Origin of the sequence: Lysinibacillus sp. FSL K6-1151, from assembly GCF_038630755.1 — a bacterium.
In the GTDB taxonomy this organism is placed as follows: Bacteria; Bacillota; Bacilli; order Bacillales_A; family Planococcaceae; genus Lysinibacillus; species Lysinibacillus fusiformis_D.
The window spans coordinates 4,444,649-4,643,390 of the sequence record NZ_CP152040.1; the positions used below are offsets into that span (position 1 = coordinate 4,444,649).

Sequence of the window (198,742 nt, forward strand, 5' to 3'; positions counted from 1 at the left end):
GCGGAAGCAGTACTCTGCGCCCGGAGCCGGGTATCAGCTGCGGCTGCCCTGTAATAGAGCATCAAGATCAGCAAACACTTTGTTAATATCTTGCTGTCCATCAATGTTAGTTAACACACCTTTAGCTTGATAGAAATCAAGTAGAGGTTGTGCTTGATTCATATTTACTTCCAGACGGTTTGCAACCGTTTCAGGATTATCATCTGCACGTGTATAAAGCTCGCCACCATCTTTATCACATTTTCCTTCCACCTTAGGAGGATTGAAAATTAAATGATATGATGTACCACAAGTTTTACAAATACGTCGACCTGAAAGACGAGCAATTAACTCATCCTTTTCAACTTGAATGTTTAATGTATGCTCAATCGCTTTACCTAGATCAGCAAGAATGCTATCCAATGCTTCAGCTTGAGGAACAGTACGTGGGAATCCATCTAATAAGAAGCCCTTTTCACAATCAGGTTTAGCCAGTCGCTCACGAACAATACCAATCGTTACTTCATCAGGTACTAGTGCACCTTGATCCATAAACGATTTCGCTTGTAAGCCTAGTTCAGTACCTTCTTTAATTGCAGCACGGAACATATCGCCTGTAGAAATATGAGGAATCGCGTACTTCTCAACAATTTTATCTGCCTGAGTACCTTTACCAGCACCTGGCAGACCCATTAAAACGATATTCATTAGGAAATATTCCTCCCACAAAAGGTTTGCTGATTTAAGGAAACGATGGAACGTTCCCTAAAAACCAACATTATTTCATAAAGCCTTTGTAGTGACGTTTAACAAGTTGAGATTCTAGCTGCTTCATCGTTTCCAGCGCTACACCGACTACGATAATAATACTAGTACCACCGATCTGCACTGAGGCAGGTAAATTCATAAAATTAATGAATAAAATCGGCATTACAGCAATAACAGTTAAGAATATCGCACCAACAAAAGTTAGACGATATAACACGCTTGTTAAATACGTTTGAGTGTTTTCACCAGGACGAATACCTGGAATGTAAGCACCTTGTTTTTTCAAGTTGTCTGCCACATTTTCTGGATTCACTTGAACGAATGCATAGAAATATGTGAACGCGACGATCAAAATAATATAAATTGTCATACCGATAGGCTGCGTATACTGCAGATTTTTCGTAATCCAATTTGTAACACTATTTTCACCAAAGAACACAGCAAGCGTTTGAGGTGTTACAAGAAACGCTACTGAAAAGATTACCGGAATAACCCCTGCAGCATTTACTTTTAACGGTAGATGCGTTTGTTGACCACCAGTTTGCTGACTACGTCCAGTAACTCGTTTCGCATATTGAATTGGAATTTTACGAAGTGCTTGTTGCACGTATATAACCCCAACTACAACTGCTAATAAAATTAATACAAGCAATGCAAGGACAATGATGTTGATAAATAATTTATCTCCAGCACCCTCGATTTGCTGTGCGAAAATTTGGTTGATCCCTGTAGGCAATGCTGCAACGATACCTGCGAAAATGACAACAGAAATACCATTACCAACACCGTGAGCAGTAATTTGCTCAGCAAGCCATACTAGGAATGCTGTTCCCGCTGTCAATACTATAGCAATTGTAACATAAGTTAGAACGCCCTCTTCTTTAATCAAAGATCCACCATACATTCTATTAAAACCGAATGACATTGCGAATGATTGGATAAAAGCAAGAATAATAGTAAAGTAGCGAGTAAATTGTGCAAGTTTACGTCTTCCGACTTCACCTTGCTTTGCCCACTCAGCAAATTTCGGTACTACGTCCATTTGCAATAACTGAACAATGATTGAGGCTGTGATGTAAGGCATAATTCCCATCGCGAAGATGGAGAAGTTCTTTAAAGCACCACCGCCAAAAGTATTCAGGAAACCAACGAGGTTAAACTCATCAGTTGCCTTTAATACATCAGCGTCAACGTTTGGTACTGGAATGAAAGTTCCAATACGAAAAACGATTAACATTAAAAGTGTGAAAATGATTTTATTTCTTATATCTCGAACACGCATAAAGTTAGAGATTGTCTGAAACATTAAATCACCTCAGTAGTTCCGCCGGCATTCTCGATTGCTTCTTTCGCTGAAGCTGAGAATTTATGAGCTTTAACAGTAAGCTTTTTATTAAGAGCTCCGTTGCCAAGAACTTTAATTCCAGCTTTCTCGTTGCTCACTATACCAGTTTCAAGTAATAATGCAGCAGTAACTTCTGCACCGTCTTCGAAACGGTTTAAAGCATCAAGGTTAACAATCGCGTATTCTTTACGATTAATGTTCGTAAATCCACGTTTTGGTAAACGACGGAATAATGGGTTTTGACCGCCCTCAAATCCTGGGCGTACACCGCCACCAGAACGAGCGTTTTGACCTTTATGACCTTTACCTGCTGTTTTACCGTTACCAGAACCGATACCACGACCAACGCGATTGCGTTGCTTACGAGAACCTTCTGCTGGTTTTAACTCATGCAGTTTCATAGTGGGTGGCACCTCCTTGTTCAATTATTGAAAATTAAATTTCTTTTACAGTAACTAAGTGTGCTACTTTATCAAGCATACCGCGAGTAGCTGCATTATCAGCTTTCTCTACAGTTTGGTGTAATTTACGTAAACCTAAAGCTTCAACAGTTTTGCGTTGTGCAGGTTTAGTACCAATCACAGATTTAGTAAGGGTGATTTCTAATTTGTTAGCCATTATCTTTCCCCCCTTATCCTAATATTTCTTCCACTGATTTACCACGTAATTTAGCTACGTCCTCTACGCGTTTTAATTCAGTTAAACCTTGAACAGTTGCACGCACCATGTTGATTGGTGTGTTAGATCCAAGAGATTTTGAAAGAATATCAGTAATACCAGCAAGTTCTAGTACAGCACGTACTGGACCACCAGCGATAACTCCTGTACCAGGAGCAGCAGGTTTAATTAAGATTTCTCCTGCACCGAAGCGACCAAGCACTAAGTGTGGAGTTGTTCCACCAACACGTGGCACTTCTACTAAGTTTTTCTTCGCATCTTCAACAGCTTTACGGATAGCATCTGGAACCTCTTGAGCTTTACCAGTACCGAAACCTACATGACCGTTTCTATCGCCAACAACAACTAGTGCTGTGAAGCGGAAGCGACGTCCACCTTTAACAACTTTAGCAACACGGTTAATAGTAACTACGCGTTCTTCAAGTTCTCCAAGTTTGTTTGCGTCAATTCGACTCATGAAATGTGTCCCTCCTTCTTATTAAAATTCTAAACCATTCTCACGTGCAGCTTCAGCTAAAGCTTTCACGCGTCCATGATATAAGTAACCACCACGGTCAAAAACTACAGCAGTAATATTTTTTTCCGCAGCGCGTTTCGCGATTGTTTCACCGATTTTTGATGCAGTTGCAACATTGCTACCAGTGCCTTCAAAATCTTTTTCTTGAGAAGATGCGCTAACAATTGTTACGCCTGCTACGTCATCGATAAGTTGAGCGTAGATGTTCTTGTTAGAACGGAATACATTTAAGCGTGGACGCTCAGCAGTACCCGAAATTTTAGAACGAACTCGCGCATGACGTTTTTTACGAACTTGATTTTTATCCTGTTTCGTAATCACAAGGGTCACTCCTTTCTAATGCTTAGGCAGCATTATTTACCTGTTTTACCTTCTTTACGACGAACGTATTCGCCTTCGTAACGGATACCTTTACCTTTATATGGCTCTGGTGGACGAACGTCACGAATGTTAGATGCAAGAGCACCAACGCGCTCTTTGCTAATACCTTTAATGATGATTTTAGTGTTAGAAGGAACTTCAATTTCAAGACCATCTTCAGGTGTGAACTCTACTGGATGAGAGTAACCTACGTTAAGTACAAGTTTTTTGCCTTGTAATTGCGCACGGTAACCAACACCGATAAGTTCTAAAGCTTTTTCGAAACCTGCAGAAACACCAGTAACCATGTTCGCTAGAAGCGCACGAGTAGTACCGTGGTTTGTGCGGTGTTCTTTTGATTCAGAAGGACGTGATACAGAGATTACGTTACCCTCTTGCTCAATTTTCATATCTTGGTGGAAAGAACGAACAAGTTCGCCTTTAGGACCTTTAACAGTAACAGTGTTGTCAGCTGCAACAGTAACAGTTACGTTAGCTGGTACCTCGATAATTTTTTTACCTACACGAGACATTTAGTTGCACCTCCATTCATTTATTGCTAATTACCAAACGTATGCTAGAACTTCGCCGCCAACTTGTTTAGCGCGAGCTTCTTTATCTGTTAATAAACCTTGTGAAGTTGACACTAAAGCGATACCAAGACCGTTCAGTACTTTAGGCACTTCATTTGTTTTAGCATATACACGTAGACCAGGTTTAGAAATACGTTTTAAGCCAGTGATAACACGCTCGTTATCTTTACCGTATTTTAAGAAGATACGGATAATACCTTGCTTGTTGTCTTCCACGTATTCTACGTCACGTACGAAACCTTCACGCTTTAAAATTTCAGCGATTTCTTTTTTCACGTTGGAAGCTGGTACTTCTAACTTCTCGTGACGAACCATGTTCGCATTACGAATGCGAGTAAGCATATCTGCAATCGGATCAGTCATTGTCATTACATTTACCTCCTTCCCAAATTAGGGGATTACCAGCTGGCTTTTTTCACGCCAGGAATTTGTCCCTTATATGCAAGTTCTCGGAAACAAATACGGCAAAGTTTGAATTTGCGATATACAGAGTGTGGACGGCCACAGCGTTCACAACGTGTATATTCTTGCACTTTAAACTTTTGCTTACGTTGTTGTTTAACGATCATAGATTTTTTAGCCACGTTTTCGCCCTCCTTGTTTAAATTACTTTTGGAACGGCATACCGAATTGTGTCAATAACTCGCGAGCTTCTTCGTCAGAGTTCGCTGTCGTTACGATCACGATGTCCATACCGCGTACTTTTGAAACTTTATCGTAATCGATTTCTGGGAAAATTAGTTGCTCTTTAACACCTAGAGTGTAGTTACCGCGACCATCGAATGCTTTTTTAGAAACACCACGGAAGTCACGTACACGAGGAAGTGAGATTGAGATTAATTTGTCCAAGAATTCATACATACGCTCACCGCGTAATGTAACTTTAGCACCGATTGGCATACCTTCACGTAAACGGAAACCTGCGATCGATTTTTTCGCTTTAGTTACAACTGGTTTTTGACCAGTGATAATTGTTAATTCTTCTACAGCTGCATCTAATGCTTTAGAGTTTTGAACAGCATCACCAACACCCATGTTGATAACGATTTTGTCAACTTTCGGCAACTGCATAACTGATTTATATCCAAACTTGCTCATAAGAGCAGGAGAAACTTCATTTAAATATTTTTCTTTTAGGCGGCTCATGTGTGTACCTCCCTTCTTTTATTTACTAGTTAGTCGATTACTGCACCTGATTTTTTTGCAACACGAACTTTTTTACCGTTTTCGATTTTATAACCTACACGAGTCGGCTCGCCAGATTTAGGATCGATTAGCATTACGTTCGAAACGTGAATTGCAGCCTCTTGGCTTACAATCCCACCTTGTGGATTCAATTGGTTAGGTTTAACGTGCTTTTTCACGATATTAACGCCTTCAACAAGAACGCGGTCTTGTTTAGGGAAAGCAGCTAGGATTACTCCTTCTTTGCCTTTGTCCTTACCAGTGATAACCTTAACCTTGTCACCTTTTTTTACATGCATGCTGTCGCACCTCCTTGATTGGCACTATCATGAAATTAAAGAACTTCTGGAGCTAGAGAAACGATTTTCATGAAGTTGCTGTCACGTAATTCACGTGCAACAGGTCCGAAAATACGAGTTCCGCGTGGTGATTTATCATCACGAATAATTACACAAGCATTTTCATCAAATTTGATGTACGTACCGTCTTTACGACGTACGCCTGATTTAGTACGAACGATAACAGCTTTAACAACGTCACCCTTCTTGACAACGCCACCTGGTGTTGCTTTCTTAACTGTACAAACAACGATATCACCGATGTTAGCAGTTTTACGGCCAGAGCCACCAAGCACTTTAATTGTAAGAACTTCACGTGCACCTGAGTTGTCAGCAACTTTCATACGACTTTCTTGTTGGATCACTTAGGTTACCTCCCTTCGGAAATGGTTGTTCCGAAATAGTTATTAAATAATAACCGCTTTTTCTACAACTTCAACTAGACGGAAACGTTTAGTAGCTGATAGCGGGCGAGTCTCCATGATACGTACGATATCACCGATTTTCGCTTGGTTTTGCTCATCATGAGCTTTAAACTTTTTAGAGTATTTTACACGTTTACCGTAAAGCTTGTGCTTTTTGTGAGTTTCAACTAAAACAGTAACAGTTTTGTCCATTTTATCTGAAACAACGCGGCCCGTGTAAACTTTGCGTTGATTACGCTCAGTCATACTTGAAAACCTCCTTTATCAGTTATTTGCACTGATTTCTCTTTCACGAATAACAGTTTTCATACGCGCGATTGCTTTACGCACTTCACGAATACGAGCTGTGTTTTCTAATTGACCAGTCGCCAATTGGAAGCGAAGGTTGAAAAGCTCTTCTTTCAGTGATTTCACTTTTAATTCAATTTCAGAAGTGGCAAGGTCACGGATTTCATTAGCTTTCATTAGATTCACCACCAGTTTCTTGACGTTTTACGATCTTACATTTAACAGGAAGCTTATGTGATGCTAAACGAAGTGCTTCACGTGCAATCTCTTCAGATACACCAGCAATTTCGAACATAATTTTTCCTGGTTTTACTACTGCTACCCAACCTTCAGGAGAACCTTTACCAGAACCCATGCGGACTTCTAGAGGTTTTTTAGTGTAAGGTTTGTGTGGGAAGATTTTAATCCAAACTTTACCGCCACGTTTCATGTAACGAGTCATCGCGATACGTGCAGATTCGATTTGACGGTTAGTAATCCAGCTAGCAGTTTGAGCTTGTAAGCCCCACTCGCCGAATGATACTTCTTTGCCGCCTTTCGCTTCGCCACGCATGTTGCCGCGGTGTTCACGACGGTATTTTACGCGTTTAGGCAATAACATATTATTTGCCTCCTTCCACAGATTTCTTCGTAGGAAGAACTTCACCACGGTAGATCCATACTTTAACGCCTAATTTACCGTAAGTAGTGTCAGCTTCTGCGTGTGCATAGTCAATGTCAGCACGTAGAGTATGAAGTGGAACAGTTCCTTCACTATAGTGTTCAGCACGCGCGATATCAGCGCCACCTAAACGACCAGATACTTGTGTTTTAATTCCTTTTGCACCAGCACGGATTGTGCGTTGGATCGCTTGCTTTTGCGCACGACGGAATGATACACGGTTTTCTAATTGACGAGCGATGTTTTCAGCTACTAGACGAGCGTCAAGATCTGCACGTTTAATTTCAATGATGTTGATGTGTACGCGTTTACCAGTTAACTCGCTAAGGTATTTACGAAGGTTTTCAACTTCAGTACCACCTTTACCGATTACCATACCTGGTTTCGCAGTGTGAATTGTAATGTTTACACGGTTTGCAGCACGTTCGATTTCTACTTTAGAAACAGAAGCGTCTTTAAGAGCCGTTTCAATATATTTACGCACTTTGATGTCTTCGTGAAGTAGAGTTGCATAGTCTTTTTCAGCGTACCATTTTGACTCCCAGTCACGAATAATACCAACGCGCAGTCCTATTGGATGTACTTTTTGACCCACGGATTAACCCTCCTTCTTCTCAGATACCACTAGAGTGATGTGGCTTGTGCGTTTGTTAATTGCGCTTGCACGTCCTTGCGCACGTGGACGGAAACGTTTTAAAGTTGGACCTTCATCAACGAACACTTCAGAAACTACTAAAGAGTTGATGTCAAGATCGTAGTTGTGCTCAGCATTAGCAACTGCAGATTTTAATACTTTCTCAACGACTGGAGACGCCGCTTTTGGAGTATGACGTAAAATTGCAACTGCTTCACCAACTTGCTTACCTCGGATTAAGTCTACAACTAGACGTACTTTACGAGGAGCAATACGTACTGTGCGAGCGATAGCTTTAGCTTGTGTCATTAGGATTTACCTCCTCTCAAAATTAGCGTCTTGTTTTCTTGTCGTCTGCACCGTGACCTTTGTAAGTACGTGTCGGTGCGAACTCACCAAGTTTATGGCCTACCATATCTTCTGTTACGTATACAGGAACATGTTTACGTCCATCATATACAGCAATCGTTAAACCGATGAAGTTCGGGAAGATTGTAGAACGGCGTGACCAAGTTTTGATAACTTGTTTTTTCTCAGAAGCCTCTTGTACTTCCACTTTTTTCATTAAGTGGTCATCAACAAAAGGTCCTTTTTTCAAGCTGCGACCCATGTAGGAACCTCCCTCCGTGATTCCACCACGGCTCTCACATAGAACCGTAGTTTAACCACTTTATTTTTTACGACTACGGATGATAAATTTATCCGATTTGTTTTTCTTCTTACGAGTTTTGTAACCAAGTGCTGGTTTACCCCAAGGAGTCATTGGTGATTTACGTCCGATTGGAGAACGTCCTTCACCACCACCGTGTGGGTGATCGTTAGGGTTCATTACAGAACCACGAACTTCTGGGCGTTTACCTAACCAACGGCTACGACCTGCTTTACCGATGTGTACAAGTTCGTGTTGTTCGTTACCAACTTGACCGATTGTAGCGCGGCAAGTAGCTAACACTAAACGTACTTCACCAGATTGAAGACGAACGATTACGTACTTATCTTCACGACCAAGTACTTGAGCAGAAGTACCAGCAGAACGTACTAATTGTCCACCTTTTCCAGGTTTTAACTCGATGTTATGGATTGTAGTACCCATTGGAATGTTTGCTAATGGTAATGCATTACCTACTTTAATATCAGCATCTGGACCAGAAACGATTGTTTGACCAACCTCTAGACCTTTTGGTGCTAAGATGTAAGCTTTTGCTCCATCAGCGTAGTTGATTAATGCGATATTCGCAGAACGGTTTGGATCATATTCAATAGTAGCAACTTTTGCCGGAATGCCATCTTTAACACGTTTGAAATCGATAACACGGTATTGCTTCTTATGACCACCACCATGATGACGAACAGTGATTTTACCTTGGTTGTTACGACCAGCTTTGCGTTTAGTTGGTTCAAGCAATGATTTCTCAGGCTTGTTAGTTGTAATTTCCGCAAAGTCTAATGACGTCATGTTACGACGACCATTAGAGGTAGGTTTATACTTTTTAATCGCCATTGTGTTTTCCCTCCTTCTTGAGTGTTCAAATCATAAATCCATTAAGGATTACACTTCGAATAATTCAATTTCTTTGCTATCAGCAGTTAATTTAACAATCGCTTTACGACGTTTGTTAGTGTAACCACCGTAACGGCCAACACGCTTGAATTTACCTTTGTAGTTAAGAACGTTTACTTTCTCAACTTTTACGCCAAAGATTTCTTCTACAGCGTCTTTTACTTGAGTTTTGTTAGCGCGAGTGTCTACTTCGAAAGTATACTTTTTCTCTGCCATAAGTTCTGAAGAACGCTCAGTAATGACCGGACGTTTTAAAATATCACGTGCTTCCATTATCCAAGCACCTCCTCAACTTTTTCTACTGCAGATTTAGTGAATACAACTTTGTCGTGACCTAATAGATCAAGAACGTTGATTCCATTTGCAGTTAAAACTGTTACACCTGGGATGTTACGAGCAGATAATGCTACGTTTTCATCTAGGTCAGCAGTTACGAATAAAGATTTTTTCTCTAAAGAAAGATCTTTAAGAATTTTTGTGAATTCTTTTGTTTTTGGTGCTGCTAGAGTTAGAGCATCAAGAACTAAGAAGTTTTGTTCTACTACTTTAGCTGATAAAGCAGATTTAAGAGCTAAGCGGCGAACTTTTTTAGGTAATTTATAAGAATAGCTACGTGGAGTAGGACCGAATACGATACCACCGCCGCGCCATTGTGGAGAACGGATAGAACCTTGACGAGCACGACCAGTTCCTTTTTGACGCCATGGTTTACGACCACCACCAGCAACCTCAGAACGGTTTTTAACCTTGTGATTACCTTGACGAAGAGAAGCACGTTGAGCTACTACTGCGTCGAATAATACTGCTTCATTTGGCTCGATTCCGAAGATCGCATCGTTTAATTCGATTTCACCAACTGAAGCACCTGTTTGACTAAGTACAGATACTTTTGTCATTCCTGTTTCCTCCTTTCTTGAAGTGATTACTTAGCTTTAATTGCAGTTTTTACTGTAACTAGAGCTTTTTTAGAACCAGGAACATTACCTTTAACAAGTAGTAAGTTACGATCAGCATCAACTTTCACGATTTCTAAGTTTTGGATTGTAACTACATTGCCACCCATTTGACCAGGTAATTTCTTTTGTTTAAATACGCGGTTCGGAGCAACTGGACCCATTGAACCAGGACGACGGTGGTAACGAGAACCGTGGGCCATAGGACCACGAGATTGTCCGTGGCGTTTAATAACACCTTGGAAACCTTTACCTTTAGTAACACCTGTTACATCAATTACATCGCCTTCTGCGAAAATTTCTACTTTGACTTCTTGACCAACTTCGTATTCTCCAACGTTCACGTTGCGGAATTCACGAATGAAGCGCTTAGGAGCAGTGTTCGCTTTTGCTACGTGACCTTGTTCAGGTTTGTTAGAAAGCTTAACGCGCTTGTCTTCGAAACCAACTTGAATTGCTTCGTAGCCGTCTGTTTCAACAGTTTTCTTTTGAAGAACTACGTTTGGCGCAGCTTCGATAACTGTTACCGGGATTAAATCTCCGTTTTCAGCGAAAACTTGTGTCATACCAATTTTTCTACCTAAGATTCCTTTAGCCATTTGTCACACCTCCTGTAAGTTTTGAAAAGTTATATTATTTTTACCATTAAAGTTTGATTTCGATATCAACGCCAGATGGTAAATCAAGTTTCATTAACGCATCAACAGTTTGTGGTGTTGGGTTAACGATATCGATCAGACGTTTATGCGTACGCATCTCGAATTGTTCACGAGAATCTTTGTACTTGTGAACCGCACGAAGAATTGTGTACACAGACTTCTCAGTTGGAAGTGGAATCGGACCTGATACACTTGCACCTGAACGTTTTGCAGTTTCCACAATTTTCTCAGCAGACTGATCTAAAATACGGTGATCATACGCTTTTAAACGAATACGAATCTTTTGTTTTGCCATTATTTTCCCTCCTTCTCGCCTATTTTCTAGACATTCTCCACGAAAATTTTCCCACACACCGCCATGGCAAAGCGGCCGGGTGTGTCGGCAACCTCTCGCTTCATCGCAGTCAAAGACCAACATTCAACATTATATACAATAAAAAAAGAATAAGCAAGTCTTTTCGCTAAATTCTTTTAAATGTTGTAGATATTCTTAGTACTACTACTTCTTCGCTTTATTAAGCCGTTTATTAGTATATAAAATTTTATTACATATTGCAATAGTTAAGGTTGTCATATCAACATTTCCGTACTTTTCAAACAATTCTTTAAGAAAGTAGTTTCTATAGATAAGAAACTACTTCTTATCTATAGAAAGAATACACATGCCATCCAACCAAACAGGATCAAAGGGATATTAATAAAAACAAATGTCGGTACACAAGTATCCCAAATATGATGATGTTGTCCATCTACATTTAAGCCTGCTGTTGGTCCTAACGTAGAATCTGAAGCTGGAGAGCCTGCATCGCCTAAAGCACCTGCTGTACCAATTAAACAAAGAATCGCTAATGGACTCAATCCCAACCCTTGTGCAAGAGGAACAAATAACGTAGCAATAATAGGTACTGTAGCAAAAGATGAACCAATACCCATCGTCACAACTAATCCAATGACTAGCATGATAAAGACAGCGAGACTTCTATTACCTTTCAGCACAGCGATTGAGCTTGTAATTAAGCTATCCACATCCCCAGTAGCATTAATAACGGCTGCGAAGCCATTGGCCGCAATCATGACAAAGCCAATAAAGGCCATCATCTTCATCCCTTCAGAGAGAATGTCATCTGCCTCTTTCCATTTAAGTGCACCTGTAAAATACATCAACATAATCCCTGTAAACGAACCGACAATCATTGAATCTGTTAATACTTGAGCACAAAGTGATGCGACTAATGCAAGAGCTGTAGAAAACATCACAAACTTACTGACGTTCACGTTTAAAGATTCCGTCTCTACTTCATTGTGCTTATAGTGTCTTGGCTTGCGGTATACAACAAAGGCGACAAGCAGCCCAATCAGCATTCCTAGCACCGGAATCGCCATTGCTACCGGTACATCACGTGAAGATACAGCCATTCCAGCCTCTGACACTTGTGTAGCAACGATATCTTGAAAAATGGCTCCGAAACCAGCTGGCACGAAACTATAAGTACCGATTAAGCCTACTGCAATTAGGACCGCAATGATACGTCGATCAACCTCCAACATATTTAATATTTTTAAAATAGGAGGAATCAATAATGGAATGAAGGCAATATGAATAGGAATAACATTTTGAGATAAAATAGACATCACGAAAATAAGGAAAAAAATTAAAACCTTCACTAAGCCTTTTCTATTACTTTCGCCATTTAAAATTTTTAACATCCCTGCAATCATCAATTTTGGTATTCCAGTTTTGGCAATAGCAATAGCAAAGCCACCAAGGAGACCATAACTCAATGCAATAGTGGCCCCTGCGCCTAACCCTTCTGTAAATGATTGTACTGTTGCCTCAATGCCCATTCCACTTGTAAGACCACCTACAAAAGCTCCTAGTACTAAGGAAAGAACGACATTGATGCGAAGCAAGCTTAATATCAACATAACGGCTACCGCCGCAATTACTGCATTCATTGTTACACTTCACTTTCATACACTAAATTACTAACATGTTAAACTTTATTATTCTGATATTTGAAAGTCAATAGTTTTCACAATTTCAATATGTTTATATAAAAAAACAGTGTAAAGGATTAATCATTACACTGTTTTTGAGTTTCTTCATATTTAATTGTTACAACGATTCACGAACAACTTTTTTATAATAGCCAACCGAAAGTATGCCAAAGATCGTATATAACGCTACGTAACAGCACATCGCAATCCACAAGGGAGCCGTTAACTCTGTACCAAATAAGAACCATCCTGACTTAACAGCAAAGTAGCTATGCAATAATCCAATAACTAATGGGACACCAAAATTAAAGGCCTGTTTCATATAAATGCCTTTCATGATGTCTTTCTCGGCAAAACCAATTTTTCTGAGTATTGTATAGGAACTTCTTTCTTCCTCTGCCTCAGACATTTGTTTAAAGTATAGAATACTACCAGTTGTCATTAGAAATGCTAATCCTAAAAATGCTGTTGTAAAAATCGTAAGACCTAATGTTTCAATATTATCTTTACGTTTTTCTTCAAAGGAAGATTGTGTATATTGCTGTGTCTTACCATCACCTTCTACAGCCGTAATAACTCCTGCATTTGTTTGAATATATAATTTCTCTGCTGTTTCTAATTCTTCTTTTGCTGTTATTGTAATGGTCGTTTGTTGATGCCAAGGATAAAGCGCTGCTTGCGTAGTTAAACTTGTAAACATGTCATCTGTCACAACAAAGATAGGTCCGCCACCTCCAGCCGTGACAATACCACTTATAACACTTTTATCATGAACATCTACTACATGGAAAGTTTCTTCAAGCTCTCCTGCAGATACCACTACATCACGATCTTTTTCTAATGGAAACATTTCAGCCATATAACCGCCATAGTTGGTTAAGATAACATCGTTGCCTGATAGCGATGCTTCAGGAACGCTTTGCTGATAATCAGAAAGCGGGATAGTATAGATTGTTCCTTCCATATCATATAAAGGATTGTCCTGCTGCTTTTTAGACATTAATTGACCTACAGAGGCTGTTACTCCTTGTAAACGATAATCTACTTTATCATACGTAATGTTATTTTTCTCTAACTCCTCTAAGAAGGTCTGACCCTGCTCTTCTAGCAATATGAAATCACCAGGTACTTGGCTATAAGCCGATGCCTCTGAGGAATAGTAGGCGATATAGGATAGCGTCGTTACACCTAGAGACACACCTGTTAATACAGTGATAAGTGTTAATGACTTTGCGTTGCTCTTCATGCGATGCATAATCGGTGTTAATGCTAATACATCCTTGATAGATAAATGCCCTTTTTTCTTCAAGCGAATAGTATTCATAATAAAGGCTACGGAGAAACGAAAGACAAGAAATGTACCACCAATAGTCGTAGCTAAAATTATCATCATATTGATAAATAAATGACCAGCTGAATCAATATCAAATAGCTTTGTTGACGCATAGTAGCCGTAAGCAATCAGCACAAGACCCATAAAGCCAATTGCCATTTGTAATGCACTAAAACGTCTCACACGCTCGTCTGCTTGTTTTGCCGCGCTAAACAGTGATAATAATGAAACACGATGAATCATCCAAGCCATCTGTACAAGAACAATAACCAAAAGAATAGCAAACACGATCATCGACTGCTGTAATGCCTGTGTACTAAATGTCATGGTTACAAGAGCTTCTTTTTCAAGGACACGTAGTAAAATCATAGCAAATACGCGTGAGCTAAAGAAACCTACCAGCATCCCTAGAATAACAGCACCAATAAATAAGAGAATGTTTTCAATCGCTAGTAAACGCACGATTAGCCCCTTTGTCATGCCTATCAATTGGTACAAGCCTATTTCCTTACTACGACGTTTCATAAATAAATGATTTGCATATAGGACGAAGAATAAAACGATAAAATAGAGAATATAAGTGGCTGCTTTAAATCCTGCCGTAGCCGTTCCACTCATTTGAACAGCATCCCATACCTCAGAATTATTTTGCAATGTAACAAAGGAAAAATACAAAGTAACACTAAAAATAAGAGCAAAGAAATATAGATAGTAGTGCTTCATATTTTTCTTCATGCTTCTAATCACTAGCTTACTAAGACTCATACCCGTCACCGCCTAGCACACTTTGCGTATGCATGATTTCTTGGAAAAATGCCTGCCTTGTTTTATCACCCTTATAAAGTTCACTATAGATCAGGCCATCCTTTAAAAATAAAACACGTGTGCAGAAGCTTGCAGCTACTGCATCATGTGTAACCATCATTATTGTCGCTTCTTTCGTCTCATTAATGTTTTGGAGATTTTGGAGCAAGGCTGTAGCCGATTTAGAATCCAATGCACCAGTAGGCTCATCTGCAAATACCAACGATGGGGTCGTAATAAGTGCACGTGCAGCAGAGGTACGCTGCTTTTGTCCACCAGATATTTCATTGGGATATTTATTTAAAATTTCTGTAATACCCAATAGGGATGTTAGCTCTTTCACTCGGCTTTCCGCAACAGCTTTTGGTAACTTACTGATAGCTAATGGCAGAAGGATATTTTCCTTTACTGTGAGGGTATCCAGTAAATTATAATCTTGAAATATGAATCCTAGCTGCTCTCGTCGAAAATTCGCTAATGCCTTTTCTTTCATATCACGCAAATTATGACCGTTTATTTCAATTACACCTTCTGTTGCGAAATCTATAGAACACAAGACATTTAAAAGTGTTGTTTTACCTGAACCTGAAGGTCCCATAATGCCTACAAACTCACCTTTATTTACTTCTAAATCAATACCCTTTAGCACTTCTTGAGCCGTTGATTTTTTGCCATATACTTTCTTTATTTTACGACCAATTAAAACTGTCACGTGATAACGCCCCTTTCTATAATCCAAGTGTACCCTGTCATAGCTATTCATTCGTGCGTTTTACATGACAATATAAAAAGGTAGGTGACAATTTCGTCATCTACCTGTTAGTTTGACATATTCATTTTGTAAGGGAAAACGCAGTGTAAATAATGAGCCGTCTCCAACATTCGATTGAACATAGATGCGAATCCCGATTTTTCGGGCTGCATTGGATGCCAAATAAAGACCCATTCCTGTAGATTGTGAGGATTCTCTTCCCGCTGTTCCCGTATACGATTTTTGAAAAATTCGAGGTAAATCCTCTAAAGGAATACCTATACCTACATCTTTTATATGTAATAATGTCGCACCTGTTGGGTCATGTTCAGTAAAAATTGTGACCTCAGAATTTACTGGACTATATTTTATGGCATTTGAGAGAATTTGCCGAACAATAAACGCTAGCCACTTGCCATCAGTCAGAACCGTATCTGTAAGCTCAGCGACTTCAAAGCCAATACCTTTTTCAATACACCAAGCCTGCATACCCCTGATTTCTTTATAGACAATCGGTTTCAGCTCGACCTCATTTAAATAGTTGTCCTTTTCAATAGAGGCTAATCTTGTTTGATGTAGCTGTTGATCGACTAAAAGATGTAGTCTCAGCCATTCATTCTCTAATTTTCGGCGCAGTGATACATCCTCAATATGCTCTAACAATAAATTAATCGTTGTTAAAGGGGCCTTTACTTCATGAACCCAAGCCAACAGCTCATCTGAATACTCTTGTAGTTGCACTTTAGCTTGATTTAACTCCATGTTCTTCTCAGAAAAGACACTTTCTATTTTTTGAAAGCATGCTTCCTGAAAAGGAGTTAAAACTAGTCTGTTTTTATGTGCTTCATCAAGGTAGTCGTCCATATTTCCCAGGAAATCTTTTAATTTCCCAACTTCATTGACATAACGCCACACAAAAAAGAGTGTAAAACTAACAAGCAAACTAATGTTTACATACCATATTGAAATACTATTTAAACCAACATCTAAAGAAAATAGCACATTTAGAAGTGTAAAAATGAAAATAAAAAAACCAATCCATGCAAAGCGTTCTCTTATAAATAATAATAGCATGTTTTTCACGTCCTCTGGCTGACTGCCATATATCCAAGTCCTTTTTTAGTTAGAATCACTTCTGGTAAACCAATATCCTCTAGCTTTGTACGTAATCGATTAACATTTACCGACAAAGTATTATCATTGACAAAACGTTCATCATCCCAAAGCTTTCTCATTAATTCGTCTCTTGAAACAATCTGATTAACCTGTTCCACTAAAATTCGTAAAATGAAGAGCTCGTTTTTCGTTAAGGAAGCAGTAGCCCCATTAAACACAATCTCACTCCTTGTATAATCAATAACGGCATTATTAAAACGAGTAACGTCCATTTTCTCCTCAACATAGTCATAGGTTCTTCGTAAAATCGCCTGTGTTTTCGCGAGTAGCACTTCCATATGGAATGGCTTTTGTATAAAATCATCTGCTCCCATTTGCATAGCCATCACCATATCCATTGGATGATCTCGAGACGAAAGAAAAAGGATGGGTACTTTGGATAAATGACGTATTTCTCGACACCAATGAAAGCCATCATAGGCAGGTAATTGAATATCAATCAGCACAAGATGTGGTTTCTCCTCTATAAAATTGTCCATCACCTTTTGAAAATTTTTAGGACCAACCACTTGTAATGACCAATGTGCAAAACGTTCTTGAATCATGTTAAAAATGGATGGATCATCTTCAATGAGCAAGATTTTCATGTCCATGTTCAATTCCCCTTTTCTTTATTTCTCCTAGATGACATGCTAGCTGTTATGTATACATACACTAATTAAAATCATTTGATTTCCCTTATTTTAACACAAAAAACCAATCTGTAAGCGTCCCTACAGATTGGTTTGATAATTAGCGAAAGCTAAAATTATTTTTGGATAGAAGCAACTACGCCAGCGCCTACAGTACGGCCACCCTCACGGATAGAGAATTTAGTACCTTCTTCAAGAGCGATTGGAGCGATAAGTTCAACTGTCATTTCGATGTTATCACCAGGCATTACCATTTCAACGCCTTCTGGTAAGTTACAGATACCTGTTACGTCAGTTGTACGGAAGTAGAACTGAGGACGGTAGTTAGAGAAGAATGGAGTATGACGGCCACCCTCTTCTTTTGATAAAACGTAAACTTCAGCTTTGAAGTTTGTGTGTGGAGTGATTGAACCTGGTTTAGCTAATACTTGACCACGTTGGATTTCTTCACGAGCAACACCACGTAGTAAAGCACCGATATTGTCACCAGCTTCAGCATAGTCTAATAATTTACGGAACATTTCTACACCAGTTACAGTAGTAGATTTAGCTTCTTCAGCGATACCGATGATTTCAATTACGTCACCAACTTTAACTTGACCACGTTCAACACGGCCAGTTGCAACTGTACCACGACCAGTGATAGAGAATACGTCCTCTACTGGCATCATGAATGGTTTGTCAGTTTGACGTTCTGGAGTTGGGATGTAAGAATCTACAGCGTCCATTAATTCAACGATTTTTTCTTCCCATTCTGGTTCACCTTCAAGAGCTTTAAGAGCAGAACCTTTGATTACAGGAATATCGTCACCTGGGAAGTCATATTCAGATAGTAGATCACGGATTTCCATTTCTACTAATTCTAATAATTCTTCGTCATCAACCATATCACATTTGTTCATGAATACTACTAAGTATGGAACACCTACTTGACGAGATAAAAGGATGTGTTCACGAGTTTGTGGCATTGGGCCATCAGCAGCAGATACTACTAAGATACCGCCGTCCATTTGTGCAGCACCAGTGATCATGTTTTTAACATAGTCAGCGTGTCCTGGGCAGTCAACGTGTGCATAGTGACGAGTTTCTGTTTCATATTCTACGTGAGAAGTGTTGATTGTGATACCACGCTCTTTTTCTTCTGGAGCGTTATCGATGTCAGCGTATGATTTAGCTGTACCACCCATTTTTTTAGAAAGAACTGTAGCGATTGCAGCAGTTAAAGTAGTTTTACCATGGTCAACGTGTCCGATTGTACCAATGTTAGCATGCGTTTTAGAACGGTCAAATTTTTCTTTAGCCATTAGAGATTGCCTCCTCAAAATTATATGTTTTATTTTTGAAATTTATAGAATGAATGCCGATAGAGAACGGGCCCATCCCCTATCCTGCAATCATAGCTTACAAATTAGTTATACTTTATGCAAGATGAAAATTCAATTATTCACCTTTATTTTTTTTGATGATTTCAGCAGCAATTGATTTTGGTACTTCTTCATAATGATCGAATGTCATTGAGAATACACCACGACCTTGTGTTGCAGAACGAAGTGTTGTTGCATAACCAAACATTTCTGCTAAAGGAACCATCGCACGAACAACTTGTGAGTTACCACGAGCATCCATACCCTCAACGCGTCCGCGACGAGAAGTAATGTTACCCATGATATCGCCAAGGTATTCTTCTGGAATTACAACTTCTACTTTCATCATTGGTTCTAAGATAACAGCGTCACATTGTTTCGAAGCTTCTTTAAGAGCCATAGATGCAGCAATTTTGAACGCCATCTCATTCGAGTCAACGTCATGGTAAGAACCGAATACTAATTTCGCTTTAATGTCGATTAGAGGGTAACCAGCTACTACACCGCGGTCAAGAGAGTCACGAAGACCTGCTTCAACTGCAGGAATGTATTCACGAGGAATTACACCACCAACGATAGCGTTTTCGAATTCAAATCCTTTACCTTCTTCATTTGGAGAGAACTCAATCGTTACATCTCCGTATTGTCCACGACCACCAGATTGGCGAGTGAATTTACCTTGAACTTTTGCAGAGCTACGGAATGTTTCACGGTAAGATACCATTGGAGCACCTACGTTAGCTTCTACTTTAAATTCACGGCGCATACGGTCAACTAAGATATCAAGGTGAAGTTCACCCATACCTGAGATGATTGTTTGTCCAGTTTCTGTGTCAGTATGAGCACGGAAAGTTGGATCCTCTTCTTGAAGTTTTTGTAAAGCTTGACCCATTTTATCTTGGTCAGCTTTTGATTTTGGTTCTACAGAAAGAGAAATTACTGGCTCAGGGAACTCCATTGATTCAAGAATAACTAGGTTCTTCTCGTCACAAAGAGTATCACCAGTAGTAGTGTCTTTAAGACCTACTGCTGCCGCGATGTCTCCAGCAAATACTTTTGAGATCTCTTCACGAGAGTTAGCGTGCATTTGTAGGATACGACCTACACGCTCACGTTTACCTTTAGAAGAGTTTTGCACGTATGAACCTGAATCTAATGTTCCAGAGTACACACGGAAGAAAGTTAATTTACCTACGAATGGGTCAGTCATAACTTTGAATGCAAGAGCTGAGAATGGCTCTGCATCAGAAGATTTACGTTCTAACTCTTCGTCACCATCTACTGAAGTACCTTTGATTGCTGGTACATCAACTGGAGATGGTAAGTAATCGATAACGGCATTTAACATTGGACGTACGCCTTTGTGTTTGAATGCTGTACCACAGATTACTGGGTAGAATTCTACTGCGATTGTAGCACGACGGATCGCCGCTTTAAGTTCCGCAACAGTAATTTCTTCGCCTTCTAAATATTTTTCCATGATTTCTTCATCAACACTTGCAACAGCGTCGATTAGTTTTTCACGGTATTCTTCAGCTTGTGCGCGGTATTCTTCAGGAATTTCTCCTTCAGTTACTGCTGTACCTTTTTCGTCGCCATAGAAAGTAGCTTTCATCTCAACTAGGTCGATGATTGCTGAGAATTGATCTTCAGCTCCGATAGGTAATTGGATAGGGTGAGCGTTTGCTTGTAAACGATCATGTAGAGTTCCTACAGAATATAAGAAATCTGCTCCTGTTTTATCCATTTTGTTAATGAATACAATACGTGGAACACCATAAGTTGTAGCTTGACGCCATACAGTTTCAGTTTGAGGCTCAACACCAGATTGAGCATCTAGTACTGTAACAGCACCGTCAAGTACACGTAATGAACGTTCTACTTCTACAGTGAAGTCTACGTGTCCAGGAGTATCGATGATGTTTACACGATGGCCTGCCCATTGGGCTGTTGTTGCAGCAGAAGTGATTGTAATACCACGCTCTTGCTCTTGCTCCATCCAGTCCATTTGAGAAGCGCCTTCATGAGTTTCACCGATTTTGTGAATCTTACCAGTGTAATAAAGGATACGCTCAGTTGTTGTTGTTTTACCAGCATCAATGTGAGCCATGATCCCAATATTACGAGTATTCTCAAGTGAGAATTCGCGTTTCATAGGAAATTTCTCCTTCCATATTGGGGTAAAGACTGTATAAGAGACCTTGTGTTAGCTAACTGGCTAACACATAGGTTAAATTACCAACGGTAGTGAGCGAATGCTTTGTTCGCTTCTGCCATTTTGTGCATGTCTTCACGTTTCTTAACTGATGCACCAGTGTTGTTAGAAGCATCAAGAATTTCGTTAGCTAAACGTTCTTCCATAGTTTTTTCACCACGAAGACGAGCATAGTTAACTAGGTAACGAAGACCTAAAGTTGTACGACGTTCTGGACGTACTTCAACCGGTACTTGGTAGTTTGAACCACCAACACGGCGAGCACGAACTTCAAGAACTGGCATTACGTTGTTTAGAGCGGCTTCGAATACTTCAATTGGATTTTCACCAGAACGTTCTTTAACAAGTTCGAACGCACCGTATAAAATCTTTTGAGAAGTACCTCTTTTACCATCAACCATCATTTTATTGATTAAACGAGTTACTAGTTTTGAACTATAAATTGGATCTGGTAACACGTCACGTTTGGAAACAGGACCTTTACGAGGCATGTGTTTTCCTCCTTTCGAATAGTTATCGATTATTTTATAAAGTTGGCCTTTTCGTATTTGTCGATCAAATATCAAATCTGCTAGCAAGATTCGATATTTGTGACAATTAGTATGAGGCTCAGTATTAAATAACGTTATTTAACGTTAAATTATTTTTTTTCTTTAGGGCGTTTTGTTCCGTATTTAGAACGTGATTGTAAACGACCGTTTACACCAGCTGTATCAAGAGCTCCACGTACGATATGGTAACGAACACCCGCTAAGTCTTTTACGCGTCCGCCACGGATAAGAACAACACTGTGCTCTTGTAAGTTGTGGCCTTCACCTGGGATATAAGCTGTAACCTCAATTTGGTTAGTTAAACGTACACGAGCGTATTTACGTAACGCTGAGTTCGGTTTACGAGGTGTCATTGTACCAACACGAGTACAAACACCGCGTTTTTGTGGTGATTTAACATCAGTTAAAGATTTTTTAAATGAGTTATATCCTTTGTTTAACGCTGGTGATTTTGATTTCGTGATTTTAGATTGACGAGGCTTACGTACTAATTGGTTAATTGTAGGCATCGATATTTCCTCCCTTCATTTATTCCTTGTTAATACCACACATCCAGGTGGTTCATTTTTTGGGTAAAAACAAAGTCTTTGTGTTTAATACACAAAAACTACTCTACAGTAATCGCAACTACCGCAGCTCCAACATGGATTCCACAGGCCTTGCCCAGTTCCTTTTTCGACTCAACAAGAATAACTGGTATACCGATTTCTCTCGCGAAAGATATGGCCGAATCGGTTACCCAATTGTCTGCATCAAGTGCCACAAGAAGTTCTTTCACTGAACCGGCTCGCATTGCTTTTACTGCTTGCTTTGTACCTATGATTGTTTGACTAGCCCTTACTTTATCATAAGACATTTTCATATCCTCCGAAGTACAGACAGTTAACTATCAACCTTCAATATATTATCATTACCAATTTACACTGTCAACTAATATCTTTAAAAAGTCCGAAGAGACGGTGAAATTCCCTCTCTTCGGTCCTATTTTAATGTCTATTCGGCAGAAACAACTTCTGTGTCAAGCTCATCTTTTTCGATGCGGATTTGACGGTAACGTTGCATACCAGTACCTGCAGGAACAAGTTTACCGATAATTACGTTCTCTTTTAATCCAAGAAGCTCGTCACGTTTACCCTTAATTGCTGCATCTGTTAACACACGTGTTGTTTCTTGGAACGATGCTGCAGATAAGAATGATTCTGTTTCAAGAGAAGCTTTTGTAATACCCAGGATAACAGGACGACAAGTTGCAGGATTTTTGCCATTCATAACAGCATCTGCATTTGCCTCTGCAAATTGGTGGATATCTAGTAATGAACCTGGTAATAAATCTGTATCTCCAGCTTCAATTACACGTACTTTACGAAGCATTTGGCGAACCATTACCTCGATATGTTTATCACCAATTTCTACCCCTTGCATACGGTATACTTTTTGAACTTCTTTTAATAAATATTCTTGAACAGTTGAAACGTCTTTGACTTTTAACAATTGTTTTGGATCGATAGAACCCTCTGTTAAAACTTGACCACGCTCTACATTATCACCTTCGATAACTTTTAAACGTGCATTATAAGGTGCTTGATACTTACGCGTTTCTACGTCACCTTGAATAGTAATTTCTTTTAAGCCTTCACGAATTTCTGTGATATCTGAAACAGTACCTGTGATTTCTGAAATAACAGATTGACCTTTTGGATTACGTGCTTCAAAGATCTCTTGGATACGTGGAAGACCTTGTGTAATATCATCTCCGGCAACCCCACCTGTATGGAATGTACGCATTGTTAATTGTGTACCTGGTTCACCGATTGATTGAGCTGCAATAATACCAACTGCCTCTCCAACCTCAACCTTTTCACCTGTTGCCAAGTTCATGCCGTAACATTTTTTACATACGCCATGTTTTGTATTACATGTAAATGCTGAACGGATTGTCACTTCCTCGATACCTGCTTCAATAATTGCACGAGCAACATCTTGGTCGATTAAACCATCTCTTCCTAAAATAACTTCACCCGTTTCAGGATGTACGATTGTTTTCTTCGTATGACGACCAACAATACGTTCATCTAGAGCTTCAATCAGTTCTGTGCCTTCCATTAATGCACCAATTGTTAAGCCACGGTCAGTACCACAGTCATCTTCACGTACAATAACATCCTGTGCAACGTCAACAAGACGACGTGTTAAGTAACCTGAATCGGCAGTTTTAAGGGCTGTATCGGCAAGACCTTTACGAGCACCGTGAGTAGAGATGAAGTACTCTAATACTGTTAAACCTTCACGGAATGAAGATTTAATTGGAAGTTCAATAATACGACCAGCCGGGTTGGCCATCAGACCACGCATACCAGCTAACTGCGTAAAGTTAGATGCGTTACCACGGGCACCTGAATCAGACATCATGAAAATTGGGTTTGTTTTCTCAAGTGACTTCATCAGTTTCGCTTGAATTTCGTCTTTCGCAGCACTCCAGCTTGAGATAACACGATCATAACGTTCATCCTCTGTAATGAAACCACGACGGAATTGCGCTTGAACTTTATCCACTTTTTCTTGAGCTACAGCTAAAATTTCACCTTTATCAGGTAATACCACGATGTCAGATACACCTACAGTAATACCAGCACGTGTTGAATATTTAAATCCTAGGTTTTTCATGCGGTCAAGCATTTTAGATGTTTCAGTAATGTGGAAACGTTTAAACACTTCAGCAATGATATTTCCTAAGAATTTTTTACGGAATGGATTTACAACTGGTACTGATGCAAAATATTTACGCAATACAGCTGTACGTTGTGCATCAATTTTCCCTTTTTCATCTAAATTATTATAAGCGCTATCTGATTCAAGCTCTTTCAGAGTATCTTCGTCAATTACTAAATTAGCGAAGTATTTCTCTGGTGTTACTTGCTCTAAGTTGAAATCAGTTGGCTCATTAATATAAGGGAATGATTTTGGCAAGATTTCGTTAAAGATTACTTTACCAACAGTTGTCAATAGGAACATATTATTTTGTTCTTCTGTGAATGTTGGGTTATTTAACGAACTTGCTTTAATCGCGATACGTGTATGCAAATGTACATGACCTGTATCATATGCAATTAAGACTTCATTTGGACCATAGAAAACAGTACCTTCACCACGAGCATCTTCACGTTCAAGTGTTAGGTAGTAGTTTCCTAATACCATATCTTGAGAAGGTGTTACAACAGGTTTACCATCTTTTGGATTCAAGATGTTTTGTGCTGCAAGCATTAGAAGACGAGCTTCTGCTTGAGCTTCTGCTGATAACGGTACGTGAACCGCCATTTGGTCACCATCGAAGTCAGCGTTATACGCTGTACATACTAATGGGTGAAGACGAATAGCACGACCTTCAACTAGTGTTGGTTCAAATGCTTGAATACCAAGACGGTGAAGCGTTGGTGCACGGTTTAGTAATACCGGATGCTCACGAATAACATCTTCTAAAACGTCCCAAACGTCATTGTTTAAACGTTCAATTTTACGCTTAGCAGATTTAATGTTATGAGCAAGACCACGCTCTACTAACTCTTTCATTACGAATGGCTTGAATAATTCGATAGCCATTTCTTTTGGTAAACCACATTGGTACATTTTTAAGTTTGGACCTACTACGATAACGGAACGACCAGAATAGTCAACACGTTTACCAAGTAAGTTTTGACGGAAACGACCTTGTTTACCTTTCAGCATATGTGAAAGTGATTTTAGTGGACGGTTACCAGGACCTGTTACAGGACGTCCGCGACGACCATTATCAATTAATGCGTCAACAGCTTCTTGTAGCATACGCTTTTCGTTTTGTACGATGATGCTTGGCGCACCTAAATCTAATAAACGTTTTAAACGATTATTACGGTTGATTACACGACGGTATAAATCGTTTAAATCGGAAGTTGCAAAACGACCACCATCTAATTGCACCATTGGACGAAGCTCTGGTGGAATAACAGGTAGAACATCTAGAATCATCCATTCAGGTGAGTTACCTGAGTTACGGAAAGATTCAACAACTTCTAGACGTTTGATAGCACGAGTACGTCTTTGACCTTGTGCAGATTTTAACTCTTCTTTTAAAGAATGTGTTTCATCCTCTAAGTCAATTTTGCTTAATAGTTTTTTGATTGCTTCTGCACCCATTGCAGCTTCGAATGTGTTGCCGAATTTTTCACGGTATGCACGGTACTCTTTTTCAGAAAGTAATTGTTTGCTTTCTAAGTTAGTAGCACCCGCATCAATCACAACATATGAAGCAAAATAAATAACTTCTTCTAATGCACGTGGTGACATATCTAGGATTAGACCCATACGGCTTGGAATACCTTTGAAGTACCAGATATGAGAAACTGGTGCTGCTAATTCGATGTGTCCCATACGTTCACGACGAACTTTAGCGCGTGTTACTTCAACGCCACAACGGTCACAAACTACGCCTTTATAGCGTACACGTTTATATTTACCACAATGACATTCCCAATCTTTAGTTGGACCAAAGATACGTTCACAGAATAAACCATCTTTTTCTGGTTTTAATGTACGGTAGTTAATTGTTTCAGGCTTTTTAACCTCACCATATGACCAAGAACGAATCTTGTCAGGGGATGCTAAACCGATTTTCATATATTCAAATTCATTAACGTCTATCAAGGAGCCTACCTCCCTCTAGTATAGGTCTTTATAAAGACTCTTTTACGCAGCTCGATAATCGCTTGCAAAGAATTGCCTCTTTGGCAAAGGATTAGAAATAGAATGATTTATTAAAAGAAAAAGCCAGGCAGGGCGTTAAATCCTGCCCGGCTAATTTGAAAAATAAGTTTGACCTTATTCACCATTGTGAATTTGGGTTTCCATTATTCAAAAGACTCTACTGGCTCTTCTTCTGTATCTGGCTGTGGTGCAATGTTAAGTGCATCAGCTGGTTGAAGATCTTCTTCTTCGTCTAAATCGCGAAGCTCTACTTCTTCATCATTAACTGTTAACATCTTAACATCCATACCAAGAGATTGAAGTTCTTTAATCAATACTTTGAATGATTCAGGAACACCTGGCTCTGGTACACTTTCACCTTTAACGATGGCTTCATATGTTTTCACACGACCAACAACGTCATCGGATTTAACCGTTAAGATTTCTTGAAGTGTATATGCAGCACCGTATGCTTCAAGTGCCCATACCTCCATCTCACCAAAACGTTGTCCACCAAATTGCGCTTTACCACCAAGTGGTTGCTGCGTAACAAGTGAATAAGGACCAGTTGAACGTGCGTGAAGTTTATCATCAACCATGTGAGCAAGTTTGATCATGTACATGATCCCAACAGATACACGGTTATCAAATGGTTCACCAGAACGTCCATCATACAGGATTGTTTTACCGTCACGGTTCATCCCTGCTTCTTCCATTGTTTCCCAAACGTCTTCTTCATTAGCACCATCAAATACTGGTGTTGCCATGTGGACGCCTAGGTAGCGAGAAGCCATACCTAAGTGTAACTCTAAAACTTGTCCGATATTCATACGAGAAGGTACACCAAGCGGATTTAACATGATATCAACAGGCGTGCCATCTGGCATGAATGGCATATCTTCTTCCGGTAAGATACGAGAGATAACCCCTTTGTTACCATGACGTCCGGCCATTTTGTCCCCAACGCGAATTTTACGTTTTTGAACAATATAAGCACGAACTAATTGGTTAACGCCTGGTGGTAATTCATCGCCATCTTCACGGTTAAATACTTTAACGTCAAGAATGATACCGCCAGCACCGTGTGGTACACGTAATGAAGTATCACGAACCTCACGAGCCTTTTCACCGAAGATTGCATGTAATAAACGCTCTTCCGCAGTTAATTCTGTAACCCCTTTAGGTGTTACTTTCCCTACCAGAATATCGCCATCACGTACTTCCGCACCAATACGGATAATACCACGTTCGTCTAGGTTACGAAGTGCATCTTCCCCAACGTTCGGAATATCGCGAGTGATTTCTTCAGGCCCAAGCTTTGTATCACGAGATTCTGATTCATATTCTTCAATATGAACAGATGTATAGACATCGTCTTTTACAAGGCGCTCGCTCATAATAACAGCATCCTCATAGTTAAAGCCGTTCCAAGTCATGAATGCAACAAGTACGTTACGTCCAAGAGCCAGTTCTCCTCTTTCCATTGATGGACCGTCTGCTAAAATATCACGAGGCTTCACACGCTCGCCAACTTTTACAAGTGGACGTTGGTTATATGAAGTACCTTGGTTTGAACGAATGAATTTTTGTAATTTATATTTTGTTAAATCGCCTTTAACCTCTTTGCCGTCTACAACTTCAATGCGACGAACATGGATAGAGCGAGCCTCTACGTGCTCAACAATACCATCGTATTTCGCTACAACAGCTGCACCTGAATCACGCGCATCAACATGTTCCATACCCGTACCAACGAATGGTGCTTCTGGGTTAAGAAGTGGAACTGCTTGACGTTGCATGTTGGCACCCATAAGTGCACGGTTAGAGTCATCGTTTTCTAAGAACGGGATACAGGCAGTCGCAGCAGAAACTACTTGTTTAGGAGATACGTCCATGTAGTCCATTTGAGCTTTATTGAATACTGTGTTATCCCCACGGAAACGACCTACTACTTCTTCATTAGTAAATGTACCATCTGGATTTAATAGCGAGTTTGCTTGTGCTACATAGTAGTTATCTTCTTCATCAGCTGTTAAATAATCAATTTGATCCGTTACTCGGCCTGTTTCGTGATCAATACGACGATAAGGCGTTTCGATGAATCCAAATTTATTGACTTTGGCAAATGAAGATAATGAGTTGATTAAACCAATGTTTGGACCCTCAGGTGTCTCGATTGGACACATACGACCGTAGTGAGAGTAGTGAACGTCACGCACTTCAAAACCAGCACGCTCACGTGTTAAACCACCAGGCCCTAATGCAGATAAACGACGTTTATGTGTTAACTCTGCTAGAGGGTTTGTTTGGTCCATGAATTGAGATAATTGAGAGCTACCGAAGAACTCTTTAATAGACGCAATTACAGGACGAATATTAATTAATTGTTGCGGTACGATTGCAGCTGTGTCGTTAATGGACATACGCTCACGTACTACACGTTCCATACGAGATAAACCGATACGGAATTGGTTTTGTAGTAACTCACCTACTGAACGTAGACGACGGTTACCTAAATGGTCAATATCATCTGTTGCGCCTACTTGGTAAAGTAAGTTGAAGAAATAGCTTACTGAAGATAAAACGTCAGCTGGTGTAATATTCTTCACTTCTTCATCAATGTACGCATTACTGATGATATTAATTTCTTTTTGTGCTTCATCTTTCGGTGCATAAATCTTAATAGATTGGATTGTTACATCGTCCTCAAGCACGCCACCAACTTGCGATAAAGTACGGTAACCAATACCTTTTGATGAATCTTCTAGGTAAGGTAGAATTTTATCTAAAGTACGACGGTCAAGCACTGTACCCTTTTCTACTAAAATTTCGCCTGTTTCAGGATCTACAAGCGTTTCAGCAATCGTTTGGTTAAATAAACGATTTTTAATATGAAGCTTTTTATTCATTTTGTAGCGACCAACATTCGCTAAATCATAACGTTTTGCATCGAAGAAACGAGAGTACAATAAACTCTTCGCACTTTCTACTGTTGGAGGCTCACCTGGACGTAAACGTTCATAGATTTCTAAAAGTGCTTTTTCTGTACTTTCAGAGTTATCTTTTTCTAACGTATTACGTAAATACTCGTTATCACCGATAATATCGATAATTTCTTGGTCTGAACCGAAGCCTAGTGCACGTAGTAACACTGTTACTGGTAGCTTACGAGTACGATCGATACGCACATAAACTACGTCTTTTGCATCAGTTTCATACTCTAACCATGCACCACGGTTTGGAATCACTGTTGCGCCGAAACCTTTTTTACCGTTTTTATCAGTTTTATCATGGAAATACACACTTGGTGAACGAACTAATTGTGAAACGATAACACGTTCAGCACCATTGATAATGAACGTACCTGTTTCTGTCATTAATGGGAAGTCACCCATGAAGACATCTTGTTCTTTCACTTCGTCTGTTTCTTTGTTGTAAAGACGTACTTTCACACGTAATGGAGCTGCGTAAGTAACATCTCGCTCTTTACATTCATCAACATCATACTTAGGCTCACCTAATGAATAATCGATGAATTCTAATGAAAGATTACCTGTAAAGTCCTCGATCGGCGAAATGTCACGGAACATTTCACGTAAACCTTCTTCAAGGAACCACTCGTAAGACGCCGTTTGAATCTCAATCAGATTTGGAAGCTCAAGCACCTCTTTAATACGCGCAAAGCTTCTACGCTGGCGGTGTTGTCCGTACTGAACTAGTTGACCTGTCAACTCATTCACCCCTCAATAAAGCGATATTAGGTCTTTGCAAAATCATACAAATAGTGTATGATTTCGAAAGACAAAAAGAAAACGAGTCTTCAAAAAGATCTCATTTTCGGTTAACTAAACTTATCTTGGCAAGTATACCCATATAAAAACATTTCTATACAAAAGGGCATACGACCTCAAAATAATATTTTTGCATTGTATCATATTATCATAGCCGATTTGTCAAGTCAATAAATTATACATATTTCATTTATTTTTTTGCGCGTACTATCCAGTACCCTTTTTTCTTCTCGACAATATCGACTTCTGAAAATTTTTCTTCTAGGTAACTTACTGTCGATGGTGCTCCTTGTTTCTTCTGGATGACTACCCAAAGCTCACCCGAAGGCACTAGTCGATCATAAGCTCCATCGTAAAAGCGGAAAATCGTTTCCTTCCCTGCACGAATTGGTGGATTCGTTAAGATAGCTGCAGCTTCTACATCTGTATCAACCATCGATAGGCCGTCACTCACAAATATTCGCACATTTTGAACACCGTTCACTTGCGCATTTTTCTGCGAAAGTGTAACTGCGCGTTCATTTATATCCATCATATAAACGGTACGGTCTGGATTCGCTTTGGCAATCGATAATCCTATCGGCCCATATCCACAACCTACATCCAATATCGCACCATTAATATTAGGCATTTTAAAAGCGTCTATTAAAACACGGGATCCAAAATCTACTTCGCTTTTACTAAATACACCTGCATCCGTTTCAAACGAAAACGAATGCCCTAGTAACTTGAATGTCCAGTGACGAGGTTTACTCTCAGTTTGAGGCTTACTTGTATAATAATGATCTGACATTTTCATGCCTCCTCAGAATGAAGAAAAAAGCTCGCCAAAATGACGAGCTTTCCTTTTGTTAAAAAGTAATACGAGATTACTTAACTTCTACAGATGCGCCAACTTCTTCAAGTTTAGCTTTGATTTCTTCAGCTTCATCTTTAGAAACGCCTTCTTTAAGAGCTTTAGGAGCGTTATCTACTACTTCTTTAGCTTCTTTAAGACCTAAACCAGTGATTTCACGAACCACTTTGATTACTTTGATTTTTTCTGCACCAGCAGATGCTAATACTACGTCAAATTCAGTTTTTTCTTCAGCTGCAGCAGCACCGCCAGCAACTACTGCTACAGGAGCAGCAGCTGTTACACCGAATTCTTCTTCGATTGCTTTTACTAAATCGTTTAATTCAAGAACTGTCATAGCTTTGATAGCTTCTAAGATTTGCTCTTTATTCATTATAATTTCCTCCTAATTGGATAATGTTTTATTTTTTTGCGATCAGGCCGCAGAAGTCTGAGTGCGTATTAAATTACGCGCCTTGTTCTTCTTTTTGTTCTGCAACAGCTTTTGTTGCAAGTGCGAAGTTACGCACTGGAGCTTGAAGTACAGATAAAAGCATAGAAAGTAGACCTTCGCGTGATGGAAGTTCTGCAAGTGCTTTAACATCTTCAACAGAAGAGATTGTACCTTCAATAATACCCGCTTTAATTTCTAAAGCTTCGTTTTTCTTAGCGAACTCGTTGATGATTTTAGCAGGCGCTACAACATCTTCATTTGAGAACGCAATTGCGTTAGGACCAACTAATACGTCGTTGATTCCTTCAAGACCAGCAGCCTCAGCAGCACGACGAGTTAAAGTATTTTTGTAAACTTTGAACTCAACGCCAGCTTCACGAAGTTGTTTACGAAGCTCAGTTACTTGTGCAACATTAAGACCACGGTAATCCACAACTACTACAGAAGCAGCGCCTTGGAATTTTTCAGTAATCTCTTGAACTTGTACTTGTTTGTTTTCGATTGCTTTGCTCATGATGACACCTCCTATTAGAATGGGTCATTTATACCGACAAAAGAAAAGCCTCTGGGTCAAATAGACGCAGAGGCTGAAAGTCATCATCTTTAAAATAAGAATCTGAATTCCGATGTCCTCGGTAGGATCATTAAGTGACAAGTCACCCCTACTGTCTACGGTACAAATGGATAATTCACAACAGCAACTATAATATCATGTATACTCACTGTCGTCAACACATATATATAAATTATTTTACTACTACGTTAGAAGCGTCAACTTTAATAGCTGGGCCCATTGTAGTTGTAACATTTACAGATTTCATGTAAGTACCTTTAGCTGCAGCAGGTTTTGCTTTTTGCACTACATCAAAAACAGCTAAGAAGTTTTCTACTAATTTTTCTGCTGAGAAAGAAACTTTACCGATAGGAGCGTGGATGATACCAGCTTTATCAGCACGGTATTCTACTTTACCAGCTTTGATTTCTTCGATCGCTTTTGTTACATCGAAAGTAACTGTACCAGTTTTAGGGTTTGGCATTAAACCTTTAGGTCCTAATACACGACCAAGTTTACCAACTTCGCCCATCATGTCAGGAGTTGCTACGATTACATCGAAATCAAACCAACCTTGTTGGATTTTTTGGATGTATTCTGCATCGCCTACATAGTCAGCACCAGCTGCTTCAGCTTCTTTAAGTTTCTCACCTTTTGCGAATACTAATACACGTTGAGTTTTACCAGTACCGTTTGGTAGCACTACTGCACCACGGATTTGTTGGTCGTTTTTACGAGTATCAATACCTAGACGGAAAGCAACTTCTACAGTAGCGTCGAAGTTAACTGTGCTAGTTTTTTGAGCAAGTTCGATTGCTTCTTGTGCACTATATAGTGAGTTACGATCAATTAATTTTACTGCATCTTGCAGTTTTTTACCTTTTTTAGCCATTATATATTTCCTCCTTGATTGTGGTTATAGCGGATTTTACCTCCCACGAATAAAGGTTGCGTGTTCACAAAGAAACTTCGCAACCTTCCAAAAAACAAAACATCAAGTAAATGGGATTAGTCTTCGATAACAATACCCATGCTTCGTGCAGTACCTTCAACCATTAACATAGCAGCTTCCACTGAAGCAGCGTTAAGGTCTGGCATTTTAGTTTCAGCGATTTCGCGAACTTTATCACGCTTAACCGTTGCCACTTTTTTACGATTTGGTTCACCAGATCCTGATTGGATACCAGCTGCTACTTTAAGTAACACTGCTGCAGGTGGAGTTTTTGTAATGAAAGTGAAAGAACGGTCCTCGAATACTGAAATTTCAACTGGAATAATAAGACCAGCTTGATCAGCAGTACGCGCATTGAATTCTTTACAGAATCCCATGATGTTCACACCCGCTTGACCTAATGCAGGACCAACCGGTGGAGCTGGGTTAGCTTTACCAGCAGGGATTTGAAGTTTTACAACTTTAATAACTTTTTTAGCCACGAGACACACCTCCTTAAGTCCGTGATGTGGTAATTGGGTTGCCCCTCCCACTCAATATCTGTCTGTCAGCTAAGTGCCGATAACATTAAAATTATCAATACAGACGTCAACTAAAAGTATGACAGTCTGACCTATGAAATGATACCACTTTTAATTTTTTTAAGCAAGTAGTAATTAACAAAATCTGCGAAACATCTACCAATTGACATGTCATAGATCAATTACTGGAACTATAATTTTTGAATTTGTTCGAAATCTAGCTCCATAATTGTTTCGCGACCAAACATATCAACCGACACTTTTATTTTTCCTTTTTCCGTGTCAATTTCCTCAACACGCCCTTGGAAATGAGCGAACGGCCCTTCTAATACTTCAACAGCCTCACCAACAGTTATATCAACTTCTACAACCTTATCAGTCATACCCATTTGTTGTAGTAGACGATCTGCTTCCTCTGGTAGTAAAGGTGTTGGTTTTGCTCCTCCACCTGATGAGCCGATAAAGCCAGTAACGCCTGGCGTATTTCGTACTACATACCAAGAATCGTCTGTCATAATTAACTCAACTAACACATAACCAGGGAAAACTTTGCGCATCATCGTGCGCTTTTTCCCATCTTTCATTTCTGTTTCCTCGTGCTCAGGAACAATTACACGGAAGATTTTATCTTGCATTCCCATTGTTTCTACACGTTTTTCTAGGTTTGCTTTTACACGGTTTTCATACCCTGAATACGTATGAACAACATACCAATTTTTCTCCATAACTACTAGGACTCCTCGTCCGTCCCTCCCTTACAAATAAAAGTGAAAATGAATCGCGATATGCTAAACGCATTCTTACTCTTTTCACAAACATCTCATTAGAAAAATATAGCTTTCGCTAATAGCCAGCGAAAGCCCGATGATATATACCGAAACTAGCATAGTCATCAATCACTACTATCATACTCTCCTAGTAGCATCCTTATCATCATGAGCGTATTTTACTGACCTTCACTTCACCATGTCATCAAACCAATAGATAAAGTTTTCTGCTGAATGAAGATAAAACAAACGAAAAAACCCGTTATTACAATGGACGGGCTATTTCAAAAATATGCTATTTACTAAATTATAAATCTAAGTACCAGCGGAATAATGATGAAACACCTAAGTCAACTAATACAAAAAATAAAGCCATAATGACAACAGTTGAAATTACAACGACTGTATATTTCGTTAGTTCTTTACTTTTTGGCCAGCTTGTTTTGCGCATTTCAGACATTACATCACTTAAAAAGCCTTTGATCTTGCCCATTCTAGCTTAACCTCCGAATCAATCATATCTGTCTATTTACATATCATTTTATAGCGTTTGTTTATGCATTGTATGTTCATTGCAATGCGAGCAAAATTTCTTTAATTCGAGACGTACAGTTGAACCTTCTTTAGCTGGGAACGTGTAATTTCTCGACCCGCATTTCTCGCAATTTAGCACGACTTTTTTTGCCATATACTCACCTTTTTCGGCACTTTGTCTTTTTAAGACTAACACCTATATTTGTCAATGTCAATAAAGGCCTATATGGACTAAGACATTTCCTCAAGGACCAAATGTCGCTCTAATTTACGCTTGACCCGCTGCAATGCATTATCAATCGATTTCACATGGCGATTTAATTTCTCAGAAATTTCATGATAAGACTGACCATCTAAATATAAAGCTAAAACTTGTAGTTCTAATTCACTTAAAATCTCACTCATTTTTTCTTCTAAATAGCCGAACTCTTCTCTATGAATCATCAATTCTTCTGGATCGTCCATAATAGCACCTGTTAGCACATCCATTAGCGTTCGGTCTGACTCTTCATCAAATATAGGCTTGTCCAAAGAGATATAGGAGTTTAGTGGAATATGCTTTTGCCTAGTAGCTGTTTTAATCGCCGTGATGATCTGCCTTGTAATACACAGCTCTGCAAAAGCCCTAAAAGAAGCCAGTTTATCGCCTTTAAAATCACGAATCGCTTTATATAAACCGATCATACCCTCTTGCACGATGTCTTCCTTATCTGCTCCAATTAAGAAATAGGACCTTGCCTTTGCTCTTACTAACAAACGGTATTTCGTAATTAAGTAATCCAACGCATCTGTATTACCTTGATGCACCATTTCAATAAGTTCTTCATCATTGAATCGTTCAAAATCTTGTGTCACTTGTACAATGCTATTTTTAAACATGGTATCACCTCAGCCACAACAGATAATTAGGAACAGTATAACGGAATTGGAAAATATGCGTCAATCTATCATTTCAATCCTCGTCGCCATTTTTCAAAAGCAAGTGCAACATCTGGCTTTAATTCTATACGAGAAGGCGGCTTGCTTTCTTGTTTGCGCCTCACGTCATGTGAAATTTTATGTTGGATAATGCTTGTATCAATTTCTAGCTCTCTAGCCGATTTCCTTAGAGCACCATTACCAAAGATAACGCTTTGCTCTGCCATATCGGACGTTGCTACATGTATCTGTACATTTCTAGCCTTTAGTTCACGCGTCATTTTTTCTATTCGTTCATCTGCCGTTTCATTTTTACGGGTATAAATGACTTCTACACCATTTTCTATATAAGATTGCTCAACTCCTGGTACAAGATGTGCGTCAAAAACAATAATTACGCGCCAGTCCATAGCCGCTTTATATTCAGCCATAACTTCTATCAGCTTTCTGCGCGCATCCTCAAAATTTGTATCACGCAATGGCCGCAGCTCTTTCCAAGATCCAATCATATTATAGCCATCAACAAGCAAAATGTTTTTCATTGTTACTCATTCGCTTCTTGACGTTTACGATACACTTCATACATTAAAAGCGCTGCAGCAACTGATGCGTTTAATGATGTAACATGCCCAACCATTGGTAAGTGATATAAAAAATCGCATTTTTCTTTTAATAAACGACCCATTCCCTTGCCCTCACTGCCAATAATGATGGCTAACGGTAATGTGGCATCCATTTTTCGATAATCCACCGAGCCCTTCGCATCTGTACCAGCGATCCATACACCTCGTTCTTTTAGTTCATCAACCGTTTGAGCAAGATTGTTCACACGTACAACTGGAACATGTTCAATAGCACCTGTGGATGCTTTTGCCACTACAGCTGTTAAACTAACAGATCGACGCTTTGGAATAATAATACCATGTGCTCCGATAGCATCAGCCGTTCGCATAATAGACCCTAGATTATGAGGATCCTCTAGCTCGTCTAAAATTAGGAAAAAAGGATCTTCCTGTTTATTGGCTGCAGCTGCAAATAAATCCTCAAGTTCAGCATACTTATAAGCGGCAACAGATGCAACAATTCCTTGATGATTAGCACTCGATAATTGATCGACTTTCTTTTTTGGGACAAACTGAACTATTACACCACGTTCTCGGGCTAAATCTAGCAATTCATTCACACCAGATTTTTTGACACCTTCTGCAATCCATACTTTATTCATATCGCGGCCTGAACGAAGTGCTTCTAACACTGGGTTTTTACCGGCAATAATTTCACCATTCTGTTCTGCCATTATTTAGACACTCCCTTTGATTCCTCGATTATTTGAATAGCATATGCAATGATTTCATACACGCGTTCTAGTTCATTTAATAAATATAAACTACCAAGCACTGCCTCAAAGCCTGAGCTATTACGATAGGTTTGGACATCTGTATTTTTTGGTACAGAGCCGGATTTGGCATTGCGTCCACGACGGAACACAGCCAATTCCTCCTCTGTTAAATAATTTTCATCCATCATGCGATGAACGATCATAGATTGCGCTTTTGCTGAAACATAACGAGTTGCCTCTCGATGCAGCGTATTCGGCTTAACACGGCCAGAACGTAGCAAATGCTCACGTATTTTTTGTTCTAATACGGCATCCCCCATATAGGCTAATGCCAGCGCATTTAATTGCTTAACATCTTCATTGCGAAGTTTATCCAACTTTATTACCCTCGTTTCCATCTAGTTCCTTGTCGTGTATCTTCTAAAATGATACCCTGGGCTTGCAAATGGTCACGGATCTCATCAGAACGAGCAAAATCACGGTTTTTACGTGCCTCTACGCGCTCTTGTAGCAATGCTTCAATTTCTTCGTCTAATAGCTCTTCTTCTTTTACAAATTCAATACCTAAGACGTCGCCTACTACTTCAAAAGTTTCCATAAATGTTTCTAAAACTTTTTTGCAAGTATTTGCTTCATTTAAGTAAATATTAGCAATACGTGCTACCTCGAATAATACTGAAATAGCGTTTGCAGTATTAAAGTCATCATCCATTGCCTCTTCAAACTGTGCTTTTTGTTCAGCAATTTTGCTCAGCCATTCTTCCGAGTGATCACCTAAGCTTGCTGTAGTTGTAAGACGATGCTTCACATTATTGTAAGCTGTACGAATGCGTTCTAAGCCCGTTGCAGCAGCTTCTACTAAATCTTTAGCAAAGTTAATTGGGTGACGATAATGAACCGATAGCATAAAGAAACGTAGTATCTGTGGATTAATTTGTTTACGAATATCATTAACAAGAATGAAATTGCCAAGAGATTTAGACATCTTTTCATTATCGATATTAATATACCCGTTATGCATCCAATAACGTGCAAATGTTTTATCGTTATGTGCTTCTGATTGAGCAATTTCATTTTCATGGTGAGGGAAAGTTAAATCTTGCCCACCAGCATGAATATCAATAGTATCTCCTAAATGCTCACGAGCCATTACAGAACATTCAATATGCCAGCCTGGACGACCATCTCCCCATGGACTTTCCCAGAAGATCTCACCCGGCTTCGCAGCTTTCCATAAAGCAAAATCTAATGCATCATCTTTTTTCTCGCCTGCTTCAATACGAGCACCGATTTTTAAATCGTCTACTGATTGATGCGATAATTTACCATAGCCATCAAACTTACGTGTGCGATAATACACATCCCCAGCAGATTCATAAGCATAGCCTTTATCAATTAATACTTGAATAAATTGAATGATATCGTCCATATGCTCTGTTACACGTGGATGAACATCCGCTTTTTTGCACCCTAGTGCTGTAACATCCTCGAAGTACGCAGCAATAAAGCGCTCTGTTAATTCATGCACTTCTTCGCCTAACTCATTTGCTGCCTTAATGATTTTATCGTCTACATCCGTAAAATTGGATACGAATTTTACATCATAGCCTTTATATTGAAAATAACGGCGAACTGTATCATACACAATGACAGGACGTGAATTTCCAATATGGATATAGTTATAAACAGTCGGACCGCAGACATACATTTTAACTTTTCCTTCTTCTAGCGGTACGAAGGTTTCCTTTTGTCTTGTTAATGAGTTAAATATTTGAATACTCATTGTGTTTCTCTCTCCTTTTGTAAGCGTTCGATTTCCTGCTGCAATTCAGTGATTTGCTTCTCGAAAACTTGACAACGTTCTTCCACAGGATCAGGTATATTTTGATGATCTAGTTTTTTCTCTAGACGAACTCCATCCTTAATTACTATTTTACCAGGAATACCGACAACTGTAGCGTTTGGCGGTACTTCTTTTAAAACAACTGATCCCGCACCAATTTTACTATTCTCACCAATTGTGATAGAGCCTAATACTTTCGCGCCCGTTGCAACAAGCACATTGTCCTCTAACGTAGGGTGTCGTTTTCCTTTTTCTTTCCCTGTACCACCTAATGTTACACCTTGATACAAAGTAACATTATTACCAATTTCACATGTTTCACCAATGACAACACCCATACCATGGTCTATAAAGAAACGACGACCAATTTTTGCACCTGGGTGAATTTCAATCCCCGTAAAGAAACGGCTAATTTGCGAAATGGCACGAGCTATAAAATAAAAACGTCTTTTAAAGAACCAATGCGCCACTCGATGCGCCCATGTCGCATGCAAACCAGAATAGGTTAACACCACTTCAAATACACTACGCGCTGCTGGATCATTCTCAAAAATTGTTTCCACATCTTCCTTCATTCTTTTAAACACAAAAACTCCCCCTTTTCATGTTGGTCTTGCTCAAATCCTTTGAAATCCTACACACTAAAACGATAGCAATTGCCAATTTCCTTCAGATTCCCTGCGTAGATGATGTGGTATTGACGCCTCCTTGTAAATTAGTGAAGCCTGCATCATTGCCTTTTTCTAAAAAATAAAAAGCGCCCCTATCATCCCCAAAAGGGAATGACAGAGACGCTTAAAATGCGTGGTTCCACTCTGTTTGAAGGCAAAGATGCCTTCCACTCTGGACGTTCTTTAACGGGAACGACTCGATAAAGCCTACTATAGTTCAGCTCTATGCTCAAAGGTGCATTTCAGTTTTGCCTGGGCTCAGACCACTTTCAGCCGGTGATGGTCCTCTCTTAAGAGCATGCGCCACTTACTTCTCCTTATCAACGCTTTTTCAATGTAAATACATTTTACAACGAAAGAATGGATTGTCAATAAATTTCTCTTTATTGGGCAAATTTTTCTACGCGGTCAATTGTTTTCTCTTTACCAATTAAACAAATCGCATTTGGTAACTCTGGTCCATGCGTTTCACCTGTTGTTACAACACGAATTGGCATAAATAGATTTTTACCTTTATGACCTGTTGCTTTTTGCACAGCTTTAATAGCAGCTTTTACTGCATCTGGTGTAAATTCTTCTAATTGCTCAAGCTCTGCTTTAAATGCTGCCATTACTTCAGGCACTTGCTCTCCCGCTAAAACCTCTTTTGCTTCTTCATCATATTCAATATGGTCGTTAAAGAATAGGCTAGATAACTCCACAATCTCTGCCCCAAAGCTCATTTGATCGTGATAAAGTGCGATTAAATCCGTCGCCCATGCATATTGCTCTGCCGTAAGTTCTTCAGGTAATAGCTCTGCTTTTTGCAAGTGTGGTAAAGACAATGCTACGACTTCCTCTAAAGATAGTTTTTTAATATATTGATTATTCATCCATGTCAGCTTTTGCTTATCGAACATAGATGGTGATTTAGAAAGACGTTTTTCATCAAAGATTTTAATAAACTCTTCTTTAGAGAAGATCTCTTCTTCCCCTTCTGGAGACCATCCAAGTAGCGCAAAGAAGTTGAACATTGCTTCAGGAAGATATCCTAAATCTTTATATTGCGTGATAAATTGAATAATTGATTCATCACGTTTAGATAGCTTTTTACGATTTTCATTAATAATTAATGTCATATGACCGAAGCGTGGATATTCCCAGCCAAATGCATCAAAAATCATCATTTGCTTTGGCGTATTCGATAAATGCTCTTCTCCACGGAAAACATGCGAGATTTCCATAAAGTGATCGTCTAGCACAACCGCATAGTTATATGTTGGAATACCATTTGCTTTTACAAGTACCCAATCACCAATGTCTTTAGATTCAAATGTAACTGGTCCACGAACTAAATCTTCAAACTCATAAGTTACATTTTCAGGAACACGCATACGGATTGTATATGGCTCGCCCGCTGCTTCTTTAGCTGCGACTTCCTCTGCTGATAAGTGACGACATGTCCCATCATAAGTAGGAGCCGCTACACCCCTTGCTTTTTGTTCTTCACGTGATGCTTCAAGCTTTTCTGATGAACAGAAACATTTGTAAGCAACACCTTGTTCTAATAATTTCTCAGCGTGCTCTTTGTAAATATCAAGACGTTCCATTTGACGATAAGGCGCATAAGGTCCACCAATATCAATGGACTCATCATATTCAATACCTAACCATTTTAGGTTATCTAGCTGAGATGCTTCTCCGCCCTCTACATTACGTTCAATATCCGTATCTTCAATACGTACAATGAATTTACCGTTATGATGTTTTGCATATAAATAATTGAATAATGCTGTACGCGCTCCACCGATATGTAAAAAACCTGTTGGAGATGGCGCGTATCGAACGCGAACTTCTTTCGTCATATTAAAAGCCTCCTAAATTTTCGATCAAAAAATTGACTTTGTTCATTTTACCACTCTGTTACAGGAAATAAAAGCGGAGTTAATCCGCATTTATTTCTTCATCAATAGAATTGTGGCCATAGCCGCTATACCTTCCTCACGACCTGTAAAACCTAAACGTTCAGTTGTCGTTGCCTTTACATTGACTTGAGACGGCTCTGCATGGAGCAATTCAGCGATGCGATTTTGCATCTGTCCAATATAAGGCGCCATCTTGGGGCGCTGTGCCATAATTGTACAATCTACATTCCCTAGCACATAGCCTTTGTCCTCAACAATTTTCCAAATATACGCTAATAGTTTTGCTGAATCAGCGTCTTTAAAGGCTGGGTCCGTATCTGGAAAATGACGACCGATATCTCCTTCTCCAATTGCCCCTAGAGCTGCATCCGTAACCGTGTGTAAAAGAACATCTGCATCAGAATGCCCTACTAGCCCTTTTTCATGTGGAATCGTAATACCACCAATAATTAATGGACGACCTTCTTCAAATGCATGTACATCAAAACCTTGTCCAATTCGAAACATATGATAGAGAGACTACTTTAGCAAAACATGTGGATCAAACCAGCTCTTTGCCTGCTGTAAGCGCAGTCTCATTCACCTTCTTTCACTTTTATATTCACTCACTATTATACCCTCACATTTTAACATATTTCCTAGGAAATTGAGCTGATAGCAAATAGTGAGCATTTTCCCTCACTTACATCTCAGCATAAGCCTGCGTCTGGCTCTATAAACATTGGCTAAATCAAGATAAAATCCCATTAGCAACAATTGCCAATGAGATTTTTAGATTACTATTCGTTTATTTGCAATGCTCGTTTTCGTAAAATAGCTTCACCAAATATTAAATCTTCCTGTGTCGTCATTTTGACATTTTCATAGCTACTTTCTACAATATGCACTGCATGACCTAAGCGTTCAACTAGCATAGCTTCATCTGTACCAAGAAAGCCCACCTTCTCAGCAACATCCTCTGCCTCCACAATTAAATCAAATTGGAAGGCTTGTGGCGTTTGAATCATCCATAAGCTATCACGATCAACTGTTTCTTCGATAATACCATTACGAACCTTTTTCATTGTATCCTTCGCTCGAACCCCTGCAATAGCTGCCCCAAACTCATGAGCACTTTGTACAAGGCTAGCGATAATACCATGTGTAATAAAAGGCCGAGCTGCATCGTGGACAAGCACAATATCTACCTGCTGCATCTCTTTCATACATGAATGGACTGAATGCTGTCGCTCAGCACCGCCATCAGGTAAGCCCTTCACTTTTGTAATCTCAAATTGCTCTAGCAATTCTTGAATATAAGTACGTTCTTCTGGTTTTACAGCCAGCCAAATACCAGTGCAAAAAGGATCTTGTTGAAACACTTCTAGCGTGTGGATCAGAATAGGCTTCTCTAAAAGTTTTAAAAACAATTTATTTTGTCCCGCACCCATGCGTTTTCCGCTTCCTGCCGCAGGTAGTACTACTTCATATTGCATTTTTCCACATCCTAATCGTCCTTCGGCTTGGCAAATATCATTCGACCCGCTGATGTTTGCAGCACACTCGTTACTGTCACAGTAATGGCCTGTCCGATATAACTACGGCCACCTTCAACAACAATCATTGTTCCATCATCTAAATAGGCAACCCCTTGATTATGCTCTTTACCATCCTTGATGACCACAACCTGCATATCTTCACCTGGGATTACAACAGGCTTCACCGCATTCGCTAAATCATTAATATTTAATACTTTCACATGATGGAGCTCACAGACTTTATTCAAGTTAAAATCATTTGTGACAATCTGTGTGTCATTCCCCATTTTCTTTGCAAGACGTACAAGCTTTAAATCCACCTCTTGTACATCCTCAAAATCTTCATCCGTAATTTCCACTTTGGTCTTACGTTCATCTTGTAATTTTCTTAAAATATCTAATCCACGACGTCCTCTTGTACGTTTTAACGTATCGGAAGAATCGGCAATATGCTGCAGCTCTGTAAGGACAAATTGAGGTACGACTAAGACTCCTTCTATGAAGCCAGTTCCAGAAATATCAGCAATACGACCATCAATAATAACGCTCGTATCTAACAGCTTATAACTCCCACGTATTTCTTGAATTTCAGCACCTTCAGCAGCCTTTTTCTTTGTATTATTACTACGTAAAGTAAAAAGCTGTATTAATTCATCTCTTTTTCTAAAACCTAAACGGAACCCTAAATAACCTAATACAAATGACAGAATAATAGGGAGTACTTCTGTAATTACAGGGAATTGCACACTATCGATGGCGAAGCCTAAAAAATAAGCTACAATCAGTCCCATGATTAAACCAAGCGTACCAAAAAATAAATCACCGATAGGCACCTTAAACAGGACCTCTTCCATCCAGCTAATGAGCTTCACAAAATAATCGGAAAATGCAAAAGACAGTGTAAATAGTAAAAGCGCGCCTAATGCTACTGATACGTAAGGATTATCTAGCCAAGGATTAGATGATAAATGAAGCAATTCGTATAATGGCGGTAAGAAAACAAGGCCCAATGCTCCTCCAATCAGTAAAAAGGCAATTTGAACAAATTTTTTCACAAGCTGTCACCTCCTATTGTTAGTTAAGATTATACATAGTTTACTGTAGAAAATCCTTCATGAGCTCATCAAATTATCATTATTTTTGATGTTCATTCACAGGGACAAATCATTTAGACATCATTCTTTCCAACCTCTATCTTACTGTGTTTTCGATGACACTCTTGCATGACTTTATCCTGCTATTATCTAGGACGCCTATCCCCTTACTTGAGTTTCCGATTTTAACGTTAAAAATGACGGAAAATGCATGTCAGAATGGTATCCAACATGCACAATTTCCCTTTACAACTCTCTAAAGCATGCATTTAATGCATCTTTGATCGTTTCTACTCCAACTATTTCTATTCCCTGTGGAAAATCCCAACCACCAATATTGGAGGCAGGTATGAAAGCTCTTTTAAACCCAAGCTTTGCCGCTTCAATAACACGCTGTTCAATCCGCGATACTCGACGTACCTCACCTGTCAGCCCTACTTCACCAATAAAGCAGTCCGTTGCTCGCACAGCTTGATCTTTAAAGCTTGAGACAATACTTGTCAACACCGCTAAATCAATTGCTGGCTCATCCAATTTGACACCACCAGCCACTTTAATATATGCGTCCTGAGCTTGTAGCATGAGGCCCATCCGTTTTTCTAGCACTGCCATTAGCAATTGCACTCGGTTTTGATCGACACCAGTTGCCATACGTTTAGGGTAATTAAAGCTTGTAGGTGTTACTAAAGATTGAATTTCAACAAGGATGGGTCTTGTCCCCTCCATGGATGCAACAATAGTGGATCCCGCTGCTCCTTGTGACCGCTCCTGCAAAAATAATTCAGAAGGATTCAGCACTTCCTTTAATCCCCCTTGAAGCATTTCAAATATCGCAATTTCATTGGTAGAGCCGAAGCGGTTTTTTTGGCTGCGTAGAATACGATGATTATGATGTCTTTCTCCTTCAAAATATAACACTGTATCAACCATATGCTCTAAAATACGAGGTCCGGCAATTTGCCCCTCTTTTGTTACATGCCCGACCAAGAAAATAGCAATGCCTTTTGTCTTGGCGATTCGCATCAGTTCTGCCGTACATTCACGAACTTGCGATACACTACCTGGTGCACTTGTTACTTCTGGATGAAAGACGGTTTGTATGGAATCGACAATGACAAATTTCGGTTGTACTTCATCAATGGTTTGGTTTAAAAATTCGAGATTCGTCTCGGAATATATGTAAAGCTCTTGAGAAACCACTCCTAGACGCTCTGCTCGTAATTTTGTTTGACGAATGGACTCCTCTCCAGAAATATAAAGCACACGATGCCCTTTATTCGAAAGTAATGCTGAAACTTGTAGTAATAGTGTAGATTTCCCAATCCCCGGATCTCCCCCGATTAATACGAGCGAACCGGGTACAATACCACCGCCCAATACGCGATTCAGTTCGCCCATTTCCGTCGCTACACGGGATTCTTCAGTCGCTTCGACCTGAATAATTGGGAGAGCCTTTTGGGTAACTGTAGCAGAATGCTGGAATGCTCCTCGTGGTCCCTTTGCGACCATCTCAACTTCTTCCACCATCTTATTCCATTCTCCACACCCTGGACATCTTCCCATCCATTTTGCAGTTTCATAGCCACAGCCTGAACATACAAACTTTGTTTTTTTCTTTGCCAAATTGCTTTCACCTCGAATATTTGTTCTTATCATTAATTGTACAGAAAAAAAGACAGCTTGGCACTTAAAGCCTCGCTGTCTTTGCATAAAATTATTTAGAGATGGATACTCCCTCTTTTTTCTTTACAATAAACTCACCGTCTACATAATCAATGATTACCTGATTACCCTTCTCTACATTACCTTTCAGCAATTCTTCTGATAATCGATCCTCTACTTGTTTTTGTAATGCACGGCGTAACGGACGAGCACCATATTGAGGGTCATAGCCTTCCTCAGCAATTTTCTCAAGTGCTGCATCAGTTAGCTCCAACGAAATATCTTGCTCTTTTAAGCGTTTTGTTAGTGCATTGCCCATCATTGCAATGATTTCTTTTAAATGCTCTTTATCTAATGCGTGGAAGACAATCATTTCATCGATACGGTTTAAGAACTCTGGACGGAATGCCTTTTTCAATTCTTCTAGCATCGTACCCTTCATATCTTTATGCTTAGATTCTGCTCCACCTACATTGAAACCAAGGCTCTTTTGATATTTTAAAGCATCGGCACCAACGTTTGAAGTCATAATGACTACTGTATTACGGAAGTCTACTACACGGCCCTTAGAATCTGTTAAACGGCCATCTTCAAGAACTTGCAGTAGAATATTGAAAACATCTGGATGTGCTTTTTCAATTTCATCTAATAATACAACCGAGTATGGTTTACGGCGAACCTTTTCAGTCAATTGACCACCATCATCAAAGCCCACATAGCCTGGAGGTGAACCTACTAAACGAGAAGTCGAATGCTTCTCCATGTACTCAGACATATCGACACGAATCATCGCATCTTCATCGCCAAACATCACTTCAGCAAGTGCTCTTGCCAACTCTGTTTTACCAACACCTGTAGGTCCTAAGAAAATGAATGAGCCGATTGGTCGTTTTGGATCTTTTAAGCCTGCTCTTGCACGACGGATCGCACGAGAAATCGCTTCTACCGCTTCTCCTTGCCCTACTACACGTTTGTGTAACTCTTCTTCAAGTTGTAATAACTTCGAAGATTCCTCGGAAGCAATTTTAGCTACTGGGATTCCTGTCCACATTGATACAACTGCTGCAACATCATCCACAGTCACTTTAGATTCCGCTTTGCCTTGCTCTTCTTTCCAATTTTTTCGTGTAGCTTCAATTTCATCTTTCAGCTTTTGCTCTGTATCTCTTAGAGAGGCTGCCTTTTCAAATTCTTGGCCTGATACGGCTGCATTTTTTTCAGAGCGCACATTTTCAAGTTTATCTTCAAGTGCCTTTAAGTTTGGTGGCACTGCAAATGAACGTAAGCGGACTTTAGAACCTGCCTCGTCGATTAAGTCAATTGCTTTATCTGGTAAGAATCGGTCTGAAATATATCTGTCACTCATTTTAGCCGCTGCTTCAATCGCTTCATCTGTAATTTTTACACGGTGATGCGCTTCATAACGGTCACGTAAGCCTTGAATAATTAGAATCGCTTCTTCCACTGTTGGTTCATCCACTTGGATTGGTTGGAAGCGACGCTCTAATGCTGCATCCTTTTCAATATATTTGCGGTACTCGTCTAATGTTGTTGCACCAATACATTGAAGCTCACCGCGTGCTAAAGATGGTTTTAAAATATTGGAGGCATCAATTGCACCTTCTGCACCACCTGCACCGATTAATGTATGCAATTCATCAATGAATAAAATGATGTTGCCAGCTTGGCGAATTTCATCCATCACCTTTTTCAAACGATCTTCAAATTCACCACGATATTTAGTACCTGCAACAACCGTCCCCATATCTAAAGTCATGACACGTTTGTCACGTAGGATTTCCGGTACTTCATTATGGATAATTTGCTGTGCTAACCCTTCAGCAATTGCTGTTTTACCAACACCTGGCTCACCAATCAATACAGGGTTATTTTTCGTACGACGCGATAACACTTCAATCACACGTGTAATTTCCTTGCTTCGACCAATAACAGGGTCCAATGTGCCTTCACGTGCAATTTGTGTTAAATCACGCGCTAGGCTATCTAAAGTTGGGGTATTGGCAGCTTGAGCTGCTTGTTGCCCAGATTGTGCATTATCGTTGTTACCTAATAGCAATAATACTTGCTGACGTGCTTTATTTAAGCCGACACCCGCATTGTTTAAGACGCGAGCTGCCACGCCTTCACCTTCACGAATAAGCGCTAATAATAAGTGCTCTGTGCCGATATACGAGTGACCTAATTTACGTGATTCATCCACAGATAGTTCAATTACTTTCTTAGCTCTTGGCGTATAGTGAACAATTGGGCCGACATCTTCTTTACCTTTACCAACTAATTCCTCAATACCAGCTTCAATCATTTGAGGACTAATATCAATGGCTTCTAACGCTTTCGCAGCAATACCGCCGCCTTCACGTATAAGCCCTAATAGAATGTGCTCTGTTCCAATAGATTCGTGCTTCCAACGAATAGCCTCTTCCTGAGCAAGCTGTAATACTTTTTGCGCGCGTTGTGTAAAACGATTAAACATCATATAAATCCTCTCCTTTTTCCCCATTTATAGGCTTATTCGCATATTCTTGAGATAATGCCTCACGGAGCATTTCCGCTCGGACACGATCCCGTTCAGCAGGGGGCAGTGCCTCACCTGCATAGTGCTGTAAAAAACCTGGTTGCATACTAACAACACATTCATTTAAGGTTGTTGCTTGAATCCCATCAATTAACTGTAGATCTACTCCTAAACGAACATTAGATAGACAGGTAGCGGCTTCCTCACTTGTTAGAATTCTCGCATGTGTAAGGGTACCTAAAGCCCGATATACTCTATCTTCTAGAGCAAGCTCTGCCTTTTCCATCAACTTCCCTCTTGCGTGTCGCTCTTTTTGGATAATCTTTTCAGCGACACTTTGTATGTCTGCTAAAATGTCTTCTTCTGTCTTCCCAAGTGTAATTTGATTCGACACTTGATAAACATTTCCTAAATTTTCGCTGCCTTCCCCATATATACCTCTTACAGTCATTCCTAAGCGAGTCATGGCATTAATAATTTGATTCATTTGCCCGGTTAATGTCAGTGCGGGTAGATGCATCATGACCGATGCGCGAAGACCCGTGCCAATATTCGTCGGACAACTTGTTAAATAGCCAAAAGTATCTCGAAAGGCATACGGTAATACTTTCTCTAGGATACGATCAATTTTATTTGCTTGTTCATAGGCACTTTGAAGTTGAAAGCTTGCTGTCATACATTGAATGCGTAAATGATCCTCTTCATTCACCATAATGCTAACGGATTCATCTTCAGAAAGAAGTATGGAGCCTACTTGCTCTTTTTTAGCAAGCTGTGGACTAATCAAATGCTTTTCTACAAGAATTTGACGCTGTAGAGGCGTTAAATCCTTAATAGCAAAATAAGCATAATCATTTTGAAGCGTTGGGCTATCACTTAGTGCATGTGTAACTGCCTGTTCCACCTGCAGTGCCTCATTCTCTGAGAAAGCTAATGGAAATCGATAGCCATCTAAATTTCGAGCAAGGCGAATACGTGTACTAATGACAATATCTGAATAATCATCCTTGATATGCATCCACGTTGGGGTCGCACGCTCTAAAAATGAATCAATCATCATGACACATCACCACCTTCAAATTGTAGATGCTTCTCTAGCTCTTTAACTTCATCACGGAGCTTCGCCGCCTCCTCAAATTGTTCTTCTGCTACAGCGGCCTTCATACGCTTGCGGATATCCTCTATTTGCTTTTTAATGACATACACATTACTGCGAGCACCAGGCATTTTACCAATGTGTTGAGGGCCTGCCTGTATGCGATTAAAGAGCTTAGGCAAATGCTCACTAAAGGTGTCATAACAGCTCGGGCATCCAAATTTACCTTCTTTTAAAAATTGTTTATACGAAAATCCACATTGTGGGCATGTTTGCTGTTGTGGTTGAACTTGTTGTTTTTCCCCCACCTTTTGCCATGTAGGCGAGCCGAACCAGTTCGACAATAGCTGTTGAATAGACACTGGCTCTTGTTTAAACTCTGCATGAAATGGATGGAACTGTGAGGCGCAGACGTCACAATAATGGTGCTCCACCTTTTGCCCATTTTGAACTTGTGTTACTGTAACTGTCGCATTACGTTGTTTACAATGTTCGCATATCATTTCCATCACCTCACTATTTTTGCTGTTCATATTTGATTGTTGTCAGCATTGCTCGCAAGATCTTTGCTCGAATAGTATCTCTTAAAGGGAGATGTAAATCGATTGTGGAGCGATCAATTGCTGCTAACATTAATTTCGCTTCTCGTTTTGAAATTACCTGCTCATCGATGAGCCGATATACTAAATCTTCTGCCATCGTTTGAGATGCTCCACCTTCTATTTGTCTGAGAACATCGTCGATTAAATCAATCTGTGAATGCGCGCGGACACGTAAAATTCGTATGTACCCACCACCACCACGTTTGCTCTCAACAAGGTAACCTCGCTCGGCAGTAAATCTTGTATTAATTACATAATTTATTTGTGATGGCACACATTGAAATTTATCAGCAATCTCACTCCGTTTAATTTCAATATGCCCTTCTCCACCTAATTCAAGTACTTGCTTTAAGTAACCTTCTATGATGTCTGATATATTACGCATTTTAGGAATACACCTCGCTTGCTTCACTGACTTTGACTATCTTTGACTTTCTTTTAGTATATTATACAAAACGCTTCAAAAAAATTGCAATGATTTCGCCCATAGAAAAGTGAAAAGTCTTAAAATGCCTATTTTAGTACGAAAAACAGCACTTTTTCACTTAAAACTGCGCGGGTTATAATTTGCTCATATACCTAATGTACCCTTATTAGTCATAGAAAAAACGCAAGCATATGCAACTAGCATATACTTGCGTCTATGAAAATTATACCCAACGACCAACAATTGGATAACGCCAAGGCTCATCAGACAATGCTTTTACGATACCGATAATTGGTACAACAAATAACATGATGCCGAAAATGATTAAAAACGGTAACCCAATAAGAACAAAACTTAAAACAACTGAGATAGCGATTAAAATACCCATAACAATTTGGAAGAGCAATGCTTGAATAGAAATCGCCTTCACTTCCTCATCCGAACTAATTAAGAAGAAAATAATAGGTACTAACCATGGCGCAAAAAATGCACTTGCGTGTATGATTACTTTAGACCATTTAGTCTCCATATATATCAACCCTTTCTTTGTACTTTGTCTATGTTTTATGTACTACTATTTACGGAACTATACCCGTAATAGTTTCACATTAAATAAGATTTATTAAATTTTTTTTGGAAGGCTGTGATGAGAGATGGAATTTAACAACACATTAGCAAACGAATATGAAAAGGGTATTCGTCGTACATTGCCAAGCTATGATGCCATGCTACGTTTAATACAAACCTTTTATCATTCTACACTCCCAGATAAAGCTGATATGTTAATTGTGGGTGCAGGAAGCGGCAATGAAATTTTACAGCTTGCAGATGGAAGGCCCGACTGGTCATTCACAGGTATTGATCCATCAGAGTCCATGCTCAGCATAGCAAAGGAACGTCTACACACTCTACCCAATACGCTGTCTTTCCACCAAGGAACAATACTAGGTACTCAATTACCCTCCATAAAATACGATGCAGCAAGTTGTGTTCTCGTTCTGCATTTTATTCTGGGTTATGAAGAAAAGCTATCTACATTAGAAGAAATCGCAAGACATTTAAAGCCTGGAGCACCGTTTGTCCTTGTCTCGAAATATGGTCAGCCCGGCTCTTTAGAAACTGAACTACAATTTGATTTATGGCGTTCCTATTGGCTACAACATACAAAGCTTTCTGCATCTGATGTAGCAGAGATGGAAAAATCCATTCGCTCCCTTCCGTTTATGCGTGAAGAGGATATTTTAACACTGCTACAAAAGGCGGGCTTTACAAAACCTTCTAGATTTTTTGCCACTACTTTATTTGCTGGTTGGGTATGCTTTAAAGAGGGGCACTAAATAAATATTTTGTAGTAAATAATTTGAGGTGAAAACCGTGATAAGCACCATTGGTATTACAAAACAACAACAATTACTAAAAGATTTTCCATTGGAAGTTATACATCAGCAAGAATTTGAATGGTATTGGGTTGATTTTAATTGCCCTACAGCCGAAGAAGAATCATTATTAGATACATTTTTCCATTTCCATCCGCTTGCTATTGAAGATTGCTTAATGCGATTACAGCGCCCAAAGCTCGATTTCTATGATGATTTTCATTTCTTTGTTATTCATCGAGTAAATGAAGAGAACCTTGCTGCAGAAGAGGTTAATATTTTTGCCTCCAATAAATTTATTGTGACGTTCCATAAAAACCCTGTTCCTGAAATAGATAAGGTACAAAAGATACTAGCAAGCCAACCAAAGAATTGGGAACGGGGAACGGTTTATTTAACATATCAAACAATTGATAAAATCGTGGATAGCTATTTCCCTCTTGTTTATAAAATTGAAGATCATCTTAATGCACTTGAAGGCGAACTTACATACCAAAGCAACGTAAATGCCATGAAGATTGTCTTCGAATTCCGTAGTGACTTACTTGACCTAAGACGCACTATTTTACCGATGCGAGATCTTTTATATCGAATTCTTAATTCTTACCGTTTTTCTTTAAACAAATCAGAAAGAGCTTATTTCGGAGATATTTATGACCATCTCATTAAACTAACTGAAATGGTTGAATCCAATCGAGAATTGACAGCGGATATGCGCGATAGCTATATGGCTATGAGCTCAAGTCGCATGAACGGCATTATGATGACTTTAACCATTGTATCAACTATCTTTATTCCCCTTACTTTTATTGCTGGTGTATATGGCATGAACTTTGATAACATGCCTGAGCTTCATGGCCATTACAGCTATTTTATTGTACTAGGCTCCATGATTATTATTGCGATCTTTATGCTAGCCATCTTTAAACATAAAGGCTGGTTTAAATTATTTAAACCATAAAAAAAGCTGCTCGTTTTGTCATGAAACGAGCAGTCTCCTTTTTCAAGAAGTTAATAGGGTCCCCTATCATCAATTTTATTATCACCTTGCTGCGGAAATAAAAAGTATGCTAGTACGCCTGATCCCAAAGTTGCACAGATTGTAATTAATAATCGCTCAACAGAGGGTACCTCAGCATAATAGTTTCGTAACATATAAACAGAGCCAATTGCGACAATAACCATGACTGGGATGACAAATTTAAAACGCTTTTTCTCCATATAATACCTCCTCTACTCCCTTTTTACGTACAGTCTCTATCTTGCTAAACAGTTCGTATTTTACAGGTTTCCTATTTTAAATTCAAATTTACTTCGCTTCACTAATTGAACTGACAATAAAGTAAAAAAATAAAGAAATAACCAAATTTTTAACCAAATATTCAGCAAATAATAGTAAAATAGATTTAATACCAATTATTTATCAAATTTACAAACCTAACAAATTTCAAAAGGCTTTTTTACTTACAATTTATTATGGATATTAGGAATGGAGCAAATAATAATGAGTTGGTTTTCCAAAAACAGTAGTGCTAACTATTCAATTACATTAACACCTGAAAATTTTAAGAATGATGTTCGACTAGATGTATCGAACTACCCGAATCTTCAAAAACAATTGCAACTTTTAAATTTAACAGTAGACGATTTAGCAATCATTAAACAACTACAACCGCTTGCAAAGGATCTCATCCCTGCAATGGTGGAGCAATTTTATGCTGCCATTAGTTTGAGCCAAGATCTAATCGATATTATTAATAGAACATCACATATTGACCGTTTGAAAATTACATTACATAAACATTTAAGTGATATTTTTGAGAGTCATATAAATGATGCCTACATTGCCGAAAGAAAGGCAATTGCCGAGACTCACGTGCGAATTGGTTTACAATCCAAATGGTATATTGCCTCATTCCAATCACTCACTTCTACATTCACAAATTTTGTGAGCGAAGTGGACATCTCAAAACAAGATGCCATTCGTGCCATAAATGCTTTTTGTAAAATCATTAATTTCGAGCAACAGCTTGTGATCGAGGCCTATGAAAATGAAGAAGAACGCATTCGCTCAGTGGCTGATGCAACAAAAAACTCTCTTGTTACAACCATTCAAAGTACAGCAGAGGAGCTCAACTCTATTAGTGAAGAAACAGCAGCATCACTATTGGTTATTTCCTCACAGACAGATGATATTGCTGTGGCGACAAAGCAAGGATTAAGCTTCGTAGCAGATACCCAAGAAAAATCAAGACGTGGTCAACTGCAGCTTAAAGAACAAAATGATTTAATCCAAGTCATTTTACAAAGTGTCAACAGTCTGGAGGTAACGATGAATCAGCTACGTACCTCTTCTCAGAAAATTTCTGAGATTGTTGGACTTGTTACAGGTATTGCTGATCAAACCAATTTATTAGCCTTAAATGCTTCCATCGAGGCTGCTCGAGCTGGAGAACATGGGAAAGGTTTCGCGGTGGTGGCTGAGGAAGTACGCAAGCTTGCTGAGGAAACAAAAAATGCCGTACAAAATGTTTCACACCTCATTAAAGAAACAGAAAGCAATATTACAACGATGGCCAATTCCGTTCTTAATGTGGATCAAAAAATTCAGCACAGTGTCAATACACAAGAGAATTTATCCAAGTCATTTAATGATATTGCCGATGCTGTTTCTGGCATTCAACAGCAATATGTCAACACATCAAGAGATATTTCAGCCATCTCTAATCTAATTACTGAATTATCACAGGGAGCTACGCTCGTTTCTTCTTCTTCTGACTCTCTTATTAATGTAGTTAATGAACTAAATATGTAAAATGAAAGGGAAATTCACTTTTAAAAGCGAATTTCCCTTTCTCCTTAATGTGGTAATGCACGTTTTTGCTTACGGTGCTCTCGTCTTGCTGGCCCTGTTTCAAACAAACGTTTTTCTTCATCTGTTTCAGGATAAATCGCAGGAACTGGTACTGGTTTCCCTTCCTCATTTACTGCAACCATCGTAACAAAGGATTCTGTCGTTAATTTTTCCTCGCCAGTCTCAATATTACGAGAAACAACACGAACGTAAACTTCCATAGAAGAACGTCCTGTAGACGAAACAATACTCTCGATTTCAAGAATATCCCCTACATGTGCAGCCGATAAAAAATCAACCGAATCAATAGATGCTGTAACTACGAGTCCCTTCGCATGTTTCATTGCTGTAATAGCAGCGATTTCATCAATATAAGCTAACACTCTTCCACCGAAAATAGAATTGTGATTATTTGTGTCTGGGGGTAATACGAGACGCGATTGAACCGTACGTGATTGGCTCATTGGTACAGCGTTGTTTGGCATAATACTTGCAACTTCCCTTCATGTAATGTTCTTTCGTCATCGTATCGCAGAAGAAGAGCTGATGCAAATTTAGAATGATTTTTTCATCGAAATAAATTTCATATCGCTCATTTCCTCAATGGCCCACTTAATTCCTTCTCGTCCATAACCACTCATCTTCACACCACCATATGGCATGTTATCTACCCTGAATGTCGGAATATCATTAATAATGACAGCACCAGCCTGTAATTCGTCTGCTGCATATAAGGCATCTGACAATATATTCGTGTAAATACCCGCATTTAGACCAAGGTCCGACTCGTTCACAAGTCGAATCGCGTCGTCTAATGTTTCATATGAAACAATTGAGACGATTGGTGCGAATGTTTCCTGACAGACAATTTTCATGTCAGCTGTTACATTCGTCATAACTGTTGGTGTTAGAGTACGTTCTGTAAATTCGCCACCTGTTGCAATAACTGCCCCTTGTTCTTGCGCTTCCTCAACCCACGCTCGGATACGTTCTACCTCATTTGGATTAATCATGGCACTGACATCTGTCTTTGTATCTAACGGGTCTCCTACTATAAGTTTTTTCGTTTCTTCAACGAATGCTTCAGTAAATTCATCAATGATGGACGAATGCACATAAATACGTTGTAACGAAATACATACTTGTCCAGCAAAGTTGAAAGCACCGCTTACGCAACGACTAACAATTTTATGAATTGGCGTCGATGGTTCGACAATTACGGCTGCATTAGAACCTAGTTCTAACGTTATTTTACGCAAACCGACCTTTTCTTTAATGCTCAAACCAACTTTACTACTGCCTGTAAAGGTTACTTTTTTGACGTATGGATGCGTAACAAGTGTATCACTAAGCTCGCCACCACTTCCTGTTACGATCTGCAACGCGCCATCAGGTAATCCTGCTTCACGAAAAATTTCAGCCATCACAATAGCACTTAACGGCGTTTGTGTTGCTGGCTTTAATACAACCGTATTACCTACTGCAAATGCTGGGCCTAATTTATGTGCCACTAAATTGAACGGAAAATTAAACGGCGTAATGGCTGAGATTACACCTAATGGTTCTCGTTTTGTCCAGCCTATACGATCTCCAGCTCCAGGTGCTGCATCCATCGGAACAGTCTCACCCTTAGACTGTTTAGCTCCCTCTGCCGCAAATTGATAGGTTGCGATTGTACGGTCAATTTCGGCTAATCCTGCTACTATAGGCTTCCCTGCCTCTAATGCTAAAATTTCAGCAAATTCTTCTTTACGTTGTCGCATAATCTCAACAACTTTATATAATATTTCGGCACGTTCGTAGGCTGTAGTCTTTTTAAACGATTGGAATGCCTGCTGTGCACCTTCGATAGCTCTCTCTACATCTTGTATCGATGCTTTTGCTACCTGAGCAATAACCTCACCACTATACGGAGATGTTAGCTCATAGCTTTCCTTAGCATCTTGCCACTGACCATTCATCCATAGTTTTGTTTCCTTCATCCTTCAAATGCACCTCCAAATAATCAAGTTCTCCTTTATTCTATCATGAAGAACTTGAACTTGATGCAATAGCAGCTGCACTAACCGCAGCTATCATCGCTGCTTGCTGTGCTTGGATTAATAATTCAATGGAAGACATAATGGTCATGGACAAAGAATTTTGCACCTTCGCCATATCATAAATAGCGATTTGTACAGCCATAAAGAGAACAAATTCACGGTGCCATTTTAATAATTTCAAGTCCTTTAATTCTTGATATAAATCAATAATATCTTGAAGCTGTGCTTTAGTAAGACTTAGTATGGCTAAAAAGCCGAGTAAAGGATAATGCATAGCCTTGACCTTTACATTTTGCTTTTTGAGTGTATCACGGAGTGCCACAACATTTGGTGCTAGATTAACATCAAATTGTGGGGATAAAAATGTTAATACCTGTGATAGCCACTGTAGTTCATTACCAGCATTAAAATTATATGTTCGTAATTCTTTATAATATTGATTCATTGTTTCCGCCCGTAGCTCAACATCATCAGATGGACTACTCAATAACACTGCATAAGGAATGTCCTCATAAGATGTTAAAAATGGATGATGTTTACGAATAGCATCGAATAAAGTTCTAGCTGCCTGTGCATGTGCTTTTTTATTTTGTTCATCCTCAGTCAAAAACTGTGCTCCGATATAGCTGAAATTGCCGCTTCTAAATTTGGCTTCCTTCAAGATACTCACGTTTGTAAGTAAATTCTCGACTGCCTTTTCAGTATCTTCTTGCTCCAATAAATTGGCGGCAATACTATACCCAACTGTTGTTCGTAAAGGGGACATCCACGAGGATTGCTTCTTCATCTCTTGCAGAACATTTTTATATCTTATTGCATCAAAAGTTTTTCCTGACGCTACAAATTTACTAGCAATCGCTAAAACAATTTTACGATCGACTGTCCAACCAGCAGCCTTTGATACATCCTCAACTGTATTTGTAAGTTCATTTTCAATCAGCGCGTAATCCATATTTAGCACACTCCTTTACCCATTTTACGTTACAATCTGTGCGAAAGATTCAATCCTCTTTGTAACAATTAACATAAAAAGTAAACTTAATTTAATGTATGTTACTTCATTTATCTGATTTAATAGGAAATATTAACAACTATAAAAGGAGGTCTTGAGGATGATAGCAAAAACCACAAGAAAACTATTATTTACCGTCACCTTAAAGGATCGATTAAATTTATTCCTATTTTTAAGAAATTCATCAACTAATATCGCTTTACATACTCTATTCCACAAAAATTAATATAAAAAACAGCGGCAAATTTTTCTGCCGCTGTACTATCCTTCATTTAAATTAACCCTAGTTCTCGTAACTCCTCAGATGTGAAGGCTCTTGACCTTGTTAGGAAACGTTTTCCCTCTACGCCCTCTAATGAGAACATGCCTCCTCTGCCCGCAACAACATCCAATATGATTTGTGTATGCTTCCAGTAATCATATTGATTTTTGTGCATGTAGAAAGGCGCACCACCAATCTCTCCAAGGCACACATCCTGATCTCCTAATAGCAAATCACCTTCTGGATAGCACATTGGCGAGGAGCCATCACAGCATCCGCCGGACTGATGAAACATCACAGGTCCATGTTTATCTTTTAATAGATTGATTAGTGCCAGCGCTTCTTCTGTAGCTAGTACACGTTCAACCACGCTCATGCACCTCCCTACAAATTAGAAGAAACCAAGTTTGTTTTCGCTGTAGCTAACTAATAGGTTTTTCGTTTGTTGGTAATGTGCTAACATCATTTTGTGATTTTCACGACCAACACCTGACATTTTATAGCCGCCAAATGCAGCATGTGCCGGATAAGCATGGTAACAGTTTGTCCAAACACGACCTGCTTGAATTTCACGACCGAAGCGATAAGCTGTATTAATATCTCTCGTCCAAACGCCAGAACCTAAGCCATATAATGTATCATTAGCAATTTCTAGTGCTTCCTCTTTTGTTTTAAACGTTGTTACAGCAACAACTGGTCCGAAAATTTCCTCTTGGAAAATACGCATTTTATTATTTCCCTTGAAGACTGTCGGTTTAATGTAGTAGCCATTTTCGAAGCCCTCGCCTACATTATTTTTCTCGCCACCAATTAGGCATTGTGCACCCTCTTGCTTACCAATATCTAAATAAGAAAGAATTTTTTCCATTTGCTCACTTGAAGCCTGCGCACCCATCATTGTGTTTGGATCAAGCGGATTGCCCACTTTAATGGCTTCTACACGCTGTAGTACACGCTCCATAAATTTATCGTATATAGATTCCTGGATCAGTGCACGTGAAGGACATGTACATACTTCTCCTTGATTGAGAGCAAATAGTACGAAGCCCTCTACTGCTTTATCTAAAAAGGCATCATCTTTATCCATAATATCTTCAAAGAAGATATTTGGTGATTTACCGCCCAATTCTAATGTAACGGGAATAAGATTTTGAGATGCATATTGCATAATTAAACGACCTGTCGTCGTCTCACCTGTAAAGGCAATTTTACCAATGCGAGGATTGGATGCAAGCGGTTTCCCTGCTTCTAAGCCAAATCCATTCACAACATTAATAACTCCTGGTGGTAATAAATCTTCTATTAATTCCACAAGCACCATAATAGATGCTGGTGTTTGCTCTGCAGGTTTTAATACGACACAGTTCCCAGCTGCAAGTGCTGGTGCGAGCTTCCATACTGCCATTAATAGTGGGAAGTTCCAAGGGATGATTTGACCCACTACACCAATCGGCTCATGGAAGTGATAAGCAACTGTATCGTTATCAATTTGGCTAACGGAACCTTCTTGAGCACGTAAGACTCCAGCAAAATAACGGAAATGATCAATTGCAAGAGGGATATCTGCATTTAATGTTTCGCGCACCGCTTTACCGTTATCCCATGTTTCAGCAACGGCTAGCTTTTCTAGATTTTCCTCAATACGGTCCGCAATTTTAAGTAAAATGTTTGCACGTTCTGTTGGTGATGTTTTGCCCCATGCATCTTTAGCAGCATGTGCTGCATCGAGTGCATGTTCAATATCCTCAGCTGTGGAACGTGCTACTTGTGTAAAAACTTGTCCAGTAACAGGAGTGACGTTATCAAAGTATTGACCTTTCACTGGGGGTGTCCATTCGCCACCAATATAATTATCATATTTCTGTTTGAATTGAACTACCGATCCTTCAGTGTTTGGAAATGCATAAACCATTTTACTTCTCCCCTTTACACAATTTAATGAGAACTATCTAGAAAAAACGTTATTTTATATCGGAATAACACTATTTTCATAGAAACCCTCTCAACTACTATATTGTCAGAAACATAAAATAATTTCAACTTTTTAAAAAACTTTTCTATTTAATTTATTTTTGCTAGAAAAGCTTCTAGAATTCACGGCATGTACACGTTAAGGTATACTTAAAAATAATATAAAATATAGGAGAACAATATGCGTATTAATAAATATTTAAGTGAAACAGGCATCATATCCCGTCGTGGTGCTGATAAATGGGTTGCTGAAGGAAAAGTAACCATTAATGGTCAGTTGGCGACTGTCGGTAGTCAGGTTGAAACGGGTGATATAGTTTGCGTTGATGGAAAAGAGGTAAAGAAAGAACAACAGCTTGTCTATATTGCTCTGAATAAACCTGTCGGCATTACAAGTACAACAGAGCGTCATATAAAAGGCAATGTCGTTGATTTCGTCAATCATCCCTTACGTATTTTTCATATCGGACGTCTCGATAAGGAATCAGAGGGATTATTGTTATTAACTAATGATGGCGATATCGTCAATAAAATTCTGCGTGCAGAAAACCATCATGAAAAAGAATACATCGTTCAAGTTGATCAGCCTATAACAGCGCAATTTATTAAAAAAATGGGAGCCGGTGTTGATATTCTAGATACAACAACCTTACCTTGTCGTGTAGAAAAGATTTCGGACAAAGTTTTTAAAATCATTTTAGAGCAAGGCTTAAATCGTCAAATCCGCCGAATGTGCTCAGCGCTAGGTTATTCCGTTAAGCGCCTACAGCGTATTCGTATTATGAATATTAAGCTTGGTAATTTAAAAGTGGGCCAATGGCGTGATTTAACAGATAAGGAACGAACAGAACTATTCAAACTACTCAACTACACACCTAAATAAGCACTTAAAGGAGGGCGAGGACTATGATATCTATTCAAAGCACAGAGCAACTAACAGGGGTACGGGTTAGCGGGGATTATTGGGATTTAGATGAACTAATCAATGCGATCTATAAAGTAACTGGTGATGAAAATAAATACTATGATTATCAAGGTCCTCGACTACGTATTTTAAGCGTATGCTATAAACTAAGACATGCTATGCTCGGGGAACATCACCTTGATTTTGTGAGTAACGGACTTAATAAAAATGTCCTGACACAACATGAACTGATCTTTCCTAATAAAAATGTTTATTTTGCCACAGAAATTCTTTGGCCAGAAATAATATTTAGTGCGATTGCTTTAAATGATTTTATTGATTTGCATCAGCAGTTAAACAATGCGTCCATGTGGAATTATGAAATTGCCATTTTACGCAAGTTTCAAGCGGCTATTGCCGATTGTTTGGAACAGGAGATTGATGAGGAAGATTACGTTATGTTTGTCCGAATGCTACATGCTAAAAATCCATTCACTTTCCGTTTTGCTACGCAATATGTTGATGTTCTGAATCTAGAATATATTCAATTAAGTAAAGAGGAGCGAAAAGCACATTTAGCGGCATTTGCGGTGCGATTAATGGTAGAGGATCATGAATATTTGGCATTAAAATCAACTCTAATGGAAGCAGCCATTACGACTAAGCAAGCATTACATGATATCCAAATACAACTGAATTATCCTGAAGAAATACTATGGTGAACAAATCATGCCGTCTCAAAAACTTTGAGACGGCTACTTTTCTATTTAATGGTTTTGTAAGCCATTTTACGAATAACTCCCTCGTGCTGAGGATAGTCTGCTAAAAGCTCTTCCTGTGTAAACAATTCAAAATCTGCAAAGTCAAATCCTGGTGCAACCATACACCCGACTAGACTAAACGTCTCGGAATCCTCCACCGATGAGCCGAAAATGGTATTTTTCGGAACTGCAATTTGTGGTACCTCACCAGCTTCTACATTCAAACCAAGCTTTTTCGCCTCATAGGTACCATCGGGAAAAATCATATGAACTGTTAGTGGACTTCCCGCATGGTAATACCATAGCTCATCTGATTGCAATCGATGTAAATGTGAGATATCTTGTGAGCGTAATAAGAAATAAATACTCGTATAAATAGGTCTCTGAACATCTCTCACTGCTAGCTCGTCTGTGGCACGAAATGATGAAATGTAATAGCCTCCTTCTGGATGTTCGGCTAAATTTAATTGTTTAATAAAATATTGTGCTGAAAACTTCAACATGTATCACTCCTTTTTTCCACCTTACCAAAAAATAAAGTAAAAAGGCTACCTTTGATTTTTCAAGGGATCAGCTTTATCAAGAGGTAATCTTGATATATCGAAGATCAACTGAAAGGGCATCTCTTTGTTGAGATGCCCTTCAAATTCTATAATCCGCCTAAATAAGCTGCTTTTACTTGCTCGCTCTCTTGAAGCTCTTTTGCTGAACCAGCTAAAACAATACGTCCTGTTTCAAGTACATACGCACGATTAGCAACAGATAAAGCCATATTAGCATTTTGCTCAACAAGCAATACAGTTGTACCTTCTTTATTGACCTGTTCAATAATATTAAAGATGTTTTTAACCATTAGCGGTGCAAGACCCATCGAAGGTTCATCCATTAATAACAGTTTTGGTTTTGCCATTAAGGCACGGCCCATCGCAAGCATCTGCTGTTCCCCACCAGATAATGTGCCTGACTGCTGCTTGCGACGCTCTAATAAGCGCGGAAATAGCTCGAAAACATGATCCATATCTTTTTTAATACCAGCTTTATCATTACGTAGATAGGCACCAAGCTCTAAGTTTTCTTCTACTGACATATTGGCAAAAACACGACGACCCTCCGGAACGTGGGAAATTCCTGATTTAACAATAGTTTGTGCTGCCTTCCCAGCAATAGAGAAGCCCTCGTATTCAATAATGCCACCTTTTGGCTTCAGTAAACCTGATAATGTCTTTAACAATGTACTTTTTCCAGCACCATTTGCACCGATTAACGTTACAATTTCACCCTCGTTTACTTCTAAAGAGAGGCCCTTTAATGCTTGGATGTTGCCATAATAAACATCGATATTTTGTACTTTTAGCATTAGCCGATAACCTCCTCACCAAGGTACGCTTCAATTACCTTAGGATTGTTGCGAATTTCTTCTGGTGTCCCGTCAGCGATTAATTGTCCATGATCGAGTACATAAATGCGTTCGCAAATACCCATAACTAAGCTCATATCATGCTCAATTAACAAAATGGTTAAGCCAAATTCTTTACGAATAAATGCAATTAACTCCATTAAATCATGTGTTTCCTGCGGGTTCATCCCTGCTGCTGGCTCATCCAATAATAGTAGCTTGGGATTTGCCGCTAAAGCACGAGCAATCTCTAAACGACGCTGCATTCCGTATGGTAAGTTTTTCGCTAGTTCATCCTTATAGACATCTAAGCCAAAGATTTTTAAGAATTCAATTGATTGATGCTCCATTGCTGCCTCACCCTTGAAATGAGTTGGCAAACGGAAAATAGAAGACCACATGGAATGCTTAGCAAGAGAATGATTGGCTACCTTAACATTGTCTAGAACAGATAGCTCTTTAAATAAGCGAATATTTTGGAACGTACGGCTAATACCCTTTTGCGTCACCTGATATGGTGCAAGTCCATTTAATCTCATACCATCAAAAGTAATTATACCTTCCGTTGGGGTATAAACCCCTGTCAGCATATTAAAGCTGGTTGTTTTCCCAGCACCATTAGGTCCAATTAGCCCTACTAATTCACCTTGATTAAGGTACATATTCACACCCTGTACCGCCTTTAAACCACCGAATTGAATCCCCATGTTTTCAACTTTTATAAGAAGGTTTCCAGTCATTATTTTGTACCTCCTTTTTTACCAAACTTAAATAACTGCGTAATTTCCTTTGTTCCCATTAAGCCGGTTGGACGATACAGCATGACAATAATTAATACTAAACTATAAATAATCATACGAGTTTCAGGGAAGTTTGCTAGATAAGTTGATACAAAAGTTAAGAAAATCGCTGCAATCACTGAACCAGAAAGACTCCCTAAGCCACCGAGTACAACATAAATTAAAATATCAAATGATTTTAAGAAACCAAATGTTGTCGGTTGGATAATATAAAAGTTATGTGCGAAAATAGCTCCAGCTAGACCTGCAAAGAAAGACCCAATCGCGAATGCAACAACTTTATAATAGGTCGTATTAATACCCATAGCATCCGCTGCAATTTCATCCTCACGAATGGAAATACACGCACGACCATGACGAGAATTTGTAAAGTTCGAGATAACGAGAATCGTTAACACAACACCAAAGAATGCATATGTCCAGTTAGATAAATATTTAACCTGCATCCCCGCTGCGCCACCAACATAATCCGTATTTAAAAAGATAATACGAATAATTTCAGCAAAGCCTAGTGTCGCAATTGCTAAATAATCTCCTTTTAAACGAAGAGTGGGAATCCCTACTATTAGACCAGCAACCGCTGCTGCGACTGCCCCTAAAAGGATAGCCAATGGGAATGGCAGCATTAATTTTGTGGTAATGATAGCGGACACATATGCACCAACTGCTAGGAACCCAGCATGCCCAATTGAGAATTGTCCAGTAACCCCAATAACAATATGCAAGCTGACAGCCAGCATGATGTTAATACACATTGTGATTAACATATTTTTGTAGTACAAATCAATTACTTCTGTTGTAATCAATAATTGCACAACTGCATAGATGACTAGCGCTATTACGGCATAGCCCCAAAAAATTTTAGACTTTTTCATAAAACCGCTCACCTACACTTTCTCACGGGCATTTTTACCAAAGATACCCGATGGTCTGAAGATTAAAATTAAAATTAAAATTACGAATGCCGCTGCATCACGCCATAATGAGAAGCCAAGCGCACTTACTAAAGACTCTACAACGCCTAGTAACATACCACCAACCATAGCGCCCGGAATGATACCAATACCACCAAGAACAGCTGCGATAAATGCTTTAACGCCAGGAATAACACCCATTAAAGGATCAATCTTTGTATAATAAACACCGAAGATAACACCCGCTGCACCAGCTAAAGCTGAACCAATAGCAAATGTTGCAGAGATTGTATTATCAACGTTTATACCCATTAAGCGAGCTGCATCTGCATCGTGAGAAACGGCACGCATCGCTTTACCGATTTTTGTTTTATGTACGATGAATTGTAAAAGAATCATCAGTACAACTGCGACTGATAAAATTAAAATGGATGTACTGCTAATTTGTACACCAAAAATATCAAATGATTTATTTTTGAAAACTTCAGGATAAGCTGCTGGTTGAGCACCTCTGAAGAAAATAGTAGTGTATTCAATTAACAATGACACACCAATCGCTGTAATTAATGCTGCGATACGTGTTGCATTTCGTAAACGTTTATAGGCAATACGTTCAATTAAAACACCAAAGATCGCACAAACGGTCATTGCCAATAATAGAGCCGGGAAGAAACCAAGCTCCCATTTAGCAATTGCGTAAAAGCCAATAAATGACCCGATCATGAAAACATCACCATGAGCAAAGTTAATCAGCTTGATAATACCGTATACCATCGTATACCCTAACGCTATTAACGCGTAGATACTTCCAAGTGAAATACCGTTCACAAGTTGCTGTATCCATTCCATGCGCATTCACTCCTTTGAATTTTCTGAAAAATGAGAAATCTGTACATGCATCTATACTAGAAAGTTATGAATTACGTTAGCATTCTAGTTATCTAAAACATAAAAAGGAAGGCGTGTTTACCCGCCTCCCCCTTGCTTACAAAACATTAAGGATTAACTTTAGAGTTGAACACTTGTTTACCGTCTTTGAATTCAAGAACTGTTGCTGTTTTAATTGGGTTATGGTTTTCGTCAACTGAGAAAGTACCTGTTACTAAAGAAAGATCTTTTGTTGCAGCTAATTCATTTTTAATTGCTTCACCATCCGTAGAGCCTGCACGTTTAATCGCATCTGCAATGTAGTAAATTGAGTCATAACCAAGTGCATTAAATGCGTCAGGTGCTTTGTCACCATTTGCCGCTTTAAATGCCTTTACGAAATCTTGAATTTTTTGGTCTGGGTCTTCAGCAGAATAGTGGTTTGTGATGTATGTGTTATTCAATGCATCCGCACCAGCTAAATCTATTAAAGTTGGAGAATCCCAACCATCAGCACCCATTAAAGGTACATCAATACCCATTTCACGTGCTTGTTTAACGATTAAACCAACTTCTTCATAGTATCCTGGGATAAAGATGAAATCTGGATTTGATGCTTTAATATTTGTTAACTGTGTACGGAAGTCTGTATCCTTCGCTACATAAGCTTCTTCTTTCACAACTTTTCCGCCACTCTTAGTAATTGTTTCTTTAAAGGATTTTGCCAAACCCTTTGCATAGTCTGATGCATTATCTGCGAAAATAGCTACATTTTTCGCATCTAGCTCGCCTGAGGCAAAGTTAGCCGCTACAATTCCTTGGAATGGATCGATAAAGCATGTACGGAATGCATATTCATTCACACTGCCATCTTCGTTTACTGTAATATTTGGCGCTGTACCAGAACCAGTTACAATTGGAATTTTATTATCATTGGCTATTTGAACCGTTGCTACTGTATTTCCTGAAGTTGCAGGCGCTAGCATTGCTACTACTTTATCTTGCGTTGCTAGTTTAATAGCAGCTGAGGTTGCCTCAGAGTTCTCTGATTTATTATCTACTTTAATCAGTTCAATTTTCTTGCCGTCAATACCGCCAGCATCATTAATTTCTTTTACAGCCAGTTCTGCACCTAGCCCAATAGAGGAACCATAAGATGCTACATTCCCCGAAAGCTCTAAGTTGGCACCAATTTTAATTGTATCGCCATCAGATGAACCTCCGCCTGATGATGAGCCTCCGCCAGAACTTGAATCGTCTCCGTTACCACAACCTGCAAGAACACCAGCAAGTAATGAAGATGCTACTAAAAGTGAACCGAACTTCTTAAGCTTTTTGCTCTCTCTCATAATTAAATTCCCCCTGAAAATTTCTAAAATATTAGATATTTCTGATAATTATAAACAATTAAATTCATTTACTCAATAGCAAAAATAATTATTTATAACTATCCTAAAACGAATGAAAAATATTATTCATATAAGCCTTTTACATTGTAAAACATTCTTTATATTTAGTCTAGAGTGATTTTTCAGTATAATTAGTTATTTGTGAATTATCTTTTAATTTTACATAAAGACTAGTACAAAACTATTAGATGAAATTACTTTTTTACAATAAAGTCTAAGTAAGAGCGTTCATTTTCTCATATCATTATTTCCCTGAAAATAATTACTGCGATGTTACTTTATTTAAATTAGAAAAGCTTAGAGTTGGTTTCCCAAGCTCTAAGCTCTTTTTAAGACAAACACACAAAGACGTTCATTAATATTGGTTTCATTTTCTAAATGAACCTCATGAAGTAATTCAAATGATGTTCCGTGATGTAAAAATTGTAAATAATCATAAGGCGGATAATATAAAATTAAATGAATATCTCGCATTCGCTGTTCATAGGATTTCCAAATATTATGAATGACTGTACGAAAAATATGAATCGAAAAAGGGTTGAAGAAGAAGAACACATTATCACGTGACTTTATTTCATAAGCCTCAGCTATTGTATGAATAAACGAAATGGGTGCATGTGCTTTCATTTTTTGGAGATAACTACGTTTATTTTCTTCAGCCTCTGCATAAAATCCTGCATCCATTTCTATCCCAATAGTCGGAATACGGAACTTATGATGCACATAAATGGGTACTCTTCCTTTTCCACATCCCATATCAATGAATACTGGATTGTCCGGCATCTCGTACGCTTCAAACAATTGTTCCAACCCGCTATATGGTGTTGGCTCATATCGGTGATAGTGTGCGAGTTTTGGGAAACCGTATTGTTCTCCCACTGTGTTAATATGCAAATATTTATCAAACTGCTGTTCATTCATATGAAAAGACTCCTCAGAAAAGAATGCTTTATTTTAACACGATAAAATGCAAAAACCATACCCAAACATGTTGGATATGGTTATTTTTCAACGACCTCTGCGTTTAAATTTAACAACAAAGAGAAGTGCTAAGAGAAGCAATACAAGGCAGGCTGCGGCTGTAAACACTGTATTTTTATCAATTACAGTTGCTTGATTAGACGCTCCATCATTTTCACCTGGCATACTGATTGGGCCTCCGCTTCCATCAGGACGTTGCATTGATTCGCCATTTTGTCCTTCTCGTGGGCCATTGCCTTCTCTATTAAACGGTGGGCTCTGTGATGGATCAAAATCCTCTGGTAGCTGACTCGGGTCAAAATTCTCTGGCATTGAATTCATCTCACCATTTTCATTTGGAGTTGGTACGCCCATATTTCCTTGTGATGTCGTAGACGCTTCTACAACCAGCTCTCCAGATAGCTGCTTTAAAATAGATTGGGAGCGCTGTTTAGCGAATTCAGGTAAGCTATTTTCACCTTCAACTGCCTCTAAGAATTGCTCTGTAGTAGAGAATTTTGTGGGATCTGCCTCCACATAGGTCGTTATTAATAGTGCTAAGTTTTTAGTAATAGCTTGTACATAATCCTCTGTTAAATAGGTTGTCGCTAGCTCTTCTAGATAACCTTCATATTTAGCACGGTACTCTTCATTAGTAAGCAAGGCATTCAGCAGTGGCCGCTCCTCTAACGTTGTGCCAGAAACAGGGGTTTTCACACTAAAATTAATAGCACTCTCGGCTAACAGGTTGCTGGACATCCCCATTTCCATTCCCCTATTGAGGCCTCCATCTGGCTGTTGTAACCTCCCCCCACCTGCCTGATTAAGTTGTTCATTGTTTTGTGCTACTGGTTCTTCTAAAGTTGTCGGAGCATCAGCTGGATTTTGACTGTTTTCTCCACCCATTCTACCACCTCCACCGCCAACACCAAAGCCGCCGAAGGACATATTGTAATCCCATGGAATAATTGAAAACACACCATTCTGTTCATACAAATAATAGTTATGTTTCATATTCCCCTGGTAACTATCTAAATTGACAAGTGCTGTATTGACAGCGAAATAACGTAACATTTCATCGACATCAAGGTATTTTTTGATGTCTCCACCGTTATTAATAGCATTTAGCATCTCCACAAGCTTGGATTGATCCATATGACCCTCATTTGTTTTTAATCCTATGCCTGTATAGTCTGCAATATCATCACTAATATATTTCAAATCACTGCCAGTTCCGTCTGGCTTAAATAAAAAGCCATCATTAGAACCATAGTTATTGGCTAGGAATGTCTCATCTACTGCTTCCACTCCTAAAAACAAGCCCCGTTCTTCACCATTTACTGTGACATACATATAGGAGTGTGCTGGTGTTGGTAAGCCCATTTGCTCCATCATTTCATAGGAGATATATTCCCGCATCAATGTAGCATCACTATAATTATTATTTAAATTTAATTTTTTCAAACCATATAAGCTTTGAGTATCATCATAGTAATCAAAATCGATTTTTAAACTATAACGATCCGAGTCACTATTGACAACTGATCGTAATGATAAATTCCCTTTTGTGCGAATAGCAACATTCTCAATTTTCTTGCCGTTTACTGTAATATCCGCCTGTTTTAATTCCTCGTCCGCTGCATTTTCAAGCATGTCAGTCCAATCTTCCTTAGCAATCTCGATATCGACAGTGGTTACTTTATTGCTATTAAATACCATATCCTCATAGGAGAACTCGGAATTTTTCGTTTCAATTCCTGCATTTGGAAGCACAGCATATATCACGACAAAGAGAAGGAGTAAAATTGCCATGCACAGGTAGACAATTCGTGTTTTAATCATAGCCATCACCTCTCATCGTAGTCCTTTTTGTTAATGAGGTCATTACGCTGTGAAATTCCCATCGTAGCTAAGCATCATGGCTGATTTAACACCAGCAACTTTTGTTAGTTCATCCATCAGCTTCGCATCATTTTGCTTTACACGAATTTCGTAAGTTGTTTCAATTTCATCATTATGCATAATGGATTTTGATTTGAGTGCGAATTTTTTTGTTTGTGCAGCAATAATTCGCTCCACCTCAGCATTTGCTAGCTCTTCTTCAAACTTTACAATCAATAAATAAGGATTCTCTACCGTAATTTTATTCACGAACACTAGTAGTACAAGACCGATTAACACAGCACCGATAATTACTAATGGAATAAACCCTGCTCCACATAAAATACCAGAAACAATTGCCCAGAAAATATAGACTAAATCCATTGGATCTTTAATAGGTGTTCTGAAACGTACGATGGATAAAGCACCAACCATACCAAGTGATAACAGAACATTTGAACTAATCCCCATAATTACAAGTGCAGTTGCCATTGTCATAATAAGTAATGAGATATTGAATGAATGAGAGTAAATGACACCATTAAAAGTTTTCTTATAAACGGCGTAAATGAATAGCCCTATAAAAAATGCCACTACTAAGCCAATAATAGAATCGATTAATGAAAATGATGTTGTTTTTTCTAAAAAGTTGGATTTAAATATATCGCTAAATTTAATTGTATCCATTTGTTTATTCTCCTTTGTATTTAGCCGTACATACGACTAAGCTGATATTTGGAATATGCCTCTGCACGTGTATCTACAGATTGTAGTAAATACTTGATAATGTCTGGTAAATATTCATCATACTTTACCTCTAAAATCACAAGGTTCGGCTCCAGTACATCTACCATCGGCAGGTTTTGATTAAACATATCTGTGTTGCGTAGACTCGATTGGACCTTACTATCAAACGTAACGCGGACATTTCCAAACGGATAAATGTATGCCTCTCGCTCATAATCTACTACCGTTGTAGGTCTAAGCTGGCTATAATTCATTTCTTGATATAAGTCTCGAATTAGCGCTCGGTCGTCATTCTCCATCCAGGATATATCCCCGACACGCATTTGTTCATACTCAGCCTGAGATATTTTACATTTCGATTTAAAAGTGACATTGTTACGCTTACTTTTTCGCTCTAAATTAATAATGGCACTAGATTTCCCGTATATGCGTACCCGATATTTATCTCGATTGATATAGCCCTCTTTTTTCTCATTTAGCACTTTATTGGCTAAATTATCGAAATACGTACTACGGATCAAATATTTACCGTCCTTGCCCGCATGCTGGTCTAGCTGCATAACATGCTGAAGCTTAGCTTTTAATAAGGCATAATCTGGGTAGGATATCGCTTGTTTAATTTCTTGGCGACCATTTGGATTAAATGAAGTTACTATCGGCATCTCATCACGCTCCCTTGTCTTAGTGTTATACTGACAGCTACTTTCCCATTTGAATGGTTTACCAACTAGTACATGAAGATGACAAAGCCTTCATAAGGCTCGTCCTTTTGTTTACTCCTCGTCTACACCATTTACTATAAAGAGCTTTTGTGTCAGGCAGATGTCGGCTTTACATATTCTTCAACTATTTTTTACAATTCAATGCTCACCACCATCTCTATGAGACATGCAAAAAAATAACTATCGTCTTCCTCTACTCTCGGTACAATGATTGGCTGCATCAACATAAAAAAGCTACCACGCTCTTACAGCGTAGTAGCCTTTTGTAATACTAATTCAAAGGATGTGCCAGAGGTCTTGCTTTCGATTAATCGTAAATCACCCCCGACAGATTGTGCCATCATTTTACTAAGTGGTAGTCCTAAACCCAAGCCTCGAACTGTATATTTTTTATTTTCTCCTCTATAAAAACGCTCAAAAATAAATGCCTGTTCCTCCTGAGGGATACCGCGCCCTGTATCTTTGACTATCATCGATAACGTATCCCCTTGATCTGTCAACGTTAAGGTGATTGTTCCTTTGTCCATCGCCTGTTTGGCATTCGTTAAAAGGTTTGTCATGATTTGTTGGATACGAACAATATCAGCCTCTACCAGTACAGGTTGATCTAATAAGTGCAAATTCACACTTACAAGCTCATCATCCTGCATGACTTCCCACTGAGCCACTGCATCACGCAATAACTGATTAACATCTACAGATTCGATCTTCACGGGGATAGCATCCACAGCAAAGTGGTTAAAGGCAAGTAAATCACCAACCATTGTTTTCATTTTTGTTGTTTCAACCATCGCCATTTCAATGAACTCTATCGCATCCTGCCCTGTTACAACGCCATCTTTTACAGCTTGTAATAGACCACTTATCGAGGTAACAGGTGTTTTCAACTCATGAGTGACACCTGCTAATAATTCCGTTCGCGTTTTCTCCAGTTGTTCTAGCTTACTCGCCATATTTTTAAAGGATGTAACAAGCTCATAGACCTCTTTTTCTTTACTATCTTGAGGTAAATCAACAGCATAATGACCTTCCTGGACATGCTTGGCTGCCTCTGCTACTTGCTTGATTGGACGGGCTAAACGCTTTGATAAAAAGTAAATGGCTATCCAGCCTAATAAAGCCACTGCTCCAATCAATAAGGCGAGCTGACCATATGCTTGGTTAACGCTTGTTAAATTTACCTTCTTCTCCATCACGAGAACCCAGCCCAATAACTGATCATTATTTTCTATCTTTCTTATAACCACATATTCGGGCTCTCTTTCCCCAGTTACTTCCTTCGTCCCTTCTTCTCCATCCAACAAACCAGTCACATTTTTGGCACTGCCAGGAGGCACAGGGCGGTTACTCGTCAGTATATTGCCTTCTGTGTCAACAACATACAAAATCGGATCAATCTCTCTCATATTGAAGCGCTCACGATCCCCAATAAAGCCTGGAATACCCTTTATCGGCCCATTATTAGGATTTGTTGTATCAGTTAAACGATAGACCGTCTCGTCTGCTAAAAACGCCATCAATTCTAATCGATTTTCAAATGTTGTATGACGAATCCACGCAGCCGAGATGAAGGAAATTATAGCTAAGCCAATAAAAAGTGTTAATAAATAACGGCTCGTCCAATATTGGAGTAAAGATATTCGCTTATTTTTTTTGAACACTTAGCTGATACCCCAATCCACGTAGTGTCTTTATTTCTCCTTCTGCCCCATCCCATTCCTTTAATGCCCTTCTAAGCCTCTTTATAGCTAAATCTACTGCTCGATCACTACCTTCATACTCCCAACCCCAAACTTGATCTATGAGCTGATCACGGGTAAATGTTTGATTGGGATGGTCTGCTAAAAACATAAGCACTGATAAATCTCTTGGCGTTAATATAATTTCTTCTTCACCAAGAAATACCCTATGTGCTTTACTATCAATGGTTAAAGAACCATAACGTTTTATAACGGATGAATTTGTGCTTCCTTCAGCACGTCTTAAAACAGCCCTCACCCTTGCAACAACTTCATCTGCAATAAAAGGCTTAGCAATATAATCGTCTGCCCCATGGTCAAACCCTTCTAAGCGGTAGTTTACTTCACCTAATGCTGTCAACATAATAACAGGGCAAGTACTTAGCTCTCTAATTTCCTTTAAAATGGACCAGCCGTTTTTCTCTGGCAACATAATATCTAATAACACTAGGTCTGGCTGTATTTCCCGAAACATGTCCAAGGCTTCACCACCATTGAAACATTGTGTCACATCATAACCCACTTTTTGTAAATATACCTTTAACACCTGACTTATTGCATATTCATCTTCTACTACTAAAATATTTGCCATAGGCATTCACCTCGATACTAGTTCGCTCTTACATTCATTATAGCACCAGATTATGTCAGTTAAATGTCAGCCTATATACAGCCCATAAACTGCTATGAGATAATATATAGAGGGGCATCTATTGACAATGTCTTCCTAAGCCACTTATCATTGATTGCGAATGATAATCAATGATAATTCATTCAAAATTTAAGTAAATGAAATTAAGGGGGGTAAAAGCATGATTATTGTAACTAATCGTATTCAAGTGAAACCTGGTTTTGCTGCGAAAATGGCACCTAACTTTACAAAGCCAGGTCCACTACAACAATTTGAAGGCTTCCATAAAGTAGAGGTGTTAATTTCGACCGACGATCCTACTTATGACGAGATGAGTGTTAATATGTATTGGGAATCCAAAGAGCATTTCCAAGCATGGCGTAATAGCGATGCATTCGCAGCAGCCCATCAGCGTCCAAGTTCGGGTTCTGAGGGAGAAAAAGCGGACAGCCCAATGATTGGCAGCAAAATTGTGGTGGCTGAATTAGCATCTTCCATCGAAGCTTTACGTTAATGAACGACAATTAAATTATTTATACATTATCTTCTGATTCTATCTAAAAAGCCCTGCATGTTGAACCGACTATGCAGGGTCTTTTTTTAAGATAAAATAATGACTAGTATATAACCCAAAACGGATAAACAAACAGAGCCAATTAAACCAGCAATAAATGCCTTTACACCAAGCTCCTTAAAGGTTTTAATCTCCACATTTAACCCAAGGCCAGCCATGGCCATAGCGATTAAAATATACGCAATATTGACAAATGCTTGTGCTACATTAGCTGGTATAATCCCCAATGAATTAATAGCACTCATCGCTAAAAACCCTAAAATAAACCACGGAATGATGGAGAAGGAAAATGCCTTTTTCTCTTTATTTTTGTCTATTCTTCGATAGAAAATACCGATCATAATTGCTACTGGTACAAGTAGGGCAACACGTGTTAATTTCACAATAACCGCTATATCAATGGCTTCATTTCCACCAGCAGACGCTGCTGCAATAACATGGGCAATTTCATGTAATGTACCACCTGCAAAAATACCGTACTCTGTTGGCGTTAAGTCGATGATGGAATAGATAACCGTATAAATAAGCGTAAATATAGTCCCTAATAAGGCAACAATTGCTGCCCCTACTGCCGTTTCTTTTTCATTTGCTTTTATTTGAGGTGCGATTGCCACTACAGCAGCAGCCCCACAAATTGCTGTCCCACAAGCCGTTAATATCCCTAGCTTCTGTTCCACTTTAAACATTTTTGTTAATCCGTACACAACTAGTAAAGCAAATACTAAATTAATGACTGCAATCAAAAAAACATTTGCCCCTGCATGATAAATGTCTGCCAAATTTAAGCGCATGCCCAATAAAATAATGCCAAGCCGTAATAGCTTCTTACTAGAGAAGGCAATACCCACTTGCCATGAATCTTGTACTTTAAAAGCTGCTCTCCAAGCCATTCCTAATATAATGGCAATAACCAACTGACCTAATATTGAAAAGAAAGGAAATGTGGCAATATATTTCGCTACTAAAGCAATAAGGAGTGTTAACAATACTCCCTTCAAGAAATTAGGATTAAGGGTGGATTTCACTTTATTCTGTCTATTAACCATGTTGTTCACTTCTTTCTCCCTTGTTGATTATTACTTTAATAAAAAGCGAACTATTAGTAAAATACATATATATAATCATTATCATTAACATTTCTAATAATAGAGGTGAAACTATGCAATACGAAGCTTTAAAAACGTTCGTCACACTAGTTGAGGTCAATAATTTTACGAAAACCTCTGAAATACTTCATATTTCACAGCCAAGTGTTAGCTTACACATTAAAAACCTAGAGCAAGAATTACAAACAACCTTGTTTATTCGTTCACCAAAATCCGTACAAATTACACCAACTGGTGAAATTCTTTATAAACGAGCGAAGCAAATCATGGCTATAACTGAAGCGGCGAAAGAGGATATTGCGGCCTATCATCAAGAGGTACAAGGTACATTAGTCATTGGAGCAAGCTTTACGATTGGCGAATATATATTGCCCCCCATCATAGCAAGCTTGCAGCAACAGTTCCCACAACTTGAGCTTCAAATTATTATTGGCAATACAAAAGAAATCATTCAATATACAAAATTATTGCAAGTTGATATTGGTCTGATAGAAGGGCAAGCACAGGATAATGAACTGGTAATTAAGCCATTTATGCAGGATGAACTATTTATTGTCAGTGCCAGTAATCATCCACTGACAAAGCAACAACCCATTACCCCTGATAAACTTCAACAGCAAAACTGGGTTGCCCGTGAAGAAGGCTCTGGGACACGTTATTATTTAGATCATTTATTCAGAGCTAACGGTCTACAAATCCAATCACTTTTGACGATTAGTAGTAATCAGGGGGTCAAAGAGAGCGTTATGCAGGGACTTGGTCTTTCCTTACTATCCGCTTGTGTTATTGAACGTGAATTAAAAAATGAAGATATGACCATTTTGCCCCTTGAAGGACAGCATTTTCTGCGGACATTTTCTTATCTTTGCTCACCAACGATGAAAAATAAGCGCAATGTCGACATACTCATAGATATATTAATAAAGAAAGCTTAGCTGACTTTTTCTCGTCGCTAAGCTTTCTTTATGGTTCTTCTCGTATTCAAACGCTTAGTTTCAATGATTTCCACAAATTTTGTCGCTGCTCTAGAAAGAGGTACTGTTTTCAAATAACACATACCAATACTCCTTGTTGGAATACTTTCCATTAAGGTTAATTCATAGAGAAGACCTCGCTGGAGATAGTCCTTTGAAAATTCCTTGGTTACACACGCAATACCGAGATTACTACGAGCAAACTCTAACACCAAATCATGTGAACCTAGCTCAAATTCGGGTTCAATATGGATACCTCTTGCAAAGAGATAGTCTTCCACATACTTTCGTGAATTCGATTTTTTCTCTAGAAAGATAAGTGGAAATTTCAAAAGATCCTCATAGCTTAAACTTTTAGACGCAAGTGTCTTGTATTTCTCCCCACACACGAAGATATCTTGAATATTCGTGCATACGGTTAACTGTAATGTTGAATCCTCTATTGGAAAATTGCAAAATCCGATATCGACCTCACCCGATTTAATAAAATTACATATTTCAGATGTTGTACCATTCAACATTTGTAATTTGATATTCGGATACATTGTATGGAATGCTTCTAAATAAGGCATTAAAAAGAAGCGTGAAATGGTATCCCCTACTCCTAGTTTTAATTGCCCTGTTGTTAAATTTTTAAACTCTAGCAACTTTTCTTCACCAGCATCTAAAAGCCCTAAAGCTGAATTCGTATATTCAAAGAGAAGACTACCCTCTGTTGTCAGCGTCACACCTTTTGGAGTTCGATTAAAAAGACGTGTTCCAAGCTCCTTCTCCAATTGCATCATTGCCTGACTAACAGCAGGCTGTGTCATATATAAATCCTTAGCCGCACTCGAAAAGCTATTATTTTTTGCTACAACACTAAAAATACGATATAAATCTAATTTCCCTATCATATAAGCACCTCTTATAGCTATTATATGAACTATTAATTTTACTTATATCATTACTGGAGCGTATAGTAAAATCATATGGATTTTATTTCACTTTACGATTGATAGAATGAGGAGAGATTAAGTTGGAACGTGTAATCGGTACAGTTGTAAGAGGTCTTCGTGGTCCTATTATTAACGAAGGCGATAATATTGAACAAATCGTTGTAGATACAGTGTTAAATGCTGCGACAATTGAAGGCTATGCAATCGAGGATCGTGATATTGTCACAGTAACTGAATCTGTTGTAGCACGTGCACAAGGTAACTATGCATCAATAGATGATATCGCTGTAGATGTGGCAGCTAAGTTCGGCGATGATACTGTCGGCGTTATTTTCCCGATTTTAAGTCGAAACCGCTTTGCCAACTGTTTACGTGGTATTGCCAAAGGTGTTAAAAAGGTTGTACTAATGCTAAGCTACCCATCCGATGAAGTAGGTAATCACCTTGTAGATATTGATGAGTTAGATGTAAAAGGCATTAACCCTTGGACAGATACATTAAATGAGGTTGAATTCCGTGAACATTTTGGCTACCAAAAACATACATTCACGGGTGTAGATTATATCGAATACTATAAAGAGTTAATTGAAGCAGAAGGCGCTAAATGTGAAGTCATCTTCTCTAATAACCCAAAAACAATTTTAAATTATACAAAGAGTGTATTAACATGTGATATTCATACACGCTTCCGTACAAAGCGCATTTTAACAGCAAACGGTGCTGAAAAAGTTTACAGCCTTGATAATATTTTAGCTGAGTCTATTAATGGGTCTGGCTTCAATGCAGAATATGGTCTTCTTGGCTCTAACAAAGCGACAGAGGATAGTGTAAAACTATTCCCCCATACTTGTCAGCCAATTGTTGATGGAATCCAAGCAAAAATTAAAGAGGCAACAGGCAAAACGGTAGAAGTCATGATTTATGGTGACGGTGCATTTAAAGATCCAGTGGGTAAAATTTGGGAGCTTGCAGACCCTGTTGTTTCACCAGCGTTTACGGCTGGATTGCATGGAACACCAAACGAGGTTAAATTGAAATACTTAGCAGATAACGACTTTGCTAACCTTCGAGGTGAAGAATTAAAAGCCGCTATTTCTGAATACATTCAAAATAAAGATGAAGATTTAACGGGTCAAATGGCTGCACAAGGAACAACACCTCGTCGCTTAACAGACCTAATCGGTTCGCTATCTGATCTAACATCTGGCTCAGGTGACAAAGGAACACCTATGATTTATATTCAAGGTTACTTCGATAACTATACTAAATAAAAAAAATGAACTCTCGTGTAGAAATGAGAGTTCATTTTTATTTACCTTTGCGTGAGGATGACAGGAATCGAACCTGTAAGCCCTTTTCAAAAGGGATATGCATTCCTTGCACACTTCCTCATATTATATATTTTTGGAGTAATTGATTTAGTATTACATTTTTCTCAGTCCTTTTTATTTAATCTTTAATCAAAGTAATTTTGTTAGATCCATTTTATTTTAAGCCATTTGGAATCATTTCTTCCTGTAGCCAATGATCGCTTGTTTGAACATGTTGCGGTCTCACAAATTTTCCTAAATTATAGCGAAAATCATCATAATGGAATGAGGCAGCGTTTCTAATCACATACCCCTCTTGTTCACCATCAAAAATGGATTTACCAGTAAATGTCCGTTTTATTTGTTCTTCATCAAAAATACCCCGATATAAAACGGGTACTGTTTCAATACCTAACTCAGCTGCAAAAGCGACCGTTTCATCCCAACTTAAACAAATATTATCTTCATTCCAAATACTAAATAAATAAAAATAACTTGTTAAGGCTTGATAATAAATGGAATGCTTCGCATACATATTTTCTCCACATAAGCGCCAATCATTAGGAATTCGATACGCAAAACTTGCATGAAATGTTTTTATCCAATGTCTAGAAGGATGATTGGCTGAATGGATGCTTCTGGCATGCATATAGTCTTTGTAAAGCGTAGTGCCTTCCCCATCTAGTTTTTCAGTGACCACCACTTCTTTTCCTATAAAATGATTCACATTTTTAGCAACTTTATCATCATGGGTATAGCCCCTGCTCCAGGGTAAATGAAAGCTTCTTGGGTATTTCATTAATTTCGTCATAGTTCCACTTCCTTTCCTTTTTATTTAGCAAATTGATCTGCCTCTCGGAAGAAATAAAGTCTTGTTAATAAATCACCATCTAATAAGTGATAAATTTGGCTTCCGCCTTTATCGCCCCCATACTGGATTAACATATGAAATTGCACTAAATGAACAACCTTCAACACAAAATCCTCTTCAAAGCCCAACTCTACGAGAAAATGACAAACCAATTGGGCAGATACATTTTCATGCCCATAATAGCCATATCGTTGTTGCAATGGTTTATATTTTTTGCAAAATGGTTTGCCGACATCATGGAACAATGCAGCCAATTGTAGTGCCAGTTTATCGCTTTCCAAGTAGTATTCATTGATATAGGCAAACACGAAATACGTATGCTGACATAGTAAAAATTGATGGTATGGATTTTCTTGATTGAAATGATAAATTTCTTTAAAAAGTGGGACTGATCGAAGTGTTTGAAACAGTTCTTCATAAGTGGGTTGGCTTTGTATAAGTGAGACAAATTGCTGTCGAGAGATATCATAGGGACTTGATTCATGTACAATATGCACTTCATCAAACCCTTCTCCTGCTGTAGGAAACTCTAGATGCTTTCTCATTTTTTCCATCACCAATAATGGTACATGCCGCTTCCGCCGTTGGTTTCTGGCTACACAGATTGAATAAGGGGTATCAAAGTAATAGCATTCCTTCTTAACCGCACTCGACAATTTGCGGAGTGCAAACATTCTGCGCTCCCGCTCTATATTGGTGGCATCTACAATGACAGAATAACCTTTTGCCACTAAATCATTCAGACGCTCATATAACGTGCGAAAGACTACTCGTGATTTTTGCTTGGTGGCATCACCAAACAATTCTTGACGTATTGCATCACTGGAAAGAATAATCGCATTTTCACTTTTCGCTAGCTGTTTCACAAATGTACTTTTTCCACTTCCAGGCAACCCCACTGTAAAGATTACCTTCATCCTCTGCACCTCCCTTCAAGTTTCTATATCGTATTAAAAGAACAATCCTTTAGTTTTCAATACATACTGTAAGCAATTTAAAAGGCATGAGCCATTACCACACCAATACTCATGCCTTCATTATTTTTTAGCTTACGTCACTTATGGGCAAAGTGTCCGTGCTATATTTTCAAAGTAACGAACACCATATATAAGAGCTTCTTCATCTACTTTAAAACGAGGATGGTGCAATGGGTACGCTTCACCAAACTCTACGTTATGTACCCCGATAAATTGCATAGATGAGGGAACAACTTCTGAAAAATCGGCAAAATCCTCTGTGCCAAATATAGGTTCAGGCAATACCTTCACACCTGTAGCACCAACAATCTCTCCAGCTATACGACGAGATAATGCCGTTAATTCCTTATCATTTGTGACGGAAGGGCAACCTAGCTCCCAATTAATGTCTACTTTTGCACCGTGCATAGTTGCAATACCTGTCACTATCTTTTCTAAATGTTCTCGTGTATCCACACGAATTTTCGCATCTAGGGAACGGATTGTTCCTCCAAGCTCTGCTGTATCTGCAATAATATTTAATGCCGTTCCACAGTGAAATTTTGCAACAGTTAAAACAGGTGCATGTGTACTTGGCACTTTACGTGACACTATTGTTTGTAAAGCTACAACTATTTCAGAACCAATTATTAAAGGATCTATAGCGACCTCTGGTGTTGATGCATGACCGCCACGACCATAAATTTTAATTTCAAAATCATCTGCTGCTGCAGTAAATTTACCATCTTTCATAGCAAATTGCCCTACTTCATAATCAGGGCTCACGTGTAAAGCGAAAGCATAATCGACATTCTCTACTATTCCTAGTGCAACTAGTTGAGCAGCCCCCCCTGGTGTCACCTCTTCAGCATGCTGAAAAACAAAACGAATTTCTCCATTAAAATTGGTCCCACGCTCAGCCAATGCCTTTGCTGCACCAAGTAACATGGCTGGATGAGCATCATGTCCACACGCATGCATGACCCCTGGATTTATTGATTTGAATGGTAGATCCGTTTCTTCTTCAATCGGCAATGCGTCAATATCAGCTCGTAGTAAAATGGTATGTCCTTTATCTTCTGTTTTTGTACCTCTTAAAAAGGCACATACACTTGTTTCTGTTAAACGTCTTACTTCTAAATGAGGAAACGTTATTAATTGATCATAAATATATTGAGCTGTCTTATGCTCTTGATGTGATAATTCAGGATGCATATGCAAATGCCGACGCCATTCAACAACCTGTTGTTTTAAATTAGCTGTTTCTATCAATCTAATCACTCCTAATTTATTATTTATTTTATTAAAATGGTCCATAATTTATGAGATGCGCAATGACTAATAAGACAATCGCTAAGCCTGTCTGTATAAGGAAGTAAGGAAATACCCATCTGAACCATTTTGAAAATGGAATACCTGCTATTGCTAGTCCCGCTAATAAAACACCACTTGTTGGAATGACCATATTTGAAATACCATCACCAAACTGGAAAGCCAGTACGGCTGTTTGCCTAGTTACACCAATTAAATCGGCTAAAGGCGTCATGATCGGCATCGTTAACGCAGCTTGTCCACTTCCAGAAGGTACTAAGAAATTTAAGCAGAGCTGAAGCAAAAACATTCCTATCGCATTGATAGAAGCAGGTAATACACTTACAGTATTTGAAACAAAATGAAGAATAGTATCAATTAATCCTCCATTTGTAGTAATAACTAAAATGGTTTGGGCAAATCCGATAATTAATGCTCCTTCTACCATATCCCGGGCACCAGAAATAAACCCTTCAGCCATTTTATTTGGTCCAATCTTACAAATAATAGACATAATAATGCTGCTTAATAGAAAGACACCGGCAATTTCACTTATATACCATTGATACTTTATTACCCCTACAATCAATGCAACAAAATTTCCCAATAATACGAATAGTGCTATCAAATGACGTGGGCTCATCTTAAAGTCTAAATCAATTTTGATGCTCTCTTCTCTTTTAAACTTTCCGTAAATCCCTTTCGATGGGTCACTCTTCACTTTTTTTGCATGCCTGTATATATAAAGTACTGTCAAACTATAAAAAACGATGAACACAATGATTCGATATGACATTCCTGAATACATTGGAAGCTCTGCAATAGTTTGAGCTACACCAATGTTAAATGGGTTCGTAATGCCTGAAGTAAAGCCAGTTGCTAATGTACCTAGCATGACGATCGCAAAGCCTGTAATCGCATCCATTCCGAGTGCCATCGTTAACGGGATAATAATCGCTATATAGACAAGCGTATCCTCTGCTGAGCCAATTAGTGTCCCTAAACTAGCAAATATTAAAACTAGAATAGGGATTAATACGTACTCTTGTTTTCCAAATTTCGAGGCCATAACTTTAATAAAGGAATCAATAGCTCCAGTCTTTTGCATTACCCCTAAAGCGCCTCCAAATAAAAAGACAAATAAAATAATAGAAGCACCCTCAAGCATTCCCAGATGCACACTATTGAATATTTCTAGAAAGCCAATAGGATTTGACTTGATATACTGAAAGGATTCTGGATCTACTATCATTCTGCCATTACTCTCAACTCTTTCATATTGTCCAGCTGGTAAAATATAGGTCAGTAACGACATGACTAAAATAATAATAAACATTAATACAAATGCATTAATTCCCTTTATCCGTGGTTCATCTTCTTTTTTATCTTGCTGTAGGTTTACCATAACCGTCTCCCCCTAATAATTTTTTCTTTAGCTTTGAACTGAGGCACAGACAACGTATCCATTAAGCATTTCTTACACACCTACAAGTTTCCACCAAGCGGAAAAACATTCCGATTAACGGAAACTTTATACACAAGAATAAAAAACAGAAGATGAAATGTCAATATATTTCGACAATTCAGTTAAATTTATTTTTACTTCTAGGACAAATAAAAACTAAATATTAATAACAAATTCTTAAAAAACAGGCATAATGTTAGACTTTCCTACATATAAAAAAGACTGCTCCACTTATTTGTGGAACAGCCTTTATCGTTAAACGCAGGTTTCTTTATAATTTTATTATAGCATAAATTTACAATAATTATTAGACTATACTTCATTGCGGAGTAGATGTATGATAAATTTCCTGATTCAATCACCCTACATTTCCTCTTAGGTTAAATACGTTTATATACTAAAAAAGGTGTTTGGACAACCATTTAAAGGAGAATCACAATTATTTTCTTTTCACCATATTTATAGGTGAGGATTACTACTAACAGAAGAGAAAAATATGGAGAGGAATGTGAGTAAACGTTGGAAAATCAAAATGACTGGCTAGAAGAAAAACATCATCTTGAGCAAAGTTTAAACCTCATTGATCACAAAAAGAACGAATTATTGCTAAAAGAAAAGAGCTTCAAGGAAAATGCTGTCGCTCTGAAGAAAACTTTTTGGAACGATGTCAGAGTCAATTTAGACACTGCTGAAGATGTTGACGAAACCTTTTTCGCGATTAAGCAACAGGTAGAGCTTCTCTCTGACTCAGAGCTTGCACAGCAGCGTGCAATTCAGAATGTAAAGGTATACGAACGTTTACAACAGTCACCCTATTTTGCTCGTATTGACTTTTTACAAGATGGGCAGCAAGATCCATTAAAAATTTATATAGGTGTTGCCACTTTATTGGACGAACAAGATGAAAATATAGTTATTTATGATTGGCGTGCACCTATATCAAGTATGTACTATGATTGCACACCAGGTAAAGCCTCCTACGACACAACAGCAGAAGAGATTCATGGTGAAATGCTACTGAAACGGCAATTTATTATTAAAAACGGGCAGCTACAATCGATGTTTAATACTGGTCTTACCATTGGGGATGATTTATTGCTTGCTATCCTTGCACAAAATGCAAACGAGCATATTCGTAGTATCGTTGCAACGATTCAAGCTGAGCAAAATAAAATTATTCGCCATGTTCAATCACGCTATCTTATTGTAGAGGGTGTTGCGGGTAGTGGTAAAACAGCTGTGGCTTTACAACGAGTCGCTTATCTATTGTATCGCTATCGCAATGAAATGACGGCCGATCAAATTTTACTGATTACACCTAATCAACTTTTTAACCAATATGTCCATACGGTCTTACCTGATTTAGGCGAGGACAATATGCAGCAATTAACGTTTATAGAGTATGTAGAAAAGCGATTAGGTCGACAGTTTAAATTGGAATATCCGTACGAGCAATTAGAGGGCCTTTTAACAGAAAAAGATGAAGCTCATTATCAAACAAAATTAAGTAGTATATCTTATAAAGCGAGCCTTGCTTACAAGCATTTGATGGATCAATATGTAAGCTATTTATCCAATAAGGGCTTATTATTTAAAAATATCGTATTTCGTGGGGAACGAATTATTACAGCACAGGAAATTACTGAATACTTCTATTCTTTCCCTTCCACTATGTCGATACCAAATCGCCTACAATTCGTAAAAGAATGGTTATTGCAGCAACTGACGAAATTTGAAAAGGCTGAGCGTACAAAAGAATGGGTAGAAGAAGCGACTGAACTATTAGATAAAGAGGACTACTCCAAGTCTTACAGTGAGCTTTTATACGAAGGGCGCTATACTGAAAATTCATTCGATGATTTAGATCAAGAACGACAAAAATTAGCGAGACAAATTGTTAAAAAATACTTTAAACCGTTACGCAATTCCGTTCACCAATTAAAGTTTGTGCATATGTTAGGTACGTATCGCCAACTCTTTGATTTGAATAATCCCATTACTAAAGATTTACAGCATCTTATGCCAAACGATTGGGAGGATATTTGCCAGCAGACACTTCCAAATTTAGCAAAACGTTTTATAGCTTATGAAGATGCAGCACCATTTTTATATTTACAGGACAAAATTGAAGGGCAGCAGACTAATACGATGATCCATCATGTATTGATTGATGAAGCGCAAGATTATTCTCCATTCCAACTAACTGTATTACAGCAGTTATTCCCAAAAGCACGTATGACTATTTTAGGAGATGGACATCAAACGATTCATCCACATACCTTCGATAACCCTTCCCTGCTCGACCCTCAATTATATGGTGAGCAGGCTGAAAAAATGATTTTAACGAAAAGCTATCGTTCGACAAAACAAATCATTCAACTTACTGCAAAAATTTTAAATGATGGTAGCGAAGTTGAGGCATTTAACCGAACTGGTCCAGAACCATCAATTACTGTCGTTCCTAATGAATTGGAACTGATAGATGAAATTACCCAAAACATCCATCACCTCTCTGCTAAATTTGAAACCATTGCTGTCATTTGTAAAACTGCTGCTGAATGCTCCGCAGTATATGGGCAATTAAGTAATCAAGTAGATATTCAATTGATTAACCATAATACGAAGCAGTTTAAAAAGGGTATTTTATTACTTCCAGCTTATATGGCGAAAGGTATCGAATTTGATGCTGTGCTTATTTATAATGCATCTGCTGCTAATTACGCAAAGGAAAACGAACGGTACTATTTTTATACAGCCTGCACGAGGGCTATGCATGAGCTACACATTTATTCCATCAACAAATTAACGCATTTCCTTCAATGATAGCTAACAGATCCTCCTGTCATAGTGCTGAAAAACAAAACTATCAATAGAATTCTTGTGAAAGGTGAAAATGGATTTCCGTTGCAGGCTACTTGCTTTCCTGTGGGCGTGCGCCGAGCCCACTACGTCCAGTATGAAAGAGAAGGAAAAGACACTTTTGCACATGGTTGGTTGGAGTGGAGCCAGCGTCACAGCTGAGACCCTAGAGCGAACGGAATGCGTGAAGCGGCTCATCGGACGCGCCCTGAGAAGGATGCTGGCGGAACGGAAATCAACCTCTCGCCTTGCCAAAAAGTCTTTTTCTGCTATTTACTTCGTCTTTCTTCAACAACATAACAGGAGGATCTGTTACTGACAGATCCTCCTGTGTTTTTATATATAGAAAGTGTAATCTTCTGGAATGACACGTTTTAAAAATTTCTTTGTGCGCTCCTCTTTTGGGCTTACGAAAATATCATGAGGGCTACCCTCTTCTACGACAACGCCTCCATCCATGAAAATCACACGTTTAGCAACATCTTTGGCGAATCCCATTTCATGTGTCACCACAAGCATTGTTGTGCCTTCAGCTGCAATATTTTTCATGACCTGTAGGACCTCACCTACTAATTCAGGATCAAGTGCGGACGTTGGTTCGTCAAATAAAATAATATCTGGGTTCAATGCTACTGCACGTGCAATTCCTACTCGCTGCTGCTGACCGCCTGACAGTTGACTTGGATAGGCATCATACTTTTCCGATAAACCTACTTTATCAAGTGCCTTTTTACCAATGTCCACAGCCTGTGCTTTAGGAATTTTACGTCCAATGATTAAACCTTCCGTCACATTTTCTAATGCCGTTTTATTAGTGAAAAGATTATAATTTTGGAAGACAAATGCGACACGTTGGCGAATTGCATGTACGTCTTTTTTCTTCACATGTTGAAAATCCACTTGAATATCTCCAAATGTCGCATGTCCTTGATCCGCTTTTTCTAAAAAATTGATGCAACGTAATAATGTTGTTTTTCCCGAGCCACTAGGGCCTAAAATAACAACAACATCGCCTTTATCAATTGCTAAATCAACACCCTTTAAAATTTCATTACCACCAAATGATTTATGAATATTTTTAATTTCTAACATGCTCATTCACCCCTTAGGCATTTGCCACTTTATATTTGCTTAAATATTTTTCATAGCGCTTAAACAAGTACTCCACCGTACTACATAATATTAAGTACACGATAAAGATATCCAGATAGGCTTCCACGTAATTGTAGCCAACATTTGCAGCTACTTTTGCCTTCAGTGTAATTTCAGGAAGTGACATTGCGTAGCCTAACGAGGTAGCTTTAATAAGATTGACGGTAGCTGTACAAATATTCGGTAGCGCAACTACTAATGCTTGTGGAATGATAATTCGAGTATAAGCTTGGAATGTTGTCAAACCTACTGAGTGTGCAGCCTCTAATTGCCCCTTTTCAATAGTGCTTAACGCAGAACGAAAGACCTCTATTAAAATGGCTGTTGAGCTGAATGCAAACACGATAAACGCATACCAAATTGGATTGATTTTATAAATATCATACGCAATATTATATTTTTCAAAAATAATTTTTAACATTAACGGGATACTACTATAGATAATAAAGATTTGTATAATGATTGGCGTTCCTCGCACGAATGAAACGTAAATTTTTGCTAGATGATGAATAACTGGAATTTTATTAATTCTAGTGAGTGCCAACAAAAAACCAAGTGGCAGAGCTATCAATAAAGCAACAACTGTGACAAGGAGTGCAATGGGAACACCAGATAATGCAATGAAAAATGTTTCAAGTAAAAATGGATAATTCACGTTCACGCCTCCTCCTTAAGTTGTTTCTAAAGTTTTCTTACCCTTCCCAAATATCTTTTCTAATATAGTAAATATTTTTTCTATAATAATTGATAACACCCAATAAATAATGGCTAATGCAATATAAATTTCTAAGGCATGAGCATTGATGTTACTGGCAATAATTAAATTTGCCTTGCCCACAATGTCAATTAGACCAATTGTATAAGCTAGTGCACCTTCTTGTAGCAAAGCAATCATACCATTCCCAAAGTTCGGCAAAGCAACGACAAGTGCCTGTGGGAAAATAATTCGACAGTATGCCTGAAATGGTGTTAAGCCCACACTAACCGCTGCTTCAAACTGACCTTTTGGAATAGCTAAATAGGCTGATCTTATCACCTCAGACATGATTGCAGCAAATTGTAAGGTGAATGTTACGACAACGAATATAGCTGTTTCAATTGAATGGAGGTTAAGACCAACATTTTCTGCTAATGCTGGCACACCATAATAGACAAGAAATAACAAAACGATGGATGGCGTACAACGCATAATCGTTGTATATAAATTTGCGAATTTTTGTAACCACTTTATTGAAGATAGCTTAGCTGCCGCCAACAATAAACCAAATAGTGTGCCTAAGATAATCGAGGACCCTGCAACTAAGAACGTCATTTTTAAAAATGGTAATAACATTGGGATTGCGTTCCAAATGTAGGTTGCATCAAAATATTTATCCATTTCCTCACCAACTTTTCCTTTTATGAATAAAGACTGCTGAGCATTAAAGACTCAACAGCCTTATTATTCGTTCCGTTTCAAACTAACGATTAACATTTTCTAGCACTTCAAATAAATCGCGACCATAGAACTTGGTGCTTAATTCATTTGGTTTTTTCTGCTCTTTAATTTGAGCTATCGCTTTATCGTAGGCATTAGCAAATTCTTGCTCTTTTTTATTGAACAGAGGCCATGTTTTAATGACAGCAAATTCGTTATAGACAACCTCATCTTTTAAGTTGTAATAAGGGCCATCCTCAGCAAGCACTTGTTGTTTAAATGGTCCCTCAATCATGACGCCACCATCAACACGACCTTCATTTACCCACTGCACAACGTCTACGGTAAATGCATCACCAGCTTGAAGTTGTACTTTATTATCTGGATTTGCCGTATTATACTCATCGATAATTGTATATTGCGCGTTATTAGCAGCAATCGGTGCTAAAGAATAACCTTTTTTTGCAAAATCGGCTAATGTTTTCACACCTTCATCCTCTTTACGTAAAACGAGCCCCGCACTACTTAACCCTAAAAATTCCTTCGGGAAAATAAATTTCTCTGTACGCTCCTGTGTAAAGAAGGCATTTTTAACCCCTACTTGATATTTCCCTTGCTCAACACCAATCAACAAATCATCACTTGTTGTACCTACGTATTCAAATTGATAGTCAGGTAATAATTCATCTACTAATTTCATTACTTCTACATCATACCCTGTTGGATTTCCATTATCGTCGATATAGCTAATAGGCTTGGAGGCTTGATCGTAGGCGACCTTTACTGTACGAACCTGTTCACCATCACCTGAATCCTTATCTGCTGATTCCCCTGAATTACACCCCGTCAAAAGTGCTATAGAAGCCAAACCAATTGCGGCAAATTGAAATAATCTATTCTTTTTCATCTGTCATTTCTCCTTATTTCCATGTAATCATTATGAATTTCCATTTAATCTTTGTTGTTCAATAGCGGCAGTCGCTAACTTTATAATCGTCATATCATCCATGGGCGGATTATGAAGTCCTGCACGGACGTTACGATAATAGCGTTGTAATGGATTGGATAGCTGCAAGCTTTTCGCTCCCACTACACGCATTGCCTTATCGACTATATCTATTGCCATGTTTGTTACTGTATGTTTAGCAACAGCCATTTCATTTGTTAATAAACTACGTCTAGCTGGATCATCATAAGCCTCAGCCACTCCATACAAGACAAAACGTGCTTGATGAAGCTTTAATTCAATATCTCCTAAAAGCTGTTGTACATTTGGCAACGTACTAATCGGAGCATTCAAGCTATTCGGTTGATGATGATTGGCAAAATGGATCGCATAGTCACGGGCAGCCTGTGCAATACCTAAGTATGTTGCTGGGATATGGAGTATCCAGCCATTTATCTTGCCACCACTAGGATGACTTGGTAACTCTACTAAATGCTCTGTTGCCACTATGACATCTTTTAACACAAGATCATGGCTACTAGTACCTCGCATCGCAGACATTTCCCAATTTTCTTCAATCGTTAGCCCTACAGAATCTTTATGAATGAGGAAAAAACCAATTTGTTGCTTTTCTTCAATCCAAGCTGAAGTAAGGAAATAATCGAGCACCGGTGACGCAGTCGTAAAGATTTTGCGTCCATTTAATAGCCAGCCCTCTTTTGTCGAAACAGCATATGTTCCAGGTCGACCACCGCGTGTTGGACTACCCGTTGCTGCCTCACTAACTGCTCTATTAATGATGGCACCGCTCTTTATTTCCTGAGCGAATGCTGTTAATACATCTTCAGTCCATAAGTGGGTTTCATATATTTCACCAACAACGCCTAATGTCCAGCCAAGAGAAAGAGATGCATTTTCGTCATAGCTTGCTAATGTTTCTTGCACAAGGACCATATCATAGACCGATAAACCCTCTCCGCCATATTGTTTCGGTAAAGTTAGTTGTGGATAGCCAATTTGCAAAAGCAATTGATGTGCTTCAAACGGGAAACGAGATTGTTCGTCTACCTCAACAGCCTCAGCCTTAATTGGCTCTGCAATAGCTGCTAGCTGATCTAACCAAAACCGTTGTCGCTCTGTTTTTACAAATAAATCCTTCAAGTAAATCTCCTTCTTCCTAATATATATAAATCATATAAAATTACTAAGAATTAATAGTGAAAAAAAATCTCTGCCTACATATTGTAGTGAGACACTATTCGGTACTGAATTTTCTGATTCGTTGACATTTATAATACTTTTCACATTTGAAAATGTCAATGGGTGAAACTCAAGTTTTTTTGTTAGTTTAATATGAATTACAATGTTTCAATTTTACCCTTTAATTTATGCACCATGCTTTGTTTACAACATATGCTAAGACTAATGAAAGAGGTGTATACATGACTAATCATTTTAATTCGCCACAAAGTGCTGGCACCTTATCCTATTTGGCTCCACAAGTAATTCAAACTAAGTTTGGAGATATTAATGGCGATGGTTTTTTGGAAACAATTTTTTTAGTGGGCGTTCAACAACCGGATAGCCCTCTGTGGAAAAATATCACACTCACTATTTTTTATGTGCAAACACAACAAATGCAACAATTTCCCTTGAAACAGAATTTGGGCTATAATCCGACTATTTTTCTAGGCGATTTTACTGGTAATCATATTGAGGATATTCTGGTTGTCTCTGATACTGGGGGTAGCGGAGGAATTATAAACGGTGAAATATTTTCATCCATCAACAATCAAGTTCGTTCTATTTTTGACGCAGAGTCTTTTAATAATAAACTCAAATATAGCGTTAATTATGTAGATCACTACAAGGCTGTAGTTCAAAGTTCGAATCCCGCTAAAAGATACACAATCGATTTACAGTATAAAGGAGCGGACTACTTAGCAGAAATTTATAATCCAGACGGTACATTAAAGCAACCTATAGAAGGCTGGGTAGACCCTTTTAGCGGACTATATCCCATTGATTATGATCGAGATGGAACCTATGAAATTTTAGGGTATCAAGGAATTGCAGGTAGGTATCATGCCGATGGACTAGGCTATGTAGAAAATGTTTTAAAATGGAATGGTCATGAATTTATGATAGATCGACAAACGGTTAGTATTTTTGGAGAGGATTTATCATAGAAGACTCTCTCTATTAAATAAGATGAAAAACAGGAATCTGTTCATTTTTGCTTAAAAACAAAGCAAAATACGAGCAGATTCCATCATTTATATTTGTTTTTCAACTAAGGCAAAATAGTTATTTTCAGGATCAGCAAAATTAAATACCCTACCCATTGGCATCATAACTAAATCGCCCACTTTAATGCCCTTTGCCTGAAAATCTTGGTACATTTCTTCAATTTTATCAGCATAAAACATGATAGACGGAGTTCCTAAGTTTAGCTCCGGCTGCATTTTAGCTATGATCTCTTTATTGTGCAACACAAATGATGTTTGTGCATCCTTCGTTGGCGCAATTTCAATCCAGCGCATCCCTGCTTCTTCCTGATCAGCAACGACAACAAACCCCACTTTTTCTGTCCAAAACTTTACTGCTACCTCTTGGTCATTAACATATAGCATTACCTGCCCGATTTGATGAATCATAACCTATTTCCCTCCTCTTTTGAGCATTAGTATATATCAAACTGTAGCTTTATATAGCTTCTAACGATTTCAATTTAGCGAAATTTCGAATAATTGACCATAATATATATAACTTGTAAATTATTATTCCAAAGTACTTAACTTTTATTTTATTTCTGATAGAATGAGAATTATTTACCTTCTAGGGAAAAGTTTAGACTAAAAAAATTATGTGAGGATAATACAAGTGAAACAACTAAGTTTAAGAAAAAAGCTTATTTTTTCGTTTTTAGCAATGCTTCTCATCCCAACCCTGTTGATTGGAATTGTTTCCTACCAAAGTGCAGAAAAGCAAATTTCCGAAGAACAACATGCAAGTGCAACTGAAAGTGTACGTATTCTTAATACTAATATTACGAATACCATTGAACCCAAACTAAAAGATGTGCAATATTTTTCAAAAAAATTTAGTAAAACCTACTTTCAAGATCATAACATTCCGAAACTTCAATCATTACTAAGCGAATACATTAATATGCACCCTGAAGTAGAGCTGATTTATATTGGTACTGCCGATGGCAAACTACTTGACGAGCCTGCTCAAGACTATCCTGATGGCTTCGATCCTCGTACAAGACCTTGGTATAAGCAAGCTTTAGATAATAATGGAGAGGTCTCCATCACTGCCCCTTATGTTACACAATCAACGGGTGACATTGTCATTACAATTACGCAGGCTTTACCAGATGGTTCTGGAGTCATAGGATTAGATCTTAACATTTCTACATTAAGTGATATTACGAATAATATCCGCATTGGAGAGACTGGTTTTGCATCTCTTCTAGATAGCAATAAGCTCTATATCGCACAGCCTGAAAAAGAAAGTGGTACTGAGGCAACAGAAAACTATATCACTAAAATTTATGAGCAAGAAAGCGGCACAATTATTGAAAGAGACCGTCATTTACAGTTTGCTACAAATGAACTTACTGGCTGGAAGATAATAGGCACAATGTTTACTGCAGAAGCTGCAAAGGCTGCTGCCTCCACTTTAAATATCAACTTGATCATTATTGTTGTGTCCATTCTAGTTGGTATTATGTTTATGCTCTTCATGATTAAGTCTGTAGTTAATCCAATTAATCGACTTAAGCAAAGCGCGTTGAAAATTAGTGAAGGTAATTTAACAGAGTTTATTGAAATTCATTCTAAAGATGAAATTGGACAACTTGGGGAAGCTTTTATCTCCATGAAGGTTAGCTTGAAAAAACTAATTCGCAACGTGGACCAAAGCTCCCAGCATGTTCAAAAGTCTGCTCAAGATTTATCTGCCAATGCAGAACAAAATATTGCTGCCTCTGAACAGGTTGCGGATGCTATGCAACAAATGGCAGTCAGCACGGAAAAGCAAACAACAGGTATTGACCAAAACGCTATCTCCATTGAGGAAATTGCTAAAGGGGTTGTTGAGGTCGCAGACAGCTCTATGCAGGTATTAGACCTTTCTAGCCATGCTATCCAACTGGCAGATGAAGGTGGACAAGCAGTCGAGCAAACTGTACAACAAATGAACTCTATTCATGAATCTGTTACACAATCAGATACAATGATTAAAACTCTATATGATCGCACGAAAGAAATCGGTTCCATTTTAGAGATGATTAGTGCCATTTCAGACCAAACAAATTTACTAGCCCTCAATGCTGCTATCGAGGCAGCAAGAGCTGGAGAACATGGCAAAGGCTTTGCCGTAGTAGCCGATGAAGTACGAAAATTAGCAGAGCAATCTCACCAATCAGCAGAGCAAATTGCTGCGCTCATTACGAGTATTCAGCAGGATACAGCTAAATCTGTGCAGACTATGGTCAAGGCTTCAGCAGATGTTCAGGATGGCTTACAATTGACAGAATCAGCAAGTAAGAAATTCGCCAGCATTATTGAAAGTCTACGAAACATTGCGCCAAAGATGGAGGATATCTCTGCCTCTGCACAAGAAATGTCTGCAGTCGTGGAAGAAGTCTCCGCTACAGCTATTGAATTATCAGATCACGCCAAATTAAATGCTGCAGCTACAGAGGAAGTTGCTGCTTCTACTGAGCAAACTTTATCCTCTATGCAGGACATGGCATCCTCTGCCAAAACGTTACTTGATATGGCGGATGAATTGCAAGGTTACGTAAATCGTTTTGAATATTAAATTATCCTTTCAGAATCTGAGTTCTATTATGGAGCTCAGATTTTTTCTGTACTAATTTGACATATAAAAACAGGGGAAATTACAAAATAAAATATTTTTCTACAAAAAGTACTATAGTATAACTTTATTTTCCAGATTTTTCAGAAAATTATGTTGATTATTATTCATTTTCCTCTTAGAATCAGATTAAACATTGGAATGACTTGTCTATTGAACCAGTTATCAAATTATGACAATTAACTAATGTCATTTTAAGGAGGAATACTATATGAAACAGATTAGCTTAAGAAAGAAACTCATTTTTGCATTTTTAATGATACTCCTCATTCCCGCACTTTTAATCGGGTATACCTCCTTTAAAAGTACTAAAAATCAGATTTTAGAAGAGCAACAAGCAAGCGCTAAGGAAAGTGTGCGTATGCTTAACAGCAATATTACAAATACAATTGCGCCAAAAGTTCATGACATTGGATATTTTTCCAAAAAAATAAATCAATCTTATTTACAAGAAGATAAAAAAATTGAATTAAAAAAACTTTTTCAAGAATATATTAATACTCATCCTGAGGTAGAGCTGTTATATATTGGAACAGCAGATGGTCAAATAATTGATGAACCCGTCCATGATTATGCAAGTGATTATGATCCACGTAAACGACCTTGGTACGTAGAAGCAATTGAGAACAAAGGGCAAGTATCCATTACTTCACCATATATCTCAAAATCAACAAATAATGTAGTAGTGACTGTCATGCAAGCTCTTCCAGATAATTCTGGTGTGATGGCCTTAGATGTAAATATCTCGGTTCTTAGTGCACTGACAGACGAAACACGTATAGGAGAAACTGGGTTTGCATCCTTACTAGATCGTAATCAGCTATATATTGCGCAAAAAGATAAAGAAAGCGGCTCACAAGCAACAGAAGAATATATGGCAAAAGTTTACGAACAACAGGAAGGTATGATTACGGAAGATGATCGCCAGTTACGTTTTGAAACCAATGAACTTACAGGGTGGAAAATAGTTGGTACAATGTTCATCGCAGAGGCTACAGAGGCAGCTACTGCTTCATTTACTATCACATTGCTCATCATTGGTATTTCTATTATTGTAGGAATTATTTTTATGCTCTCTATGATTAAATCTATTGTGAACCCTATTAAACGACTTCAACAAAGTGCATTAAAAATTAGTGATGGCGATTTAACGGAGTTTATTGATATTCATACAAAGGATGAAATTGGACAGCTTGGTGAGGCATTTGTCTCGATGAAAGTTAGCTTAAAAAAACTGATACGCAATGTTGACCAAAGCTCTCAGCATGTTCAAACCTCTGCCCAAGGACTTTCAGCTAATGCTGAACAAAACATAGCTGCATCTGAACAGGTAACAGAGGCTATGCAGCAGGTAGCTATCAGCACCGAAAAACAAACAACTGGAATCGATCAAAATGCTGTTTCCATTGAGGAAATTGCTAAAGGTGTTGTAGAAGTGGCAGATAGTGCCCTACAAGTTTCAGACCTGTCCAGTCAGGCTATCCAATTAGCAGAGGAAGGCGGACAATCTGTTGAACAAACTGTGAATCAAATGGTTTCCATCCATGAATCTGTGACACAGTCCGACACAATGATTAAATCACTGTTTGATCGAACAAAAGAAATTGGTTCCATTATAGAAATTATTAGTGCCATTTCTGACCAAACGAACCTTCTTGCTCTGAATGCCGCTATTGAAGCAGCCCGAGCTGGTGAACAAGGCAAAGGCTTTGCGGTTGTAGCAGATGAAGTACGTAAATTAGCGGAACAATCCCATCAATCAGCAGAACAAATTTCTACGCTTATTACAGGCATACAACAGGACACAGCTAAATCTGTGCAAACGATGATGAAAGCTTCATCAGATGTCCAAGAAGGGTTACAGCAATCTGAGGATACGAAAAAGAAATTTACAAGTATCGTTGAAAGTCTTCGAGAGATTGCACCGAAAATGGAAGATATATCAGCTTCGGCACAAGAAATGTCTGCCGTTGTAGAAGAAGTATCCGCAACAGCCATTGAGCTATCAGACCATGCAAAACTAAATGCAGCAGCCTCTGAAGAAGTTGCCGCTTCAACGGAACAAACATTGTCCTCCATGCAGGAAATCGCTTCTTCGGCTAAAACTTTACTTGATATGGCGGACGAATTACAAGGCTATGTAGACCGATTTAATTACTAATTATCCATAACGCTTGGCTTTCGACAAAAGACATGGATGAATTAAAATAAAGCACGATGATCTTTGGACTTTCCAAGATCAGCGTGCTTTTAATTAGCTATTTATTCATTTGCCTCATGGCTAAATTGCCATTCAATACCGAATTTATCTGTCAACGAACCGTAACATTTACTCCAAAATGTTTCTTGTAACTCCATCGTTACTTTTCCTCCGTCTTTCAGCTTATCAAATGCTGCTCGCATTTGCTCTTCGTCATCGGAAACAACCGCTAATGTAACATTATTCCCAACGGAGAACGGTGAGCCTGGAAATGTATCTGAGAACATAATTCTACTACCAAATACAGAAAGTCTTGTATGCATCACAAGATCTTTCGCTTCCTCTGGTAGTGGGTAATCAGGATTTTGAGGTGAATCTCCAAACGTCATAATTTCAGCCTTGTCCGTATTAAAAGCATTTTCGTAAAACGCAACAGCCTCTCGACAATTTCCATTAAAGATCAAATACACTTCTACTGCCATTTCCAACACTCCCTTGTCATTTTTTGAAACAATTCTATTGTACATGGATTACAAAACATAGCACAAATTATAAATGGAATCATTCATCTACAAATAAATTTATTCCCCCTTATTTTTAAATTTTTCATTTATTTTCGTAAAAGCTTTGACATTTACTCAAAAATCATGTAAATTACCAAATGGCGAACAATTTAAAATAAATCTTTAAAAATATTCGTATTTTAGGAGTGTATATAATGGATAACGTATTTGACTATGAGGATATTCAACTAATTCCCGCAAAATGTATTGTAGAAAGTCGTTCAGAGTGTGATACTTCGGTTACTTTAGGTGGGCATACTTTTAAGCTTCCTGTAGTACCTGCAAATATGCAAACAATTATTGACGAAAATCTTGCTAAGAAACTTGCTGAAAACGGTTACTTTTATATTATGCACCGTTTCCAACCAGAAACTCGTATAAACTTCATTCAAGAAATGCAAGGAAAGGGCTTAATTGCCTCGATCAGTGTTGGTGTAAAAGAAGATGAATATGCGTTTATTGAAGAATTAGCAGCTGCTAATTTAGTACCTGAATTTATTACAATTGATATTGCACATGGTCATTCAAATGCTGTTATTCGTATGATTCAGCATATTAAAAAGCACTTACCAAACAGCTTTGTCATTGCTGGAAACGTTGGAACACCTGAAGCCGTACGTGAACTAGAAAATGCTGGCGCAGATGCTACAAAAGTAGGCATTGGACCAGGTAAAGTTTGTATTACTAAAATCAAAACAGGCTTTGGTACAGGTGGCTGGCAGCTAGCTGCACTACGTTGGTGTGCAAAGGCTGCTACAAAGCCAATTATTGCTGACGGTGGTATTCGTACACATGGCGATATCGCTAAATCTGTACGTTTCGGCGCTTCAATGGTGATGATTGGTTCTTTATTTGCTGGGCATGAAGAATCACCAGGTGAAACAATTGAGGTTGATGGTAAAACGGTGAAGGAATACTTCGGCTCTGCCTCTGAATTCCAAAAAGGCGAACGCAAAAATGTCGAAGGAAAGAAAATGTATGTTGAGCATAAAGGTAGCATCAAAGATACATTAATCGAGATGCAGCAAGACTTACAATCATCTATTTCTTATGCTGGTGGCACAAAACTAGAGGCTATTCGAAATGTTGATTATGTTATCGTAAAAAATTCTATCTTCAATGGAGATAAAGTATACTAATCCATAGTAACCCCGATAAAGAACTACTTGTTCTTTATTGGGGTTCTTTTATGAGACCTTCCCCATCAATTGTTCTATAAGCATCATGAATACATAGTATATTAAAATATGACATTCATTATCAGAATTTTCTATTTTATTAGAAAACTATATATTATAATATAACTATATTGGAGGAACGGAGGTTTTGTTTCATGAAATCAGTACGTAATAAACTTGTTAGTCTTGCCATCATAGTTATTCTAATATCAACAGTACTAGTTGGAACCGTCAATTACATCGTAGTGAAAGGTGAACTAGATCAAGTAGGTCGACAAAGTCTTAAAAATGGCACACTAGGCATTCTTGAATTAATTGCACAATTAGATGCTCAAGTCCAAAAGGGAAATATAACGTTAGAGGAAGCTCAGGAAAGTGCAAGAACACAAATTGTTGGTAAAAGAGTTGAAGACAATAAACGATCCATCGATAATCCTGTTAAATATGGGGATAATTTTTATTTCTATGCCTTTCAAGATAGCGGCATAGTCGAAACGCATCCATCTCTTGAAGGGCAAAATATTGCTGAATTACAAACAGAGGATGGACGCTTTTTTGTACGCGAAATGATTGAAGCAGCTAAGGCTGGCGGAGGATATGTCCGTTATGATTGGGCACTACCCTCCACCCCTGAAATCGTTGCACCTAAAATTACTTATGTAGAAATGGACGAACATTGGGGGTGGATTATTGCAGCTGGTACATACGAAATGGACTTCAATGCAGGCACTAAAAATGTTTTCTATTACACACTTGGTATGACAATCCTTGCAACGATTATTGGTGTGGCACTCTTCTGGTTCTTCTCTGGACGAATGACTACCTACATACGCAAAATCATGGTGATTACTTCAGATATTGCTAAAGGTAAGCTAACTGGCGATGACATACCTGTTACCACAAAAGATGAACTAGGTATACTGGCTAATAACGTGAATAATATGAAACATAGCTTATATGAAATGGTCAACAATACGAAGGATAGCGCCTCTCAAATGAGAGTTTCTTCAGAGATGCTTAGTGCTATTACAGAGGAAACAACCGCTTCTGCTGACGAAATTCATCAAGCAATCAATGACATCTCTAAAGGGGCTGTTGTGCAAGCAGAAGAAGCTGAGATGGCCATTAGTAAGGTTGAAACACTATCTTCACTTATTTCACTTGCTACAAATAAATATAGTGAGATCACTGAAAATATGAATATCATCAATTCATCACAAGAAAATGGTAGACAAAAAGTAGAAGGTTTACTGCAAAATTCAAGTGAATTCACACAGGTGATTGAGGAGTTAAGAACTAATTTCTCCAGTTTGACGAATCAAATGAAAGAGATTCATCAAGTGGTACAAACAATTACATCTATATCTGAACAAACAAACCTCTTGGCACTCAATGCTAGCATAGAGGCAGCGCGTGCTGGTGAACACGGTAAAGGTTTTGCCATTGTGGCAGAGGAAGTCCGGCATTTATCGGAGGATACAAACGAAGCTACTACGCGTGTCAGAAATCTATTACAGCGTATTGAGGTGGGTACTGCAAACTCTGATGCAAAGATGATACACACGCTCCAACTTTCACAAAATCAAGCCATATCGATTACTGAAGTAAAAGGAGCTTTTACATTCCTAGCAGACTCCATTCAGGATATTACAAAGCATCTCGTTTCACTAGATGAGGGAATGAACGACATGGCGGAAAATCGCATAGTGGTGATGAATGCTATCAAAGAAATAGCCAGTGTAGCTACTCAATCTGCCGCAGCTACGGAACAAATTAATGCTTCCATAGACGAACAAAAATCAGCAGTGAACTCGATTATGCACTCCTCTATGGAACTTCATACAGAGGCAGAGCGCATGTACGACTTAGTAGAACGCTTTACATGACAAGAAAAAAGAATGCTACGGTTTAGGCGTAGCATTCTTCTTAACATTATAGTTTGTTAATTACTGCGTGGATTGTTTCCTTAAGCTCTGCATCATGATCAGCAAGTTCTACAAGGTTTCCTAGACGTTCACGTAATACAGGGCGCTCAATTACTAATTTTTCATCAAGTACTTGTACCAGTAGCTCGATAATAAGACGATCACGAACGTTTAACGCTTCTTCTAAACGTTCTGGTGTAATTTTCGCATCAGTTTTTGCAGCTTTTGCCATTTTAAAAACCCCTTTTATATTTTATATTCATGCACATCTATTTTAGCATACCACTAAATTATTTTGAAAACTTTCTTTCATGAAAATATACCAAAACTTTACAAAAAATAAAGACAAGATTTACGGCAAATTGTTATATTTATATCATAATAAGCCACTGCTCAGCCATATGATGATGTATTTAACAAACCTAATACTAACACTCGATTGGAGGAAATGTATGAATCAAAAAAATTTTACTTATTCGCAGCTCATTAAAGCTGTGCCGAAATCTCTACAGCTATTTCTCAACGTTTGCCTTGTGCTACTAGCTCTTATCCTATCATTTTTGCTTTTTAAGGAGCTAATCGAATTTCTTAAAATATTAATCTTCGCCAAGGAAGGTGGCGATTATAAATTATTCCTTGCCAATATTCTTATTTTCTTCTTATATTTTGAGTTCATCACAATGATTATTAAATATTTTAAAGAGGATTATCATTTTCCACTGCGCTACTTTATATATATAGGTATCACAGCGATGATTCGTTTAATTATTGTGGAGCATGATCACCCTCTAAACACTTTAATTTATTCATTGATTATCCTGATATTAATCATAAGCTATTTTATTATTAATATCACACCACTTGAAAGACCAACGCGATCTTCTATTTTTATAAAAAAGGAGCACTGACCGGTAGTAAGAGCTATTCCTATTCTAAAATGTCGAAATACATGTAGGCTTTTCAAACACATAGAAAAACTGCAATAAGTCTTATAAATATAGCTCTTGGATCGTTACTACACCTATCACCAGCGAAGAAAGCTCGATCCAGAGCCAAAACCCATTTTCTTATAAAAATAAACGGAAACAAAACAACAAAATGAATGTTTTTTGCTAAAAAAATTTGAAAGAGATGTTAGATGAGTTCTTTAGCAACCTTCTCTTTTTATGTAATAAAACAACTGCAACAAGCCCTACCCCACCAATTACTAGAAAACAGGTTCAATTGAAAGTCATGTAGTTGCATACCACCAATGAGTTTGTCATCTTCCCAAAGTCCATAATACTGAAAAAATTATCAAGCGATTTTTCAGCTGCTCTTTTGTCCCATTCTTCCTGGATAGTCTTTTACAACGATATTCAGAAAGTCTAAAACATCTTGTTCTTTTAATAACTTCTCTATTACTCTCATCATATCCCCTCCATTTTCAAAGTGTTGCATGTTGTTTGTGCATTTTTCATATTAATTTTTATATCCCACAAATAACCTATACACCGAAATAATGAACAATGAAAATGATTAAAGGAGGAAAATAAATGTCTTTAATTGATTCGTATATTCACGAAGTGTCTAAAAGGCTACATAAGAATAAGCGTGAAGACATAAAGCTTGAACTAAAAGCTACGATTGAGGATATGCTGCCTGAGTCCTATTCTGAATCCGATGTTAAGGATGTACTCCAAAAACTTGGAAGTCCTACCGAAGTTGCGGCAAGCTTTCAGGATACACCTCGTTTTTTAATTGGCCCAGAGATTTTTGATCAATATACAAGAACAATCAAGCTAGTTATGCCTTGGGCTATTTTCATTACGATTATTATTCATGTAATCCAAAAAATTGTGCTCTATTCAGGTGAAGAAGCGCTTCTTTCAACCATTATTTCGGCATTTGCCATGATTATTGTGGCGATTATTGCTGTAATATTTCACGTATTGTTTTGGATTACCGTTGTTTTCATCATCATCGAGCGCTCTGGTTCTGAAAAGATTCATTTACCCTTTTTGAAAAACGCCAAGCAATGGTCTCCTGATGATTTAGTTAAAATGCAACCCATTCCCAAAGTTAAAGTCATTACTTTAAGTGATACGATTTTTAGCCTAGCTGGAATTCTAATATTTTCTTTTGTCTATTGGAATGCTTATCGTCTTTTAGGGATTTATACAACGAATGACAATGGTAGCTTGAAATTTGTTATGCCAATCTTTAATCAAAATGTTTTACAATCATTTGCTCCTATCGTCTTATTATGTATTGTTCTTAGTCTCGCATTAACCTTTATAAAATGGCGTGCTGGTCAGTGGACAATGCTCATCGCCATCACGAATGCACTACTTCAAAGTGTAGGAACGATCGTCTTTATTTTAATGGCGATACACCAAGATTTTATTCATAGTGCCTCGATTCCCTACATGGCTGCTATCCTAGAAACAACATCCGCTAAGGTTGCCTATACTATAGATAAAATCTTACTCGTCAGTATAATTATTGCTGTTTTAGCAAATGCATTTGATATTTATCAAGGATTTAAAAAAGCGAAAGTATAAAATCCCCCTCTTCAAATCGCTAAAATACCTTTATTCTCTGATGTTTTGTATAATGATAAAGTTGAAAGTATTTTATATACATGAATAATCTGCACAATTCAATCAGAGTAAGGGGAATTAACTATGACCATTCTTCTAGTAGATGACAATCAAGTCAATCTATTTGTCATTGAAAAAATACTAAAAAATGCAGGTTATGATAACTGTGTTTCTCTTTCATCTGCTTATGAGCTATTTGATTATTTACAATTAGATGCACCAAATCCAACAGGAAATTCTGTAGATTTAATATTGTTAGACATTATGATGCCGGAAGTAGATGGTATTGAGGCCTGCAAACGCATTAAGCAAAATGAAAGATTGAAAGATATTCAAATCATATTTGTCACAGCACTGGAAGATAAAAACAAACTAGCAGAAGCACTAGACATTGGTGGCGTAGATTATATTACAAAACCAATTAATAAAACGGAGCTGCTTGCAAGAATTCGTGTTGCCTTACGCTTAAAAGCTGAATTAGACTGGCACACCCAGCATGACAAGAAAATTCAATATGAACTAGATCTAGCCACTCATGTACAACGAAGCCTGCTCAGTCCACCATTAAACGAGAAGGATATCCGGATAGAAGTTTCTTATCTACCATCCTCTAATTTAGCAGGCGATATGTATTATTGGTACAAAATAGACGATCATCGCTATGCTATCATTTTATTGGATATGATGGGTCACGGTATATCTGCAGCGCTTGTTTGTATGTTTATCTCCTCTGTTTTAAGAGAGGCCGTTAAACAACTAAACGACCCAGAGCTTGTCATCAAAGAACTGAATCGTTATATGACTCTTTTACAAGATGGAAAAGATAATAATCTTTATTATTTTACAGCGATTTATTTCATCATTGATACAGAGCAAAAAACAGTCGAATACATAAACGCTGGTCACCCTCCTGGATACGCACTAATAGATGAAAAAACATGTATTCCATTAAATCAAGGTAGCTGTGCGGTCGGCTTTTTCGATGAAATGAAAGTTCAAAAGCAATGTATTCAATATGAACAAGATATTCAAATTGTGTTATTTACAGATGGTGTTTTAGAGGCAATGGGCCCCTGTGAAATCGAATCAGAAAAGCATTTGCAAACGCTAACATCCACTAAGTGGGATTATTCACAATGCCTCATTGACAACCTATTACCTAAAGATAAACAAGAAAACCAGCCTGATGATATGTGTGTATTAATGATTCAAGCTAGCACTACTTCCATATAAATAAAAAGCAGAGGCTATCACATGAAGATAGCCTCTTACTCATTAAGACATTTTTTGATAAATTCTTTCGTAGCCTACGATTTCTCGATATTTTGAAATAATCTCTTCAAACCGCAATGTTTCTTTATCCCCTAAGCATAAAAATCCTTTGTCACTTAGACTCTCATAAAACAAGTGGTGTACCTGGCTCTGTAGCTTAGGTGAAAAATAAATCAGGACATTTCTGCACAAGACAACATGAAACTCATTAAAGGAATGATCCGTTACTAAATTATGCTGAGCAAAAATAATATTTTTCAATAGTGTTGGATGGAAGTAAGCATATTGATAATCTGTTTGATAGTATTCTGAAAACGCATGGGCTCCTCCAGCAAGCATATAGTTTTTCGTATATGCCTGCATTTTATGAATAGGGAAAGCTCCTTTCTTCGCTTTTTCTAATACTTGCTCATTCATATCTGTTGCATAAATAATAGACCTCTCTATAAGCCCCTCTTCCTGAAGTAAAATAGCCATAGAATATACTTCCTCACCTGTCGCACACCCAGCATGCCAAATACGTATTTCTGGATACTCTCTTAAAATGGGGATTACTTTTTCACGAAAAGCTTTAAAAAAGCTAGGATTACGAAACATCTCGGTTACATTTATCGAAAAATCATTCAACATCTGCTCTAAAAATTCTTGATCATGAATGACCTTTTCTAGTACCCGGGAAATCGTTGGAATGTTATTGATCCCCATCCTATTATAAATTCTACGTGAAATGGATGAACGATTGTATTGACGAAAATCATAGCCTGATAAACGATAAATAGCCTCTAGTAATAAATCAATTTCTAAATTTGTTTGTTTATTTAATTGTATTTTTTGCTCCAAAGGCTGAAATTGCTCCATGTTCATTAACTCCCTTTAGAAACGAGCCAGACTCTTAAGACCGATAGTAATTGATCTAAATTTAATGGCTTGCTAATATAATCAGATGCGCCAGCCTGCAATGATTTATCACGGTCATTTTTCATAGCCTTTGCCGTCAATGCAATGATCGGTAAGTCTATTCGTTTCATTTGTTGTCGAATAATAGTCATCGCTTCATAGCCATCCATATTCGGCATCATTATATCCATCAGAACGAGATCGATGTCAGGATGCGCATGCATTACCTCTAAGCATTCAAGCCCATCTTTAGCAACTAGAATGCTCATACCTCTTTTTTCTAATGCCGTTTTTAATGCATAAATATTACGGTTATCATCATCTACTATTAAAATATTTTTCCCTTGGAAAACCTCTACCTCTTGTTGAAGGGCTCCCTCTATTTCCTTTGACTGCTCTGCAATTGGCTCCTCTACCAATGTAACGGCCACTTCGTTCATGGCAAGCTTTTGACAATGCTCCTCTTCGATTCCATTTGGTAAGCTTGGAATCGTTAACGTAAAGCTACTCCCCTGTCCTTCAGCACTTTGCAGCGTAATCCAGCCACCAAGCAATTTAGCAAACTCCTTACAAATAGAAAGACCAAGTCCAGTCCCACCATATTTTCGAACCGTAGCGCCATCGGCTTGCTGGAATGATTCAAAAATAAGCTGATGCTTGTCTTTTGGAATACCTATCCCCGTATCTGATACAGTAATTTCAAGCCAATCTGTACTTATATCCTGCATATTATTTGTTAACTGCTGTGGTGTAAGCTGATGAATAGCTAAATTTACCGAACCATGTTCCGTAAATTTAAAGGCATTGGATAATAAATTCTTTATGATTTGATGGAATCTCTTTTCATCTGTATAGAATACATCTACAACATGATCTGCCTTTGAAATATGGAATGCTAAATTCTTCTTCATCGCAACAGGTGCAAAGGTATGTTCAATTTGTACAGGTACTTCGCTCATGTTCACTTCATTAAAAATAATATCAAGCTTTCCTGCCTCGACTTTTGATAAATCTAAAATATCATTAATTAAAGCAAGTAAGTCCTCTCCAGAAGAATGAATGACTTGAGCATACTCTATTTCCTCGTCTGTTAGATTTTGTTGACTATTTTCTGCTAGCATCTCCGATAAAATTAATATGCTGTTTAAGGGTGTTCTTAATTCGTGTGACATGTTTGCTAAAAACTCGGATTTGTAGTTTGAATTCAAGATAAGCTGCTCGGCACTTTCTTCTAATTCCTTTTTCGCCTTTTCTAGCTCTCTTGATTTAGATTCTGCCTCTTTTGTACGTTCTTCAAGCTGCTCATTAATCATTGTCAGCTCTTCGGTCTGCATTTGTAATTCTTCTGATTGTGTCTGCAGCTCTTCTGATTGAACTTGTAACTCCTCAGTCATTGCTCTAGATTCATTCAATAGACGAACAATTTCCATGCGTCCTAAAACACTATTCACTGTTAGCCCAAAAGTTTCTGTGACCTGCTTTACTAATTCTTGCTGTAGCTTACTAAATTTAGTCATTGTCGCTATTTCTGCAACTGCTATCACTTCATTTTCAAAAATGACAGGAATCAATAAAATATTATGCGGTCTTACCTCGCCTAATCCTGTTCTGATTAAACGATAGTCTTTTGGAATATTATCGTAAAATAACATTCGTTTTTCTAATGCACATTGCCCAATTAATCCTTGTCCTATTTTAAAGCTTTCCATACCGACGCGATCATCTCCGTCAGCAAATGCAGCCTTTTTCACAAATTGTACTTGGTCCTCTGTTACTTCACGAACATAAAATGCACCAAGCGATGCCTCTGTTTTCTGCGCGATTTCTGACAGGAAGGTCTCAGCCAATTTTGTGATGGCTGAAACTCCTTGATATTTTGTCACAATTTCCGCAATATTGCTTTGTAGCCATTCTCTCTTTTCGACTGACTCTAGCAGTATATTCGTTGCATTAGCAAGATCATTCACTTCATCATTGGTATTCACATAGATTCTTCTTGTAAAATCACCTTTTGTAGCTGCGATTTCTTGTATGGTTTGTGTAACTTCTGTTATCGTTTTTACAATAGAACGTGAAATACCACTAGCTATGACAATTGCTATAATAGAAACTAAAATTAAAATCCCAAATAAACCACTAGTTAATTTATTATTTTGTTTATCTAATTGACTTGCCTTCGCCTGTGTATAAACATTTTCAGTTGAACGGAACGAATCAAATAACTTACGCATTTTCTCCAAATCTTGGCGCCCAGTATCTACTTTAAAAAACTCATTTAACGCTTCTATATTATTATCTTTTTTATATTGAATCGTTGGCTCTCCCGAAGTGGCAATCCAATGTTCAATCGTTTCCTCTATCTCTTTTAGTTTTTCCTGCTGTGATGGTTTATCTGTCATTCGCTGATAGAGATCATTAAAATCTATTTTCCAATTATCAGCTGCCTTATTATAAGGCTCAAGATAGCTTTGCTTGCCTGTAATAATGAAAGCTCGCTGACTCGATTCCATATCCAATATATATTTTTCAATTTCATTGGTTAGTGTTTGAACATTGGAATCGTACTTAATAATATAATTTCTTTCCTTTTGCAAAGAATTAATTTGATTATTTAATATGACAACGGCTGCAAGTAAGCAAAGAATGATTACGATATAACCTAATGTAATCTTAGAGCGTATACCCAATTTCAATCTATTTAACATTTGGTTTTCCTACCTTTACCTTTCTTTCACTCTATTTTATTACTAGTATACATGTAAAAATAACTGATTATCTCTTCTTTTGACATGAGCAACAAAGAAATTTTGCTGTTTCGTATTAATAAGTCTATGCATTTTTCATATACATTTTATATTGAGTCATTTCTAAATTAAGGAGAGAATACATGTGGACATAATCGTAAGACCAGGAGATTCACTTTGGCATTTCAGTGAAGTGTTTAAAATACCGCTTCAACTAATTTTAGATTCCAATGAAAATATAAATCCCCAATTTTTAAGAGTTGGACAACGCATTCGTATTCCTGGTTTTGTGACCATCGACTATCAATTGAAACAAGGGGACTCTTTTTGGCAAATTGCACAGAGTCAAAACCTCCCCCTAGTCGCCCTATTACTCGTTAATCCAGGTCTCAATCCAAATCGCTTACAAATTGGTCAGATGATTCGTATACCACAACGTATTACGTGGCGTTTAGTTGATGGTAAGCAAAATTATACGTATACCCGTATGATGAATGATCTTAATAAACTAATTGATGCTTATCCTTTTCTTCACAATTCAACTATTGGTAGTTCCGTTTTAGGGAAAGGTCTACCTGAGTTGTTGATTGGCAATGGAGCTAAACGTGTTCACTATAACGGCTCCTTCCATGCAAATGAATGGATTACTACACCTATTATTCTAACATTTTTAAACGACTATTTGCTCGCCCTCACCAACCAAAGTAGCATTCGTGGCATCTCTCCATTCTCTCTTTACCAGCAAACCTCTCTTTCTATCGTACCCATGGTGAATCCTGATGGAGTGGATTTAGTAATACAAGGTCCCCCAAATGATACAACATTAAGAAATCAACTAATTACATGGAATAATGATAGCTCTGATTTTTCTGGCTGGAAAGCAAACATCCATGGCATCGATTTAAATGATCAATTTCCTGCACAATGGGAGTTAGAAAGTGCCCGTAACCCTAAGACACCAGGGCCTAGAGATTATGGTGGTGACAGACCTTTATCTGAACCTGAAGCTATTGCGATGGCTGACTTGACTAAACTACGTGATTTTTCAAGAGTACTAGCCTTTCATACACAGGGGCGTGTTATTTATTGGGGCTTTGAAAATCTTGAGCCTCCAGAATCAGAGGTACTTGTGAATGAATTTAGTAGAGTCAGCGGCTATGAACCCATTCAATCTGCAGGAAGCTATGCAGGCTATAAAGATTGGTTCATTCAAGATTGGCGTAGACCTGGCTTTACCGTTGAGCTAGGAAGCGGTACGAATCCTTTGCCAATCAGTCAGTTTGACGAAATTTATGAGGAAGCCCTCGGAATTTTTCTTGCAGCATTATATATGTAAAAGTATTGTTTGAGCTCCATTCGCTATGAAATTGTCCTTTGCGGCATTTCAGTGAATGGAGTTTTTTCATGAAGAGGAATTGGACATAATTGCCAAAAAGGAAAAATAAATTACTTTGACAGGTAGAGTAATGTTTGCTACTATTACTCTGACAGATAGAGCAATAAAATAAAGTAGGTGACTTATGGTTCGCAGTGATATTATCCGAGGACATTTGGATTCGATTATTTTACGGCTAATTTCAGAAAAAGATCGTTATGGCTATGAAATTTCTCAGGAAATAAGTCTCCGTACAAACAATCGATTTCAAATCAAGGAAGCAACTTTGTATGCCGTTTTTCAACGTCTCGAGAAAAAGGAAATTATTGAAGCCTATTATGGCGATGTTTCACATGGAGGCAAAAGAAAGTATTACCGTATTACCTCATTAGGTAAAGCCTATTTAAATGAGTTAGTGAAAGAATGGTCAGAAGTAAAGGAAATAATCGATTTATTTATGGAGGGCTTTGAATGAAAAGAATAAAAAACCATATTGATGAGCTTTTTAAGGATATTCCTCGTAATAACGAGACTGAAATGGTCAAACAAGAAATCATTGAAAATCTTGAAGAAAAAGTATTTTACTTGATGGATCAAGGAAAGGAACAAGAAGATGCCATCAATAAGGCGATTGTAGAATTCGGAGATATTGAAGATTTGAAAAAGGAATTGGGTGTTAAGGAGCCTGCTAAGAAAAACATGGCAAAACTAAATTTAGAGTTTTCCATCTGGGGGAGTGGCTTAATCATTGCATTTTTTATCTTTATTAATCTTTATTACACTCCACATACAGTTTGGGCCATCTATCCAATCTTCGCAATACTTTGGTGGCCTTTATCAATGTACTTTGTATGGTCACGTAAGAAATGGGGTGAATGAACATGAGGAACTTTATTAACTTTTCTTTAGCCGGGAGCCTGATGACCATGATTTTTTTAGGGATCGTCAATTACACGACATCACCGCAAACAATGTGGTTTATATATCCTTGCCTGCTGCTCTTGCTATGGCCAATTACGCTATTTTTTATGTCTAATAAAATGTATAAACAATACTCTATCGTTTGTAGTGCAATGATTATCGCATTTCTTATCGTTGAAAATTATTTATATGCACCAAATCATTTATGGTTTATCTATGCTATTTATCCAATTATCTGGTGGCCGCTTCTTATGTACTTAGGTGAAAAAGCAAAAACTTTAAAAACAGCACTCATCGGCTGTGCTTCCACAATTATTTATTATGCATTCCTGAATATCATGCTGTCTCCTCAATATCCTTGGGCGATTTATCCCGCGTTTTTAATTATGTGGTGGCCTCTAGCTTTATATCATGCTCAACGGAAAACGTTTGTAGCATTCTCCGTGACAGCTTCATTGCTAATTAGTATCTTTTTCATTATTGTTAACGTCGTTTCTTCACCTACGGTTATATGGGCGATCTACCCTATTTTTGTTACGCTATGGTGGCCGCTAAGTATGTATTTTTATGTGTATAAAAGAAAAATGTATCAAGCTACCTTTACGAAACGCATGTAAAGAAGGGATTCTATGAAAGCTATTAAAAAATTCGTCAAATATCTTGTCATTATCATGAGCTCCTTACTTTTACTAGCACTTCTATTCCCAACATGGACATCATCTATAAAGGGAACTAATAGCATTAGTACATTAGAGCAGGTAGCAATTAACGACAGTGACCATGAAATTATGATACGTGGGCAAAACAAAGATAATCCTGTGATCATCTTTGTCCACGGTGGACCTGGCTGTTCTGAAATCCCCTATGCCAAAAAATATCAAGATTTGTTGGAAACCGAATTTACCGTGGTCCATTACGATCAACGGGCTAGCGGGAAATCCTATCATTTTTTCGAGGACTATTCTAATCTTTCATCTGACCTGCTTGTGGAGGATTTATTAGCACTGACTGATTATATAGCTAATCGCCTAGACAAAGAAAAAATCATCTTAATCGGTCATTCCTATGGTACATATATTGCCACACAAGCAGCTGCTAAAGCTCCTGAAAAATATGAAGCCTACATTGGTATTGGTCAAATGAGTAATACCATTGAAAGTGAAATGGATAGTTTACAGTACACCATCCTACAGGCTCAACTCAAAGGGAACACAGAAGATGTTGTATATTTACAAAGGTTAACGGAAGACATAAATAAGGGTAAGACATTTACACCCCGCCATTACGTAAATAAATATGGAGGAGCCACAAGAAACATTGATAACCCTGACGGCAATATGTTAGGAATGCTATTCAGTGCAGAATATAATTTATTGGATATGATCCGCTACAACAAAGGCCTATCATTATCTCAAGAAGCATTATTAAAAGAGGTCATGCAACATCCATTACCTACTAAAGTTAATAGACTAGACCTCCCCTTCTATTTTGTAATGGGTGACTACGACTATCAAACATCATCGAATACCGCTAAAAAATACTTCGACCAAATAGATGCCGAGAAAAAAGAATTTATAGCATACGAAAACTCTGCACACTACCCACAGTTCGAAGAAAAAGATAGATTTTTTGAATGGATGCGTGTGACTTTTAAACAATAAATTTTTTTAGAGCTATTCTATGCTTGGAAAGATTTATTTAATTGCTATATAATTTAATTATTAAATATTTTAATGGACGTGATTATATGGCAGATAATCTACACAATGTAGAAATCATTATGAAAGAAATGCTGGACATTCAGCAAAAATCAAAAATGTTTGTGGAACTTTTAACTAAAGGGGAAGCATTGTCGCAAAACCAATTGATTTTACTTCTGCAACTAAAAATAAATAATGGAATGAAGGCAACAGAAATCGCTGACTTCTTTAGTGTAACACCTGGAGCTGTAACTTCCATGTGCGATAAGCTGGAAAAGCTAGAGCTGATTCAACGAATTAGAGAAAATAATGATCGTCGTGTTGTCAAAATGGCTTTAACCAATAATGGTGATCAGAAGGTCCAAGAAATTTTCTTAAAGTTTTCTCAGGATAAACTGGCAGACATGGCTAATATCTTACGTGAAGTAAATCAATTAATGAATAATATCTTTTAGGATTTCAACAAATTGAAATCCTTTTTTTATTGCTCAAATTTTAGGGAATTCTTTTGTTCTTGACAAAAGGGAGATGCATATAATTTAATTAATATATATTTTAATAATTAAAATATATATTAATTAAATTAAAATGAGGTGATTTTTTATGTTTCAAAAACTTCGTACACTAACACTAACGAATGGCCGCATTAAACATCTGGATACTGGGTATGAGCAATTAAATATTCGAGGAGCTGTAGCTTTACATCAAGAAGTACACTTAAAAAAGGTGTCCACTCATGGTCATAGCTCCTTTTATTGCTCTGTTACTGCCCAGGTATTTAACAGTTCAGGCTCATGCACATTAAAGGATTATTGTGAGATCGAAGAACTAACAAACGCTGGAAACATTCAAATACGTAATGGATGTGTCCACAAGATCAATAGTTCTGGGAAATTCATAATTGAGGAGAAATTACAGAGCAGACGGTTCGACGCTATTGGTGTAGTAAAAGCTGAAGAAATAGTGGCTAATCATTTTCAGTTGAAATTATCGGGGGAAAGTGAAATTAGCAAGCTACTAGCGGACAGTGTAGTGATAGAAAAAGATCGAGTGACACTTCTTCCATTATTTAAGAAAAGGTTAAGTTGCCATACAATCAAAGGAAAACAACTGCAACTATCGTATACAGATGCACACATTGTTGACGGCGAAGTAGTTAGAGTGGGAGAAAACTGTCTAATTGAGACGCTTTACTATACAGATGATTATACGATTGCTTCAAACGCAAAGGTATACCACATTATACGGAGGGAAAAAGAATGACATTCCTAAAAATGCTACAAGCCTTTTTTTGCTCATTAGCCCTAGTTGTCTTATCCGTTCTTTACATTGGCTTACTTGTAAGTGCTGTTCTATCTATACTCGCTGGCATGTTACGAACATTCGGACTAGATCAAATTAAAATGAGCATCTGGTATGATGTAGACCTCCCAATTCTATTCAGCATCCCCCTAGCACTGCTAGTAGCTGTACTACTATTCCTTTGTGCCACCTATATCAAACGCTCTATGGTATTTTGTTTATCAAAGCTTCGAATTTAGATAACATGATTAAACAATCTTCCATTTTCGTTAATCTAGTGTATTCAGGCACAATTGGAACTCCGAGGATTGACAATAAAAGTAATGAATTAATATTTGTTACTAGTTTTAGAAAAAGGCGTATTCTTAATGGAATATGCCTTTTTACATTTTTAATAGAAGACATAGTAAATAGAGAAAAATAGCAAAACTTGTAAGTAGTAACTTAGGAGATGCAATCCAGCGAAAACAGCACCAATGGGCAAAATCACAAATATGATACTGACAACCACAAGATGAACCTATATAAAAGCCATACATCGTATTTTCTTGATTAGGTACAATTGGGAATATGACATTCATTATAAAAATGAAAAGAGATACTCCAAAATCGTTTATTTTGCCCTCACCTGTTAAATATAAATAATGAACAGTATGATAATACATGTGAAAATTATCTTTCCTGTCCTATCCCCATTCAGAAAGTAACCATGGACGCAATATTACTAAAGTTCCCCTTCAAGAAATTGGATAAGATAGAACTCAGGCTTAGCTAGGAACTCTGTGAAATTGCATAAATCTGCATATTCCTCATGCTCCACATCATAGCATCCAACTTGTCCCTCACCTTCCGGGTTCCAAACTACTTGTAAATCAGAATAATTGTCGACATTGGCTGAAAGAAGAAGCAGCTTTTGTTGACCAAACTTCATCTCAATTGTATCCGTTAGGTTAAAAAAATCGATATAGTGAATATCATAATCATTTGGTGCAAGTTTGAGATGCAATTGATCACCTGTCAGAAAATCAAGCAATTCCTTTGGTAATTTATATTTTTGTAACGCACACCTTTTATTCTCTATCGAATGAAGCTCTATAGGTTCGAGTGCTTTTAAATAATTGGCAAGCTCCTTATTTTTCATACCTAGTGCAATAGTATAAGGGCGTTGCCCATCTTTCTCCGTTAAAGTGATACTTGCACCTCGTTCAATTAAATATTTCACCATAGTGATATTGCCCATTCGTGTTGCAACTGTTAATGGTGTTGCTCCATAGGGATAGACCATGTCAGGCTTTTGGTAATTAATATCTACTCCTTGTTCAAGTAAATAATTGACTGTTTTCTTATCAAAATCAGATACAGCTTGTCGTAATACTGCCCCTCCATACTCTTTCACATCAAGTCCGAGTTCATGAATAAGCGGGATATTTCTTTTATTTCCATAGTATGCCTGTAAATAAGCTCCAGAGCCAACTTGATTATGTCCATCTAGTTTTGCGCCTTGTTCAACAAGGTAACGCACTATTTCCTCCTTACAATAACGAACAGCTCGTAAAAAAGCTGGATTCTTTTTAACATTTAAATTTACGTTATACGCAACTAATAGTTTTACTACATCAAATTGCTGTGCAATTAATGCTAAATCCAATGGGCTTAATGATGTATGCTTACTTAAATGGATTTCCTCTTCAATATTCCAGCCTTTATCCTTGGCTTCTTGCAACGCAGTTAAATCTCCAGCATAGATATGCATTGCAAGCTCCGGGATTTCCCTAAATGTTCCAATGTCTTGTAGCTTAATCATCTTTAGATTGGCCTCCTTCATACATTTATAAAGAGTATAGAAAACAACTACTTACAAAACAACAGGAAATAGGACTACAGTTTAATCAATAACAACTGATATTTATATTCATTTTCAAGGTTCATTTATTAAAAAAGCAACTAGGTTAGACATTTCCCAGGAAAAGATATTTGCAAAATAAAAGGAGCCCTCAATCCTGAATAGATTGAGGGCCTGTCTTAAACGCTTATATGAATTGCCTTTATTTTAAACAAAGAGCTTTATCTGTTGTTGCATTAATTTCTTTTAGAAGCTCTGGGTTTTCTGCTAATGATAAACCATAAGATGGAATCATTTCTTTAATTTTTGTTTCCCACTCTTTAATATGTTGAGGGAAACATTTATTAAGAACTTCAAGCATAACATGCACAGCCGTAGACGCACCTGGTGAAGCTCCAAGTAAAGCTGCAATCGATCCATCAGCAGCACTTACAACTTCTGTACCAAATTGGAGTGTTCCTTTGCCGCCAGCTTCTGTATCTTTAATAACTTGTACACGTTGACCAGCTACGATAATATCCCAGTCATCGCTCTTCGCATTTGGAATGAAATCACGTAACTCTTCCATACGTTGTTCTTTTGAAAGCATAAGCTGTTGGATTAAATATTTTGTTAATCCCATCTCTTTCACGCCTGCCGCTAATAATGTTGTAATATTATGCGGTTTTACAGAAGCAAATAAATCCATATTGGAACCCGTTTTTAAAAACTTAGGTGAGAAACCTGCGAATGGTCCAAATAGTAATGATTTCTTATTATCAATATAACGTGTATCAAGATGCGGAACTGACATTGGTGGAGCACCAACTTTTGCTTTTCCGTAAACTTTTGCATGATGTTGTTCAGCCACTTCTGGATTATTACATGCTAAGAATAGACCGCTAATTGGGAACCCACCAATATGTTTCCCTTCAGGAATACCTGATTTTTGTAATAATTCTAGGCTTCCTCCACCAGCTCCAAGGAAGACAAATTTTGCTGAATGATATTCCATTTTACAGCCGTCTAAATCATGCACACGTACTTCCCATGAACCATCACTAGCTTGTTTTAAACTTTCAACACTATGGTTGTAGTTAACATCCACATCTTTGGATTTTAAGTGGTCAATTAACATACGTGTTAAAGCACCAAAGTTAACATCCGTACCCGTGTCAATTTTTGTTGCAGCAATGTCTTCACCCGCTGGACGATTCTCCATAATAAGTGGAATCCATTTTTTTAGTGTTTCAGGGTCATTAGAAAATTCCATTCCTTCAAATAAAGGATTTTTTATCATCGTTTCATGACGTTTCTTTAGAAACTCAACATTTTCTTTCCCTTGTACTAAACTCATATGTGGTAAAGGCATAATGAAGTCTTGTGGATTATTGATCAGCTTATTGTTTACAAGATACGACCAAAATTGTCTTGAAACTTGGAACTGTTCATTAACATTAATCGCTTTTTTGATATCGATTGATCCGTCTTTTTTCTCTGAAGTGTAGTTCAGCTCACATAATGCAGCATGTCCAGTTCCCGCATTGTTCAATTCGTGAGAACTTTCTTCGCCTGCTTTCTCAAGCTTTTCAAACACTGTAATTTTCCAATCTGGTGCTAATTCTTTGAGCAATGTTCCCAAAGTTGCACTCATGATTCCGGCACCAATTAAGATAACATCTGATTTAATTTGTCTGTTACTCATTTTTACCTTCCTTATATGTTAAGATTTGCAGAAAGGATGTTAGCACTCCCGCTTTAGAAGTACTGTAAGCCATGGAGCAACCTTGGAGCACACCATTTCTGTATCAATTATTACCTTATTGCAGTTTATCACAATTAGTTCAAGAATAAAATATCAACTATTTATATGAGAGTTATCAGCTTTTTTCGAGCCTTTCCATTCATAACTCAAGCAAAAAAACCACTTTTTATTCTAGTTAAAACTTGGTTTTTTTAAGCTTTATGGAATAATCGCCCTAAAAATGATTGACATTTTCATAAAAAATAGATTCTTTTTATTATTATATCTCTATAATAACATAGCGATAGGCAGCCCGTCTTGTTTTTGAACTAGCTCCCTATTCTTCAAGATACACTGTCGATTGGGCTTTCAATATGCCAACCATCACTATGAAAACCACTCATTTGCAGTAACACATAATCGACTAATGCTTCATATAATGTCATCATCTGTTGTGCATTGTCCTCCTGCATTGCATGGACAAACATGTTTTTAAAAGCCACATCTAGAAATGCTAGCTTACTATATTTTTGAAAATAGATTGGATCTTCAAGATAGGGCATAGATTTGACAAGAAGGAACTATTTTTACATTCAAAAACTGACAGTACTCCATAAACAAATTTGCTAATTCGTTATGATAGGTAAAGTTAAAGTCTTTTCTCTCTTGCTCATAACAGTCCTTTAAATTATCCAGTGCATTCCATACTCCATATTTTTTTATTTCTATTACTGTTTTATTCATTACTTTATATTTTTTTGAGCCACTCTTCTGCTTCAAATTTTTAGTTTTTTTATTATTCTAGTATAATTAAATACTATTCTACTTGTTTTAAATTGCAACATCGACATGGTTCTCCGTCTATTAAAATCTCTTGGTAATACTTTCGAATTTGAGCTGGTGGATTCGCAAAGTATTCAATTAAAAAGCCATTCACTACTCGATTGCTTCTTTCTTTTCACTCCACATGATCTGCCAAAATAATATGTATATCGATATCAGAGCGTTTTGAGGGTTACCCTGTAACATAACTCCCACAAACTAGTGCTCCTACGACATCCCCTCGATCTTTCCAATCTTTCAAGAATGTTTCAAGTGCTAATGTCCATTTGTCCATTGATCATGGACTTCCTTTTTACTATGTCATTTTTTATTCTACACTATTCAAACAACAGAAAATCCATTATGATGTTTTCGTTTTAATTTAATTGGTTACATGTAGGATAAAGATCATCCTAATGAAAAAACCGCACTCTTTTAGGTACGGTTCTCAACATGCTAAAATAAATCAGCTAAAAATGTTTGTATTGATGTAGGTAATAGCTGAAAGAATAATCCCTCATATTTAATATCGAGTACACCAGCAATAACAATGACAGCAAAAATTAAAAACAGAAAGATTTTCTTATTTTTAGAAATCCACTTCAATAGATTCCACTCCTCTAGCTTTATAGTAAACATTTTCAGTATAGATGGGTTCATAAAAAATAGTAATCCCTAGTTACTGCCTGTCACCTAAATTTCCTATACTACATACATTAAAATGATACGGTACAATTTAGAATTATGTAAGAAGGGAATGACTATGGTCAATTTTAAATCTTTTCGTGGTGTCGTCACACAAATCAGTGATTTTCCAGTAGGGCAAAACGGGGATAAGGAAGGTTGTTATAAAATGATGACCTTAGAAGATGGAGCTGGCGGGGTCGTCAACTTTGTTATTTCTCCTTCTACTTATTTTGTTCATCATGAAATCGTTACGACAGGGGAATGGGTCACAGGCTATTATGATGGGGATGCACCTGTACCAATGATTTATCCACCCCAATATCGTGCTTTAATTATTGTTAAAGATAGCAACTATCAAAATGTAAAGGTAGATTTTTTTAATCATCAATTGCTAAGTAGTGATGGCCTATTGCAATTAAACCTTTCTCCTACTACTGTTATCTCGCTTAAAAATGGGCAGCCCTTTTCTAAAAGCCCTGCCAATCGAAACCTCATTGTCTTTTATGGACCTACCACTCGGAGCATTCCTGCCCAAACCACACCATACGAAATCATTGTTTGGTGTTAACCTCATCATTGAAATAAGCAACGGCTTAAACCTCATTACGAGAATTTAAGCCGCTTTCCTCTGTGATTACCTATTCATATCATCTTTCATTTCATGTAATTGCTGTTTAATCTGCTCTAGGCTTTCTTTATTTTGCTGCACAATATCTAAATGTTCACCATATTGCTCTGCATTGAAACGTGCATTTTCGGCATGCTTTATTTGATTGAAAGCATGCTCTAACGCTATTTCCTCTGGATGTAATTTAGCATGCTTCAACAAACGATCTGCCTTTAGCACTGAGTTACTAAACAATGTACTAGGATGATCTTGCTTCCAACTTGTATCGGAATGTTTAGCCAATGTATACATCTTCCCTTCTTAAAAAATTTCATTGTTCTAGATGTAGTATTATGAATTGATTCGAAAATATGTATGGTAAATAATCCTCCCAACACAATATTTCCCAGGCGATATTTAAAGAACTAAGGCATCCGCTGCCTTAGTTCTTTTCCCAATGTCATGAATAGTTGTCAAATATCAATTAGTGCCATGCAGTCCGTTCACTGACAGGTTGCTTGATGCCTGTTTTCCCTTGTGTTTCAGCAAAATTATTGACCTGTGCTGAAGACGCATCAAGCTCAAATTCAGCTCCAAACTCTTCCTGATGGAGTTTTTGACGCTGTTTATTTGATTTGTTTGCACTACTCGTTCCAGTTGCTTTTGCATTGTTACGATTTGTTTTCATATTTGACATAACCATCCTCCATCGAGTATTTGAAAAGCTCTAACATCGACTAAATGTTTTATGAACTTTTCATTCTCAAGTTTGTCCATAGAGCAAGAAAACAATGTGCATTAAATTTTTTATTTAGCTAAGTATAGTGTTGAGGCTTTTTTCCATTTCTAATTGTTAGTAAGTCGCTTGCAATCTTATTTTCTTTCTGACTATAATACTTGTATACAAGTATACTCAAAATCAAAAAGGGTGATTTTATGAGCCAATCTAAGGACTATTTATACCCACAAAAATGGCTTTCTAAAGCTTCAACAGGCGATCGTGTAGCCTATGAACTTAGAATGCGCATTATTTCAGGCTTAATTGAAAGCGGTACCATTCTTTCTGAAAACAAACTAGCAGCTGATTTTGAAGTAAGTCGTTCACCTATTCGTGAAGCCTTAAGAATACTAGCGTCTGAAAATATCATTCGATTAGAGAAAATGGGCGCTGTTGTCATTGGTTTATCAGAAAAAGAAATTGAAGAAATTTATGATGTTCGTCTGTTGATTGAAACATTCGTGTTTGAACGTCTCATAAAAATGGATACAACTAGCTTAGCAATAGAGCTGAGCAAAACATTAGAAATGATGAAGGTTGCCATTAAATATAACGATGCCGACGAATTTTCTTATCAGGATGTTATGTTCCACGAGGCAATTATTCGTTCCATCGATCATTCTTATATGACGATGATTTGGAATAATTTAAAGCCAGTAATGGAAGGCCTTATTTTGTTATCTATGCGCATGCGCTTCCAAGAAAAATATGAGGATTTCACTCGTATTGTGAAAAACCATGAGCTGTATATTGATGCGATCAGAGCAAAAGATCGAGAGCTCATGATTAAATCCTTACATGAAAATTTTGATGATGTTCAAGGCAAGGTAGAAGATCTATGGCGGTCACAGCAAATGCTATCTAAAGGGGTTGAGCCACAAAATGACTAACTATATGTTAGGTGTTGATATAGGGACTACTAGCACCAAAGCCGTATTATTTAGTGAACAAGGCAAGGTTATTCAACAAGAGAATATTGGGTATCCATTATATACACCTGATATTTCAACAGCTGAGCAAAATCCAGAAGAGATTTTTCAAGCTGTGCTGCAAGCCATTACCCACATTATGAAAGTCCATTCTGACAAATCATTATTATTTGTTTCCTTTAGTAGTGCTATGCATAGTGTTATTGCTGTAGACAAGGATGATCAACCCTTAACACCTGTTATCACTTGGGCGGATAATCGTAGTGAGGCATGGGCACATAAAATTAAAGATGAATGGAATGGACATGAGGTTTATAAAAGAACTGGTACACCTATTCATCCAATGTCTCCATTAAGCAAAATTACTTGGCTTGTAAACGAGCATCCTGAAATCGCTCAAAAAACAAAGAAATACATTGGCATTAAAGAATATATTTTTAAGAAGTTTTTCGATCAATACGTTGTGGATTATTCTTTAGCTTCGTGTATGGGTATGATGAATCTCCATACATTAGATTGGGACGAAGAAGCTTTAGCCATAGCAGGTATTACGAAAGCACAATTATCGACTCTTGTACCTACAACGCAATCGTTTTCTAACTGTAATGTCCGTTTAGCTAAACAAATTGGTATTGATCCTCAAACACCGTTTATCATTGGTGCAAGTGATGGCGTACTGTCCAATTTAGGTGTTAACGCAATTAGAGAAGGTGAAATTGCTGTCACAATTGGGACAAGTGGTGCTATCCGTACTATTATCGATAAGCCCAAAACAGATGTGAAAGGTAGAATTTTCTGTTATGCCTTAACAGAAAATCATTGGGTTATCGGCGGACCCGTAAACAATGGTGGTATGGTATTACGCTGGATTCGTGATGAGTTTGCTTCTTCTGAGATCGAAACAGCCAAAAGACTAGGTATTGATCCATATGAAGTGTTAACAAAAATTGCAGAACGTGTAAGACCTGGTGCTGATGGACTGCTATTCCATCCTTATTTATCAGGTGAACGTGCACCTTTATGGAATCCAGATGTACGTGGTTCATTTTTCGGTTTAACAATGTCACATAAAAAAGAACATATGATACGAGCCGCTCTCGAAGGGGTTATCTACAATTTATATACGGTCTATTTAGCATTACTCGAGTGTATGGAAAGCCCTGTCACACGTATCCAAGCAACAGGTGGTTTTTCACGCTCTGAGATTTGGAGACAAATGATGGCTGATATTTTTGAATCGGAAGTAGTAGTACCTGAAAGCTATGAAAGTTCCTGTCTCGGTGCTTGTATTTTAGGCTTATATGCGATTGGAAAAATTGATTCCTTTGATGTTGTCGCTGATATGGTTGGTGACACTTATAAACATACCCCAATCGAAGAGGCGGCCAAAGAATATAGACAATTGCTCCCCATTTTCATTCGTTTATCTAGAGTGTTAGCAGATGATTATGCGTCAATTGCTCATTATCAAAGGAGCTTAATTAAGCCCGACTAAAGAGGAGGAGAATACATGCCATTAGTTATTGTAGGTATTGGTATTATTGCGCTATTAATTTTAATCATGGGCTTTAAATTAAATACATTTATCTCATTAATCATTGTTTCATTTGGTGTGGCATTGGCTCTCGACATGCCTTTAGATGTCATCGTGAAAACGATTGAAGCAGGATTAGGTGGTACGCTAGGTCACTTAGCATTAATATTTGGACTTGGAGCTATGCTTGGCAAGTTAATTGCGGATTCAGGCGGTGCCCAGCGCATTGCCATGACCCTTGTAAACAAATTCGGTGAAAAGAACATCCAATGGGCCGTTGTAGCCGCATCCTTTATTATCGGTATCGCTCTTTTCTTTGAAGTAGGGCTTGTGCTATTAATCCCTATTGTCTTCGCCATTTCAAGACAATTAAAAGTTTCTATTTTATATTTAGGAATTCCTATGACAGCAGCCTTATCCGTCACACATGGATTTTTGCCACCACATCCAGGACCAACCGTCATCGCTGGTGAATTCGGGGCAAATATTGGTGAGGTCTTGCTTTATGGCTTTATCATCGCCATTCCAACCGTTATTTTAGCAGGGCCATTATTTACAAAGTTGGCGAAAAGATTAGTGCCTGAATCATTCAACAAAACTGGGAATATTGCTTCTTTAGGTGAACAAAAAACATTTGAATTAGAGGATACCCCTAGCTTTGGCATAAGTGTCTTCACTGCACTATTACCTGTGATTTTAATGTCCCTTGCCACTATTATTACACTGCTACAAAAAACAATGGGCTTTGAAGATAATGGCCTCTTAGCAGGTATCCGCTTCATCGGTGAAGCTGGTACGTCCATGCTAATCTCCTTATTAGTAGCTGTTTATACAATGGGAATAGCCAGAAAAATTCCGATTAAGCAGGTAATGGAATCCTGTACAACAGCCATTTCACATATCGGTATGATGCTTTTAATCATTGGGGGCGGTGGCGCCTTTAAACAGGTATTAATCGATGGGGGTGTTGGGGATTACGTTGCCGAGCTATTCCATGGAACTACCTTATCACCGATTTTACTGGCGTGGATAATTGCCGCTATTTTACGTATTTCATTGGGGTCTGCTACAGTGGCTGCTTTAACAACAGCAGGGCTAGTCATTCCAATGTTAGGTCAAAGTGACGTGAATCTCGCTTTGGTTGTGCTGGCAACGGGTGCAGGAAGCTTAATTGCTTCACATGTCAATGATGCTGGTTTCTGGATGTTTAAAGAATATTTTGGGTTAAGCATGAAGGAAACGTTTGCTACATGGACGTTGCTAGAAACAATTGTATCTGTAGCTGGTTTAGGATTTATTTTATTACTTAGTTTATTCGTTTAAGAAATGTAAAAAAGGAGCGAGCACAATGTTAAATACAATAGGCGTTATTGGTTTAGGTGTTATGGGCAGTAATATTGCTTTAAACATGGCTAATAAGGGCGAGCAAGTGGCCGTTTATAATTACACACGAGATTTAACCGACAAACTACTACAAAAGGTCGAAGGACAAGCGCTTACTCCTTACTATGATATCGAAGAGTTCGTACAATCTTTAGAAAAACCAAGAAAGATATTTTTGATGGTGACAGCTGGGAAGGCTATTGATTCCGTTATTCAATCTGTAGTGCCATTCCTTGAAAAAGGCGATATTATTATGGACGGTGGTAACTCTCACTATCAAGATACAGAGCGTCGATATGATGAATTAAAAGCACAAGAAATCGGTTATTTAGGAATTGGGATTTCAGGCGGTGAAGTGGGCGCATTGACAGGGCCATCTATCATGCCTGGTGGTGATCAGGAGGTCTATGACAAAGTAGCACCTATACTTACAAAAATCGCAGCACAAGTGGATGTTACACCATGCTGTACGTATATAGGTCCTAAAGGTGCAGGCCACTTTGTTAAAATGGTGCATAACGGGATCGAGTATGCAGATATGCAGCTAATTGCTGAGGCCTATACGTTTTTAAGAAAAAATGTAGGATTATCTGTTGAGGAAATTGCTGATACTTTTGAAACATGGAATCAAGGCGAATTAAAAAGCTATTTGATTGAAATTACAGCTGAAATTTTAAGAAAAAAGGATGAAGTAACAGGTTTACCACTAATCGATATGATTCTTGATAAAGCAGGTCAAAAAGGTACTGGAAAATGGACTAGTATGCAATCCATTGATAACGGTATCCCTACATCGATTATTACAGAAGCCTTATTCGCTCGCTATATTTCATCATTAAAAGAGGAGCGGGTTCGAGCTGAAGCTATACTGTCAGGGCCGAACTACAATCCACAAAATCAAGATAAAGATGTGTGGATAGAAAACGTACGTCAAGCCTTATATATGGGTAAAATCTGTGCATATGCACAAGGCTTCACACAATATAAAATGACATCTGAGCTTTACAACTGGAACTTGCCATTAAAGGATATTGCCTTAATTTTCCGCAGTGGCTGTATTATTCGTGCAGAATTTTTAAATGTGATTAGTGAAGCCTACCAACAGCAACCTACACTTGATAATTTACTAATTGACTCTTACTTTGCAGAAAAGACAAAGGACTATCAAAACGGCTTAAGAAAAATAGTTTGTGAAGGCATTCAAGCAGGTAATGCGTTCCCATGTCTAAGTGCTTCTCTCACATATTACGATAGTTATCGAACAGGCTCATCTAATGCGAACATGTTACAAGCACAACGTGATTATTTTGGCGCCCATACGTATGAACGTACTGATGCAGAAGGTGTTTTCCATACAAATTGGTAATTAAAAAGCTAAAATATACATCATTCCTTCCATGAATGATCGTATATTTTAGCCTTTTTTATTCTAAATAAACATGTACTCGATTACGCCCTGCTTGCTTTGCTCCATACAGTGCCTTATCCGCTTTATTTAAAAGCTGATACAATGTATCTTCTTCATTTGTTCCTTCAGCCACTCCACAGCTAATAGTAGCGTAAATAGCCCCCTCAATAGTCATAAGAGGTTGTGTTTCTACACAGTGACAGAGCTGCTTAGCTAATGCTTCCCCCTTAGACAATGAATAGCCCTTGAGTGCAAGAACAAATTCCTCACCACCATATCTTGCAAAAAGCTCGCCTTTTTTCAGTTGACTCTGACAAACCTGTACAACATGAACAAGTAGCTGATCGCCGACAGCATGACCATACGTATCATTGACACTTTTAAAATAATCAATGTCCATTAATACTACTGTAAATGCTGTTGATGATGCTCTTATCTCGCTGAAGGCTTGATTACATTGTTGAAAAAATGCTCGACGATTATAGATTTGTGTCAGTTCATCATAATAAGCCTGTTGTTCTAACATCCGTTGTAGCTTCTTTAACTCTGTAATGTCGGTAAAAATGAGTAAATGCCCATTACCATGATTAACATGCCGTAGCGCTGATATGCGTACCTGGTAAGTATGACTCATAAGATCAAGCTCTATTTCTTGCGTATTCATCGTCGTCTCTAATGTAAATGGCATCGTTTGCCCAGTTACTTCAAGCCATAGCTTCCTAAAATCCACACCAAACATAGACCGAGTTAGTTGAGGGAACACCTTGCTACATGCTTGATTAAACTCTATTAATCGAAACGACTCATCTAACACAATGACCCCATCATTGATACTTTGGAATATAGCATCTTTGGCAACAGGCATTACACTAAATAAACGGGAGGAATTAATAGACCATAAATACAACAGAGAAGAAATCCATAAGACCATTGGAACAGGATCAACCCCTTGAGGTGTTAGACCCAATAAGTATATAAAAGCAGTGATCATAGGAATTAACTGACCACACATTAAGGCAATCAGTTGTTGGCGATAAGTTTTACTTGTTTCTTTCCAATACTTTACTATTAGTAAAAAGGATACAAACATACAGCCAAACGTAAATATACCATGAATGATGTACCATATACCGATTTCCTGATAAACATAAGGAGCCCCTAACACGGGATCAACTTCAAATATCTTATAATGAAAATGGTGCATATCATTTGTAGCAACCATTATTAAACTAATAAAAGGGATAGCTAGAAGGGCCATTATCTTTTTCCTTGACAAATGAAAGCCCAAATATTGCATGATAAACAATAAACCGAGCGGTGTTGAAAAAGCCATGCCTACATATTGAATGGCTGTCCAAAACTTTATTGCGTCCAGTGTTGTAGCTATTAAACCAAAAGCAGAGGCAAAACAATATACCGTAATTAACGCCGTATACCCTATAAACAATTGCGCAATTTTTGCGTAATTGTAGCGTTGTAGAAATACGTATAAACATAAATACAAATTTAGAAAACCCGATGTACAGCTAAGAGTAATAAAAGCAGTCAATTGCGAATTCATGTGTATGTACCTCTTTAAATTTTTTATTTTTAATGTAGCATACATGCAAAATTTTGTGGATTTATTTATTATCTAAAATGAAAAGAGAATGTTAAGGAGTACCCATATGACGAATAAGGACAACCTAGAAATCATTTTCCACCCTGATTCAGCCGAAAGCCTAACACACCCCTTTTATAAAAAACAAATCGTTTTTACAGGGGCTCTTTCTACAATGACCCGTTCAGAGGCTGCCAAACAAGTAAAAGCCTGTGGAGGGTCCTTGCAGGGAGCTGTTACACAGCAAACGGATTTCGTCATTCTTGGAGATAAACGTCGTGGCATCAGTAGCAAACAGCATAAGGCTGAACAGCTAGTTACTCAAGGGCACGACATCCAAATACTGATAGAGGACGATTTTTTATGGCTTATTTCAATACCAAAGGAAATTGACAAGTAAAAAGAGTATGTAAGATTTCACCTCTTACATACTCTTTTATGTCTATATTATTGTTTTTATCAATAAATTCTAGATTAACTATTTATTGACCTTAGGCGCTGGATAATCAAAGCCTTTTGTATCCACTTCTACCTTTTTCATTTGCTGATCTTCTAGCGGCTTATCTGTGGCATCTCGCTCAACCGCAACAATGGCATCGACTGTTTCCATACCCTCGATCACTTTCCCAAAAGCAGCATAATCCCCATCAAGATGTGATGCTTCCTTTACCATAATGAAAAATTGTGAACCTGCAGAATTAGGATCTTGCGAACGAGCCATCGAAATAACACCACGTTCATGCTTCATATTATTGTCAAATCCATTTGATGAAAACTCACCATCAATTGAATAATCAGGTCCACCAGTACCATTCCCTAAAGGATCTCCACCTTGAATCATAAAATCAGGAATTACACGTTGGAAAATAAGACCATCATAAAATCCTTCTTTCACTAAGGAAATAAAATTAGCGACTGTATTCGGGGCGACAGTAGGTTCTAATTCAATGACAATTTTTTCATCATTGCTCATCGTAATCGTCACAATTGGATTTTCCTTCACTTCCGCCGCATAATCCACTGTGTCTCCTTCAGATTTTGCTTTGTCTTTAGCGGTACCACAGCCTGTTAAAACAAAAGTGATTGCTAGTAATGATAACACTAAATAAACACCTTTATTACGTGCGAACATATTTTTCAGCTCCTCTACTTAACCATCTATTCATTATAAAACTATCCGATTGCTTAAGACAAATAAATCCAATACTCCTATCGTTTCTTCCTTATCGACCCGATATTTAGTTTGTAATACTATACTCATCTCGAGCCTTATTCTATTAAAAACAAGTACCAGCCTCCTTTATGACTGGTACCTAATTTGATTACTAAGTGAGTTCATGTTAAAAATACACCTGACTTTAATAAATGAGAATTCCTTTGTCTAAAACAGATTGATTTTGAACCTGATTTCCTAAAATATATAGCCTTTTTAGGTTAGGCATATTCACTAAAGGCTCTACATCTGAAATAGCGTTATTTTCTAAATGAAGCACCTCGATTTGTTGCCAATTTTTCATGAAATGTAACGATTGAAGTGAACTATCCTGTAATGTGAACGAACGTAAAGCTGAAAGACCAGCAAAGTAAGGCATGATCTTATCAACCTCATCTATCCAATCACTATTACCTATTTGAATCGATACATCATTCAAAGTTAAATGTTCCAGCACGTTGTTTGTTAATGGTTGTTGACTATTAAATTGAAAATTGCATTCAGAACAATTTAATGTCTTTACGTGCTGTAAATTGAATAAGTCACCTGTTTCTTCATAAAAAATGGTCTCGTTAAAATGAATTGTTTGCAAACTAGGTAGGTCATTTAAGGAACGAACGCCCGTGAAAACCCCATACTCCTTGACTGTAAGCTTTTCTAGCTGTGGGTATTTCAGAAATGCTGCACCATTCAATTGCGATTCCGATCCACTTATATAAACAGTCAAATCTTTTAAAGTGGGTGCCTCTAACTTTTGTATAAAAGAACCCTTTAGCTCCGCCTTCTTCAAATTGGGTGCTGTAATCGGCGATGTATCGCCATAATAACCAGCTAATGATAACTCAGTGAGTGATGTCAGACTGTTCACAATATCAAGCAATTCAAATTGACCTGGAGAAGATAAACGTAGCTTTGTCAAAGATGATTTATTTCTAAGCTTTTCTAAATTGGCAATGTTCATATTTTCGAGATCAAGCGATTGTAGGTTAGGCATATTTTGTAAAAAATCAAGCGTTTTTAAATTTCTTACCGATGTAAGCTTCAATTCTTGTAATTGATTCAGTGAATAGAAGGAGCTAAAATCGGTCGCTTCACTATTGTCTATCGCTAACGACTCTAAATCAGTTAATGTAGACAACCACTTCAAATCATTGGAAAATTTTAAAGACAATGATTTTAGTGACAATTTATTAAGAAGCTCAAAATCCTTAACTTCTTCAGTCACATAAGATATTTCAAGTGATTGGAGATTCGGAAACTCTAATAATAAAGCAAGTTCCTCATTACTTCGAATTTGGATAGAGAGCTCTACAATATTAGACTTATCGCTAAAATATTCCGCAATTTTACTAAATGATTCATTAAAGCTACCTGTATAGCTTTTTAAGTTTTTCAGATGTCGAAAGCTTACCTTTTCACTTTGTGCTATTTCATAATCATTCATGAGCTTCAATACAGTTAGTCCAGTAAAGGCTTCAAAGTCCTTTTGTTCGATTTCTTGCGTATTTAATAACTTATCCATCATGATATAGGTAGAAATTTCAGCTTCCTTATTTGTAAATGGATCGTCTAGACTGTAATCAAAATGCCATTGATCATCAGAATAGTAGGGGGCCAAATATCGAATACTTGCAATCTCTTCTTTAGTTGGCATTGCTCCACCCTTATCAAAAATGTCCCTTAAAAAGAATAGAAGCACTTCACTTTCAGGCATTGTTCGAACAGCTATTTCTTCACGGTTTCCATGCTCTGTTTGATTACTACTAAAAAGAAAATACCCAAGAATGGCACACAAGAAGACAAACGGTACAATAAGAAGTGCCTTTAAATTCGTTTTGGGACGTGTAGCTGTATTAGGAGCAGCTGTACCATAATAATGATTAATCGTTTGATCTACATAATAGACTTTATTTTCTTTCAGCATTATTTCAGTTTCACAAAAAGGACATTTAAATGATTGCCCTTCTTTATATTCAATTTTCCCATTACAATTCGGACAATTTAGTTGAATTAATTCCACTGGCAGTCCCTCCCCAGCTCTATTTTTCATTAAGCTTAGTTGTCTGAAAAATAAATGTCAATATTTCTATGAAATACTAATTATATCTTTTACCATGTTCAAGACCCTAAACGGCAGCGAGGATCTATCAAGGTTTTTCCCCTTTTCCTTCTCATCAAATTTCCCACTTTCAAATAAGATACCGTTTCTTGTATCAAGCTAAGCCCCTAGCTATGTAGAAGGACAGTAAATATGGTATCTTTTTGCAAAGGTATTATTTTCGAAAGTGAGGATTTTCATCAATGCATCAACATAATTTTTGGCTTGATTTACCACGGCCATTTTTCATTTTAGCACCAATGGAGGATGTGACAGATGTTGTATTTCGTCATGTCATTAGTGAAGCGGGGAGGCCTGATGTATTTTTTACAGAATTCACCAATACAACAAGCTATTGTCAACCTGGCGGCTTCGAAAATGTACGTAACCGCTTAGCCTTCACTGAAGATGAGCAGCCAATTGTGGCCCATATTTGGGGAGACACCCCTGAGCATTTTCGTCAAATGAGCATCGGTATGAAAGAGCTAGGCTTTAAAGGTATCGATATTAATATGGGGTGCCCGGCCGATAATGTGGCTGAGAGAGGTAAAGGAGCCGGCTTAATTCTTCACCCTGAACTAGCCTCAGAAATAATTCAAGCAGCAAAAGCAGGTGGCTTACCTGTTAGTGTAAAAACAAGACTTGGCTTTACAGATGTAGCAGAGTGGCGTGCGTGGCTCAGTCATATTTTTAAACAGGATATAGCTAATCTTTCTATCCATCTTCGGACACGAGAAGAGATGAGCAAGGTCGCAGCACACTGGGAACTAATTGCAGACATCAAAAAGCTACGCGATGAAATTGCTCCTAAAACGTTGCTGACAATCAATGGAGATATCCCTGACCGTTTAACAGGTCTAAAACTAGTGGAGCAATACGGCATCGATGGAGTCATGATTGGCCGAGGCGTATTTTCAAACCCATTTGCTTTTGAAAAAGAGCCGTCAGAGCATAACGCCAAAGAATACCTTAACTTACTATACTTGCACCTCAACCTTCATGATCACTACTCTAAGGAATTCGAAATGCGTTCATTTAAAGCATTGCAACGTTTCTTTAAAATATATGTGCGCGGCTTTAAAGGCGCTAGTCAATTACGAGTTCAATTACTAAATGCAAATTCCACCGATGAAGTACGTGATCTTCTAGCAGCCTACACTGCTGAGTAAATCTTCAGATAAGATACGACATACGCTAAAGGAGACTGGCTATAAGCCAATCTCCTTTTTACTTTACTTGTAATACACATTAAACCTCAAAAGGGGGTGCGAATACGCAGAAATTTGTGTCCACTGTGGTGTCCGCATAAACATATGGACTAGCTTTACAATAAAAAAATAGACATATTCATTTAATCTGAATATGCCTAACTATTAAAAATGTATTACTTGCTTCAGAAGATGATGATGCCAATAAAATTTGTGTTTAGCATCCTTAGTTTTTATTTAAACTTAATTTTCTCTTCCGAAGCTCCTTTAGTATATGTTATGTTCGCTCCAACAGGTAAATTTCGAATTTCTTTTACATTTTCCCCTTCAATAATAATTTCACCCATTTTCGTTCCTTTAAAGTCAATAATCGCATTTCCTTTTTTGGGACTAATCGTTACCGTTTTGTCCGCAAATCCTTCACCATGGAATTCAGCATATTGACTAAATACCGCAATCCCATTTTTAATATTTGTATTTTCCCCTAACGTTAACGAAACACTTGGGCGATTCACTATTAATTTACCTGTTTTGTAGTTATTAAAGCTATATACATTTTCAGGTAATATTGGTGTTGGTATTTCTTCTTTCCCAGCCTTCAAATCAATTTGAACTAAAACTGGGTCATGATCCGATGCACGGCCTTGTGCTTCTGTAAAGTTGGCATTAATGTGAATCAAGTCAATTTCGGTAACATCAGCAAGATTATTCGAAACTAAAATATGATCCAACACTTGATTGTTCCCTTGGAAGAAGTACGTAAAACGGTCTTTTTCTGGGGCTTTATCTACCATATTCGTTAAAACATCACCTTTTAACGTTTCAAGTGCTGGTGTGAATTCAAAGTCATTCATGTCCCCTGCTACAATGATATTTAAATTCGGATTCATTGCAAGACCTTTATCGATAAAGTCATTGATGGCTTGAGCAAGCTGAAGACGTTTCGTTACTGATTCTAACACTGGCGGCTGTGTTGGCCCCCAAAGTGAACCATCCCCACCTTTAGAATTTAAGTGAGCTCCGATAATGACTACACGCTCTTCCTGGAATTCAAATTCTGCTGCAATTGGTTTACGTGTATCTACAAATTTTGATGGATCAACAAAGCCAGGATTTAAGGCAAGACCTCCATCTGCTGTCCACGTATTCGCTTGGTCACCTACTCCCTTTATACCTGTCACTAATGAAACACGCGTAGGGTTATATAAGTAACCTACACGAATATTACCACCAGGTGCACCACCTACTGTATTGTTAATTGGCATGACATCAATCCAATCATAGGCAGGACCACCCGCAGCTTTAATTGCATGAATTAATCGCATGTAGCTTTCCGATGCATCAGCATTTCCTGAATCAATTTGCCCATCATTATCTTGTACTTCGACTAATGTAATGATATCTGGTGACTTCATGTTTTTCACAAATGTCGCTGCAATTCTGTCTACTTTTTCATTTGATGTATTGGCAACATTATTCGAAAAGTTTTCGATATTATAAGAAGCGACATTTAACTTGTCCGCTACTGGTTCAAGATACGTCACTTCTTGTTGAAGATTTGCCTTTGTCACTTCTGGGAAGACCTTATTCGTGTTCAGTCGATAGCCATCTGTAAAATTTTCTACAAATCCGATAAGCGCTTCATTAAAACGGTCACCTGAATCATAATTTTTCCCTGAAACCCCTTCAAGCATAATTTTTTCAGGGTTATAATCGTCGGCAGCAATATTTAAACCACCATTCACATTAAATGTATTATTTGTTGTGCTCGGTACAACAATTGGTGAATCATTATTATAAATCGGTCCAATTACTCTCGCATCCGGGAATGATACCCGCATATACTCGATGGATTCCCAAAAGTCGATGCCATCTTCTTGTGGGTCAAAAATGGCAAAGCCATCATTATCGATAATTTTATTAGGTGGGAAAAGGTCCTCCCCTATCACAAGGGCTTCTGGAATTACTGCCGTACCCGTTTTTGTAATAGTTGTTGCTGAAATTTGCGTATCTGTCAATCGAGAGTTTCCACCTGCTTCTACTACATTTCCTGCTACTTTAATAACATCCCCTACTTTTACATTATGTGCCGACTTATTTACCTTGATTGCTGTTGATTTTACGCCATCGAACGTCGGCCCATTTTCTTGCATAATAAAGCTAGTTGAATTGATAACAAATGTAGCAATTCCCTCTACATCATTTACCGTTAAATCGACATATGGTGATTTATGGCTTGCCCCTTGAATATCGCTAATTTTTGCATTTTTAGTATCAATAATTTCATAAACAAATGTAGCAATCGCACTGTTCGTTAAACCTTCTTTTACCGCAATCGCTTTAATCGACATTGGTTTATTAACAAGAATTTCTCCTGTATACTTTGTACTGGCTGTAGTTGGTGTTGAGCCATCCACCGTGTAATAAATGGTTGCACCTTCTGTCATTGTAGAAAGTGAGACTTTCGTGCCTGCTGTTACGCCCCCAACGTGAGAGGCTTTGATATCCTGAACCTTTGTTACATCTTCAATAATGCGTATCGGGAGCAGTTGGTGGTTTGTATATTGACCAATAATTCCTGTAATTTCCCCATACGTTTTTCCACTCACTAAACCTGAGTCACGTGTTTTATCGTAAATAGCAAATGTGCCTACATCATCTGTTCCGGTAAAGTTTTGACCTGAACCAGTAATGGCAACATTTTTAATCGTTACTAATTTCGACTCATTATCTTCTGCAACCTCAATACTTTTAATAATGTGTGGCTCTGGTATTGTCGAAGGAATAGGCATGCCAACAAGCGAAATATTCATTAATTGCTTTAGTCCGCTATATTCAGCTACTTGACCTTGCACCGTCACCCGATCACCGATATTAGCAGTAAGACTATCTACAGGATAAATGGCTATCGCCGCACCATCTTCATCTTGAATGTGCGCTGTAGCAGTTTCTAATTTTGCTGTTACAATACCTGATACGATGACAGTTTGTCCGATTTCTTTATGACGTGCTTCCGTAATTGAAATAGTGGATGGCGCATCTTTAACTGTAAAATTTAAGGATGTAATTTCGCTATCGTTTAAGCCAGTTGCTGTAGCAAATGCTTTGATCGTCATTGCTTCATTGACAACAATGCCAGCTGCCGCATCATAAACCATACTAGCTGTAGACGGTTCAGAACCATCTATCGTGTAATAGATTGTTGCATTTGGTGTATCTGTAGACAATGTTACTTTTGTTCCTGCATAGATTTCTCCTGTTGCTGGAACAGCTTTAATATTTGCTACTTGTGTTGGCTCATAATTTAATAATAATTGGAAGCTTTTCGAGCTTAACGTTTTTAATTGATAAGTTCCGTTAAAAATTGAAGCAATCCCTGTCACGGTAATCACATCATTGTTATTGAACCCATCTGCTTCAAATTGAGAGAACTGATAGCCTGTACGGTTATCATGGCGAATTAACAGCTCATTATATGCTGCATCGACTGCTTTAAATTCAAATGTACCAGACGTACCAGATGGCTTTAAATCTTTAATCTTCACATTTTCAAGTGTAATTAATTCACCTTGCATACTGTCATCAATCGGTAGATTCACTGTTTGTGGCGCTGGTGCTGTCCCAGTTGAAATTCGTTCAATTATCGGTGAATTAAATTGAACCTCTCCGCTATATAAACTCGTTTTCCCTGTGATTTTGACAATATCTCCAACAGCTAAGCTCCCTGCTTCTGGAGAACTGGAGAAAACATATACTCCTGCTGAATCATCCTGTACATAGAAGGCCTTACCTCCCCAGCTACCAGGTGTTGTCGTAACCGTCCCTTGAATTTGGACTGTGCGGTCCGTTCCAACCGCTGCACGAGCTTCAGCAATTGTTAAGTCAGAAGTTGGATCCAATTGACTGACCGATTCCCCCACTCCAATAGCTTCTGTCGTTTCCGCCTTTGCAATTGTTAAGTAAGGCAAAATCATAGAAATTACAAGTAAAAATGATAAAGCTATCTTGGAAACGACATTACATTCATATTTCTTCATTCGTTTAGCTCCTTATGATTTTTTATCTATACAATCAACTTTTTCCCTATCTTACAAAGGAATTTACTAGAAGTTATTATTCAATTATTGTGTTCCCTTCAACGGTTAACCCATCTAAACTGATATTCACATTTGGTGCATCAATGATTAAATTGCCTGCAATAGTACCAGTACTTCCAGATGGCATTAAAGAGTACCTCCCTGAAGCTGTAGGTGCTGTTAGCGTTACATTCCCATTCAAGGTTTGACCATTCAAATCAATCATTACTAAATCTGTTAGCGTTACATCTGCAGTCATTGGAGCTGTTAACCTAATCAAGTCTCCTGCTTTAGCTTTATTTAATGCTTGTTTTAATTCCTCCGCATTCTTTACATTAAATTCACTCACTTTTTCTGGTGGAATAACCGGATCGGGTGCCACATTTCCTCCACCTGTATTTGGAACCCCTGTACTTGGCGAAGAACCTCCAATAATGGCTTTAATTTGGGAAGCAACCGAGGCATAGTTTGTTATAATTTTTGTTACCGTTGAACCTGCTGGAATCGACAAGTCATTTATTAGTAAACCTGAACCGATTGTAATTCGAGCATCAGCGTTTAGAACCGTTAAATATTTCACTAAACCAACAGCATTCAATTCTAACTCCACTGCCGTAGGAAGCAACAATCGTTCAAACTTTACATTCCCAGTCATTTTCAATTTTGTCGTAGATTCAATTGTTACCTTCGTTGCTGATCCGTCAATATTTATAGCAGCAATGGGAGCTGCTATGATAATTTCTGGAATCACCGTGTCCGTCACAATCGACATATTATGACGCTTGACTTGTACTTTTTCTGTGTGCGAATTTTTGATTTTCAATACAAGTGTACTTTGACCATCTATTGCATCAGCTATAATTAAATCGCCAGTAATTGTAGTACCATCAAATTCCATTTTCTTCTTAACATTTGAGGTAATGATTACATTTCCTGTAACTGATACATTTTTAACAGTCACACCATCTGCGTTAATTGTTATCGAATCGAGCGTTGCATTTGTATTGAATACAACGCCCATCTCTGCTGAACCTGCCTTATTTAAAACAACGTTATTTACTTTTGTTATAATCCCATTTTCAATAGTTGCTGTAATTTTTGCTCCTGTTAGTGCGGTTTTATTTTTAGTTGTAAAAATTGACTTTACTGAATCACCAAATAAATAAGTTTTACCATTAATAGCAATTTCATTCGCTGTATATTTTTCAACTTTAAACGTTACACTTTGAGAAGGTTGAGTAGTCGGATTACTAACAGCTTCTGAACGAGTAATAAATGCAGCCAGTTGTCCTCGTGTTACATTGGAAGAACCATCAAATAATGTAGCTGTCTTACCAGCCGTTACGTTGTTTTCATATAAAGCAGCAATCGCTTCTTTATAATCTGCACGCACATCAGTGAACGGTAATGAATTCGTATTTGAAGCTTTTAAATTAAAAGCGTTCGCTAAAATTTTTGCTACATGGTTACGTTGAATAAATTCATCCTGACGGAATGTTCCATCCTCATAACCATTAATAATCCCCTTTTCCTTTAATGCAGCAATTGCACCAAAATATACATGATTAGTAGGAATATCTTTAAAGTTTGGATTGCTAACATTCGATGTATCCAGTCCTAATACACCCGCAATAATTTTAGCAGCTTGTCCACGTGTTACGTTTTGCTCAGATTTAAATGTCCCATCTTGGAACCCATTAATAATGCCACGATCATTTAAATTTTTAATCTCGTCATAAAATGGATGCGTTCGTTGTACATCCTTGAAACTACTAGCTTCAGATGCAATCGGTGCTACTACTACCGCTGAAGCCGTTAATGCCATTGCTGTTATTGCTTTTAAATACTTCGATTTTCCCCATTTACGCATACTTAGAGTAATACCTCCCCATTCCTATTTAATAAGGATGATTTTGAATCCAATCAATACAATTAATTGTAATTATTAAACATTGCCAAAATATTGTTTAACATAGTAATTTTAACAGAAAAATAATAAATATATTGTTATTTAATATTAATATTCTAAATTTTTTGTAAAATGTTTATATTAAACTTTTACAATATTATTTAGAATAGTAGTTTTATAATAAAACCTCATTTTCTGTAATTACATTTTCACATGAACTGAAGCGCAATTGTGCCCTCACCTCTATTAGACATTGAAAGGCCCGACACAAAAGTAAAACCTCTACAACTTTTGTACGGGAAGGCTGAAATATACGAGGAGTTGGCACATTTGCCTGAACGTAGATAATACTCAGAAAAAAAGACAATGCGTATCCATCTCGCACTGACCTAAAAAAAGGAGACAAATAAAAACACCTTTCGTTGAAAAACGGGTATTAAATACAAAACATTCAACGTGGAGGTGTTTTTTCTATGGGTACTAAACCAATCTCCTTTTTGTTTTACTTGTAATACATCTCAAAAGATTATTGACTACAGATTCTCTTCTGAACATTCTTTATTGACCATCTTTTTATTGTCAGTATGAATGCTTTTCATTCCTTCAAAAAACGAATACTCTTCCCTTAAACATTTCTCTAACTCTCCGTTATCCTGCGGAAGCTGTGCTAAGTAATGTTTAGAAAAATGAATCCTTTTTTGGATTTCTTGTTGGTTCTGTGTTGTCGTTCCGTGTCCTGGTATATGGGTTGTTATTTGATGATGTAGTAAAATATCTTCAGCTTTACGAATAGTATTGACATAGTCTTTATAACTGCTAAAGATGAAAGGAAACTCAATATCTGACAAGTAATCTCCCGAAAGAAATAGCCCATACGGCTCTATCACTGTAAATAAACCATCATCCGTATGACCAGGTGCTTGATAAAATGTCATAGTTATCGAATCTAACTCTAATGTTTGCCCATCCTCTGAAACGACAATATCTACTGTTGGATATACAGGGGAATAGCTCCTCTGTATATAATAACTTTGATCAAATTGTTTGATTTTTTGAATGCCTTTTGCTTTGTTCGGGTTTTTATCAAATTGTTTAGATGCAATTACCTTTGCTCCTGGAAAGGCCCCTGAACCAATAATATGGTCAAAATCGCTATGAGTGTAAATAATATATAGTTGCTTATCACCCTTCATGTTGTTTATGTAAGCCTGAATTTCCTCAATTTCGCTAGGTAACCAATTAGGATCTGTCATAATTATCGCTTCATTCGTTTGAATGATAGCCGAAGTAGTCATATACAATGCACTTTGAAAAACAGTAATATTATCTTTTTGGAATTGAATCATCATGAACCTTCCTTTTCCCCTTTTAAAAGGGAGCATCTTTAAGTGAGTATTTTAGATTTTGAACAGGAATTTCTTATTTATAGAGTTCGAGCAAAATCAGTAAATTCCTTCTTTAAGGAAAAGTGGAAGGTACTAGGAATTATTTTTTATGTACATATTTAATACAAAAGCATCTTTATTGATATCCTTTAGGATTAGCAACAGAATGTGATTTCTCTGTAGTTTTGTCGATTTTGAGAATCCATTCATTCCGATTTAATCTAGAAAGATTTTTTCTCGCTAAAATATTTTATGATATGATGTTTAGGTTGTTTATCTACTACACATTTATATTCATCTTAGAAAGAGGTATCTATGCACCACTCACAATTATCCAAGCGACATTGGTCACTCATTTTAACACTTACACTATTAACATTTGTGCTTGGGACAAGCGAATTTGTTATAGTCGGAATCTTAACTGATATTTCCTCAAGCCTTCAAATGACTAATGCAAAAGCAGGCACACTCGTTTCTGCATTTGCCATTACATTTGCTATTGCCACACCACTAGTGATGTCAACAACAAGTCATTTTCCAAAGCGTAAATGGATGTTGTTTTTGATCCTTTCTTTCATCGTCCTCAATGCTTTTTGCGTCATTTCAACGAGCTACATCATGCTGCTTGTACTTCGTATTATGACAGCGATTGTAACAGGAGTATTAATCTCTCTAGCCATGATTGTTGCAAGCGAAACCATGCCGATAAACAAACGCGGACTTGCTATATCATTTGTTTTTGGTGGTTTCACACTAGCAAATGTCGTTGGAGTGCCAATTGGTATTGTAATCGCAGACTGGTATGGTTGGAATGCCACTTTCATGTTAACAACCTTTCTAGGTGGTTTGGCGTTTTTGACATCCTTTTTTGTCTTACCTAATCAACTCAGCCAAGTACGTAGTTCGATACGGGATCAGTTTTCTTTAATGATCAAGCCACGTATTTTAATGGCCTTTTTCATTCCTGCTCTAGGATTTGGGGCAACTTACGCTGTCTTTACGTACCTTGTTCCTATTTTGAAGGGAATGGGAGCACCAAATAATTCTATTAGTCTAATCTTATTTGGTTATGGGTTTATTTCGATTTTCAGCAATATCCTCGCCAGTAAAATTGCCAGTCATAATGCTATCGGTCGCCTTCGCTTTGTTTTTCTTGTGCAGGCTATTGTTCTGACAAGTTTATTTTGGACTACAAATCATTTTATTTTAGGGCTGGTCAATATTGGCTTAATGTCATTAATGGCTATCCTCTTAACAACATCTACTCAGCTTTATTTAATAGACCTCGCTGAAATTTACCAACCCAGTGCAAAAGGATTGGCTGCATCACTTATGCCCGTAGCAAGTAACGTAGGTATCGCTTTTGGTTCTGCATTAGGTGGAATTGTTTATCATCAGGGAAATTTAATGAATGTTACATGGGTCGGTGGGATTGTTGCCGTCTGTGCAAGTTTGCTAACTTTTCTTAGTCACCATTTAGATCAAAAACTAGAGAAATCAGCATAAAAATGATAGAAACAATTGAAAATGCATTAAGACCTTTAAAATTAAACTAGGCAGATTCGCTTTATAATGCGAATCTGCCTGTTTTACTTATAGCTCTGTCTCGCCAAAATGAACGGCATCTCTTGTGAAATATGCCTAATGAATATTTTCAACGAGTTATCTTGTAGTTAGATGTTTTTCTTTCATTGTACCAACTTGATTTAAAATCATTGCGCCAAACATTTGAATAATCGTCTTCACAACAATTTGTCCAAAAATGGCGGCTGGTACGGCTTCCCAAGGTAATATATTAGCTCCAAGTGGACTCAAGCCGATTACTACGAAAATTGCAGAATCCAAAAATCCTCCAACAAGCCCACTGTAGAACACACGCCAAGCCATTGGTAATTTTAATCGAGTATAGATTTCTGTATCAGCTGTTTCAGCGACAACAAATGATAGTGCTGACGCTACCACAATCAAAAGAGTATCCCCCAGTAGGAATGACACTACTGCTGATAAAATTAAAGCTGTAATAATAAATAAATACGTCTTTGCCCTACCATATTTATTTTGTACAAGGTCCCGAAAAATAAAGGTTGCCCCAATTAAAAACGTCCCCATTGGAACAATAAACATACCAAAGTGCAATGGTGCAAATGCTGCCGTTACTACATTAGCGATGACAATAGATAATAAATAAAACAATATTCTCATACTACTACTCCTCAATTTAAAAACATTTTTGTAATGGCACACTATACGCCTCTTTTATTTCCCCAAACAAGGGCATGTAACTGTGGTAGTACTTTAACATCTCTTAATTCTTCATCCTTCATCACTCTATCAATCAATGCATGATATTTATCCAATAAATGCATAATTAATTGTGAATTGTCAGTTGTCATGAGATCATCATTACCGACTTGAAGATAAAAAGGAATCATTGGATATCGATGGTGAATTTGTTTAGCATAATCGTAATCCTCTTGATTAAAAACGACTATTTTGAGAGATATATGGTGATTACTGTTTTGATTTTTAAGCTTTTCGAAGATATATGAGAGCACCGAATAGTCTGTGGTCATTCCAGAACTAGGTGGCTTTGGAGAAATGGTCAGTTCATCAATCTCATGCATCCATTTTTGCCACCTACTTCCCTGTGTTTCCACCCCAATTTTTATGTTGTTTTCTTTTAAAATGGCAATGAGCTCAGCTAAATGTGGATTGAGTGCAGGATTGCCGCCTGAAATCGTGACAAATGAGAAGCCATTGCCTCCAAGACGTTTCAACTCAGTCCAAATCTCTTCCGCTGTCATTTGGACAATCAGATGCTTTCCACTGCCATCCCAAGTAAACGATGAATCACACCAAGAACAGGAATAATCACAACCTGCAGTTCTCACAAACATTGTCTTCTGGCCAACTACCATCCCTTCACCTTGAATCGTCGGTCCAAAAATCTCGATAACAGGTACCTTACTCACCTTCCATCCACTCCCGTCTCGCTTCTGCATAGCTTGTCGGAGTTTCATATAACCTAATAAACTCTACACATGCACCGTTATAGCTTGGTTCATCAAGCAAGGCCTCTGCCAACTTTTCATAAATCCAAACTACCATGTTTTCTGCTGTCGTATTCATGGGTGGAAGCGTTTCATTTAAATAACGATGATCCAAATGAATTTCTATTTTTTGTTTCCATATTTTTTTTATATCGCCAAAATCAATCATCAAACCGCGTTCATCTGTGTAGCCACTCAATCCCAATACTACACGATAGGTATGACCATGTAGGTTTTTACATTTCCCTTCATAATGATGTAAATGATGAGCAGCATCAAAGGTAAATTCTTTGCTTACAAGAACACGCTTTGCATGATAGTTCAATTGATTTCTTTGAATATCGACATCTATTTTTTGGAGCCTCTCGACGATTCTAAAATCTGACATACCTTAAGACTCCTTCCTATAACGCAAATACTCATCAAGCCCTTTGTTTCGCAGTTTACATGCTGGGCATTCACCGCAACCATCAGCTATGACACCGTTATAGCAAGTCAACGTTCGTTCTCGAACAAAGTTCAATGCCCCAAAACGATCAGCAAGCTCCCAAGTGTGCGCCTTATCCAGCCACATTAACGGTGTATCAATTACAAAGGAATCATCCATCGATAAATTTAACGTTACATTCAAGGATTTAATAAAAACGTCTCGGCAATCTGGATATCCGCTAAAATCTGTTTCACAAACACCCGTCACGATATGCTTAGCTCCTACTTGACTCGCTAAAACACCAGCAAATGAAAGAAAGAGAAGATTACGACCAGGAACAAAAGTCGATGGCAGCTCACCATTATCTCCGTCTTCTACTGTAATATCTTGTCGTGTCAAAGCATTCGGAGCAAGTTGGTTTAGGAGTGACATATCAAGAATATGATGCTTGATTCCAAGTTCACTCGCTATCTCTTTTGCACATTCAATTTCAAGACGATGCCTTTGACCATAATCAAAAGTGACTGCCTCAACCTCTTTAAAACGTTCCCTTGCCCAAAACAAACAAGTTGTACTGTCCTGACCTCCACTAAATACAACAATTGCTTTTTCCTGCTTCATCTATAAAACTCCCTTATATCGAAAAAACAGCACTCTAAGAAAAAGTGCTGCTTTCTTCTTAGTTTTTTTAAGAGGGTAGCTAAAAACCTCTTTCTTGATGGAACTATTTAAATCTCCATTTATCGATTATCAATTTTTTCTGGATTAAGATCGTGGTTCATTAAACGATAATTGGCGATTTCCTCGTATTTCGTTCCTGGCTTCCCATAGTTACACCATGGATCGATCGAAATACCCCCACGTGGCGTAAACTTCCCCCAAACCTCAATATATCGTGGATCAAGCAATGCAATTAAGTCATTCATAATGATATTAACGCAATCTTCATGGAAATCACCGTGATTTCTAAAACTGAATAAATACAACTTTAGTGATTTACTTTCAACAATTTTTTTATCTGGGATATACGAGATGTACATCGTGGCAAAATCAGGCTGATTTGTAAGCGGGCATAAACTAGTGAACTCTGGACAATTAAATTTAATGAAATAATCTCGATTGGCATGTAGATTATCCACTGCCTCTAATACCTCTGGTGCATAATCATAGGAATACTTTGTACCTTGATTACCTAACAGGGTTAAATCCTTTAATCCTTCTTCATGACTTCGGCCAGACATAAAAAAACCTCCTTGTAAAATGTTTCCCAACACTTTTCAAGAGAGGCATCACCAAGCATTCTATTTAAAACATACGTAAACACATAAAAAAAAGCCACGTCCAATATGGACATGGCATTATTGTCATGTTTCCATAGTTTTTTATAGAGGGTATCCGCTATGAACCTCTCCCGTTCTAGTCCGGGCATTCTTTTCTTCAATATCGTACAAAAAATAATACAGAACGTCAAATAGATTTTTTTAAAAAATCTTTCTGTATGGATTGTGGTTTGAAAGCATTACTAAAGAATTGATTCAAAGGATTTAGAATCGGATTTTTATATTTTCTTTAGAACCGTCGCACTTACTTATGGTACGGTTCTCCGTAATGTGGCTAAGTGCGGTTTTTATATATTAAATTATTTTAAATTTACGTTATTCTTCTAGAGATAAACTTCATAAATTTTCGTGAATTCTGATGTTTCAGTGTACACAAATCTTAAATATTCTTTTAAATTTATTAGTTTGATAGCTCTTATAATTACTAGCGTATTTATTAATTTAGGAATATTAGCTAAATTATATTGAGAAGACATACTAATACTAATATTTTCTTCCTTATTGTTTATATATGAATACACTCGATGATTTTCAAGACTTTACTTTGAATGTGGTTATAATAAAAAGTACCTCGCCAATAGACTGAAATTAGAGAATATTATTAGCTTCTACCATTTAATATCATAGAAATTAAGCAAACGAAAACATCCCTTTTATCTTCTTCAATGGCGGGCAGCAAAAGATTAAAATTATCCTTTGCCTCTTCTAAGTTCTCGGCGACATTTAGTTTATTAAAACTTTGTTCCAATAAATCCAAGTCATGCTTTAGAATAATACATTGTTCACCATTAATTTCATTTTTCTTTAAACAATCCTCTAAAAAATCTATGCCTTCTTTTTTCATACCACTTTTTAAGTAGGCTTTAGCTAATTTATCAATAACAAACAAAGAAGGATTGCAAAGATAATACTTGTTCAAAATTGTAACCCTATAAATAGGCGGGAGTGTGCTAAACACTGTAGGAACCCACGATCCATTTACAAGATCACCAAAACCATTTTTTATAAAATAGACATGAAATATCTCTAGAGAAAATTGTTTAATGGTATCAAGTGCATCGTCAATGTCGTAAGCTGTGTATTCTCCTTCTTCTCCTTTATGCGCACCTTTATTACCAATTACCTTCGCCAGCAATAACTTTTCTACTATTACGCTATCCATAAACCCCTTAGTAGCCTTGATTTTGTCATGAATTTTATATCTTGCCCACTTGTTTTTATCTTCAAGAGATACAAATTCAATAACGATTTCATCGCACACATATTCTAAGCAAATCCTAATATCTACAGCTCTATGATGATCTTTTTCTTCAGTTTCACTAGCATAAAGATAATATTTTCTTGATAATGGTGATATTAATGGTAAACTAATCTCCATGTTTTTCATTCCTCATAAAATAAATTTATCCTTCCAAATTGAAATGTCATCTATTTTATTAATTGATACATCTGTTCTTGAATCTTGATTGCCTCTGGTGGTGTATGGACTACCCCTGAAATAAATACTTGCTGATTTCTGTACATACCCGCATACTCATCATCAATTCCCTTTAACACTAATCGTTATAAATTTTTTTATTTGCATTCTGAAAATGGCTCTTCTTTTCGCACTTCTTGTCCCACTCCTTTATAGAAGCATTTAAACTCCCGATATATGCAACGCTGATAGGTGAAAAACAAGTTTTTGAAAAAAATGATTTATTTGTGATACAATTTACTACTATTTGTAAAAATATTTCGTATAATTAAAATAGCATATCGAGGAGGGGTTTTATGGCAACTCATTCATTAAAACAGATTTCTAATAATACAAATTCTAAAGCTTTAAAAATTTACCCTGAAAAAGCTAAACCAGACGGTGGTTTACATGATACTATCGCATTGAAACTTTCAAAAGAACAGGCAATTGAACTTGTTACTAGATTATTAATGGCCGCTGAAAATTGGGATAAAATTCATCTTACAGCCTTTAGACAAGGTAATAAGATCACAATAACAAGTCAACAACCAGATTTTTAAGAATAAAACCTTTCTTTTCAGAAACTATTATTTGCATGGTACGGTTCACCAAAGTAATAATATGCATATTGTAAATTCTCATTTTATAAACATTGATCTATAACTTGTATAAGCTACTCAATTAAATTGAGTAGCTTATATTTAAAATGGAAAATCTAAATAAACTAACTCTAGGTACATCTTCAACTCATTTTCGAAGTCTTCCCCCAATACAAGCCGTTATAGTGTAATCCTAGTATTTAATTTTTCTAAAAAACTCTTTAATCCATCTGTTGTTTCTTTACGTTCAAATAACTTTCTGTCTTCAGAAATATTAGATATTCCATTTTCAGTTAGATAATCTTTTATTGTAATTACTGCTTGTTCTATTAATTGACTTGATTGTTTATCATCTAACAAAATCTTTTCCATTTTGTTAGAAACTGATTCAGCTTCTTTATTAATTTCTAAGTCCGTGTTCTCGTGATATCGAGGTTCGATTAAATATTTAAACAGCATCATTATATGCCATCTTGCTCTTCTATATACCTTACCTTCTTCTGTGTTTCTTATAAACGCATCTACTCTATACCATGCTAAACCACTCACATAATAAACATTCAAACAATCCGAACTTTGGAACAACTTACCTCTTGTTGACTTTTCAACTTTACCATATTGGCCAGATACCTCATGTGGTAAATCTAAAAACATAGCTGAGGTAGCTTTAATTTGAAAAGGAATATTTATAATTTTTATTTTTTGTATCTCTTCATTCCTATATTGCTCCGTTCTCCTCTCATAATATAAATCAAATCTATTTCTGCTTCGTTTCACCTTATAGTATTCTTCAATATCTTTTTGTTCCACCTTTAATGCAGCGAGTTGTTCAGGCTTAAGGGAAGTTTGACTATTGGTAGCCTTAATAATTGCATGTTTGGTTTCCTCATCTGTTGTACCAATTAATCTAATAGGGATATATATATTTTCTGCTTTAATATTTTCTCGAGACTCAAATAATACATTACTTGTTTGACATCCGTTAACAATTTGATAGTTTGTTAAAGTAGCTTCAGTGGTTACTATACTAACATCATCAGCAATAATTGTAATACCATTATTTAACAAACCAAAAAGATGTGCATTACTTCCTGTAATTTCCTTTGTCATATTAGAATTTACATCAATATTGTCATCACTTCCTAGATAATCCCTAATATTATCTTCGAAAATCCCTTTTTTTAACTTTCTTTCTCCTTCTATTTCATCTGTTAAAATACCAAAGAGACTTTCCAATTTAATTAACCCATAATACCCAGAAGATACCTTTTTGGTAGGATCAATTGGATAGGGGACAGGCTGTTTATCCAAATTAAATTTTATTTCAAGATTACTATCCAACTTCCTATAAAGTTCCATTACTTTTTTTAAACCTAAGGGTTTGAAGTTAATTCTTTGATCATTAAACATAACTTTATTAATTAAATCTTGTTTCCCTTTATCTAAAGTTGATTTCATATGTATATCTTTCAAATCTAAATCATTAGTTGCCAAAGTAGCAAAGTATAAATCTATGCTTGGTAATTGCTTAAATTTATTACTTTTACTATATATATATTTACTGATTTCCCACTGATCCTTTAATTCTTTAATTTCGCATTTTTCTAAGTTAAAGAATCTTAGTACACCCATAAAATAATCTTGAATTTGGGTTCTATCAAAATTCGTACTTACTTTAGATTGAGTGAATATAAAGTTAACATCAATTTTCTTTGCATTCTCACAAATATAGTCAAAATCCTCTTCGTTTTCAATCAACTTATCATTTACAAAAATCGCTACCCCATCAATTCCGAATGCAGTTCCAGTCTCCATACTCTCAAAATTTGCATTAACATCGTTACCATATACTTTAAGAATTAAATCGTTAATGAATTTTTCGAATAAAGCATGTTCATCCTTTGCTTTGGTTTTAGATATTCCGTAATTTTTTGCAAAATTCTCTAAGTAACTTGAAATTATTGGGTGATTTACTTTGGTTACATTTGCCACATTTATTTCTCCCTTCGTTGCAATAACAATTATTTATCCAAAGTATATTATATAACAAGATATTACTATTTGACTAAATAGTGGTCTCCTTTCTTCGAAAATACTTCATTGGTTTCTTTAAGAAATTTCATAATCATAACATGCTCCAATAAATAACTAATGTCTTAAGAAAAAAGTTTTTTCTTAAGACATTTTTAAATTACTAATTCAGAAACCTCGAGAACCTCACTTACTTATGGTACGGTTCACCGTAACGTTGGATAGGGTAAAGTTATAGTAATAAACTCAAAGTAGCCTTTAACTATATTTTATCCTTATTGAGCGAAATAATTAAATGGGATAGTAGTTATTAATTACTACTATCTCATTTGTTTAATTGGTGTTATCTATATCTTCATTAATAAATGACTTTAAAGTGCTTAATTCATCTAAGAGGTTAGAAACCGTCTCTTCAATTATCTCTATTCCTCTTTGTACAGATTCTTCTGCTGCCCAAGCTAATTCAGACTTAATTTCAGCAGCAGCATGTTGAATATTTGAAACTATTTCATCTAATGATTCATTATCCATCTCTATAGCTCTGTCATTCATTTCTGCATTAATATAACCTTCTTCATCAAATTCTACTAACTCGTAAGTTTCTGGTTCAAACTCAAAATCCCTCAATGTATTAGAGATTACTTCTAAATTTCCTATTAGTTCTTCAGTTGATTCATTTACTTCAATTTCTTCAACTAATTCTTCAATAACTTTATAGCATTTTTCAATTACATATAATGCTTGATCTAAGTTATCTTGAGATAAACTAATATCATGTGTTCTATAATATCGCCCTACTTCTCTACCATGAAATTCAAAAATACCAAATACTACATCACACAATATTGAACTAATACTTTCTAATTCAGCAATCATATAAACTAAAGGTAAGATATCGTACTTATAGATTGCTATTGAATGTGGATGAAAATCTTCATCAATTATAGATTTAATTTGATCAATTATACTTTTTTCATTAAATATCACACCTGATTCAAAACTTCTTGACGATTCTTTCGAATAATTTGCTGAACCAACATAAGCTAATGAATCTGTCATGATAATTTTTGAGTGATTATTAAATTGAAAATAGCCACTAAAATTATTATTAAAGTTCTCTGGATCGAGTTTTCTAACATAATTTTCAATTTGCTTTCTTGCATTTGTTTTTGCCCAATTATAATAATAGTCATTAAACCTTTTGGGTATATTTGTGTAGATTTTAATTTCAGTTGATTCTGGAGCATTATTCAATTCATGCAATAATGTATTATCTTTCTCTGAAAGATTATAAGTTAATATATAGATATATTTAGCTCTAGAGAAAGTGTCTATAACTTCTTGATAACCAATTTCATCTTTAGTCATAACAAACTTTGCTAATCCATAATCTGTTTCTCTCTTTGTCATATTTTCACCTTCATTAAAATTAATTATATTTTTCCTATACACCATTTATAAATATCAACTTTGTATAACGGTTAAAATAAAAGACAGTCCTTTAAGCATTAGTTACTTATTAGAACTGCCTATTACTTCAATATCATGTTGTCATTCTTTGAATGTTAGAGTTCTTTTACCACTTCTTCATCTAATATTGCTTTACGTTTCTGCCAATCAGGCATTAGTACGTTTAGCATGTTGTAAAAGTTTTCACTGTGGTTGTTATACTTAAAGTGTATCATTTCATGAAGGATAACATATTCAATACAATATTTTGGTGCTTTAATAAGCTCTGTGTTTAGTAAAATTGTATTTGAATCTACTAATGCTGATCCCCATCGAGCTTTCATCACACGCATATCAATACACGGCTTCTCAAGCCCATATTTTTTCACAAAGGGATAGAGCCTGTCAGTTAATTCTTCAAAAGTTTTCTTTGCCTTTTCTTTATACCATGCCTCCATCAATTTTTCCTTTTTACATTGGTCTTGCTTGTCTTTAACGAATAAATAGATAAAACCTCGGAAGTATTTTACCAATTCCTTCTCATCTGTTTCTAGTACACGTAAACGGTATTGTTTTCCAAGGTATCTGAACGATTCACCATTCACGAATTTACGTTCATGATATTGAAATGGTTGAACCTTTTCAAAATCACCTATATGCTTTATAATCCACGCACCTTTTGATTTTACAAAATCATAAATAAAGGACAAAGGCACCTTCTCATGGGCTGATACTTGAATATCCATGTTCGGTTTAATATTTAAATTGACGTTTTTTACATTTTTTCTCTCTAATTCAAATTCAATGAGTTTTTCTCCATATTGAACTTGATGCTTTTCCATGTACTCACGTCCTTAATAACGCCTTCTAGCTACAGTTTTTATCTGATCAATTATTTTATCAACAGTTTCTAAATCTACTTCAACATTATTTTCCTTCGAAAATTCATATAATAAATCGTCTACCTCTTGTTCTATTCGTTTGTGCACTTCTATATTATCATGCCAATCTCGCTTCGTATAACCACGAATGGCATCATCTATTTGAGTTGCCAATTGTCCCACTACATCGTAGCCTACAGTGAAATCTTTGGTTTCCATTAATATATCTTTTGTAACACCGTAGAAGGCTTGCGCATTTGCATTATCTCTAATAATAGTAGGAAAATCATCGACCGGTTCACCCTTACGATATTCTTCAAGAATTGTCTTCATGGAGTTTAAATATTCTGCTTCTGAAATCCGTTTGTCTTTATAAGCTTGTAGTGCTTCTTCGATACGTTCAGAGAATCGTTTATAGTATGCTGGATTTTCATCCCATTTTGCAGAAACACTTTTTGACATACGTGTTCTAATCGCATCTGCTTTCGCACGTTTAGATCCAAGTCTTTCAATCTCTTCTTCAAACGCTTTTTCATTTAGAATATCGACAGGATTTGTAATGCGAATAATTTCCTCTGAAGCAATGTAATTATCCATTAATTTTTGCATTTTTGCTTCGTATTCTTTATGATCAATTGTATCTGAATAACGTAGTTTTACACTTTTACGCAGCTCTTGGAAAAACTTTAAGTCTTTTTTATATCGTGTTAACTCCTGCTCAGGCAACGTATTATAAATTTTTTCTGACTCCAAAGCGATTCCAACATTACGCCCAAACTTACTTAATAAATTATAAAACTCATTACGGCGTTCCTCATCTTCTAATGACACTTCATATTCTTCCATGTCTTGCTTATTACGAATATGAGAAAACAAATCCCATAAATCTGAATGTGCCTGTCTTAATGTACCAATAATTGAAATCACATCATATATCGCACCTTTTATATCAGTTGGATCAAAGTTTTCTAAACCCGCCCCTGAATACATTTCAAGTGCTTCATCCAACTTTTCAAGTAATCCACGGTAATCTATAATTAAACCATAATCTTTACCTTCATAAAGGCGATTTACACGCGCAATTGCTTGTAATAATGTATGTTCTTTCATTGGTTTATCAACATATAGAACTGTTGCTCTCGGTGCATCAAATCCTGTTAAGAGCTTATCTACTACTATTAGAATATCAATTTCATCACCGTGAATGAATTCCTCTTTAATTGCATCTTCATAGTAATCTGGCGTACCATACTTATCCATCATACGTTTCCAGAATCTTTGAATTTTATCTTTTGACTCGCCATCTACTGTATCAAAACCTTCTCGTTGATCGGGTGATGATATAACTACTGCACAATTTAAGTCCCCTAACTCTTCAAATGCTTCTAAATAACGAATAGCCTCTATCTTACTATTCGTTGCGAGCATACCTTTAAATTGACTACCTTGAGTTTTATAGTTATTTAAAAAATGCTCATTAATATCAAAAGCTATCATACTAATACGTTGGCTAGAAGAAGCAATATGCTCAAAGTGACTCCATTTTTGCATTACTTCTTGCTTTTGCTTGTCATTTAAATTACGAGTAATCATTTCTAAGCGATTGTCGATAGCGTTTCGGTTAACTGTTTGTTCAACCATCTTTCCTTCATATAGAAGTGGTACAATCGCTCCGTCTTTTACACCGTCTGCTATTGTATATTGATGAATTATTTTTCCAAATTTAATCATGGTACTTTTCTCTTTTTTCATCAAAGGTGTTCCTGTAAAGCCAAGATAACAAGCATTTGGAAATACTTTTTTCATCTTCAAGTTTAGTTCACCATATTGTGACCGATGGGATTCATCGACTAATACGAAAATGTCCTTTGATAAAATCGGATTTAGCAAAGTAGATGCTATATCAAATTTATTTACAAGCGTTGTAACAATGTCAGTATTACCGTCTTTAATTAAATCGACTAAATGTGTACCCTTTGTTGCACGACTAGCTTTTAGTCTCGTATGGTTGAATGTCTTGTGAATTTGTTTATCCAATTCTACACGGTCAGTCACCACAATTACTTTTGGATTTACTTCCGTTAGCTCGGATAATAAGTATTTAGCCAACATAACCATTGTGAGCGATTTACCAGATCCTTGTGTATGCCAAATAACACCAGATTGACGATTCCCTTTTTCATCGCAAGTATTTATTGTTTTTAAGATTTCTTTGATTGCAAAGTACTGCTGATAACGAGTTACTTTTTTCACGTCTTTATCGAAAAGAGTAAAGAAATGCGTTAGTTCAAGTAAGCGTTCCGGATGGAATAGAGAAATAATATTTTTATCTTGTATGGTTGGCATACGCCCATGAACTATTTTAACAATCAAGTCTTCAAGCCATTCTGTATCTTGCTCTTTCCATACTGACCAAAACTTTTTCGGCGTATTACATGTTGCGTACATTGTTTCATTTTTATTAGTCGCCACCACGATTTGAGCATATTTGAATAGCTGAGACGCATAGTCTTTCCCTTGGTTACGAATCATTTGACTAATACCTTGCTTCATAGAAATAGAGGCTTTTTTACATTCGATCACACCAAAAGGTATACCATTTACAAATAGTGCGATGTCCGGTCGAACTTTACCATTCCCATCTTGTCGCTCAACTGAAAATTCCTCGACAATATGAAAGGCATTATTTTGTGGGTTATCCCAATCAATAAACTGTATCGTATATGACTTTTTCGAACCATCAGGTAAAAACTCTGTATAGCTACGCCCCAAAAGAAGAGTTTCAAATATTTTCTCATTTGTCTTCACTAGACCATCAGTTAAATCTTCATCTAAGTCACGGATTGCTTGATCAATATTCAATTCACTAAATGAATATGTACCCCCTTTATACTCATAGCTGTTGATTTCTTTAAGCTTATTTCTCAATACCGTTTTCAACAGGACATCATACAGATTTCCGCGCATTTCTTCCGCTTGATGTGAAGTAATATATCCATAGCCTAATTCTCTCAACACCTCTATTGCAGGTTGCTGACTGGTATTTAACTCATCGTAATACTGACCATTCTCCATCTTCCTCACCTCCGAATATTTATATAGAAGGAAATAAAGGATTACACCTTTACTCGTATCTTACCTGTTAAGAGATTTTGTATGAGTCCTTGCTTTTGGTTGTGAATTAATTCTTTTTCGTAATTTAGTATGGAAAGTTCTTCATCCAATGTATTTAAAATTTCGGCAATCATTTCTTGTTCTTGAAGAGATCCGGGGATTTTTACCTTAATGATTTTAAAGTTCTCATATTTTAAGTTTAAAGTATCGTCCACTAACCCTTGTGAAAAACGTTTAAATAAATTTATGACGGTAGGAAGTTTAAAAAGGTAACCCATAAATTGTGAATTAATATTTTTAGTAGGTATTAGTATTGTATAAGCGGGACTAACAATCCCTTCGTACTTCGATACCCCTGAAACTCCTTGCCACATTCGCATAGTGTTATATCCTATATCATTTGGACATATTCTTTTATATTTACTTTTATCTTCGCTAGATGTGTCTTTAATATTTACTTCAGACCTCTTAACTACACCTTTCTGTGATGTTATAGCTAGTAGTTCTAAATTTTCATATCCAATATCCTTCCTCTCTTTAAAAACACTTCCTAACGTGACTTCTTTCCATTCTTCTTTATATCCATTAATTCTTACTTTTCCTGTCAATAATTTTTGCATTAATTCTTTTTTTTTCTCTTTTTTCTGCCCTATCAACTTTTCTTTCAGATCAATTGCCTTATCCCATGTTGAAAGGATAGAGGTGATTTTGGACTGCTCATGAATATTAGGCAATGGAATTTCTGTATCCCGTACTTGCTCTAAACTAATTTGAGGATAAGCTAATCCTGTTTTGATTACATTATAATAACTTCTTATTTTGCTTTGATTTAACCAATGATAAACAAAATTATTTTCCACACCGCTTTTATTGATGCGAATTTTCGCAATATGTTGATTAATATTAGCTTCCTCTATGTTTTTAGGAACTACTGCTACTTTTCCTACATCTCCTGTAATAGATATTAACAAATCGCCTCTTTGAGTTTTTGAGCGATTCATTTGTTCATGAGCTTTAGAATCTATATATTTAAAAGCTCCATATACAAATCTCCCATCTTTAATACAATCACTTTTAAAAAAGGGAATTCCAGACTCCTGCCACTCAAATCCATAAGTAGTGGGAGTCGCACCTTTTGTTATCAAACTTGAAATCTCACGTAACTTCACTATATCCCAATCACTAGGAATTTTACCAAATCCCTTAATTACCTTTTCCATGACTTCTCTCCTTGCATATTAGCTGTCTTACCTTTTTAAGAGTTTATTATAGTCTCTTTTGTTCGATAAACTTATTAAAATTATCCTTCATTGGCTCTGCTAACTGGTGCTGATGGAAGATTTTGTATCGTTATTCATAATGTCACTGCTTTTTTGTAAGCATTACACCTTACTTATCAGTCAGTTTCTTTTGATGCTCTCTTTCAATTTGTTTAATACTCTTTTCAGGTGTTGGCAAGTTTTCTGGCATTGTACCACCAAGTTCTTCGATTGTTTTACGAACTTTTGAACCTACCTCATAATGTATTTGATTAGCTAGTTGTTTCCCTTGCACATTTTCACGGCGTAGCTTTTCATCTGTTTGTGTTGCACGGAATAGGTTGGCTGCTAGCTCAGTACTTCCCATATGGTCTAAAATTTTATGACTCTTTTTCAATCCTTTTCGGGCATGAATTGCTTTTGCATCCAATTCTCCATACAAACCTCTGTATCCATGATTCTGAAAAGTTGCATAATCGAAATTCGTTTCTACACCTGCAAGCTTTGCCGCCTCTTGTAATGATTTATTATGTTCTTTTAATTCATTACGAATTGCAAGACGCTTACGATCTTCGTCTAAATGATCAAATTCATCTTGAAGCTCTTGCTTACGTGTTTGTACTGCAAAATAGGTTTGTCCAAGTGCCACAACTTCTTTTTGAGGATCTGCATTTTGTACAATTAGATAACAAGCATAGCGAGAGAGCATCATATCATCAATCTCTCTCATTGCTCCTGACCCTATTTGAACCATTCTTCCCACTTGGGAAAAATGGTCTTCTGGATTTTGCTGACTATTACTACATGCTTCTTTCGCTTTTGAAATTACATTTAAAAATTTATCAAATCTTTTATAATGAAGTATCTCTTGTAAATCGCGAGCGTACCAAAAATCTTCCCCATACTCATTCACATTTTTAATATTTTCAAATGTTTGTTCACCATATTCTTCAATATTGCTCATAAAAATTCCCCTTCCCCTTTATTAATTTTTTCAGAAATGAGATGCAACGATGTGTTATAGTCCTAACTCTTTTAAATACTGCTCCATCTGCTTTTCCACTTCCACAAGTTCCTTCTTGATGTTCATGATATTTTCTTTCACTTGCTCCATATCTACAGGTTCATCTTCCTCAAAAGTGTCCACATAACGTGGAATGTTTAAGTTATATTTGTTTTCTTTAATTTCATCTAATGTGGCGACATAGGAATATTTGTCCTCTGCTCGATAGTTTTCATAAGTATCAACAATTTTAGCAATGTCTTCTTCACGAAGTTCGTTTTGATTTTTACCTTTTTTATAGTGTCCTTCACCAGAAGCATCGATAAATAGAACTTCTTTACGTGAGCGATCTTTACGAATTACTAAGACACACGCTGGAATACCTGTACCATAAAATAAGCCCTCTGGTAAACCAATCACTGCATCTAATAAATTCATATCAATGATTTGCTGACGAATCTTACCTTCTGAAGATCCACGGAATAATACACCATGAGGCAAAATCGTTGCCATGCGTCCGTTTTCAGCTAATGAATAAATCATGTGCTGTACAAAAGCATAGTCTCCTTTAGATGTCGGAGCAACACCCCATTCGAAACGTCGATGCGGATCAAGACCTGCATCCATTTTGAATTTTTCATCTGTATTACCTTCACCAGCAAAACCAATTGCCCATTTATCTAAAGAGAAAGGAGGATTAGCTACGATTGCTTGGAATTTCATCAATTTACCATCCTCTAAATGAAGTGGATTAGATAATGTATCACCCCATTCAATCTTTGCATCATCTATCCCATGTAAGTACATATTCATTAATGCTAAGGAGTGTGTTGCGCCATTACGTTCTTGTCCATAAATAGCAACTTTCTTATTTGGAACTTGGTTTGCTACTTTAATTAATAAAGAGCCTGAACCACATGTAGGGTCATAGATACGGTCATTTTCTTGAGGTTTTACCACTCTAGAAAGTAATTCCGAAGCCATTGTTGGCGTGTAAAACTCGCCGCCCTTCTTTCCTGCATCTGATGCGAAGCGCTCAATCATAAATTGATATGCATCACCTATTACGTCATCATCACCAAGTAAAGAAGGTTTAAGAGTCAATTTGTTAAAGTCCTCCAACAAAGCTCTAAGCATCGCGTTTCGTTCTTTTGTTTTACCTAGTATAGCTTCACTATTGAAGTCGATATTCCGGAATACTCCACGTAATTTAGCAGAGTTATCACTTTCTAAGCTTTCTAATGCTACGTTGATAATTTGACCAATTTCAGCGTCATTACGTTTGCTATATAGATAATCAAAAGTTGATTCGTCTTTAATAACGAAGCGTTCACGAGATATTGCACGTTTAATACGTTCTTGATCACCATTATATTTAGCTGTCAGCTCTTCCTTTTTTTCCTTGTAAGAGTCACTTAAATACTTAATGAAGAGCATTGTCAAAATATAATCTTTGTATGTTCCTGCATCAATTTTCCCACGGAATGTATCTGCTGCTTGCCATAATACTGCATTAATTTGATCTTTCGTTACACGTTCTGTCATGATATTTCCTCCAATTATTGATTGATTATTTGTTTTGTTATTTCTTTAAACCAACATTCCTTTTCATCAATTAGCCTTCTATAAAGTGACTTTTCTTTTTGATGTAGCTGCCATATCGCAGTGATGTTCTGTTGTTGATCAAGGGACATCTCTTTTATTTCTAACGCCTTAATAATTCGTTGGTTAGTACTCAAAATAGTGGTTCCTGATTGTGATCGCTCCAATGATTTCTTTACTTCAACTGTATTCAAATACCAAGCAACATAAGCAGGTAAATAATTCGTATCCTCAACCTTTATAACAACAAAATAGGATGGGACAAGCAAATTTTCATGTTCTTCACCAACAAGCACTGCTGTATTTGGTTCACTCAAACGCATCAGTATATCGCCTTTTTTCGTGAAGTAGTGTGAATCTAATTTATCATTTGAATCAAATTCTTCGAGATTTGCAGTAGAAATCAATCCGTCTTCTATAATATTACGTAACGTTATTAGCTTGTAGGTAGCTTTCTTTTCAAAAGAGACTTCAGCCTTCTTTCTACTCAAAACTAAACCTGTATTAACGTTTGCTATTTCTCCAAGTAACATATTCCACCTCCGTTTAATTGTTAAATTTCGTTTTTAACAAAAATGTTAAATTAAATATATAACAATTAAACAGATGAAGCAACTAAATTATTTATTTATTTTCTTTAAAATTACATTTAACAAGGAAAACCATAGTTTCATAAAAAATTATTATATTTTAGAGCAGCACCTGGTCATGTATATAACAAAGGGGGTACCTGTGTTTCATGCCCCACCCCTCTACTCATAAGTCGTTATGTATCCATTTGGATATGTAGCGGCTTTTTTGTGTCACAGCGAAGAAGAGGCGTATTGAGAAGAGTGCCCGTATTGAAAGGAGGTAAAAGCAATGAATAAAACATTGTTGCGTATTTTAATTCGTGCAAAGGAGGTTAACAAATGGGTTGCTACTAAACACCTTGTAGATGTTCCTTTGCAACATTCAATTTTGTTGCATTTAGAAGATCAAGGGTTGTTATTAGTACAGCGTCATCAAGAAGAAGGCGTTCTCATCAAGTTGACGGTGAAAGGTTATCACCAATATAAAAATGTATCGGAGGAATAAACATGTTAAAACGATTTAAACAACGTTTCCAAGCATCGTCGTTAGGAGATGGTGTTGATTTATCAATGAAGGAAATTAAAGAGCTTCATATGGATTTAACACAGCAACTACACATAGTGGAGGAAGCAATTCTACGTGCTATCGACCGAAATAGTTACACATTATTATCTGACTTAGTCCTTGAAAGAAAACGCATTTCCATTGCTATTGATACCGTAGAAACGGCACTCGATCAAACACATCGACGTCGTTTCTTTTCGTCTACAGCCATTACTACGTTGTCGACAAAGCTTGATGATTCACTGTCATCCATCAACAACACATCAAAAAACATCACTGGCAACGTCATCGACCGCGCGGCAAAAGGTTTAGCATATAGTTCTCAGCTTAGTGAAAAAATGCAATATGCACTTCAACAGTCATCGACACGTCTATCTCAATTATCAGAGCAAGTTATTCATCAAACAAAGGAGCGAAAAAACAAATGAAACAACCAAAACAAGTAGCTACAAACAATGTCGTTCATCTACAAAAGGAAGTTACTACAAATCCGTCGTCGACATCGTCATTGCCTGATTTAATCATTACATCGACAGAGGCAAAGGAGCGTATCGACAAGCTACAGAAATTCGTAAAGACATCGATGATGCGCGGTGTTGATTACGGCTCAATCGATGGTTTCTCAAAGCCTACATTGTTAAAGCCAGGTGCTGAAAAGTTATGTGATGCTTTTGGCTTCTCTAAAACGGTCGACGTCATCAACCGCATTGAGCAATGGGATGTGGGGATTTTTTCTTATGAAGTACGAGTAACATTATCAAATAAGGTAACAGCTGTCGTTGAGGCTGAAGGGATCGGCTCATGTAATAGCAAAGAAACATCTTTTCGTTATCAAGATCCATTTACAATCGTCAACACACTACTGAAGATGGCAAAGAAACGTGCATTGATTGACGCTGTATTATCCGCTACAAGAACTTCTGGGCTATTTACGCAAGATATTGAGGACTTTCCTAAACAAGATCGTAAAGGAGGTGATGCCCCAGCACCCTTTACAACTTCATCTACAGTCATATTTTCAAGATCAATCTTCTCGTCGAAAGAGGCAACATGTACTTGCGATAAATCCTCAAAAACATAGGCAAGTAAATCGATGACTCCCTGTAGTGTTAGTTCTTGTTTATTCGGATTAATACGTACCATTGTCGTCCACTTATTGTTACTTGTAACAGGAATCCAGTATACGTGAAATAAGTTCGATAGAAGTACGTGTTGATAATGTGAGGATGGTTTTTTATTTAATTCTTCGAAGCGAGTAACTAGTGCTAAAAACGACCTTTTTGGCATTGCTGTACTGCAAAATTTAATCCCATCATACGGACATCCTTTAACTCTTTCTTTCTTGTAAACATCTCTAACAGTATAAATGCTGCTCATAATCATATCTAATATGCGTGATTTATATATGTACATCCACATTCTCCTAATTTTCTCATTTGAAGCTTAGAGCCCCATAGCTTTAATGCACTTTTACCGTCCAAATAGAGGGATAGTTATTACTTACAAAAAAACAAATGCATTATCGTGATTATATTTAATATTAAATTCAATTTCAATATTAAATTAATATGGTATAATAAAAGAAACTTATTTTTGGAGGATTACATATGAAAATCACCTTACATGCTTCAACGATTGAAGAGCTTCAATTCAAGAACATTGGTCAGCGGATAAGAATTTTACGAGAAGAATTACAGAAGATAAATAAATCTGATTTCACTGGAAAGACAGTTGCGTCAAGATTACCAAATATATCTCAATCAAAACTGAACTTTATTGAACGAGGAGAAACGTTGTCTATAGACGCTCAACTTCTGTATGAAATTTCGAAAGATTTCGGGGTACCTATGGAGATATTCTTTGATGATTTTTATTCCAATGTTACCACTAAAGACACTATTTATATGGAGCCTAAAATTTATCAGTCCCTTAATGATTCTTCTCACAATGTAAAAAGGCTGAAAAACGTTAATCCACTGGATGAAGAGAAATTCAAATTAAACATTCAGCTAAAACGCATTGCATCTAATGGGGATTATCAGATTGTTTCTTCTGATACTACGCATGTAACCCATGATTTAGATACACTGAAAAACTTTTTAATTCAAATTAGACAGGCTATAGATTTAATTGATTATCATGCAGATCAAATGATTCACTCAAACAATGATATGAGTAATCATTTTAAGAATGTGGACGAGCTTGCTAAGCATATTAACAATCCTAATTCAGCATTTCCATTCTTCCCTCAGCAATCTATTGAAAAGTTGAATGAACTGTATGATGAAGCACTTCAATATACAACGCATTGCCAAGAAGATAAAGAAAAACGAAAGGAAGAGTAATATGGGTAAATACATCGATACACATAATTTCATTATTCCTAGCGCACTCGAAATATCAAAAACAATTCACGAACATCTTGAAGAAACTAAAACACAACAAAAGGAATTTATAGACGCTTTTAGTGATTTATTAATCAATGCTCTCAATAATAAAAAATTGGAGGAATAATAATGATATTAAAAGGCGTTATTTATGCTCGTGTAAGTACTGAAGAACAAGCTACAGAGGGATATAGTATTGCTGCCCAGAAAGAAGCATTGCAAGAGTATGCCAAGCTAAGACAGATTGACATTGTTGATCAGTATGTTGATGAAGGTCGGAGCGGTAAAAGCATCGATGGTCGACCAAAAATGCAACAGTTGTTACAGGCAGCAAAAGACCAAAAGTTTGATGTTGTACTCATCTATAAATTGGATCGTCTTTCTCGTAAAACAAAAGATTCTCTTGAAATCATTGAGACGCTAGATCAACACAATATTCAATTAATGAGTTATTCAGAAAACATCGATACTTCCACACCAGGTGGCAAAATGTTTTATACTATGTTGAGCTCTTTTGCTGAAATGGAACGAGGAACCATTATTGACAGAGTAAAAATGGGGATGACACAACGTGCTAAACAGGGCAAGTGGAATGGTGGCGTTGTTTTCGGTTATGACAATATCAACAAAGAATTAGTTATCAATGAATCTGAAGCAGCCATTGTTAAAGAGATTTTTGAACTTGCTAGTCGAGGACATGGTTATAAAAAGATTACTGGTGAGTTAAATCATAAAGGTTATAAGACAAAACGAAAGAAAGAATTTTCGATAGGAACTGTAAAGGGCATATTAGAAAACCCTGTCTACATCGGAAAAATTCGTTTTAATCAACACGTCGACTGGTCTGAAAAACGGCGGAGAGGAAAGAACGCCAATCCTGAAATTATTGATGGTACTCATGCGCCTATAATTTCTATACCACTTTGGAAAGAAGTTCATCATAAGAAAAAGAAGCGCTCGTATCGCCCTACACAATCCAAGAAACCATTCATACTGACAAAATTACTACGCTGTCCTGTCTGTGGTCATGGTATGGTTTCGGGGGCTTCAAATGGCATATATCGCTTTTACCAATGCGGACAATACAAAGCAAAGGGTGCAACAGCATGCAAAGCGTATTCCATTAATGCTGATGTTGCTGAAAAACAAGTGCTCGATGAATTAAGGCTTACAGTAGAAAAACCTTATTTTATCGATAAGCTTGTAGCGACGTTGAACGATCAGCGGTTGCATGCTGAACAGCCACTAGCCGAGGAAAGAAAGCGCCTTTACTCATCCAAAGCAAAGCTTGAGAAACAGATGGATAATATCGTAAATCAATTGATGGATATGCCTGAATTACAAGATGTTTTCAAAAAGAAACTACTTGAATTAAAAAAAGTTGCATTGAATATCGATGAACATATCCAAAGAGTCGAGAAAGAATTAAAATCCCTCGACACACAACCAATTGATGCAGAAGCACTTAGAAATCTGCTGTCTCATTTTGATGCTATTATTAGCCGCGCTTCGGCGATAGAAATTAAACAGCTACTTTCGCTTTTCATCAAAAACATCCAGATTACTAAGGAGCCTATAAGCTCTGAACATCTTCGTCAAAAAAGCCGTCAAATATCGAAAATCAATCTACTCTTTGATTTCACAATTGAATCGGTGGCTGGTGCTACTGGAGAATGGTTTAATGAAATGGTTTCTCTCGACTATATTCAACCCGTGGATTCATCTCTTTTAGATTTACCTTCAAATAACGAAAAAACGATAAGGGAAGCATTAGCCTCCCTTTCAGTTTTACCCTTATTTATGATACGGTTCACCCTTCATAATCCTAAAACTCCGATAAACCTGCTCGACTAGTACGAGCTTCATGAGCTGGTGAGGGAGCGTCATTTTACCGAAAGATTGTTGTTCATCTGAACGTTTTAGCACGTCATCATGTAGGCCGAGGGAGCCGCCGATGACGAAGGTGATTTTGCTTTTGCCGTAGGTCATGAGAGATTCGATATCGGCTGCCATTTGTTCGGAGGTTTTCATTTTGCCGTTGATGGCTAGGGCGATGACGTAGGCATCTGGGCTTATTTTGGCTAGTATGCGTTCGCCTTCCTTTTTCTTGACGATGTCCATTTCGGCTTCACTTAGTTGTTCAGGTGCCTTTTCGTCTGGTACTTCAATCAAATCCATTTTTGCATAGCCGCCAAGTCGCTTTACGTACTCATCGATGCCCATTTTTAAGTACTTTTCTTTTAGTTTGCCGACTGATACAATCGTTATATTCACACGTTATCCACCTTTACAATTCATTTACAAACAAATTATCCACAAAAGTTATCAACATATCCACAAGTCACTTCTATATATTGTGTAAAGTTATTTACTTGATACAATATATTCTGCTGGCTGTTCACAGTAGCTACACTTTGTGGATAACTTTTTATCCTCTTTGATTTTATCCATAATTGGGAACACTTTTTGCTCTGCTACAAACATGTCTAAAGCGTGTTCTATATGGCTTTCACAGCTGTATTTTTCCATTTTTTTACGTCTCCTTATTTTCCGAAATTTCCACAAACTTATTCACAAATCAGTCTATGTTATCCACAACCTATTGTAACAAAGGAATGGCATGTATGGAAGAAGTGCCTTCTTCTCACGTTTACTTGTACAGAAATAGTATTCACAATTTTCTAGTTATCCACAATATTTCATAAAAGCCTTTCTTCATCCTCGCAAAAAAAACGATGGAGAATTGTTAGATCTCCATCGCTCTTCATATTCTTTACAATGTATTACCGTTTGTTAATGTTAGTGATAGCTCGACTAATTTACCTTGACGGTAAACTTTTAATGTTAGTTTATCACCAATTTTTTTCTCATTATATAAATGCTTGCGTAAATCAATAGTTGTTTCGATCTTTTGACCATCCATTTCCACAATAACATCATATTGTTGAACACCTGCTTTTGATGCAGCTGAGTTATTCATGACATCTGTTACAACAACACCTGTTGTCACCTCTGCAGGTAATTTTAATGTTTGTTGCTGATAGAATGATGGGACATCTGTTAGATCTGCTAGTGACACTCCCATTGTTGGACGTTTCATTTCACCATTTTTCTCTAATTCCTCGATAATTGGAATAGCTGAATTAATGGGAATAGAGAATCCTAAACCTTCCACGGAGGATTGAGCGATTTTCATGGAGTTAATCCCTACTAATTCTCCAGCTAAGTTGACAAGGGCTCCACCACTATTTCCTGGGTTAATCGCAGCATCTGTTTGTAATACTTCTTGTTGCCAATCTTCCGTACCATCACCATTTAAGTCTACTGGTACAGAACGGTCTTTCCCAGAAACTACACCTGTTGTAACTGAGCCGTAGAAATCTAAGCCAAGGGGATTCCCAATTGCAATAACTGTTTCGCCTTGTTTTAATACATCAGAATTACCGAATGTCGCAACTGTTTTTACATTTTTAGCGCTAATAGAAATAACAGCAAGGTCTGTCCAAACATCATGACCTACTAATTGAGCTGGTTCTTTCGTTCCGTCTGGCATTGTGACCTCTAACTGTTTTGCACCTTCAATCACATGGTTGTTTGTGACGATAAAGGCTTTATCTCCTTCAATTTTATAAACAACACCTGAACCGCTTCCTGCTTCTTTTGTCGTTGTTGATGGTGGACTCCAAAAACCTCCACTCGTTATTTCTTGAATATTCGTAATACCCACAACGGCTGCTGAAGCTTTATCTACTGCGGATGTCACATCGGTTGTTATCTCTGTCGCAACTTGGTTAATCGTTGTGTTATTTTTTCCTGTACCACTTGATGTTGTCCCAGGCATTTGATTGACTAGTCCAGGTAACATAAGCCATACAAGTAAAGCACCTATAATCACACCGATAAGACCACTAAAGAAATAGCCTCCCTTTCCTCCGCCACCGCCTTTCTTTTTATGCCGCTTGGCTTGCATTTCTTGCTCCTCACGCTCTAATCTTTCCTGAAGAGGTGATTTCGGTACTTCATCATTTTTTAAGAAATCACTGTTTTTATCATCATCTTGGAAATAACTCAAGTTCCTCATCCTTTCCTTTAGTGCTATTTGTTAATTGTTACCCTAATCTTACAATTCAAACATTAAAATCAGATGAAAAACAAATAAAATGGGCATAAAAATAGCTGCCCAAAGCATTTTTTTAAATGCCTTGAACAGCTCCAAGTTTTGCCTAAATAGCTTATGATTAAACCGTGACTAATTTTGTTGGTTCTTCTGCATCTGTATCAAAGAGATGAACATGCTCACCGACAAGGATGCCACAAGATTGCAAAGTTTGAGAGACACTCATGCGTGCCAACTCTTTCATATTATTATCTTTACTTAAATGCGAAAGATAAATATTGGTCGTCTTATCAAATACAACTTCACTCATTGCGATAGCTGCATCCTCATTAGACACATGTCCTACATCACTTAATATACGACGTTTAATGGACCAAGGATAACGTCCCATTTGAAGCATGTTGACATCATGATTACTTTCAAAAACAAAGGAATCTGCTCCACGGATAATCCCTTTCATACGATCACTGACATAGCCGGTATCTGTAATAATGACCAGCTTGCGATCATTCTCATGGAAAGTGTAGAACATTGGATCTGCTGCATCATGTGAAACGGCAAAGGACTCAACAGCTAAAGAACCAAAATACTTCACTGTATCCATTTCAAATTCAAAACGCTGTTCTACAGGAATATCACCAACTAGCCCATCCATTGCCTGCCATGTTTTGGCGTTTGCATAAATTGGTACACTATATTTTCGTGCCAGTACACCAATTCCCTTAATATGATCACTATGCTCATGTGTAACAAAAATGCCACTAAGCTGCTTCATATTACGGTCGATTTTTGTAAAGAGCTGCTCCATCTTTTTCCCACTAAGTCCCGCATCGACAATAAAAGCATGGTCGTCATTCTCTACATAAATCGAATTTCCTGTACTGCCACTTGCTAAAACACTAAATCGCATTATTCAACTCCCCAGTCTTCTTCTCCGCTCTCCTGCTTGTCCTCCTGGATTTCAATGACTTTACCTTCTACTGCATTGACAAAGTACTCCTCTTTTCCTCCATCAGGTAATTTCACTTGAACCTCCCACGTTGGCACCAGTACCTGTGTACGCGTTAATTTAACGAGCGTGGAGTAACCTAACTTCATTTGTGTAATGCGCGAGTCTGGTTTGAGCGGTCCTTTTGCATACAATGTTTGAATAATTTGAAGTGGTGGAATAACCGTTTCCTGCTGCTCCATTTCTTCAATATTATCAATCATTGTTTGTTCATACATTATTACTTCGTCATTTGTATTCCATTTTATTTTTAATGAACCATTATAATAGAACATTCGATTATTCGTCTTTTGGAAAAAAACAGCGACGCGTTCTTCTCGATCTATTTTCCATAAAGCATACGATGCTCCTTCATTGACATTGGCTAGAACAAAATCTGTAAAGCTTGCATCATCATTCACATTACGTAATTTAACAGGCTTCATGAAAATAGCACGAGCCTTTGTATTGTCATCCGTAGGGGTGACCTGTTGATTAGTATCTTTAAATTCAGCCTTTGTGAATTTATGTACTTGGGCTGTAATATAAGAGGCCGATTCAATATTATTTGGTAATGAGCCATACGTAATATTATCATCTTTTAAACGAGCTTCGATCGTTTTTTCACCAGGTACTTCAATATCTTTTGCTTCATTATAGCGATTTACATAAAGTGTATATAAGAAGATGTTGAGAATTAAAAAAACGAATATAAAAATAGATTTTGTTCTATTCCAATCCATTTTTAACACCTCCTAAAACTTCAGGCGTCAGTTTAATCCATGTACCATTACGAATAACAAACCAACAAGGTTCAAATGTAAAGATATTCAGTTCTTGATTTTGCGTTAAATAATAGCCCAATACAAGTTCCTCAATATCTGATAAGGCAATGTTATTAGCATTTTTTAATCTCTCAGCAATCTCTGTACCAGAAGGTAGTTCTTTAATTTCCTTCTCTGCTTCAATATCCATATCTAATGAAAAGTATGGACGCTTATAATGGAAAATCCGGCTATCTCCCCAAATTGTCGTCATTCGAGTAATGACATGATTGCTATAGACAGGTAAACCTTGTAAGTATAATTGATAATCCATTTGATTTTTATTGATGCTCGTTGAAGCATAACGAAAATCTGCTGTAAATCCTCCATGTTCATTGATAAATTCAAAGCTATCTTTAAGAAGCTTCGATGGCTCAATTCGTATACTGCTTTCTGCCGCTGGATAAACATAGTTTAATGATTTGAGATTTGTGTCTAATGTCATTAAGGACATACCATCTGTATATTTTTCAGAGGATGCACTTTCAACATTACGCTGGACAATATTTGGTTCTGGGAATAACACATTTTTAAATAATTCTGGTGTGATTTCTTCAATATAGTACGTAAATTTTACAGATTCCATTTTATTACTAGCTACATAAAGAGATGTCTGGCCTTCGCGCTCAACTTCTTTAAAAGCTTCATATTTTTTCGCAGGCTCTATGACTTCTTTGATAAACTGATTTACGTTTGGCACACTGACATGTGAACGGAATAATGATTGGTTATTGCTGCTAATATAATAAAGCATTAGATCCTTGCTATTATAATTACTCCAATCGATAATCATACGATTGAACGTTGTTTCGGGTAATTCCTTGTCCGTAAACTGAAAAATCGTGTTAAAGGCTGAAAACGGAATTTCACCAGTAAAGAAGATGGTCATCCGATTATCTGCACTAATAATTTGATTCACATAGTTTGGAGATAGATTATTGTTAACAGGTACTAGGTCAAGAATATTCCAGCCTTTAAAAGCCTTCATCATATCCTTCATTGCAGCATTAGATACTGTACCTGTAAATTCTTCATCGGAACGGAAAATAGCCTTGTACGGACGAATAATATCCTCCATATCCTTTTGTGGCTTAATGAGAATTTCCTCTCCTGTTGTTTTTTCAATAAATTTATAATCAGGTGTGTAGGTCCAAATCAAAAAAGTTAAGACCACACTTAACATGACAAGTAGAAATAATACAACAGATTTAACTGGCTCTATATATTTCATTCCCACTCACCTGCCTCACCAAATTCATCTGCATCATATGGTAATGTGAAGAAAATCGTTGTACCGTGTCCTTCCTCACTTTCAGCCCAAATCTTCCCACCGTGAGCTTCAATCATTTCCCGCGCAATAGCTAATCCTAAACCTGTTCCTCCCATAGAACGAGCACGTGCACGATCCACACGATAGAAACGATCGAAAATACGCCCTACATTTTCTTTAGGAATACCCATGCCATCATCAGAAATCATGACCTTCAGCATGTCCTCTTGTCCAGTAAAGCCAAAGCGAATATTACCGCCATCTGGTGAATATTTAATGGCATTCGAAATGATATTATCGATGACTTGTGTCACCTTATCCGTATCAATTTCTACATAGAAGGATGTTTCAGGGAATAATCGTTCAAACTGGACTTTATCCGATTTAGACATTTCAAATCGGTCGATAATACGGTTAAAGAATGAATTGAATAACACAATATCTTTATTCAACTCATAATCCGAACTATCCATTCTTGATAATTGTAATAAATCATTCACTAGACGAATCATTCGCTCTGTTTCGGTTTGTGTCACATTTAAAAATGTCGGAGCAATATTTTCATCTTTCCATGCCCCATCTGCTAGTGCCTCTAAATAACTATTCATCGTTGTTAACGGCGTTCTTAACTCATGTGATACATTCGATACAAATTCTCGACGATCCATTTCAATCTTTTCCTGCTCTGTTATATCGTGTAGTACAGTAATTAGACCGTTAATAAAACCAGTCTCTTTTTGAATAACAGAGAAATTAGCACGAAGTATATAAGGTGCATCGGCTGTACTAAAGTTTAAATTGATCGCATCATTCATATGAATTAAGTCTTCAAAGCCATATTCCTGATCAATTCCCAATACAGAGGCGATAGGACGCCCTAATGTAATATCTCTTGAAATATGCAGTAATTCTAGTGCAGGGTCATTAATCAGAATTATACGTCCTTTGCGATCGGTCGCGATAACGCCATCTGTCATATTAGTCAGAACCGAATCTAGCTTTCGACGTTCGGCTTCTGTTGTCGATTGTGCTTCTTGTAAACGATTGGTTAAATGATTAAAGGTAATGGCTAGCTGTCCTATTTCATCCGTACCGTATACTCGTACTTTCCGAGAATAGTTCCCCTTTGCCATCGCCTGAGCCTGCTTTCGCATATCAGCAATTGGCTGTGTAATCGTTCGTGCAACAAGAATACCTAAGAAGATGGTAATAACTAAGGACATAGCCGTACCACCAAGGAAAATTCGGTTAATGTCATTCATTTGTTCAAAAACGGATTCAATATTAGCTTCAATATAGAGAACACCGATAATTTCATCGTCTGGTCCTGCACCAGCTCTAATCGGATTCGCTAATACCCACACTCGATTTCTCGTTTTATTGTCTAGTTTAATGATGTCAAAGAGTGTTTCAGCAGATATGGCTCGACGCACTAGATCCGTATTAGAACGTTGTCCGATTAAATTTTGATTTTCAAGCTCCGATGTGGCAAGAATTCTTTGTCTATCATCAATAACACGAATTTCTAAAATATCTCCATTCGAAACATCCTTTAAACCAGTAGAAAACTCCATCACAATGGATTTTAGACTTTCTTCTAATTTAGGCATGCTTTCATCGCGTTCCTTTAATATTTCTTCACGAATACTATATTGCATCAAGTCGACACGCTGAAAAATGGAATCTTGGAAGTTGCTCTTCAAATTTCGTTCTAATTCACGAGCGAAATAGATACCGATAATTTGTAAGGCAAGCAATATTAATAAAATATAAATCAGCACTAGTTTGACATGAATGGATTTAAAGAAGCTCACTTTCTGCATTCCTATTACTCCTGTTCAGGATTTCGTAAATAATAACCTACACCACGTCGTGTGACGATCCAAGCGGGATGACTAGGATTATCCTCAATTTTTTCCCGTAAACGACGAATTGTTACGTCAACTGTTCGTACATCACCAAAGTAATCATAGCCCCATACTGTTTGTAGTAGGTGCTCTCGTGTCATGACCTGACCAATATGTTTTCCTAAATAATGAAGTAATTCAAATTCACGATGTGTCAGTTCAATTGCTTCATCACGCTTCATTACTAAATAAGCATCTGGTTGGATAACAAGAGATCCCACAACAATCTCATTAGACTCTTCCTCAGCCTCTTCTGCTGCAGGAGCAACAACTTGTAGACGGCGCATATTAGCCTTCACACGTGCAATCAGCTCTCTTGTACTAAATGGCTTTGTGACATAATCATCTGCGCCCATCTCTAATCCTAATACTTTATCAATCTCAGAGCCCTTAGCAGTTAGCATAATAATAGGGAAATCGTATTTTTTACGTACTTCTCTACACACTTCCATTCCATCGCGCTTTGGTAGCATGATATCTAAAAGCATTAAATCTGGTTGCTCTTCCTCTACTTTTTTTAATGCCTCATCACCATCATAAGCACAAATAACTTTATAGCCTTCTTTTATCAAATTAAATTGCAAAATATCTGCGATTGGTTTTTCATCGTCAACAACTAAAATGGTTTTGTTCATTCATTCTCTCCCTTTCGCTTTTTATCTATTCTTAAACAATGTGTATTTGTAAATTCACTACTCTTAACTCTATCATGCTTTCGAGTTCTATGCATTAATCGATATTCAATCCATCTTATACTGTGACAGAAAATGATATATTCCAACAATTATTTCTCGGGAAATAATTGAAAAAAGACAGCCCACCATTTGGACTGCCTTCTATTCCACATGTTTATCGACCTACATAAGATAACGGATTCTCTAATGAACCGTTCTTTTCAACTTCAAAGTGTAAATGTGTACCTGTCGAATTTCCAGTAGAACCCATTATTCCAATTACAGAACCCTTTTCCACTACTTGGCCCACTTCAACATTAATTGAAGATAGGTGCCCATAAAGTGTCGTATAGCCATTATTGTGATTGATAACAATGCGATTACCATAGCTGCCTGAAGTACCAGCTGCAACAACTACGCCATTATCAGCAGCTAAAATATTGTAGTTACTTGGACGAGCGATATCTATACCTCGATGGAAGGCTCCCCAACGTTCACCCATGCCACTTGAAATATAGCCTCCTACTGCTGGCCATGCAAATTCACCAGTTCCTCGTGAAGAAATTACCTTTGTACCAACTACTTCAATTTGATCTACTGGTTGTTGAATAACCTTTTCTGCTAATGCAACTTTTGAAGTTTGTGCTCCATTTTCAGACGTTAATGCATAGGTTGTTTCTTTTTTTCCATTAGCGCCTTCTTGTTTAATTACTTTTTCGCCTTTATACATTGTAGGGTCTTCTTTGACCACTTTTTTAAATGGAATTTCATCTGCAACTTTCTTTTCCTTTTTCACTTCAAGTGTTACAAACGGTTTTGCCACTGTAACATTTAGTGCTTGTCCAATTTGTAAAACTGTATCCACTGTAATGTCAGGATTCAATGCTAATAGTTCGCTTGTTGTTAAATTGTGTTTTTTAGCAACCGACCCTAACACATCACCTGATTGAATGTTATATGTCTCTTGCTCAAGATAGCCTGTCATTAAATATTTTACCGCTTGCTCAGGCGATACAATTTCAGTCGGTGTAACTTTTTGCGACAATCCCGAAACTCCCTGTTTAAACGAAATATCTAATAGACGAGATTCACCATTTTGTAATTCAGGTAAATTGTTAATAGCTTGCTGGGTTTCAGCAAGTTTATCTAATTCTTGCTGAGAAACATATTGTAGCTTTAACAATTGGACAGTCTTTTCATAAGCCTCTGTATTCTCTAATGATACAACCGGTTTATGATCAACTAATAATGTAAAAGCATCGGATTTTGCTACTAAAGATTGCTCAAGTTTGGATAACGTTTCCGCATCTTTTGTTTCATTCGCAAATACTTGCTCCGGGATTATTTTAACAGCTGAACTAGCATCAATCGATAATCCTTTGAATTGCTGACTCGCTACTTTTTCCTTTGAGGCAATAATTTCTTGAATAGCTTTCTCATCAGATACTGCACCAATATATTCATTTCCCACATAAACGTGGAAAATTTTATTTAAGTTTTCTTTATTATATTCCTTAGCAAAACCCATATTAATCGTTAGGCTGGTCATTAAAACTGCAACGATTGAAGCCTTTTTAAAAGAAGAAAAATTGTAGGTGAATCTATTGTTTTCTTCTTTTCTTTTCCAAAACGAATTCATCAATAAAGCCCCTTCCAACTTTACCCTATAGTAGGATGATTTACCCACAAGGATTTTTTGCACCCTTATAATTTACCATAAAGAAAATGGCGTTTGAATGATTTCACCCTTTTGTAATGTAAATGTATTATTTATCTACTAATTGTTACATAGAATAAATTTTATATAGTTAGTAATTACTGTATTTTTATTCATATATTAGGTTATAAAAAACACCTGCCTATAGAAGGATAAAATAAACTATATTGAGCCATTGGTATATTAATCTCTAAATTTTTTCAAGTGAATTTCGACTTAATACTTTTTACTTTTTTAATATTCCGATAAACTATAAAAGAAAATACATTATTTGATTGGAGCGATTAAATTGAGTGATTCACAAACCTCTGAGATCTCAACAAAAATGTTGAGAATGCAGAAAAATAATATGCGTAAAATTTTTCTTAGGATTATTATGGTTCCGCTAGGTGCAATAATAATGGCATTGGGCTTGGAGCTATTTTTAGTACCTAACCACATCATGGATGGAGGCATCGTAGGCGTTTCCATTATCACATCTCATTTATTAAATTTACCCCTTGGTATTTTCATCTTCATTTTAAACTTACCTTTTATTTTTTTAGGCTATAAACAAATTGGGAAAACCTTTGCTATTTCTACAGGGCTCGGTATTACTGTACTTTCGTTAGCAACACTTGCCTTACATAACATACATCCATTTACGGAAGACACACTATTGGCTACAGTTTTTGGTGGAATGATTTTAGGCGTTGGTGTCGGTATTGTCATTCGTTATGGTGGTTCATTGGATGGAACTGAAATATTAGCCATCTTATTTAATAGCAAGACACCGTTTTCAGTCGGGGAAATCATTATGATCTTCAACGTCATTATTTTTGCAGTGGCAGGTTTTGTTTTTAATTGGGAGCAGGCCATGTACTCCATCATTGCATACTATATTGCCTATAAAATGATTGATATTGTTATTCAAGGATTAGAAGAATCAAAATCGGTTTATATCATAAGTGATGAAATTGATGAAATTGGACAAACGATTATGGATCGACTTGGTCGTGGTGTTACCTTCCTTCATGGGGAGGGGGCTTATACGGGGAACGATAAGAAAGTTATCTTTACCGTTATTACTCGTTTAGAAGAAGCGAAGTTAAAATCAATTGTTGCAGAAATTGATGACAATGCATTTTTAGCCATCGGTAATATCGCCGAGGTAAAAGGCGGTCGCTTTAAGAAAAGGGATATTCACTAAAAATGGGCGTACCTCATATGGCACGCCCATTTCAATTTATTTTACTTTATTAGGCTTCCCAAACATCCACTAAAACATTTGTTTGCTCACGAGCAGGTCCCACTGAGAAAGTAGCAATTTGAATGCCAGTTAACTCACTGATGCGCTCTACATAGCGTCGTGCGTTTTCAGGTAGCTCTTCTAAAGTGCGGCAGCTCGTTACATCCTCTGACCAGCCTGGAAGCTCTTCATAGATCGGCTCACATTGTTCAATAATATGAAGATTTGCTGGATACTCCGTAATTGTTTCACCTTTATAGTTATATGCTGTACAGATTTTTACTGTTTCTAAACCAGATAAAACGTCAATAGAGTTAAGTGCAAGATGTGTAATTCCACTTACACGACGTGAATGACGAACAACGACTGTATCGAACCAACCTACACGACGTGGACGACCTGTTGTTGTACCGTATTCGCGACCAACCTCACGAATTTGTTGACCCACTTCATCAAATAATTCTGTTGGGAAAGGACCATCTCCTACACGAGATGTATAGGCCTTCGATACGCCAATAACACTTGTCACACGTGATGGACCAACACCTGCTCCAATCGCTACACCACCTGCAACTGGATTTGAAGATGTTACATATGGATACGTACCTTGATCGACATCAAGTAAAATTCCTTGTGCACCTTCAAACAACACTTTGCCGCCTTCATCAAGGACATCATTTAAGATTTTAGATGTATCTGCTACATATTTTGCGATTTCTTGTCCATAGCCATAGTATTCCTCGAAAATTTCTTCGAATGTTACGCCTTCAACTTCATAGAATTTCTCAAATAATTTATTTTTAATGGCTAAATTATGACGTAGTTTTTCTTCAAAGATTTCCTTATCAAGTAAATCAGCCATACGGATTCCAATACGCGCTACTTTATCTTGATAGCAAGGTCCAATCCCTTTACAAGTTGTGCCGATTTTATTATCGCCACGACTTTCTTCATCTGCAATATCTTGCTTAATATGATAAGGCAAAATAACATGTGCACGATTAGAAATACGTAGATTATCTGTATTAATGCCGCGCTCCTGTAAACCTTTAAGCTCTGTTACTAATGACTTTGGATTGACAACTAATCCATTACCAATTACTGAAGTTTTTTCTTTATAGAAGATCCCTGATGGAATTAAATGTAGTTTGTATGTTTCACCATCAATTTTAATGGTATGTCCTGCATTATCTCCACCTGCAAAGCGAGCGATTGCATCGGCTTTTTGCGAAAGGAAATCTGTAATTTTACCTTTCCCTTCGTCTCCCCACTGTGTTCCTACAACTACTACTGATGTCATAATCAGCACCTCCGTTAGATACCTTTGTATCTCAATTTTCAAGCCTCAATCATTGTAACAATGATAGAAACGCCCCGTCAATAAAAAACAGTGAAAAAACACGAACATAAAATCAAAAAATCTGATTCAACGTTCGTGTTTAATAACAGAATGATATGAATATTATCGAACATTCAGATTAATTTAATCTATGGGTAATATTGCATTACTTAAGAGGCAACTTATCTGAATAACGACTAATCACGTGGCGGTGGTGGTGGCATTTGAGACCAATCCACATTAATGAACTTATTGAATTCCTTTTTAAAGGCCAGTGTAACGGTTCCTGTTGGACCATTACGCTGTTTTGCAATAATAATTTCGATCATATTTTTACTCTCAGATTCTTTATCGTAATAGTCATCACGATATAAAAAGGCAACAATATCAGCATCTTGCTCAATACTTCCCGATTCACGTAAGTCACTCATCATTGGTCGTTTATCCTGTCGCTGCTCAACCCCACGAGATAGCTGTGATAGTGCAATAACAGGAACCTTTAATTCACGGGCTAGTCCCTTTAAGGAACGTGAAATCTCCGATACTTCTTGCTGACGGTTTTCTCCCGGTTTGCCACTACCTTGAATTAACTGTAAATAATCGATTAAGATCATTCCGAGTCCATTTTCCTGTGCTAAACGTCGACATTTCGCACGAATTTCATTGATTCGTACACCTGGTGTATCATCAATAAAAATTCCTGAATTCGATAAACTACCCATTGCCATAGTTAGTTTACCCCAATCATCCGTAGTTAAAGCACCTGTACGTAAAACTTGTGCATCAATATTGCCTTCTGCGCAAAGCATACGCATGACAAGTTGCTCTGCACCCATCTCTAAAGAAAATATTGCCACATTCTCACGCGCTTGTACGGCGACACTTTGCGCCACATTCAACGCAAAGGCCGTTTTCCCTACAGAAGGACGTGCTGCTACAATAATTAAATCATTGCGCTGGAAGCCCGCCGTAATATTGTCTAAATCACGGAAGCCTGTCGGTATACCCGTTACATCTCCCTTTTGTGATTGAAGTTTCTCAATATTATCGAATGTTTCCACTAGCACATCTTTAACATGCTTAAAGTCACCAGCATTCTTTCGATTGGCAACCTCCATCATTTTCTTCTCTGCTTCGCCTAATAATGCCTCTACCTCGTCCTCACGTGTGTAGCCGTCCTCAACGATTTTCGTAGCTACACGAATCAATCGACGTAATAGCGCCTTTTCCTCAACGATTTTGGCGTAATGTGCGACATTAGCAGCTGTAGGGACAGCATTGGCGAGCTCTAGTAAATAAGATAGCCCGCCAACATCTTCAATCTCTTTTTTAGCTGATAACTCTTCTGTAACTGTTACAACATCTATCGCTTTTCCTTGATCACTCAAGCGTAGCATCGTTTCGAAAATTTTCTTATGGGCATTTAAATAAAAATCATCCACCAATAAAATTTCTGATGCTGTTATTAACGCCTGTGGTTCAAGAAATATTGCACCGATAACCGATTGCTCCGCCTCCCGGTTATGCGGTGGAACGCGGTCCATCATCGGTTCACTCATGGATCGTCGCTCCTTATTCTTCCGTTACATGTACTTTTAACGTTGCTGATACTTCATGGTGCAATTTTACAGGAACATTTGTAAAGCCAAGAGCACGAATGCCATCAGGTAAAGTCATTTTACGTTTATCAATTTTAATGCCATGTACTTTTTGTAATGAATCAGCAATTTGCTTTGTTGATACTGAGCCGAATAAGCGGCCACCTTCACCTGATTTTGCTTTTACCTCAACTGTTAACGCTTCTAATTTCTCTTTTAATGCTTGTGCTTCAGCTAATTCAGCTGCTGCATTTTTAGCTTCTAATTTTTTTTGTCCATCTAATTGACTCAGTGCTTGAGCATTTGCTTCAGCAGCATAGCCATTTTTAATCAGGAAATTTTGTGCATAGCCATCAGCTACATTTTTAATTTCACCTTTTTTTCCTTTTCCTTTAACGTCTTTTAAAAATACTACTTTCATTAGTCAGAACTCCCTTCAAAGACCTCATTTATGGCCTCTTCTAAATGTTTTTTCACACCATCAATGGATTTAGCCTCTATTTGACAGGCAGCATTCGTTAAATGTCCACCGCCGCCAAGCCTTTCCATGATGAGCTGTACATTGACCTCCCCTAGAGATCGTGCACTTATACCAATTTTTCCATCTGCTCGATGTGCAATGACAAAGGATGCACTAACATCCTTCATGGTTAGTAAAATATCTGCTGTTTGTGCAATTAAAACAGAGTCATACACTTTCGATTCCTCTCCTACAGCAATAGCTACTCCAGGTTTTACAAATTGCACGGTTTGCACAATTTTGGAGCGCTCAATATAGGTGTCCACATCTTCTTTTAAAAGACGCTGCACCAATATTGTATCAGCACCATTCGTTCGTAAATAAGAAGCCGCTTCAAATGTACGTGCTCCTGTTCGAAGTGTAAAGCTTTTGGTATCGACAATAATGCCTGCCAGTAACGCAGTAGCCTCTAGCATATTGATCTTTGCACGCTTCGGCTGATATTCTAGTAACTCTGTCACTAACTCAGCCGTCGATGATGCATATGGTTCCATATAAACAAGTGTAGGATTTTCTATAAAGTCCTCACTTCGACGATGGTGGTCGATTACGACAACCTTTTCAGCTAGCTTCAATAAGTGTTCATCGATGACTAAATTCGGTTTATGAGTATCTACGATCACGAGCAATGATTTTTCTGTCATTTTCCCAGCAGCTTCCTCAGGTGTTAGGAAATTTTCATAGAAATCGGATTTACTCTCAATTTCATTCATGAGTCGTGTCACACTACCATTTAATTCATCAAAGTTTATAATGACATAGCCTTTTACATCATTCATCTGAGCCATTTTTCGTACACCGACAGATGCACCTATGGAATCCATATCAGGATTTTTATGTCCCATAACAAACACTTGGTCACTGTCTTGAATTAAATCACGCAATGCGTGTGAAATGACGCGAGCTCTAACTCGTGTACGCTTTTCAACTGGATTCGTTTTCCCACCGTAAAATTTAAGCTTTCCAGTAGGTTGTTTGATCGCCACTTGGTCACCGCCACGTCCTAATACAAGATCTAGACTCGATTGTGCCAATTCACCAAGCTCTACTAGTGATGATGATCCAGCCCCTACACCAATACTTAATGTTAATGATAAATTTTTCTGAGCTGTTTTTTCTCGAATAGTATCTAAAATAGCAAATTTTTTCTTTTCAAGCTCTGTTAAAATAGATTCGTTTAGTACCGCTAAAAAACGATCTGATGATATTCGTTTGACAAATACACCATGCTCAGCAGCCCATTCATTGACAATTGACGTAACCATCGTATTTGTTAAACTTCGTGGTTGGTCGTCCATAGCTTGTGTGATTTCATCATAATTGTCGACAAATAAGATAGCAATAACTGTACGATCTGCATAGTATTGCTTTTCAATGGCAATCTGTTCCGTTATATCAAAGAAGTATAGTAGTCGTTCCTCTTTTTTATAATACACACGATATTTCCGATCACTTAGTGTAATCGTAGCCTCGTTTGTTTCCTCGGTCTTCATTAATACATAGATGTCGTCAGATATATCGACAATACCTTCTCCCACTAATGATTCCATGTTTAAGATACCTTGCATATATGGATTCGACCATTCGATTTCATATTGCTCGTTAACGAGCAATATCCCGATAGGCATTTCAAGCAATGCCTCTTCGCCTACTTTTTTCATTCGGAAGGAAATGGATTCAATATGCTTTTCTGTTTCTTCAAAAGCAATTTTTTCTACCTTCCATGTGTAGGCCATTAATAAAATAAAACCTACCCCATAACCGATACCTATCCCGATATTCCAAATACATAGAAGCACGAACGTCACAATTCCAAATATGGAAAGAACAAAAAGCGGATAGCGAATTGGTCGTTTTCTAAAAGTCCCCATTACAATCAGCCCCTTATTCTTTAGTTTTCCCCTTTACAAGTGCACGTACGTCAAAACCTAAATCAACAATACCAAGTAAAATCATGAAGGATGATAACGGAATAGCTAATACGGTAGCTACCCATTTTACTCCCGTTGGCATGCCCTTTTTAGAAATGAAATAATGGATAAAAGATATCCCTTGTAGAATGAGTAAAATCCATAAAATATAAGAAACATTTAATACAATTATATCTAACGTGGAACCAGCCTCTGGACGCATAAACAGATTAATGCATAAAACAATCATGTAATACCATAAAATAGAGCGTGGTAATCTCATACTTTGGAACGGAGCAAACTTCGGTACATCTACTCCTAGTCGTTTTAAAGCTGGTAAATTTAACGTGATGATAATAAATGCAGCAAAAAATGCTGATATTGTTATCGTTGCAGGCATCGTCAGCTCGATTGTTTTAAGCATCGCCTCAAGCTGTTCTGGTTGTAAAGCTACTTGCCCCGTTACACTTTTTGCAAATTCATTAGATTGTTCATAATTTTTACGAACCATTTCTAAACTCATGCTAATGAAGTCAATTCCTGCAAGTTTTACATAGGCAAGATAAACCATTGCCATGGAGATTAGATTAGCAATCCCTGTTGACATAAATAAATAGAGCTTACTTTTCTTCAGATAAATTGCATTACCAATAATGACACCTAATAGCCCTAAAATAAAGGCAAACGGTAGCATGGTTATTCCACTCGTGATAGTGGTTAGGATACAGCCTACTATTGCGACGAGTATTGATGAGGAACGCTTGTAATTTGCACTATACCAAGCAATCGGTAGAGGAGCGAATAATAAAGCTACTATAAAGATGAATGGTACATATGCAGAAATCAGCATTAATATTGTAAAAAGTGCAACCATCATTGAGCCTTGTACAAGCGCTTTTGTTTGATTATTCGGCATTGAAAACCTTCCTTTTTTTCAGTCAAACTTACTACCCTTTATTGTACCATTTTTTCATAGTATTGAACAAAAATCACTTAGATCACTATATGCATTGCCATTAATTTTATCATTCTTGTTTAGTATTATTGCGCTTGCTTATAAAATACTTTGGTACATTACTGGTGCAAATTCAACAGTCCATGAAGAGAAAACGTATATTAGGCTTGAAGAAATGACTTGTACCTATAACAAAAAACCAGCATATACCGATTCGAATATCGTAATATGCTGGTTTTTAAGTTGATGTAAGGTCCATTACCTTAACGTCATCAATCTTATTTATCTTCTGCTACGAATCCATGATACGAGATACTTTGATAGCTGAAGTTAATCTTAGCGCTAGTGCCAGTTACGCGACGTGGTAAAATTTTACCTCACTCAGAGATGGATTTTTTTAATAAATCCACATCTTTATAGTCGATGTGCGTAATATTGTTTGAAGTGCAGTAGCAAACTTTGCGTGACGTGGTGCCATAGTATGTCTCCTTCTTACCATACAGTATGTAATCCTTGTGTATTCAATTGATAACACTATCAAACAAAAAAACATGTATAATCTGAGTTTTATTATTCTAGACCAATCCCTCCTTTCTTCTTTGTATTTTAAACACAAAAAGCCCTTGAGGGATAGAATCATGTTAGATACAGAATTAGGCAGAGCTATCCTGTATTTGATGCAATCTCAAGGGCTGTTAAGTGTTAATTGCACGAGTTATCAACTCAAAAAAATAATGTCTACTTTTTTGTTGCAGATAAATATATTAATTACCAAAAAGAAGGAAATTTAGATTTGGTGTAGAATTAATAATTTGTAACAAAATACTAAAAATGGGAGGTTTTATTATGTCGATGGCAAAAAAAATGTATTTGCCAGTATTAATGATCTTTACTATTTTTTGTTTAGGTTTGTCTCCAGCTAAAGATGTTTCTGTGCAAGCTGAGGATGCTCCGAGTATTGTTGTAGTTACCGGCAAACTTGCTAAGGAACTGGTTAATACAACGCTCCGTGCAGTCGAGAAGGGGAAAGTTGAGAATGTAGCTCCTGTGTCTGCATTTGATTTGGAAGGTTCGAGTGTGTACACTGTTGGTGATGGAGTTACGGCGGTTACAGTTCCTTTGCATGGGGATTATAGCCTTCCTAGTAATATAACGGTATTCTTAGATGAGGATCATAATGTATTGCAGACAAATGAAATGCTGGTTACCCAGAATGAGCTAGGAAATTTCCAGATTTCGACGTATTTGAATGGAACACTTGTTAAATCTCAGGATGCTGGGATTGCTTATATGACGGATGAAGAATTACTTGCAGAAGAGCCATCTATGATTCAACCGATGGGTATAGGAGCAGTGGCAAGTTGTCTTGGAGCAGTACTTGGTGTCGGTGGTACGGTGGCTTATATTATTGCGGTTGCGTGTGGCGGTTCGTGTGCAGCACCGACACCAGTAACTGCTCCGATCTGTGCTGCATGTATTGGAGCATATGCTGTTATTGGTGCAGGGGGTATTGCTGGAGCGGTAGCTTGTTTCAACTACCTGTGAGGTGATTAGATGAATAAGGTTTTGGCAATCTCGATTTTAGGAATGGGTTTAACTGGTGCCGTTTTAATCATCTCGGTCGCCTTGTTGTTCAAATCTCCAATAGGAATTGTGTTACAGATGGTTACGGCTGCTTCAACATTAGCTTTCGTTATTTTCGCTGTCTCGGCTTTAGTATTTCGTCGGCGATTAGATGCAAAAAGAGAGTAATATATTTATTAAATGAATAAAGCCGTGGTATTAAGGAGTAGTCAACTTTGACTACTCTTTTTTACTGAGGATGATTTTAAACAAGAGGTAAAAGAATACAGTTTTATTTTGTCTAAGCGTTCGAAAATAAATTCTGACTTGTTCCTTCTAATTTCAGTTTATAAAACTGCTTAGTAAATATGTCCTCCAGCTATATCTTTTCATGGAATAATATATTTAGAAAGTTTATACCAGATACATATTCAGATTAACTCACACTTTTATTGTTTTAACTATAAAAGGAACTAGTTGTTGCTAAGTAACGATTTAATGTTGCAGGAGAAACCTTTTTACTAGCTTGACGATTATCAATAAACTCAATGAAGTTCGGTATATCTGCTGGCTTTACTTCATAGAATTTCAAACTCTCCTATTTAGCCATAAATAAAAAACCTTTAAATCTTCTAAATAACCTTTTACAGTATTTGATGATAACCCTTTTTGTTCTAAAATATTTATAAAATCTAAGACCTCTACAATAATCCGCAGCTATTGCTATAATATTTTTACATATATTTGAAATTAAGTACATAAAAAAAGTACAACAAAGGTTCAATAACCAATGTTGTACTTTTTTTAATATTATTTGTCTTCTGCTACGAATGGAAGTAATCCCATGATACGAGATACTTTAATAGCTGAAGTTAATTTACGTTGGTACTTTGCACTTGTGCCAGTTACGCGACGTGGTAAAATTTTACCGCGCTCAGAGATGAATTTTTTTAATAAATCTACATCTTTGTAGTCGATGTGCGTAATATTGTTTGAAGTGAAGTAGCAAACTTTACGGCGTTTGCGGCCTCCGCGACGTGGTGCCATAGTATGTCTCCTCCTTATCTTTTTTATAATTTTAGAAGCATTAGAATGGAAGATCATCCTCAGATACTTCTATTGGCCCTTTGCTATTCGCAAATGGGTCCTCATCTACACGTGTATAATTCGGCTGATTCATAGGTGGTTGATTTTGCTGATAAGCATCGCCGCCATAGGAACCCTGTCCTGGCATTGCGCCGCCACCAAACTGTTGTTGTGGTTGACCACCGCCATATGACGGTTGGTTATTACCGTAAGTTTGTCCACCACCGTATTGAGGAGCAGGTGCACCGCTACCATTACGGGGTTCTAAAAACTGTACGCTATCTGCCACGACATCTGTTGTGTATACTCGCTTACCGTCTTGTCCTTCATAACTGCCTGTTTGAATACGGCCTTCTACCCCAATTAAACTTCCTTTTCGCATGAAGTTCGCTAGGTTTTCAGCCTGTTTTCGCCATGCAACACAGCTAATGAAATCAGCTTCGCGTTCACCTTGTTGATTTGAGAATGCACGGTTTACAGCAACTGTAAATCTTGTAGACGCAATTCCATTTGGTGTATAACGTAGCTCAGGATCTTTTGTTAGTCTTCCGACTAATACGACACGGTTTATCATCAGAATGCAACCTCCTTTTCAGCGTTTTGTTAAAAATTAATTATTAAGCTTCTTGGCGAACTGCAATGTGGCGAATGATGTCTTCGCTGATGTTAGCAAGACGTGTATATTCGTTGATTGCATCTGAAGAAGCGTTTACTTTTACGATTTGGTAGTAACCTTCGCGGAAGTCTTTAATTTCATAAGCTAAGCGGCGTTTGCCCCACTCTTTTGATTCGATGACTTCTGCACCGTTAGAAGTTAAGATTTCGTTGAAACGTTCAACTAAAGCTTTCTTCGCTTCGTCTTCAATGTTCGGACGTACGATGTACATTAATTCGTATTTTCTCATCTGTTTACACCTCCTTATGGACTTAGGCTCTCCTATTGAAGGGAGCAAGGAGCAAGTAATTAATTATTACTCACATCAATGAATTGTAACATATAGATACATTTCTTTCAAGTCACAAACTAATAATTCATTATATAATGACAGTATATTTGAAAGGAGCGCCTTCATGCTAACTAATAATAAAGAGCCTATTGTTATCGAATTAGATTTAAAGAAATTAATGATCGACAATTTTGTGATCACTAGTGGTCTTGTCATATTATTTACAGCTATTCAATATATTTGCTTTAAAGATTTTCATTTTTCTGTTTGGAACATGGTTAGTGGCACAGCACTGTTCGTGGTGTTGTATATTATTTTTATTATCCTACATGAGGTTTTTCATTTAATTGGCTTTATGTTTTTTGGCAAAGTGCCCTTTAAGGCTTTAAAATACGGCATCAATTTAGAGCTTGGCATTGCCTATGCGACGACTGAACAGCCTCTTTTCAATCACGCTATGAAAAAGGCTCTATTACTGCCATTCTGGACAACCGGCATCCTTCCAACCATCGTTGGGTTTTATCTCAATAGTACGGTTTTGATCCTGATTGGGGCTTTTTTAATAGCAGGAGCAGTAGGTGATTTTGCCATGTATAAAGAATTACGAAAATATCCAAGAGATGCTTTGATACGGGATGATCCCAAATTGCCGAAACTTTATGTCTATCTACCACTGGAAAAGGATAGCTCACTAAAGTAACACTTCATCATTCAAAGAATCTGTAGCGTAGAAATGACTAGCTACAGATTCTAATTTAAGGCGTTAAAAATCCGTGCTGGGCCGCTGTGTATAAATTTCTCCAAATACGATTAATAGTGGATGTTTCTGTAATAGCATCCATACCAAGACTGCGTATTAAATTATTCGCTATCTCTAGGCAAGCTGCAGCAATATCCTTACTCATTTGTGTAAATTGTGATAAGTCCTCTTCGGATAATTGATCACCACGTTGATGTAATTCCCAATATTTAGATAATGTTGTATAGAATTGTTCCTCGTATTGCTTGTAACGTTTCTGCTGTTGCATTAATAAAAACTGAAGGGATCCAATATGTTCAGCCCAGCTTCTATCATGATTTCGTTGCTTCATTAAAACAGTTGCTTCTTCTAAAAAATTCTCTGTTATCCCAAGACAAACACTTAAAAAGGAAGCTTCCGCAAAAGTGGTAAATGGAAAGCTATGTACTGAATCGCCATAATTATTTCTGATTGTACCTAATTGAAAAGTAGCTTCCTGTGGTATCCAAACATTGTTCACACGGATTGTATGACTTGCTGTTGCCTTCAAGCCCATGGCACACCAATCGTTCAAAATTTCAACATCTTGCGGGTTCACTGAGCAGCTAATAATTTTTTCTGTTTTGACACCATTTTCTTCAATATAGCAGTTCATTGTAAATGTTGACGCATAGTTAGAGCCACTACAATACTTCCACTGCCCCGTTATGTAGTAGCCTCCATCTGTTTTTACTGCTATTCCCGTCGGATAACCACTGCCTGCTATGACTGCTTCTTTAGGCATATAGATTTTCTCACAAATATCCTGGCTGAATGTTGGGATAAATGCATTTCCACCTGTACCAATAGTAATTAGCCAGCCGACATTACCATCGAGTGCAGACATTTGCTGAAATACTTTTACACCCTCTACTAAATCTAAATCCTTACCACCTAATTCTTTTGACGTGAACAATTTAAATAATTGTTGCTCATAAATAAAATCTAAGACGTCCTGTGGTAGCATCCCCAGTTGCTCAAACTCTAAACCACGTTCCTTAATTTGCAAAGCATTCATGCGTTAGTCGCCTCCATACGTTAAAAATTCTGATAATGATACAATCGAAAAAGGGCAACCATTTTCGATTGCCCTTGTCAGTTTTTATACATTAAAGCGGAACAGCATAATATCGCCATCTTGTACTTCATATTCTTTACCTTCAAGACGTACTTTACCAGCTTCCTTCGCTGCTGCTTGAGAACCTGCCTCTAATAGATCAGCATAAGCAACTGTTTCTGCCCGAATAAAGCCACGTTCAAAATCCGTATGGATGATACCTGCACATTGTGGCGCCTTCATCCCTTTACGGAACGTCCATGCACGTACCTCTTGTACGCCTGCAGTGAAGTAAGTAGCTAATCCTAATAAATCATAAGAAGTACGGATTAACTGATCTAAGCCTGATTCTTTAATTCCAAGTTCTTCTAAGAACATAGTTTTTTCTTCATCATCAAGCTCAGAAATTTCTTCTTCGATTTTTGCACAAATTGTAATAACTTGAGCACCTTCTGCTGAAGCATACTCACGTACTTTTTTCACATACTCATTATTGTCAGCATCTGCTACTTCATCTTCTGAAACGTTTGCTACATATAGCATTGGTTTAATTGTTAGTAAATGAAGACCTTTAATTATCTTTAGTTCATCATCAGAAAGCTCAGCCGCACGTGCCGGTTTACCGTTTTCTAATTGCTCTTTAATTTTTAGAAGAACTGGCTCTTCCACCATAGCCTCTTTATCTTTTTGTTTTGCCATTTTGCTAACACGTTGTAAACGTTTATCTACAGATTCTAAGTCAGCAAGTGCAAGCTCCAGATTAATAACCTCTATATCATCAATTGGGTCTACTGCACCAGATACGTGCGTAATGTTTTCGTCTACAAAACAACGTACAACCTGACAAATTGCATCTACTTCACGAATATGAGCAAGGAATTTATTCCCTAATCCTTCACCTTTGGAAGCACCTTTTACAATTCCTGCGATATCTGTGAACTCAAATGCAGTTGGTACAGTTTTTTTCGGTACAACTAATTCTGTTAATTTATCTAAACGTGCATCAGGTACTTCAACGATACCAACGTTTGGATCAATCGTTGCGAATGGATAGTTTGCAGCCAATGCGCCCGCTTTTGTAATTGCGTTAAATAATGTTGATTTTCCAACGTTAGGTAAACCAACGATTCCAGCTGTTAATGCCATGAATGGACACAACCTTTCTATACTCAGTTCAAATTTTTTCTCTCATATAACCTTATCTATTATATTGATTCACTCATAAAAAGTCTAATATGCCTGATGTTACGCCTCATTAGCAGAAATTAAAACCTTTTTCATTTTTTTCTCAAAGTCGCGGCGTGGAATCATTACACTATGCTGACATCCTTCGCATTTGATACGTACGTCTGCCCCCATACGAATGATTTTCCATTTATTAGTACCACATGGATGTTGTTTCTTCATTTCAACAATATCATTTAAACCAAATTTTTTCGCTTCCATTATTCACTTCTCCCTTCTTCTTTCCCATAGAACATCATTTTTGGATAGGCCATTGGTATATTATTTTCTTCAAAAAGTTTGGTAACATCACGGCGAATACTACGTGCTACTCCATATTGCTGCTGCGGTAATGTTTCAGCAGCTATTCGTATCGTTACCTCTGTCCCTTTAACATTTTGCACACCTAAAAATACTGGCGTCGCTATTAGCTCTTTATGCATTTTTGGTAATGTTTCTAAATACTTATTAATTATTGCCTCTGCTTTTTCAAAATCAGCCTCAGTAGCCATTTGTAAATCTATAAAAATTTTGGAGTTGTTAACAGAATAATTGACGACCTCACCAATTGCACCATTTGGAATGATGAATTGCTCACCTGTAGCACCATTAATTTTCGTTGTACGTAAACCAATTTCTACAACCGTACCTTCTGCTGCGTTAATTTTTATATAATCCCCTACACCAAACTGATCTTCAAAGATAATAAAGAATCCAGTAATAACATCCTTCACTAAACTTTGAGCGCCAAAACCAATTGCTAAACCAACAATCCCTGCACCAGCCAATAAACCTGCTACCTTTATTTCTAAGGAAGAAAGAATACCAATGATTGCAGAGAAATAAACAACATAGGAAATCACACTTTGTAATAATCTTGCAATTGTTCGTTGGCGTCGCTCTGAGTGGTTTAATGGGGAGCGCATTCGTATTAAAAACACTTTTTTAATAAATTTTTTACCTAATCTTACTGCAATCCATGATGCTAATAAAATGAGCAATATCTCTAAAGATGCATTAATAACCGATTCCCAAAGGTCCTCAGATGTGAGCTTATCCCAGTATCTCTCCATTAATTTCTTATTCTCTTCCATAATTACCACCTCTTGAATAACTTGCTAAAAATTTGCGTATACTGCATAAAAATTGAGCACTTCTAAAAATAAAAAGAAAGTGAGTTTTTTTATGAATACTATACCAAATTTGTTACTACCTTATTCCCTTCATCACGAGAGTAAAAATGCCGTTTGGCAATTAAGTACATTATTTTTAGAACATATACCGTTTCATCATGAACGACTAATTTTTTGTTGTATTGGCAGTGACCGTTGTACGGGCGATACACTTGGGCCATTAACAGGTAGCTTTTTAAAAAAATCTGTCAGCTTTCCCTATGAAATTGTAGGTTCTTTAGAAGATCCTTTACATGCTCTAAATCTTGATTCTACAATGCAACAGCTACACAATCATACTACAAAACCTTTCATTATTGCGATTGATGCCTGTCTAGGCAGTGAGCAAAATGTTGGTCATATTTCAGTGCAAAGCGGCCCCATCTTCCCTGGCAAGGCTGTAAAAAAAGAATTACCCCCAATCGGAGACATTTCCGTTAAAGGAATCGTCAATATTGGAGGCTTTATGGAAATGCTCGTTTTACAAAATACAAGACTTCATATTTCTTATGCTATGGCTGAAAAACTTTCAAGAGCTTTATTATTGGCTTCCCATCGCTATTCATTGAAAAGTGTAGAAGATAGCCACCATAATACCAACAATGACGATACCTGGCAGCAAGTTAGCAGCTTTGATCTTAGCTAAGCCAGCAATATTTAACCCTATTGCCATAATCATAACACCGCCTACAGCTGTCATTTCTGTAATGTACATTTGTAGTGCAGCATCAGGTATAAAGGAACTGATAACGCCTGCAAAAAGTGCGATTAATCCCTGATAAACAAAAACAGGTACGGCGGATAGCAATACACCAATGCCTAAAGTGGATGCTAGAATAATGGATGTAAACCCATCTATTAATCCTTTTGTAATTAATACATTATGATCATTACGAAGACCACTATCGAGTGCACCGATTACAGCCATTGACCCAACAACAAAAATTAAGGAGGCAGTGACAAAGCCCTCTGCTATGCTAATTTGATTTTGGTCATTTCGTTTTGTACGAAATAAACTCTCTACCCATTTCCCTAGACGATTCATTTGTCTATCTAAATCTAACCACTCACCTATTACAGTACCTACTACTAAACTTACTACTAATATAATAAAATTATCACTTTCAAAGCCCATTTTTATCCCTAATAATGTGACTGCTAAGCCAATAATAGATAGTACAGTAGATTTCATAGATTCAGGAATATTTTTAAAAATGCGCCCTACTAATGCACCTGCTACTATTAGCACAGCATTAATCAATGCCCCTAGTAATACCACACTTAAGCCTTCCTTCTCTCTAAAAAATAGAGAGCGCCTGTTTGCTTGGCGCTCTGATTAAGTTATAGAAATGTATTTTATTCTTCCTGTAAATTTAGTATTTCTAAAATACGTTCTAAATCATCTTCAGAATAAAATTCAATTTCAATTTTCCCCTTATTATTTGTTTTTTTGATTTGAACATTTGTTCCAAAGTAGTCTCGTAATTGGGATTCCTTGGCTGATACAAATATATCTTTCTTCTTTGGTGGAATTGTTTCACGTGAAACTTCTTCATTTAAGTTTTGTACTAGCATTTCAACTTGACGTACATTCAACCCTAAATTAATGACCTTATTAGCCACTTCTGAGATTCTTCTTTTATTTTTCAGGCCAAGTAATGCTCGTCCCTGCCCCATCGATAAGGTACCATCATTCATAAATTTACGTACATCTTCTGGTAAAGCAAGCAACCGAACATGATTAGCGATATGCGGTCTACTTTTCCCTAACCGTTTCGATAATTCTTCTTGAGTTAAATGTAAGTTTTCCATTAGACTCTGATAGGCTTCCGCTTCTTCAATAACGGTTAAATCCTCACGTTGAAGATTTTCTAAAATAGCTAACTCCATCATTTGTGCATCTGATAGCTCTTTTATGATGACAGGAATAACCTCTAATTCAGCTAACAGACATGCTCTATAACGACGTTCCCCTGCAACAATTTCAAATTTGCGTCCTTTTTTGCGCACAGCAATTGGCTGCAAAATACCATGTTCTTTAATCGAATCTGCTAACTCTTGTAAACTTTCTTCATCAAAAATTTTACGAGGTTGAAAGGGGTTCGCCACAATTAAATCTAATTGAATTTCTTCCACTTGACCACTTTGCTCTAAAGACTCTCCTGGAAATAGTGCACCAATACCCTTTCCTAAACCTTTAGCCATTTTTAATCACTTCCCTCGCCATCTCCAAATAAACTTCTGCACCTCTCGATTTTGCGTCATAAGTGATGATTGGTTGACCATGACTTGGTGCCTCACTTAATCGCACATTACGAGGAATGATCGTCTTGTATACTTTATCTTGGAAATATTTTTTTACTTCATCAATAACTTGCAAGCCTAAGTTTGTACGTGCATCTAGCATTGTTAATAGAACGCCATCAATATAGAGCTGCTGATTTAAATGCTTTTGAACAAGGCGAACAGTTGAGAGCAATTGACTTAGCCCTTCCAACGCATAATATTCGCATTGTACAGGGATAATGAGCGCATCTGAAGCTGTTAAAGCATTAATAGTTAAAAGCCCTAAAGATGGAGGACAGTCAATAATTATATAATCGAAATCTTCTTTCACATTTTGCAGTGCATGTTTTAAACGCACTTCTCTTGAAATAGTCGAAACCAATTCAATTTCTGCACCTGCAAGTGAGATGGTTGCTGGCACGATTGATAAATTCTCTACGTTTGTTTTTTGAATGACATTTTCAACATCTTCATCATCAATGAGCACATCATAAATACAAGCTTGTATTTCTCCTTTATTAATACCAAGTCCACTTGTTGTATTCCCCTGAGGATCGGTATCAATTAATAGCACTTTCTTACCTAAATATGCTAGGCAAGCGCTCAAATTGACCGAAGTTGTTGTTTTACCTACGCCACCCTTTTGATTGGCGATTGCTATAATTCTACCCATTTAAAAGCACCTGCTTTCATCTATCAAACTTAACTTTGACAAATCATTTGTAAAATCACTATTTAATACGCTATCTAACTTTCATTCTATCAAAAAAATTGAAGAGAGTTGTATAAAATATTAAGAATATATACAAAAAAGGAGATATCTCATTTATTTTTCTGAGATATCTCCTCTGTTCAGTATTGGACATAACAATATATTACTTTTTTAAAATAATTTATTGCACCTTTTTCTTTTTAGGTATCTTCACTGTAATTTGATAGTATTCCTCTGTATCTTCTTCTTCTGTTTTTACTGTAATACCACTTTTCGTTACCATTGTTAGTGATTGTTTAATGGTATTTAAAGCAATGCGCACATCTTTACTTATAGCCTTACGTTTTGGTTTTGCTTTCTTTGGTACTGTTTCTTCCGGCTCGTCTGTGACTGGGTTTAATATGGCTTGAATTTGCTCCTCTAACTGACGAACATTCCATTCATTATCAATCGATAGCTGTAAAATTTCTAATTGTAATGGTTGATCCTTAATAGCAATTAATGCACGTGCGTGTCGTTCAGATATTTTACGCTTCAAAATGGCTTGCTGCACTTCATCCGGTAGCCTTAATAAACGCAATTTATTGGCTACAGTGGATTGTCCTTTTCCAAGTCTTTGGGCCAGAGCTTCTTGTGTTAGCTCATGAAGCTCTAATAATTTTTGATAGGCTACCGCTTCTTCAATTGCGGTTAACTCCTCTCGCTGTAAGTTCTCTATTAGCGCAATAGAAGCTGTTTCCTTATCAGTTAAATTACGTACAATAGCAGGGACCTCTGTCCATTGTAGCTTTTTCATCGCTCGGTAACGGCGCTCACCGGCAATGATTTCATATTGATTTTCTGATGTTTTACGTACAACAATTGGCTGAATCACACCATGTGTATGAATGGTTCTTGATAATTCTTCAATTTTTTCATCATCAAAAATAGTACGTGGCTGAAAACGGTTAGGTACAATTTGATCAATAGGCAACTTTATGACTTCTTCCGCTGCATGAACCGCCTCTGCTTGTTCTACTTCATTTTTCACAATAGGCTCCGTTTTACTCCCGCCTCCAAAAAAACGTGAAAAAGGACTTTTCATCCAAGTGGCACCACCTTTAAGTAACTATCTTGCTAAGTGTCATTCTATTATTATTTATTATATTTCATCAAATGTATATAGTTCATAGATGTCTTTTGCGTGAACCATCCATAACTAGTATGTATGCTCAAAATAGAAAAAATATTTTCTACTTTGAGAAGTTTCACATGAAACACTAATTATTGAATTGGTGTTTTATTTGGTACACCTGGCTTACGCGGGTATTTTTTCGGTGTTCCTTTTATTTTATCAAATATATATAAAGTGCGGTCACTTTCTTCAACAGGTAGCTTGAAAGAAAATTCTTCTCTCAGTTTAACACCTAATGTTATTAAAGCTTTTTTAGCATCCTTTAATTCCTCTGCTCCTGCTGCAGCCTTTAAAGCAACAAAATAACCATCTTGCTTTGCTAAAGGTACGCATAGCTCAGATAACACTGATAAACGAGCTACAGCGCGTGCTGTTACCACATCAAATTGTTCACGGTATTTTGTATTTTGACCAAACTCTTCTGCTCGTGCATGTACAAAATGCATATTCTCTAATTGTAGCTCATCACTTAAATGATTTAAAAATGTAATTCGTTTATTTAAGGAGTCGACAATTGTGACATGTAAATGCGGGAAACAGATTTTAATAGGGATACTAGGGAAACCAGCACCTGCTCCAACATCACAAACAGTAATTACTTTTGAAAAATCAAAATAAAATGAGGCACTGATCGAATCGAAGAAATGCTTTAAATAAACGCCTTCTAAATCTGTAATAGCGGTTAAATTCATTTTTTCATTCCACTCGACAAGTAATTCAAAATATTTTTTAAATTGAGCGATCTGCTTATCCGAAAGTTCGATGCCTTTCTCTTTCAGAGCCTCAATAAATTGTTGTTCGTTCATGTAAAGTCTCCTTTATCGATCTTACTATACTACTTCACTCAGCAGTATAACCTTAAAAATAGGAAGCGGGCACAAAGGTATGCCCGCCCCTTATTCACTTTACGCTGTTGATTAGCTGCTTACTTTCGCGATTTTACCTTGTTCAATATAAACAAGCAGAATGGAAATATCAGCTGGGTTAACACCCGAAATACGAGAAGCTTGTGCAATAGAAAGTGGTATAACTTGTTTTAACTTTTGACGTGCTTCTGTTGCTAAACCTGAAATCGCATCGTAATCAATATTCTCAGGAATTTTTTTGTTTTCCATTTTGTGTAGCTTCTCTACCTGTTGTAATGCTTTTTCGATATAGCCTTCATATTTAAGCTGAATTTCAATTTGTTCTTTTACTTCATCCGTAAACTCTATTTCTGCAGGAATTAAAGATGCGATTAACTCATAATGCATTTCAGTACGTTTTAATAAATCTGCGCCACGAATACCATCCTTTAATTCACTACCGCCAACAGAACGAATAACAGATTGGGTTGCTTCATTTGGCTTAATAATGATTTCACGAAGACGTGCAATTTCAGTTTCAATCAGTTCCTTTTTCTCAATGAACTTTGTATATCTTTCTTGTGGAATCATGCCCATTTTGTAAGCCAGCTCTATTAAACGTAAATCGGCATTATCGTGACGTAACAATAGACGATACTCTGCACGGGATGTTAATAAACGATATGGCTCATTTGTCCCTTTTGTCACCAAGTCATCGATCAAAACGCCAATATAGGCATCAGAGCGACTTAAAATTAACTCCTCTTTACCAAGTACATTAGCAGCAGCATTCATTCCCGCCATTAAGCCTTGTGCGGCTGCTTCTTCATAACCAGATGTACCGTTAATTTGACCAGCTGTATATAAGCCTTTAATGCGTTTTGTTTCTAATGTCGGCCATAATTGGGTTGGCACAATTGAATCGTATTCAATGGCATAACCAGCGCGCATCATTTCCGCATTTTCTAAGCCAGGAATAGATTTTAGTAAACGTGTTTGGACATGTTCTGGTAAGCTTGTTGACAAACCTTGAACATACACCTCACGCGTATTACGGCCTTCTGGCTCTAAGAAAATTTGGTGTCGAGGCTTATCATTAAAACGCACAACTTTATCCTCAATAGACGGGCAATAGCGTGGCCCTGTCCCTTTAATCATTCCTGAATACATCGGTGAAAGATGTAAATTTGCTTCAATAATTTCATGCGTTTCAGGGCTTGTATAGGTTAACCAGCAAGGTAGCTGGTCCATAATGAACTCAGTTGTTTCAAAACTAAATGCACGTGGAACGTCATCCCCTGGTTGAATCTCTGTTTTGTCATAATCAATTGTACGATTATTTACACGTGGTGGAGTACCTGTTTTGAAACGAACTAGGTCAAAGCCAAGCTCTTTTAAATTATCGGCTAAGCGAATCGAAGGTTGTTGGTTATTAGGACCGCTTGAATACTTCATATCACCAATAATGATTTCACCGCGTAAGAAAGTACCTGTTGTCACAACGACTGTTTTAGCACGATAAACGGCACCAATTTGTGTAATGACTCCTTTAACTTCCCCATCTTCAATAATCAGCTCTTCAACCATTCCTTGATGGATTGTTAAGTTTTCAGTTTCCTCCAACACACGTTTCATCTCTTGTTGGTACAAAACTTTATCCGCTTGTGCGCGCAATGCACGTACTGCTGGACCTTTCCCTGTATTTAACATTCTCATTTGTATATGTGTTTTATCGATAACTTTCCCCATGACGCCACCTAAAGCGTCAATTTCACGTACGACGATTCCTTTGGCAGGGCCACCAATAGATGGATTACATGGCATAAATGCAATCATATCTAAATTGATTGTTAGCATTAATGTGCTAGCGCCCATTTTAGCCGCAGCGTGTGCAGCTTCTGAACCTGCATGACCTGCGCCAATTACAATAACATCAAACGTGCCTGCCTCATATTTTGTTGGCATGCTCGTATCTTCCTTTCTCTTATCAATTTATTTTCCTAAGCAGAACTGTGAAAATAGCTGATTAATTAGGCTTTCTTGTACAGTGTCACCAATGATTTCACCAAGTATTTCCCATGTTCTTGTTACATCGATTTGTACCATATCAACTGGTACACCTTCCTGTGCAGCTGCTATTGCATCTTCAACCGTTGCCTGTGCTTGGTGCAGAAGTGCAATATGTCTTGCATTTGAAACATATGTTAAATCGCCCGCTTCGATTTGTCCTTCAAAGAATAAAGCAGCAATGGCTTCTTCTAGCTCTGTAATGCCTTCTTCCTGTAACAAGGAAGTCGTTACAATACGATGCTCATCAGCTAATTCTTCGACACGTGCTAAATCAATTTTTTGCGGTAAATCTGTTTTATTGACAATAACGATGTAATCCATCGCTTCAATTGTTTTGAATAGACGCTCATCCTCAGCAGTTAATTCATCTGCGTAGTTTAATACAAACAAAATTAAATCTGCTCCACGAAGAGCTTCTCGAGAACGTTCTACTCCAATTCGTTCAACAATATCTTCTGTCTCCCGAATACCTGCCGTATCCACTAAACGAAGTGGAACACCGCGTACATTGACATACTCTTCTATAATATCACGAGTAGTCCCTGCAATATCTGTCACTATGGCCTTATTTTCTTGTACTAAGCTATTTAAAAGAGAAGACTTCCCTACATTTGGACGACCTAAAATAACAGTTGATAAGCCCTCGCGTAAAATTTTTCCTTGAGAAGATGTTTGCAGAAGTTTACTAATTTCATTTCTTACCCATGTACATTTTTCTACTAATACAGGTACTGTCATTTCTTCTACATCATCATACTCCGGATAATCTATATTAACCTCTACTTGTGCCAATGTCTCTAGTAAAGCTTGGCGTAAATCACCAATAAGTCTCGATAATTTTCCATCCATTTGACCCAAAGCAACATTCATCGCACGATCTGTTTTAGCTCTTATCAGATCCATAACCGCTTCAGCCTGAGATAAATCAATACGTCCATTTAAAAACGCTCGTTTTGTGAATTCGCCAGGCTCAGCTAATCTTGCTCCATTCGTTAACGCAAGTTGCAATACACGATTCACTGAAACTAGTCCACCGTGACAATTTATTTCAACTACATCCTCACGTGTAAATGTTTTTGGTCCACGCATCAGTGATAGCATTACTTCCTCTACTACCTCACTTGTTTTAGGATCAACTAAATGACCATAATGAATGGTGTGCGAATCTTTCGTTGTTAAACTTTTCCCACCAGGTGATTTGAATATTTTATCTGCAATTGTCACTGCCTCGTCCCCACTTAAACGAACGATAGCTATGGCACCTTCACCCATAGGTGTGGATATCGCAGCAATTGTATCGAACTCCATTTAATGACCTCCTCAACGTTATCCACATGTGGATAATCGAAACCGACCAATACTTACTAACACCTTAGACTAACATATTTTCAACAAAATCTAAAGTAAGGATCATTTCCAAATGTGGATAATATCAATTTTTTAGGTTATCTTATTTTCGACAAAAATCACTATTCTTTGCCTCACTAAAAAAGGTCATTTTATCACGAAGATAAAATGACCTTTCAATATATAGTGTCTGTATGTTTACAGCAGCAGACTAATTATTATTTACTGGTTCAATCACTAAATAACGATTAGGCTCTGTGCCTTCTGAGTACGTTTCAAGATCTAGACGATTTGCTAATTGATTATGAATTATTTTTCGCTCGTAAGACGGCATTGGTTCAAATGCCACACGTTGATTTAAGCGTAATGCTTTATCCGCCATTCGATCTGCAAGTAATTCTAAAGCTTCTTGTCGACGTTCGCGATAGTTTTCTACATCCAATTTCACCATTAAAAACTGCTTAGCGCTTTTATTCAATACGAGTTGCGTCAATTGCTGTAAGGAATTTAGTGTTTGACCACGTTTTCCTATAAGCAGTGCAGCTTTCTCACTTTTTAGTTGAAATAATACATATTTCCCCTCGCGAGTCGTAGCAATATCAAGATCATCAATAGCCAACTGTTCAGCAATACTTTGTAAATAAGCTTTTGCCTCTTCAATTGGGTTTGCCGTGTCTTCTTCCTCATTTTGCTCTTTTACGATTTGTTGAACTTCTTCGATTTCACTTGGTTGTTCAGAAACTTGTGAACTTATTGTTTCAACATCATCTACTACTAATGGTTCGTCTAATTTAGTCGCATTTTGCGGTTCGGCTTTGTCACTTTCAATTGTCGGAACCTGAACTTCCTTTACTGTTACACGTACCTCTGCAGAACGTGCACCAAAACCTAAAAATCCTTTTTTACCTTCTTGTAAAACTTCAACATCTACTTGTTCACGGGTTTTGCCAAGTTTCTGTAACGCCAATGAGATCGCTTCTTGTGTTGTTGCGCCTATTTGCGTAAGTTGTTTCACTTTTTAGCCCCTCCATTTTGAGCAGGTTGTGTTTTATCTTTATTCCAAGGTTTATAAATATACAGGTTTTGGAAAATCGAAATAATATTCCCGATTACCCAATATAGTGATAATGCAGCTGGTAAGGCCATACCAAAACCAATGATCATGAATGGCATAATATACATCATGATTTTCATTTGAGGATTATCCATTGCTGGTCCTGTACGTAATACGATAAATTGCATTAAACCTGCCGTAATTGCTAATGCAGGTGCAGGATCTGCTAACGGGAAGATAAAGAAATTTCCTAAATCAAATGTAGATGTAGCATTCATACGACTAATTGCATGATAGAAACCAATTAAAATTGGCATTTGAATGATTACTGGTAAACACCCTGCTAGTGGGTTTACTCCAGATTCACTCATTAGCTTCATCATTTCTTGCTGATATTGTTGTTGTGTCTGAGCATCCTTAGAAGCATACTTCTTCTGCAGTTCCTTCAATTTTGGTTGAATTTCTTGCATCTTTTTAGAGCTCTTTGTTTGTTTAATCATCAAAGGTAAAATTGCTAAACGAATAATAATCGTTACGGCAATGATCCCCCATGCATACGTACCGAGCAAATCAGCAAAGTATTTTATCGCTGATACCAACGGCCAAACAATGAATTCATTCCAGAAGCCTGTGCTGTCTTTTGAAATTGGTTCATTGAATTCTGTACAACCAGAAAGTAGTAAGGCTACTGATACTAGTGATAAAATTACCCAATGTTGTTTTTTCAACCTTCTTCCCCCTACAATTACTATTCACTTTTTCTTCATTCTATATGCATTTCTTCATTCACTGGCAGTTTCCTACCTCAAGATCTGCCAGCTACTTTATCATGATTTAGCCAGCGTTTGGGACGTCCTCAATAAAGATAAAGTTATCAGTTATTTTATCACGCCTATAACGTTCACTCTACTAAATATTCTAACTACATATACTTATTCCTAAGTTATGTTGCGAATTTTACATATTTTTTTATGAAATCGCACGCTACAAATACCCCTACGCGTATATTCCTCTATTTATAATTGTATGCAAAACCGCTCTATTTCTACTCCATTACTAACAGTACAGGCGTATTTTCACCACTTGCTTGCATACATTACACTTTCTTCATTACCTTTGCGATTTGTAGTACATGCTGCAAACTTTGTTTCACTTCATGAAAATCCATAGTGGCCGCCGGATGTCTGGCGATAATAACATAATCCATATTCGGCTTTAAATCATCCTTTAATTCTTGAATACTTTGTCGAATATAGCGTTTTATTTTGTTGCGTGTTACCGCATTTCCAAGCTTTTTACTAACCGATAAACCTACACGAAATTCTGTTTGCCCTTCTTTTGCTAAAAAATAAACAACAAACTGACGATTAGCGAAAGATTTACCTTTTTTAAACACCTTTTGAAAATCATCATTTTTTTTCACTCTTTGGCGTTTTTTCATTTCTTTCACCTGCTATTAGATAATATCTTTTGATCCTCATTTCTAGGTTTACCAAAAATAAAGAAAAAAAAGACCACTGATGTGGCTCAGTGGACTTATTTTATGCTGATAAAACTTTTCTTCCTTTACGACGACGAGCAGCAAGAACTTTGCGACCGTTTTTCGTGCTCATACGTGCGCGGAAACCGTGAACTTTGCTGTGCTTACGTTTCTTTGGTTGGTAAGTACGTTTCATTTATATAGACACCTCCTGATATGAGTTGAATTTTTCAACATACAGACTCGAATATTATATAAAGTTTCTAGTTATTTTGTCAATGTATTTCATAAATTTCTTTTAACCAGCTAATCTATGTATCAAAATCAATCTATTGCATCTTTACTAATTCAAAGATTATTTATTGCATGAACATAAAATATTTATCCACAGAGTACTTGTTTTTTTTACACAGAGTTGTGTATAGTATTTTTTGCATTATTTTTTATCCACAACGATTATCTACAGCTTTTTCACATAAGCAGTGCTTGTGGACAACTCTAAAGTGCATAACTACAAGCTATGTGGATAAGTTTCATAAACTATTGAAATAGCTTTGTTTTTCTGATACGATTACTGTGCTTCACTTTGTTGAAAACTGAAATGAACATTTTAATTATCCACAACTGTTAATATGCTGTGGATAATTTTTATCACAGCCTTTGGTTAACTTTTATCCACAGCTTGTGATTATGTGGACGAGTTGTAATATGAACGTATTTACCATTTCTATAAATGCGATTTTTTTTTATGTATTGAACACTGTAAAGGAGATTAGCAGC

Annotated in this window: 197 protein-coding genes, 1 tRNA gene and 2 other annotated features; of the genes, 45 read left to right on the forward strand and 153 right to left on the reverse strand. The window is 37.2% G+C overall.

Annotation, left to right across the window (positions count from 1 at the left end; all coding sequences use genetic code 11):
- Positions 1–33 precede the first annotated feature (33 nt).
- From MHI04_RS21585 to MHI04_RS21875, 59 genes are all read right to left on the reverse strand, one after another.
- Positions 34–687 (reverse strand): adenylate kinase, encoded by a 654-nt coding sequence (locus MHI04_RS21585; RefSeq protein ID WP_330493772.1) that lies wholly within the window; start codon positions 685–687, stop codon positions 34–36.
- Between the two features lie 70 nt (positions 688–757).
- On the reverse strand, positions 758–2,053 hold the full coding sequence (gene secY / locus MHI04_RS21590) for a preprotein translocase subunit SecY (RefSeq protein ID WP_036129079.1): 1,296 nt from the start codon (positions 2,051–2,053) through the stop codon (positions 758–760).
- Positions 2,053–2,493 carry a 50S ribosomal protein L15 gene (rplO, locus tag MHI04_RS21595; protein ID WP_036129082.1) on the reverse strand — a complete coding sequence of 147 codons (441 nt, stop codon included), beginning with the start codon at positions 2,491–2,493 and terminating at the stop codon, positions 2,053–2,055. Before rplO ends, secY begins: the two co-directional genes overlap by 1 nt.
- Before the next feature lie 34 nt (positions 2,494–2,527).
- Entirely contained in the window at positions 2,528–2,710 is a 183-nt protein-coding gene (gene rpmD / locus MHI04_RS21600) for a 50S ribosomal protein L30 (protein WP_004233668.1), read from the reverse strand.
- A 13-nt stretch (positions 2,711–2,723) separates the two neighbouring features.
- Entirely contained in the window at positions 2,724–3,227 is a 504-nt protein-coding gene (gene rpsE / locus MHI04_RS21605) for a 30S ribosomal protein S5 (RefSeq protein ID WP_008181711.1), read from the reverse strand.
- A 21-nt stretch (positions 3,228–3,248) separates the two neighbouring features.
- Positions 3,249–3,608 (reverse strand): 50S ribosomal protein L18, encoded by a 360-nt coding sequence (gene rplR, locus MHI04_RS21610; protein ID WP_036124657.1) that lies wholly within the window; start codon positions 3,606–3,608, stop codon positions 3,249–3,251.
- A gap of 32 nt (positions 3,609–3,640) precedes the next feature.
- Entirely contained in the window at positions 3,641–4,180 is a 540-nt protein-coding gene (gene rplF / locus MHI04_RS21615; RefSeq protein WP_008181715.1) for a 50S ribosomal protein L6, read from the reverse strand.
- A 30-nt stretch (positions 4,181–4,210) separates the two neighbouring features.
- Entirely contained in the window at positions 4,211–4,609 is a 399-nt protein-coding gene (gene rpsH, locus MHI04_RS21620; protein WP_008181717.1) for a 30S ribosomal protein S8, read from the reverse strand.
- A gap of 29 nt (positions 4,610–4,638) precedes the next feature.
- On the reverse strand, positions 4,639–4,824 hold the full coding sequence (locus MHI04_RS21625) for a type Z 30S ribosomal protein S14 (protein WP_004233656.1): 186 nt from the start codon (positions 4,822–4,824) through the stop codon (positions 4,639–4,641).
- Between the two features lie 22 nt (positions 4,825–4,846).
- Complete coding sequence (gene rplE, locus MHI04_RS21630) at positions 4,847–5,386, reverse strand: 50S ribosomal protein L5 (protein WP_008181719.1); 540 nt, start codon at positions 5,384–5,386, stop codon at positions 4,847–4,849.
- Positions 5,387–5,415: 29 nt separating this feature from the next.
- Entirely contained in the window at positions 5,416–5,724 is a 309-nt protein-coding gene (gene rplX, locus MHI04_RS21635) for a 50S ribosomal protein L24 (RefSeq protein ID WP_004233652.1), read from the reverse strand.
- Positions 5,725–5,759: 35 nt separating this feature from the next.
- Positions 5,760–6,128, reverse strand: a complete 369-nt coding sequence (gene rplN, locus MHI04_RS21640; protein WP_004233650.1) for a 50S ribosomal protein L14 — start codon at positions 6,126–6,128, stop codon at positions 5,760–5,762.
- Between the two features lie 42 nt (positions 6,129–6,170).
- Positions 6,171–6,434, reverse strand: coding sequence for a 30S ribosomal protein S17 (gene rpsQ, locus MHI04_RS21645; protein ID WP_008181723.1), 264 nt, complete (start codon positions 6,432–6,434; stop codon positions 6,171–6,173).
- Between the two features lie 18 nt (positions 6,435–6,452).
- Entirely contained in the window at positions 6,453–6,653 is a 201-nt protein-coding gene (gene rpmC / locus MHI04_RS21650) for a 50S ribosomal protein L29 (protein WP_004233646.1), read from the reverse strand.
- A complete protein-coding gene (rplP, locus tag MHI04_RS21655) occupies positions 6,643–7,077 on the reverse strand; it encodes a 50S ribosomal protein L16 (RefSeq protein ID WP_025116437.1) in 435 nt (144 codons plus the stop codon). Before rplP ends, rpmC begins: the two co-directional genes overlap by 11 nt.
- A gap of 1 nt (position 7,078) precedes the next feature.
- Positions 7,079–7,732: a 30S ribosomal protein S3 gene (rpsC, locus tag MHI04_RS21660; RefSeq protein ID WP_025116438.1), complete on the reverse strand. Its 654-nt coding sequence runs from the start codon at positions 7,730–7,732 to the stop codon at positions 7,079–7,081.
- A gap of 3 nt (positions 7,733–7,735) precedes the next feature.
- On the reverse strand, positions 7,736–8,080 hold the full coding sequence (gene rplV, locus MHI04_RS21665) for a 50S ribosomal protein L22 (RefSeq protein WP_004233639.1): 345 nt from the start codon (positions 8,078–8,080) through the stop codon (positions 7,736–7,738).
- Between the two features lie 22 nt (positions 8,081–8,102).
- Positions 8,103–8,381, reverse strand: coding sequence for a 30S ribosomal protein S19 (gene rpsS, locus MHI04_RS21670; protein WP_008181911.1), 279 nt, complete (start codon positions 8,379–8,381; stop codon positions 8,103–8,105).
- A gap of 60 nt (positions 8,382–8,441) precedes the next feature.
- Positions 8,442–9,272, reverse strand: a complete 831-nt coding sequence (gene rplB / locus MHI04_RS21675) for a 50S ribosomal protein L2 (RefSeq protein WP_036124661.1) — start codon at positions 9,270–9,272, stop codon at positions 8,442–8,444.
- A gap of 48 nt (positions 9,273–9,320) precedes the next feature.
- Positions 9,321–9,605, reverse strand: a complete 285-nt coding sequence (gene rplW, locus MHI04_RS21680) for a 50S ribosomal protein L23 (RefSeq protein WP_036124663.1) — start codon at positions 9,603–9,605, stop codon at positions 9,321–9,323.
- Complete coding sequence (gene rplD, locus MHI04_RS21685; protein ID WP_004233626.1) at positions 9,605–10,228, reverse strand: 50S ribosomal protein L4; 624 nt, start codon at positions 10,226–10,228, stop codon at positions 9,605–9,607. The genes rplW and rplD overlap by 1 nt, the downstream gene beginning before the upstream one ends.
- Positions 10,229–10,254: 26 nt before the next feature.
- On the reverse strand, positions 10,255–10,884 hold the full coding sequence (gene rplC, locus MHI04_RS21690; protein WP_036124665.1) for a 50S ribosomal protein L3: 630 nt from the start codon (positions 10,882–10,884) through the stop codon (positions 10,255–10,257).
- Between the two features lie 46 nt (positions 10,885–10,930).
- Entirely contained in the window at positions 10,931–11,239 is a 309-nt protein-coding gene (rpsJ, locus tag MHI04_RS21695) for a 30S ribosomal protein S10 (RefSeq protein WP_004233624.1), read from the reverse strand.
- Between the two features lie 350 nt (positions 11,240–11,589).
- The gene (locus MHI04_RS21700; RefSeq protein WP_271911880.1) at positions 11,590–12,900 is read right to left on the reverse strand and encodes a Na+/H+ antiporter NhaC family protein; all 1,311 of its coding nucleotides are present in this window, start codon (positions 12,898–12,900) and stop codon (positions 11,590–11,592) included.
- A gap of 160 nt (positions 12,901–13,060) precedes the next feature.
- Entirely contained in the window at positions 13,061–15,040 is a 1,980-nt protein-coding gene (locus MHI04_RS21705) for an ABC transporter permease (RefSeq protein WP_058845121.1), read from the reverse strand.
- On the reverse strand, positions 15,030–15,791 hold the full coding sequence (locus MHI04_RS21710) for an ABC transporter ATP-binding protein (RefSeq protein WP_036123701.1): 762 nt from the start codon (positions 15,789–15,791) through the stop codon (positions 15,030–15,032). Before MHI04_RS21710 ends, MHI04_RS21705 begins: the two co-directional genes overlap by 11 nt.
- Positions 15,792–15,887: 96 nt before the next feature.
- Positions 15,888–16,904: a sensor histidine kinase gene (locus MHI04_RS21715; RefSeq protein ID WP_342535191.1), complete on the reverse strand. Its 1,017-nt coding sequence runs from the start codon at positions 16,902–16,904 to the stop codon at positions 15,888–15,890.
- Between the two features lie 5 nt (positions 16,905–16,909).
- A complete protein-coding gene (locus tag MHI04_RS21720; protein WP_080717086.1) occupies positions 16,910–17,599 on the reverse strand; it encodes a response regulator transcription factor in 690 nt (229 codons plus the stop codon).
- Positions 17,600–17,754: 155 nt separating this feature from the next.
- Positions 17,755–18,942, reverse strand: coding sequence for an elongation factor Tu (gene tuf, locus MHI04_RS21725; RefSeq protein WP_036123706.1), 1,188 nt, complete (start codon positions 18,940–18,942; stop codon positions 17,755–17,757).
- A gap of 136 nt (positions 18,943–19,078) precedes the next feature.
- The gene (gene fusA / locus MHI04_RS21730) at positions 19,079–21,157 is read right to left on the reverse strand and encodes an elongation factor G (protein WP_036123709.1); all 2,079 of its coding nucleotides are present in this window, start codon (positions 21,155–21,157) and stop codon (positions 19,079–19,081) included.
- Positions 21,158–21,237: 80 nt separating this feature from the next.
- Positions 21,238–21,708 (reverse strand): 30S ribosomal protein S7, encoded by a 471-nt coding sequence (gene rpsG / locus MHI04_RS21735; RefSeq protein WP_036123710.1) that lies wholly within the window; start codon positions 21,706–21,708, stop codon positions 21,238–21,240.
- A 149-nt stretch (positions 21,709–21,857) separates the two neighbouring features.
- The gene (rpsL, locus tag MHI04_RS21740) at positions 21,858–22,277 is read right to left on the reverse strand and encodes a 30S ribosomal protein S12 (protein WP_010860613.1); all 420 of its coding nucleotides are present in this window, start codon (positions 22,275–22,277) and stop codon (positions 21,858–21,860) included.
- Positions 22,278–22,375: 98 nt separating this feature from the next.
- Positions 22,376–22,624, reverse strand: coding sequence for a ribosomal L7Ae/L30e/S12e/Gadd45 family protein (locus MHI04_RS21745; protein WP_036123715.1), 249 nt, complete (start codon positions 22,622–22,624; stop codon positions 22,376–22,378).
- 137 nt (positions 22,625–22,761) lie between these two features.
- Positions 22,762–26,445 (reverse strand): DNA-directed RNA polymerase subunit beta', encoded by a 3,684-nt coding sequence (gene rpoC / locus MHI04_RS21750; protein WP_058845122.1) that lies wholly within the window; start codon positions 26,443–26,445, stop codon positions 22,762–22,764.
- Between the two features lie 203 nt (positions 26,446–26,648).
- A complete protein-coding gene (gene rpoB, locus MHI04_RS21755) occupies positions 26,649–30,224 on the reverse strand; it encodes a DNA-directed RNA polymerase subunit beta (RefSeq protein WP_170829859.1) in 3,576 nt (1,191 codons plus the stop codon).
- A 241-nt stretch (positions 30,225–30,465) separates the two neighbouring features.
- A complete protein-coding gene (locus tag MHI04_RS21760; RefSeq protein ID WP_058845123.1) occupies positions 30,466–31,068 on the reverse strand; it encodes a class I SAM-dependent methyltransferase in 603 nt (200 codons plus the stop codon).
- Positions 31,069–31,144: 76 nt separating this feature from the next.
- Positions 31,145–31,504 (reverse strand): 50S ribosomal protein L7/L12, encoded by a 360-nt coding sequence (gene rplL / locus MHI04_RS21765; RefSeq protein WP_004233598.1) that lies wholly within the window; start codon positions 31,502–31,504, stop codon positions 31,145–31,147.
- A 73-nt stretch (positions 31,505–31,577) separates the two neighbouring features.
- Positions 31,578–32,078 carry a 50S ribosomal protein L10 gene (rplJ, locus tag MHI04_RS21770; protein ID WP_004233596.1) on the reverse strand — a complete coding sequence of 167 codons (501 nt, stop codon included), beginning with the start codon at positions 32,076–32,078 and terminating at the stop codon, positions 31,578–31,580.
- Positions 32,079–32,110: 32 nt separating this feature from the next.
- Positions 32,111–32,257 (reverse strand) — a sequence feature (ribosomal protein L10 leader region).
- Between the two features lie 53 nt (positions 32,258–32,310).
- Positions 32,311–33,009, reverse strand: a complete 699-nt coding sequence (gene rplA / locus MHI04_RS21775; RefSeq protein WP_036123728.1) for a 50S ribosomal protein L1 — start codon at positions 33,007–33,009, stop codon at positions 32,311–32,313.
- A 116-nt stretch (positions 33,010–33,125) separates the two neighbouring features.
- Positions 33,126–33,551, reverse strand: coding sequence for a 50S ribosomal protein L11 (gene rplK, locus MHI04_RS21780; RefSeq protein WP_004233593.1), 426 nt, complete (start codon positions 33,549–33,551; stop codon positions 33,126–33,128).
- Between the two features lie 230 nt (positions 33,552–33,781).
- Positions 33,782–34,315, reverse strand: coding sequence for a transcription termination/antitermination protein NusG (gene nusG, locus MHI04_RS21785; RefSeq protein ID WP_036123731.1), 534 nt, complete (start codon positions 34,313–34,315; stop codon positions 33,782–33,784).
- A 349-nt stretch (positions 34,316–34,664) separates the two neighbouring features.
- Positions 34,665–34,850 carry a preprotein translocase subunit SecE gene (gene secE, locus MHI04_RS21790; protein ID WP_036123733.1) on the reverse strand — a complete coding sequence of 62 codons (186 nt, stop codon included), beginning with the start codon at positions 34,848–34,850 and terminating at the stop codon, positions 34,665–34,667.
- Between the two features lie 48 nt (positions 34,851–34,898).
- Complete coding sequence (gene rpmG, locus MHI04_RS21795) at positions 34,899–35,045, reverse strand: 50S ribosomal protein L33 (RefSeq protein ID WP_004233588.1); 147 nt, start codon at positions 35,043–35,045, stop codon at positions 34,899–34,901.
- Between the two features lie 77 nt (positions 35,046–35,122).
- Entirely contained in the window at positions 35,123–35,770 is a 648-nt protein-coding gene (gene sigH, locus MHI04_RS21800; RefSeq protein ID WP_036123738.1) for an RNA polymerase sporulation sigma factor SigH, read from the reverse strand.
- Positions 35,771–35,838: 68 nt separating this feature from the next.
- Positions 35,839–36,351, reverse strand: a complete 513-nt coding sequence (locus MHI04_RS21805) for an NYN domain-containing protein (RefSeq protein ID WP_036123742.1) — start codon at positions 36,349–36,351, stop codon at positions 35,839–35,841.
- Positions 36,352–36,353: 2 nt separating this feature from the next.
- Positions 36,354–37,106: a 23S rRNA (guanosine(2251)-2'-O)-methyltransferase RlmB gene (gene rlmB, locus MHI04_RS21810; RefSeq protein WP_036123745.1), complete on the reverse strand. Its 753-nt coding sequence runs from the start codon at positions 37,104–37,106 to the stop codon at positions 36,354–36,356.
- Positions 37,106–37,525, reverse strand: coding sequence for a Mini-ribonuclease 3 (locus MHI04_RS21815; protein ID WP_089933406.1), 420 nt, complete (start codon positions 37,523–37,525; stop codon positions 37,106–37,108). The genes rlmB and MHI04_RS21815 overlap by 1 nt, the downstream gene beginning before the upstream one ends.
- Positions 37,526–37,530: 5 nt before the next feature.
- Positions 37,531–38,931: a cysteine--tRNA ligase gene (gene cysS / locus MHI04_RS21820; RefSeq protein ID WP_342504328.1), complete on the reverse strand. Its 1,401-nt coding sequence runs from the start codon at positions 38,929–38,931 to the stop codon at positions 37,531–37,533.
- Positions 38,928–39,578, reverse strand: a complete 651-nt coding sequence (gene epsC, locus MHI04_RS21825; protein ID WP_036123753.1) for a serine O-acetyltransferase EpsC — start codon at positions 39,576–39,578, stop codon at positions 38,928–38,930. The genes cysS and epsC overlap by 4 nt, the downstream gene beginning before the upstream one ends.
- A gap of 197 nt (positions 39,579–39,775) precedes the next feature.
- Positions 39,776–39,995 (reverse strand) — a binding site (T-box leader).
- A 50-nt stretch (positions 39,996–40,045) separates the two neighbouring features.
- Positions 40,046–41,506 carry a glutamate--tRNA ligase gene (gltX, locus tag MHI04_RS21830; RefSeq protein WP_340812363.1) on the reverse strand — a complete coding sequence of 487 codons (1,461 nt, stop codon included), beginning with the start codon at positions 41,504–41,506 and terminating at the stop codon, positions 40,046–40,048.
- Between the two features lie 90 nt (positions 41,507–41,596).
- The gene (gene ispF / locus MHI04_RS21835) at positions 41,597–42,073 is read right to left on the reverse strand and encodes a 2-C-methyl-D-erythritol 2,4-cyclodiphosphate synthase (RefSeq protein WP_089933398.1); all 477 of its coding nucleotides are present in this window, start codon (positions 42,071–42,073) and stop codon (positions 41,597–41,599) included.
- Between the two features lie 272 nt (positions 42,074–42,345).
- Positions 42,346–43,041, reverse strand: a complete 696-nt coding sequence (ispD, locus tag MHI04_RS21840) for a 2-C-methyl-D-erythritol 4-phosphate cytidylyltransferase (protein WP_271911893.1) — start codon at positions 43,039–43,041, stop codon at positions 42,346–42,348.
- A gap of 11 nt (positions 43,042–43,052) precedes the next feature.
- Positions 43,053–44,138: a PIN/TRAM domain-containing protein gene (locus tag MHI04_RS21845; protein WP_036123784.1), complete on the reverse strand. Its 1,086-nt coding sequence runs from the start codon at positions 44,136–44,138 to the stop codon at positions 43,053–43,055.
- Positions 44,139–44,423: 285 nt separating this feature from the next.
- Positions 44,424–45,800 (reverse strand): DNA repair protein RadA, encoded by a 1,377-nt coding sequence (gene radA, locus MHI04_RS21850; protein WP_036123854.1) that lies wholly within the window; start codon positions 45,798–45,800, stop codon positions 44,424–44,426.
- Between the two features lie 91 nt (positions 45,801–45,891).
- Positions 45,892–48,336 (reverse strand): ATP-dependent Clp protease ATP-binding subunit, encoded by a 2,445-nt coding sequence (locus MHI04_RS21855; RefSeq protein WP_036123786.1) that lies wholly within the window; start codon positions 48,334–48,336, stop codon positions 45,892–45,894.
- Positions 48,326–49,435, reverse strand: coding sequence for a protein arginine kinase (locus MHI04_RS21860; RefSeq protein WP_036123789.1), 1,110 nt, complete (start codon positions 49,433–49,435; stop codon positions 48,326–48,328). The genes MHI04_RS21855 and MHI04_RS21860 overlap by 11 nt, the downstream gene beginning before the upstream one ends.
- On the reverse strand, positions 49,432–49,974 hold the full coding sequence (locus tag MHI04_RS21865) for a UvrB/UvrC motif-containing protein (protein WP_036123855.1): 543 nt from the start codon (positions 49,972–49,974) through the stop codon (positions 49,432–49,434). The genes MHI04_RS21860 and MHI04_RS21865 overlap by 4 nt, the downstream gene beginning before the upstream one ends.
- A gap of 13 nt (positions 49,975–49,987) precedes the next feature.
- Positions 49,988–50,458, reverse strand: coding sequence for a CtsR family transcriptional regulator (locus MHI04_RS21870; RefSeq protein ID WP_058845128.1), 471 nt, complete (start codon positions 50,456–50,458; stop codon positions 49,988–49,990).
- Between the two features lie 265 nt (positions 50,459–50,723).
- Positions 50,724–51,029 carry a DUF4870 domain-containing protein gene (locus tag MHI04_RS21875; RefSeq protein WP_036123796.1) on the reverse strand — a complete coding sequence of 102 codons (306 nt, stop codon included), beginning with the start codon at positions 51,027–51,029 and terminating at the stop codon, positions 50,724–50,726.
- 124 nt (positions 51,030–51,153) lie between these two features.
- On the opposite strand from MHI04_RS21875, the gene MHI04_RS21880 reads away from it, so the two are divergent.
- Entirely contained in the window at positions 51,154–51,837 is a 684-nt protein-coding gene (locus tag MHI04_RS21880; RefSeq protein WP_340809609.1) for a class I SAM-dependent methyltransferase, read from the forward strand.
- Positions 51,838–51,874: 37 nt separating this feature from the next.
- Positions 51,875–52,837: a magnesium/cobalt transporter CorA gene (gene corA / locus MHI04_RS21885; RefSeq protein ID WP_036123803.1), complete on the forward strand. Its 963-nt coding sequence runs from the start codon at positions 51,875–51,877 to the stop codon at positions 52,835–52,837.
- A gap of 50 nt (positions 52,838–52,887) precedes the next feature.
- Here corA and MHI04_RS21890 read toward each other — a convergent pair whose 3' ends face one another.
- A complete protein-coding gene (locus MHI04_RS21890; RefSeq protein WP_036123806.1) occupies positions 52,888–53,097 on the reverse strand; it encodes a hypothetical protein in 210 nt (69 codons plus the stop codon).
- A gap of 283 nt (positions 53,098–53,380) precedes the next feature.
- Here MHI04_RS21890 and MHI04_RS21895 point away from each other — a divergent pair, with 283 nt between their 5' ends.
- Positions 53,381–54,691, forward strand: a complete 1,311-nt coding sequence (locus tag MHI04_RS21895; protein WP_036123811.1) for a globin-coupled sensor protein — start codon at positions 53,381–53,383, stop codon at positions 54,689–54,691.
- A 44-nt stretch (positions 54,692–54,735) separates the two neighbouring features.
- Here MHI04_RS21895 and MHI04_RS21900 read toward each other — a convergent pair whose 3' ends face one another.
- From MHI04_RS21900 to adh, 5 genes are all read right to left on the reverse strand, one after another.
- Complete coding sequence (locus tag MHI04_RS21900) at positions 54,736–55,215, reverse strand: acyl-CoA thioesterase (RefSeq protein WP_016992152.1); 480 nt, start codon at positions 55,213–55,215, stop codon at positions 54,736–54,738.
- Between the two features lie 69 nt (positions 55,216–55,284).
- Complete coding sequence (locus MHI04_RS21905) at positions 55,285–56,712, reverse strand: aldehyde dehydrogenase family protein (protein WP_340809610.1); 1,428 nt, start codon at positions 56,710–56,712, stop codon at positions 55,285–55,287.
- Between the two features lie 43 nt (positions 56,713–56,755).
- Positions 56,756–57,724, reverse strand: coding sequence for a DUF4003 family protein (locus tag MHI04_RS21910; protein WP_340809611.1), 969 nt, complete (start codon positions 57,722–57,724; stop codon positions 56,756–56,758).
- 332 nt (positions 57,725–58,056) lie between these two features.
- Complete coding sequence (locus tag MHI04_RS21915) at positions 58,057–58,416, reverse strand: DUF779 domain-containing protein (RefSeq protein WP_036123819.1); 360 nt, start codon at positions 58,414–58,416, stop codon at positions 58,057–58,059.
- A 21-nt stretch (positions 58,417–58,437) separates the two neighbouring features.
- Positions 58,438–59,958 carry an aldehyde dehydrogenase gene (gene adh, locus MHI04_RS21920; RefSeq protein WP_036123825.1) on the reverse strand — a complete coding sequence of 507 codons (1,521 nt, stop codon included), beginning with the start codon at positions 59,956–59,958 and terminating at the stop codon, positions 58,438–58,440.
- Positions 59,959–60,198: 240 nt separating this feature from the next.
- On the opposite strand from adh, the gene rluF reads away from it, so the two are divergent.
- Both rluF and MHI04_RS21930 read left to right on the forward strand, forming a co-directional pair.
- On the forward strand, positions 60,199–60,900 hold the full coding sequence (gene rluF / locus MHI04_RS21925) for a 23S rRNA pseudouridine(2604) synthase RluF (RefSeq protein ID WP_036123828.1): 702 nt from the start codon (positions 60,199–60,201) through the stop codon (positions 60,898–60,900).
- A 23-nt stretch (positions 60,901–60,923) separates the two neighbouring features.
- Positions 60,924–61,643: a hypothetical protein gene (locus MHI04_RS21930; RefSeq protein ID WP_036123832.1), complete on the forward strand. Its 720-nt coding sequence runs from the start codon at positions 60,924–60,926 to the stop codon at positions 61,641–61,643.
- A gap of 41 nt (positions 61,644–61,684) precedes the next feature.
- On the opposite strand, the gene MHI04_RS21935 is transcribed toward MHI04_RS21930, so the two are convergent.
- The 12 genes from MHI04_RS21935 to MHI04_RS21990 all read right to left on the reverse strand — a co-directional run bounded on the left by MHI04_RS21935 (position 61,685) and on the right by MHI04_RS21990 (position 73,709).
- Positions 61,685–62,185: a cupin domain-containing protein gene (locus tag MHI04_RS21935; protein ID WP_170829857.1), complete on the reverse strand. Its 501-nt coding sequence runs from the start codon at positions 62,183–62,185 to the stop codon at positions 61,685–61,687.
- Between the two features lie 146 nt (positions 62,186–62,331).
- Positions 62,332–63,039: an ABC transporter ATP-binding protein gene (locus MHI04_RS21940; RefSeq protein ID WP_036123837.1), complete on the reverse strand. Its 708-nt coding sequence runs from the start codon at positions 63,037–63,039 to the stop codon at positions 62,332–62,334.
- Positions 63,039–63,818, reverse strand: a complete 780-nt coding sequence (locus MHI04_RS21945) for an ABC transporter ATP-binding protein (RefSeq protein ID WP_036123840.1) — start codon at positions 63,816–63,818, stop codon at positions 63,039–63,041. Before MHI04_RS21945 ends, MHI04_RS21940 begins: the two co-directional genes overlap by 1 nt.
- On the reverse strand, positions 63,818–64,753 hold the full coding sequence (locus tag MHI04_RS21950) for a branched-chain amino acid ABC transporter permease (protein ID WP_036123842.1): 936 nt from the start codon (positions 64,751–64,753) through the stop codon (positions 63,818–63,820). The genes MHI04_RS21945 and MHI04_RS21950 overlap by 1 nt, the downstream gene beginning before the upstream one ends.
- 12 nt (positions 64,754–64,765) lie before the next feature.
- Positions 64,766–65,641, reverse strand: a complete 876-nt coding sequence (locus MHI04_RS21955) for a branched-chain amino acid ABC transporter permease (protein ID WP_036123845.1) — start codon at positions 65,639–65,641, stop codon at positions 64,766–64,768.
- Positions 65,642–65,787: 146 nt separating this feature from the next.
- The gene (locus MHI04_RS21960) at positions 65,788–67,008 is read right to left on the reverse strand and encodes an ABC transporter substrate-binding protein (protein ID WP_036123848.1); all 1,221 of its coding nucleotides are present in this window, start codon (positions 67,006–67,008) and stop codon (positions 65,788–65,790) included.
- Between the two features lie 378 nt (positions 67,009–67,386).
- Entirely contained in the window at positions 67,387–67,989 is a 603-nt protein-coding gene (locus MHI04_RS21965) for an SAM-dependent methyltransferase (RefSeq protein WP_036123850.1), read from the reverse strand.
- Positions 67,990–68,076: 87 nt separating this feature from the next.
- Complete coding sequence (locus tag MHI04_RS21970; protein WP_342535192.1) at positions 68,077–69,870, reverse strand: CotH kinase family protein; 1,794 nt, start codon at positions 69,868–69,870, stop codon at positions 68,077–68,079.
- A 42-nt stretch (positions 69,871–69,912) separates the two neighbouring features.
- The gene (locus tag MHI04_RS21975; RefSeq protein ID WP_089933370.1) at positions 69,913–70,596 is read right to left on the reverse strand and encodes a DUF4956 domain-containing protein; all 684 of its coding nucleotides are present in this window, start codon (positions 70,594–70,596) and stop codon (positions 69,913–69,915) included.
- 20 nt (positions 70,597–70,616) lie between these two features.
- The gene (locus tag MHI04_RS21980) at positions 70,617–71,318 is read right to left on the reverse strand and encodes a polyphosphate polymerase domain-containing protein (protein ID WP_058845136.1); all 702 of its coding nucleotides are present in this window, start codon (positions 71,316–71,318) and stop codon (positions 70,617–70,619) included.
- A gap of 305 nt (positions 71,319–71,623) precedes the next feature.
- Positions 71,624–73,039 (reverse strand): HAMP domain-containing sensor histidine kinase, encoded by a 1,416-nt coding sequence (locus tag MHI04_RS21985; RefSeq protein WP_342535193.1) that lies wholly within the window; start codon positions 73,037–73,039, stop codon positions 71,624–71,626.
- A complete protein-coding gene (locus MHI04_RS21990) occupies positions 73,023–73,709 on the reverse strand; it encodes a response regulator transcription factor (RefSeq protein WP_330493783.1) in 687 nt (228 codons plus the stop codon). The genes MHI04_RS21985 and MHI04_RS21990 overlap by 17 nt, the downstream gene beginning before the upstream one ends.
- Positions 73,710–73,929: 220 nt before the next feature.
- On the opposite strand from MHI04_RS21990, the gene MHI04_RS21995 reads away from it, so the two are divergent.
- Positions 73,930–74,262 (forward strand): heme oxygenase, encoded by a 333-nt coding sequence (locus MHI04_RS21995; RefSeq protein WP_036123876.1) that lies wholly within the window; start codon positions 73,930–73,932, stop codon positions 74,260–74,262.
- 86 nt (positions 74,263–74,348) lie between these two features.
- Here MHI04_RS21995 and MHI04_RS22000 read toward each other — a convergent pair whose 3' ends face one another.
- Positions 74,349–75,368, reverse strand: coding sequence for a YeiH family protein (locus MHI04_RS22000; protein WP_058845139.1), 1,020 nt, complete (start codon positions 75,366–75,368; stop codon positions 74,349–74,351).
- Positions 75,369–75,481: 113 nt separating this feature from the next.
- On the opposite strand from MHI04_RS22000, the gene MHI04_RS22005 reads away from it, so the two are divergent.
- The gene (locus tag MHI04_RS22005; protein ID WP_036123879.1) at positions 75,482–76,363 is read left to right on the forward strand and encodes a LysR family transcriptional regulator; all 882 of its coding nucleotides are present in this window, start codon (positions 75,482–75,484) and stop codon (positions 76,361–76,363) included.
- 17 nt (positions 76,364–76,380) lie between these two features.
- On the opposite strand, the gene MHI04_RS22010 is transcribed toward MHI04_RS22005, so the two are convergent.
- On the reverse strand, positions 76,381–77,298 hold the full coding sequence (locus MHI04_RS22010) for a LysR family transcriptional regulator (protein ID WP_058845141.1): 918 nt from the start codon (positions 77,296–77,298) through the stop codon (positions 76,381–76,383).
- 122 nt (positions 77,299–77,420) lie between these two features.
- Between MHI04_RS22010 and MHI04_RS22015 the strand changes: the two genes are divergently transcribed.
- The gene (locus MHI04_RS22015) at positions 77,421–78,611 is read left to right on the forward strand and encodes a coenzyme F420-0:L-glutamate ligase (protein ID WP_058845142.1); all 1,191 of its coding nucleotides are present in this window, start codon (positions 77,421–77,423) and stop codon (positions 78,609–78,611) included.
- Positions 78,612–78,663: 52 nt separating this feature from the next.
- Here the strand turns inward: MHI04_RS22015 and MHI04_RS22020 are convergent.
- From MHI04_RS22020 to MHI04_RS22040, 5 genes are all read right to left on the reverse strand, one after another.
- Positions 78,664–78,731 (reverse strand) — tRNA-Ser (locus MHI04_RS22020).
- Positions 78,732–78,825: 94 nt separating this feature from the next.
- Positions 78,826–79,461 (reverse strand): RNA ligase family protein, encoded by a 636-nt coding sequence (locus MHI04_RS22025; RefSeq protein WP_036123890.1) that lies wholly within the window; start codon positions 79,459–79,461, stop codon positions 78,826–78,828.
- A 20-nt stretch (positions 79,462–79,481) separates the two neighbouring features.
- Entirely contained in the window at positions 79,482–80,438 is a 957-nt protein-coding gene (locus MHI04_RS22030) for an AAA family ATPase (RefSeq protein WP_058845143.1), read from the reverse strand.
- Positions 80,439–80,579: 141 nt separating this feature from the next.
- A complete protein-coding gene (locus tag MHI04_RS22035) occupies positions 80,580–81,758 on the reverse strand; it encodes an amidohydrolase (protein ID WP_308221978.1) in 1,179 nt (392 codons plus the stop codon).
- A gap of 22 nt (positions 81,759–81,780) precedes the next feature.
- Positions 81,781–83,193: an AbgT family transporter gene (locus tag MHI04_RS22040; RefSeq protein WP_036123899.1), complete on the reverse strand. Its 1,413-nt coding sequence runs from the start codon at positions 83,191–83,193 to the stop codon at positions 81,781–81,783.
- Between the two features lie 579 nt (positions 83,194–83,772).
- Between MHI04_RS22040 and helD the strand changes: the two genes are divergently transcribed.
- Positions 83,773–86,076 (forward strand): RNA polymerase recycling motor HelD, encoded by a 2,304-nt coding sequence (gene helD, locus MHI04_RS22045; protein WP_036123902.1) that lies wholly within the window; start codon positions 83,773–83,775, stop codon positions 86,074–86,076.
- Between the two features lie 372 nt (positions 86,077–86,448).
- Here the strand turns inward: helD and MHI04_RS22050 are convergent, their stop codons facing one another.
- The 5 genes from MHI04_RS22050 to MHI04_RS22070 all read right to left on the reverse strand — a co-directional run bounded on the left by MHI04_RS22050 (position 86,449) and on the right by MHI04_RS22070 (position 90,788).
- Complete coding sequence (locus MHI04_RS22050; RefSeq protein ID WP_058844107.1) at positions 86,449–87,204, reverse strand: amino acid ABC transporter ATP-binding protein; 756 nt, start codon at positions 87,202–87,204, stop codon at positions 86,449–86,451.
- Positions 87,205–87,217: 13 nt separating this feature from the next.
- Complete coding sequence (locus MHI04_RS22055) at positions 87,218–87,919, reverse strand: amino acid ABC transporter permease (protein WP_036123914.1); 702 nt, start codon at positions 87,917–87,919, stop codon at positions 87,218–87,220.
- A gap of 15 nt (positions 87,920–87,934) precedes the next feature.
- Complete coding sequence (locus MHI04_RS22060; RefSeq protein WP_036123917.1) at positions 87,935–88,642, reverse strand: amino acid ABC transporter permease; 708 nt, start codon at positions 88,640–88,642, stop codon at positions 87,935–87,937.
- Positions 88,643–88,724: 82 nt separating this feature from the next.
- The gene (locus MHI04_RS22065; protein ID WP_036123919.1) at positions 88,725–89,588 is read right to left on the reverse strand and encodes a transporter substrate-binding domain-containing protein; all 864 of its coding nucleotides are present in this window, start codon (positions 89,586–89,588) and stop codon (positions 88,725–88,727) included.
- A gap of 30 nt (positions 89,589–89,618) precedes the next feature.
- A complete protein-coding gene (locus tag MHI04_RS22070; RefSeq protein ID WP_058844106.1) occupies positions 89,619–90,788 on the reverse strand; it encodes an acyl-CoA dehydrogenase family protein in 1,170 nt (389 codons plus the stop codon).
- A gap of 281 nt (positions 90,789–91,069) precedes the next feature.
- On the opposite strand from MHI04_RS22070, the gene MHI04_RS22075 reads away from it, so the two are divergent.
- Entirely contained in the window at positions 91,070–91,816 is a 747-nt protein-coding gene (locus tag MHI04_RS22075) for a hypothetical protein (protein ID WP_036119444.1), read from the forward strand.
- 87 nt (positions 91,817–91,903) lie between these two features.
- Here MHI04_RS22075 and MHI04_RS22080 read toward each other — a convergent pair whose 3' ends face one another.
- Positions 91,904–92,284 carry a VOC family protein gene (locus MHI04_RS22080; protein WP_089933349.1) on the reverse strand — a complete coding sequence of 127 codons (381 nt, stop codon included), beginning with the start codon at positions 92,282–92,284 and terminating at the stop codon, positions 91,904–91,906.
- A gap of 226 nt (positions 92,285–92,510) precedes the next feature.
- Here MHI04_RS22080 and MHI04_RS22085 point away from each other — a divergent pair, with 226 nt between their 5' ends.
- Together MHI04_RS22085 and MHI04_RS22090 are read left to right on the forward strand one after the other, a co-directional pair.
- Positions 92,511–94,460 carry a methyl-accepting chemotaxis protein gene (locus MHI04_RS22085; RefSeq protein ID WP_340812372.1) on the forward strand — a complete coding sequence of 650 codons (1,950 nt, stop codon included), beginning with the start codon at positions 92,511–92,513 and terminating at the stop codon, positions 94,458–94,460.
- 268 nt (positions 94,461–94,728) lie between these two features.
- Positions 94,729–96,678, forward strand: a complete 1,950-nt coding sequence (locus tag MHI04_RS22090) for a methyl-accepting chemotaxis protein (RefSeq protein WP_340812373.1) — start codon at positions 94,729–94,731, stop codon at positions 96,676–96,678.
- 101 nt (positions 96,679–96,779) lie between these two features.
- Here MHI04_RS22090 and MHI04_RS22095 read toward each other — a convergent pair whose 3' ends face one another.
- Positions 96,780–97,199 carry a VOC family protein gene (locus tag MHI04_RS22095; protein WP_036119456.1) on the reverse strand — a complete coding sequence of 140 codons (420 nt, stop codon included), beginning with the start codon at positions 97,197–97,199 and terminating at the stop codon, positions 96,780–96,782.
- A gap of 236 nt (positions 97,200–97,435) precedes the next feature.
- Here MHI04_RS22095 and guaC point away from each other — a divergent pair, with 236 nt between their 5' ends.
- On the forward strand, positions 97,436–98,419 hold the full coding sequence (gene guaC, locus MHI04_RS22100) for a GMP reductase (protein WP_036119459.1): 984 nt from the start codon (positions 97,436–97,438) through the stop codon (positions 98,417–98,419).
- Between the two features lie 194 nt (positions 98,420–98,613).
- Positions 98,614–100,344 (forward strand): methyl-accepting chemotaxis protein, encoded by a 1,731-nt coding sequence (locus tag MHI04_RS22105; RefSeq protein WP_036119462.1) that lies wholly within the window; start codon positions 98,614–98,616, stop codon positions 100,342–100,344.
- A 46-nt stretch (positions 100,345–100,390) separates the two neighbouring features.
- On the opposite strand, the gene MHI04_RS22110 is transcribed toward MHI04_RS22105, so the two are convergent.
- Positions 100,391–100,615 (reverse strand): hypothetical protein, encoded by a 225-nt coding sequence (locus MHI04_RS22110; protein WP_036119465.1) that lies wholly within the window; start codon positions 100,613–100,615, stop codon positions 100,391–100,393.
- Between the two features lie 220 nt (positions 100,616–100,835).
- Between MHI04_RS22110 and psiE the strand changes: the two genes are divergently transcribed.
- From psiE to MHI04_RS22125, 3 genes are all read left to right on the forward strand, one after another.
- A complete protein-coding gene (psiE, locus tag MHI04_RS22115) occupies positions 100,836–101,291 on the forward strand; it encodes a phosphate-starvation-inducible protein PsiE (RefSeq protein WP_036119468.1) in 456 nt (151 codons plus the stop codon).
- A gap of 627 nt (positions 101,292–101,918) precedes the next feature.
- On the forward strand, positions 101,919–102,926 hold the full coding sequence (locus tag MHI04_RS22120) for a hypothetical protein (RefSeq protein WP_036119471.1): 1,008 nt from the start codon (positions 101,919–101,921) through the stop codon (positions 102,924–102,926).
- A gap of 123 nt (positions 102,927–103,049) precedes the next feature.
- Positions 103,050–104,198, forward strand: a complete 1,149-nt coding sequence (locus MHI04_RS22125; RefSeq protein ID WP_036119474.1) for a fused response regulator/phosphatase — start codon at positions 103,050–103,052, stop codon at positions 104,196–104,198.
- Positions 104,199–104,240: 42 nt separating this feature from the next.
- On the opposite strand, the gene MHI04_RS22130 is transcribed toward MHI04_RS22125, so the two are convergent.
- Entirely contained in the window at positions 104,241–105,095 is an 855-nt protein-coding gene (locus MHI04_RS22130; RefSeq protein WP_036119477.1) for a protein-glutamate O-methyltransferase CheR, read from the reverse strand.
- A 5-nt stretch (positions 105,096–105,100) separates the two neighbouring features.
- Entirely contained in the window at positions 105,101–107,839 is a 2,739-nt protein-coding gene (locus MHI04_RS22135) for an ATP-binding protein (protein ID WP_271911926.1), read from the reverse strand.
- Positions 107,840–108,023: 184 nt separating this feature from the next.
- Here MHI04_RS22135 and MHI04_RS22140 point away from each other — a divergent pair, with 184 nt between their 5' ends.
- The 8 genes from MHI04_RS22140 to MHI04_RS22175 all read left to right on the forward strand — a co-directional run bounded on the left by MHI04_RS22140 (position 108,024) and on the right by MHI04_RS22175 (position 113,415).
- The gene (locus MHI04_RS22140) at positions 108,024–109,214 is read left to right on the forward strand and encodes a M14 family metallopeptidase (protein ID WP_036119487.1); all 1,191 of its coding nucleotides are present in this window, start codon (positions 108,024–108,026) and stop codon (positions 109,212–109,214) included.
- Positions 109,215–109,398: 184 nt separating this feature from the next.
- Positions 109,399–109,728 carry a PadR family transcriptional regulator gene (locus tag MHI04_RS22145; protein WP_036119488.1) on the forward strand — a complete coding sequence of 110 codons (330 nt, stop codon included), beginning with the start codon at positions 109,399–109,401 and terminating at the stop codon, positions 109,726–109,728.
- The gene (locus MHI04_RS22150; protein WP_036119491.1) at positions 109,725–110,132 is read left to right on the forward strand and encodes a permease prefix domain 1-containing protein; all 408 of its coding nucleotides are present in this window, start codon (positions 109,725–109,727) and stop codon (positions 110,130–110,132) included. Before MHI04_RS22145 ends, MHI04_RS22150 begins: the two co-directional genes overlap by 4 nt.
- A 47-nt stretch (positions 110,133–110,179) precedes the next feature.
- Positions 110,180–110,791, forward strand: a complete 612-nt coding sequence (locus MHI04_RS22155; protein ID WP_230593766.1) for a hypothetical protein — start codon at positions 110,180–110,182, stop codon at positions 110,789–110,791.
- Between the two features lie 12 nt (positions 110,792–110,803).
- Entirely contained in the window at positions 110,804–111,835 is a 1,032-nt protein-coding gene (locus MHI04_RS22160; RefSeq protein WP_036119497.1) for an alpha/beta hydrolase, read from the forward strand.
- Between the two features lie 86 nt (positions 111,836–111,921).
- The gene (locus MHI04_RS22165; protein WP_036119500.1) at positions 111,922–112,329 is read left to right on the forward strand and encodes a MarR family transcriptional regulator; all 408 of its coding nucleotides are present in this window, start codon (positions 111,922–111,924) and stop codon (positions 112,327–112,329) included.
- A gap of 148 nt (positions 112,330–112,477) precedes the next feature.
- Positions 112,478–113,137 (forward strand): hypothetical protein, encoded by a 660-nt coding sequence (locus MHI04_RS22170; protein ID WP_271911929.1) that lies wholly within the window; start codon positions 112,478–112,480, stop codon positions 113,135–113,137.
- Positions 113,134–113,415 (forward strand): hypothetical protein, encoded by a 282-nt coding sequence (locus tag MHI04_RS22175; RefSeq protein ID WP_036127135.1) that lies wholly within the window; start codon positions 113,134–113,136, stop codon positions 113,413–113,415. Before MHI04_RS22170 ends, MHI04_RS22175 begins: the two co-directional genes overlap by 4 nt.
- Before the next feature lie 485 nt (positions 113,416–113,900).
- Here MHI04_RS22175 and MHI04_RS22180 read toward each other — a convergent pair whose 3' ends face one another.
- The 4 genes from MHI04_RS22180 to MHI04_RS22195 form a co-directional block, all read right to left on the reverse strand.
- On the reverse strand, positions 113,901–114,980 hold the full coding sequence (locus MHI04_RS22180; protein WP_101966862.1) for an ankyrin repeat domain-containing protein: 1,080 nt from the start codon (positions 114,978–114,980) through the stop codon (positions 113,901–113,903).
- 241 nt (positions 114,981–115,221) lie between these two features.
- Complete coding sequence (locus tag MHI04_RS22185) at positions 115,222–116,703, reverse strand: malate:quinone oxidoreductase (RefSeq protein ID WP_036127138.1); 1,482 nt, start codon at positions 116,701–116,703, stop codon at positions 115,222–115,224.
- Between the two features lie 383 nt (positions 116,704–117,086).
- On the reverse strand, positions 117,087–117,230 hold the full coding sequence (locus MHI04_RS22190) for a hypothetical protein (RefSeq protein WP_271911930.1): 144 nt from the start codon (positions 117,228–117,230) through the stop codon (positions 117,087–117,089).
- A 790-nt stretch (positions 117,231–118,020) separates the two neighbouring features.
- Entirely contained in the window at positions 118,021–118,170 is a 150-nt protein-coding gene (locus tag MHI04_RS22195) for a hypothetical protein (protein WP_230593948.1), read from the reverse strand.
- 157 nt (positions 118,171–118,327) lie between these two features.
- Here MHI04_RS22195 and MHI04_RS22200 point away from each other — a divergent pair, with 157 nt between their 5' ends.
- A complete protein-coding gene (locus MHI04_RS22200) occupies positions 118,328–118,819 on the forward strand; it encodes a hypothetical protein (protein ID WP_036127141.1) in 492 nt (163 codons plus the stop codon).
- A 66-nt stretch (positions 118,820–118,885) separates the two neighbouring features.
- Here the strand turns inward: MHI04_RS22200 and MHI04_RS22205 are convergent, their stop codons facing one another.
- Positions 118,886–119,161, reverse strand: a complete 276-nt coding sequence (locus MHI04_RS22205) for a hypothetical protein (protein ID WP_036127166.1) — start codon at positions 119,159–119,161, stop codon at positions 118,886–118,888.
- A 181-nt stretch (positions 119,162–119,342) separates the two neighbouring features.
- Entirely contained in the window at positions 119,343–119,555 is a 213-nt protein-coding gene (locus MHI04_RS22210; RefSeq protein WP_058844097.1) for a hypothetical protein, read from the reverse strand.
- A gap of 239 nt (positions 119,556–119,794) precedes the next feature.
- Between MHI04_RS22210 and MHI04_RS22215 the strand changes: the two genes are divergently transcribed.
- The 4 genes from MHI04_RS22215 to gnd are packed head-to-tail and all read left to right on the forward strand — an operon-like array spanning position 119,795 to position 124,848.
- Positions 119,795–120,526: a GntR family transcriptional regulator gene (locus MHI04_RS22215; RefSeq protein WP_036127145.1), complete on the forward strand. Its 732-nt coding sequence runs from the start codon at positions 119,795–119,797 to the stop codon at positions 120,524–120,526.
- Positions 120,519–122,060 (forward strand): gluconokinase, encoded by a 1,542-nt coding sequence (gene gntK, locus MHI04_RS22220; RefSeq protein WP_101966861.1) that lies wholly within the window; start codon positions 120,519–120,521, stop codon positions 122,058–122,060. Before MHI04_RS22215 ends, gntK begins: the two co-directional genes overlap by 8 nt.
- 15 nt (positions 122,061–122,075) lie before the next feature.
- Positions 122,076–123,422 carry a GntP family permease gene (locus MHI04_RS22225; RefSeq protein WP_036127149.1) on the forward strand — a complete coding sequence of 449 codons (1,347 nt, stop codon included), beginning with the start codon at positions 122,076–122,078 and terminating at the stop codon, positions 123,420–123,422.
- Positions 123,423–123,447: 25 nt separating this feature from the next.
- Positions 123,448–124,848, forward strand: coding sequence for a decarboxylating NADP(+)-dependent phosphogluconate dehydrogenase (gene gnd, locus MHI04_RS22230; RefSeq protein WP_101966860.1), 1,401 nt, complete (start codon positions 123,448–123,450; stop codon positions 124,846–124,848).
- A gap of 58 nt (positions 124,849–124,906) precedes the next feature.
- Here gnd and MHI04_RS22235 read toward each other — a convergent pair whose 3' ends face one another.
- Entirely contained in the window at positions 124,907–126,451 is a 1,545-nt protein-coding gene (locus MHI04_RS22235; RefSeq protein WP_036127153.1) for a histidine kinase N-terminal 7TM domain-containing protein, read from the reverse strand.
- A gap of 106 nt (positions 126,452–126,557) precedes the next feature.
- On the opposite strand from MHI04_RS22235, the gene MHI04_RS22240 reads away from it, so the two are divergent.
- Positions 126,558–126,890, forward strand: a complete 333-nt coding sequence (locus MHI04_RS22240) for a BRCT domain-containing protein (RefSeq protein WP_036127155.1) — start codon at positions 126,558–126,560, stop codon at positions 126,888–126,890.
- Between the two features lie 78 nt (positions 126,891–126,968).
- Here MHI04_RS22240 and MHI04_RS22245 read toward each other — a convergent pair whose 3' ends face one another.
- Both MHI04_RS22245 and MHI04_RS22250 read right to left on the reverse strand, forming a co-directional pair.
- Positions 126,969–127,622 carry a peptidylprolyl isomerase gene (locus MHI04_RS22245; protein ID WP_089933336.1) on the reverse strand — a complete coding sequence of 218 codons (654 nt, stop codon included), beginning with the start codon at positions 127,620–127,622 and terminating at the stop codon, positions 126,969–126,971.
- Positions 127,623–127,848: 226 nt separating this feature from the next.
- The gene (locus tag MHI04_RS22250) at positions 127,849–129,723 is read right to left on the reverse strand and encodes a leucine-rich repeat domain-containing protein (protein ID WP_058844093.1); all 1,875 of its coding nucleotides are present in this window, start codon (positions 129,721–129,723) and stop codon (positions 127,849–127,851) included.
- 281 nt (positions 129,724–130,004) lie between these two features.
- On the opposite strand from MHI04_RS22250, the gene MHI04_RS22255 reads away from it, so the two are divergent.
- A complete protein-coding gene (locus tag MHI04_RS22255) occupies positions 130,005–130,970 on the forward strand; it encodes a tRNA-dihydrouridine synthase (protein ID WP_058844092.1) in 966 nt (321 codons plus the stop codon).
- Positions 130,971–131,242: 272 nt separating this feature from the next.
- Here the strand turns inward: MHI04_RS22255 and MHI04_RS22260 are convergent, their stop codons facing one another.
- The 3 genes from MHI04_RS22260 to MHI04_RS22270 form a co-directional block, all read right to left on the reverse strand.
- Positions 131,243–135,046: a chitobiase/beta-hexosaminidase C-terminal domain-containing protein gene (locus tag MHI04_RS22260; protein ID WP_342535194.1), complete on the reverse strand. Its 3,804-nt coding sequence runs from the start codon at positions 135,044–135,046 to the stop codon at positions 131,243–131,245.
- A gap of 76 nt (positions 135,047–135,122) precedes the next feature.
- Complete coding sequence (locus tag MHI04_RS22265) at positions 135,123–136,955, reverse strand: S-layer homology domain-containing protein (RefSeq protein ID WP_342535195.1); 1,833 nt, start codon at positions 136,953–136,955, stop codon at positions 135,123–135,125.
- A gap of 572 nt (positions 136,956–137,527) precedes the next feature.
- Positions 137,528–138,340, reverse strand: coding sequence for an MBL fold metallo-hydrolase (locus MHI04_RS22270; RefSeq protein ID WP_342535787.1), 813 nt, complete (start codon positions 138,338–138,340; stop codon positions 137,528–137,530).
- A 354-nt stretch (positions 138,341–138,694) separates the two neighbouring features.
- On the opposite strand from MHI04_RS22270, the gene MHI04_RS22275 reads away from it, so the two are divergent.
- A complete protein-coding gene (locus MHI04_RS22275; RefSeq protein WP_342535196.1) occupies positions 138,695–139,885 on the forward strand; it encodes an MFS transporter in 1,191 nt (396 codons plus the stop codon).
- 156 nt (positions 139,886–140,041) lie between these two features.
- Here MHI04_RS22275 and MHI04_RS22280 read toward each other — a convergent pair whose 3' ends face one another.
- From MHI04_RS22280 to MHI04_RS22305, 6 genes are all read right to left on the reverse strand, one after another.
- Positions 140,042–140,581 (reverse strand): VUT family protein, encoded by a 540-nt coding sequence (locus MHI04_RS22280; RefSeq protein ID WP_141904576.1) that lies wholly within the window; start codon positions 140,579–140,581, stop codon positions 140,042–140,044.
- 41 nt (positions 140,582–140,622) lie between these two features.
- A complete protein-coding gene (gene queE / locus MHI04_RS22285) occupies positions 140,623–141,351 on the reverse strand; it encodes a 7-carboxy-7-deazaguanine synthase QueE (protein ID WP_342535197.1) in 729 nt (242 codons plus the stop codon).
- Positions 141,344–141,817: a 6-carboxytetrahydropterin synthase QueD gene (gene queD, locus MHI04_RS22290; RefSeq protein ID WP_342535198.1), complete on the reverse strand. Its 474-nt coding sequence runs from the start codon at positions 141,815–141,817 to the stop codon at positions 141,344–141,346. Before queD ends, queE begins: the two co-directional genes overlap by 8 nt.
- Before the next feature lie 3 nt (positions 141,818–141,820).
- A complete protein-coding gene (queC, locus tag MHI04_RS22295; RefSeq protein WP_342535199.1) occupies positions 141,821–142,480 on the reverse strand; it encodes a 7-cyano-7-deazaguanine synthase QueC in 660 nt (219 codons plus the stop codon).
- Positions 142,481–142,599: 119 nt separating this feature from the next.
- Complete coding sequence (gene queF, locus MHI04_RS22300; RefSeq protein WP_342535200.1) at positions 142,600–143,100, reverse strand: preQ(1) synthase; 501 nt, start codon at positions 143,098–143,100, stop codon at positions 142,600–142,602.
- Between the two features lie 700 nt (positions 143,101–143,800).
- Positions 143,801–144,577 carry a hypothetical protein gene (locus MHI04_RS22305; protein ID WP_342535201.1) on the reverse strand — a complete coding sequence of 259 codons (777 nt, stop codon included), beginning with the start codon at positions 144,575–144,577 and terminating at the stop codon, positions 143,801–143,803.
- Between the two features lie 395 nt (positions 144,578–144,972).
- Between MHI04_RS22305 and MHI04_RS22310 the strand changes: the two genes are divergently transcribed.
- Complete coding sequence (locus tag MHI04_RS22310) at positions 144,973–145,218, forward strand: hypothetical protein (RefSeq protein ID WP_342535202.1); 246 nt, start codon at positions 144,973–144,975, stop codon at positions 145,216–145,218.
- 219 nt (positions 145,219–145,437) lie between these two features.
- Here MHI04_RS22310 and MHI04_RS22315 read toward each other — a convergent pair whose 3' ends face one another.
- The 8 genes from MHI04_RS22315 to MHI04_RS22350 form a co-directional block, all read right to left on the reverse strand.
- Positions 145,438–147,249, reverse strand: a complete 1,812-nt coding sequence (locus MHI04_RS22315; RefSeq protein ID WP_342535203.1) for an AIPR family protein — start codon at positions 147,247–147,249, stop codon at positions 145,438–145,440.
- 372 nt (positions 147,250–147,621) lie between these two features.
- Positions 147,622–148,698 (reverse strand): hypothetical protein, encoded by a 1,077-nt coding sequence (locus MHI04_RS22320; RefSeq protein ID WP_342535204.1) that lies wholly within the window; start codon positions 148,696–148,698, stop codon positions 147,622–147,624.
- A 155-nt stretch (positions 148,699–148,853) separates the two neighbouring features.
- Positions 148,854–149,579, reverse strand: coding sequence for a SprT family zinc-dependent metalloprotease (locus tag MHI04_RS22325; RefSeq protein WP_342535205.1), 726 nt, complete (start codon positions 149,577–149,579; stop codon positions 148,854–148,856).
- Between the two features lie 12 nt (positions 149,580–149,591).
- Complete coding sequence (locus tag MHI04_RS22330) at positions 149,592–152,693, reverse strand: type I restriction endonuclease subunit R (RefSeq protein WP_342535206.1); 3,102 nt, start codon at positions 152,691–152,693, stop codon at positions 149,592–149,594.
- 41 nt (positions 152,694–152,734) lie between these two features.
- Positions 152,735–153,952 (reverse strand): restriction endonuclease subunit S, encoded by a 1,218-nt coding sequence (locus MHI04_RS22335; RefSeq protein WP_342535207.1) that lies wholly within the window; start codon positions 153,950–153,952, stop codon positions 152,735–152,737.
- A gap of 169 nt (positions 153,953–154,121) precedes the next feature.
- Entirely contained in the window at positions 154,122–154,955 is an 834-nt protein-coding gene (gene dinD, locus MHI04_RS22340) for a DNA damage-inducible protein D (protein ID WP_342535208.1), read from the reverse strand.
- Between the two features lie 54 nt (positions 154,956–155,009).
- Positions 155,010–156,539, reverse strand: a complete 1,530-nt coding sequence (locus MHI04_RS22345; RefSeq protein ID WP_342535209.1) for a type I restriction-modification system subunit M — start codon at positions 156,537–156,539, stop codon at positions 155,010–155,012.
- Positions 156,540–156,553: 14 nt separating this feature from the next.
- Positions 156,554–157,129, reverse strand: coding sequence for a restriction endonuclease subunit S (locus tag MHI04_RS22350; protein WP_342535211.1), 576 nt, complete (start codon positions 157,127–157,129; stop codon positions 156,554–156,556).
- A gap of 328 nt (positions 157,130–157,457) precedes the next feature.
- Here MHI04_RS22350 and MHI04_RS22355 point away from each other — a divergent pair, with 328 nt between their 5' ends.
- The 6 genes from MHI04_RS22355 (at position 157,458) to MHI04_RS22380 (ending at position 161,974) form a co-directional block, all read left to right on the forward strand.
- On the forward strand, positions 157,458–157,673 hold the full coding sequence (locus MHI04_RS22355) for a hypothetical protein (protein ID WP_342535212.1): 216 nt from the start codon (positions 157,458–157,460) through the stop codon (positions 157,671–157,673).
- A gap of 2 nt (positions 157,674–157,675) precedes the next feature.
- The gene (locus MHI04_RS22360) at positions 157,676–158,161 is read left to right on the forward strand and encodes a hypothetical protein (RefSeq protein WP_342535213.1); all 486 of its coding nucleotides are present in this window, start codon (positions 157,676–157,678) and stop codon (positions 158,159–158,161) included.
- A complete protein-coding gene (locus MHI04_RS22365) occupies positions 158,158–158,814 on the forward strand; it encodes a hypothetical protein (protein WP_342535214.1) in 657 nt (218 codons plus the stop codon). The genes MHI04_RS22360 and MHI04_RS22365 overlap by 4 nt, the downstream gene beginning before the upstream one ends.
- Before the next feature lie 526 nt (positions 158,815–159,340).
- Positions 159,341–160,078 carry a helix-turn-helix transcriptional regulator gene (locus MHI04_RS22370; RefSeq protein WP_342535215.1) on the forward strand — a complete coding sequence of 246 codons (738 nt, stop codon included), beginning with the start codon at positions 159,341–159,343 and terminating at the stop codon, positions 160,076–160,078.
- A 1-nt stretch (position 160,079) separates the two neighbouring features.
- On the forward strand, positions 160,080–160,247 hold the full coding sequence (locus MHI04_RS22375) for a hypothetical protein (protein WP_342535216.1): 168 nt from the start codon (positions 160,080–160,082) through the stop codon (positions 160,245–160,247).
- 2 nt (positions 160,248–160,249) lie between these two features.
- A complete protein-coding gene (locus MHI04_RS22380) occupies positions 160,250–161,974 on the forward strand; it encodes a recombinase family protein (RefSeq protein ID WP_342535217.1) in 1,725 nt (574 codons plus the stop codon).
- On the opposite strand, the gene rlmH is transcribed toward MHI04_RS22380, so the two are convergent.
- From rlmH to MHI04_RS22425, 9 genes are all read right to left on the reverse strand, one after another.
- On the reverse strand, positions 161,915–162,394 hold the full coding sequence (gene rlmH / locus MHI04_RS22385) for a 23S rRNA (pseudouridine(1915)-N(3))-methyltransferase RlmH (protein ID WP_036119387.1): 480 nt from the start codon (positions 162,392–162,394) through the stop codon (positions 161,915–161,917). The two genes, MHI04_RS22380 and rlmH, sit on opposite strands and share 60 nt — an antisense overlap.
- Before the next feature lie 90 nt (positions 162,395–162,484).
- Positions 162,485–162,649 carry a CxxH/CxxC protein gene (locus MHI04_RS22390; protein ID WP_082673719.1) on the reverse strand — a complete coding sequence of 55 codons (165 nt, stop codon included), beginning with the start codon at positions 162,647–162,649 and terminating at the stop codon, positions 162,485–162,487.
- A 244-nt stretch (positions 162,650–162,893) separates the two neighbouring features.
- Positions 162,894–164,192, reverse strand: a complete 1,299-nt coding sequence (locus MHI04_RS22395; protein WP_036119381.1) for a trypsin-like peptidase domain-containing protein — start codon at positions 164,190–164,192, stop codon at positions 162,894–162,896.
- Between the two features lie 166 nt (positions 164,193–164,358).
- Positions 164,359–165,147, reverse strand: a complete 789-nt coding sequence (locus MHI04_RS22400) for an MBL fold metallo-hydrolase (RefSeq protein WP_036119378.1) — start codon at positions 165,145–165,147, stop codon at positions 164,359–164,361.
- Entirely contained in the window at positions 165,147–165,968 is an 822-nt protein-coding gene (gene yycI, locus MHI04_RS22405; protein WP_036119375.1) for a two-component system regulatory protein YycI, read from the reverse strand. The genes MHI04_RS22400 and yycI overlap by 1 nt, the downstream gene beginning before the upstream one ends.
- The gene (yycH, locus tag MHI04_RS22410) at positions 165,955–167,280 is read right to left on the reverse strand and encodes a two-component system activity regulator YycH (protein ID WP_342535218.1); all 1,326 of its coding nucleotides are present in this window, start codon (positions 167,278–167,280) and stop codon (positions 165,955–165,957) included. Before yycH ends, yycI begins: the two co-directional genes overlap by 14 nt.
- Entirely contained in the window at positions 167,277–169,142 is a 1,866-nt protein-coding gene (walK, locus tag MHI04_RS22415) for a cell wall metabolism sensor histidine kinase WalK (protein ID WP_058844079.1), read from the reverse strand. Before walK ends, yycH begins: the two co-directional genes overlap by 4 nt.
- Positions 169,143–169,147: 5 nt before the next feature.
- Positions 169,148–169,861 (reverse strand): response regulator YycF, encoded by a 714-nt coding sequence (yycF, locus tag MHI04_RS22420; RefSeq protein WP_036077923.1) that lies wholly within the window; start codon positions 169,859–169,861, stop codon positions 169,148–169,150.
- 214 nt (positions 169,862–170,075) lie between these two features.
- Positions 170,076–171,539, reverse strand: a complete 1,464-nt coding sequence (locus MHI04_RS22425) for a M23 family metallopeptidase (protein ID WP_058844077.1) — start codon at positions 171,537–171,539, stop codon at positions 170,076–170,078.
- 403 nt (positions 171,540–171,942) lie between these two features.
- Between MHI04_RS22425 and MHI04_RS22430 the strand changes: the two genes are divergently transcribed.
- On the forward strand, positions 171,943–172,806 hold the full coding sequence (locus MHI04_RS22430) for a YitT family protein (protein ID WP_051891596.1): 864 nt from the start codon (positions 171,943–171,945) through the stop codon (positions 172,804–172,806).
- A 49-nt stretch (positions 172,807–172,855) separates the two neighbouring features.
- Here the strand turns inward: MHI04_RS22430 and MHI04_RS22435 are convergent, their stop codons facing one another.
- From MHI04_RS22435 to MHI04_RS22455, 5 genes are all read right to left on the reverse strand, one after another.
- Complete coding sequence (locus MHI04_RS22435) at positions 172,856–174,145, reverse strand: adenylosuccinate synthase (protein ID WP_036119360.1); 1,290 nt, start codon at positions 174,143–174,145, stop codon at positions 172,856–172,858.
- Positions 174,146–174,381: 236 nt separating this feature from the next.
- Entirely contained in the window at positions 174,382–175,743 is a 1,362-nt protein-coding gene (gene dnaB / locus MHI04_RS22440; protein WP_036119357.1) for a replicative DNA helicase, read from the reverse strand.
- Between the two features lie 13 nt (positions 175,744–175,756).
- Positions 175,757–176,203 carry a 50S ribosomal protein L9 gene (rplI, locus tag MHI04_RS22445; protein ID WP_342535220.1) on the reverse strand — a complete coding sequence of 149 codons (447 nt, stop codon included), beginning with the start codon at positions 176,201–176,203 and terminating at the stop codon, positions 175,757–175,759.
- The gene (locus MHI04_RS22450) at positions 176,203–178,173 is read right to left on the reverse strand and encodes a DHH family phosphoesterase (RefSeq protein ID WP_036119352.1); all 1,971 of its coding nucleotides are present in this window, start codon (positions 178,171–178,173) and stop codon (positions 176,203–176,205) included. The genes rplI and MHI04_RS22450 overlap by 1 nt, the downstream gene beginning before the upstream one ends.
- 13 nt (positions 178,174–178,186) lie before the next feature.
- Positions 178,187–179,128 carry a YybS family protein gene (locus tag MHI04_RS22455; RefSeq protein WP_342535221.1) on the reverse strand — a complete coding sequence of 314 codons (942 nt, stop codon included), beginning with the start codon at positions 179,126–179,128 and terminating at the stop codon, positions 178,187–178,189.
- 885 nt (positions 179,129–180,013) lie between these two features.
- Here MHI04_RS22455 and MHI04_RS22460 point away from each other — a divergent pair.
- A complete protein-coding gene (locus tag MHI04_RS22460) occupies positions 180,014–180,712 on the forward strand; it encodes a hypothetical protein (RefSeq protein WP_342535222.1) in 699 nt (232 codons plus the stop codon).
- Between the two features lie 9 nt (positions 180,713–180,721).
- The gene (locus MHI04_RS22465; RefSeq protein WP_036119346.1) at positions 180,722–180,919 is read left to right on the forward strand and encodes a hypothetical protein; all 198 of its coding nucleotides are present in this window, start codon (positions 180,722–180,724) and stop codon (positions 180,917–180,919) included.
- A 268-nt stretch (positions 180,920–181,187) separates the two neighbouring features.
- On the opposite strand, the gene MHI04_RS22470 is transcribed toward MHI04_RS22465, so the two are convergent.
- The 4 genes from MHI04_RS22470 to rpsF all read right to left on the reverse strand — a co-directional run bounded on the left by MHI04_RS22470 (position 181,188) and on the right by rpsF (position 182,721).
- A complete protein-coding gene (locus MHI04_RS22470; protein ID WP_340809633.1) occupies positions 181,188–181,322 on the reverse strand; it encodes a hypothetical protein in 135 nt (44 codons plus the stop codon).
- Positions 181,323–181,540: 218 nt separating this feature from the next.
- Positions 181,541–181,777, reverse strand: coding sequence for a 30S ribosomal protein S18 (rpsR, locus tag MHI04_RS22475; RefSeq protein ID WP_004233359.1), 237 nt, complete (start codon positions 181,775–181,777; stop codon positions 181,541–181,543).
- A 40-nt stretch (positions 181,778–181,817) separates the two neighbouring features.
- Complete coding sequence (gene ssb / locus MHI04_RS22480; RefSeq protein ID WP_058844074.1) at positions 181,818–182,390, reverse strand: single-stranded DNA-binding protein; 573 nt, start codon at positions 182,388–182,390, stop codon at positions 181,818–181,820.
- A gap of 43 nt (positions 182,391–182,433) precedes the next feature.
- Positions 182,434–182,721, reverse strand: a complete 288-nt coding sequence (gene rpsF / locus MHI04_RS22485) for a 30S ribosomal protein S6 (RefSeq protein ID WP_036119511.1) — start codon at positions 182,719–182,721, stop codon at positions 182,434–182,436.
- A 166-nt stretch (positions 182,722–182,887) separates the two neighbouring features.
- Between rpsF and MHI04_RS22490 the strand changes: the two genes are divergently transcribed.
- Positions 182,888–183,463: a DUF3267 domain-containing protein gene (locus MHI04_RS22490; RefSeq protein WP_036119514.1), complete on the forward strand. Its 576-nt coding sequence runs from the start codon at positions 182,888–182,890 to the stop codon at positions 183,461–183,463.
- A 55-nt stretch (positions 183,464–183,518) separates the two neighbouring features.
- Here MHI04_RS22490 and MHI04_RS22495 read toward each other — a convergent pair whose 3' ends face one another.
- The 4 genes from MHI04_RS22495 to MHI04_RS22510 all read right to left on the reverse strand — a co-directional run bounded on the left by MHI04_RS22495 (position 183,519) and on the right by MHI04_RS22510 (position 186,916).
- Positions 183,519–184,559: an acyl-CoA dehydrogenase gene (locus tag MHI04_RS22495; protein ID WP_342535223.1), complete on the reverse strand. Its 1,041-nt coding sequence runs from the start codon at positions 184,557–184,559 to the stop codon at positions 183,519–183,521.
- A gap of 84 nt (positions 184,560–184,643) precedes the next feature.
- The gene (gene ychF / locus MHI04_RS22500; protein WP_036119519.1) at positions 184,644–185,744 is read right to left on the reverse strand and encodes a redox-regulated ATPase YchF; all 1,101 of its coding nucleotides are present in this window, start codon (positions 185,742–185,744) and stop codon (positions 184,644–184,646) included.
- 99 nt (positions 185,745–185,843) lie between these two features.
- Positions 185,844–186,044: a DUF951 domain-containing protein gene (locus tag MHI04_RS22505; protein ID WP_036119522.1), complete on the reverse strand. Its 201-nt coding sequence runs from the start codon at positions 186,042–186,044 to the stop codon at positions 185,844–185,846.
- The gene (locus tag MHI04_RS22510) at positions 186,044–186,916 is read right to left on the reverse strand and encodes a mechanosensitive ion channel family protein (protein WP_036119525.1); all 873 of its coding nucleotides are present in this window, start codon (positions 186,914–186,916) and stop codon (positions 186,044–186,046) included. Before MHI04_RS22510 ends, MHI04_RS22505 begins: the two co-directional genes overlap by 1 nt.
- A gap of 91 nt (positions 186,917–187,007) precedes the next feature.
- Between MHI04_RS22510 and yyaC the strand changes: the two genes are divergently transcribed.
- Positions 187,008–187,640 (forward strand): spore protease YyaC, encoded by a 633-nt coding sequence (yyaC, locus tag MHI04_RS22515; protein WP_036119529.1) that lies wholly within the window; start codon positions 187,008–187,010, stop codon positions 187,638–187,640.
- On the opposite strand, the gene MHI04_RS22520 is transcribed toward yyaC, so the two are convergent.
- The 11 genes from MHI04_RS22520 to rpmH all read right to left on the reverse strand — a co-directional run bounded on the left by MHI04_RS22520 (position 187,557) and on the right by rpmH (position 198,158).
- Complete coding sequence (locus tag MHI04_RS22520; protein WP_036119532.1) at positions 187,557–188,273, reverse strand: DUF554 domain-containing protein; 717 nt, start codon at positions 188,271–188,273, stop codon at positions 187,557–187,559. The genes yyaC and MHI04_RS22520 overlap by 84 nt on opposite strands.
- A gap of 77 nt (positions 188,274–188,350) precedes the next feature.
- Positions 188,351–189,199 carry a ParB/RepB/Spo0J family partition protein gene (locus tag MHI04_RS22525; protein WP_036119535.1) on the reverse strand — a complete coding sequence of 283 codons (849 nt, stop codon included), beginning with the start codon at positions 189,197–189,199 and terminating at the stop codon, positions 188,351–188,353.
- A complete protein-coding gene (locus MHI04_RS22530; protein ID WP_036119537.1) occupies positions 189,192–189,953 on the reverse strand; it encodes an AAA family ATPase in 762 nt (253 codons plus the stop codon). The genes MHI04_RS22525 and MHI04_RS22530 overlap by 8 nt, the downstream gene beginning before the upstream one ends.
- A gap of 220 nt (positions 189,954–190,173) precedes the next feature.
- On the reverse strand, positions 190,174–191,076 hold the full coding sequence (gene noc / locus MHI04_RS22535) for a nucleoid occlusion protein (RefSeq protein WP_036119540.1): 903 nt from the start codon (positions 191,074–191,076) through the stop codon (positions 190,174–190,176).
- A gap of 179 nt (positions 191,077–191,255) precedes the next feature.
- A complete protein-coding gene (gene rsmG, locus MHI04_RS22540; RefSeq protein WP_036119543.1) occupies positions 191,256–191,972 on the reverse strand; it encodes a 16S rRNA (guanine(527)-N(7))-methyltransferase RsmG in 717 nt (238 codons plus the stop codon).
- A 111-nt stretch (positions 191,973–192,083) separates the two neighbouring features.
- Positions 192,084–193,976 (reverse strand): tRNA uridine-5-carboxymethylaminomethyl(34) synthesis enzyme MnmG, encoded by a 1,893-nt coding sequence (gene mnmG, locus MHI04_RS22545; RefSeq protein ID WP_036119546.1) that lies wholly within the window; start codon positions 193,974–193,976, stop codon positions 192,084–192,086.
- Positions 193,977–194,003: 27 nt separating this feature from the next.
- Positions 194,004–195,389 carry a tRNA uridine-5-carboxymethylaminomethyl(34) synthesis GTPase MnmE gene (gene mnmE, locus MHI04_RS22550; protein ID WP_036119549.1) on the reverse strand — a complete coding sequence of 462 codons (1,386 nt, stop codon included), beginning with the start codon at positions 195,387–195,389 and terminating at the stop codon, positions 194,004–194,006.
- Positions 195,390–195,639: 250 nt separating this feature from the next.
- Entirely contained in the window at positions 195,640–196,443 is an 804-nt protein-coding gene (gene jag / locus MHI04_RS22555) for an RNA-binding cell elongation regulator Jag/EloR (RefSeq protein WP_058844070.1), read from the reverse strand.
- A complete protein-coding gene (gene yidC, locus MHI04_RS22560; protein ID WP_025115704.1) occupies positions 196,440–197,210 on the reverse strand; it encodes a membrane protein insertase YidC in 771 nt (256 codons plus the stop codon). Before yidC ends, jag begins: the two co-directional genes overlap by 4 nt.
- 368 nt (positions 197,211–197,578) lie before the next feature.
- A complete protein-coding gene (gene rnpA, locus MHI04_RS22565) occupies positions 197,579–197,923 on the reverse strand; it encodes a ribonuclease P protein component (RefSeq protein ID WP_036119559.1) in 345 nt (114 codons plus the stop codon).
- Positions 197,924–198,023: 100 nt separating this feature from the next.
- The gene (gene rpmH / locus MHI04_RS22570) at positions 198,024–198,158 is read right to left on the reverse strand and encodes a 50S ribosomal protein L34 (RefSeq protein ID WP_004233310.1); all 135 of its coding nucleotides are present in this window, start codon (positions 198,156–198,158) and stop codon (positions 198,024–198,026) included.
- Positions 198,159–198,742: the final 584 nt, after the last annotated feature.

Coding starts and splice junctions, on each gene's coding strand:
- MHI04_RS21585 (WP_330493772.1), bottom strand. CDS start 687: ATGAATATCGTTTTAATGGGTCTGCCAGGTGCTGGTAAAGGTACTCAG.
- secY (WP_036129079.1), bottom strand. CDS start 2,053: ATGTTTCAGACAATCTCTAACTTTATGCGTGTTCGAGATATAAGAAAT.
- rplO (WP_036129082.1), bottom strand. CDS start 2,493: ATGAAACTGCATGAGTTAAAACCAGCAGAAGGTTCTCGTAAGCAACGC.
- rpmD (WP_004233668.1), bottom strand. CDS start 2,710: ATGGCTAACAAATTAGAAATCACCCTTACTAAATCTGTGATTGGTACT.
- rpsE (WP_008181711.1), bottom strand. CDS start 3,227: ATGAGTCGAATTGACGCAAACAAACTTGGAGAACTTGAAGAACGCGTA.
- rplF (WP_008181715.1), bottom strand. CDS start 4,180: ATGTCTCGTGTAGGTAAAAAAATTATCGAGGTACCAGCTAACGTAACT.
- rpsH (WP_008181717.1), bottom strand. CDS start 4,609: ATGACAATGACTGATCCGATTGCAGATATGCTTACTCGCATTCGTAAT.
- rplE (WP_008181719.1), bottom strand. CDS start 5,386: ATGAGCCGCCTAAAAGAAAAATATTTAAATGAAGTTTCTCCTGCTCTT.
- rplX (WP_004233652.1), bottom strand. CDS start 5,724: ATGCATGTAAAAAAAGGTGACAAGGTTAAGGTTATCACTGGTAAGGAC.
- rpsQ (WP_008181723.1), bottom strand. CDS start 6,434: ATGACTGAGCGTAATCAACGCAAAGTTTACACGGGCCGCGTTGTTTCA.
- rpmC (WP_004233646.1), bottom strand. CDS start 6,653: ATGAAAGCTAATGAAATCCGTGACCTTGCCACTTCTGAAATTGAATTA.
- rplP (WP_025116437.1), bottom strand. CDS start 7,077: ATGTTATTGCCTAAACGCGTAAAATACCGTCGTGAACACCGCGGCAAC.
- rplV (WP_004233639.1), bottom strand. CDS start 8,080: ATGACACAAGCTAAAGCTATCGCTCGCACAGTACGTATTGCTCCTCGT.
- rpsS (WP_008181911.1), bottom strand. CDS start 8,381: ATGGGTCGCAGCTTGAAAAAAGGACCTTTTGTTGATGACCACTTAATG.
- rplB (WP_036124661.1), bottom strand. CDS start 9,272: ATGGCGATTAAAAAGTATAAACCTACCTCTAATGGTCGTCGTAACATG.
- rplW (WP_036124663.1), bottom strand. CDS start 9,605: ATGGAAGCACGTGATATTTTAAAACGTCCGGTCATTACTGAGCGTTCT.
- rplD (WP_004233626.1), bottom strand. CDS start 10,228: ATGACAAAAGTATCTGTACTTAGTCAAACAGGTGCTTCAGTTGGTGAA.
- rplC (WP_036124665.1), bottom strand. CDS start 10,884: ATGGCTAAAGGAATCTTAGGTAGAAAAATTGGTATGACACAAGTTTTC.
- rpsJ (WP_004233624.1), bottom strand. CDS start 11,239: ATGGCAAAACAAAAGATTCGTATTCGTTTAAAAGCGTATGATCACCGT.
- MHI04_RS21700 (WP_271911880.1), bottom strand. CDS start 12,900: ATGAATGCAGTAATTGCGGCGGTAGCCGTTATGTTGATATTAAGCTTG.
- MHI04_RS21705 (WP_058845121.1), bottom strand. CDS start 15,040: ATGAGTCTTAGTAAGCTAGTGATTAGAAGCATGAAGAAAAATATGAAG.
- MHI04_RS21715 (WP_342535191.1), bottom strand. CDS start 16,904: ATGCTATTATTATTTATAAGAGAACGCTTTGCATGGATTGGTTTTTTT.
- MHI04_RS21720 (WP_080717086.1), bottom strand. CDS start 17,599: ATGGACATGAAAATCTTGCTCATTGAAGATGATCCATCCATTTTTAAC.
- tuf (WP_036123706.1), bottom strand. CDS start 18,942: ATGGCTAAAGAAAAATTTGACCGTTCTAAAACGCATGCTAACATTGGT.
- fusA (WP_036123709.1), bottom strand. CDS start 21,157: ATGAAACGCGAATTCTCACTTGAGAATACTCGTAATATTGGGATCATG.
- rpsG (WP_036123710.1), bottom strand. CDS start 21,708: ATGCCTCGTAAAGGTCCTGTTTCCAAACGTGACGTGTTACCAGATCCA.
- rpsL (WP_010860613.1), bottom strand. CDS start 22,277: ATGCCTACAATTAACCAATTAGTACGTAAGCCTCGTCAATCTAAAATC.
- MHI04_RS21745 (WP_036123715.1), bottom strand. CDS start 22,624: ATGTCTTATGATAAAGTAAGGGCTAGTCAAACAATCATAGGTACAAAG.
- MHI04_RS21760 (WP_058845123.1), bottom strand. CDS start 31,068: ATGTCAGATCATTATTATACAAGTAAGCCTCAAACTGAGAGTAAACCT.
- rplL (WP_004233598.1), bottom strand. CDS start 31,504: ATGAATAAAGAGCAAATCTTAGAAGCTATCAAAGCTATGACAGTTCTT.
- rplJ (WP_004233596.1), bottom strand. CDS start 32,078: ATGAGCAAAGCAATCGAAAACAAACAAGTACAAGTTCAAGAGATTACT.
- rplA (WP_036123728.1), bottom strand. CDS start 33,009: ATGGCTAAAAAAGGTAAAAAACTGCAAGATGCAGTAAAATTAATTGAT.
- nusG (WP_036123731.1), bottom strand. CDS start 34,315: ATGGAGAAAAATTGGTATGTTGTTCATACGTATTCAGGGTATGAAAAC.
- secE (WP_036123733.1), bottom strand. CDS start 34,850: ATGGGCAAGATCAAAGGCTTTTTAAGTGATGTAATGTCTGAAATGCGC.
- rpmG (WP_004233588.1), bottom strand. CDS start 35,045: ATGGCAAAAAAAGTCGTGCTAAATTGCGAGAAATGCGGGTCGAGAAAT.
- sigH (WP_036123738.1), bottom strand. CDS start 35,770: ATGTTTAAAAATAGCATTGTACAAGTGACACAAGATTTTGAACGATTC.
- MHI04_RS21805 (WP_036123742.1), bottom strand. CDS start 36,351: ATGAAAAACATTTTGCTTGTTGATGGCTATAATATGATTGGATCTTGG.
- rlmB (WP_036123745.1), bottom strand. CDS start 37,106: ATGGCAGAACAGAATGGTGAAATTATTGCCGGTAAAAACCCAGTGTTA.
- cysS (WP_342504328.1), bottom strand. CDS start 38,931: ATGAGTATTCAAATATTTAACTCATTAACAAGACAAAAGGAAACCTTC.
- gltX (WP_340812363.1), bottom strand. CDS start 41,506: ATGACGAAAGAAGTTCGCGTTCGATACGCGCCATCTCCAACAGGTTTT.
- ispF (WP_089933398.1), bottom strand. CDS start 42,073: ATGTTTCGAATTGGACAAGGTTTTGATGTACATGCATTTGAAGAAGGT.
- ispD (WP_271911893.1), bottom strand. CDS start 43,041: ATGCAATATGAAGTAGTACTACCTGCGGCAGGAAGCGGAAAACGCATG.
- MHI04_RS21855 (WP_036123786.1), bottom strand. CDS start 48,336: ATGATGTTTAATCGTTTTACACAACGCGCGCAAAAAGTATTACAGCTT.
- MHI04_RS21860 (WP_036123789.1), bottom strand. CDS start 49,435: ATGATGATTGATTCATTTTTAGAGCGTGCGACCCCAACGTGGATGCAT.
- MHI04_RS21865 (WP_036123855.1), bottom strand. CDS start 49,974: ATGATATGCGAACATTGTAAACAACGTAATGCGACAGTTACAGTAACA.
- MHI04_RS21870 (WP_058845128.1), bottom strand. CDS start 50,458: ATGCGTAATATATCAGACATCATAGAAGGTTACTTAAAGCAAGTACTT.
- MHI04_RS21875 (WP_036123796.1), bottom strand. CDS start 51,029: ATGGAGACTAAATGGTCTAAAGTAATCATACACGCAAGTGCATTTTTT.
- MHI04_RS21880 (WP_340809609.1), top strand. CDS start 51,154: ATGGAATTTAACAACACATTAGCAAACGAATATGAAAAGGGTATTCGT.
- MHI04_RS21890 (WP_036123806.1), bottom strand. CDS start 53,097: ATGGAGAAAAAGCGTTTTAAATTTGTCATCCCAGTCATGGTTATTGTC.
- MHI04_RS21895 (WP_036123811.1), top strand. CDS start 53,381: ATGAGTTGGTTTTCCAAAAACAGTAGTGCTAACTATTCAATTACATTA.
- MHI04_RS21900 (WP_016992152.1), bottom strand. CDS start 55,215: ATGCCAAACAACGCTGTACCAATGAGCCAATCACGTACGGTTCAATCG.
- MHI04_RS21905 (WP_340809610.1), bottom strand. CDS start 56,712: ATGAAGGAAACAAAACTATGGATGAATGGTCAGTGGCAAGATGCTAAG.
- MHI04_RS21910 (WP_340809611.1), bottom strand. CDS start 57,724: ATGGATTACGCGCTGATTGAAAATGAACTTACAAATACAGTTGAGGAT.
- adh (WP_036123825.1), bottom strand. CDS start 59,958: ATGGTTTATGCATTTCCAAACACTGAAGGATCGGTAGTTCAATTCAAA.
- rluF (WP_036123828.1), top strand. CDS start 60,199: ATGCGTATTAATAAATATTTAAGTGAAACAGGCATCATATCCCGTCGT.
- MHI04_RS21930 (WP_036123832.1), top strand. CDS start 60,924: ATGATATCTATTCAAAGCACAGAGCAACTAACAGGGGTACGGGTTAGC.
- MHI04_RS21935 (WP_170829857.1), bottom strand. CDS start 62,185: ATGTTGAAGTTTTCAGCACAATATTTTATTAAACAATTAAATTTAGCC.
- MHI04_RS21940 (WP_036123837.1), bottom strand. CDS start 63,039: ATGCTAAAAGTACAAAATATCGATGTTTATTATGGCAACATCCAAGCA.
- MHI04_RS21945 (WP_036123840.1), bottom strand. CDS start 63,818: ATGACTGGAAACCTTCTTATAAAAGTTGAAAACATGGGGATTCAATTC.
- MHI04_RS21950 (WP_036123842.1), bottom strand. CDS start 64,753: ATGAAAAAGTCTAAAATTTTTTGGGGCTATGCCGTAATAGCGCTAGTC.
- MHI04_RS21955 (WP_036123845.1), bottom strand. CDS start 65,641: ATGGAATGGATACAGCAACTTGTGAACGGTATTTCACTTGGAAGTATC.
- MHI04_RS21960 (WP_036123848.1), bottom strand. CDS start 67,008: ATGAGAGAGAGCAAAAAGCTTAAGAAGTTCGGTTCACTTTTAGTAGCA.
- MHI04_RS21965 (WP_036123850.1), bottom strand. CDS start 67,989: ATGAATGAACAGCAGTTTGATAAATATTTGCATATTAACACAGTGGGA.
- MHI04_RS21970 (WP_342535192.1), bottom strand. CDS start 69,870: ATGATTAAAACACGAATTGTCTACCTGTGCATGGCAATTTTACTCCTT.
- MHI04_RS21975 (WP_089933370.1), bottom strand. CDS start 70,596: ATGGATACAATTAAATTTAGCGATATATTTAAATCCAACTTTTTAGAA.
- MHI04_RS21980 (WP_058845136.1), bottom strand. CDS start 71,318: ATGCCGATAGTAACTTCATTTAATCCAAATGGTCGCCAAGAAATTAAA.
- MHI04_RS21990 (WP_330493783.1), bottom strand. CDS start 73,709: ATGGCAAATATTTTAGTAGTAGAAGATGAATATGCAATAAGTCAGGTG.
- MHI04_RS21995 (WP_036123876.1), top strand. CDS start 73,930: ATGATTATTGTAACTAATCGTATTCAAGTGAAACCTGGTTTTGCTGCG.
- MHI04_RS22000 (WP_058845139.1), bottom strand. CDS start 75,368: ATGGTTAATAGACAGAATAAAGTGAAATCCACCCTTAATCCTAATTTC.
- MHI04_RS22005 (WP_036123879.1), top strand. CDS start 75,482: ATGCAATACGAAGCTTTAAAAACGTTCGTCACACTAGTTGAGGTCAAT.
- MHI04_RS22010 (WP_058845141.1), bottom strand. CDS start 77,298: ATGATAGGGAAATTAGATTTATATCGTATTTTTAGTGTTGTAGCAAAA.
- MHI04_RS22025 (WP_036123890.1), bottom strand. CDS start 79,461: ATGACGAAATTAATGAAATACCCAAGAAGCTTTCATTTACCCTGGAGC.
- MHI04_RS22030 (WP_058845143.1), bottom strand. CDS start 80,438: ATGAAGGTAATCTTTACAGTGGGGTTGCCTGGAAGTGGAAAAAGTACA.
- MHI04_RS22040 (WP_036123899.1), bottom strand. CDS start 83,193: ATGGTAAACCTACAGCAAGATAAAAAAGAAGATGAACCACGGATAAAG.
- MHI04_RS22050 (WP_058844107.1), bottom strand. CDS start 87,204: ATGTTAGAAATTAAAAATATTCATAAATCATTTGGTGGTAATGAAATT.
- MHI04_RS22060 (WP_036123917.1), bottom strand. CDS start 88,642: ATGGATAAATATTTTGATGCAACCTACATTTGGAACGCAATCCCAATG.
- MHI04_RS22065 (WP_036123919.1), bottom strand. CDS start 89,588: ATGAAAAAGAATAGATTATTTCAATTTGCCGCAATTGGTTTGGCTTCT.
- MHI04_RS22075 (WP_036119444.1), top strand. CDS start 91,070: ATGACTAATCATTTTAATTCGCCACAAAGTGCTGGCACCTTATCCTAT.
- MHI04_RS22080 (WP_089933349.1), bottom strand. CDS start 92,284: ATGATTCATCAAATCGGGCAGGTAATGCTATATGTTAATGACCAAGAG.
- MHI04_RS22090 (WP_340812373.1), top strand. CDS start 94,729: ATGAAACAGATTAGCTTAAGAAAGAAACTCATTTTTGCATTTTTAATG.
- MHI04_RS22095 (WP_036119456.1), bottom strand. CDS start 97,199: ATGGCAGTAGAAGTGTATTTGATCTTTAATGGAAATTGTCGAGAGGCT.
- guaC (WP_036119459.1), top strand. CDS start 97,436: ATGGATAACGTATTTGACTATGAGGATATTCAACTAATTCCCGCAAAA.
- MHI04_RS22105 (WP_036119462.1), top strand. CDS start 98,614: ATGAAATCAGTACGTAATAAACTTGTTAGTCTTGCCATCATAGTTATT.
- MHI04_RS22110 (WP_036119465.1), bottom strand. CDS start 100,615: ATGGCAAAAGCTGCAAAAACTGATGCGAAAATTACACCAGAACGTTTA.
- psiE (WP_036119468.1), top strand. CDS start 100,836: ATGAATCAAAAAAATTTTACTTATTCGCAGCTCATTAAAGCTGTGCCG.
- MHI04_RS22120 (WP_036119471.1), top strand. CDS start 101,919: ATGTCTTTAATTGATTCGTATATTCACGAAGTGTCTAAAAGGCTACAT.
- MHI04_RS22125 (WP_036119474.1), top strand. CDS start 103,050: ATGACCATTCTTCTAGTAGATGACAATCAAGTCAATCTATTTGTCATT.
- MHI04_RS22130 (WP_036119477.1), bottom strand. CDS start 105,095: ATGGAGCAATTTCAGCCTTTGGAGCAAAAAATACAATTAAATAAACAA.
- MHI04_RS22135 (WP_271911926.1), bottom strand. CDS start 107,839: ATGTTAAATAGATTGAAATTGGGTATACGCTCTAAGATTACATTAGGT.
- MHI04_RS22145 (WP_036119488.1), top strand. CDS start 109,399: ATGGTTCGCAGTGATATTATCCGAGGACATTTGGATTCGATTATTTTA.
- MHI04_RS22150 (WP_036119491.1), top strand. CDS start 109,725: ATGAAAAGAATAAAAAACCATATTGATGAGCTTTTTAAGGATATTCCT.
- MHI04_RS22155 (WP_230593766.1), top strand. CDS start 110,180: ATGATTTTTTTAGGGATCGTCAATTACACGACATCACCGCAAACAATG.
- MHI04_RS22160 (WP_036119497.1), top strand. CDS start 110,804: ATGAAAGCTATTAAAAAATTCGTCAAATATCTTGTCATTATCATGAGC.
- MHI04_RS22165 (WP_036119500.1), top strand. CDS start 111,922: ATGGCAGATAATCTACACAATGTAGAAATCATTATGAAAGAAATGCTG.
- MHI04_RS22170 (WP_271911929.1), top strand. CDS start 112,478: ATGTTTCAAAAACTTCGTACACTAACACTAACGAATGGCCGCATTAAA.
- MHI04_RS22175 (WP_036127135.1), top strand. CDS start 113,134: ATGACATTCCTAAAAATGCTACAAGCCTTTTTTTGCTCATTAGCCCTA.
- MHI04_RS22180 (WP_101966862.1), bottom strand. CDS start 114,980: ATGATTAAGCTACAAGACATTGGAACATTTAGGGAAATCCCGGAGCTT.
- MHI04_RS22185 (WP_036127138.1), bottom strand. CDS start 116,703: ATGAGTAACAGACAAATTAAATCAGATGTTATCTTAATTGGTGCCGGA.
- MHI04_RS22190 (WP_271911930.1), bottom strand. CDS start 117,230: ATGTTTGTCCATGCAATGCAGGAGGACAATGCACAACAGATGATGACA.
- MHI04_RS22200 (WP_036127141.1), top strand. CDS start 118,328: ATGGTCAATTTTAAATCTTTTCGTGGTGTCGTCACACAAATCAGTGAT.
- MHI04_RS22210 (WP_058844097.1), bottom strand. CDS start 119,555: ATGTCAAATATGAAAACAAATCGTAACAATGCAAAAGCAACTGGAACG.
- MHI04_RS22215 (WP_036127145.1), top strand. CDS start 119,795: ATGAGCCAATCTAAGGACTATTTATACCCACAAAAATGGCTTTCTAAA.
- gntK (WP_101966861.1), top strand. CDS start 120,519: ATGACTAACTATATGTTAGGTGTTGATATAGGGACTACTAGCACCAAA.
- MHI04_RS22225 (WP_036127149.1), top strand. CDS start 122,076: ATGCCATTAGTTATTGTAGGTATTGGTATTATTGCGCTATTAATTTTA.
- gnd (WP_101966860.1), top strand. CDS start 123,448: ATGTTAAATACAATAGGCGTTATTGGTTTAGGTGTTATGGGCAGTAAT.
- MHI04_RS22235 (WP_036127153.1), bottom strand. CDS start 126,451: ATGAATTCGCAATTGACTGCTTTTATTACTCTTAGCTGTACATCGGGT.
- MHI04_RS22240 (WP_036127155.1), top strand. CDS start 126,558: ATGACGAATAAGGACAACCTAGAAATCATTTTCCACCCTGATTCAGCC.
- MHI04_RS22245 (WP_089933336.1), bottom strand. CDS start 127,622: ATGTTCGCACGTAATAAAGGTGTTTATTTAGTGTTATCATTACTAGCA.
- MHI04_RS22255 (WP_058844092.1), top strand. CDS start 130,005: ATGCATCAACATAATTTTTGGCTTGATTTACCACGGCCATTTTTCATT.
- MHI04_RS22260 (WP_342535194.1), bottom strand. CDS start 135,046: ATGAAGAAATATGAATGTAATGTCGTTTCCAAGATAGCTTTATCATTT.
- MHI04_RS22265 (WP_342535195.1), bottom strand. CDS start 136,955: ATGCGTAAATGGGGAAAATCGAAGTATTTAAAAGCAATAACAGCAATG.
- MHI04_RS22270 (WP_342535787.1), bottom strand. CDS start 138,340: ATGATTCAATTCCAAAAAGATAATATTACTGTTTTTCAAAGTGCATTG.
- MHI04_RS22275 (WP_342535196.1), top strand. CDS start 138,695: ATGCACCACTCACAATTATCCAAGCGACATTGGTCACTCATTTTAACA.
- MHI04_RS22280 (WP_141904576.1), bottom strand. CDS start 140,581: ATGAGAATATTGTTTTATTTATTATCTATTGTCATCGCTAATGTAGTA.
- queD (WP_342535198.1), bottom strand. CDS start 141,817: ATGTCAGATTTTAGAATCGTCGAGAGGCTCCAAAAAATAGATGTCGAT.
- queC (WP_342535199.1), bottom strand. CDS start 142,480: ATGAAGCAGGAAAAAGCAATTGTTGTATTTAGTGGAGGTCAGGACAGT.
- queF (WP_342535200.1), bottom strand. CDS start 143,100: ATGTCTGGCCGAAGTCATGAAGAAGGATTAAAGGATTTAACCCTGTTA.
- MHI04_RS22305 (WP_342535201.1), bottom strand. CDS start 144,577: ATGGAGATTAGTTTACCATTAATATCACCATTATCAAGAAAATATTAT.
- MHI04_RS22310 (WP_342535202.1), top strand. CDS start 144,973: ATGGCAACTCATTCATTAAAACAGATTTCTAATAATACAAATTCTAAA.
- MHI04_RS22320 (WP_342535204.1), bottom strand. CDS start 148,698: ATGACAAAGAGAGAAACAGATTATGGATTAGCAAAGTTTGTTATGACT.
- MHI04_RS22325 (WP_342535205.1), bottom strand. CDS start 149,579: ATGGAAAAGCATCAAGTTCAATATGGAGAAAAACTCATTGAATTTGAA.
- MHI04_RS22330 (WP_342535206.1), bottom strand. CDS start 152,693: ATGGAGAATGGTCAGTATTACGATGAGTTAAATACCAGTCAGCAACCT.
- MHI04_RS22335 (WP_342535207.1), bottom strand. CDS start 153,952: ATGGAAAAGGTAATTAAGGGATTTGGTAAAATTCCTAGTGATTGGGAT.
- dinD (WP_342535208.1), bottom strand. CDS start 154,955: ATGAGCAATATTGAAGAATATGGTGAACAAACATTTGAAAATATTAAA.
- MHI04_RS22345 (WP_342535209.1), bottom strand. CDS start 156,539: ATGACAGAACGTGTAACGAAAGATCAAATTAATGCAGTATTATGGCAA.
- MHI04_RS22350 (WP_342535211.1), bottom strand. CDS start 157,129: ATGTTACTTGGAGAAATAGCAAACGTTAATACAGGTTTAGTTTTGAGT.
- MHI04_RS22355 (WP_342535212.1), top strand. CDS start 157,458: ATGAATAAAACATTGTTGCGTATTTTAATTCGTGCAAAGGAGGTTAAC.
- MHI04_RS22360 (WP_342535213.1), top strand. CDS start 157,676: ATGTTAAAACGATTTAAACAACGTTTCCAAGCATCGTCGTTAGGAGAT.
- MHI04_RS22365 (WP_342535214.1), top strand. CDS start 158,158: ATGAAACAACCAAAACAAGTAGCTACAAACAATGTCGTTCATCTACAA.
- MHI04_RS22370 (WP_342535215.1), top strand. CDS start 159,341: ATGAAAATCACCTTACATGCTTCAACGATTGAAGAGCTTCAATTCAAG.
- MHI04_RS22375 (WP_342535216.1), top strand. CDS start 160,080: ATGGGTAAATACATCGATACACATAATTTCATTATTCCTAGCGCACTC.
- MHI04_RS22380 (WP_342535217.1), top strand. CDS start 160,250: ATGATATTAAAAGGCGTTATTTATGCTCGTGTAAGTACTGAAGAACAA.
- MHI04_RS22390 (WP_082673719.1), bottom strand. CDS start 162,649: ATGGAAAAATACAGCTGTGAAAGCCATATAGAACACGCTTTAGACATG.
- MHI04_RS22400 (WP_036119378.1), bottom strand. CDS start 165,147: ATGCGATTTAGTGTTTTAGCAAGTGGCAGTACAGGAAATTCGATTTAT.
- yycI (WP_036119375.1), bottom strand. CDS start 165,968: ATGGATTGGAATAGAACAAAATCTATTTTTATATTCGTTTTTTTAATT.
- yycH (WP_342535218.1), bottom strand. CDS start 167,280: ATGAAATATATAGAGCCAGTTAAATCTGTTGTATTATTTCTACTTGTC.
- walK (WP_058844079.1), bottom strand. CDS start 169,142: ATGCAGAAAGTGAGCTTCTTTAAATCCATTCATGTCAAACTAGTGCTG.
- yycF (WP_036077923.1), bottom strand. CDS start 169,861: ATGAACAAAACCATTTTAGTTGTTGACGATGAAAAACCAATCGCAGAT.
- MHI04_RS22425 (WP_058844077.1), bottom strand. CDS start 171,539: ATGAATTCGTTTTGGAAAAGAAAAGAAGAAAACAATAGATTCACCTAC.
- MHI04_RS22430 (WP_051891596.1), top strand. CDS start 171,943: ATGTTGAGAATGCAGAAAAATAATATGCGTAAAATTTTTCTTAGGATT.
- MHI04_RS22435 (WP_036119360.1), bottom strand. CDS start 174,145: ATGACATCAGTAGTAGTTGTAGGAACACAGTGGGGAGACGAAGGGAAA.
- dnaB (WP_036119357.1), bottom strand. CDS start 175,743: ATGAGTGAACCGATGATGGACCGCGTTCCACCGCATAACCGGGAGGCG.
- rplI (WP_342535220.1), bottom strand. CDS start 176,203: ATGAAAGTAGTATTTTTAAAAGACGTTAAAGGAAAAGGAAAAAAAGGT.
- MHI04_RS22450 (WP_036119352.1), bottom strand. CDS start 178,173: ATGGGGACTTTTAGAAAACGACCAATTCGCTATCCGCTTTTTGTTCTT.
- MHI04_RS22455 (WP_342535221.1), bottom strand. CDS start 179,128: ATGCCGAATAATCAAACAAAAGCGCTTGTACAAGGCTCAATGATGGTT.
- MHI04_RS22460 (WP_342535222.1), top strand. CDS start 180,014: ATGTCGATGGCAAAAAAAATGTATTTGCCAGTATTAATGATCTTTACT.
- MHI04_RS22465 (WP_036119346.1), top strand. CDS start 180,722: ATGAATAAGGTTTTGGCAATCTCGATTTTAGGAATGGGTTTAACTGGT.
- rpsR (WP_004233359.1), bottom strand. CDS start 181,777: ATGGCACCACGTCGCGGAGGCCGCAAACGCCGTAAAGTTTGCTACTTC.
- ssb (WP_058844074.1), bottom strand. CDS start 182,390: ATGATAAACCGTGTCGTATTAGTCGGAAGACTAACAAAAGATCCTGAG.
- rpsF (WP_036119511.1), bottom strand. CDS start 182,721: ATGAGAAAATACGAATTAATGTACATCGTACGTCCGAACATTGAAGAC.
- MHI04_RS22490 (WP_036119514.1), top strand. CDS start 182,888: ATGCTAACTAATAATAAAGAGCCTATTGTTATCGAATTAGATTTAAAG.
- MHI04_RS22495 (WP_342535223.1), bottom strand. CDS start 184,559: ATGAATGCTTTGCAAATTAAGGAACGTGGTTTAGAGTTTGAGCAACTG.
- ychF (WP_036119519.1), bottom strand. CDS start 185,744: ATGGCATTAACAGCTGGAATCGTTGGTTTACCTAACGTTGGAAAATCA.
- MHI04_RS22505 (WP_036119522.1), bottom strand. CDS start 186,044: ATGGAAGCGAAAAAATTTGGTTTAAATGATATTGTTGAAATGAAGAAA.
- MHI04_RS22510 (WP_036119525.1), bottom strand. CDS start 186,916: ATGGAAGAGAATAAGAAATTAATGGAGAGATACTGGGATAAGCTCACA.
- yyaC (WP_036119529.1), top strand. CDS start 187,008: ATGAATACTATACCAAATTTGTTACTACCTTATTCCCTTCATCACGAG.
- MHI04_RS22525 (WP_036119535.1), bottom strand. CDS start 189,199: ATGGCTAAAGGTTTAGGAAAGGGTATTGGTGCACTATTTCCAGGAGAG.
- MHI04_RS22530 (WP_036119537.1), bottom strand. CDS start 189,953: ATGGGTAGAATTATAGCAATCGCCAATCAAAAGGGTGGCGTAGGTAAA.
- noc (WP_036119540.1), bottom strand. CDS start 191,076: ATGAAAAGTCCTTTTTCACGTTTTTTTGGAGGCGGGAGTAAAACGGAG.
- rsmG (WP_036119543.1), bottom strand. CDS start 191,972: ATGAACGAACAACAATTTATTGAGGCTCTGAAAGAGAAAGGCATCGAA.
- mnmG (WP_036119546.1), bottom strand. CDS start 193,976: ATGCCAACAAAATATGAGGCAGGCACGTTTGATGTTATTGTAATTGGC.
- mnmE (WP_036119549.1), bottom strand. CDS start 195,389: ATGGAGTTCGATACAATTGCTGCGATATCCACACCTATGGGTGAAGGT.
- rnpA (WP_036119559.1), bottom strand. CDS start 197,923: ATGAAAAAACGCCAAAGAGTGAAAAAAAATGATGATTTTCAAAAGGTG.
- rpmH (WP_004233310.1), bottom strand. CDS start 198,158: ATGAAACGTACTTACCAACCAAAGAAACGTAAGCACAGCAAAGTTCAC.